The sequence below is a fragment of the uncultured Shimia sp. genome, assembly GCF_947498095.1.
Lineage (GTDB): Bacteria > Pseudomonadota > Alphaproteobacteria > Rhodobacterales > Rhodobacteraceae > Shimia.
Map to the genome: position 1 here is coordinate 224,698 of NZ_CANMJE010000001.1, position 229,082 is coordinate 453,779.

Consider the following 229,082-nt stretch of genomic DNA (forward strand, 5'->3'; position numbering starts at 1 on the left):
AGCGCATGCAACGCATGGTGCGCACGATTCAGGCCGGGCGACCTGCAGCAGACGCCGCCCGTTAGTTTTCGGCGTCTCGCCGCTCCGCGCGGCGCGCGAGCTTAGCCGCAAGGTTGGGACCTACCCCGGGGCGAGACCACGGACAGACCGCGATGCAGATCGCGCAACCATGGGTCTGATTGAAGAAGGGCAAACATTTGTCAAAGTTGACGTACCACTTTGATTCCCCCCTAACAGTTTGTTTTTCATGAAATATTGCCTCTGGCGGGCAGGCGTCTTCGCAAATCTTACAGCTTGCACAGAAGCCATCAATGCCCGCATCCACGGCTGGGGTCGGAGCAAAAGGGGCGTTGGTGAGGACGGCGGAGAGGCGGAAGGAGGAGCCATAAGTGGGGTTGATGATGGACCCGTGTTTGCCGAGTTCGCCAAATCCAGCCGCCAGGGCGGCAGGGATCATCAGAAGCGCACCAGACATTGGGCCGGTGATGGGCTCGGCCTCCCAGCCCTGCTCGCGCAGCCATCCTGCCACTGTCTTGGCCGCCGCTGCCGCGCGGCCATATTGCTCCATGACTTCCAGACCCGCGGCCTTGTCAGGCGCTTGCGATATTTCGCCGTAATCGTGCACCACCCCCAGGATGATGACGCGGGATTGCGTGACGTTGTGGCCCTCCATGATCCAATCTTCGCACATCTCGGCGACACCGGTGAGTTCGCAATCTCCTGATTCAATGAATTGATTCAGAGAGTTGGTCCATACGTCGGGGGAGTTTTGAACCGCGTCTGACGCGATCTCGGGCAGGGGTGCATCTAGCGTTTTCTGACGCTTGGCGCGGGCTAAGGCGAACTCAGGGGCTTTATCGCTTTGGCCATAAAAGTAGAGCTGAAGCTGTCCATGCGGAATATCAAAAGGGTTTGGTGCCCAGTATATCATGCGGGCGCGCCGGGGTGTTTCCTCACCCAATCCGTTAACGTCATTCCCCGATACATCTGGAAACACAGCCATCTGTTCGGGGTCAGGTGTGAAGGGGCGGTGGGGGTTTTCTCGGGCCATACCTTTAGAGTAGCGGCCCGAGACAAGCTGGCAAGACATTCCTAGGAAGGCCGCCTCTCAGCAAAGAACCAACCGTTTCGTACAATCTTGCCTAAAGAAAGATGAACGACTTTAGGCGCTCATCGCGGCGGTCAGGGCTGTGTCCATCAGCGATTTGATGTCGTCCTTTGACGTGCCAGCCACAATGCGGCCCAACTCATCCTCACCTTTGAGAACAACAAGGGTCGAGCGGCGTGGAATGTTAAGGAACATGGCAAGGTCGGACTTGGCGTGTTGATCCCAGTCGACGTTCACGAAGACAATGTTCTTTTCATAGTCCGGGTTCTCGGATTTTAGGGCATTGATGACCCGTTCCTGTGCCGCGCAGGTGCCGCACCAGCTGGCCTTGAAATCAAGGAACACGGTGTCACCGGCGTCGAGGTGTTTCTGGACCAGGCCGGGTTCATACTCGGCTGCGGCAATCGCCAAACCCGGAAGTGCAACAGCAGCGGCGGTGGAAAGAAGGATAAAGTCACGACGGTTCATTTTGGTATCTCCTGTTTAGACGGATACGGATAGATCAAGCAGCCATGCAGGCATGATGGAAATCAGCCAGGCTTCGATGATGTGGTGAATGTTGAAGAAAAGCATGAGACCCACGGCGACAAAGACGACCCCCATCACGGGGCGTGCGGCCACAGCAATACGGCGCATCAGCGCCTGACGCTGCATCAGCGCCGAGCGTGCACCATAGCCCAGAACGAGGATGATTGTCGAAACGCCAAGCGCAAAGAACACCATGATCGCGGCGGCCCAACCAAGGCTTTGACCCTGACTGGCCAGCGAAATAGCGCCCCCAAGGGTGGGGCCGACGCAGGGGCTCCAGACTGCGCCCAAAAGCATCCCGCCAAGAAACTGACCGCGCAGCGTGTTGCGGTTGACATTATCAAGCCCCGCGTCGGCGCTGGCCGCAACTCCGGCGGTGGCAGTTGAGAATGCCGCCGAGAAACGCGGCACCAACAGGATCAGGCCAAAGCCAATCATCAACACGGCGCCTGCGCGGGCGATGTCTTGTTCGTTGAGACCCACGGCATAGCCAAAAGTGGTCACAGCCATGCCGAGGAACACAAATGAAAGGCTCATGCCGGCGGCCAGCACCAAAGGTCCATGGCGGCTGGCCTGCAACGCAGTGGCCAGAACAACGGGCAGCACCGGCAAAACGCAGGGGTTAATCAGGGTCAGAAGCCCCGCGAGATAGGCAAAGACGAGTTCCATGCCCCATATCTGCCGTGTCTGGCATGTGTTGTCAGCCCTTTGACGGCTGACAGACGATCACTTGGGCGTGTGGGATTGTTTCGAAAGCTGAACAGCGAGGATACCGGCGGCGATGATCACAACTCCGACAACGTCCATCACGCGCAGGGATTCCCCCAAAACAACCGCCGCAACGGCGACGCCAAAGAACGGGTTCAGGAAGTGGAACGTTGCGGCTTTGACCGCGCCGATACGGGCGACCAGCGCGAACCAGATCCATGTCGCCAAAAGGCCAGGCGCAAAGATCGTATAGGTCAGCGCAGTCAACATCTTGGCGTTCCAGTTGAACGTCCAAGTCTCAAAGATCAGCGAGGCCACGAACAGCACGGCCGCACCGACAAACATCTGCAGGCCAACAATCATCATCATATTGCCGCCCGATGACGCGCCACGCACCATCAACGTGGCAATGGCCAAGGCAATGGCGGCAATGACACAATAGACAAGACCAATCGGATCAATCCCTGTGCCCATGCGCGCGCCCATGATCATCAACACGCCGCCAAATCCCAGCGCCAGGCCAAAAGCCGCCAGCGGGCGCAGGCGTTCGCGCAGCACGGCCCAACCTATAAAGGCCACAATCAGCGGCATGGTCGATGCAACGATTGATGCGAGCGACGCTTCGATTGTGGTCATGGCGAGGAAGTTGAGTCCGAGGTAGAGCGCGTTCTGACAGAGGCCAAAGATCAACGTGGCCCGCCATTGGTCGCGGGTCAGGTGCCATGTCTGGCCCAGGGCGCGGGCAATAATGACCCCGATGATCCCGGCAATGGTGAAGCGGATGGCAGAGATGGCAAAAGGTGGTGCATCCGCCACGATGATCCGCGCCGAGGTAAAGGCAGAGGACCAGATGAAGGCAAACAAGAGCCCCATCCCAATTGCGCGGAAATCCATTACCTGCCTCACATGTTAAGTTTCGGGGGATGTAAGCCGATTCCGCGGGTATCTGCAACGCGCATGTCGCGAATATACTTGCGGTGTGTGACAAGCGCAGGCAAGCCAGAAGCATGAGAGCAGATGGTTTCCTTCGCGCCAATGCACCGTTTCTGGCGGCAGGCGCTTTGATGACGTTCATGTCCAGTTACGGGCAGACGTTTTTCATCTCGATCTTTGCCGGGGAAATTCGCGCGGAATTCGGCCTGAGCCACGGGGAATGGGGCGGCATCTATATGATCGGCACCACGGCGTCGGCGGTGGTGATGATCTGGGCCGGCGTTCTGACCGATCATTTCCGGGTGCGGGTGCTGGGGCCGGTGATCCTGTTTGGATTGGCCTGTGCGTGCTTGGCGATGGCGACGAACCGCTGGGCCTGGGCCTTGCCCTTTGTGATCTTTGCCTTGCGGTTCTTTGGCCAAGGCATGAGTACGCATATCGCCGTTGTTGCCATGGCGCGCTGGTTCGTGGCCACGCGGGGGCGGGCCTTGTCCGTGGCCTCGCTGGGGTATGCCTTTGGCGAGGCGATCCTACCACTGCTGTTTGTTGCCCTGATGGCCGTTGTTGATTGGCGCTATCTCTGGGTGGCGGCTGCGGGGGTGTGCCTGTTGGGCATTCCGGTGCTGGCGAGTCTTTTGGGCAAAGAGCGCACGCCGGGCAAGTTTGCCGAAAGCGAGAGCAGCCTTGGCATGAGCGGCAAGCACTGGACGCGGGCCGACGCCCTGCGCCATCCGCTGTTCTGGGTCATGGTACCATCCATCCTGGGCATGTCCGCCTTTGGCACAGCGTTTTTCTTTCACCAAGTGCACTACGCGGCGCTGAAGGGGATGAGTCACGTACAATTGGTGGCGTTCTTTCCATTGTTCACGGCGATGTCGATCGGGTCGATGGTGGCGACGGGCTGGGCGCTGGACAAGCTGGGCACTGCACGGCTGATCCCGTTCTACCTCGCGCCAGTTGCGATGGGCTTCCTGATTTTTGCGATGACAGGCGGGCCGGTCGGGCTATTTTTTGGATTGTTCTTTTTTGCCCTTTCAGCGGGGGCCAATGCGACCCTGCCCAACGCATTCTGGGCCGAGTTTTATGGCACAGCCAACATCGGCGCCATCAAGGCCTTGGCCGCGGCCGTAATGGTGCTGGGGTCAGCCATCGGTCCAGGGCTGACCGGCGTGCTGATTGACATCGGCATTGATCTGGGACCGCAATATATCGGCGTGGCAATATACTTTGTGGCGAGCACGCTGTTGTTGCGATGGGGCGTGACACGGGCCGCGAAAACTCTGCCTCAGGAGGCGATGTGATGCAGATCACGGGACAGATTACATGGGTCTATACGAATGACCTTGAGGCGTCGGTCGTGTTTTACCGCGATGTGCTGGGATTGCCTGTCTGGCGTGATGCCGGGGCGGCGGTGATTTTTGAGCCCCTGCCCGGTGCTCGGATCGGCGTGTGCACCGCGTTTGACGGGCGCGTGGTCGAGCCCAAGGGCAGCATGATCACGCTGCTGAGCGAGGATGTGGATGGCTGGTATGATCGCTTGATTGCGGCCGGTGCAAGGCTCAAGGGACCGCCGGAAACGCTGGAACAGTTCGGGATTTACAGTTTATTCTGCGAGGACCCCAATGGCTATCTGGTTGAAATACAAACGTTTCTCTAAATAGCTCTGTCATTCTTCATTTTTTTAGTCACAGATCGCCCGTCGCCCCTGTCTAATAAGTATCAGGAGGCCAAAGGGAGCCATCATCAATGCAGGTTACAGCGGAACTCATAGAACAGGCGCGTTCTGGCGACGCGCGGGCGCTCGAAGCCTTGGCGCGGCATGCGCAGACACGGGTATACCCACTGGCCGTGCGCATGCTGGGCGATCCGGACCCGGCGCAGGACGCAACACAGGAAATCCTTATACGTGTGGTAACTAAACTGTCGTCGTTTCGCGGGGAAAGCCGGTTTGACACGTGGGTGTACCGGGTGGCGACGAATTACCTGCTGACCGCAAAAAAGGTGCGGGCGCGTGATCCGCGGCTGACGTTTGACGTCTTTGGCGCTGATCTTGAAACCGGGCTGGTCGATGACTTGCAGGCTTCGGCAGAAGACCACGTGATGCTGAACGAACTACGGATCCGCTGCACGATGGCGATGCTTTTGTGTCTGGATCGCGATCACCGGGTGGCCTACGTGCTGGGCGAGATCATGGAGATGTCGCAGAGCGAGGCGACAGCGGTGTTGGATGTGTCCCCTGACACCTATCGCAAACGCCTGAGCCGAGCGCGGGCGGATGTGCAGGCGTTCACCGCGCGGTCCTGCGGGCTGGCAGCAAAAGACGCCGCCTGTCGCTGTTCGCGGCGATTGCCCACCGCGATGGCGATGGGGCGGGTGCCTGCCGAACCTTCGGCGCATTTCGCGGATGCCCCAACTTATGGCGAGGTCCGTGTACAAGCCGCCCAAACCGAGGCCCGGCTGGTTGCGGCCAAGCTGCAACGGGCAACGGGGCCGCTGATGTCCACAGAAGATATTGCAAGACACGTCATGCGGCTTGTCGATCCGCCGGGCTGACCCCGGCACAACACCCAATCCCAAGCAAACGGAGACCAACATGAGACACGCAATTGCGTGGGTGATGACCTGCGCCTTTTTCACAAATCCAACCATCGCAACAGGAGAAACCATGACCCAAGACCAACAGAACGTTCTAACCGCCGTAGAGACGATGACTTTGGCCTTTCAGGCGGGAGATATTGACGCCGTAATGCAAACCTATGAACCCGGTGCCACAGTGGTGTTCGAGCCGGGGTCACCGGTTCAGGACGGTGACCAGCTGCGGGCGATGTTCACGGCGATGGCAGAGGTCAATCCTGTTTTCACCTACACCGGGCACGAGGTGTTCGTCGCCGGGGACACCGCAATTCACATCGCGCCGTGGTCGATGACGGGTCAGGCCCCGGATGGGCAGGCCATCGCGCAGTCCGGCCTGTCAGTCGCGGTCTTGCGCAGGCAGGCGGATGGCGCGTGGAAGATGGTGATTGATGACCCGCATGGCGCGCATCTGATGGCGGGCCAGAACTGAGCTCACCAGGCACAAACCAAAAAGGGCCGCCCAAAGGCGACCCTTTTCGTAACTGATAAGCGAATGCTTAGCCGTTGACGCTGTCTTTCAGAGCCTTCGCGATGGTCATTTTGACCACCTTGTCGGCGTCTTTCTTGATTTGCTCACCGGTGGCCGGGTTGCGAACCATGCGCTCGGGGCGTTCACGGCAGTAGATTTTGCCAACGCCCGGCAGGGTCACTGCGCCACCACCCGACACTTCGCGGGTGATCAGAGCGCAAACGGCTTCCAATGCGGCAGCAGCGGATTTCTTGTCGGTGCCCATATCTTCGGCCAGTGCGGCAACGAGTTGGGTCTTGGTCATCGGTTTTGCCATTTTCAGGTCTCCTTAGTCTGCCCGATTTGTAGGGCCTCGTGTCGGGCATTTAACGGGATATGGTGGTTGAACACAACGAATAGTGGTTGCCAAACCCCTTTTTTTTGCGGATTTCCACCGATTTTTTGACCATTTGGGCCAAATATCGCGACTGACTCTAAGGAAACTACAGGAAAGCAGTCTCATCGAAGCTGCGTAGTTTACGTGAATGTAAGCGCTCCAGAGGCATTTCTCGCAGGGCCTCCATCGCTCTTATGCCGATCATAAGGTGGCGTGCAACCTGTGTTTGATAGAAATCCGATGCCATGCCCGGCAGCTTCAATTCGCCATGCAGCGGTTTGTCGGACACACACAAAAGCGTGCCGTAGGGAACGCGGAATCGAAAGCCGTTTGCGGCAATCGTGGCGCTTTCCATATCCAGTGCGATGGCGCGGGATTGTGACAGGCGCTGGACGGGGCCGGATTGGTCCCGCAGTTCCCAGTTGCGGTTGTCGATGGTGGCGACCGTGCCCGTCCGCATCACGCGTTTCAGATCATAGCCTTTGAGATCGGTGACGTCGGCCACCGCCTGCTCCAGTGCGATCTGTACTTCGGCCAAGGCCGGGATCGGCACCCAGACCGGCAGGTCATCATCCAACACGTGATCTTCGCGCAGGTAAGCATGCGCCAGTACAAAATCACCGAGCGATTGCGAGTTTCTGAGACCTGCACAATGGCCAACCATGACCCAGGCATGCGGGCGCAAGACAGCGATATGGTCGGTCGCGGTTTTGGCATTCGAGGGGCCGACGCCGATGTTCACAAGCGTGATGCCGGACCCATCCGCCCGTTTCAGATGATAGGTCGGCATTTGCGGCTGTTTGGTAACCGGCGGAATGGGCGTGTCGCCATCGGTGATCTCAACATTGCCGGTGCTGACGAATGACGTGTAGCCACTGGCCGGATCATTCAGCTGCGCGCGAGCAAAGGCTTCGAACTCGGAGACATAGAACTGATAGTTGGTGAACAAAACATGGTTCTGGAAATGCTCAGCGTCGGTCGCAGTATAGTGGCTGAGACGTGCTAGTGAGTAATCAACGCGCTGGGCGGTAAACGGCGCCAGTGGCGCGCTGTCATCTTCTGAAACAAAAGTGCCATTGACGATGTCGTCATTGGTGGTCGACAGAACTGGCACGTCAAACACATCGCGCAAGGTGAACGCAGTAGCGCCTTCCTGCGGGACGGTCAGATTGGTCTCACCCGACACCGCGAAATGCACCGGAATCGGGGTGGTCGAAGGCCCGATGATGACCGGCGCGTTGTGGTTGCACACCAGGAGGTCGATCTGTTGCTCAAGGTAATTGCGAAACAGGTCCGGCCGCGTGATGGTGGCGACGTGGGTGCCAGGTTCGGACACATGGCCAAAGCTGAGGCGCGAGTCGACCTGGGCAAAGCTGGTCGTTGTTATGCGGATCTCAGGATAAAACGCGCGGAAGCGTTTTTCCTTGGGACCGGATTCCAGCACCAGTCGAAACTTGTCACACAAAAAGGTGGTTGCGGCCTCGTAAAGTTCTTCGAGCCGATCAACCGCAGCCTTGGGGTCGGTAAAGGCTTCGGCGGCCGGGAGTGTCGGGATGACGACACGGTTGTCTTTTTGTGGGGTCATTCGGCGGGCTCCAAAAGGGCGATACGTTCAAAGCTGCGAACATCGACAATACCAAGGTCGGAAATGCGAAGTTCGGGGATCACGACCAGCGCTAAGAGCGAATGCTGCATATAGGCGTTGTTGAGGGTGCAGCCACAGGCCTCCATCGCGTCAACCATGGCTTGGGCTTTGGCGGCCACGTCCTTGGCCGGGCTGTCTGACATGAGACCCGCGATGGGCAGTTCCACCATGGAAATCTCTTGGCCATCCTTAAAGACGGTCACGCCGCCTCCGGCCTCACCCAATCGGTTTGCAGCCAGCGTCATATCGGCGTGGCTTGTGCCGACGACGATCATGTGGTGGCTGTCATGGGCCACGGTTGAGGCTATGGCCATGTTGCCGGAGTAGCCAAATCCCGAGACAAAGCCATTGGTGACATCACCCGTGGCGCGGTGGCGCTCGACCAGTGCGATGTGGCAGATATCAGTCTCTGTTTCACCCTGAACGATGCCATCCAGAACCGAAAGCCGCGCTTTAAGCGCCTTGGTTGGGGCCTGGTTTTCCACAACGCCAATCACATTCGCAGTGACTTGTGCGGCGCCTGAGGGCGCAGCGATTTCAAAATCGCCAGCTGTTAGGGATTTACCCAGATGCACAGTGTTTCGGGCGTGGTCCGGCCAGTCATAATGCGGGCATTCGACGGTAATCTCTCCATCACGCGCCACGGTCTGACCTCGGGCGATGACGTGTTCGATGGGCATCTCTGTCAGGTCCGACGTCAGGATGATATCGGCACGTCTTCCGGGTGCAATAGAGCCTAACTCACGCTCTAACCCAAAATGCGTTGCGGTGTTGATTGTCGCCATTTGCAGCGCAATCACGGGGTCACAACCGCAGGCAATCGCATGGCGTACAACGCGGTTCATATGGCCGTCATTGACCAGCGTGCCCGAGTGGCAATCGTCGGTACACAGAATAAAGTTGCGTGGGTCGAGGCCCTTTTCCGTCACCGCGGTGATTTGGGTTTCCACGTCATACCAAGCACTGCCCAGCCGCATCATGGACCGCATCCCCTGACGCACGCGAGCGATGGCATCCGCTTCGCAGGTGCCCTCGTGGTCGTCCGCCGGTCCTCCGGCCGCATAAGCATGAAAGGCCGGGCCAAGGTCAGGGCTCGCATAATGCCCGCCCACGGTCTTGCCAGCATTTTGCGTGGCAGCGATTTCGGCCAGCATCTGCTGCGAACCGTTCACCACACCAGGGAAGTTCATCATTTCCCCCAGACCAATAATACCCGGCCATTGCATGGCCTCGGTAACGTCATCCGGGCCAATCTCGTAGCCAGTCGTCTCAAGTCCCGGCGCCGAGGGCGCACAGGATGGCATTTGGGTAAAGATATTGACCGGCTGCATCAACGCCTCGTCATGCATCATGCGCACGCCATCGAGGCCCAGAACGTTGGCAATCTCGTGCGGGTCAGTGAACATTGAGGTTGTGCCATGGGGGATCACCGCACGGGCAAACTCGGCAGGGGTCAGCATGCCGCTTTCAATGTGCATATGTGCATCGCACAGGCCGGGGATCATGAAACGCCCGTTGGCCTCGATGATCTCAGTGTTCTCACCAATGCAATGGCTGGCATCCGGGCCGACGTATGCAATACGGCCCTCAGCAATGGCAATATCTGAGTCGGGCAGGATTTCACGTGTGTGTACATTGACCCATTGGCCCTTGCGGATCACGGTGTCAGCAGGCGCGCGGCCGGCAGCTACAGCGACAAGGCGGGGGGCACATTCGGCCCAGGTTTTGATTGAGGTTCTCTCCATAGCGCACGTTGACATGTGCAAGGGCGAGGATCAAGCTCGCCACGGATGAAGGTTTTGCGAAAGGTGTTGCAAATGGATTTTGAAACGGTCGGCGCCGCAGAGTTTGGCGCCTCTCTGAGAGGCATCGGACTGAACATTCTTGTGCGAGAGGTTCCGGCCATTTGTGCAATGTTAGAGACTGTTTTTGACATGAAGGCGCATCAGATTACGAAGGACTTTGCCATTGTGACCTACGGCGATCAGGTATTCCAGATCCATGCCGATGGCACCTATCATTCACATCCTTTGCTGGGTCTGTTGCCTGAATCCGGGGTGCGCGGCGCTGGACTGGAGATACACCTCTATGACACGGACCCAGACGAAGCAGTCAAACGTGGCGAGGATGCCGGCATGCATGTGTTGGCAGAGCCCGCAGACAAACCACATGGCCTGCGGGAAGCGTATTTGCTTTGTCCCAATGGGTATGCCTGGGTGCCATCGCGACCGCTCTGACAGAGCCAGATGCCCAACCAGAAAACGAAAGAGACCCTATCATGAGCCCACATCCTGATCTGATCATCCTGAATGGGTCACTGTTGACATTTGACGATGCAACCAATGGCGCCTCGGCCTTGGCAGTTCGCGATGGTCGGATCATGGCGTTGGGGTCTAACGCCGAAATGCGGGATCTCGCCGGGACAAACACTGAAGTTATTGACGCATGTGGCGGCACGGTAATGCCGGGCTTCATTGACAGCCATGTGCATTTGTTTGGCGGCGCGGCAGAACTGGACATGTTGCATCTGCATGACACGATGGGCACCGAGGCGCTGACACATGCCATCCGCGCCTTTGCTGCTGAGAAACCAGATGAACCGTTGCTGATGGGAGTCTCGGCCGACTATCACATCCTTGGCCCCGATGTCACGGCAACGCGCCAACATCTGGACGAGATTTTGCCGGATCGCCCGGTGGCTCTTATGGCGGCAGATCACCATACAGTTTGGGCCAACACAAAGGCGCTGGAACAGGCTGGAATCCTGCACGGCGGGCCGGTGCCAGAAGGGTCCGAGATTGTTATGGCAGCAGATGGCACTGCGCATGGCCAACTCAACGAAACGGGAGCTTTTGGGCCGGTTCTGAAGCTTTCGACGCTTGGCGGGCGAGACCTGCTAGGTTATGTGACCGGCGCCGATCCTGAACCGCCCGCGACCCCCGAAGAACGTGCCTTTGACAAAGAGGTCATCCTACGTGGGTTGAACCACTGTGCCAGCCACGGGATCACCGGCCTGCACAATATGGATGGCAACTATTACCAACTTGAATTGCTCAGCGAACTTGAAGCCGAAGGCCGGTTGCCCGCACGCGTTCAAGTACCAATGCATCTAAAGAATTTTGATCCTCTGGACAGGCTGGCCGAGGCCGACGACATGCAGCGCAGGTTTAACTCGGACATGGTGTGGTCGGGTCGGGTCAAGATGTTCATGGATGGTGTTCTTGACAGTTACACGGCGTTGATGCTCTCGCCCTATCCCGGCAAGCCGGACAGCGTTGGTGACGCTGTTTTTGAAGCGGATCACTTTAACGAGGCTTGCATTCGTTCCGATGCGATGGGGCTACAGATCAGCGTTCATGCGATTGGCGACGGGGCCGTGCGTCGGACGCTAAATGGGTACGAGGCAGCTCAAAAAGCGAATGGGGTACGGGACTCGCGTCACCGCATCGAACATATCGAGGTCATCGATCCAGCGGACGTGCCGCGTTTGGCAGCGATGGGTGTGGTGGCGTCCTTACAGCCGCTACACTCACCCGCAGGCGGTCTGTTTACCCCCTATGCCGCCGGAGATATTCTAACGGCCAGCCAAATTCCGTATGCCTTTGCCTGGCAGAAGCTCCGGGAAAGCGGTGCCAAAGTGTGCTTTTCAACCGACTGGCCCGTGGTTCCCGTGGACACAATGATGACGGTCGCCGGTGCCGTTCATGGCACACCTTTGCCCGAACCGTGGGTCGACGACCGTCAGAGCCTGTTTGACACTTTGGCCGCCTATACACGCGACAACGCCTGGCTTGAGTTCAACGAACACCGCAAGGGGCGGCTTTCCCCCGGTTATATGGCCGACATCTGCATCATGGGCAGGGATTTGTTCCAAACGCCTGATGCAGATCTCGCCAATGCCCGGACGCTGGTGACCCTGTGCGGAGGGCGCATCTCCTTTCGTCGCTAGCGAAATGATCAGAAGCGATTTTGGACCAGATCTTCTGCGGCTATCTCTTGGATCAGCCAGTCTGAAAACGCCTGCGCAGCGGGTATGTCGCGGGCGTGAGGGGCGGTCATCAGGTAATAGGCTTCTTGCATAGCAACGCGGTGTTCAAACGGCGCGATCAGCTTGCCGTCTGCAATCAGATTGGCCGCGATCGTGTCATGCGCCAGCGCCACGCCGCCACCCGCAGCAGCCACCGCCATACTGACGGAATAGGTGGTGCAATAGGTGACATGGGGACCCGGCCAGTCTAGCGCCTGATCCTCGGCCCACGAGGGCCAATTGCACATCAGGTTGGCGCAATCGTACAGCGGATGCTGCGTGAGGTCATCGATAGACACGGCGTAGTCCGGCGCAGTCACTGGGTAATAATGATCCTGCCGGATCAGCTGAGCGTCCAAATGCTGCGCGGGGCGCAAGGAATAGCGGATTTCCACATCTGCCCCTTCGGCCATATCGCGCGGCTCCCACAATTCTGTGCGGATATTGAGTTGCACATCCGGGTGGCGGGCATGAAAGCGGCCCAGACGCGGAGCGAGCCAGTGAATGGCAAACGTGATGTTGCTTTGCACCTGCAACACCTGTTCCTGCGGACCCAACACAGCACGAGTCCCGCGGGTCAGGGTGCGAAACGCCTCACGGACCACGGGCAGATACATCAGCCCAGTCCGGGTCAATTCGAGTGTGCGCGGTCGGCGATGAAAGAGCGGTGTCCCCAAATGACCTTCGAGCGACTTGATCTGCTGGCTGACCGCACTTTGGGTCATGTGAAGTTCGGCAGCGGCATCGGTAAAGGACAAATGACGCGCGGCGGCCTCAAAGGCGCGCAACCAGTTCAGGGGAGGCAAGGCATTCTGCAAGTGCATAATCCGCACATAAGTTTGACTTATGGGATAACTTCATTTTTTTCGTTGGTAAAGAGCGGCGTCGCACGGCAAGTCATGAACAGAACAAGGAGATACCCTGATGAGCGTGACAGACCTTCGCCCTAACCTCGATTACTGGCAGGAACGTGTGGACATGGCTGCCGCCTTTCGCTGGACCGCCCGGCTGAACCTGCATGAAGGCGTTGCCAACCATTTCTCACTTTCGGTGAATGACGATGGCACCAAATTCCTGATGAACCCCAACCAGATGCATTTCAGCCGCATCAAGGCGAGCGATCTTTTGCTACTGGACGCCAACGACCCCGACACGCTGGATAAGCCGGGTGCGCCGGATCCCACGGCTTGGGGGCTGCACGGTAGTATTCATCGGTTCTGTGGCCACGCCCGTTGCGCGATGCATGTACATTCGATTCATGCAACGGTTTTAGCCTCGCTTGCAGACAGCCGACTGCCGCCAATCGATCAAAACACCGCCACATTCTACAACCGCTATGTCATCGACGAAGAGTTTGGCGGATTGGCGTTTGAGTCCGAGGGCAAGCGCTGTGCCGCAATGCTGACCGACCCCAAGGTCAAGACCATGATTATGGGCAACCACGGCGTTATGGTGATTGGCGATACGGTCGCGGAGACCTTTAACCGGCTCTATTACTTCGAGCGCGCCGCCGAGACCTATATCCGTGCGCTGCAAACCGGCCAGCCGCTGCGGGTACTGAGCGACGAGATCGCCGAGAAGACGGCGCAAGAGCTTGAAGAATACCCCGAACAGGACGTCCGACATCTGGCCGAGTTGAAAGCCATTCTGGATGACGAGGGCTCAAACTACGCAAGTTAGGCCGAAATAGAGACTATTTTGTCCAGTTGGGGAGGATTGGATATGAGCGATCAGGACGCCATGGAGGACATGAGCCGGGAGTGGAATTACCATCCCCAGTTGCCGCTCCACGACCCTTCAATCTTTCAATGGCCGCCCAGGCCGGCCTATCTTCTGGGGTGGTTGGCGCGCAACTGGCTGACGCTCAGCGAGCGGGTGATGATGGTTGGGTTGGCGGTTTTGCTTTGGCTGTTTGTCTACCCGTCAATTGAAACTGCGCAGACCTTTGCCCTTAGCTGGATCGTGCAAATTTGGGTGGCGAACTTCCTTCTGATCGGACTGTCTGCGGGGCTGCTGCACTGGTTCTTTTACATGCGCAAAGGGCAAGGCAAGAAGCTGAAGTTTGAGCGTCGGGATCAGGGCAGGAACAACACGCTTTGGAATTTCTCGGATCAAGTCAAAGACAACATGTTCTGGTCGCTGGGGTCGGGTGTAGCGCAGTTGACCGGGTTTCAGGTGGGGACCATGTGGCTGATGGCCAATGGCTACACACCGACGATCACTTTTGTCGAGGCCCCCGTCTGGTTCATTGCTTTCCTGATCCTCATCCCAATGTGGTCGGCGTTTCATTTTTATTGGGTGCATCGCCTGCTACATCAGCCGTTCCTTTATAAGCGGGTACACGCCTTACATCACCGAAACGTCAATATCGGGCCGTGGTCCGGGTTCTCCATGCATCCAGTTGAACACTTTATCTACCTCACCACGCTTTGCATTCACTGGATCGTGGCAAGTCACCCAATCCACCTCTACTTTCACATCGTGTTTCAGGGGCCAGGCGCAGCGATGACCCATACCGGCTACGAGGATCTGCTGATCAAAGACAAGCGGAGACTGGCACTGGGTACATTCTATCACCAGCTGCATCATCGCTATTACGAGTGCAATTACGGCAACCAGGAAATGCCTTGGGATCGCTGGTTTGGCACCTTCCACGACGGGTCAACCGAGGCAACTTCAGAGACCCGTGCACGCAAAAAACGCATGTTTGGCCAATCTTAGAGACTGTTTTGACGAAGATCCCGCGGCGTGACCGCAAACTCGGCCTTGAAGGCGCGGGTCATGGCAGCCGGGGTCTCATAGCCGGATCGCAAGGCAATCTCAGCAACCGTCAAATCAGTTTCCACCACCAGTTTGCGGGCCAGATTCAGACGCAGGCGACGATAGACTTGTTGCGGAGTCGCGCCAAGATCCGCTCGCATCCGCGCCTCGAGTGCTTTTTGCGTTCGCCCGGCGCGGCGCGCAATCTCGACAATGGGCAAGGGGTCTTCCAGATGCTCTTGCATGACGGCAAGCGCGCGGTTTACCACCCGGCTGGCGGAACCTGCCCCACCCGCGTGGCTGCGGGCTGAATCACGAGTCATGAAAAGCTGCGAGACCTCTAACGCCAACGCTTGGCCCTGATCCTCACCAATCATGTGCAACACCAGATCAAAAGCAGCCATCGCGCCAGAGCAGGTCACGCGGTTGCCATCAATCACAAAACGTTCCCGCAGCGCCGAAACCTCAGGAAACCGTTCCTCAAAGCCTGTGAGTTCCTCCCAGTGGATGGTCGCCTGATGCCCATCCAACAACCCGGCCTCAGCCAGCAACCAGCTGCCCGTGTCCAGCCCGGCCATCGCCTTGAACCGTGCCGACGCCGCCCTCAGCGCAGTCTGGATCTGCCATCCGGTGTAACTCTGAAACCCATAAGACGGCATCACCGCCAACATATCCCCCGACACTTCGGCCAATCGGCCATGAGGCGCCACCTGCATACCACTGGAACTTTCTGCGTTGCGCCCACTCATGGTCAGGAACTGCCAGTCATAAAGCGCCCTGCCGGACAGCGTGTTGGCCGCGCGCAAAGGCTCGACCGTGTTGGCGAGACAATGGTTTGAAAAGCCGTCAAACAGCAAAATGCCGAAATGCTGCGTAGCAGCGGAAGTTTTAGCCCATCTTTGCATGTTTATCTTCTAATTTCGCATGTCTTGCCACGTCAAGCCAAGTAATCCTGACCTAAACTTGGAATGGAGCGCGCGCATGCAATTTGGAATGACCGAAGAACAGGCCATGATCGTCGATACGACGCGGGCCTTTGTCGAAAACGAGCTGTATCCCCACGAGCTGGAGATTGAACGGACAGGGCAACTGGACATGGATCTTGTGCGCGAGATCCAGCAGAAAGCGATGGAGGCCGGGCTTTATGCGGCCAATATGCCCGAAGAGGTGGGCGGTGCTGGTCTCGATACGTTGTCGTGGCTGATGTACGAAAAAGAACTGGGGCGGGCAAACTATGCGCTGCACTGGACGGCAGTGGCACGGCCGTCGAACATCCTTTTGGCGGGCACCGAGGAGCAAAAGGAAAAATATCTCTTTCCTTGTATGAAGGGCGAGAAATGGGATTGTCTGGCGATGACCGAGCCGGGCGCCGGATCGGACCTGCGCGGCATGACCGCCAGCGCCCGCAAGGATGGTGATGACTGGATCCTGAACGGCACCAAACACTTTATCAGCCATGCCGACATCGCCGATTTCTCGATCGTCTTCATGGCGACCGGCGAAGAGGACACGCCGCGTGGACCTAAGAAAAAGATCACCGCGTTTTTTGTCGACAAGGGCACACCGGGCTTTTCGGTGCGCGAGGGCTATCAGAATGTCAGCCACCGTGGCTACACCAACGCGGTGTTGGAATTCGACGACTGCCGCCTGCCTTCTTCGGCGGTGCTGGGCGAGGTCGACAAGGGGTTCGAGGTTGCCAACACATGGCTCGGCGCAACCCGCCTGCAAGTCGCTGCCACCTGTCTGGGCCGCGCTGAACGCGCGCTGCAACACTCGGTCGAATACGCTGCCGAGCGCAAGCAGTTCGGCCAGCTGATCGGCAAGTTCCAGGGCATCTCATTCAAGCTCGCAGATATGGCGCTGGAGCTGAAGGCCGCGAACCTGCTGACCTGGGAAGCCGGTTGGAAATTTGATCAAGGCACCGTAACTGAGACCGACATGTCCATGGCCAAGCTAAAAGCGACCGAGATGCTGGCCTTTGTCGCGGACGAAGCGATCCAGATTCACGGCGGCATGGGTCTGATGGACGAATTGCCTTTGGAACGCATCTGGCGTGATGCCCGTGTGGAACGCATCTGGGAAGGCACCTCGGAAATCCAGCGTCACATCATCAGCCGCGAGTTACTCCGCCCCTTGGGCGCATAAGATTTCATGCCTCTGGCAGGAGTACTTCTGGCAATACGAAATTTCGCGTTGCTCAAAATACTCCGCCGGAGGCATACTTGGTTTCCGCAAGCGCAAGGTGAGAGATGATACGCGATCTTTCGAGACTATTCCGCCCCAAAACCATCGCCGTGGTCGGCGGCGGCGCGTGGTGCGCACTGGTGATCGAACAGTGCCACAAGATGGGTTTCCAGGGTGAAATCTGGCCAGTACACCCCAAAGCGGCCGAGGTTGGCGGATTGCCCGCTTACAAAGATGTGGACGCATTGCCCAATGCACCGGATGCTACCTTTGTTGGCGTCAACCGTTTCGCGACCATACAGGTGGTTGCCGCCTTGTCCGCCCGCGGATCGGGCGGGGCCGTGTGCTTTGCCAGCGGGTTCCGAGAAGCCGCCGCCGAAGACGCCGAAGCTGCCAACCTGCAAGACCAACTGCTGGAAGCGGCGGGCGACATGCCCTTTCTCGGACCTAATTGCTATGGCTTTGTGAACTATTTGGACGGCGCGCTGTTGTGGCCGGATCAGCATGGCGGCGTCGCCTGTGACAAAGGTGTCGCGATTGTCACGCAAAGCTCAAACATCGCGATCAACATGACCATGCAGATGCGTGGGCTGCCAGTAGCCTATGTGGTCACCGCGGGCAATCAGGCGCAGTCGGGCGTGGCGCATATTGGCGAAGCGTTGCTGGACGATCCACGAGTCACTGCGCTTGGCTTACATATTGAAGGCTTTGGTGATCTGCGAGCCTTTGAATCGCTCGCGCGCAAAGCTCGCGAACTGGGCAAGCCTATCATTGCTTTGAAGGTCGGCAAGTCAGATCAGGCACAGGCAGCGACGGTGTCTCATACAGCCTCGCTCGCTGGCGGAGACTCGGGCGCCGGGGCTTTGCTGGCACGTCTGGGCATCCCGCGGTTGACTTCTATTCCGGATTTTCTGGAGACATTGAAGCTCTTGCACGTCGTGGGGTGGCTGCCGTCGAACCGCATTGCCTCGATCTCATGTTCCGGGGGTGAAGCCAGTCTTGCCGCCGACACAGCGCACGGTCGTGGTGTCGAGTTTCCTCCACTGAACGAACAGCAACAGACCGACCTGCGCGAGGCTTTGGGGCCGATGGTGGCGCTGGCCAATCCGCTGGATTATCACACCTATATCTGGCGTGACGCCGAGGCGATGACACGCGCCTGGGGCGCGATGATGGACCCCGCGCTGGCAATGACCCTTCTTGTGGTGGATTTCCCCCGTCCCGACCGATGTGACCCCCGTGACTGGGAATGCGCGGTCAAAGCTGCCATCGGCGCCAAAACCGCACGCAACGCCAATGTCGCTGTGGTCGCAACGCTGCCCGAACTGATCACCGAAGATATTGCCGATGTGCTGATCAAGGCGGGTGTTGTGCCGTTTATGGGTTTGAGCGAAGCCATCGCAGCCTGTGAAGCCGCCGTTTACCCGAATTTGGCTGAGTTAGTGCCTGTTTTATTGCCGACAGACACGGTGACACCTGACCTCATTCCCGAGGCTGAGGCCAAGGATCGCTTGGCTTGGCACGGGCTCCGTACTCCCAATTTCAAACGCGTCTCGTCGCCCGGAGAAGCAAGGGCCGCGGCCGTTGATATCGGCCTGCCCGTCGTTTTGAAGGGCGAAGGCATTGCCCACAAGACCGAGGCTGGCGCCGTGGCGCTCAACCTGTTGTCAGGTCGCGCTGTCAGCGAAGCCGCCGAAGCCATGCCCACCGACCGTTTTCTGGTCGAAGAAATGATCACAGACACGGTAGCAGAACTGTTGGTTGGTGTGGTCAAGGATCCGGCGCATGGCTTTGTGATGACGCTGGCCGCAGGTGGCACATTGACCGAAGTGATGCAGGACAGCGCCAGCTTCCTCTTGCCCGCCTCTGAGACGATGATCGACGAGGCCTTGGCATCGCTCCGCATGTCGAAACTGCTGGAGGGCTACCGCGGTGCACCAACTGCGGATCGGCAGGCAATCCTGACGGCCATTCGCGCGGTCGAGGCCTATGTCCTTGCCAATGCAGAAGGTCTGGAAGAGATTGAGGTGAACCCTCTGCTTTGCACGCCCACGGATGCCGTGGCGGCAGATGCTCTGATGCGGCGAAAGGACTGACTCCATGCGCAAAATCGGTGCGGTGATCTTTGATGGCTTCGAGATGCTCGACTATTACGGGCCACTCGAGATGTTTGCCATGCACCGCGACGCGTTTGAGATCGTGGCCGTTGGGCAAAACGGGGATGGGGCGCAAGCCTCGGGCGGGCCACGAACCATGCCAGATGCGACCTTCTCCGACGGCACCAGCTATGACATCCTGTTGGTGCCCGGAGGAATGGGCACACGGGCAGAGCTGGACAATCCGGTGATGCTTGACTGGCTGCGTGCGGCCTGTGCTGAAGCCGAGATTGTGACCAGTGTGTGCACCGGATCAGCCCTTTTGGCCCGCGCAGGCGCACTTGACGGGCGCGCTGCAACCACCAACAAACGTGCCTTTGACTGGGTGTGCGACGTCGCACAAACAGACACCGTCACATGGAAACAGACCGCCCGCTGGGTCGAAGATGGCAAGTTCTTCACCTCGTCCGGCGTTTCTGCAGGCATGGATATGAGCCTTGCCGTGATTGAACGCCTGTTGGGCAAGGATGCCGCCCGCGACGCCGCCCTTTGGGCCGAATATGAACCCAATACAGACCCTAACAACGACCCTTTTGCCCTCGAGGAGAGCGACACATGACCGAGTCCCCCGTAAAAACCCGGCGCGAAGGTGCCATTCTCGAAGTCACTCTGGATCGCCCCAAGGCCAATGCCATTGATCTGGTGACAAGCCGCGTCATGGGTGAGGTTTTCCGAGAATATCGCGATGACCCGGAACTGCGCGTCGCGATCCTGACCGGTGGCGGCGACAAATTCTTTTGCCCCGGTTGGGACCTGAAGGCAGCTGCCGACGGAGACGAAGTGGACGGCGACTATGGTGTCGGTGGTTTTGGCGGCCTTCAGGAATTGCGCGACATGAACAAGCCGGTGATCTCGGCGGTGAACGGCATTGCTTGCGGCGGCGGACTGGAACTCGCGATCTCTGGAGACATTATTCTGGCTGCTGATCACGCCAGCTTTGCCCTGCCAGAAATCCGGTCCGGCACTGTGGCGGATGCAGCGAGTGTCAAACTGCCAAAACGCATCCCATATCACATCGCGATGGAGTTGCTTTTGACGGGCCGCTGGTTCGATGCTGAAGAGGCGCACCGGTGGGGACTGGTGAACGAAATCGTGCCGGGTGATCAACTGATGGATCGCGCCTGGGAACTTGCGCGCCTTCTGGCGAGCGGCCCCCCGCTGGTCTATGCCGCGATCAAGGAGATTGTGCGTGATGCCGAGGATCAGAAGTTTCAGGACGCAATGAACCACATCACCCAGCGCCAACTGCGTAGTGTGGATGTGCTCTATGCCTCAGAGGATCAACTTGAAGGCGCTCGCGCGTTTGCCGAGAAACGGGATCCTGTCTGGAAGGGCAAGTAATCCGGGCCAGAGACTTATTTTAGTCACTAAGCTTGCGAAACAGGGCGACATAACCGGTGTCGTCCTTGTGCTCACCCGTGGCATTTTCCCCATAGAAGCGGATTACCGGCAATTGCAGGTCGGTGATCCTGTCCGACAGGGCGGTCAACTTTGCTTCAAACCCCTCGGCGACGTAGTGCTCGGTATTGATCGACAAGGCCAATTGTCCACCCGGCTGTGCGACGCGCAATAGCTCGTCAAAGGCCTCAGGGCCGACATGGCCATTGGTGAATGTGCCGGAACTCACGATCCCTGCATAAGACGCATCCGGAACCGGAAGTCTCCGGGTCAGGTCCCCCGTGAATAGGTTGCGGTAAATCGACTTGGTTGCGGCGACGTCCAGCATCTCCTGTGAAATGTCGGTCGCGTCAATGGGGTCCACACCCAGACGTCCAAGTTCCAGTCCGCAAAGACCGGTTCCGGCGCCAACATCAAGCACCGGACCACGGCAACCGGTTGCGAAAAAGGCTTCGGCCACCAGACGCGGTGACAGGTAATCATGTGCTTCAGCAAAGCCCTGATCATAGGTCTCGGCCCACTCGGCATAGAGCCGACGGGAATCCTCTGGCGTTTGAAGGGCATAAGCCCCGTCAAGGCTTGGCTTGCCTGTGTTTTCATCACTCATACCAGAGTGAACCGCGTAACTTTGTCCAGATCAAGGGTTTCGCTTGAAAGCCGGGCATCATGCGGGCAGTTTCACGACCATGACCAAGACACTGCTTTCACTAGGCCACGGGTTCTCTGCGCGCGAGATGGGCCGCCAACTCTGTCCGCAAGGATGGCGCGTCATCGGCACCACGCGAAAGCCAGAGAAATTCGATGCTTTTCGTGCCGAGGGAGTCGAACCACTTCTGTGGCCTTGTGATATGGTGAGGGCTCTGAGTGGCGTCACACATCTGTTGACTTCCATCTCTCCGGATGAGGCCGGAGACCCGGTTCTGCGTGATAATCGCGATGCAATTCTGGCGGCCTGCCCAAATCTGCAATGGGTTGGCTACCTGTCGACCACGGGCGTTTACGGTGACCATGATGGCGGCTGGGTTGATGAGACCTCTCCGACCGAGCCCGCAACGATCCGCGGACAACGACGTGTTCTGGCTGAACAGGAATGGTTGGATATGCCCGGATTGCCGGTGCACATCTTTCGGTTGGCGGGAATCTACGGCCCTGGTCGGGGGCCATTCGCCAAGCTGAGACAGGGTACGGCGCAGCGTATTATCAAGAAAAACCAAGTATTTAGTCGCATTCACATTGAAGACATCGCGCAGGTGCTTGCCGCGTCTATGGCAGCACCGAACCCAGGGCGTGTTTACAACGTCTGCGATGACGATCCGGCCCCACCTCAGGATGTGATTGAGTACGCTGCCGCGTTGTTGGGCATGCCCCCACCGCCGGAAATCGCGTTTGATGAGGCCACGATGTCGCCGATGGCACGCAGCTTTTATTCGGACAGCAAATGCGTGCACAATGACCGTATCAAAGATGAGCTGGGTGTGAAGCTAAAGCACCCGACCTATAAGGCAGCGCTGACGGCGATGCTTGCGGCCGAACAGGCCTAGAAAACAGCTTTACGCCCGCTTTGACCCGATCTGGGCAATGCCCAGCGCGTCGAGAACCTTGGCCTCGATCTGCTCGGCATTCATTGCGGCCACATCGTACATGTCTCGTGGGCTGGCCTGATCTACAAAGATGTCCGGCAGCACCATTGAGCGGAATTTCAGCCCCTGATCAAAGACACCATTCTCGGCCAAAAGCTGCGCGACGTGACTGCCAAAGCCGCCAATTGCACCTTCTTCGATGGTGATCAGCGCTTCGTGGTCATGGGCCAGTGACAAGATCATCTCTTGGTCTAGTGGCTTGGCAAATCGCGCATCGGCGATGGTGGGCGTAATGCCTTTGGCGGCCAAGGCTTCGCCGGCCTTTTTGACTTCGTCCAGCCGGGTTCCCAGTGACAGGAGCGCAACGCGTTTGCCGTTCTGGATCATGCGGCCCTTGCCGATCTCGAGTGGTTCGCCGCGCTCTGGCATATCAACGCCGACGCCTTCGCCGCGCGGATAGCGGAATGCGATGGGGCCGTCATCATGGGCAGCGGCGGTGGCCACCATATGCACCAGCTCGGCCTCGTCCGCGGCGGCCATCACGACCATTCCGGGCAGATTAGACAGGTAAGCGATGTCAAACGATCCGGCATGGGTCGCACCATCAGCGCCAACAAGTCCAGCGCGGTCGATGGCAAAGCGCACGGGCAGGCGTTGAATCGCGACGTCATGTACAACCTGATCATAGCCGCGCTGAAGGAAGGTCGAATACATTGCGCAAAAGGGTTTCATGCCGCCTGCGGCCAGAGCCGCGGCAAAGGTCACGCCATGTTGCTCGGCAATCGCAACGTCAAAACACCGGCTGGGATAGCGTTCGGCAAAGAGGTTCAGCCCGGTCCCGTCGGGCATTGCCGCGGTCACAGCGCAAATCTTGTCGTCGCGGGCGGCTTCGTCCACCAGCGCATTGCCAAAGACCGAGGTATACGACGGCGCGTTGGACGGTGCCTTGTGCTGTTTGCCCGTCAGAACATCAAACTTGGCGGTGGCATGTCCCCGATCACGGGCATTTTCGGCGGGTGCATAGCCTTTGCCCTTTTTGGTGATGATATGCAGCATCACCGGCCCTGTGGCGCGTTGATGGATGGTCCGCAAGACGGGCAAAAGCTGCTCCATATCGTGACCGTCGATGGGGCCGATGTAAGAAAACCCCAGTTCCTCGAACAGGGTGCCGCCAACGGCCATCCCCTTGATCATTTCCTTGGCGCGCTTGGCGCCTTCGCGGAAAGGCTCCGGCAACAAAGAAACAGCCCCTTTGGCGGCGGCTTTCAGCTCTTGGAACGGGTCCCCGGCATAAAGCCGCGAGAGATAAGCTGACATCGCGCCAACCGGCGGCGCAATCGACATGTCGTTGTCGTTCAGAACGACCAACAGCCGCTTGTCGAGATGTCCGGCATTGTTCATCGCCTCATAGGCCATGCCAGCGCTGATCGACCCATCACCGATCACGGCAATCGCGTCACCCAGTCCACCCTCGCACTCCCCACCCAGATCGCGTGCGACGGCAAAACCTAGGGCGGCTGAAATTGAGGTCGAAGAGTGCGCGGCACCGAACGGGTCATAGACACTCTCGCTGCGCTTGGTGAAACCAGACAGCCCGTCCCTTTGACGAAGGGTGCGAATACGATCACGCCGACCGGTTAGAATTTTGTGCGGGTAACACTGGTGTCCGACATCCCAGATGATCTTATCCCGCGGCGTGTCAAACACGGCGTGCAAGGCCACGGTCAGCTCGACAACACCCAGACCAGCGCCCAAATGCCCACCAGTTTCTGACACCGCCGACACGGTCTCTGCGCGTAGCTCATGCGCCAACTGTGTCAGTTCTGCATCGCTGAACTGTTTCAGATCCGCAGGGCGATCAACTTTGTCCAGCAGTGGGGTTTCGGGTTTGGCCGACATCTGTCGCCCTTTCTGTCTTTAACTGTCGCGGGCAATAACGAAACGGGCCGCCTCCCGCAAGGTATCTGCCTGACCACCATACATGTCGAGCGCTGTGCAGGCATCCTCCACGAGGTCGCGGGCGCGGCGTTTCGCACCCTCAAGACCCAAGAGCGAGACAAAGGTCGCTTTGCCGGCATCAGCATCTTTTCCCACGGCTTTGCCGACCGTGGCGGCATCGCCTTCAATATCCAAGATGTCGTCGGCAATCTGGAAAGCAAGACCAAGATCTTCTGCATAGCGCTGCAGGGGGGCGGTATCTGACTCTGCCATGACCGCTCCGGCCGTGGCCGACCACGCGATAAGTGCGCCGGTTTTGCCGGCCTGAAGCCGGGTGATTTCCTCGAGCGTCAAAGCCGTGGTGGCGGTTTCGGCCGCAATATCCAGCGCCTGCCCCAGAACCATGCCCTGGACCCCTGCGGCGCGGGCCAACCGAACGGTCAACTCGGCGCGAATGGCAGGGTTCGGGTGGCAATCTTGGTGGCTCACGCATTCAAAGGCAAAGCACTGCAAGGCGTCGCCCGCCAGAACGGCGGTGGTTTCGTCCCACTTTACATGCACCGTGGGCTGGCCGCGGCGCAGATCATCGTCATCCATGCAGGGCAGGTCGTCATGCACGAGCGAATAGGCATGCATGGCCTCGATCGCTGTCGCGGGCCAGATCGACAAAGATGGGTCAACGCCGTGCAAACGGGCGCTTTCCATCACCAGAAACGCCCGCAGCCGTTTTCCACCCGCACTGGCATAATGCATAGCTTGCGCGACAGGTAACGCACCAAATGGCGCCATCGTGGCGTCCAGATGGGACTGCACCTGTGCCGCAACGTCTTTCAGGCAAGTCTGGAACATTTAGAGACCTTCGACAGGTTTCAACCCGGCGGGGTTGCCATCTCCATCCAGAGTAATGGCCGCCACCTTTTCTTCGGCTTCCTTGAGCTTTTCTTCGCACAGCTTTTTCAACTTGGCACCGCGATCATAAAGCGCGATGGATTCGTCCAATGCCACGTCGCCGCGTTCAAGCTGGCCCACAACTTTTTCCAGTTCGGCCATAGCCTGTTCAAAGCTCAGTTCGCTTACGGGCGTGTCACTCATGCGCCATTCTCCATCAATACGCTGACATGGGCGGCGGTCGCAGCCGCCAGTGCCGACAGATCATATCCGCCCTCAAGAGTCGAGACAACGCGGCCTTCGCAATGCTCGGCCGCCAGTTCACAGATTTTGCGCGTGAGCCATGCAAAGTCCTCAGTCGACCAATTGAGATTGGCCAGAGGATCAGCCTCATGTGCGTCAAATCCGGCCGAGATAATAATCAGTTGCGGGTCAAAGCCCGCGATCACTGGCCAGACTTGCGCGTCATAGGTCGCACGCATCAGACGTCCATCGCTTTGCGGCGGCAGTGGCAGGTTGTGAATGTTGTTGTGGCCACCAGTTTCCTCGGGCATCCCCGTGCCCGGCCACAAGGGGTTCTGATGGCTGGAGAAGAACAGCGCACGCGGCTCGTTCCACAAGAGCGCCTGTGTGCCATTACCGTGATGCACATCGAAATCCACAAGGGCAACGCGCTCTAGCCCGTGTCGCTCCATTGCATGGCGCGCCGCGATCGCCGCATTGCCGAACAGGCAAAAGCCCATAGGTGTCGATTGCTCCGCGTGGTGGCCCGGAGGGCGGCAGGCAACAAAGGCGTTTTTCACTTCACCAGACATCACCGCATCCACCGCGGCCACGCACCCGCCTACGGCGCGCCGTACCGCCTGAATCGATCCGGGCGACATATGTGTGTCGCCATCAATCGCGCGGTTACCGGACTCTGGCTCGGCTGCGATCATTGCATCAAGATGAGATTGCGGGTGGCTGAGCAAGATATCGGCATCATTACAAAGCGGCGCCTCTCGGCGATCCAGAGGATCAAACTTGGAGTCCGAAAGTGCTGACGCAATGTACTCCAGTCGGGCAACCTGCTCGGGATGCCCCGGTGGTGTCCTGTGAGCCAAACAATCGGAATGCGTGAACAAGGCTGTGGTCATGACGTCCCCTGCTTCATTTTGCTAAAATACTCTCGCCGAAGGCATTAAAATCAATCCGGGGCCAGCATGTATCCGGCACCCCGAACGGTTTGCAGATACCTCGGTTGTTTGGGGTCTGCTTCGATCTTGCGACGCAGGCGTGTGATCTGTACGTCTACCGCGCGCTCTTGGGCCTGACCGCCATCCCGGCCGAGGTCTTCGACCAGTTTGGTCCGGCTGACAGGCTCGGAGGGGGTGGCCGAAAAGATCTTCATCAGCTGACTTTCGGTGGCCGTGAGACGCACGATCTCATCACCCTGCCACATCTCGCCACGCTCAATGTCATAGCGAATGGAGCCCAGATGCAGAACCTTTGGCACGGCATCGGTTTCGGTCACTTCAGGCATCCGCCGTAAGATTGCGTTGATCCTGAGAAGCAGCTCTTTGGGTTCAAACGGCTTGGGCAAATAGTCATCCGCCCCCGCCTCAAGTCCTTTGATCCGATCTTCGGTTTCGCCTTTGGCTGTAAGCAACATGATCGGGGTGGTGGAGGTTTCCCGAATGGCGCGGGTCAGGCTCATGCCGTCTTCACCCGGCATCATCACATCCAGAACGATCATGTCAAAATCGAGCCCCGACAGGATACGCCGGGCATGGGCCGCGTCGCGCGCAGATGTCACGAGAAACCCGTTGCGCACGAGAAACTTTTTCAAAAGCTCGCGGATGCGTTCGTCATCATCCACAATCAACAGATGGGGGTCGACATCACTCATTGGCCGCTTTCCCTCAGGCTCACATAGCGGCGACGCATCTCGCCATCCATCATCGCTTCGAGCACGCGGCGGAAGCCGGCTACGGCCTCAGGGCCAGCATCTCGATAGGCCGCGCGCATACGGGCGCGTTGAGCGTCAGACAGGCGGTTTTCCAAGGCCTCTCCAGACTCAGTCAGAAACAGGTTGCGCTCGCGGCGATCCGAGGGGCCAACCCGGCTTTCGACCAGACCATCTTCGATCAACGTGCGCAGAACTCGGTTGAGCGATTGCTTAGTCACCCCAAGAATTTCCAACAGATTGGTCACGGTTGTACCTGGCGCCCGTTTGATAAAGTGGATCGCCCTGTGATGCGCGCGCCCATAGGCCATCGTTGCTAGGATACGGTCAGGATCAGCGGTGAAGCCGCGATAGGCAAAGTACATCGCCTCGATCCCTTGCCGCAATTGTTCGTCAGTCAGATAGAGGAGGCTTTCGCCGCTGGTCGTTTCCGGCATCAACACGTACCAATCACATATTGCCTGTTTAAGCGTCACAATACGTCAGCTTTGTTGACACTCCAAGCGTGAACTGATAGCGACTCTCAGATTTTGCGCAACATTATGTCCGATTCGGCCCTATCACGCGCAACATATGCAAATAGACCTATACTGGAGGACGAGCCATGTCTGGTTCATATGATGATCGTGACGGCACGATCTGGATGGATGGAGAGTTTGTCAATTGGCGGGACGCCAATGTCCACATCCTGTCACATGCCATGCACTACGCAAGCTCGGTGTTTGAGGGCGAGCGCGCCTATAACGGCAAGATTTTCAAAAGCCGCGAACACTCAGAGCGCCTGATTGCTTCGGCCGAAGCGCTCGACATGCCGATGCCTTACTCGGTAGACGAAATCGAAGCGGCCAAAGAAGCAACGCTCAAGGAATCCGGCCTGACCGACGCCTATGTGCGCGCGTTGGTCTGGCGTGGATCCGGTGAAGACATGGGCGTGGCCTCGGCCAAGAACCCCGTGCGCATGGCCATCGCTGTGTGGCCGTGGGGCGCCTATTACGGTGACGCCAAAATGCAGGGCGCCAAGCTGGACATCGCCGAGTGGAAACGTCCCAGCCCTGAAACTATTCCGGTCCATGCCAAGGCGGCGGGCCTCTACATGATCTGCACCATCTCCAAGCACAAAGCCGAAGCCAAAGGGTGTTCGGACGCGTTGTTCATGGACTGGCGTGGCTATGTTGCCGAAGCCACGGGCGCCAACGTGTTTTTTGTGAAGGATGGCGAGGTGCACACACCTCTGGCCGATTGCTTCCTGAACGGTATCACCCGCCAGACTGTCATCCAGATGCTGAAAGACAAGGGCATCACGGTCAATGAACGCCGGATCAAGCCCGAGGAAATGGCAGATTTCGAACAGTGCTGGTTGACCGGCACCGCTGCCGAAGTGACCCCGGTTGGTCAGATCGGTGAGTACACTTTTGAAGTCGGTGACATCACCCGTGAGATCGCGGAAGATTACGAAAAACTCGTCCGGTCCTAAGCCAAGTGGCAGACCTGCCGACATACATTGATGGTTACGGCCCCGTGCGCGCATTCGCCGGGACCGTTTCGTCTCTAATACCGCCCAAAAGACCCCGATCGCCCGTCGAACCGCGACATACAGCGACGCTGACGGATGCCATTCGCGAGGCTGGACTGCGCAGCGGTGCAACGATTTCGTTTCACCACCATCTGCGCAATGGCGATGATGTCATGCGACAGGTTTTGATGGCCTGCCAAGCGCTCGGGCTGAGCAATCTTCACATCGCACCGTCTTCGCTATTTCCCTGTCATGCCAGCCTGATCCCGTTTCTTGAGGATGAAACCGTCACGCGCGTCACCACCTCATACATGAATGGGCCCCTAGCGGATGCCATCAAGGCGGGCAAGCTGCGCAATCCGGCAGTTCTTCAAACCCACGGCGGTCGTGCCTATGCTATTGAAAGCGGGCAGCTGGCCATAGATGCGGCCTTTGTTGCGGTCCCTGCGGTGGACAAGGCAGGCAACCTGACCGGTGCCGCAGGGCCAGAGGCTTGTGGTCCGTTGGGATATGCCATGGTCGATGCCGCCCATGCGGAGCACGTGATTGCCGTGACGGATCATCTGACTGACAGGTTGCCGCGTATCTGCATCCCCGCTGGCCAAGTTGATAAGATCGTACGGGTCAAATCCATTGGCTCCGCCTCAGAGATTGTGTCTGGCACAACCGGGCGAGTGCCGTCTGCCAATGGCCTAAAGATCGCGGATTTGACGGCACAGCTGATTGAAGCGTCGGGGCTGTTACGGGATGGGTTCTCTTTTCAAACCGGCGCCGGTGCTACATCTTTGGCGGTTGCCAAAGCTCTTGAGCCAATCATGCAGGCCAACAAGGTCGTTGGCGGTTTTGCCGCCGGCGGCGTTACGGGGCCGCTGGTGCAGATGCACGACCAAGGCCTGTTTCGCGAGATATGGGATGTGCAGGCCTTTGATCTTAAAGCCGTACAGTCTTATGCCAACGATCCCGACCATCACGCGATGTCGGCCGCGCACTATGCCAGCCCGGCCCGCAAAGACGCTATTGCCAACAAGCTCGACGTGATGATCCTTGGCGCGGCCGAAGTAGATATCAACTTCAACGTCAATGTCACAACCACCAGCACAGGGCGTATCATTGGCGGATCAGGCGGGCATGCGGACACCGCAGCGGGCGCCAAACTGCCCATTGTCACGACAACGCTCACTGCTGGCGGGTTTCCCAAGATCGTCAAGGATCTGGCCTGTTTGACCACACCCGGTCAAACAATCGGCGCGGTTGTAACCGAGGCAGGGATCGCTGTGCACCCCTCACGTTCCGAATTGGCAAAACATGCTCAAGCGGCGGGCCTACCGGTCCTGTCCATGGACGAATTAAGGGCGTTGGCCGCAGCAGAAGCAGCGCCGTGCAATCCAGAAAACATGTCTACGCGGATCGTTGCAATCTGCGAGTACAGGGACGGTTCGGTTCTGGACGTAGTACGGCTCTAACCCTGCGGAGTCAGGGTCTTTCGAGCCCCGCGTTTGAGGCCCAATTGGCGCTCACGCCATATAATCAGAACGCCTGCGCAGATGATCAGCGCAGCCCCTGCTAGCGTGTGAATTGTTGGTGTTTCGGCAAAGATGAAATACCCGATCACAATCGCCAGCAGCATGGAGGCATAGTCAAACGGCGCCACTGTGGACGCAGGTGCAAAGCGATAGGCGGAGGTCAGAAAGATTTGTGCGATTCCCCCCAAGAGACCCGCAGCAACAAGCAAGAGCGCCTCGTATCCTGTAGGCATCACCCAGCCAAAAGGCAGGGTTAGTAACGACAACAGGGCGGAACTAAGCGTGAAGTAAAACACAATAGCCGAGGTTTTTTCGGTTTGAACCAAACGTCTAATATGAATCTGAGCCAGCGCCATGAAGGTTGCAGACCCCAGCGTAAGTACGGCCCCCAGTGCCGCCACTGCGTCTCGGTTCTCGCCACTCAGCGATGAAAGACGCGGGTAGAGCACGATCATCACGCCCAATAGACCCAACCCGACAGCGGACAGGCGGAACAAGCGCACCTGTTCGCCGAGGAACATCGCGGCAAATACGACAACTAGTAGCGGCGCGGCATAGCCTATTGCCGTGACTTCGGGCAACGACAAAAGGCCCAGCGCCGAAAAGCCAAGCGCCATAGCGGTTGTCCCAATGACACCACGCCAGAAGTGGCCCATGACGTTGTCTGTCTTGAGGCCGGTGCGCAACTCGCGGCGCAACAAAAGCCATCCAAAAATAACCGGCAGCGCAAAGATGGAGCGAAAGAAGACCGCCTCACCCGGAGGCACATGCGCCGAAGCGGCCTTGATGCAGCTTGCCATAATCGAAAACAGCAGAACCGAGATCAGTTTCAGTGCGATACCGCGGATTGGGTTCATGTTGAGATCTCTCGATCAGGGCCTGGGGTGTTAATCATCGGTGGTATCGTCTGCCAGAGTGTCCAGATTGGACAGGAAGCGCGCAAGATAGTCTGTGAATTGCTCGACCTCGGCTTTGCTGAACCCGGTCAATAACTGCCGTTGCCGCTCAAGCGCGACGATCAGTATTTCGTCGTGCATCCGGGCCCCCGCGGGAGTCAAGGTCCAGTCTTTCCGGCGCTCATCCGGCCCAGAGGCTTTGGCCGAAACCAGATTCATTTTTTCGAGCCTTTGCAGGCTGCGGCTTACCGCGGCCTTGTCGATCCCGATAGTTTTTGCGGCGTGTGAAACACTGCTGCCGGGCTCGCGTGACAGCATGACCAGCATGCGCCAGTCCATGGCACCAATACCGAACTGCTTTTGATAATACCGTGCGGCATTGCGCGTGAAACGATTGGCCGCAAAGTTCAAAAGCACCGTTGGCGTGCGCCGAAAGCTTAACGTACGACGCGCAGGACTCGACTCACTGTCGTTCGGATCTATCAGGAAAAGGGCATCATCAAGTTCGCTCATCTGGACAGACTAAACCCCAGTTGTTGACATGACAACAAGTTCAGGCAATCATGAGCGTGTTGACATGACAACACATGGAGCTTCGCAATGTCCAATGCACCGGTATTTGATATCGATCCCAAGGCGTTTTGGAATGATCCCTATCCCACACTCAAGCGCATGCGCGCCGAGGCGCCAATCGCATATGTTCCGCAACTGGACGCGACACTGTTCTGCCGACGCGACGACATCTTTAAGAATGAGAAAAAGATTGATGTGTTTTCGTCCGATCAACCAGATGGCCTGATGACGGTGCTCATGGGGCAAAACATGATGCGCAAGGATGGCGAGGCGCATGCCGCAGAGCGCAAGGCAATCTTTCCCACCATTTCTCCGCGCACGGTCAAAGATGTGTGGTTGGGACAGTTTCAAGCTGCAACAGAGACTATACTGGCAGAAATCAAACCCAATGGCCGGGCAGACATGGTGCGCGATATTGCGATGCGTATCTCTGGCGAGGCTTTGAAATCCATCACGGGCCTGACCAACATGAGCTGGCAGGAGATGGACCGTGTGAGCCAGGGCATGATCGATGGATGCTCCAACTATGCGGGTGATCCGAAAGTCGAAGCCAATTGCCATGACTGCACAGCCTCTATTGACCGACATATTGACGAGATGATGCCGACATTGTCCGCAGATCCGAACCATTCACTGTTATCGGTGCAGATGCAGGCAGGTCTGCCAGACACTGCTATTCGGGCGAATATCAAACTTGCCATCAGTGGTGGGCAGAACGAACCTCGCGATGCCATTGCAGGCGTGGTTTGGGCGCTGCTCAGCCATCCAGACCAACTCTCACGGGTGAGAGAGGGGGATGCGACGTGGCTTCAGGCTTTTGAAGAATACGCGCGCTGGATGTCGCCCATTGGCATGTCCCCGCGACGCGTGGCCCAGCGCTTTGAGGCGGGTGGCGTGACGTTTGACCCCGAGGATCGGGTGTTCTTCATGTTCGGGTCTGGCAACCGGGACGAAGACAAGTTTACGCGGCCTGACGACTTTGACATCACTCAGGATGTCGGGCCATCCATTGCCTTTGGTGCCGGGCCGCATTTCTGTGCAGGGGCCTGGGCGGCGCGCAGTCTGATCGCCGATGTGGCTCTACCGATGATCTTTGAGCAGTTGCCAGGCCTCACGCTGGACGGGGACGTCGCACTCGGCGGCTGGGCCTTTCGGGGTCCGCTGTCCATGCCCGTAACGTGGACGCCTTAGGTCAGGGCGCCTAGCAAGACTGTCAGGGTCACAAAGGCCGCACTTGTGGCGATCAACATGGCGATAGAGGCAAGCCCCTCTAGTCCGCTGTCTAGTGCCAAGACGGTGTAAATCCCAAACATCGAAATCGCCGAAGACAGGATCACTGCGGCGAACATTTCCGGCCCCAAGGGGGCAAATCCCAGGATCGGCAGAACCAGCACGGCGACAAAGACCAATGCCGGGTGCAATAGCAATTTCGCCGCCGCGATTTGTGTCGCAAACAGTCGATTCCCTTTCAGAGGCAACCCGACCAAAGACCCCCCGATCACGATCAGCGACAGCGCCGAAGCCGACGCGGCAATGATGTGAAACAGGTGATCCATCGGCCCTGGAATTGGTAGCTTCAAGGCCGACACGACGAGCCCAAGCAACAACCCGATCATCATTGGGCGCCGTACAACCCCCATCAGGTTTGCCATGACTTGCCATGCTACGGAGCGGTGTTCACCGTCACGCGCCATGTCGATCAGGATCAGGCATATTGGAATGAGAACAATCAACTCGACCAGCATGTTTAGTGCCAGAACAATGCCCGCGATCTCGGGAAAGGTCAGCAACATCAACGGATAACCGATGAACCCCGAGTTGGGACATGTGCTGCCCAACACCGCAATCGCGCGCCTTGGCTTGTCTGACGCCGTGAGAGAGAACAGCAGAAATGCGACAACAATGGTTGCCAGCCCGCCGAGTGTGTAAGCCGCCAGATAGCCCCAATGCAGAACCTCTGCGATGTCACGCGACGCGACGGCGTTAAACAACAGCGCTGGCAATGCAATGTTCATGACGTATTTGCCGAAACTGCGCATGTCAGCCGAGGTGAACCATGCTTTGCGCACGACAAAATACCCGACGGCAATGGCCGCATAGATCGGAAAAGTGATGGTCAGAATATCAATCATTGAGCTGCCGGGCCTGCCGTAACAGATTATCCATTGCGCAAAATTACTTAAGAAGGCAATTAATTTCCAGGAATGGACCGCCAGCGGATGGGCTATCAGCCAATTTTGCCGCGGTTTTCGCCGACTTGTCCGCGATGCAACAACAGATGATCCAGAATGACACAGGCCATCATCGCTTCGCCAACAGGCACGGCGCGAATGCCCACACAAGGGTCATGACGACCCTTTGTGACAACCTCGATCGGCGTGCCATCTTTTCGGATGGAGCGACGCGGAGACAGGATCGACGAGGTCGGTTTGACGGCAAAGCGCACGACAATGTCCTGGCCGGTGGAGATACCGCCCAAAATGCCGCCCGAATGGTTTGACCCGTACTCAGGGCCGTCTGCGCCCATGAAAATCTCATCCGCATTGTCGACGCCGGTCAGGCGCGCGGCCTGCATGCCCTCACCAATTTCCACGCCCTTGACCGCATTGATGGACATCATCGCAGCCGCCAAGTCGGTGTCGAGTTTGCCATACACCGGCGCGCCCAGACCTGCAGGCAGGCCACGCGCCACCACTTCGACAATTGCACCGACTGAGTTGTGATCCTTGCGCAGTTTCTGGAGGTAGTCCTCCCATTCCTGCGCGGTGTCTTGATTTTGAGGAATCCAGAAAGGGTTCTGGTCGATGGCGTCCCAATCAAATGTCGAGCGATCAATATCCAGCGCGCCCATCGCAGTCATATAGCCCTTGATCTCAACATTTGGGGCCATGGCTTTGATCGCCTCGCGCGCCACACCACCTGCGGCCACGCGGGCGGCCGTTTCACGGGCTGAGGAGCGGCCGCCGCCGCGATAGTCGCGAATCCCGTATTTTTGCCAGTATGTTATGTCGGCGTGACCCGGACGAAATGTCTCGGAGATATCACCATAATCACGCGACCGCTGGTCGGTGTTTTCGATCATCAACTGGATCGACGTCCCGGTTGTCTGACCCTCGAACACGCCGGACAGGATTTTCACTGCATCAGGTTCGTTGCGTTGGGTCATGTTCTTGTTCTGACCTGGGCGGCGCTTGTCGAGCCAGTGCTGGATCATCGCCTCGTCCACAGGCACGCCCGGAGGGCACCCGTCAACCGTTGCCCCCAAAGCAGGACCGTGGCTTTCACCCCAAGTGGTGACGCGGAAAAGATGTCCAAATGAGTTCATCGACATGGGGCGCTCCTTTGCTTGGCAGGGGCATAGCTGGCGCAGGCACGTTTCTCAAGGGTTCTTGAGGGTCCGCTGTCGTTCTGTTGCAGTCCTGAACAGAGCGAGTATCGCGTGAATGACCCCCGATCCCTCGAACCAGAAGTGACGGTTTTCTCAGACCGATTGTGTTTTACCCCAGGATTCCCGGCAACCGCAGCCCGTTCACGCGCGCACATTCCTTGGCGGACTCATAGCCTGCATCCGCATGACGCATGACGCCAGAAGCCGGATCATTCCAAAGTACACGCTCTAACCGTTTGGCCGCGTCCTCAGTGCCATCGGCGACAATAACCACGCCTGCGTGTTGACTGAACCCCATGCCAACACCGCCGCCGTGGTGCAGTGACACCCACGTTGCACCGGATGCCGTGTTGGTCAGCGCATTTAAGAGCGGCCAGTCCGACACGGCGTCCGAGCCATCCTTCATCGCTTCGGTTTCGCGGTTCGGCGAGGCCACCGAGCCGCTGTCCAGATGGTCGCGGCCGATGACCACCGGTGCACTCAACTCGCCACGGGCAACCATGTCATTAAAGGCCAGCCCCAAGCGGTGCCGATCACCCAAACCAACCCAGCAAATCCGGGCGGGCAGGCCTTGGAAGGAAATCCGGTCGCGCGCCATATCCAGCCAGTTGTGCAGATGCGTGTTGTCGGGCAACAGCTCTTTGACCTTAGCATCGGTTTTGTAGATGTCCTCGGGATCGCCAGACAGCGCGGCCCAGCGGAACGGGCCGATGCCCTTGCAGAACAACGGGCGAATATAGGCCGGCACAAAACCTGGAAAATCAAAGGCGTTCTCCAGACCCTCTTCAAGCGCCATCTGGCGGATGTTGTTGCCGTAGTCGACTGTGGGCACGCCAGCATGGTGAAACGCAACCATCGCCTCGACGTGCACTTTCATGGAGGCCCGCGCGGCCTTCTCCACCTCTTTCGGGGCCGTTTCAGCCTTGGCGCGCCATTCAGCGACGCTCCAGCCCTGGGGCAGATACCCGTTGATTGGATCATGGGCCGAGGTTTGGTCGGTCACGATGTCCGGCCGCACGCCACGTTCGTAAACTTCGGGGAAGATGTCAGCAGCATTGCCGATCAGACCCACTGACTTGGCCTCACCCGCCTTGGTCCAGCGGTCGATCATCTCAAGCGCCTCATCCAGATTGTCTGCCTTTTCATCGACATAGCGGGTCCGCAAGCGGAAATCGACACTGCGCTCGTCACATTCCACGGCCAGACAACAGGCCCCGGCCATGACGGCAGCCAGGGGCTGCGCGCCGCCCATACCGCCAAGTCCACCAGTCAGAATCCAACGGCCCTTGAGGTTGCCGTCATAGTGCTGGCGACCAGCTTCCATGAAGGTTTCATAGGTGCCCTGAACGATGCCCTGACTGCCAATGTAGATCCATGAGCCGGCGGTCATCTGGCCGTACATGGCCAGACCTTTCCGATCCAGCTCGTTAAAGTGATCCCAATTGGCCCAATGCGGCACGAGGTTTGAATTGGCGATCAAAACACGGGGCGCGTCCTTGTAGGTTTTGACGATGGCGACCGGCTTACCCGACTGCACCAACAGCGTTTCATCCATCTCAAGATCTCGGAGGCTGTCGCAAATCAGGTCAAAGTCCTTCCACGTCCGTGCCGCCCGGCCAATACCACCATAAACCACCAGCTCATGCGGGTTTTCGGCCACATCAGGATGCAGGTTGTTCATCAGCATCCGCAGCGGTGCCTCAGTGAGCCAGCTTTTGGCGGTCAATTCAGTCCCGGTTGGTGGAAAGACGTCGCGGGTGTTGTGGCGTGGATCGTTCATGTGTCAGCCCTTTAGCTTGGGGGCCAGGTCGGCCAGAGTTTCAAGGATGCGTTTCAAATGTGGGCGCAGGCGGCCTGCTTTTTCTGGCGCATAGACCCATCCCGCATTTTCATCAGTCAAATGTGTGCTTTGCGCCAATTCCATTTGAATGGCATGCACACCATCCTGTGGGCGGCCATAGTGGCGGGTGGTCCAGCCCCCTTTGAAGCGGCCATTCAGAACACTCGTGTAGCCTTTGGCGTCTGCGCAAACGCCAACCACCGCTGCTTCGATGGCCTTGGCGCAGGTTTCGCCATTGTTCGTGCCAATGTTGAAATCTGGCAGGATGCCTTGGAACAGGTGCGGAATGACGGACCGGATCGAGTGGCAATCATAGAGGATCGCAACACCATGCACCGCGCGCACCCGGTCAAGCTCTGCCTGCAAAGCCTCGTGATAGACCGCATGATAAGCTTTGCGACGGGCTTCGACCTCGGCCGCGTCCGGGGGAGTCCGCCAAATCGGTACACAGTCAAAGTCGGTTTCGGGGACAAGGCCAGTGGTGTTCTGCCCGGGATAAAGAGACACGCCAGATGGATCGCGGTTGGCATCCACAACATAGCGGTGGAATGTGGCCTGAACCGTGGTCACGCTAGGCACCAATCCGTCATACAGCCGGTCGACATGCCAATCGGTATCGGGCAATTCACGCCCTCGCGGTGTGAAGTTCTGTGCGATCTCATCAGGCACAAACGTTCCGACATGTGGCAGGCCAAGAACAATGGGACTGCTCCCCTGATTTACCTGAACCGCGTCCATTAGTTTTGCACTTTCAGATCGGGCACCGGAACGCCCGATAGCAAAGCTCCGGATCTGACCAACTCTGAGGCGGCGGCAAGGTCAGGCGCCATGTACCGATCCGCTTCGAGCATCGGGACATCCTGACGCAATCGCGAGACAACGGATTGAAGCGCCGGGCTGGTTGTCAGGGGGGCGCGAAATTCAACACCAGCCGCGGCACATAACAGTTCAATTCCCAGAATGTGGTCGAGATTGCGCACCATACGTTCCAACCGCCGCGCGCCGTGGGCTGCCATCGAGACATGATCCTCCTGATTGGCCGATGTCGGTGTGCTGTCGGTCACACAGGGGTTTGCCAAATGCTTGTTTTCACTCATCAATGCGGCTGAGGTGACCTCGGCAATCATGAGGCCCGAATTCAAACCGGGGTCAGGTGTCAGGAATGGCGGAAGATCGTGGCTGAGGGTCGGATCCACCATCAGGGCAACACGCCTTTGGGCAATCGCCCCCACTTCGGCAATCGCCAGCGCGATGATGTCCGCGGCAAAGCCAACCGGTTCAGCATGGAAGTTCCCACCAGACACAATCAGCCCGGACTCGACCAAAACCAAAGGGTTGTCAGTGGCGGCATTTGCTTCGACCAGCAACGTATGTGCCGCTTGGCGCATCACTCCCATTGCGGCACCGGTCACTTGCGGCTGGCACCGGATGCAATAGGGGTCCTGCACGCGGGTATCATCTTCGCGGTGACTTTCCCGGATCTCAGACCCTTTCAGAATCTCTCTGAGGGCTGCGGCTGCCTCGATTTGACCGCGGTGGCCACGCAGCGTGTGAATCTCAGGCTGTAGGGGCGCGGTCGATCCCATGATTGCATCCGTGGACAACGCCGAAATAACCAAAGCGTTCTGTGTTGCCCGCCAGGCCTGAAACAGCCCGACCAGAGCATAGGCGGTAGTAAATTGCGTGCCATTGATGCAGGCCAGTCCCTCTTTGGCGCTGAGAACGACAGGGCTAAGTCCGGCGCGCTCCAACGCCTCATGGGCAGGCAGCGTCGCGCCTTGGAACTCGGCTTCACCTTCGCCAATCATCGCCGCGGTCATATGCGCCAGTGGCGCCAGGTCTCCCGACGCGCCAACAGACCCCTGTGAGGGCACGATCGGCGCAACACCTTTGGCCAACATGTCTTGCATCAGCTCAACAAGGGCCCAGCGAACGCCCGACGCGCCACGCCCGAATGACAACAGCTTGAGTGACATCATCAGACGCACAACACGGCGCGGCATGGGGTCACCTACCCCACAGCAATGGCTGAGGATCAGGTTTCGTTGCAGTGCTTCGGTGTCTTTGGCGGCAATCTTCATGCTGGCAAGTTTGCCAAAGCCTGTGTTGACGCCATAAACCGCTTCGTTTCCGTTTGCAGCGGCCTCGATGCGTGCAGCGGCGTCTTCAACACTTGGCTTGCAAGTCGGATCCAACACCACCGCAACCTCGTCACGGTAGACGCATTCAAGTTGTGCCAAGGTTGCATGGCCGGGGGTCAATGTCAGAGTTGTCACGATCCGCCTCCGAAAATCCGTTTTGCGAGAGGGTTGAACCCGATGCGATACGCAAGCTCGCCCGGTGTCTTGACGTCCCAAACCGCGAGGTCAGCCCTCAGGCCCGGCGCGATGGCACCACGATCACTTAACCCAAGGGCCCGCGCGGCATTGCGCGTGACACCTGCCAAGGCCTCTTCGGGCGTTAGGCGAAACAGTGTGCACGCCATATTCATGGTCAACAGCAAGGACGTCAGCGGTGAAGATCCCGGATTGCAATCTGTTGCCAGAGCAATCGGCACCCCATGCGCGCGCATCTGTCCGATGGGAGGGTGTTGGGTTTCTCGGAGTGTATAGAATGCACCGGGCAGGATGACACCAACTGTGCCAGCCTCGGCCATCGCTCTGACCCCGTCTTCGTCAAGGTATTCGATATGGTCCGCAGACAGCGCACCATAACTTGCCGCCAGCTTCGCCCCTCCTAGGTTGGACAGCTGTTCGGCATGTAGCTTGACAGGCAATCCCAGTTCGACGGCCACGTCAAAGACACGGGCAATCTGGTTGGGCTGGAAAGCAATGCCCTCACAAAATCCGTCAACCGCATCAACAAGGCCTTCGGCATGGGCGGCGCGCAAAGCGGGAATGCACACGTCGTCGATATAGGCGTCATCTCTGCCTGAGTACTCGGCTGGTACCGCATGGGCTCCGAGGAACGTGGTTTGCACATCAACGTCGCAGACTTCCCCAATCCTGCGCGCGGCCCGAAGCATGTTTAGCTCAGCCTCTTGATCCAACCCATAGCCCGACTTGATCTCCAAGGTCGTAACACCTTCGGAGATCAACGTTTTGACGCGTGGAAGCGCCAAATCGACCAATTTCTCAACATTTGCCTTCCGGGTCGCCGTCACCGTGGAGACGATCCCGCCACCGGCGCGGGCCACCTCTTCGTAGCTGGCACCATTCAGGCGCATTTCGAACTCTGCTGCGCGATCTCCGGCGAACACGACATGGGTGTGCGGATCAATCAAGCCCGGCGTGACAAGGCGCCCGGCAAGGTCGTCGTGCGGCCAATCTGAATAGGTTGCGGGTAAGTCATCAGCGGGCCCCACCCACTCGATCAGGCCATTTTGCAGAGCAATCACGCCATTTTCGATCAGTCCGTAGGGGGCTGCGCCCGAGGTCATCGTCGCCAGCGCAGCATTTGTGAGAATGACTTTGTTGCTCATGTCGATTCGATTTCATCGTTGATAGGGATGCTTATTTGGTATATTTATAAACTTATATTGTCTACACAAAAGAAATGTCATGACCATTCACGCGAAACGCGCCCTGCTGGGCAAAACCTGGGCAAAAAACGTTCGCGTGACAGTCACAGATGGCTGCATCGATGGCGTTTTTTTGGAGCAATCTCCCCAATCCGAAGACACCGAGGTCGACACGTTGTTGCCTGCATTGGCCAATCTTCACAGCCACGCCTTTCAGCGGGCCATGGCTGGAATGACCGAGTTTCGAGCAGCGGGCAAAGAAAGCTTCTGGACCTGGCGTGACCTGATGTACCGGTTTCTCGATCACCTCAGCCCCGATCAGGTCGAGGCAATTGCGGCGCTGGTGTTCATGGAAATGCAAAAGGCCGGATACGCGTCAGTCGGCGAGTTCCACTATGTCCATCATCAACCGGGGGGGCGGTCCTATGATACGCTATCAGAACTCAGCCAACGCATTTTCGCCGCCGCACAAGAAACCGGCATTGGCCTGACGCACTTGCCCGTTCTCTATACCTATGGTGGCGTCAACCAAGAGCCGTTGACAGGCGGGCAACTGAGATTTTCAAACGATGTCGCCCGCTTCCTCAGGCTGGTGCAAGACTGCGAGTCCCAGCTGCAATCAATGCCTGCCGACTGCAGAATTGGGATTGCTCCCCACTCTCTTCGCGCGACATCTCCGGCTGACCTTGCAGAGGTCCTGACGCAAAGACCTGAGGGACCCGTTCACATTCACATCTCGGAACAACTTAAAGAGGTTGTGGATGTTGAGGCCAAACTCGGACAGCGCCCGGTTTCGTGGCTGCTGGACAATGCTGAAGTTAACAATCGTTGGTGCCTAATCCACGCGACGCATATGACAGATGAGGAAACCGTTGCCATGGCTCAAAGCGGCGCCGTGGCGGGCCTCTGCCCGATCACCGAAGCCAATTTGGGCGACGGGATCTTTAACGGCGTTCCGTACTTGAACAACGGGGGTGCTTTTGGGCTGGGTTCGGATTCGAACGTGCGCATTTCGCTCACGGAAGAACTACGGACGTTGGAGTACTCGCAGCGTCTGCGCGACAAGGCCCGGAATGTTCTGGCCGATGAGGCTGGATCAACTGGAAAAACACTCTACACAAAAGCGGCTAAAGGTGGCGCATTGGCCCTAAATCGACAGGCGGGCGAGATAGGTGTTGGGCAATTGGCGGATCTTGTCGCAATCGATTCCACGCACCCCACCCTGTTCGCCCTCAACGACGCACAGCTTTTGGATGGCTTGTGTTTCGCTGCTGGCGATGAAGTTGTGACCGACACCTGGTCTGCAGGACGACATGTCGTAAAGTCAGGACATCATGTGGCGCAGGACCATATCACGCGCCGGTTCAAACGCGCGATGCGGGGGCTTCTGGATGCGGTTTAACCTGTATGGCCCGCTGATATGTGTATATGTTTCAATCGTTAATCGCAGTCAGTGCTTTTGGAAGACAAGATGACAACGCCAGCGGCAAACCTGAGCTATCGCGACATCAAGAGAATTGTCCTCGAGCGTATCAAGAACCGCACTTGGTTGCCGGATAGTCTCTTGCCGAACGAGACCGACTTGGCCGCTGAATTTTCCAGCACGAGGACAACCGTCAATCGTGCGCTTCGAGAACTCGCCGAAGAGGGATATCTGGAGCGCAAGCGCAAGACTGGCACGCGTGTTTTGAATGCGCCGGTGCGCCATGCTCGTATTGCGATTTCCCTGACACGTGATGAAATCACCGCAACTGGCGCGGCATACCGGTATTACCTGATCTCATCCAAGCGGCAATCTGGGCCCGAATGGCTTGCTGCGCGCCTGAACCTCAAGCAATCTCCGGACGTATTACACCTAAAGTGCATGCATTATGCCGACAACAAACCCTTTCAATTTGAAGACCGGTGGATCGTCATTGACAGTGTGCCGGGCGTTCTGGATGCCGATTTCTCAGAAATCGGTCCAAATGAATGGTTGGTGCAAGCCGTCCCGTTTACCAATGTCGAACTGACGTTCCAGGCAACTCGCGCCACGCCATATGTGACTGAATTTCTGAATGCGGAACAGGACGAGCCCTTGTTCACGGCAGAAAGGGTCACCTGGCTGCAAGGTCGGCCCGTGACCTTCGCAAGAATGCACTTTCACCCCGGTTATCGGATGGTGACGCAGTACTGACCTCAAAGAGATCAGAGAGAACATGCCTTACGCATGTCACTCTCAGATCTTTCAAATGCCCGGCGGGGTTAGAAATCCAGATTTTCAACGCTCAACGCGTTTTTCTGAATAAACTCACGGCGTGGCTCAACCACATCGCCCATCAACTTGGTAAAGAGATCGTCGGCTTCGGCCATGTCCTCGACCTTGACCTGCAACAGCGTGCGGGCGTCGGGATCCAGCGTGGTTTCCCATAGCTGGTCCGGGTTCATTTCACCCAGTCCTTTGTAGCGCTGCAGCGACAAGCCTTTTTCACCTTCGGTGAGGATCGCGCTCAGCAAATCCAACGGACCATAGATCATCTGGTTGCGGTCTTTGCGAACCAGCGTTGCCGGGGTGTTGTAAACCTCTTGCAGGCTGGCTGTGAAGCTGCCGGTTTTGCGGGCCTCACCCGACCGTAGCATCGGTCCATCCAGTGTGCGGACTTCTTCGACACCGCGCAGGATACGCGCCAGTCGGATGCCATGATCTTGCGTAATCCGGCCCTGCCAACCGCGTTCGTATTCCAGCGCGATCAGATCCAGACGGGCCGCGACCTGATCGGCAACGCCCTGAAGGTTCGCATCCACTGCGCCGGGCACAAAGGCACCCGCAATAGCGGCCTGCTCCAGAATGTGGCGAGGATAGTGCGTAGGGAAAGCGTCCAGAACGCGTTTCAACTGACGCGCTTCTGTCACCACGCGCAACAAATCCTGCCCGCTCATATCCATGCCAGAGCCAAGCCGCAGGATTGCTCCGTCGATGCCCTGATCAATCAGGTAATCGTCCATGGCGGCCTGATCCTTGAGATACACCTCGGACTTGCCCCGCGCCACTTTGTAAAGCGGCGGCTGCGCAATGAAGAGATGCCCATTTTCAATCAATTCCGGCATCTGCCGATAAAAGAATGTGAGCAACAGGGTGCGGATATGCGCGCCGTCTACGTCCGCGTCGGTCATGATGACGATCTTGTGGTAGCGCAGCTTGTCGAGATTAAACTCGTCACGGCCAATTCCAGTACCCAGTGCCATCACAAGGTTGCCAATCTCTTGGCTGGACAGCATTCGGTCAAACCGGGCGCGCTCTACGTTCAGGATTTTACCCTTGAGGGGCAAGATGGCCTGTGTCTGACGATCCCGTCCGGTTTGCGCAGATCCACCCGCTGAATCCCCCTCGACGAGGAAGACTTCGGTTTTGGACGGGTCTTTTTCAGAACAATCTTTTAGCTTCCCCGCAAGGAAGTTGACGTCCATCGCCGTTTTGCGCCGGGTCAATTCACGCGCTTTGCGGGCGGCTTCGCGGGCATGGGCCGCTTCGATGATCTTGGTGACGATGACTTTGGCTTCATTGGGGTTCTCTTCGAACCACTCGGCCAATTTTTCGTTCATCAACCCTTCGACAGCAGGGCGTACCTCGGACGAGACCAGCTTGTCTTTGGTCTGGGATGAGAACTTAGGATCAGGCACCTTGACCGACAACACACAGGTCAGGCCTTCCCGGGCATCGTCGCCGGTAAAGCTGACCTTTTCCTTTTTGGCGATACCGCTGGATTGTGCATAGTTGTTGATCGTCCGCGTCAGAGCGCCCCGGAAGCCCGCCATGTGCGTTCCGCCATCACGCTGTGGGATGTTGTTGGTAAAGGGCAGCACCGTCTCGTGATAGCTGTCATTCCACCACATCGCGACCTCAACGCCGATGTCGTCTTTCTCGCCAATGACATAGATTGGCTCAGACATCATCGACGTCTTGTGGCGGTCGACATACTTTACAAATTCTTTGACACCGCCGTCATAATACAACTCGGTTTTGAGAGCTTCGGCAGGGCGCTCATCCTCAAGGATGATGCGTACGCCCGAGTTCAGGAAAGCCAGTTCGCGCAGTCGCTTCTCCAACGTTTCAAACACGTAGTCGCGGTTCGAAAATGTTTCGAGCGACGCCATAAAGCGCACCTCAGTACCGGTCTGATCCGTCTCGCCCACCACTTCCAAATGCTTGACCGTATCGCCATGCTCGAACCGTGCGATATGCTCTTTGCCTTCGCGCCAGATGCGCAGCTCAAGCCAGTCCGAGAGCGCGTTCACAACCGAGACACCCACACCGTGCAGACCGCCCGAAACCTTGTACGAGTTCGAGTCAAACTTACCGCCAGCGTGCAGCTGGGTCATGATGACCTCGGCCGCTGACACGCCTTCTTCCTCGTGAATCCCGACCGGAATCCCGCGTCCGTTGTCGAAAACCGACACAGAGCTGTCAGCGTGGATTTTGACCTTTACATGGTCCGCGTGTTTCGCGAGCGCCTCGTCAATACCGTTGTCGACGACTTCATACACCATGTGGTGTAGGCCTGAACCATCGTCGGTATCCCCGATATACATTCCGGGACGCTTTCGGACAGCCTCCAAGCCCTTGAGAACCTTAATGGAATCCGCGCCGTATTCCGCATTGTTCTGTGTCTCTTCGGACATATGGTATTTCCCTTTTTCAGTCCCCACAAAATAGGCGTTTGAGCAAGGAATGTCACGCAATTGGCGTAAGTTTTTTGTGTCGGAGAAACCCGAGAATCAGCGCTGAGTAAGAGCCGAGATCCCGGCCTCTTCCGTGACCTCAAGATATTGCGCCCGATCACCCATATCGGCAAACAAATCCCGCTCCGTCCCGGTCATCCAGGCCTGCGCACCAAGGGCACAGATTTCATCATAGAGAGCGGCGCGACGATCTGCATCCAGATGGGCAGCGACCTCGTCCAGCAAGAGAATTGGAGACGCACCAAAGTCGGCAGCCAGCGCCCGGCAATTGGCGAGGATCAGCGAAATCAAAAGCGCCTTTTGCTCACCGGTGGAGCAATCGCGGGCCGGGACATCCTTGGCGGTGTAAACAGCCTCAAGATCCGCGCGATGAGGGCCAATGAGGGTACGTCCTGCCATTATGTCCCTCGGGCGGCTTTCAGCCAGCGCTGCACGCAAGTCGCCTGCGGTATCAGGCAACACCATATCTGCGTGGCTCAATGTCAGCTCTGCCGAGGGGAATGCTGTTTCCGCCTCGGTCTGCGACGCCTTAAGATGCGCGATGGCCGCCAGACGATTGGCATGGATCACAGCTCCGCTCTCAGCCATCTGCGCTTCAAGGGCACCATACCACGCTGCATCGCGCACTTGGTCCTTAAGCAGCCGGTTGCGCTCGCGCATGGATTTCTCATAGGCCAGTGAGGCCTCTGCGTGTCGCGGGAAAAAAGACAGTGCCATACGGTCAAGAAACCGACGCCGCCCTTCGGCACCTTCAATCCACAGGCGGTCCATTGCCGGAATAAGCCACAGGACCCGAGTTATTCGCGCCAGATCTGTCTGCGGGGCTGCTTTGCCATCCTGACGCAATTGCCGGGCGCTGCCCTCTTCAGACCAGATCTCAACCTCGTGCAATTGCCCCAGAGACCGAATATGGCCGCTTAACTTCCAACCCAGCGCCTCGGGTCGACGAGTCATTGCTTCGGCGCTGGAACGTCTCAGTCCTCGCCCGGGGGAAAACAGCGATACGGCCTCAAGAATATTGGTCTTCCCGGCACCGTTCGGGCCAAAAATGGCCACAGGGCGCGCATCGCAATCGACACGACCCTTTTTGTGAGATCGAAAATGGGAAAGCTTGAGCGTTTCAACAAAGAGGCCAGACATGTTCCCGCCTCTTCAATTTTTCACAATTACGCGCGCCGCAGGCACGGGTGCCAGCCCGTCAAACCCGCATCGGCATGACAACATAGACCGCGCTGGTGTCGCCACCTTCGCGCATCAGGGTCGGATCACCGGCCGAATTGAACATAAACACCGCGTTTTCCCGATCGACCTGGCTGGCGATTTCCAAGAGGTACTTGGCATTAAACCCAATCTCTAGACGTTCGTCAGAGTAGGCTACGGCCAGTTCTTCTTCCGCCGCGCCACTGTCAGGGGCGTTGACTGACAAGACCAATTTGTCTTCGTCCAACTGCAGCTTGACCGCACGGGACCTTTCGGACGAGACGGTGGCGACACGATCCACGGCCCGCGCGAATTCAGACGCGTCCACCTCAAGCTTGCGCGTGTTGCCCTGTGGAATAACACGCGTGTAATCGGGGAAAGTGCCATCGATCACTTTCGAGGTCAGTGTGATGTCGGGGGTGGCAAAACGCACCTTGGTTTCGGAAACCGACACAGCAATCTGCATCTCATCGTCATCCAGAAGCTTGCGCAGCTCTCCCACGGTTTTGCGCGGCACAATCACGCCCGGCATATCCGCGGCACCTTCGGGCAAATCAGAGTCGATACGCGCCAGACGGTGACCATCAGTGGCAACACAGCGCAGGACCTTGGCGCCCTCGGCATCCGAAACGTGCATATAGACACCGTTCAGGTAATAGCGGGTTTCTTCGGTCGAGATGGCGAATTTCGATTTGTCGAACAGGCGGCGCAACACGGCAGCCGGCGCTGAGAAATTCGATTGGTATTCGGACGACGCCATCACGGGGAAATCTTCGCGCGGCAGCGTGGCAAGCGAGAAATTCGAACGCCCGGCTTCGACGGTCAGTCGACCCGAGGCCCCATCATCGGTCAGGGTCACGAGGGCGCCATCGGGCAATTTCCTAACGATCTCATGCAAGGTCGTGGCCGATACTGTCGTGGCACCCGCGCGTTCGACCATTGCCGGAGTCTTGTCAACCACCTCAATATCCAGATCGGTTGCGCGGAACTGAACCGTATCACCTTCGGCCTCTATCAACACATTGGCAAGGATTGGAATGGTGTTGCGACGCTCGACAACCGATTGGGCCTGGCTGACTGCCTTGAGCAGGTTGCCGCGTTCGATGCTGATCTTCATATCCGTGTCCCTTTTGCGATGCCGGGAGGGGCAACGTAACCTATTCCCCCTTCGGCTCAAGCCTTTTATTGAGTTTTCCGATGGTTTTGAGGGGGCGTCAAGGGATGGCAAGGTCGCGGAGCCGAAAGCACGCAATAAGACATGCTTTAGATACCTTTTTGCGGCTGGCGATCGGTGTGCCAAACTTGGGAGCAAGAGGAGGCACCGTCATGACGATCACCACCCAACAAGCCCGCGATGCCGCCGAGCAATATCGCGAAGAGGGGTTTGCACTGGTCCGCCAATTCATCGACGGGGACGCGCTGAACCGCCTCAAAACGGAAACCGACCGTATCTACCAAGCTGGATTGGAGCATCCGCGCACATGGCGTCACGGAAACCTGAGTTTTGAAATTCTGCCAGAGGCAGATTTTGGCAGCCGCTATGTGATTCAAGCCTATTGGATGAGCTGGATGTCAGAGTATTTCGAGGCTTTTCGTCGTTCTGAAAGCTATCGAATTCTGCTCGAGCCAATTCTTGGAAAGAACATCAAACAGGTGGCCCAGCAAATCCACTGGAAACCACCCGGAGCCGGGCTGACGGGATATCGCTTTCATCAGGATCTGAGGTTTCGCGAGGCGCGAGACGCCTATGTCGATATTGCCGGATCGACAGTGAACACCGGGCTGGCGATTGATCCATCGACGCTGGAAAACGGCTGTCTTCAGGTTGTGCCGGGCTCGCACAAGCTGGGATACATTGGCCTGTCCGACGAAGGCGACGGCCAGATCATGAAGGGGCTGACCGCTGAAGAAGAACTGCGGGCCAAGGGCATTGATCCCGCTTCAGTTGTTCCGCTTGAAATGCAACCCGGGGATATGGCCCTCTGGGGGTTGCTTACGGTACATGGTTCGCTGCCAAACGAGTCGCAACAGGACCGGGCGTTTGCGATTTCCAGCTACGTCAGAGCAGAGAATTCAGATCGGGGCGAATGGGCTTTTCGAAACGGTACGTCAATCCCTTTGGGCGCCACACCTCAACTGTGCAAATGGGAACAACTTCACGAGCGACCTGAGCCGCATTATGTAGACGATAAATGGTACGCGTGATTGTCTGCAGGTCGGACATTCTTGTCCGACCTACGAGGCTAATCTCAGGCCTCGAGTGCGCGGCGCAGCATCTCAAGATCTTCGGCGATCTGGCCGTCTTGGATGCGCAACTCTTCGATCCGCTTGACACCATGCATGACCGTTGTGTGGTCCCGCCCGCCAAAACGACGGCCAATTTCTGGCAGCGACCGGCTGGTCAGCTGCTTGCACAGATACATCGCCACTTGACGCGGACGCGCCAGTGTCCGCACACGCTTGGGGCCGATCATGTCGCTGAGGCGAATGTTGTAATGCTCAGCGACGCGGCGCTGAATCTCTTCCACGGAAATCTTGCGCTCAGAAGCACGCAGCACATCTGACAAACAATCCTGTGTCAGCTCCATCGTGATCTCGCGGCCAACCAAGGATGCAAAAGCAAATAGGCGAGTCAGCGCGCCTTCGAGTACGCGCACGTTCGTCGAAATGCGATGCGCGAGAAACTCAAGAACCCCATCAGCCAATTGCAACTCGGGGTATTGGGCACGGTATTGGTCGACCTTGGACTGCAGGATGCCAAGGCGCAGTTCGTAATCCGTGGGATGCAGGTCAACAACCAAGCCGCACTGCAAGCGAGACTTGATCCGGTCCTCAAGACCCTTGATTTCGCCAGGCGCGCGATCCGCTGAAATGATGATCTGCTTGTTCTGGTCCACAAGGGCATTGAACGTATGAAAGAACTCTTCCTGCGTGCTGTCTTTGCCCGCGATAAACTGAACGTCATCCACCATCAGAACATCAACCGAACGGAACAGCTCTTTGAAATCCATCATCCGGCGATCTCTCAAAGCCTGAACAAATCGATACATGAATTGTTCGGCCGAGAGATATACGACGTTGAGGTCAGGGCGGCGGTTCTTAAGCTCCCATGCAATGGCGTGCATGAGGTGTGTTTTGCCCAGGCCAACGCCCCCGTAGAGGAACAATGGATTGAAGGTCACAGGTCCACCTTCGGCAACGCGATGGGCGGCTGCATTGGCCAATTCATTCGGCTTGCCGACGACAAAACTGTCAAAGGTGAACCGTGCATCAAGGGGGGCACCCGGCAATTCGCCACGGGACTCAGCGTTCTTTGAAGGCTTGGCCGCACTCTCAGCCATACGAGATCCGGGGCGCGCAGCCGTATTCGCAGCAACACGAAAATGCAGTCTTTGAACCTTGGTTCCCGAATTCGCCAATTTATGCAGAATCAAATCGCCGAAGTTCTGTGAAACGTAATTGCCCAGAAAATTGGTCGGGACGTGAAAGGTCATCACACCATCGGCCAGCTCTGCATATTCAAGGGGCTCAATCCAGGTATTAAAATTGTTCTGACCAACCGTCTTAAGCATGTCTTTTTTCAATGCGCCCCATTGTTCCTGTGTCATGTGTCCCCGTTTCTGGTGCCGTCCGTCTGCGAGTGTTTCCACTCTGAATTTCTGCCGTTCAACGACCACATCATTCCAGATCTGCACGTACCCAACACTCATACAAAACAAACAAAACTCACCTTGCCCCTTGGGCAGCCTGCCCAATAGGTGATGTTTGTTTCGCGCGAGCTGCGCAGACGTTCAGGACAGACCGGAAGCCGCAGCTTCTTCGGCCAAACTGGCAGCGCCGCAAAGACAATAGTTGCGGTCTTACCCCAACAGGATCTCAATGGATCCCGTCAATATGGAGTCTGTCCCCCCCAAAACACGATGTGAATCGCAGGTTCGAAACTAGCAACGAGTTTGCGGACCAAGCAACCGATCTTCGAACTTGACTCGGGGTTTTGTGAAAAAGAATCTCTTGCGCCTGCAGCAAGGTCACAAAAAGCAAAAGGCGCCCCGTGGCGGGACGCCTTTTGACATCAATAACTTGGACAGTCTGACTTAGGCGATTGCCTTAACGCGAGCTGCCAGGCGCGACATTTTACGCGACGCTGTGTTCTTATGGTAAACGCCTTTGGTGACGCCACGCATCAGCTCGGGCTGAGCAGCCCGAAGTGCCGCAGTTGCAGCGTCCTTGTCACCCGATGCGATCGCTTCTTCGACTTTACGCAGGTGGGTGCGGATGCGCGAGCGGCGGGCTTTGTTGACTTCAAAACGACGCTCGTTCTGACGGGCGCGTTTCTTTGCCTGTGGTGAGTTTGCCATGAATCTCAGGTCCTTATCTTGTGTTCGTTCAGTATATTGCGTGCCACTTCCCGAACAGGACGTCTTCCTCGTAGGAAGAATCGATTCAAGCCTGAGCGGGCTGCACGCGCATGTATGACGGCGCTTACTAACGATTTTTGGCTAGGATGCAAGTCATAAACACCCGATCCGCATCGTGTCAGTGCAACCACACCCATTGCGTGACAGGCAGAATCACTGGGCCCACCAGCTTTAATACCGGCGGGCCCAAAAACGCCGTCTCATAATTCGCTTTAGCGATCTTGCCAACGTTCGAACTCTTCGACCATTCGGACACTTTCAGGGCGCAGATTCTCAATGCCGCTGTAAGGACGGTCGCGCCCAACCTCGGCGTGTGGGTACTTCTGAACCGTCATCATGTGGCGCGCGATAATATCCTGATAGCTGGCCGACGCCCAGAGTGCGATGGCGGTCAGGGGGTTCTCTTCGCGAGGGTCACGATAGAGGTCATAGACACTGGCTGAGACACCTGGCGAGCCGGGAGGGGGGAGCTCGAGCTTGAACTTTTGCTTCACCACCGCACGCAGTACGTTGGTGCTATAGACAAAGACGTAGTCTCGGCGACCGTGGCCTTCACCCTCCAGAAGCAGTGCCGACTGGTCAAGGCCATCTATCACCCGGTCAGTCGGCACGCTGTCCATGGCACCGCCCAGACGTGCAAAGGTGGTAAACAGGTCGGCAATATGAATCATGTCGCCTGCCAGCGTATCCTCGGCGATCATACCCGGCCAACGGGCAAAGGCGTTGACGCGAATGGCGCCTTCCGAGGTGTCGACTTTGCCGCCCCGATAGATGGTGCCACTGAAACCCAGTGTGCTATCGTACTGCCGGAAACGACCGTTGTCCGCCATCAGTACAATTAGGGTGTTTTCTGCGATCCCGAGACGATCCACCTCGTCGACGATCTCGCCAAACCACGTGTCTAGCTGGCGAAGGCTTTCAACTCCGGTGCCACCATTGGCGGTCTCGAAGGTGTCAAACCTGGTTCTGTCAAACTCCAGCGGTATCAGAGGCCAGTATTGCAGGAAGAACGGCTTGCCCTCGTCTGCCAACCGCCGAAGGTGCTCGATGGTCTCGCTCTGGTACTTTTCGTGCATTGCGTCGTAATGGGCCTGCGTCCAACGTTCTCCTGCCGCGAAATCGACCTCACGGGCCAACTCACCCTTGGTCGCTTCAAGCGAATAGACCAGCCCGTCGGGTTTGAATGTGGCATCCAAGGCAAATGGGTCAGTGCTGGACCCGGGCAGCCAACCCTGCATGACTTGGGAATGGTCAGACTCAGGAGTCATGAAACCCAGCAAAACCTGTTGGTGGATGGGAAAAGACGCATAGTCAAAGCCCTGATTGTGCGGATAGCCCTCGGCAATATCACCCATGTGCCACTTGCCGATATGCACGGTGTTGTAGCCATTGTCCGAGAGCGCCTCGGCGATGGTCACTTCTTCAGCGGCCAGAGCTTCGCCAGCGACGGTGGCCTTCACCTCACCCAATCCGTTCCGCACCGGATGGCGGCCTGTCATCATGGCCACGCGAGATGGCGTACAGGAGGGTTCCGTATACATGCGCATCAGAGACAGGCCCTGGTCGGCAAACTCATTGATGCGTGGCGTTTGCGAACCTCGCACATAGTTGAGTTCAGGAATGCCCATCTCGCCAAAAGACAGGTCGTCGACAAGAACATAGAGAATATTCGGTGGCTTGCCCTCGTTGCGTTCACGGAACGCAGCAAGTTTTTCTTCCACAGTCTGATCGTCAGCCGCCCAGACCTCACCATGCTGAGCCTCGAGAATATAGTATTCAGCGTCATGGATGATGTTTTGATCAGCCATTGCCGGTATGGACTTGGTGAACAGAAAGGCTGAATAGGCCAATCCTGACAGGAGATTCCGTTGCATGCGCGACCTCGGATTTTTGCGATTGATAAAACTGTTTAAGACAAGGCAGACTTGACCACTTATCCGAAAAGCGCAAATTGAATGTATGATTGATCGTGTCGCAGATGAACCTACGGTGCTCTTGGATGCTGGATTTCCCGATGTTGATGTCCTCTGCGATACTGTACGCCTCTGGGATCTGGATCTGCGCCCGCTCAGGATTGACCCGGAAAAGGGTCTGGCCGGGCAAGTTGTTCAGAAACTCTGCGCTGGCGGGGCATACGGCTACTGCGGTCTGAATGGCAGCTTTGATCAATTCGGAAGCGCGCCGCCGGGGGTGTTCACCTTCGTTGTGCGCAAGGCAGGTGTCGGGAACATCTGGTGGCGGTCGCTAGACACGGTCGAGGGCGAAGTCCTGGTCTATAAACCGGGAAGTGAGGTACGTTGCGTCAACGGTCAGGGATTTGCGGTCCACACTATTTCCGTCGATGACTTACGGCTTCGAGAGATTTGCGAGTCGCTCAAAATCGCTTGTCCGGACCCTGTGACATTGCCCGAGGTGTTCCGATTGCCTGCACGGGTGTTGGAAGGCGTGCGTGCCGAGTTGGAATCCTGCCTAACTGGCCCCACAACAGCGCTGGGTGCTTCAGTTCAGAGATTGTCCGAGCTTTTGGTGTCTACGTGGGTGGCCCAACTCCAGACTCGCTATCGCCAGCGCCCCAACTTGCGGGCACGTGATCGTGCCATCCGCAATTGTCTGGAGTTCCTTGAACAGTCTGATTTGGCATCCGTGGACATGCAGCAACTGTGCAATCAGGCCAATGTCAGCAAGCGAACTCTGCAATACGCCTTTCGTGAGAAATTTCAGATTACACCCTACGCTTTTCTAAGATCGCTCAGGCTGTCGCGGGTACGGAAGTTGTTGAAGCAGGCGCCCAACCGACACACAGCAATAGGCGAATTGGCTGCCTCGCAGGGAATCTGGCACCATGGCCGTTTCTCACAGGACTACAGGCTGGCTTATGGCGAAACGCCCCTGCAAACGCGGCAAAGGCATCTGGCCAGGTAGCGTCCGGACGCAAACAAGCGTCCGGCACAAAATCAGTGCTTACCGGTCGCGGAACTGCGCCTGACGTTTTTCCATGAAGGCATTCATGCCCTCTTTTTGGTCTTCGGTGGCGAACAGTGCGTGGAACACGCGGCGTTCGAACAGCAGACCTTCGGTCAAAGTGGTCTCGTAGCTGCGGTTCACGGCCTCTTTGGCGGTGCGCGCAGTAATCAACGATTTCTCGGCGATCTTCTGAGCCGCGCCCATGGCCTCGTCCATCAACTTCTTGGCAGGCACAACGCGGCTGACAAGCCCAGCGCGTTCGGCCTCTTCGGCGTCCATGAAACGGCCCGTGAGGTTCATATCCATGGATTTCGATTTGCCCACGTAACGGGTCAGTCGTTGCGATCCACCCATACCAGCAATAACGCCGAGGTTGATCTCGGGTTGGCCAAACTTGGCGGTGTCCGAGGCGATGATAAAGTCACAGGCCATCGCCAGCTCACAACCACCGCCCAATGCATAACCGCTGACGGCAGCAATGACAGGTTTACGGATGCGGGCAATGCCATCGCCGAAGGCAGCAAACAGGTTCGACGCATTTACGTCGACAAAGCTCATCGAGGACATTTCCTTGATGTCCGCTCCGGCGGCAAAGGCTTTCTCTGAGCCGGTCAGCACGACGCAACGCACCTTGTCGTTGGCGTCTGCGTCTTCCAGCGCAACCATCAGCTCTCCCAGCAACTGTTGGTTCAGGGCATTCAGGGCGTCGGGGCGGTTTAGTTTGATGAGGGCGATATGGTCCTCAACGTCGACGATGATCGTCTCAAAAGCCATGAGTGATGCTTTCTCTTGTTCCGGTCAAAGACGATTCCTTACCATTCCTGAGAGCCGGATCAAGCTATCTTTGGCATTGCGGACAATAGAAGGATGAGCGTCCCGATTGGGTGATTCGGGCGATCGTTCCGGTACAGCCTTGGGTGTGACATGGCGCACCCTCCCGACCGTACACATCGAAACTATGCTGAAAATATCCAAGCTCTCCATCGGCTTGCCGGAAATCACGCAGCGATGACCCCCCCGCATCGATGGCATCAGACAGCACCTTGCGAATGATTGGAACCAACTCAGCGACGCGTTTTGCAGACACATTTGCGGCCTTGCGACGCGGCGACACGCCAGCGCGAAAAAGCGCTTCGCAAACATAAATATTGCCCAGACCGGCGATGATCTTCTGGTCCAGAAGCGCGGATTTGATCGGTGTATTGCGATTCTTCAGTTGTTCCGCGAGGTAAGCTTCGTCGAAGGTGTTTCCCAATGGCTCTGGCCCGATACTGGCCAAGAGCGGGTGCTGGTCAGCGGTGGCCGTGTCCAACAGGTCCATCGCCCCGAACCGGCGCGGATCGTTGAACGTAACGCGCGCGCCATTGTCCAGGTCAAAGACCACGTGGTCATGCTTTTCGGCCTGCGGGTGGTCATGCACAAACTGGCCCAGCGGATCGCCAGACACGGTCATGCGCCCCGACATGCCAAGGTGAATGAGGAGCGTTTCTCCCCTGTCGAGATCGGCGAGGACGTATTTTGATCGCCGCCGTAAGGTTGTCACCTGCGCGCCCGTCAACCGTTCAGCCATCCGCTCCGGGAACGGCCAGCGCAGGTCAGGGCGATTCACCGCGACATGCGCGAACCGCGCGCCTTCCATCGAAGGCAAGAGGCCCCGCCGGACGGTTTCAACTTCGGGCAGTTCTGGCATTTGATGGCCTCGTCATTCGCTGGTGCTTCGTCCTGTGTCGCATACCAAACAGGCTTGGGGGAACTGCTTTCTTAGATGAACACCTTTTCGGATTCTTGATTTTTCCGCCCCCACAATCGCCGCATTGTATGCCCCTTTAACCCCCTATATGAAGAGCGGGACTAATTTGCGGTTTGGGCCATGAGCGACAACGATCAGAACACCACCCATTTTGGGTTCACAACTGTCCCCGAGGCGGAAAAAGCCGGCAAGGTTCAGGGAGTCTTTAACTCGGTCGCGTCGAAGTATGACGTGATGAATGACGTGATGAGCCTCGGCATCCACCGGGTCTGGAAAGATGCAATGATGGATTGGCTGGCACCACGTCCCGGCCAACGTCTTTTGGATGTTGCTGGTGGAACCGGTGATATCTCGTTTCGTTTTCTGGATCGCGCAGGCCACGGCCATGCCACGGTGCTGGATTTGACCGAACCGATGCTGGTTGAGGGGCGCAAGCGGGCCGAGGCGGCAGCGATGGCCGACAGCTTGGACTGGGTGGTCGGCGACGCAATGGCCTTGCCGTTTGAGAACAACACCTTTGACGTCTACACGATCTCGTTCGGCATCCGGAACGTGACACGGCCACAAGAAGCGCTGAACGAAGCGTTCCGCGTTTTGAAACCGGGCGGCCGTCTGATGGTGCTGGAGTTCAGCCAAATCCCAAACGACATGATGCAAAAGGCCTACGACCTTTATTCCTTTAACATCATCCCGCGCATGGGTCAGATGATCGCAAATGACCGCGACAGCTATCAGTATCTGGTCGAGTCGATCCGCAACTTCCCCGATCAGGACACCTTTCTCGACATGGTGAAAACCGCCGGGTTTGAGAACGCCAAGTATCGCAACCTGTCACTGGGCATCGCTGCGCTGCACTCGGGGTGGAAGATTTGAGAGGACCGCACAATATCTGGCGGTTGATCCGCACCGGCGCCACGATGGAACGCACTGGCGCCATGCGCGAGGTGATGGACGCGATGGAAGCGCCGAAAGCGCTGCGGATCGTGGCGCGCACGGTGATCTGGCCGTTCCGTTGGCTCGGAATCAAGGGGGATCCGTCGATGCCTCCTGTTGTGCGGGCGCTGAATGCTTTGGGACCGGCCTATATCAAGTTTGGTCAGGTTCTCTCAACGCGCCCCGATGTTGTGGGGCCTGATCTGGCGACCGAACTGCGCGTGTTGCAGGACAAACTGCCGCCGTTTTCCATCGAGATCGCCAAGAAATCAGTGCAGGACGAGCTGGGCCTGCCTGTTGACGAGCTGTTCTCGGAGTTCTCCGAACCTGTTGCGGCGGCGTCGATCGCCCAGGTTCACAAGGCGCGGATCAAAGAGACCGGTGAGGAGGTCGCTGTCAAGGTGCTGCGTCCGAGCATTGAACGCGCGTTTCGCAAGGATATTGACGCGTTTTACTTTGCGGCGGACACCATCGAGTTCCTGTCGCCCGCGTCGCGCCGGTTGCGTCCTCGCGACGTGATTGAACACTTTGACGGCGTGGTGGCTGGCGAGTTGGATTTACGGCTCGAGGCAGCTTCGGCCAGTGAGTTTGCAGCCAATACGGCCAAGGATGAAGGGTTCCGTGTTCCCACCGTTTTGTGGGAGCATTCCGGCCGCCGCGTAATGACGTTGGGCTGGGCCGAAGGTGACCCCTTGGGTGACAACGATGCGCTGGACCGCGCAGGCCACAACCGCCACGCATTGGGCAGTCGGGTGTTGAGCTTGTTTTTGCGCCACGCGCTGCGTGACGGATATTTCCACGCCGACATGCATCAGGGCAACCTGAAGGTCGCCGCCAATGGCGATATCATTGCCTATGACTTTGGCATTATGGGCCATATCGATGAATACACCCGCCGGGTCTATGCCGAGATTCTGTTCGGGTTTATCCAGCGTGACTATCAGCGTGTGGCCGAGGTGCATTTTGAGGCGGGCTATGTGCCTGCTGACCGGAATGTTGATGAATTTGCCCGCGCCTTGCGCGCCGTGGGTGAACCGATCTTTGGCATGGACGCGACGCGGATTTCGATGGGGCGCTTGCTGAGCTATCTCTTTGAAGTGACCGAGCGCTTTGGCATGGAAACCCGCACCGAACTGATTCTGTTGCAGCGCACCATGGTGGTGGTCGAGGGAGTGGCCCGGTCACTGGACCCTGAGGTCAATATCTGGGACGTCGCCCATCCGGTAGTCGAAGGCTACATCAAGGAAAGCATCGGCCCCAAGGCATTGGGGCGTGACCTGATGAAGACTGCGAGGGTCCTGGCTCGCTTCGGACCACGTTTGCCCGGACTGGTGGAAAGCGCCCTGATCCGTCAGGCCACGCCAGTTGAAGAAGAAAACTCGCGTGTCTGGCCTGTAGCCCTAGCTGGCGGCCTTGCTGGTACCGTGATTGGGGTCGCAGCAGTCTTGATCGTTCTGGCGCTGATTTAGACTAACAACCCGCCAAGTTCCCGGCACCGGGCGGTTCGGCAACCAGCACATCCATTTCAATTCGCGTTTTGACGAGACTTGCCATGTGTGCGTTTCGCTTGGCGGGGAAAACTTCCCAAACCCGCGTTCAGATCAACTCTCTGTCATGGTTTTGAAACGGTTGTTTGTATTTCCGCCCGCAGACCCATTTAATACCAGAGCGAAATGGGAGTTCAGGAGACGCACATGACCACCTATCATCGAGACCCAGACGCCGTTGCCGCACTCACGGATGAACAGTTCTGGGTGACACAGGAAAGCGGCACTGAGCGCCCGGGGTCGGGCAAGCTGCTCTATAACAAGGACCCGGGCATTTACGTCGACGTTGTGTCTGGTGAACCGTTGTTTGCAAGCTCTGACAAATACGAATCTGGCTGCGGCTGGCCGAGTTTCACCAAGCCGATTGAAACCGCACATGTGACTGAACACCACGACAACACGCATGGCATGGTCCGCACCGAAGTGCGGTCCAAGCACGGCGACAGCCATTTGGGGCACGTATTTCCCGACGGCCCTGTGGATCGTGGCGGGCTGCGCTATTGCATAAACTCTGCGAGCCTGCGCTTTGTGCATCGCGACGACATGGAGGCCGAAGGCTATGGCGCCTATTTGGACCAGGTGGAGGAGATCAAAAATGACTGAACGTGCGGTTCTGGCAGGCGGGTGTTTCTGGGGAATGGAAGATCTGATCGGCAAGATGGAGGGCGTGATCTCGACCCGCGTCGGCTATACTGGTGGCGACGTGGCCAATGCCACCTATCGCGATCACGGCACCCATGCCGAAGGCATTGAGATCACTTTTGACCCGACTCAGACCACCTATCGCCGACTTTTGGAGTTCTTCTTTCAGATTCACGATCCGACCACTCCGGATCGTCAGGGCAATGACCGTGGCATGTCGTATCGCTCGGCGATCTACTATGTCGATGAATACCAGAAAGCCGTGGCGCTGGACACCATCGCAGATGTGGATGCGTCGGGTCTGTGGCCGGGAAAGGTCGTGACCGAAGTAGAACCCGTTGGGGATTTTTGGGAAGCCGAGGATTACCATCAGGACTATCTGGTTAAGAACCCCAACGGATACACTTGCCACTTTGTGCGTCCGGGCTGGGTCTTGCCAAAGCGCGACGTCTGAGGTGCCCGAGGTCTTACTCTGCAGCGATGCGAGGGCGCCCTGACGCTTCAACGGTTAGGGTTGCCTGCACAAAGATCTCGCGACCTTCGGCTTCCGCGGTGCGAATGTCTTTTATAACCGACACACGAATCCCTTCGGCGCCAGCCTGTTGTGCCTCACGCTGGGACATCTCTGTCAGATGGTCTTCAAGATATCCCAAAGCTTCTTGGGCATCGGCAAAATCCTCGGGACCGCTGGCCAGATGCACGCGGAAGCGCCCCTCGGCAGGCGCGCTGACTTCGCCAGAACGTCGGATGGTCACACGCCCAACAACCGCGCCAATGGCATTTGCCACGCCCGCATGTTTAGGGAGTTCCATCTGACAACTCAGCCGCTCTCCAACGGCAGGGTAATAGGTTGAGGCTGAGGCCCCCAGACCAATCACTGGCAGGTTCAGACCGGCATCCAGACGCACCAATCCGCGATGCCCGCCCAAGGCACGCTGGGTCAAAACATGGCGAGCCAATTGACTAGACGGGATGTCAAACCCCTCCTCTTCCTCTGCAAAAGCAGTCTCTAACAATGCCAAAACCGTTTGCTGTGTCAGTTGGTCGATGATGATCCTGGCCATGCCCATTGGGTCTTGCGCCAGCATGTTGCCGGCCCCGGTGCGACGACGCCCAAAGAGTGTCAGAGCCTTCTGCGCTGCATCCTTGTCCCACGATGCCAAGGACCCCAAAACATGGCTTGCATCCGACGGTGTCACGCCGGCAACTTGTACGATGCCGCGTTCAACCAATCGGCGGAGGGCTTTGATCTCAATTCGATTTCGCAGCACCGTTGCCAACGGATGAACAGCATCATCGATGCGATCCAACAGCGCTGCCTCACGCCCTTCCACCCCGTCCCGGGGAACTCCAGGCACAGCACGCACGAACCTCCCGTCATGCTCACCCGGCGCGGCAGCCCGGAGCTGTTCGTCCAAAGCCTTGTGGACAATCTCAGGGGCCTCTGTCGCGATGAGCGATACAGGCAACACGCGCTTGGGACCAAGCGTCACGCCGCCCTTTAGTCCCTCGGAAATAAAGTGCGCCTCGCTGTCGCCTCCCAAACCAGAAGTCCGCATGGCAACGGCTTCGACCATCGTGCGATAGGGGCCAACACGCGCCCCGTCAGGGTCAATCGACGGACGCCCATTTCTCAAAACCGCCACATCGGTCGTCGTACCGCCAATGTCGCTTACCAAAGCGTCCTGCGCCCCTGTCATCCAGCGCGCGCCAACAATCGATGCCGCAGGGCCGCTGAGAATAGTTTCGATAGGACGCTCACGCGCAAAATCTGCCGAGATCAACGCACCGTCACCGCGAACGACCATAAGCGGTGCGGTGATGCCGAGCTCTCCCAACCGGGTTTCTGCCTGCCGGATAAGGCGCTCGATCATGCCGATCAGCCGCGCATTCAATACAGCGGTCATTGCCCGTTTGGGGCCGTTTAATTTTGACGACAAATGGTGCGAACAGCTTACGGGACGCCCGGTCAGATCCTGAACCATCTCTGCCGCGCGTTGTTCATGAGCCGGATTGCGCGTCGCGAACTGGGCCGCAACAGCATAGCCCGACACTTCACGTCCATGCGCGGTCAGCCATTCGGCCAAAGCTGCCTCATCCAACGGCTCTTTCATGTCGCCCGAATGGTTGTGTCCACCTGACAAAAGAATTGCAGGATCACCGGCCAAGGCCTCGTTTAGCCCGTGGCGTTCCAGATCACTTTCTCGGAATCCAATCAGGATCAGGGCAACACGCCCACCCTGCCCTTCAACCAGTGCATTGGTGGCCAAAGTGGTCGACAGCGACGCCAAGGTAATCTCGGCAGGATCAATCGCGGCCTCGGTCAGGACGGCACTGACGGCAGCACCAATGCCTTCGGCCAGATCATGCCGGGTCGTCAACGACTTGGCCGTTGCGATCACTTCCTGTTCGTCCCGGACCAGAACGGCATCGGTATACGTGCCGCCCGTGTCCACCCCCAGTGACAATGCCATGAGAAACCTCGTCTGTTCGCGCATTCTGACTGACACGCAGGATTACGTCAGTCAGGCCTGTTTGCGACCTCTTGTAACCGCTCTTTCGCCCAGGACGCCGCGTCACGTACCGTGTCGTCGGGATCGAGCAGCAGTGTTTCAACTTTGTTTAGCAGGGCAACTTGCCCGCTGTTCCCAATTGCATAGAGCACATTGCGTATGAATCGGTTTCGGCCAATGCGTTTGATTGGGCTACCGGAGAAATGCGCTCGGAATCCGGCGTCGTCAAATTCTACCAGATCCGCCAATGCCGGAGCCGTCAGATCATCGCGCGCGTGATACCTGATCTCGCGCGCATCAATTGCAAACTTGTTCCAGGGACAAGCCGCAAGGCAATCGTCACAGCCGTAAATTCGGTTGCCCAACAGCGGGCGTAGTTCGACATCTACCGGCCCATGATGTTCAATCGTGAGATAAGAAATACAGCGTGTTGCATTGATCTGATTGGGGGCAGGAAATGCATCAGTCGGACACACATCCAAACACGACCGACATGACCCACAATGGTCAATTTCCGCTGGATCAGTCTCTAGTTGAACGGTCGTAAACACCGATCCAATAAAGAACCAGGACCCCAGATCTCGACTGACAAGATTGGTGTGTTTACCCTGCCATCCAAGGCCTGCTGCCTGACCCAGAGGCTTTTCCGGCACCGGAGCTGTATCGACAAATACTTTGACCTGCGTAGCATCCCCGGTTTCGGCAATCAGCCAGCGTGCCAGCCGCTTGAGGCGTTTTTTGACGATGTCGTGGTAATCTTTGTTTTGGGCATAGACCGAGATCGCACCGCGGTCCGGCATTGCGTGAACCCGCGTTGGATCATGCATCGGCGTATAGCTTTCACCCAACATGATGATCGACTTGGCTTCAGGCCAGAGGACTGCGGGATTGCCACGCCAATGGGTGCGATCAGCCAGCCAATCCATTTGACCGTGGTATTCCCTTTCGAGAAAGCCATTAAGGTTCTTGGGCACCTGTCCGACAGAATCCGGGCGGCAGATACGACACAAATCGAAGCCCATCTCTTGCGCCTCTCTCACCAATCGCGATTTGAGGTCATCCGACATCATGAGTCGCCAAAAATGCAGAGCGCTCTGCCAGAAATCAAAAGGCTATCAGAAATCGAGATCGGCATAATGCTGTGGGGGTAAGAAGCCTGGAACCTGGTCGGCCAGAACCGACCGGAACGCCGGGCGTGATTTAATTTTGGCGTACCAATCCTTGACCACTTCGGATCGATTCCAGTCGACGTCCGAAATATAATCCAGTGACGAAAGATGCGCCGCAGCAGCAAAGTCGGCCAACGTCATCACGTCACCAGCAAGCCAGCGGCGGTGATCCAAAAGCCATGCCATATAGTCCAGGTGATACTTGATCGCCCGCGCACCGGCTTTGACATTGGTGCTGTCGGGGTACCCCTGTGACATCATCTTCTTGTTAACGCGTTCGTAGAGCAGTTTCGAGGTGACCTCGTGGTGAAACTTGTCATCAAACCATGACACCAAACGGCGAACCTCATACCGGCCATCTGCGTCACGCGGCATCAATGAGGGCTCGGGGTATTGCTCTTCGATGTATTCACAAATGGCGGCACTTTCCGCCATCATTTTACCGTCCATCTTTAGCACGGGAACTTTGGCGGCAGGGTTGCGACGCAGGAAATCCGGATCCTGCTCCCAATATCGCTCTTCCACCAACTCGACCTCAATCCGCTTCTCGGCAAGCGAAAGGCGCACCTTGCGGCAGAATGGGGACAACGGAACATGAAAAAGTCGGTTCATTGGTACATCACGAGCAATTTTGAATACTTCCCCTCAATGCACCGGGATCGCGTCTTTTTCAATCCTCGAAACAAGACGCGCGCCCATCACGGCGGATGGTTTCCGCTCCGTCGACGATCCGAGCGGCCTTTCGCCGAATAGCCGCGGATGGTTTCGAAGCCGAGCGCGATTTGGGGGCTGGCAGGATTGCTGCCAGTCGTGCGGCCTGCACGGCACTCAGATCTTCGGGACCTACACCAAAATAGTGGCGACTGGCGGCTTCCACGCCAAACACACCTTCATCGAATTCGGCAATGTTGACATAGACTTCTAGAATTCGACGTTTCGACCATGCGATTTCCACCACTGGCGTCAGCAAAGCCTCCAACGCTTTGCGCACCCAACTGCGTCCTTGCCACAGGTAGACATTCTTGACCGTTTGCTGACTGAGCGTAGACGCACCGCGAGACCCACCGTCTTCCATCGCGTCCCGGATGGCTTTGATGTCAAAACCCCAATGTTGGCAAAAGTTCGCATCTTCGGCAGCCACGACCGAACGCAACAGAATGGGCGCGACTTGTTCAATGGCAACCCACTCGCGGTCGATCTGGCCCAAACGGCGCTTTTCCGAAAGCATTGTCCAGGTAATGGGCGGATTGACCACCGCAAAGATCAGAACGGCAAAGATTGTCAGCGACACGACCCACACCGCTCCGCGACGAACAAAGCGACGGACACGCAGCCACTGGCGCCGCATCAGGCTGGGTTCAGCCTTGGTTTTTTTTGTCTTTTTCTTTGCCATGACTCATTCCTGCCGTCCCCAAGGGCCTAATGGGTTGGTTCATTTCAATCAACCGTGGTGACAAAGGAAAAGCCCCACAAGCAAACACCTGCGGGGCTTTTGAAACATGTGCTTTCTCTGATCACTCTGCCGGAACTGCAGCTTCTTCTTCACTGAGTGGTGCCGGAATGTGAACGAGCATTTCCTTTGGGCAAACCTGAAGGAAATTGGCTTTCTCGATATCCCAGTGCTGCAAAATATCCGCGGCCTTGCGGCTGCCGGTTTCTTCCAGGTGGCGTTCGATCAAACCTTTCAGCTGGTCTTCCCAATGGGCAACCGTCACCGGACATGTCACCAGGGTTTCCATGTTCATGACGCTCTCGGCCTTGCCCTCTGGATCATAGAGATATGCCATGCCACCAGTCATACCTGCGCCAAAGTTGGCTCCGATGGTCCCAAGGATTACGGCAACGCCTCCGGTCATGTATTCACACCCGCAGGCGCCACAGCCTTCGATCACGACCTTGGCGCCCGAGTTCCGCACCGCAAACCGTTCACCCGCACGCCCAGCGGCGAACAAGTAACCGTCTGTGGCGCCGTAGAGGACCGTGTTGCCAATGATTGTGTTCTCAGAGGCATCCAGAGGCGACGACATGGGTGGACGAACGACGACTGTGCCGCCCGACAAACCTTTGGCCACATAGTCATTGGCGTCGCCCGATACTTCGATCTTAAGGCCAGGTGCCGCAAAGGCCCCCAGAGACTGACCCGCACTGCCGGTAAGCTTGACCGTCAGGTGATCGTCTTGCAGCGCATTGCGCATGCCAAAGTTGCGAACAATATGCGACGAGGTGCGCGTGCCCACGGTCCGGTGCGTGTTTTGCACCGCATAGGACAGCTGCATTTTTTCGCCATCCTCAAGGAAGCGGGCCGCGTCGCGCACGATCTCGGCGTCCAGTGTATCTGGCACAACGTTGCGGCCTTTGTCGCGGTTGTAAACGATCTCGGACGCGCCATCGACGGTGATCAGCAGCGGGTTCAGGTCCAGATCGTCCAGATGCGCCGAGCCACGCGAAACCTGCGCAAGCAGATCGGCGCGACCAATGACATCTTCCAAGCTGCGCGCACCGATTGAGGCGAGGATTTCCCGCACTTCTTGCGCATAGAAGGTGATGAGGTTCACAACCTTGTCTGCCGAGCCGGTGTACTTGGCGCGCAGCTCAGGATCCTGAGTACAGACGCCTACCGGACAGGTGTTGCTCTGGCACTGACGCACCATGATACAGCCCATCGCGATCAGCGCGGCGGTGCCGATACCGTATTCTTCGGCGCCCAGCATCGCGGCCATGACAATGTCGCGGCCGGTGCGCAAGCCGCCATCGGTTCGCAGTGTCACACGTTCGCGCAGGTTGTTCATGGCGAGAACCTGATGCGCCTCGGTCAGGCCCATCTCCCACGGCAGGCCGGCGTATTTGATCGAGGTTGCGGGCGAGGCACCCGTGCCACCATTGTGGCCCGAGATCAGGATGATATCCGCCTTTGCCTTGGCCACACCGGCGGCAATCGTGCCAACGCCCGAGGACGCCACCAGTTTTACCGTCACCTTACAGCGCGGGTTAATCTGCTTCAGGTCATAGATCAGCTGCGCGAGGTCTTCGATCGAATAGATATCGTGGTGCGGCGGAGGTGAGATCAGAGTCACGCCTTTGGTCGAGTGACGCAGGCGCGCGATCAGGTCGGTGACCTTCATGCCCGGCAGTTGACCACCTTCACCCGGTTTCGCACCCTGTGCGACCTTGATTTCCAGCTCTTCACACTGGTTCAGGTATTCAGCCGTCACACCGAAGCGACCCGAAGCCACCTGCTTGATCTTGGCCGAGGGGTTGTCACCGTTTGGTTCAGGCACGAAGTGTGCCGGATCTTCGCCGCCTTCACCCGAATCCGACTTGGCTCCGATGCGGTTCATCGCGACGTTCAGCGTTTTATGCGCCTCGGGGCTAAGTGCGCCCAAAGACATGCCCGGCGTCACGAAGCGTTTGCGGATCGCGGTGATCGACTCGACCTCTTCAATCGGGATCGCCTTGCCCATTGGCTTGATGTCCAAGAGGTCGCGCAAATGGATTGGTGGGTTCGACCGCATCTTGGCCGAATACAGTTTCCACAATTCGTAAGACGCACGATCACAGGCCGCCTGCATCATGTGCATGGTCTGCGCACCCCACGCATGGGTTTCCCCAGACTTACGCGCCTTATAAAAGCCGCCAATAGGCAAAACGTCTTGCCCGCTCAGCCAGCCTTTGGCGTGCACTTCTGCCGCTTTGGTTTGAATACCGCTAACACCGATGCCCGAAATACGGCTGGTCATGCCGGGGAAGTACTCGGCGCACATGGCGCGGCTCAGACCCACGGCCTCAAAGTTCAGACCGCCGCGATAGGACGAAATCACCGAGATGCCCATTTTGGCCATGATCTTCAAAAGACCCTGATCAATTGCTTCGCGATACCGTGCAATAGCCGTGGTCAGATCTGTGTCCAGAAGCCCGCGCTCAATACGGTCGGCCAGCGAGTCTTCGGCCAAATAGGCGTTGACCACTGTGGCGCCTGCACCGATCAGCACAGCGAAGTAGTGCGGATCGATACATTCCGCCGAGCGCACGTTCAGCGAACAGAAGGTCCGCAGTCCGTTGCGCACGAGGTGGCTGTGAACAGCGCTTGTCGCAAGGATCATTGGCATGGCTACACGATCTGCGCTCTGGCCTTCATCGCTCAAGATAATATGGCCAGCACCGGAACGCACGGCGTCTTCGGCTTCGGCCCGGATGCGCTCCAGACCAGCCTGAAGGGCTCCCGCACCTTCTGCGGCACCAAAGCTACAATCAATGCGCACAACCGTGTCGTCGAAAGCTTCCAGCAACTTTTCGAACTGAGTGTTGCCGACGAATGGGCTCTCGAGCATGACGATTTCGGTTTGGCTTCCGTCTTCGTCCAGAACGTTCTTAAGGTTCCCAAACCGCGTCTTCAGCGACATCACCCGATACTCACGCAGTGAGTCGATCGGAGGATTGGTTACCTGACTAAAGTTCTGGCGGAAGAAATGGCTAAGCGGACGATATTTGTTCGACAAAACCGCTGAGGGCGTGTCATCCCCCATCGAGGCCAGTGCTTCTTTGCCATCCTCAGCCATAGGCGCAAGGATTTGCTCTAGCTCTTCCATGGTGTAGCCGGCAGCAATTTGACGCTGACGCAGCTCTTCGCCTGAGAACATAGGTTTTTCTGAGGCGCTACCTAGCTGATCGGCCAGATCTCGGATCTTGCCAACCCACTCTCCATAGGGGCGGGCATTGGCCAGCTTATCTTTTAGTTCGGTGTCATGGTACAGCTTGCCCTCGGCCATATCGACGGCAATCATCTGACCTGGACCCAGAGCGCCCTTTTCAACAACTGTGGCTTCGTCTGTCGGCACCATTCCTGCCTCGGACCCTGCAATCAGAAGGTCATCCCCGGTGACCACATAACGCATGGGTCGCAGGCCATTGCGGTCCAGGCCCGCACAGACCCACCGACCGTCGGTCATGGCCAAGGCTGCGGGACCATCCCAAGGCTCCATTACCGAGTTGCAATAAGAGTACATGTCGCGCCAGGCCTGTGGCAGTTCCACCGCCTGTTTGGCCCAGCTTTCCGGGACCAACATGGTCTTGGCCATCGGCGCAGAACGACCGGCGCGCACCATCACTTCAAACACAGAATCGAGCGCGGCCGAGTCTGACGATCCACCCTGCACGATGGGCTTGATGTCTTCGGCAAGCTCCCCAAAGAAAGAAGACGCCATGCGAATTTCGTGGCTCTTCATCCAGTTGAGGTTGCCCTTGAGCGTGTTGATCTCACCGTTATGGGCCAACATGCGGAAAGGTTGTGCCAGCCACCATTGCGGGAAGGTGTTGGTCGAATAACGCTGATGATAAAGGGCAAAGGCCGACTCAAAGCGTTCGTCCTGAAGGTCGGGGTAGAACACGGCAACTTGCTCGGCCAGCATCATACCCTTGTAAATGATCGATCGGCACGACAGCGACGCGATGTACATATCGCGAATGTTCGCCGCCAAAGCCGCTTTTTCGATGCGGCGGCGGATTACATACAGTTCGCGCTCAAAAGTCTCTTCGTCGACACCCTTTGCGTTCGAGATCAGGATCTGCTCAATCTCAGGACGGGTCGCATTGGCCTTTTCACCCAGACAGGTCACATCCACGGGAACGTGGCGCCATCCGTAGATGCTGTAGCCCATGCGCAGCACTTCGGTCTCAACGATCGTCCGGCAGGCTTCCTGGGCGCCATGATCCGTGCGCGGCAGGAACACCTGACCAACCGCCATCAATTCGTCCAGACGCGGCTCGTGGCCCGTGCGACGGATCTGGTCATAAAAGAACTGTACCGGAATCTGTACGTGAATACCCGCGCCATCGCCGGTTTTGCCGTCAGCGTCAACGGCACCCCGGTGCCAGATCGCCTTTAGCGCAGTAATGCCCGCTTCGACAACTTTTCGGCTGGGTTTGCCATCCAGAGAGACTACAAGGCCGACACCGCAAGACGAATGCTCTTCATCTTCGCTGTAAAGGCCATTTTCGGCCATCCAGTCACGCTTGGCTTGTTCTTCACGAACCCAATTTTCGTCGTATTGCGTCATTGACGGTCTCCTGTCCCGGTCAAGGGTATCTTCTAGGCGCATCTCAGGGGGTTTTCGATTTGCCCCGGCGCGCAAAATTCTCAGTTATTCTAAGTGCCCGAAAACCGGCATCCTACGATCCGCTACATCCTGGCAGAGGCTGGGTTGTCATGAACCCTGTTTCGTCTGGCCCGACAATCTTTGTCGGCGTCCATGCCAGCGTTTGAACTTTGCCGAATTGCTCCACATCAACTTGGCCTTCGATAAGCAGTGATGCATCTGGGGCGGCAAGCACTTGGAAAGACCAAAGCGACACAACGCCATTCTTGCGTACCGTCATGTCCCGCACCAAAGTGCCTACACGATAGGTTTCGCCACTGATCTGGACCTCTTCGTCGCCGAAACGCAGTTCTGACTTCAGGTCAACCATGTTGCCTTTGAGCACGCCGGTCGAAAACGCCATCTCGCGCGTACCCAGACTCTCACCAGTTTCAAGCGCCTGCGTCAGCGATGCTTCGGGCGCGCTGCCCTCCACCACCGAAGCGTCTGTACGGCCACCCTCGGCCTGATACCGCAGCAAGTCCCAATCGGGGCCGAAATAATGACTGTCGCTCAGTTTTCCATTCTCGTAGCTGTGCACTTCAACCACGGATCCACAGCGCACGTAATTTGAGACCATGCAACTTTCTCGGTGAATGGTGACCATGGCCTCGCAGTTGGCCGGAACTGTCTGCACCTGAGCAAAGCTTGCGGTTCCAAGACAGGTCGCCAGAGCAGCACTCAACAATTTATACTTGTTCATGTTCTTGTTCCTTTCGCTGCGGGCTGGTTGGCACCTCTGTCCCGCGAACTCATGACGCCCAACTGGCTTTACTCTGCGGCCACGGAAGCCGAGGCATCAAAGCGCGCCATGATGGCGTCCGCACAATCGCGACCATCCTTGATTGCCCAAACAACCAGTGATGCGCCACGCACGATGTCTCCAACAGCGTAAACGCCATCCATCTCAGTTTCGCCTGTCGTGAACTGGGCCTTGATGGTTCCCCAGCGGGTCACGGCCAGATCGGGCTGCTCCCACAGTCCCGGCAGGTCTTCGGGTTCAAAGCCCAGCGCCTTGATGACCAGATCAGCCTCTTCTACATAGTCCGCACCGTCGATAACTTCGGGCGACTGGCGACCAGACGCATCTGGCTGACCCAGACGCATTCGCTGAACCATGACGCCAGAAACGGGATCACCTGCAAACCCTTTGGGCGCGGCGAGCCATTCAAAGACCACACCTTCTTCTTCGGCATTTTGCGTTTCACGCTGCGAGCCGGGCATATTGGCCCGGTCACGACGATAGAGACATTTTACGCTCTCTGCACCCTGACGGATCGCGGTCCGGACACAGTCCATCGCCGTATCACCGCCACCAATGACCACAACTTTTTTGCCATCGGCATTGAGTTCACCGCTATCAAACTCGGGAACTGAATCACCAAAGCTGCGGCGGTTAGAGCACGTCAGATAATCAATCGCTTTTACGATACCCGCCGCCCCTGCGCCCGGTCCGGCCAGTTCACGCGATTTGTAAACACCGGTTGCGATGATGACAGCGTCATGCGCATTGCGAATGTCGTCGAACGAGATGTCTGTGCCGACACGGCAGTTCATCTTGAAGGTCACACCGCCCTGTTCAAGCTGTTCGTTGCGACGCATCACGATGTCTTTTTCCAGTTTGAACCCGGGAATACCATAGGTCAGCAATCCACCCGAACGATCATGGGCGTCATAAACAGTGACCTGAACCCCTGCGCGGCGCAGGCGATCAGCTGCCGCCAAGCCACCGGGGCCGGCACCGATAATGCCTACGCTTTCCGTGCGCTCCTGCATTGGGGTGATCGGCTTGACCCAACCTTTTTCCCAAGCGGTGTCCGTGATGTATTTCTCGACCGATCCGATCGTCACTGTACCGTGGCCGGACTGTTCGATGACGCAATTGCCTTCGCACAGACGGTCCTGCGGGCAAATGCGGCCACAGATCTCAGGGAAGGTATTGGTCGCCTGGCTGATCGCATAGGCCTCTTCCAGTCGACCAGTGGCCGTCATGCGCAACCAATCCGGAATGTTGTTGTGCAACGGACAGTGGGATTGGCAATAAGGCACGCCACATTGCGAACAGCGGCTGGACTGTTCTTCTGCCTTGGCCTCGGCATACTCTGCATAGATTTCGTTGAAATCCTCTTTCCGAGTATTCGCGTCACGCTTTGTGGGCATGTCACGGTCTACGGTTACGAATTTCAGCATCGGTTGCTTAGCCACGGCGGCTGCCTCCTGTATTTCGTCAGTGCGCCGTGTTTAAGCAAAGTTGAAAGGAGATAAAAGTCAATTGTGCTGACCTATTAATGAAAAAATGAGAGGCTGAGGCGAGAAACTTTGATACTCGGCCTCAAAATTAAATCCGATTCGGACCTAAATCTGGCCTTTCCTTATATTTCCAGCGCCTTATAGGTTGTGTGGCAAAGGCAAAGAGACATGAGCAGATGAGCTTCCTCCACATATTGATGATCGCAATCATTCAGGGAATCACCGAATTCCTGCCTGTCAGCTCATCCGGGCACCTGATTCTCTTGCCGAATCTTACAGGCCTTCAGGACCAAGGCCTTGCCATTGACGTGGCCGTGCACGTCGGGACGCTCGGGGCCGTTGTTTTGTTTTTCTGGCGCGATGTGCGGCTTGCCCTGGGCGGTCTGCCACGTGCAATGACTGGCCGGATCGACACACCCGGCAGTCGGTTGGCCGCTCTGCTTATTGTCTCAACAATTCCAGTTGTGATCGTCGGGTTCATCCTGAACATCACGGGTCTGACCGCTGCCATGCGCTCTCTGACCCTGATTGGCTGGACAATGCTCGGGTTTGGTATCGTGCTTTGGATAACGGACCAAAAGGGAAGCTCGGACAAGTCCGCCGAGGACTGGTCGTGGCGCGATGCGGTCCTGATGGGGCTGGCCCAAGCCGTGGCTCTGATCCCGGGCACCTCTCGTTCTGGCATCACCATCACTGCAGCGCGGGCCTTGGGGTACGAACGAACCGGTGCCGCAAAACTTGCCATGCTGATGTCGATTCCAACCATTGCCGCAAGCGGTGTTCTTCTTGGCATTGAGGTCGCCGGACAGGCGGATATGCAAACTGCGCGCGATGGCGCCATTGCTGCCCTGATATCGTTTGTCGCTGCATTGTTTGCTCTGGGTCTTATGATGCGGCTGCTGCGTTCAGTCAGCTTCACGCCCTATGTGTTTTATCGCATCTTACTGGGGATCACCCTGTTGACCATCGCATATAGTTAAGGCGCGCACATTGCTGCGCACGCCTTAAAAATTAGTCAGTCTTGGCCGCCCTCAGATCTTGAGGTTCTTGGCCGAGTTCTTGATGTCATCGAATTGGCCTGTTGGGCGATAGCGCCACAAGTAATCCGGCAGGATCGCTTCTGTGCTCGTGGCCCGAATACCCAGATCAGCCAGAGTTTTGGCATCTTCGGCAACGACATTATCTTCTTGCAGCAACTTAACCTGATCGCGGGTCAGAACCTTGTTCTCGATCAGCCCCATCAGGATGCTCTGTGTCAGATCACAGCCAAAGGCCATGATGCGGGCAACCCAGAACGGCAGATTGATAACGATGCGCTTGCGATAAATCACCTCGAGCATTTCATCCACGAATTCGCGCAAAGTGCCTGCATCAGGTCCACCAAGTTCAAAAACACCCGAAGCTTCGCCCTTGATGCCCTTGACCGCGGCGGCGGCAACATCATCGACAAACACGGGCTGAAAACGGGTTTCGCCGCCAACAATTGGCAGCACCGGACCCAGTCGAGCCATTGAGGCGAACCGGTTAAAGAACCCATCATCCTGTCCAAAAATCACCGACGGACGCAGGATCATCGCGCCGGGCATATGTGCCAGAACGGCCGCTTCACCTTCGGCTTTGGACTGCGCGTATTCGCTTTCTGAGTCGGCATCAGCTCCAATGGCGGATACATGCACCATCGAGGTCACGCCGTTTTCCGCAGCCAGACGCGCAATCCGCCCAGCACCTTCGGCCTGAACAGCGTCAAACGTGTTCTTGCGATGCTCGCCCAAGATCCCAACGCAATTCACAACCGCATCCGCACCTTGCAAAGCGGCAGCAACCGAAGCGTCGTCGCGAACGTTGCAAGGGAAGGGTTCAACCTGGCCAACCGTGCCATAGGGTTTAACGAACAGCGCCTCATTGGGGCGACGGACGGCCACGCGCACGCGCCATCCCTCTTTCGCCATACGGCGCGCAATGTAACGCCCTACAAATCCTGAACCGCCATAGATCGTAACGAGTTTCGACATCGGGGCCTCCGCTGACTAAATCACTTAGCTTGGAATACTCTCCGTCGGCCTGCGGAACAAGGTCGAAAGCATGGCCGCGACAAGAATGCACGCGAATATCCAGCGGTGTCATGATCGCTTTGGTGATCACATTTGGAATTTCGGAAGATTCTGCGGAATCTCCGTTGACAGTGCCGCGCCACAGGTCTAAACGCCTGCCTCACCAACCCGTGCCCAGATGGCGGAATTGGTAGACGCGCTAGCTTCAGGTGCTAGTGTCCGTATGGACGTGGAGGTTCGAGTCCTCTTCTGGGCACCAAGATCCCCCAAAATCCGAACTCTCAACCGCAAGGCCGTTTGCTTAGTAGCGTGCATTTTTGCCCGCATGACGAGCGGCGGTATTGGCGACTTGGTAACGAGAGTTATAGTGTCTAACAGAGCCAAACACACGATACGGTTCGCGTTTTGGCCAGTCATTCAATTCGGAGCATCGCATGATCGACCTTTACACATGGGCCACGCCGAATGGACGCAAGGTGTCTATTCTCTTGGAAGAACTGGGTGTCCCTTACACGGTCCATCCGATAAATATCGGCGCGGGCGACCAACATGCGCCTGACTTTTTAGAGATCAGCCCCAACAACAAGATACCGGCGATTGTTGATCACGAAACTGGCCTGAAACTCATGGAATCAGGCGCGATCATGATTTATCTCGCCGAAAAGTACCGGCAGTTTTTGCCAGAGACACTGTTAGAGCGCGCCAAGGTCATGGAATGGCTGATGTGGCAGATGGGCGGATTGGGGCCCAACGCCGGCCAAGGGCATCACTTCCTGCATTTCAATCCCGGTGTCTCAGAGTACGCCGAGGAACGGTTCGCGGCCGAAGTTCAGCGTCTCTATGGGGTGCTGGATCGTCAGCTCGAGGGTCAGGATTACATTTGCGGCACCTATTCGATCGCCGATATGGCATGTTGGCCATGGGTTGCCCGCCACGAGTGGCACAGAGTTGATCTGAAAGATTTTCCAAACGTCCAACGCTGGTATCAAGCGCTGAACGCCCGCGATGCCGTGCAGCGAGGGTATCACGTGCCCACCTAACACGCCCTTGTGTGATGGGTAGAAACCCGACACGAATTGGCCAATACTCGACAAAAAAGAACGCATGCCTGCCGCGTCTCTTGAGAGGAAAAAATGAACATACTTTTCATTATGTATGACCAGCTTCGGTTTGATTATCTGAGCTGCGCGGGGCATCCGCATCTTCACACCCCGCATTTTGACCGTGTGGCAAGCATGGGCGTGCGCTTTACAAATGCCTATGTTCAATCGCCGATTTGCGGTGCCAGCAGGATGAGCTTTTATACAGGTCGTTATGTGTCATCACACGGAGCGGCTTGGAACGGGTTTCCGTTGCGCGTCGGGGAAATGACGATGGGCGATCACCTGCGCGATTCCGGTATGGATTGCTGGTTGATCGGCAAAACACATATGAAGGCCGATGCCGAGGGTATGAAGCGGCTGGGCTTGGCCCCGGATAGTATGATCGGCGCGCGACAGTCAGAGTGTGGGTTTGACGTCTGGACCCGTGATGACGGGCTTTGGGGTCAGGGACCTGACGGATTTTATGATGAACGACGCTCGCCCTATAATGAGTACCTGAAATCACTGGGATATGACTCTCCAAACCCCTGGTCAGACTTTGCAAATGCCGGGGTGGACGAAGACGGTAACAAGGCATCGGGCTGGATGTTTCAGCATGCCGACCGCCCTGCCAATATTGCGGAAGAGCAAAGCGAGACGCCTTGGCTAACAGGCCGCACCATTGAGTTCATCGAACAGGCCACCGCACCATGGTGCGCCCATGTCAGCTATATCAAACCGCATTGGCCCTATATCGTACCCGAGCCGTATCACAACATGTACGGACCCAATCACGTGCCTGCCGCGACACGCCATGAAGAAGAACGTGAAGACGCCCATCCGGTCTTTGGTGCCTATATGGAGAACCGTATTGCACAGGCCTTTCAACGCGAAGACGTCCGACAAAAGGTTATCCCTGCCTATATGGGCCTGATCAAGCAATGCGATGATCAATTGGGACGTCTGTTGGACTATCTCGAAACATCCGGGCGCATGCAGGACACGATGATCGTGCTGACATCAGATCACGGCGATTATCTCGGCGACCATTGGCTGGGCGAAAAAGACCTGTTTCATGACCCTTCGGTAAAAATCCCGATGATTATCTATGATCCCAGATCGCAGGCCGACGCGACACGGGGCACGACATGCGATGCATTGGTTGAGGCTATTGATCTCGCACCCACCTTTGTCGAAGCCGCTGGTGGCAAGGTAGCTGATCACATTCTCGAAGGTCGCTCCCTTGTGCCCTGGCTGCATGGAGAGACCCCGGATTGGCGCGATTGCGCTATCTCGGAATTTGATTACTCAGCGACGCCGCAAGCCGTCAAACTGAGCCTTGAACCCAAGGATTGTCGCCTTTTCATGGTGTGTGATGGGCGATTCAAGCTGATGCATGCAGAGGGCGGGTTCCGTCCAATGTTGTTCGATCTTGAGGCCGACCCCGATGAGCTGAACGATCTGGCCAAAACTGATCCTGAACATCCAGCCATCGCCGCCTGCTATGCACATCTCGCTGAGTGGTCGCGACGCTGCGCACAACGGGTGACGAAGTCGGATGACGACATCAAGGCCATGCGTGGCAGATCAATACGCAAAGGCATTCTGCCTTTCCTTGTAGATGGCTCCGAGGTTCCTGAGGAGCTGACCCAGGTTTATCGCGGCCCTGCTCCGAAGCGACCAGATTAGAGGCTGACAAAGGGCCATTCCAGCTAGAGCCCGAGCGCATGCTTTGCGAAGGGCGCAGCATCGCCGCCACAGGAGAATTGGCTGAAAATGAGCATGCAAGTCTCATCAACGCCAATTGACCCTTGGGCACTGGCCTGTTATTCGATCTCCAATACCGTTGGGGGGCCATTTGGCTGAGAGGCGTTTTCGTCGACCCATCGAACCTGATCCGGGCAATACCGGCGTAGGGAACGGTCTTCGAGATACAGACGTTTTCCATGCCCCCATTGCCCCAGAACCGGAGCAATGAGATGGCGCATATTGCCCTCACAATCGCAGGATCCGACAGCGGCGGCGGCGCTGGCATTCAGGCTGACCTCAAAGTCATGTCGGCCCTGGGCGTCTACGGCGCCAGCGTGATCACTGCGATCACCGCCCAAAACACTCAGGCTGTCACGGCCGTACATGGTGTGCCGCTTGACGTGATCTCTGCCCAGATTGATGCGGTTCTCTCTGACCTCAATGTCGGCGCGATCAAGATCGGCATGCTTGCCACACCAGAAATCATCCAAACTGTTGCCGACGGCTTGAAAGACTTCCAAGGGCCAATCGTGCTCGACCCAGTGATGATCGCCAAGTCCGGCGATGCCCTGTTGGCGCGTGACGCCGTTCAGACCCTGCGCGATGTGCTGTTGCCTCGTGCCACAGTGCTCACGCCAAACCTGCCTGAAGCCGCCGTTTTGCTCGACCGCATGGCGGCCGAAGATCGGGAGGAAATGGTCGCGCAGGGGTTGGCCTTGTGTGGTCTGGGCGCCAAGGCTGTCCTGATGAAGGGTGGCCATGCTTCGGGCGACATCTGCCATGATGTGCTGATCGGCCCGGAAGGTGTTCTGGCCGAGATGTCCGCTCCACGGAGAACAACTAAGAACACCCATGGCACAGGTTGCACCCTGTCGTCTTCCGTCGCCGCCGGTCTCGCGAAGAGACTGTCGCTTACGCAGGCGGCAGAAGAAGCCCACGCCTATCTGCAGGGCGCCATTGCCGAGGCCGACAAGCTGGGTGTTGGCCACGGCCACGGCCCTGTGCATCACTTCCATCGGGTCTGGCAGGCGTGACACTCTATTCCGTCATAGGTGCTGGCGTTGCCGGTCTGGCCGTGGCCTCCGAGCTTGTCTCGCGCGGAGCCGACGTTCAGGTCTTTGATCCCGGAGGACCGCCCGGACCACACGGCTGTTCTTGGTGGGCGGGCGGCATGCTTGCCCCATGGTGCGAATATGAAAATGCCGAGGAACCTGTCCTGCGCCTTGGGCAACATGCCATCGACTGGTGGGCTGAACGCACCCCCGTCAAACGCTGTGGCACACTGGTTGTCGCCAATGGCCGCGATCTTCCGGATCTGCGCCGCTTCGCACGTCGTACCGAAGGGTATGAAAATGTCGAAAGAGACAAAATCGCCAAGTTAGAGCCTGATTTGGCCGCCTACGGTAAGGGGCTGTTCTTTGGTGACGAGGCCCATCTCGACCCGCGTAAGGCCTTGCAAGACCTCTATCGTGGCCTTCAGGATCAGGGCGTGGAGTTTCACGAGAAACTCGCCCCCCCACAGCTGAAAAACGCCATCGATTGTCGGGGTTTGCATGCCCGCGAAATCCTGCATGACCTGCGCGGTGTCAAAGGTGAGATGCTGGTCGTGCGCTGCCCGGATGTGTCTCTATACCGGCCTGTTCGGCTCTTGCACCCGCGTATGCCGCTCTACATCGTGCCGCGTGGTGACGGCGTCTATATGCTGGGCGCGACGATGATCGAAAGCGAAGACAGCAGCCGCATCACCGCGCGGTCTATGCTGGAACTGCTGAGCGCAGCCTATGCCCTGAACCCCGCCTTTGGAGAGGCGGAGGTGCTGGAAATCGGCGTCGATCTGCGCCCAGCGTTTCCCGACAACCTGCCCCGTATTCGACGGCTGGGGCACACAATCTATGCCAACGGACTTTACCGCCACGGCTACCTGCTTGCCCCTGCTCTGGCGCGCGGTGTTGCCGATCTGGCGCTTGAGAACAAACATTCGGAGATGGTCGATGAAGATCGTGCTTAACGGAGACTCCCGCGAGGTGCAGGCGACAACGCTGGCCGACCTCCTGAAGGAATGCGGCTATTCGGGTCGCGTTGCCACGGCGGTGAACGAAAACTTTGTTTCGGCGCCTTTGCGCACCTCAACAACACTCAACGATGGTGATCGGGTCGAAGTGCTCGCGCCGATGCAAGGGGGCTGACATGCGCACGTTTTATGGCACTGAATTGCCCAATCCACTGATGCTAGGCACCGCCCAGTATCCCAGCCCCGCGATCCTGGAACAGGCCTTCCGCGAGAGCAGCGCCGCTGTTGCGACAGTCTCGTTGCGTCGCGAAGGCGCAGGCGGCGCGGGTCAGACCTTTTGGCAGATGATCACAGACCTCGACGTCCACATCCTGCCCAACACTGCGGGCTGTCACACGGTTAAAGAAGCTGTCACCACTGCCCATATGGCACGCGAAGTCTTTGGCACCGATTGGATCAAGCTTGAACTGATCGGCCATACTGACAGCCTGCAACCGGACGTCTTCCAACTGGTCGAGGCAGCCCGCATCCTGACCGACGACGGGTTTCAAGTCTTTCCCTACACCACCGATGACTTGATCGTGGGCGAACGCTTACTTGAGGCTGGCTGCGAAGTTCTCATGCCCTGGGGTGCACCCATAGGCTCGGGCCGCGGCCTCAATAACGAATACGCCCTGCGCGCCATGCGGTCCGAATTCCCCGACACGCCACTTGTGGTAGACGCAGGCATTGGCCTGCCCAGCCACGCGGCGCACGCCATGGAACTTGGCTATGACGCCGTGCTCCTCAACACCGCCGTCGCCCGCGCGGGTGAGCCCGCCACCATGGCCCGCGCCATGAAGCTGGCAATCGAAGCCGGGCAATTAGCGCATCAAGCCGACCCCATCGAGGCTCGTGACATGGCCGAGGCTTCAACCCCTGTGATCGGAAAGGCATTCCTGACATGACGCTCGACCGTTTCTATCCGATCTTCGACCATTCCGATTGGCTGCGCCGGATGCTGCCACTGGGCGTGAAGCTGGTGCAGCTGCGCCTCAAAGACCAACCTCTGAACGTGGTGCGCGAGCAGATTGCCATCTCACGTGATCTCTGCCGCGAACGCGATGCGGTGCTGGTCGTGAACGATTACTGGCAAGAGGCCATTGATGCGGGCTGTGACTGGCTGCATCTGGGGCAAGAAGATCTTGATGACGCCGACCTTACTGCCATCCGCAAGGCCGGGCTGAAACTCGGCGTATCGACCCATGACGACGACGAGTTGGAGCGTGTGCTAGCGATGGACCCGGATTATGTCGCCCTCGGTCCCGTCTACCCCACCATTCTGAAAAAGATGAAGTGGCACCAACAGGGCCTGCCCCGCGTCACCGAATGGAAACAACGAGTCGGCGATATCCCCTTGGTTGGCATCGGCGGCATGAGTGTCGAACGTGCACACGGCGTTTTAGAGGCCGGGGCAGATATCGTGGCCGCCGTCACTGACATCACGTTAAACGACGACCCAGAGGGACGTGTGCGTCAATGGATTGAGGCCACGAGATGAGCCGCTACGCCCGCCAAATGATCCTGCCAGAAGTTGGGCCAAAGGGGCAGCAACGCCTTGCCAGCGCACGTGTGTTGGTGATTGGCGCGGGCGGGCTCGCGGCCCCTGTTCTTCCGCTATTGGCGGGTGCGGGTGTGGGTCACATCACCATTGTCGACGGAGATACCGTGGACCTCTCCAACTTGCATCGTCAAACCGTGTTCACTGAAGCCGATTGCGGCCAGTCAAAAGCGCAGGTCGCCGCGGAAAGGTGCCGCGCACTCAACAGTGAAATTGGAGTGATTTGGCTGGAACAGTCTCTAACTTCGATCAACTCCGCGGCACTCGTGTCCGACGTCGACATCGTCTTGGATTGCGCTGACAGCTACGCGGCGAGTTACATTCTCAGTGACACCTGCCAAACCCTGAAAACCCCTCTTGTCAGCGCTTCTGTGCTGGGGATGGGTGGCTATGTTGGCGGCTTCTGCGATACTGCCCCGTCTCTGCGCGCCGTTTTCCCGGACGCTCCCGACAGCGGCGCAAGCTGCGCCACGGCAGGCGTGCTTGGCCCGGTTGTCGGCGTCGTCGGCGCGATGCAGGCGCAAATGGCATTGGCTGTCCTACTTGGCTTTGATCCCTCGCCGCTCGGTCAGGTGGTTCAATTTGATGCTCGCACGCTGCGCAGTACATCCTTTCGCTTCGACGGCACCCCTGAACCTGACCACGGATTTGCCTTTGTGGCCCCCGGTCAGCTTAGCGCTGGCGATGTGATCGTCGATCTGCGCGACACGACAGAGGCGCCAACGCCAGCGCATCCCGACGCGCACCGCATCGCACCCGGACAGGTTGCTGAAGCGCTCACTCCATCCAACACCCGTCTCGCCCTTTGTTGCGCCTCTGGCCTGCGCGCATGGCGTGAAGCGGAACAGATACACCCCCTTTGGCCCGGCGAGATTGTCCTCGTCGCGGCGTCTGCTTAATAAAAAGGAAACGCACACTATGAAGAAACTACTCGTCACCCTGGCCTTCCTCGCGGCAACCCCGGCGATGGCGCAGGACAAGATGACTGTCCTGCTCGACTGGTTCATCAACCCCGACCACGGTCCGATCATCATCGCCGAAGAAAACGGCTATTTTGCTGAACAAGGCCTTGAGGTTGAAATCGTTGCGCCGGCGGATCCCTCGGCTCCACCGCGCCTCGTTGCCGCCGGTCAGGCCGATCTCGCCGTGTCTTATCAACCGCAATTGCACTTTCAAATCCATGAGGGCCTGCCGTTGAAACGGGTTGGGACACTGGTCGCGACACCTTTGAACTGCCTGTTGGTTTTGAAAGACGGCCCCATCAAGTCGCTGTCCGACCTCAAAGGTAAGAAAATCGGCTTTTCGGTTGCCGGCGTGGAAGAGGCCGTTCTCAAGGCAATGCTTGAAGGCAACGGCGTGATGCTCGACGATATCGAGATGATCAACGTCAACTTCTCGCTCTCGCCCTCACTGATGTCTGGTCAGGTTGACGCCGTTATCGGTGCCTTCCGCAATTTCGAACTGAACCAGATGGACATCGAAGGTGTGCCGGGCCGCTGCTTTTACATCGAAGAAGAAGGTGTGCCGCCTTATGACGAGTTGATTTACGTCGCCAACCCTGACCGCATGGATGCCGACAAAGTCGCACGCTTCTTGGCGGCCACGGAAAAAGCCACCCAGTACATCGTCAACAACCCGGAAAAAAGCTGGGAGATTTTCGCGGCCACCTCAACCGAACTTCAGGATGAGTTGAACGCCCGCGCATGGGTCGACACCTTGCCACGTTTTGCCCTGCGTCCAGCTGGTTTTGACGCCGGCCGCTATTCGCGCTTTGAGAAGTTCCTCAAAGACAGCGGCATGATCCCGTCAATCAACCCGGTCGACGAAATCACCATTGACGTGACCGCCGAATGAGCGGTCACCACTATGGCCGCGCCTTTGCCTTGATGCGCGAGGCGAGCGCAGAGACGTGGCGGGACTATACCCGCCACGCCTTTGTCGAGGGCCTCAAGGACGGAACGCTTCCGCGCGAAGCGTTCCTGCATTATCTGCGGCAGGACTATGTCTTTCTGATCCATTTCTCCCGCGCCTGGGCGTTGGCAGTCGTGAAGTCCGAGACCCATGACGAGATGCTGACCGCTGTCGGCACCGTCAACGCGCTTGTCGCCGAAGAAATGCAGCTGCATGTCGGCATCTGCGAAGCAGCTGGTATCACGCAGGACGAACTGTTCGCCACACCGGAACGTGCAGAGAATCTTGCTTACACGCGCTTTGTGCTCGAAGCCGGTTACAGTGGAGACCTCCTCGACCTGCTCGCAGCCCTAGCACCCTGCGTGATGGGTTACGGCGAGATTGGCTCACGGCTTGGGGCCGAAGCGACCTCAGACACCTACCGCGACTGGATCGACACCTACGCTGAAGGCGACTACCAAAGTGCCTGTCAGGCGGTTGGAGATTTGCTGGATTCGGCTCTAACACGCCGTATTGGGGCGGATTTTGAGGCCTCACCCAGATGGGATCGCTTGTGCCATACCTTCCGCACAGCAACTGAGCTCGAGGTCAATTTCTGGCAAATGGGTCTGACACCGTGACCGCTGCGCCCGAGATCACCTTTGCCGGACAGGCCGCCATTGATGGCGCGGCTCTGTTTGCGCCACTGTCCCTGTCACTACGACCGGGACAGTGGACCTGTCTTTTGGGTGGCTCGGGCGTTGGCAAATCCACGATCCTTCGACTGATTGCCGAGTTGGACACCGGTGCTGCATTCTCGGGTGAGATTTCGGCTTCGGACGGCAAACCCGTGCAAGACCGCGTTGCTTACATGGCTCAGGAAGATCTGCTTCTTCCATGGGCAACTGTGGCCCAAAACGTGACGTTGGGCGCGCGCTTGCGTGGTGAAAAGCAGGATGGCGCGCGCCTCGCAGCTCTCCTGGGCCGTGTGCGATTGACCGATCACATCTCCAAGAAACCCGCCGAGTTATCTGGCGGACAACGGCAGCGCGTCGCCCTCGCCCGCACGCTGATGGAAGACAAAGACGTTATCCTTTTGGATGAACCCTTTTCGGCACTGGACGCTCAGACCCGGGCAGACATGCAGGACCTTGCAGCGGAACTTCTGCAAGGCAAGACAGTGCTTCTCGTGACCCATGACCCGGCCGAAGCCGCCCGTCTGGGGCACGCCATTGAGGTCATGTCGCCCCTGGGCCTTACCGCCTGCGCCACGCCCAGCGCCCCCGCGCCCCGTAGCGTCGATGACCGCGAGACGCTTGAGACACAAGGCGCGCTTTTGAAACTTCTGAGGGAGCAAAGCGTATGACCCGCTATCTCCCTGCCCTGATCGCCACCGTTTTTGCTGTAACCGTCTGGCAAGCTATCGTCAGCCTCAGCGGCCTGCCCAAGTTTATCCTGCCCGGCCCGGCACTGGTGGCCGAGACCTGGTGGACCAATCGCGCCGTGATCGCCGAACATACCTGGATTACGTTTATCGAGGTGATGATCGGTCTCGTGATTGGCGCCCTTCTGGGAGCACTCACGGCCATCCAACTTGCCACTTCACGGCTTGCCCGGATGCTGGTTCAGCCCATGCTGGTCTTTACGCAAGCTTTGCCCGTTTTCGCGTTGGCTCCGATCCTGACGCTTTGGCTGGGCTATGGCCTCTGGTCCAAAGTGGCGATGGCTGTTCTGATTATCTACTTCCCGGTCACCTCGTCCTTTTTTGACGGGCTGATGCGGACTCCACCCGGATATCTCGATCTTGCCAAAACAATGCAGGCCACCCCACGTTCGGTTCTCTGGAAAATTCGTATCCCTTCTGCCCTGCCATCGCTGGCTTCGGGTCTGAGGCTGGCGGCCGTATATGCGCCCATCGGAGCGGTGATCGGCGAATGGGTCGGCGCATCAAAAGGGCTGGGCTATCTCATGCTATTGGCCAATGGCCGCGCCAAAACGGATCTGATGTTTGCAGCGATGCTGACACTGGGGGTTTTGTCGATCCTGCTGCATTGGGCCGTACGCACCGCCACTGTCAGGTTGGAAGAGTCTCACTCAGGCCGTAGCCGCATGGCCAACAAGCTTTAGTCTCTAATGCGCGAGGCTGCGGCTGCTCAAATCGCTTCCCCTTGCGCATAAAGGCAATTATGCCGCAACATTTGGCGGTAGATGGCGCTGGCGCTATCATTGAAACAGGGCCGCAGAACCCGTAAGTGCAAAACAACAGTTTTTTCCGAGGCGACAATGGCGAACCACCTTTATCAAAATGACCTGCCCGACGATCTGGATCTTGGTCCTGTCGTGGCCATCGATTGTGAGACGATGGGGTTGAATCCACATCGTGATCGGCTTTGCGTTATTCAGATGTCGTCTGGCGACGGGAACGCGCATCTGGTGCAAGTTGCCAAAGGTCAAACTGAGGCTCCGAACCTGTGCCGCATGTTGGAAGACCCCAACGTGCTCAAGCTCTTTCATTTTGGCCGTTTTGACATCGCAGCCATGTACAATGCTTTTGGTGCCGTGACCGCGCCGGTCTATTGCACCAAGATCGCGTCAAAACTGATCCGCACCTATACAGACCGCCATGGCCTCAAGAACCTGCTGCAAGAATTGCTCGGCGTCGACATTTCAAAACAGCAACAGATGAGCGATTGGGGCACCGAAACCCTGAGTGACGCGCAACTGGACTATGCGGCCTCAGACGTTTTGTATCTGCACCGCCTGCGTGATGAATTGAACACGCGTCTGGATCGCGAGGGTCGCACAGAAATGGCCCAGGCCTGTTTTGATTTTCTGCCAATGCGCGCGCGTCTGGATCTCGCAGGCTGGCCAGAAATAGATATCTTTGCACACTGATGGGTGACTCAGTTTCATATCTCGACACCGCACGTCGCGTCATCTCAACAGAGGCTCGCGCGCTGGATCAGCTTGCAGACGGGCTTGGGGATGAGTTCGATAAGGCTGTCGAAATCATGCTGTCCGCATCGGGCCGCATCATCATTTCTGGCATGGGTAAGTCCGGTCATATCGCACGAAAAATTGCAGCGACGCTGGCCAGCACGGGAACACCTGCCCATTTTGTGCACCCAGCCGAAGCCAGCCATGGTGACTTAGGCATGATGGCCCAAGGTGACGTCGCGCTGGTCTTGTCGAATTCCGGGGAAACACCTGAACTGGCGGACATGATTGCCTATACGCGCCGATTCAGCATTCCCATGATCGGTGTCGCCAGCCGCCCAGACTCAACCCTGCTGAAACAGTCTGATGTGTCACTCGTCCTGCCCCGTGCTGAAGAAGCTTGTGGCACTGGAATCGTGCCAACGTCTTCAACAACCATGACGCTGGCCCTTGGCGATGCGCTTGCCGTCGCATTGATGGAACACCGCCGATTCACCCCAGAACATTTCCGCGAGTTCCACCCAGGCGGCAAGCTCGGCGCACAGCTCAGCCGGGTGGACGATCTCATGCACACCGGAGAAGCGTTGCCTCTGGTCACTCAGGACGTCCCCATGACCGATGCGTTGACGCAGATCGGCCACAAAGGGTTTGGTGTTGTTGCAGTGACTGACGATGAGGGCGTGCTTCAAGGGATCATCACCAACGGTGACATAAGTCGCCACATCGAAGGCCTCGGCTCGCTGACCGCCAAAGAAGTGATGACCCGCAATCCCGTTATGATCGAACCCGATGCGCTGGCCGAAACAGCCGTGAGCATTATGAACGATCGCAAGATCACCTGCCTGCTCGTGTCGGATCCCAAAAACCCCAACGTTGTGATTGGCCTTTTGCACATCCACGATTGTCTGAGGGCTGGGTTGGGCTGATATGGCCGACAAAGGCATCACATACTCTCGCATTGTTGCCTTTCTTAAGGTGCTGCTTCCTCTTGTTGCCTTAGCTTTGCTGTCAACGCTGTTCCTGCTGTCGCGAGGCAGCTCAACGTCCGACTACATTCCTTTTGCACAATTGGATCTGGAACAGCGTGCGCGCGAACAACAGGTCACATCACCTTTCTTTTCGGGAAAAACATCTTCTGGTCATTTGGTTCGGTTCGCTGCAGAAACCGCACGACCGGATCAACAAGACCCCGAAAAATCATCCGCTGTCGATATGGATGCTAGGATAGACCTGACTGGTGGCTCTTACATTACCCTGACCTCAAATTCCGCCCATATCGACAACCGAACCCATATGGCAAAGTTGCTTGGCGATGTGACCATTGTGAGTTCAAATGGCTATACAATTGAGACCGCCGAACTGGACGCAGCTATGCGAGAACTGTTCGCTCAAACGCCGGGGCGTGTGACCGGATCGGGACCCGCTGGAGATTTCGAAGCGGGTAAGATGATCATCGAAGCGCAACAAGATTCAGATGAAGCAACTTTATTTTTCACAAATGGTGTGAAACTGATATACACGCCTACTAAGTGATTGAGGTTTATCGTGAAGCTCCCCAAACTGGCTGCTCTGACATTATCCTTGATGTTGCCATCCCTGGTATTTGCGCAAGGGATGCAGATTGGCTTTGGAAGTCTACAGCAAGACTCGGATCAACCTGTGGAAATAACGGCTGATTCACTGTCGCTTAACCAGACGGATGGGACCGCTCTTTTTCAAGGCAATGTCCTGATCATTCAGGGTACAATGCGCATGACAGCGCCCGAAGTCCTAGTATTCTACAACGAAGACACCAGCGGAATTTCCAGGCTGGAAACAGATGGTGGCCGCGTGTTGATCGTCAAAGACGGTGACGCAGCCGAGGCGGATGTCGCGAATTACAACATTGAAGATGGTATTGTGGTTATGACCGGCGATGTTCTTTTGACCCAAGGTAACAACACTTTGAACTCGAACCGCATGACAGCAGACCTCAACAATGGCACCGCGCAGATGGAAGGTCGGGTCAAGACCATTCTCAAGACCGAGGACGAGTGATGGCTGGACCTAAACTTGAGGTGACCGAAGGCAGCAGCGGCCTTCAGGTCGAGAACCTCCGCAAGAGCTATCGCAAACGTGTGGTGATCCGCGACTTTAGCATGGAGCTAAACCGAGGCGAGGTTGTTGCGCTTTTGGGGCCAAACGGCTCGGGTAAAACGACAACTTTCTACGCCATCGCGGGTCTGATCATGCCCGAAGGCGGTCATGTAAAAATTGACGGACGCGACGCGACGCGCTTGCCAATGTATCGGCGCGCGAAACTGGGGATCGGCTATCTTCCTCAGGAGATGTCCATTTTTCGTGGATTGAGTGTAGAAGACAACATCATGGCGATCCTCGATATCACTGAGAAAGACCGCCACAAGCGCCGTGAACGGCTGGAAGAGCTGTTGTCGGAATTCTCAATAGAGCATTTGCGCCGCGCACCGGCATTGGCACTTTCTGGTGGTGAACGTCGTCGTGTAGAGATTGCCCGCTGTCTTGCAGCCAATCCCAAATACCTTCTGCTGGACGAGCCCTTTGCCGGGGTTGATCCGATCTCGGTCGGAGACATTCGTCATCTCGTTGCTGATCTGAAAAAACGTGGGATCGGGGTTCTGATTACCGACCACAATGTGCGGGAGACACTAGAGATCGTTGATCGCGCTTATATCCTTCATGACGGCAAAGTATTGATGTCTGGAACACCCGAAGACGTTGTGGACAACGAAAATGTGCGTCGCGTCTATCTGGGTGATAACTTTAAGATTTCCTGATCCGCAAAGAACTGATTGCGCGAATTGGCGCCGTTTTTTTGCCCGAGATCATTGACACCTCCGGCGCTCTGTTCTCAAATATGTTTATGACATTTCTGGATTCTGCCTTGGTGACCTGTGCAGCCTTTCCGACAAGGCACGGTCCCGAGCAAGCATCGGAAATGTCCAATTTCAGCATTCGAACCTGATCGACTTTTGGTGCTTTTGGCACCACCGGTCCGGGTTTCGACATGTCATCGCAAAGGAGACAGGATGCGCTACCAAATCACCGGAAAACATATCGACGTTGGCGATGCCCTTCAAACTCATGTGAAGGACGAACTAGGTGCGGTTGTCGGCAAATATGCTGAGCGCCCGACGGACGCTAATATCATTTTTTCCAAAAGCGCACATGAATATGTATGCGAAGCCACCGTTCATCTCTCGACCGGTCTCACGGCGCAAGCCAAGGCACACGCAACCGAAATCTATGCTGCATTCGACGATTGCAGCGCAAAAATGGAAAAACAACTACGTCGTTACAAGCGTCGCCTGAAGGACCATCACCGTGAACGTGCAGAACCGGTTGAACTCTTTGGCGCGTCCTCTTATATCCTCGCCTCAGAAGGGGAGACCGAAGCGGCTGAGCCTGAGTCGTTACAGCCGATGATCATCGCGGAAATGGAATCAAAGATTCCATCTCTAAGCGTTGGCGAGGCCGTGATGCAGATGGAACTCGCAGGCGCGCCAGTACTGGTCTTCCGTAATGAGAGCAAAAACGGATTGAATGTGGTCTATCGCCGTGAAGACGGCAATATCGGCTGGGTTGATCCTCAAGGATAAGACGGCAGGCCCATTGGGTTCTGTCTGGAGTTACAGGCAAGATGGACCTTTCTACAATCCTGAAGCCAGAGGCGGTCAAAGTTGTTTCGGCCGCCTCCAGCAAAAAGCGTTTGCTTCATGCCATCGGCGATCTGGCCGAGTCGGCATACAATCTCGACGCGCCTCGCGTTGTCGAAGCGTTGATGGATCGCGAAAATCTGGGCCCGACAGGCGTTGGACATGGTGTGGCCTTGCCGCACGCACGTCTTGATGGCCTTGAGACGGTCGTTGGCACGTTTATCCTGTTGGAAAAGCCTGTCGATTTTAGCGCCGTGGATCGCCAGCCCGTCGACATTGCATTTGCACTGTTCGCACCAGAAGAGGCCGGAGTTGAACACTTGAAGGCTCTGGCGCTGGTGTCCCGTACGCTGCGCGATACAACACTGCGCACAAAAATCCGCGCCAATCAGGATGCATCAACGCTGTACTCAATTCTGACCGAAGGCCACAGCGTTCAGGCTGCGTGATCTGGCTGGGCGCTAGGCCCAGTCGCTAAATCCAAAATTCAGATAGTCGCGTGGATAGATGTCCCTGACCAAGGTCTCGATCTCGGCATCATAGATTGTGGCCAAACCATAGGGCAGGTCCTCTGGTGCCACCTGTGGTTCTGGAGCATCCATACGCCCGACCTGCATGGCCAGCGCGGGTAGATAGCTCTCCATCTCCTCTTCGCGAATGATCATGTCCGGGACCGCCAAATCGGCAAACCCGCGCAAAATCTCAGACTGACTTGCCCAATGCGCATCAATTCGGATGCTGGTCTGACCCGCCAGATTCGCTCTGAGGAATTCCAAAAATGCGACAAAGGCCGCTCGGTGACCAACTGCGTCGTAATCCTTGAACACACCTTGGGGAGGCAGCGGCAATTTATAGACCTTGCGGAGCGTCTTGTGGATCTGGGTGTAACTGCCGGGCGATTTGGACAAAATTCGCTCGCAAAACGCGTGGTGCGCACGGGCAACCGGGTGACGTACGACTGTAAAGGACCTGTTGCCTTCGTTGTTCCGGCGCCACTGTCGCAAAGATTTCTGATTGTGCTTTCGAGGCAGGTCATCGGGCGCGCCATCATCAAATGCTGCAAGCCAGTTCAACACCTCTGCCTCGGGACCAGATCGAATGGGCATGTACAACAGGGGCGCCTGGTCTGCGGTCACATAGGTCGGCACCGCTGCGCCACGCCGCGGTTCAAAGTTAGGCGTTCGTGTCAGATTGAAACGATCGAGTTCGGCAAGCGCAGCTGATACATCAGAAAAGTTTGAAACTTTCTCTGACACAGGACTGGGGTTTTGTCGCTTTAGGGATGAATCCAGTGCCTCGAGGTCTTCTGGCACCCCAAGATACCGCGCCAACCCATTCATTACCCTGAGATCCTGCAAATCTTCGTAAGCAACGTAAAAGGCCGTTTGCCCCGACCTTTGTAAAGACTGCATCAGGCGCAGCTGAAACGACTGCAGGTCTTCGACATGTTGGCGAAACTCAGCCCCGTCAAAATGCACTTTGCCGCCATCCTTGCGGCGGCGGACATCTGTGAGCTTCCACTGCCCGGTTGAGCGCGCGATTTTTAGAGAGACATAGCTGTCGACCGGATTTCGCGTCAGAATAATTTTGGCGCAACGAGGGTCAGACAGAACAAAATCGAGCGCGCGCAGGTCATGATCGTGAAAGAACCGAAAGCCCCGCAACACGCCGTCTTCTGCCCGGATCACATTGATCAATTGCATTGGATCCTGAGTTCGCTGCTCAAGTGAAACGCCCAAAATCTCAGTTTTGTTGGGGTATCCTATGAAATGCGGATTAAAGGCCTCGCCGTGGCAGGCCACATGCGGCATCGCATTGAGGTTCGCCTCAAGGAAATTCGAACCCGTCCGCATATCGGCAAACACTACAAAGTAATCAAATGCGGATGTCATCGTGAGTTATTGCACCAAATAGGGTTTTCGAGGTGGGTTTTGCTGGTTCATGCCCGGAGGACTAACAGGGAAATCACCCATCAGATATGGGTGCATGCCTTGGTTTTTAAGGTTCTGCAGGAATTGGCCAAAACCCGTGAGATCGGCCATCTTAGGCGCTTCGCTCAGGCGACGCAGGGAATGCTGACCCATTTCATCAATGATGGATTGTAAGGGTTCCATTGGTGCTTCAATGAACTCGGCCATTGTCCAAATACGAATACGCGCTTTGGTATAAGGTGAGCGCAGCACGTCAAGTTGATCGGCTTCCAGCTTTTGCAATCTGGCAGCTTCGCTGCGCAGTTCTGCGAAGTTACAGTTCGACTTGAAGAGAGGCACCGACCAGGCGCCAGAGATCACCGAAATCTGTGCGTTCGGATCTCGTGACAGAAACCACATCGGCGCGGTTTCATCGTCCGGACCCAACTGAAAACACTGACGCTCGCCACGTGTGTTCCAGACGAGGTTCGCCAAAAATGCAATCGGGTTATAGTCGCGGCTGGCAGCACTGTCCTGCATCGCCCCGTTGATAACCTTTTGACCATCGGCATACTCGGCATGCGCCGGGTGAAACAGATGCCCATGCACTTGTGTCCCGGTGGCTTTAGCAAGCCAGGTTTCAAAGTCCTCAAATACGTCCGAGAAACCCTGAAAAACTGAATATCTTCCGCAGGTCACACCATTCTCCCAACCATCATTTGGAAAGCGGCTCTGCATGAACAGGCCCGGTCGACCACGTGTTCGCCGTTCAACGGCTTTTGCAAAAATCCTGTCAATCTTGGCCGGATTAGGCTCGGCCATTTTTACGGCCCCGTCGGGGTCTGACAGAAATGCACGGTAAAGCTTGTCCGCTCGGGGCCAAAACTTCCGCGCGACAAAGCAATCTGATCGCCGCAACAGCTGGAGGTGATCGTCGTAAAAAATGTGCGGCTTGCCCTGAAAGTCGAACTTGGACAGGGTGAGAGACCGACTTTCAATATTGGTTGAATAAAGCCGTGCCAAGCTTTGGAAATAGCTCTCGTCCGGAATCCAAACTCTTCTGAAATAGGTGTCATAGGTCTCACGCTCTGGGTCCTGAAGAATTGCAGAGAGCGTCTGGCGTGTCAGGCACCACCATTGCGACCCCATATGCGGTACAATTCCTGGTGGGATTTTGCGTTTGAGACCCAAAAACCGCTGAAATTCTACATAACGGTCAAAGAGATAACGCTGCTTTTTCCACGAGAATGGGAACCGCAGCGTAAACCGTTCGTCGCTAAGCCCCCCGACAGTCCAGGGAACATCCGCGGTCGTCGCAGATTCTATGAAATCCGTTCTTGGCCGCGCGGCCAGATAGTCGATCAGTTCCTGAACCGGGCGAAGTGGCACACAGGAACCAGACGACAGATAGACGTGCCGGACCTCAGGAAACTCACTCAGCATCAGTTCAGACGCGGATTGCGACCCTGCAACCAGACCCCACGCCCCCCAGTCACACCGATGACGCGCGCAAAATTTTACGGTTTCAATGTCCGACAAGGCACGGACAAAGTCATTGTACGTGCTGCGTCGCACGTTTGAATCAACATGGATAACCACAGGACAGCCAGCCACCGACCAATGGCGCGCCACCTGTTCGGCGCGATCCAGCGCTGTGTGTACCAGCATGACGATCCCAACACTCATGCCCAGTTCCCCTTGGACATCAGGCCAAGAATCTCAAGCTGGCGCCAGTTGATGTACTTTTCAGACCACTTGCACCAAAGTTCCGGGTCGTCTTTCAGTGCCTCTGCATAGGCCACATACTCAACACTCGCGGCATAGTGCTGCTTGCGGTGCAACTCTTCTGCGGCCTTGTCGGTGAAGGTGTCCAGAAACTTGGTGTGCAAGAGAATGCCCGAAGCTTTTTCACCACCCCATTCGTCATAAACCTGATTCAAGCCGCGCGGCAAAAGCATGTGCGTCGAGCTGACATAGGCATACCGCCGGTTCCATTTAACCAGCGGAATCTTGTTGAGCGCAGGCGCTTTCTCAGGCTCGCTTGGGAAGAACACACGCGATCTTGGGCCGCCTTGGATCCAAAGGTTTCCATAAAGCGGATTGCGATCCATCGTGTAGTTTCCGGAGTCGAACCAACTGGCGATCTCCAATGGGTTTTGACCCGGCTGATATGGCTGTTCGTCGATACGCCCCTTTGGGTACATATCCAGTAGCATTGCGCTAAACGATTTAATCGACGATGCGTCCAGCCAGTCCGTCAAAGCACGCAAAGGACGCGTGTCGCAGAATGGGTAAATCAGGAACTCGTCAGGATCGACGGTCAGGCACCAGTGGCCATGCGCATATCTTAGCTGGAGCCAGTTGAGCCAATCCACACCGAAACGCGAGCGTTTGTACCCTTTCCGTGTATGCCAGACGGATACATCCGGCTGATCGGCAAGATACTCAAGAGAGCCGTCATTGCTGTCATTGTCCACGATTAGGAAATGATCGACCCCTTGGTCGCGATAGTACTTTAGAAAGAATGGGAGCCGGACATGCTCATTTCTCAGCGTCGAGAACAGCAGAATGTCGCTTTTCTTGATGGCGCTAGTGCGGTCGGCAATACCGTTCAACTCACGACGTTTTCGAATGGCCCGAACAAGCCATCTACGTCGCTGTAGCCTCAGACGATATGAAGTCCAAAAGCCCAATTTGCCCCCTTAGCGCCCTGACCAAATCCGACAGGTCGATGTCAGGGCTATCACACCATCTTTAAGACAGTGTTGAAGTGTGCTTCCCAGCTCGGCGGCGTATAGCCCCCATCGCGATCAGCAATGCCCTTGCCCTGCGCCTGTTGTGTCAGGTCGATTATTGCGTTTTTCCATGCATAACTGTCTGTAACGCTTGCGTAAATGGGAATATCACCAAGAGTTTCGTGGAAGACTTCCAGATCGCTGCAGATCACAGGGGCGCCAGCCGCCGCGGCTTCAACCGGAGGCAGCCCAAATCCCTCAACAATCGAGGGGAACAGAGCGGCGGTACAATGGTTTAGGTAAGTCCGAATTTCAGCGTCACTGATGTTGTTGAATTCATGTAGATAAGTGCCGCGCAGAGGGCTGGAATTCAACCGATCAAACACCTCTTCATTCAACCACCCACGGCGCCCGCAAATTACCAAATGAGGCGTTTTTTCTGGGGCAATTTCCCGCGAAAGCTGATCCCAAACGTCCAGAATAAGTTTGTGATTCTTTCGCGGCTCTATGGTTCCGACCATCAAAAAGAACGGATTTGTGAATGGCGGCGCTTCACGATTGTCTTCGTTTTGGAAAAAATCAGGTTCAACACCAAGATGGGCGACGTGAATTCGCCCGACCGGACCCCAGGCCGACAGATGCCGCTCAATGTCCCGAGCCGACACGTGAGAATTGGTTAAAATCACGTCCGCATGTTGGCGAACCCGGTGTAACAGCCGTTCAAACTTGACCCGTGATTTGTGTGTGGACACCTCGGGGTGGTCCAACGGAATTGTGTCGTGCACAAAGGCAGCCACCCGACCACCTGGCAAAGCTTTGACCGCGGAAAGTAAACGGGCGGGCATATTGCCCTGATCGACGTTGATGTAAACGGTGCCTTCGGGCAAATGCCGCATAAGCATCTGCTTAAGTCGGGCTGGTCGACTTCGGGCAATACAGAGCCGCCGGCATTCGGCCTCGGTAATATAATGGTGCTTTGTCCGTTTGTGGACCAAGCGCGTCCAAAGATCCGGCCCGCCCCACGGTTCCTGCCTCTCGACTTTGGCCAGCAAGGTTTCAACGCCTGATCGATCCAGAAGCAAATACCCGATTGACGATCTATATAGGCCAAAAAGAGGTTCTGGCGCGGCACACAAAGCTCTGAGATATGCAAGACAAACGCGGTCGACGCCGGAAGGATGACGGCTCATCAGACCAAGTGTTCTCGTCAATTCAAACAGGCGCGCGCCTTGGGTCACGGGTGGAGCCTTCCTAAATGTCTTGGCTGACGCGTGAACGCCTATCGCTATAACTTAGAACACGTTGGCAATCGCGAAGGCAGATCCCAACAATGCGATGACAGCCTGAGCAGGTTTCACAGCCGACTCGGTTGCAACCACGATGTCGCCCGGACGTATCAACAGTTTTCCTACACAAAACAAGCTATAGGTCGACGGTCGTTCAATTGTAAACACCTCACAATTTTTGCCGAACCCTTAACGCCATTTCGAATTTGTCCTGTTTCATGTATTTCGAGGACCAAGAGGACTTAGGGAGTGGCCCTCTCATCGAAGAGGGCCAATGTTTGAAGTCGTGCTCCGCGTTACCAACCTGAACCTGACTTTGGGATCTTTTGTTATGAAATAGATCAAGAACCATTCGGATTTTCGATCCCAAAAATTGATCTTTAGCGTTCTTTCAAGACTTCTTCTCGAACTGCATTTCAACCTCAAATTGTGCCCAAATCAAGATTATGTGGGGCTTGAAAACTTTTTGTCTCAATCCTGATCTGGCCCGAAAAGTCATTGAAGGGTCTGAATACACCGTCCGCGATCAGCAAAACCCATCAGGCGATATCTCGATCGAATTCACCGGGCTAAGTGCAGGCGAAAAGATGCAGGAAGAGCTGTTGATCGGCTCTGATATGCTGACGACGCCACACCCCAAAATCCTCCGGGCGCAAGAAACCAACCTCTCGGAAATTGAGATCGCCAATGCACTGAATGATCTGAGGCGCTCAATTGAGCATCGCGATCAGGAAGCCGCAATCAACATGCTCTGCAAGTGGGTTGAAGACTATCGTCTACCAGACAACTCCAAGAACATTGTCGCCTAATCAAACCGCGTAGTATTCTCTGTACCATTCCACAAACTTGCGAACACCATCCTGAACAGACGTACTTGGCCGCTCACCTGTGAGATGATGCAAGAGGTCAGCCGCAGCCCATGTTGCGGGAACATCCCCAGGCTGCATTGGCATTAAGTTCTTTTGAGCTTCTATACCTATCGCGCCTTCGATGGCTTCAATGAATTCCATCAACTGAACCGGCGCCCCATTGCCAATGTTCACAACCCGCCAGGGCGCTACTGTGCTGAGGCTTTCAAACTCGGGAATGTTACCGTCGCGCCCCTCAACCTGCTCAGGAACAGCGTCGATCAATGCGACAATCCCCGAGACCAAGTCATCGATATAGGTAAAGTCGCGCTGCATGTTGCCGTGATTGTAAACATCGATCGGCGCGCCTTCGAGAATGGCCTTGGTAAATTTAAACAGGGCCATATCCGGGCGGCCCCAAGGACCATAAACCGTAAAGAACCGAAACATCGTGGTTGGTAGCTTGTAGAGATGGGCATAGGAATGCGCCATCGATTCATTGGCTTTCTTGGTCGCGGCATAAAACGACATCTGGCTGTCAGCTTTATGTGTCTCTGCATAAGGCATCTCGGTGTTAGCGCCATAGGCAGAAGACGTTGAGGCTAAGAGCATATGCTTGGGTGGAAAGGCGCGGGCGGCTTCGAGAATTTCGAAGGTGCCGATCAAATTAGATTCAACGTAAGAACGCGGCGCATCAATAGAATAGCGAACACCTGCCTGAGCCGCGAGGTGAACCACGGCATCGGGTCTGTGTGTGTCGAACAATGACATCACCAAACCCGGATCTTCGAGGCGCCCGATCACGGATGAGAATGATGGGAATTTTGCCAGATTTTCATGCCGCTTTTCCTTGAGCGCGACATCATAATATTCGGTCATCGCGTCCAACCCGATGACGATCCACCCTTCTTGCAACAGGCGCTCAGCAGTATGAAATCCGATGAACCCGGCCGAACCAGTGACCAAAGCAGTACGCGGGGGGTGAGACATGGAATCCTCCATCAAACTTCAAACAGTCTGCGTTGTTCCGCAACGCGTGACTTTTCGCCTTTGAGGCGTGCGGCAAAACTGGTCATTCGAAACAAGGGTTGCTTGCGCTCGGAACGACCAAAGATACCACCCGCTTGTTCCCAGTATCCATCTTCGTGAAAGCGGACCTTGTGAAACAAGGCCGTCGGCGAGAACAAAAACAGCGAAACTGTCTGACCGCGTTTAACAAGGTCACGCGCCTGATGCCTTAGCCGCTTGGCATTCCATTGGCGACCGGCAATGACTGCTATCGTTGAGCCGGCGCGTGATGGAAACGGGCGCAGGCCATCTGCAGATCGCGCAATTCTGGGCAAGGCGCCAATTGGTCTGCTTTGGCCTGCCTCGTAGCCTTTTGCCAGACCAGACAAAAGACGCCGGACATCTCGCGGCTCCAGAGTTCCGTTTTGCAAATGATGCAAGGCCCGCTTTCGCTGCATCACTGTAATGTCTCTCAGTACCTCTTGGTGACGATCCGCGGGGCAGTGTTTTCGTAGAAAGACTGCCAGGCTGGCCCCGATCTGAAACAGGTCGGTCGGTGCCCGGTTCGCACGCCGCGTTGCATTTGGCAGATAGCCGTGATGCACCTCGGCCAATGGCACAATTGCCGTGGCGTGGCCCTGTGCCGCCAGCCGTAGATTCAAATCAGTTTCATCTAGGAAATAGTGAAACGCCGGATCGAACCCGCCAATTTCGGCAAGTGTCTCACGGCGAAACGCCATGTTGGTTCCCTCGGTCTTAATCGCGCGACGCGCGGTTGGATACAGAACCGAAGGGCGTACATCATCAACGGCCAAATCTTCGGTTGCTCCTGTGGCATCAACACTCTGCGCCTTCCATTGGAAGGAGATGCCATTGCGACCACGAACGAAACCACCGGCCGCCTTAACGTCCGGGTCGGCCTCAAAAGGGGCAACAAGATTGGTCAGCCACGTAGGTTCAGGGACTGCATCATCATCGACAAAGGCCACCAGTTCACCAGCCGCGTGAGCCAGACCAAGATTTCGGGCAGCGGAGATATTTGCTTCGTCAAATTCCAGCAACTTTGTGGGGTCGGCAAAGTCGCTCTGTTTCACGGCAGCGATCCCTTCTGGATCAGCCACAACGACAACTTCGAAGTTGGAATAGAACTGCTGAGACAAGCCCAAAAGACAACGTCGCAAGGCATCGGGTCTGCCCCGGCTTACCACAATGACGCTGACGGGGTCTTGGCTCATGGCGTCCCCATCTCAGCCATCATCGCTTCGATCCGCGGGACATCTTCGGGATTGTTCAACTCCCAGAACTGCCGTCCACGCGCCTCTACTTCAACGCACAGAACTTTATGACCATGCTCCATAAAACGAAGCTGCTCTAGCCCTTCCAGCTGTTCCAGTGGTCCGGCTTTCCAGCGCGGGTAAGCGCCCAGAGCAGACGGACGATAGGCATAGACACCGACATGGTGAAACACAGGCGTTTCGGCATCATCGGCATAGGTCTCGGACGTGAATGGAACCACTTCCTTTGAGAAGTATAAAGCGTGATGTTCTTTGGTGAATACGGCCGTCGTTCCACCGACGCGGTCTGCCTTGCGGTCTTCGAGAAAGCCATTCAATGCCCGACCATCGCAACGCAAGACAGGTGTCGCCACTTCGGCAACCGGGTCACGCTTCAATCCTTCGACCAGTTCCTCGACAAACCAAGCAGGGGTCAAGGGTGCGTCACCCTGCAAGTTCACGACGATATCAAAACCACCACCAAGATTGTCAAATGCCTCGGCGCATCTCTCTGTTCCGTTTGAACAGTTTTCAGACGTCATGACCACTTCGGCGCCAAAGGCCTCTGAGGCTTCGCGAATACGGTCATCGTCAGTAGCCACAACAACGCGATCCACTCCGTTCACTTCACAGGCTGCCTCCCAAGAGCGTTGAATGAGGCTTTTGACCTCCCCTGTCGCCCCTTTGAGGGTTGCCAGCGGTTTGCCGGGATAGCGGGTCGACGCAAACCGCGCAGGGATCGCAATCAGTACGGACATCAGGCCCCTTTCAGATCCACTTTGGGCGCATAGGCAATGAAGAATGGGTTGGCGAAATCTTCCTTGCCGTATTTTAGCGGCGTATGGTCATCAAAGCGCACGACGTCGCCACCAGCACCCAACAAAACGGCATGACCCGCTGCGGTGTCCCACTCCATCGTGCGACCAACGCGAGGGTAGATATCCGCCTCGCCCGTCGCAACCAGACAGAACTTGAGTGACGAGCCCGCACTTTTCATGTCTTTGACGCTGTATTTGCTGATGTAGTCGTCAGTAGCCTGATCGCGATGCGACTTTGACGCCACCACGAACAACGCCGCATTGTCACTGTCTGCGACGTTAATTTCACGGGTCTCTCCAATGACGTCCAGCGCGAAATCGCCGGTTTCCTCGACCGCCTGACCATCAGCGCGGGTAAAGAACATGCGGTTCTTGGCGGGCGCATAAACGACACCACGCTGCGGCACACCGTTTTCGACATAGGCGATGTTGACGGTAAAATCTCCGCGGCGGTGGATGAATTCCTTGGTCCCATCCAGCGGATCAACAATCAGGAAGGTATCGCCTTTTGCCTTGTGGCTTTCCGCCTGCTCTTCGGTCACCAACATTACATCGCCAAATGATGCGCGAAGTCCGGCAGAGATGATCGCGTCTGCCGCCTCATCCGCAGCCGTTACCGGGCTGTCGTCTGACTTAACCTTAATGTCAAAATCGTCGGAGTTGTAAATGTCCATGATCTTCGCACCAGCTTCGATTGCGAGGCGGCGAATAACCGGGATAAGGGCATCATAGTTCAAGGAAGAATCCCTTCGGGTAGAAATGTTGAAATGACTTCTCGCGCCCCTTATGCTTGGATCGTAACGGAACGGCAAGAATTCACTGGCATGACCGGAGTAAACCCGGGAAACTGAGGCGATGTTTCAACAAACAGCCCCCAAAAGAAATCTGGGCACGGCCCTGGCGAACTTAGAGCTGATTTATCACTCTGTCGTTCGTAACGTGCGCAAAACGCATGGCAACGCCGTTATGTCCATTTTGATGAACATGCTTCAGGCGGCTGTCTTCGTAATTGTTTTCTATGTGATGTTTTCTGTTCTGGGCCTGCGCAGCAGCGCGTTGCGCGGCGATTTCCTCATTTACATCATGAGTGGCATCTTTTTGTTCATCACAAACACCAAAACGATGGGTGCGGTTGTTGCGTCAGACGGCCCTTCATCGCCCATGATGAAACACGCGCCGATGAACACATTGATCTCAATAGCGTCGGCAGCACTCAGCACCCTGTACATTCAGGTCTTGTCGATGTTTGCAATTCTGCTGATTTACCATGTGCTGGTAACTCCGGTGCAAATTGACGATCCGATTGGTGCATTCGCCATGTTGCTTCTGGCATGGTTCAATGGTCTCGCCATTGGGGTTGTGTTCCTGGCGCTGAAGCCATGGTTTCCAAACTTTGTCAGCGTTGCAACGCTCGTCTATCAACGCGCCAACATGATTGCCTCGGGCAAGATGTTTGTCGCGAATACCATGCCCAGCGTTATTCTGGCGATGTTCGATTGGAATCCTTTGTTTCATTGCATCGACCAGGCTCGCGGCTTCGCGTTTATCAACTATCAACCGCGCAATTCGAGCATTGAATACGCGCTTATTGTCGGAATCGTGCTATTGATGATCGGGTTGATGGGCGAATTCTATACCCGTCGCCATGCGTCGGTCAGTTGGGGTGCACGTCGATGAAACAGCTTTTAGCACTATTCTTCTTTTTGACTTTCGGTGTCCCGGCGATTGGGCAAGACCTTCCAGCCCTGTTTGATGTAATCAACGTCGCCTCCGACGATGAGCTAAACGTTCGCGAAGACCCGTCTTCCACTGCGCGTATCTATTCAACGCTGGCGTTCAATGCCCGCAACGTTGAGGTCGTCGACTTATCTGATGAAGGAGACTGGGGACTGGTGAACACCGGGGAATCCTCTGGCTGGGTGTCTATGCGGTATCTCGCACTTGCCCCATCAGATGATTGGGAAACTGCGGAAGCACATTTGTATTGTAGCGGCACCGAGCCGTTCTGGTCGATGTCCCTGAACGATCCGGCTGAGGGGCAGGCCGTGTTTGCCGCAATGGCGGAAGAGGGCTCCCGAACCTTCGATATCGACTGGCACGGGGGACAAGCCGGACGAGCATTCACAGCCATAGGTCTGGGCGGCGCAAGACAAGGGCATGACAGTGCTTTTTCTGCCGTCATTCGGCGAGAAGCCTGCCATGACGGTATGTCAGACCGAAACTTTGGCCTGGCCATAGATCTGTTCATGCACAGTTCTGGAGCGCCCGATGGTGTCTCAGGCTGCTGTTCGCTTCAACCCTGATCCACCACACGCAGCGTCAGATTGATCCTACCCCATTTGGGCAACAGGCGGGATGAGCCGAACCGGATGCGATCCACACCATGATGGGCCAACCGAGCCTCTCCTCCCATCACCACCACGTCGCCTGAGCGCAACCACAGCGACTCGGTTTTGCCACCGCGAGCCACATTGCCCATACGGAACAGTGCCTCATCCCCAAGAGAGATGGACACGACCGGCCAGTCAAAACTGCCTTCGCCTTTGTCTTGATGCATGCCCATGCGGGCGGTCTCGTCATAATAGTTGATCAGACAGCAATCCGGTTCACGCGTCACACCGGAAACCCGTGCCCAGATGTCTCGCGCTATATCAGGTATCGCGGGCCAGCCCGCTCCGTCAGGATGGGTCGCTTGGTAACGATATCCGCTTTGATCGGTAACCCATCCAAGCCGACCAGCCGACGTCATGCGGACCGACATAGATTTCCCACTGGGCGTGACCGGGTGAAAGAATGGCGCGGCCTTTGCGACCTCACGCAAGTTACTCACCAACACCTCTTGGGACTGCGAATCAACCAGGCCTTGATAGACCTTGAAACCCCGTATCGTCAGCGGTGTTGGCATGGTGGATTATTCCTTCATGAAACCAGCAGGGCAAAAAACTTCGGATTCTTTGCATCTGCATGAAATCTGATGCTTGCAGGCCCTTTTTCCGCTCCCTATATACCCTGCGAAGCGCATTCGACCACGGTCGATGCAAACCGGATCGGGGCTTGGATGCCACAACGGGTCCAAGTAACGAAAATCGCCTTAAGTCAGAAGGGATACAATATGAGCAAAGTGATTGGTATCGACCTCGGTACAACGAACTCGTGCGTGGCTATCATGGATGGCTCGCAGCCCAAAGTAATCGAAAACTCGGAAGGCACGCGTACGACCCCGTCGATCGTGGCCTTTACAGACGACGAGCGCCTCGTCGGTCAGCCTGCAAAGCGTCAGGCTGTCACCAACCCAGAAAACACTGTTTTTGGTGTCAAACGCCTGATCGGCCGTCGGTTCGACGATGCAGACCTGGCCAAAGACAAAAAGAACATGCCGTTCAACGTCATCAATGGCGGCAACGGCGATGCATGGGTTGAAGCACAGGGTGAAAAATACAGCCCCTCGCAAATCTCGGCCTTTATCCTTGGCAAGATGAAAGAAACCGCCGAGAGCTATCTTGGCGAAGAAGTGACCCAGGCCGTCATCACCGTGCCTGCATACTTTAACGACGCTCAGCGTCAGGCCACCAAAGACGCCGGCAAAATCGCCGGCCTTGAAGTGCTGCGCATCATCAACGAACCGACCGCCGCCGCTCTGGCTTATGGTCTGGACAAAGAAGAAACCCACACCATTGCGGTCTATGACCTTGGTGGCGGGACTTTCGACGTGACCATCCTCGAAATCGACGATGGCCTGTTCGAAGTGAAATCGACCAACGGCGACACCTTCCTTGGTGGTGAAGACTTTGACATGCGCATCGTCAACTATCTGGCCGACGAATTCAAAAAAGAGCACAACGTCGACCTGACCAAAGACAAGATGGCCCTGCAGCGTCTGAAAGAAGCTGCCGAGAAAGCCAAAATCGAATTGTCGTCTTCGTCGCAAACCGAGATCAACCAGCCGTTTATCTCGATGGATCCGAACTCGGGCACGCCGCTGCACATGGTCATCAAGTTGACCCGTGCCAAGCTGGAGTCGCTGGTATCCGACCTGATCAAGGCCTCGCTGAAACCCTGCCAGGCCGCGCTGAAAGACGCCGGCATGTCGGCCGGAGAAATCGACGAGATCGTTCTGGTCGGTGGTATGACTCGTATGCCACGCGTGAAAGACGAAGTGACCAAGTTCTTCGGCAAGGAACCGCACCAAGGTGTGAACCCTGACGAAGTGGTTGCCATGGGTGCCGCCATTCAGGCCGGTGTTCTGCAGGGCGACGTTAAAGATGTGGTTCTTCTCGACGTCACGCCGCTGAGCTTGGGTATCGAAACTCTCGGTGGTGTCTTCACCCGACTGATCGACCGCAACACCACGATCCCGACCAAGAAGAGCCAAATCTTCTCGACCGCGGAAGACAACCAGAACGCCGTAACCATCCGCGTGTTCCAGGGTGAGCGCGAAATGGCCGCCGACAACAAGATCCTTGGCCAGTTCAACCTCGAAGAGATCCCGCCAGCTCCACGTGGCATGCCGCAGATCGAAGTGACCTTTGACATCGACGCCAATGGCATCGTGTCCGTTGGCGCTGCCGACAAGGGTACCGGTAAAGAGCAAAAGATCACGATCCAGGCCTCGGGTGGTCTTTCGGACGATGACATCGAAAAGATGGTTCAGGACGCCGAAGACAACGCCGAAGCCGACAAGGAACGTCGCGAGTTGATCGAAGCCAAAAACCAGGCCGAAAGCCTCATCCACTCGACAGAAAAGTCGGTCGAAGAGCACTCGGACAAGGTGGACCCGACCACGGTTGAAGCCATCGAATTGGCCATTGCCGCGCTCAAGGACGATCTGGAAAAAGAAGACGCATCGGCTGACAAGATCAAGTCGGGCATCCAGAACGTTACCGAAGCTGCGATGAAGCTGGGTGAAGCCATCTACAAGGCGAGCCAGGAAGAGGCCGGTGACGAGCCAATGGCTGCGGATGAAGCAGGTGACGAAGACATCGTCGACGCTGATTTCGAAGACCTGGACGACGACAAGCGCTAAGCGCGCAGCATCGGAATTGAAATTGGGGGCCGGTCCGGTTGCCGGATCGGCCCTTTTCATTCCGACCAAAGGAGTAACCCATGACAAAACGTGACTTCTACGAGGTACTTGGCGTCAGCAAAGGGGCTTCCGCGGACGAAATCAAAAAGGCCTATCGCAAGAAGGCCAAAGAACTGCATCCCGACCGCAACGCGGACAATCCCGAAGCCGAAGGTCAGTTCAAAGAAGCCAATGAAGCCTATGAAATCCTGAAGGACGCCGAGAAAAAGGCGGCTTATGATCGCTTTGGTCATCAGGCGTTCGAAGGCGGCATGGGCGGTCCACGCGGGGGCCATCCGGGTCAGGGCGACTTTGCCAGCGCATTTTCGGACGTGTTCGATGATCTGTTTGGTGACTTCATGGGCGGTGGCGGACGCGGTGGCGGACGTCAACGTGCCGCTCGCGGCGCGGACCTGCGCTATAACCTGCGCGTTTCACTGGAAGACGCCTTTTCCGGCCTGCAGAAGACCATCAACGTGCCGACTTCGGTGCAATGTGACGAATGCGAAGGTTCCGGAGCTGAAGGTGGTGCCGAGCCCACAACCTGCCCCACCTGCTCGGGTATGGGCAAAGTACGGGCGCAACAGGGCTTCTTCACTGTTGAGCGCACCTGTCCGACCTGCTCAGGACTGGGCCAGATCATCAAGAACCCCTGCAAGGGATGCGGTGGTCAGGGTCGTGTCGAGAAAGACCGTGCATTGTCCGTCAACATCCCTGCCGGTGTTGAAACCGGTACGCGCATTCGACTGTCTGGCGAAGGCGAGGCTGGAATGCGTGGCGGACCGTCAGGCGACCTCTACATCTTTATCGAAGTCGCACCGCACAAATTGTTTGAGCGCGAGAATTCGAACCTCTTCTGCCGGGTGCCTGTCTCAATGGCAACCGCAGCTTTGGGTGGCGACATCGAAGTTCCGACAATCGACGGTGGCCGCAGCCGTGTGAAAATTCCTGCAGGATCTCAATCCGGACGCCAAATGCGACTGCGCAACAAGGGCATGCCTGCACTGCGCGGAGGCGGTGCTGGAGATATGTTCATTGAGATGGCTGTGGAAACCCCGGTGAACCTCACCAGCCGACAGAAAGAACTGCTACGCGAATTCGAGGACCTCTCAGAAGAGAACAATCCCGAGAGCAGCAATTTCTTTAAGTCTGTCAAGAACTTCTGGGACTCAATGAAAGGCTGATCGGCCTAGCATTTAGACGTGAGGGCGCGCTTCATTTGCACGCCCTTATTCGTTTGCGAAGTTCAGTCAATCGTCGGCGCAATCACATACATCGCCTTAAGACCCAACCCCGGTTGAACGCCTGCGAATACTTCAATGAAGATACGTTGCATATCACCGCTGGCATACATCTTTGACAGCGCCGTATCGACCGCCAGACGGAAATCTGCGTCACCCCGCGCCATTGCCAAACCGTGCTTTTCAATCGTCAGAATTTCATCCGACATCTTCAGAGAGTTGGCACTGGGGCTGGTCATGCGAAGGTTGGCCAGAATTGATTGATCGGCAAAATAGCCATCGATTTCTCCACTTTCCAGCGCCTTAACCCCGTCATTGTGCGAGGCAAATGAGATTACGTCCGCCTGCATGTCCATTGCATTAAGCGTATTGTTCAAAGCTTCCTTGGTGGTTGTATTGCTGCGCGCACCCAGCTTTTTTCCCGCATATGACGCGAAGTCCGAAGGCGCATCTTGTTGCACCAAGATGGCTGTTCCATCGACAAATGTCGGAATTGAGAAATCAACAAGCGCGCGACGGCTAAGGGTAATCGACGCCGCACCACAAAGCAGATCAATCTCGCCACTCGCGACCTTTTCAAAACGATCTGATGCATCGACCGGGACGAAACGAGCCTCAAGCCCTTCCAGTTCCAGCTGATTGACGACGCCCTGCGCAACCATAGCGCAAACTGTCGGAGAGTATCCTGCAGGGGCTCCACTAGGCTTTTGGTAGGACAAGGGCGCCGCATCCACTCGGTAGCCAAGTGTCATGACCCCTTTTTCCTTAATACGCTCCAAAGTCTGAGCCGAAGCGGTCGTACCGACCATGGCCAGACATGACAAAGCAAGCAGAAGATTTCGCATAGGGTTTCCTGACATATGAAGTTTGAAGAATTTCTATTAATGAGCTTGGGCCAAGCTAGCCGCCCGTCCCGCAGTCACACAAGTCCATTCTCAAGAAATCAGTGCACCGTCCGGTCGTCGTTCCGCCGGCTTCAGAGTTAACACTTTGTTCATATTGCTTCAGCACTTTGGGTACATGTCTGACCAGCGCGCCTTTTTTGAGATGCCCTTGCCGCTTTTTGAGGCCGACGAGGCCGTGCCAGAGCCTTTGCCCAAAGGGCGCGTGCCCTCGTATATTTCAAGTCATCGAAAGAGGTTACGCCAGAGGTTTCTGGAGGGTGGAGCAGATGCCTTACCGGATTACGAACTGCTGGAACTGCTTCTTTTCCGGGCGATACCCCGTCAGGACGTCAAACCACTTGCCCACCTGCTGCTAGAGACCTTTGGCGACTACAACCGGGTCCTTTCTGCGCCAGCTACACGTCTGGTTGAGGTTAAGGGCGTCGGAGAAGCCGTGATTGCCGAGTTGAAGATCGTTGAGGCCTCGGCACATCGGCTGGCGCGATCCAGGGTTATGCAACGACAGGTTCTGTCAAGTTGGGAGGCCTTGGTCGACTACTGCCACACGACAATGGCGCACCGTGAAACGGAGCAGTTTCGTGTCTTGTTTCTGGATAGTAAGAACGTTTTGATCGCAGATGAGGAACAGGCGCGCGGAACGGTGGATCACGTTCCAGTTTACCCACGTGAGGTCGTTAAGCGGGCGCTGGAGATCAATGCCAGTGCATTGATTTTGGTCCACAACCACCCTTCTGGCGACCCGACGCCGTCATCTTCGGACATTACGATGACGCAGCAAGTGCAACAGGCCGCCGAGGTAATGGGTATCGCGCTGCATGACCATCTGATCGTTGGAAAGTCACGTGAGATGAGCTTTCGATCCGAGGGCTATCTCTAACGCAACCATACCTCGACGCGGCGATTGGCTTGTCGACCCCAGGCGCTGTCATCACATGCCATAGGCATCGCCTCACCAAAGGCGTCGACTTCAATCGTAAGCTGGTCAAAGTTCGCCGTCTCTGCTGCCGATGTCACAGCTCCTCGAACGGTCTCTGCGCGTTTCTGGGCAATCTGGCGGTTGCCGGCGGCCGCCCCCTCGCCGTCGCTAAATCCGACAAAGACCAGCGTGCGCGTGTCATAGATGCCCGCTTCGATCGCACGGGCAAGTTGCTGCACGTTGGATCGTGATTGTGCATCCAATCGTGTTGATCCTGCCTGAAAGCGGAACGACGTCGTCAACCGTTTCATCGGCCCCAATCGGTCCACCATCCGCTGGAGCTCTTCCAATGTAACGTCGTCACCAGCAACAGAGATGGCGTTAGCGAACCGATCTCCTTGCAGATTCACCGGCACTTCTTCGGGCGATTGATCCACGAATCCAGCGCGCCGGATTACGATCTGTGCCGAAGGGCTGCGGGTGTAGGCCAGGAACTCGCGTGCGATCTTGGGCAACCGTCGTGCCGGGAAATACAGGAACATTGGCGCGGTCAGGGGATAGTCTTCGGTTTTGATTGTCCGACGCGACGCAGCCAGCGAGAACCCGCAAGGCCCATTCAACGTCAGGATCTGAGTGTTTCCGGTTTCTGCAAAACTGGCAATGCCAATTGCAAAGGGGTCACGGATAACCGCTGACACCAACGAGATGTTGCGGTCATGCCGGGTCGTGCTCTCCGATACGACACGTCCAACAGGCTTCATCAATTGATCTTCAATGGCTTGCGCCATACCCGAGCTTGGCTCCATCAAGTGTAGGGCGATGGGCGCATCGGGGCCGCCAAATTCGCTCCAATTGTCAATCTGACCGGCAAAAACCTGTGCGAGCTGCAAAGGCGACAAAGCCTGCACCGGATTGCCCGGCGAAACCACGGGCACCATTCCATCCAACGCCAAGACCCGGCTTCGGTTGCCGTCCGTCATGTCGCCCAGCCCGGCCTCAAACCCGCGCTTGGCCTCAGGTGAGCGAATTTCGCGCAGGGACATGGCGATATCCGCCTCATCCGCCAGAAGGTCGGCAAAACCCTCATCCGAGTTTGTCGCGTGAAACGCAAACCGAGCCAGCACCTGCCCGCTGGTTCCGTCGCTAAGCTGATAATCAAAGTGCTCCCGGTCAATTGCCGCTCGAGACACCTTGTAATTGTTGCGTAGAGCAAAGGCCTCAATCAGGGCCGGCATCAGAACCTCACCCATTGTCGAGGCGCCTGAGATAGAGATTTCGGCGACATAGTTCGTCAGACTGGGACAGGCGGGGCCCTCGCAATTCACGCCGGTTCCATCCACGGTCAGCTCACCATATTTGGTGCGGACACGATAAAACTCGCCATCAAACCCGAGAAAGGTCCCGGTGATCTCAACGGAACCGTCCTGTGATCGCAGGGTAATGTCCTGCGCAAAGGCCGATACGGCCCCAACAAAAAGGAAAAGTGCGGCGAAAACCGCCGCACGACACTGTTGCATAATTTTGATCCTGCAATCGCCTGTCAGTTGCTGGCGATTGTCAGGTCTTCGAACAGGTTTTTCAACACCAGAAATTCTCCTGTGGCGTCACAGGTGGGCATTGAGAGGACAAGATCCCGGACCTGCAGCTCTCCCTCACCCTTTAACTCGAATGAGGTTGCAGCAACGTCGCGGTCACAATTGCCCAAATCAACTTCGGCTTCGAGGCTAAGAGCAATCTGGCCAACGGACTGCGCAGTGCCGGTTGGAAAAGTATAAACTTCGGCCAAAGTAGGCTCTGCAAGATCTGAGTTTCCAAGCTGTGTTAGGAACCCACCATAGCCGCCGGCAACAGCCGTGACATCACGTGGTGCATCCTGCCAGACGTGTCCTTCGGTACCATATGCAGCGCCAAACTCGCGTGCATGGATTTGCAGACCGGTATCGCCTGACCATTGCACAGCGACGCGGTCATAGAAGGGCAATGAACTTACCTCGGTGCGCGCGACTGCCCCGTCACCGTTGGTAAAGGCCACGACAAACATGGCTTGCTCTGCTAGCGCCGGTACGGTCAAAGTCAGCCCCCCATCGTCACCCAAAAGCTCAGTGAACTTCAGGCCGCCATGATGGATCGTCACTCGCTCTCCTGACATGCAAGGGGCACTCAGCGTCAGGTCAACCATTGCACCCGCAACTGGTTCAGCGGTCAACGTCGCCTCGCAGTTCAAAAGTGGCGCGGCCTCTTCCTGGGGCAAAGCCCCGACAGGTGTGTCCGTCGAAACCAACAGGACAACTGGCTGCGCTGGCAAATCCGCTTGGGGAGTCAATTCCTGCGGAAAGCTTGGTAGCGCCGAGAGGTCCTCAACATTGCTTAGGGCAGTTTCAGTGTTACCGGCATACTTGGCAGACACAACGGCGTCTGGAACATCCGCAACAATCGGCTGAGGCAGGGTTTGACCCGCGTATCCCGGTTCACTCTGCTGCATGAGAAAACCAATTGATATGGCGACCGAAAGCGTCGCGCCGGCAAGCGCGTAACGACGGCACACGTTGATATCTTTCTTCGACATGTTGACTCCAAAACTCGTACTGCCCCGATACGTCTTGGTGTCATGCAAAAAGGGCGCTCATATGGCGCCCTTTAGGAGATTGTCTGTCGATTAGCCTTAGGTCAGACGACCGTGGCAGTGCTTGAATTTTTTACCGGAGCCGCATGGACATTGCGCGTTTCGGCCGGGATTTCCCCAAGTGCTTGGATCGTTTTCGTCGAAACCTTCAGCGGCTTCACCGGCTGGTTCGGCATCAGCCGTGGGGTCTTGAGCCCCCGCTTCCAAAGCCGCACGCTGTTGCTCCATTTCGACCGCGAGCTGTTGCTGTTCTTCTTCGGAAATAGGACGGATATTGGCGAGCGTCTTGGTCACGTCTTCGCGCAAGCTGTCCAACATGTTCTCAAACAGCTGAAACGACTCGTTCTTGTATTCGTTCAGCGGATCACGCTGGGCATATCCCCGGAAACCAACAACCGAACGCAAGTGCTCAAGCGTCAAAAGATGCTCGCGCCATTTTGCGTCGATGGTCTGCAAGAGTACCTGCTTTTCGATCATGCGCATGGCTTCGGGTCCAAAGCTGACGGCTTTTTGCGCCATCATCTCATCAACGGAGTTTTCAAGGCGTTCCAGAATGTCATCATCGTCAACACCCTCTTCCTGCGCCCAGTCGATCACAGGCACATCAATGCCCAACTGTTCGATACAGGCGGTGTGAAGGCCTTCGGTGTCCCATTGATCCGCATAGGTCTTGGGTGGCATGTGTTGATCGACCAAGTCCGCAACCACTTCGTGGCGCATTTCCTGTGCGATGTTCGACAGGTCTTCGGCTTCCATGATATCGCGGCGTTGGCCAAAGATGACCTTACGCTGATCGTTCATCACGTCGTCAAACTTCAAAAGCTGCTTACGAATGTCAAAGTTACGACCTTCGACTTTGGCTTGCGCGCGCTCGAGTGATTTGTTGACCCAAGGGTGCACGATGGCTTCACCCTCTTTCATACCCAAAGTCGAGAGAACCTTTTCCAAACGCTCAGAGCCAAAGATCCGCATCAGGTCATCTTCGAGACTCAGGAAAAACGCTGAGCGTCCCGGGTCACCCTGACGGCCGGAACGGCCCCGCAGCTGATTGTCGATGCGGCGGCTTTCGTGACGCTCGGTGGCAAGAACAAACAGGCCGCCCGCTGCTTTGACAGCCTCTTCATCAGCTGTGTGATCTGCCTCGATTTGGGCCCGGATCGCTGCGTGATCGCCGTCAGGCGTGGCGGCAATCGCCTCCAGAACCTTGAACTCGACGTTGCCGCCCAATTTAATGTCGGTCCCGCGGCCTGCCATGTTCGTCGCGATGGTCACGGTGCCCAGTTTCCCGGCATCCGCAACGATCTGCGCTTCCTGCTCGTGCTGGCGCGCATTCAGAACGTTGTGTTTGATATCAGCCTTAGTGAGAAGGTCGCTGAGGAATTCAGATTTCTCAATCGATGTCGTTCCCACAAGGATAGGTTGACCCTTTTCGCTGGACTCTTTGATGGTCTCAACGATGGCTTCGAATTTTTCGCGTGCCGTTCGATAGACTGCATCATCTTCGTCGATCCGAGCGATCGGCATATTGGTCGGAACTTCAACCACACCCAAGCCATAGATTTCTGCAAATTCTTCGGCCTCGGTTGATGCCGTACCGGTCATGCCGGACAGTTTGTCGTATAGCCGGAAATAGTTCTGGAAAGTCACCTGCGCCAGTGTGACGTTCTCTGGCTGGATGTCGCAGCCTTCTTTGGCTTCAATAGCCTGGTGCAAACCTTCGGACAGGCGACGGCCCGGCATCATGCGTCCCGTGAATTCGTCGATCAGCATCACTTCACCGTCACGGACAATATAGTCTTTGTCTTTTATGAACAGTTTGTGCGCCCGAAGACCTTGGTTCACGTGGTGAACGATCGTCGTGCTTTCCGGATCATAAAGGGTTTGGCCCTCGGGCAAGAGACCGCGCTCGGTCAACTGTGCCTCAAGAAAGTCATTGCCCTCGTCCGTATAGTTCACCTGACGGGTTTTCTCATCGATGGTGAAGTGGTCGTCGGACAATTCCGGGATCAGAACGTCAATGGCGTTGTAGAGATCTGTGCGATCTTCCGCAGGACCGGAAATAATGAGCGGGGTCCGTGCTTCATCGATCAGGATTGAGTCGACCTCATCCACGATGGCAAAGTTGTGCTTGCGTTGGGACATCTCGCGCAACTCAGACCGCATGTTGTCGCGCAGATAATCAAAGCCCAACTCGTTGTTGGTGGCATAAGTTACGTCGCAGGCATAGGCGGCTCGTTTTTCTTCGCTGGGCTGGCGCGGATAGACGACGCCCGTCGTCATGCCCAAGGCAGCGTAAACTTTACCCATCCATTCGCAGTCACGTTTGGCGAGGTAATCGTTGACGGTCACGATGTGCACGCCTTCCCCCGTCAGCGCGTTCAGATAGGCCGGGAACGTGGCAACAAGGGTCTTGCCCTCACCCGTTTTCATTTCCGAGATATTGCCCTCATGCAGAAAGATGCCGCCCATCAACTGCGTATCGAAAGCCCGCAGTCCAAGTGAGCGAAGGGCCGCTTCACGGCAGTTGGCAAATGCTTCGGGCAGAAGCGAATCCAAGCTCTCGCCACCTTTGGCGCGCTCGGAAAGCTCTTGTGTTTTGGCCTTGATCTCGTCATCCGAAAGCGTCTGGAAGTCAGGCTCAAGCGCATTGATCTTGTCAACCAAAGAGCGGGTCGCCTTGATCTTGCGGTCATTCGGTGTCCCGAACACTTTTTTGGCAAGTTTTCCGATACCCAACATGTGTTTTTGTCCTTCGTTGACAGATTCGTGCGAGGCATCTGCTTGCCCGTCCCGCGCCCTGCTCATACAAACGGGGGAACGGCCATATTGCCTTTGCTTCACAGCGATGTAAGGGGCCGCAGTAACAGTGTCAACGCCGCCAACCAGCGCGGCAGGAGCCAAGGACCAAACGATGTCGAAACACCTCAAGATTTTCCGCTCATTCGCAATTGCCGCCATGCTGAGTGGACCTGTGTTGGCACAAGAGACCCCGGACGCGACAACAGTTGTCGCAACCGTTGATGGCGCCGAATTCACGGTCGGCCATATGATCCTCATGCGTGAGGCGCTGCCAGACCAATATAAGGCGCTGCCAGACGACGTCTTGTTCAACGCGCTCCTCGATCAAATTGTCCAACAAGCCATCCTGTCACAGTCTCTGACAGGCGATGAACCGGCAGCGGTCGTCTTGGGGCTTGAAAATGAGCGCCGTTTGCTGCGGGCCGGTGCTGCGATCAACGAAGTTATCAAGGCCGGCATCTCAGACGCCGAGCTTGAGGCCGCGTATCAAACAAAATACGTCACCGATTTTGTGGGTCTGCCGGAATACAACGCATCGCATATTCTCGTCGAGACAGAAGAGAAGGCTGCCGAGCTCCGGGTTGCTATTACAGAAGGCGCCGATTTTGCTGAAACCGCCAAGGCTGAATCAACGGGCCCGTCGGGACCATCCGGAGGGGAACTGGGTTGGTTTGGCCCGGGCTCGATGGTGCCTGAATTTGAACAGGCCGTAGTAGACATGAACGTAGGCGAGGTTTCGCAGCCCGTCCAAACACAGTTTGGATGGCACCTGATCATCCTAAACGACATGCGCGTACAAGAGGCTCCGGCTCTCGAGCAAGTACGCTCAGAACTTGTGAGCGAGTTGCAGCAGGAAATGACGGCGGCACATATTGCGCGCCTGACGGAAACGGCCAACGTGGATCGCAGTGGTGCTGAAGGCATGGACCCTGCAATCCTCAAGCAAGTTGATCTTCTGGGTTTCTCTATCGAGTCTGACTGATATGGCAAAAACAACCACGATCTCTCCTCTGGCTCCGGCCAGTTTTCCCGATCTCCCAATTATTGATGGTGCCGAGTTTGCGGCCGTTGCGGCGGGCGTAAAATATGCGGATCGCAAGGACGTCATGTTGGCGCGCCTTGCGCCCGGAACGTCCATTGCCGGTGTGTTCACGCGCTCTGCGACACGTTCGGCTTCGGTATTGGACTGTCAGGAAAAGATCGGCTCGGACAGCCAAGAGGGCGCTGCCATTATCGTGAACGCCGGGAACGCCAATGCCTTCACCGGGCGCAATGGTGCCGACGCAACGCATGCCGTGACGAGCGCAGTTGCTACCTGTCTTGACCTGCCGGAATCGCGCGTGTTCTCGTCGTCCACGGGCGTAATTGGCGAACCCCTACCCCATGACAAAATCACCGCGCGGCTGGATGAGATGAAGTCTGCTTTGTCACCTGCGGCGCTTAAAGATGCAGCAGAAGCCATCCGCACCACGGATACGTTTGCCAAAGGCGCCAAAGCCGAAGTGGTCATTGATGGCAAAACGGTTCGGATTGCGGGGATCGCCAAGGGATCAGGCATGATCGCGCCGGATATGGCCACAATGCTGGTCTATATTTTTACCGATGCCTTGGTCGAACGGCCGCTTTTGCAGCAGATTCTGACAGAACTTACGGATCTGACTTTCAACAACATCACGGTTGATAGCGATACATCAACGTCAGACACCCTGCTCTTGGCGGCCACCGGGGCCAGCGACGCCAAAGTCTCGCAGGCCGACGGAGTGTTTCGCGACACTTTGCAAGGAGTTATGCTAGACCTCGCACACCAAGTTGTTCGGGACGGAGAAGGTGCGACGAAGTTTGTCGAGGTTTCGGTCACGGGTTCTGCCAGTGACGCCGACGCACGCACGCACGCTCTGGCCATTGCGAACTCTCCCTTGGTCAAAACCGCAATCGCCGGCGAAGACCCGAATTGGGGGCGCGTGGTGATGGCGATTGGCAAATCGGGCGCGGCAGCAGACCGTGATCTTTTGACCATCCGCTTTGGCGACGTTCTGGTCGCCGAGAACGGCTGGGTCTCACCCGAGTACAAGGAAGAGGCTGGCGCGGACTACATGCAACAGCAGGATCTGGTGATTGGTGTCGATCTGGGAATTGGGTCTGGTCAATCCAAAGTCTGGACCTGCGACTTGACGCATGGCTACATCACAATCAACGCGGACTATCGCTCGTGACCAAGATTGTACTCGTGTCAGCTGTCGCTTTGATTGATGTGGATGGGCGTGTTTTGCTAGCCCAGCGACCCGAAGGAAAATCGATGGCTGGCTTGTGGGAGTTTCCCGGCGGGAAAGTTGAAGCTGGGGAAACTCCGGAAGCCGCTCTGATCCGTGAACTGCAGGAAGAACTGGGCATTGATACCTGGGAAAGCTGCCTGGCGCCTCTGACCTTCGCGTCGCACAGCTATGAAGAGTTTCATCTTTTGATGCCGCTGTTTGCCTGCCGGAAATGGCAGGGAACGCCAATGTCGAAAGAAAACCAAACGCTGAAATGGGTCCGGCCCGAGCAGCTTAGAGACTTTGACATGCCGCCGGCGGACATTCCTCTCATCCCAATTCTGCGCGATTGGCTTTAAGGCCCAGTCCAACCTGGCAGCGTACCAACGCCCCTGCGCCTTTAAAAACTGGATTTTTGAACATTGCTAATCTAGGTTAACGCTACGTGACGGTTAACCAGTAAGTTTTTTGCAATTCATTTTTATCGTTCTGCTACGTCATCTCACTGGGGGAACTGGCATGTTGAGAACAATTACGTTGGGCCATTTCATTTCGATACAAGGCACGTTCGTAAAATCGCTGCCCGATGGTCGAATTTCGGTTCAAGTCGGTTCAAAGGTGTATTCCGGTCAGCCCATCGCACGGTGCTAGATCCAGGAACAACAGAACCCATAAAAAAGGGGCTGCCGGTTTTCCTGCAGCCCCTTTTTTGTTTTTGGTTTCTCCAACGCGCTTACTCAAGCGTGCGGGTCACCTCTTCGCGTTCAAAGATCTCGATCACATCTGCCGGGCGGACATCGTCATAGTTTTCGAACGCCATACCGCATTCCTGACCTGACTGTACCTCGGCAACTTCGTCTTTGAAGCGCTTGAGTGTTTTCAGAGTGCCTTCGTGGATCACCACGTTGTCGCGCAACAGGCGTACGCCGGCCGAACGGCGGGCGACACCTTCGGTCACGATACAACCAGCAACCTTGCCGACGTTCGAAACCTTGAAGACCTCTTTGATCTCGGCATAGCCGATGAACTTTTCGCGAATTTCTGCTGACAATAGGCCCGAAGCCGCCGCCTTCACATCATCCACGAGATCATAGATCACCGAATAGTAACGAACCTCAACGCCCTTTTGGTTGGCCGCATTACGCGCCGATGCGTTGGCACGCACGTTGAAGCCCATGACCGGCGCACCGGATGCTTCGGCCAGACCAATATCAGACTCGCTGATCGCGCCCACACCCGAGTGCAGAACCCGCACGCGTACTTCGTCGTTGCCGATTTTTTCCATCGCCTGAACAATCGCCTCGGCAGAACCCTGCACATCAGCTTTGACCAGGATTGGCATTTCGGCGACGTTGGCGTCGTCTTTGGCTTTTTGCATAAGCTGCTCAAGTGTGGTTGCGGCACCAGCTGCGGCGCGCTTGTCCTTGGCGGCTTGCTCACGATACTCGGCAATTTCACGTGCTTGCGCTTCGGTCTCGGTCACGTTCAGCACGTCACCCGCTTCGGGTGTGCCGTTCAGACCAAGAACCTCAACCGGTACCGAAGGTCCGGCCTCGGCAACGCGCTCGCCCTTGTCGTTGATCAGCGCACGAACTTTACCGTACTGCTCACCCACAACAAAGATATCGCCTTGTTTCAACGTACCTTTTTGAACCAGAACCGTCGCAACAGGTCCGCGACCCACGTCCAGCTGAGCCTCGATCACGGCGCCTTGGGCGGCGCGGTTCGGGTTCGCTTTCAGTTCCAAGATCTCGGACTGCAGGGCAATCGCTTCCAGCAGCTCGTCAAGGCCCTGACCGGTGATCGCCGAAACTTCGACGTCCTGCACTTCACCAGACATCTTTTCAACGATGACCTCGTGTTGCAGCAGTTCGGCCCGAACCTTGTCAGGCTCAGCAGCCGGTTTGTCGATTTTGTTGATCGCAACAATCATCGGCACGTCTGCGGCTTTGGCGTGATTAATCGCCTCAATCGTCTGCGGCATGACCGAGTCATCAGCGGCAACAACCAAAACCACGATATCCGTGACCTGAGCACCGCGCGAACGCATCGATGTAAAGGCCGCGTGACCGGGCGTATCAAGGAAGCTCAGCGTGACGCCATCGCCCGTCTGTACCTGGTAAGCACCGATGTGCTGCGTAATGCCGCCAGCTTCGCCAGCCACAACTTTGGCATCGCGGATTGCGTCCAATAGCGAGGTCTTACCGTGGTCAACGTGGCCCATGATCGTGATGACCGGAGGACGCGGCAACAGAGCACCATCATCGTCGTCGATGTCTGCGATCACGTCTTCCACGTCCGCGTCCGACACGCGCACAACCTTGTGGCCAAACTCTTCAATGATCAGTTCCGCAGTGTCAGCATCAAGCGCCTGGTTCTGCGTGACCATCATACCCATGTTCATGAGCGATTTCACGACGTCGGCCACACGCTCGGCCATACGGTTGGCCAGCTCGGACACAACGATGGATTCCGGCAGCTGTACTTCGCGAATAACCTTCTCGCGCTCAACAGGGCCGCCCATTGCTTTTTGGCGCGCACGCTCTTGCTTACGCTTCATGGCAGCGAGAGACTTCTGGCGACCGCCGCCACCAGACAACGCCTGGTTGAGGGTCAGCTTGCCAGACCGTCGACCGTCATCGCGACCTTTGCCACGGTTCTGGCGCTGTTCGCGCTCATTCTTGCGAGGTGTCGCTGAAGGGGCCGGTTTGTTCGCCGGCGCCCGTGCGGGTGCATCCGGTTTCGGAGCCGCAGCAGCAGCAGCAGCCTCGGCTGCAGCGCGCTTGGCCGCTTCCTCGGTTTCGCGCTTTTTGCGCTCTTCGTCTTCGGCTTTGGCGCGGGCCTTTTCTTCGGCTTCGCGCTGTTCGCGTTCCTTGGTTTCCTGCTCGGCGCGACGACGCTCACGCTCTTCGGCGCGCGCTTTTTCTTCGGCTTCGCGTGTCGCGGCCTCTTCAACTTCGCGGGCCTTGGCCGCCTGAAGGGCTTTCATACGGCGTTCGAGTTCCGCATCCGAAATACCTGCCGGGCGACGGTTTGGATCACCACCAGCTTTACCCGAAGTAGAAGCGCTTGGCTTTGCCGCACCAGGTTTGGGAACCACAACGCGCTTGCGTTTGGTTTCAACCACGACGTTTTTGGTCCGCCCGTGGCTGAAGCTTTGCTTCACGTTGCCGGGACGTCCACCTGCTCCGCGCAGGCCCAAAGTCTTTTTACCGTCGTTATCGCTCATCTAGCTGTCTTACCCTTCTGGGTGGCCCCTGCCACCCCAATTTCACGTACGCCTTTTAACCGTTGGGCTTCCTCTACAACACGTTGCGTGAGTCCGCCAGACGCAAGCGCCCCATGTATCACAGTTTGTCGCCCAAAAGCCAAACCCAATTCATTTGCCGTCAGCCAGCCGATGTAATGACCGAAATGCGGCGTGCTCAGTTTCGACTTGCCCCGTCCTGATCCATCTGATGCCTGGATCAAAACTTCGGCATAATCCTTGGCCAACCAGTCCTTGACCTTTTCGTAGCCCGTCACTGCTGAACCCGACTTTCGGGCCAAGCTGACCAAATCCACGACCCGACGGACCAATTGGTTTTCAACCTGTGCCAACAGATCATCCGGCACTTTGACCGGCTGCTTTGCAGCACGAGCAAACAATCCCTTGGTCGCCGCCTTATCCAAGGCCTTGCGATCGGCTGCAACCCACATGCCTCGGCCGGGCAACTTGCCCAGAATATCCGGCACAACCTGTCCGTCAGGTCCAGTCACAAAGCGGATCAGCCCAAATTTTGGCTGTACCTCACCCGTGGCAATGCACTTGCGTTCTGGACCGTCTTCCCGGTCTTTGGTTCGCCCACCGCGTCCCATCGTCAAGCCTCCGAGGCCTGAGATCAGGCCTCGGCCTCCTGTTCTGCTTCACCTTCTTCGGCTTCTGCAGCAGCAGCAGCTTCCAGTTCAGCCGGGTCAACCCAACCCAGCATGATGCGGGCGGTCATGACCATATCCTGTGCTTCTTCCAGCGTCATGCCAAAGGGCTCGAGAATACCGTCATCCTTGGATCTTTCACCATCGACCGTTGTCCAGCCACCGGCCAGTTCCCAGTCGGCACAGGTTGCAAAGTCTTCAAGGCTCAGAACGCCATCTTTGGCCAATGCCTCAATCATTTGGGGTGTCAGACCCTCGAATGCAAACAGGCTGTCCTGGACGCCCAGTTCACGTGCGGCATCCAAGGCTGCTTTTGCCTGTGCTTCAAGGAAGTCGCGCGCGCGGGCCTGCAATTCGTTTGCGGTGTCTTCATCAACCCCGTCAATGACCAACAATTCGTCGATCTCTACATAGGCAACTTCTTCCAGGCTGGTGAACCCTTCAGATACGAGGAGTTGAGCAAAGAATTCGTCCAAATCCAGCGTTTGCATGAACAGCGCGGTACGAACTTCGAATTCCTTCTGACGACGCTCGGATTCTTCGGCCTCGGTCATGATATCGATGTCCAGCGCGGTCAGTTGCGAGGCAAGACGCACGTTCTGGCCGCGGCGACCAATGGCCAGCGACAGCTGCTCGTCGGGAACAACCACTTCGATCTTGCCTGCTTCTTCGTCCAAAACAACCTTGGATACTTCAGCAGGTTGCAGCGCGTTCACAAGGAACGTTGGCTGATCTTCATTCCACGGAATGATGTCGATCTTTTCGCCCTGCAGCTCGTTTACAACGGCCTGCACACGGCTCCCGCGCATACCCACACAAGCACCAACGGGGTCAATCGATCCGTCATACGAGATCACGGCAATCTTGGCGCGCGAACCCGGATCACGGGCCACGGCTTTGATCTCGATAATACCGTCATAGATTTCCGGCACTTCCATCTTGAACAGCTCAGCCATAAATTCCGGTGCGGTGCGCGACAGGAAGATCTGCGGACCACGTGTTTCGCGGCGCACATCTTTGATGTAGCAGCGCACGCGGTCATTCGGGCGATAGCTTTCGCGGCCGATTTTCTCGTTCCGGCGCAGGATGGCCTCACCCCGGCCCACGTCGACGATCACGTTGCCGTACTCTTCGCGTTTAACCACACCATTGATGATGGTGCCAACACGGTCCTGGAACTCTTCGAACTGGCGATCGCGCTCAGCTTCGCGGACCTTCTGCAGAATAACCTGTTTGGCCGACTGAGCCGCGATGCGGCCCATTTCTACCGGAGGAATTTCTTCAATATACTGGGCGCCCACTTCGGGGTTTTCCATGTATTGTTTGGCTTGCTCGACGGTGAACTCAGCCTGATAGTTCTCAAGCTCTTCTTCCTCAACCACGGTACGGACGCGGGTAAAGGTCGCCTTGCCGGTTTTGCGGTCGATCGCGACACGAATGTCCATTTCGCTGCCATAGCGCGACTTGGCCGCGCGTGCGAGCGACTCTTCCATCGCTTCAACCACAAGGCCCGGGTCGATCATTTTTTCCCGCGCAACGGCCTCGGCGGTTTGCAGCAGCTCAAGCTGGTTTGCAGAGGTGATAGCCATGATTACTCCTCCTCGGACCCTTCGGTCTCGATCTCGTCAAAATCGTCTTCGTTAATGGTGCCCGCCGCTTTGCGCTGGCGCAGCATTTCTTTGATAAGGTCATCGGTCAGCGTCAGCTTGGCATCTGCGAGCCAATCAAACTGCAGGCCAACCGTAACTGTTTCGCCCTGATCTTCGATGTTGATCAGCACTTCCTCACCCTCGACACCGGCCAACACGCCCTTAAAGCGTTTGCGCCCGTCGATCAGATCTGAGGTTTCAAGTTTCGCGTCATATCCTTCGAAGTTCTCAAAGTCCTTGAGGCGGGTCAGCGGACGGTCGATACCGGGGCTACCAACTTCCAGAACGTAAGAATCGACCAACGGATCCTCAACATCAAGAGTTGCGCTGACAGCGTTCGAAATTTCGGCGCATTCATCGACTTCTATGCCGCCATCCGGGCGTTCTGCCATGATCTGCAATGTGTGAGTCTTACCGCCCATCAGGCGTAAACGCACGAGTTCAAATCCCATGTCTTCGATGACTGGGATGATGATGTCGGCCAGTTTGCGATCAATCGCTGCCTTAGCAATCATGTCACTCATTGCACGTGCCTCCAGGCACAAAAAAACGGGCCAGCGGCCCGTGTCGACTTACCGGTGAGCGTTGGGTTTGGACCCCAGCGCGTCGCTGTTGATCAGGCATATACGCCTGAGTTCCCGAGTCTGCAAGGTCTAAACGAAAACGCCCCACAAATTGCGGGGCGCTTCATTAATTTCCGGGTTTTCGCTTACGCGAACCACCAACGTTCCATCAGGCGCGACGAATCCATTTGGAACACGTTGCCGATGGTGCCCGAGTTGGTCAGCTTGGTGCTGTGGGCGTCGACATAGTTGGCGTACATCGGGATGACGGTACCGCCTTCAGACGACAGCAGACCCTGCATCTCGCGGTACTGCTCCTTACGCTTGGCGCTGTCGAGCTCAGCACGTGCCGAAAGCATCAGCTCTTGGAAGCGTGCGTTGTCCCAGTGGTTGTCGTTCCACGGAGCACCTACTGCATAGTTGACCGAGAACATCCAATCTTCGGTCGCACGACCGGACCAGTAGCAAGCACACCAAGGCTTCTTGAGCCAGACGTTGGACCAGTAGCCATCCGAAGGCTCTTGGACCACATTGATGTCGATGCCTGCTGCCTTGGCAGATGCTTGATACAGCTGGGCCGCGTCAACTGCGCCTGGGAAGGCTGCGTCAGATGCCGAAAGATCGATCTTAAGACCTTCCATGCCAGCCTTTTTTAGGTGGTGCATGGCTTTGTCCGGATCATACTCATTCATTGGCAGGTCGTCGGCGAAGTACTGGTTTGCCGGGCCGATCGGGTTGTCATTCGAAACACGACCGTGACCTTGCAGCACCTTGTCCACCATTTCCTGACGGTTGATGGCATGCTTCAGGGCTTTACGTACGTCAATGTTGTCGAACGGAGCCACATTTGTCAGCATCGGGAAGGTGAAGTGCTGGTTACCTGTCACCTCGAAGATGTTGATCATCGGGTTGGCTTTCATGAGCGGCTCGGTCTTGAAGTCAACGCGGTTCACAGCGTCCACTTGACCGGTCATCAGCGCGTTCATACGGGCAGATGCGTCGTTGATCGCGATCACTTCGATGCTATCAAACCAGCCTTCTTTGCCATCTTTGTAGTGCTCACTGACACGGCTCAGAAGTGTACGGACGCCGGGATCGAATGCTTCGACTTGGTAGAGGCCAGTGCCGATACCTTTCGCGATAGCTTCTTCGATCTGACCATCTGGGTACATGCAGAGGTGATAATCTGACAGAAGGAATGGGAAATCGGCATTGCCAGCTGACAGCGTCATCTGGATCTGGTGATCGCCCATCTTCTTCATTTCAGTGATCGGCTCAACGATCGGCTTGGCGGCAGATTTTGCGCCTTCGGCCACGTGCATATTCAACGATGAAATGACGTCGTCAGCGTTGAAGTCTTTGCCATTGTGGAACTTTACGCCCTTACGCAGTGTAAAGGTCCAGGTTTTGGCGTCGGCGCTGGCTTCCCAGCTCTCGGCCAGTTCACCGATCAGCTGACCGTCGGCGGCCACTTGGGTCAGTGTGTCAAAAACAGCACCGTGAGAGCACATGATCATGTAGCTGTCTGAGTGTGTCCGCGAATCCCAGCTGTCTGAAGTGTTGGCGCCGGCCAGGCCAAGGCGCAGCGTTCCGCCGCGTTTCGGCATTGCCACTGCTGGCATGCCGGTAGCCGCCAGTACACCAGCGGCTGCGCCAGTCTTAAGCAGGCCACGTCTGCTGATTCTATTCATATTACATCTCCCATGTAGGTTTTTCGGAGTTTCCGAAGTGTGTCACCCCGTTTCCCGGGGCGATTCGTTTTACATCTTACCAACTGCAGCGTCGCCGATGTTATCAACTCCGCGTTCATTGAGAAGATTTGTAAGCCAATCCGGGTCCATTTCAGGAACCGAACTCAGCAACAAGTCGGTGTAGGCGTGGTGCGGAGGCTTGAACATGTCGTCCTTGGGCCCCTGTTCCACCACGCGACCGTCTTTCATTACCACGACCTCGTCTGCGATTGATTTCACAGTCGCGAGATCATGTGTGATGAACATATAACTAAGGCCCAACTCATCCTGTAGTTTGGCCAACAGTTTAAGAATACCTTCGGCCACCAGCTGGTCCAGCGCCGAGGTCACTTCGTCACAAATAATGAACTGTGGTTCGGCAGCCAGCGCGCGGGCAATCCCGATCCGCTGCTTTTGACCGCCCGACAACTCGCTGGGATAGCGGTTGAAGTAGATTTCGGGCTCCAGTTCAATTTCTTCCAGCAAATGGTCAACGCGACGACGTTTGGCCTTGCCGGTCAGGCCCATGTAGAACTGTACCGGGCGTCCGATCAACTCGCCAATAGTCTTGCGCGGGTTCAGAGCTGTATCAGCCATCTGATAGATCATCTGCGCTTGACGCAGCTGATCTTTGTTGCGCTTGCGGTAATCCAGAGGCATCGCCTCGCCGTTGAACTCAATATGCCCCGACTTAGGAGGCAGAAGGCCGGTGATACAACGCGCAGTGGTGGACTTTCCGGAACCGGATTCCCCCACGACCGCGACTGTGCGACCCTCATGCATGTCAAAGCTGACATCATGCAGAACGGGCACTTTGCCGTAGGCCGCCGTCACATTCCGAACCGAAATGATCGGCGTGGCGCTTGTATGCACCGCCGGCTTTTGCGGCCGCTGAAAGCTGCGAACAGCCCAGAGCGACTTGGTGTATTCTTGGGTCGGTGCTGACAGCATCGTCCGGGTGTCCGCCTCTTCGACTTCATCACCCTTGAGCATCACTTTGATCTTGTCGGCCATCTGGGCAACCACAGCCAAGTCATGCGTGATGTAGATCGCGGCTGTGTCGAACTCTTCAACGATCTCGCGGATCGAAGCGAGAACCTCAATCTGCGTGGTCACGTCCAGCGCCGTGGTCGGTTCATCAAAGATGATCAGGTCCGGACGGCAGGCCATTGCCATCGCCGTCATTGCCCGCTGTAGCTGACCACCAGACACTTGGTGCGGATACCGAAAGCCAATTTCGTCAGGATTCGGAAGCCGCAGCTTACGATAAAGTTCAATCCCATCGGCTTCGCTGTCCGACCGCGAACTGACCTTGTGCTGAACTGGTGCCTCAGTGTGCTGGTCAATCAGACGGTGCGCCGGATTAAAGCTCGCGGCGGCAGATTGAGCCACGTAAGCGATCCGCTTACCTAGCAGGTCGCGTTTAACCGCGGCGGCTGCATTTACGAGATCAATTCCGTCAAACTCAACCGTTCCTCCGGAAATGCGGCACCCATCTCGGGTGTACCCCATAGACGCCAAACCCATCGTGGATTTGCCTGCCCCGGATTCCCCGATCAGCCCCATCACTTCACCCTTTTTCAGGTCAAAGCTGGCACCGTTGATGATCGGATTCCAGATTTCGTCGCTGCGGCCATCAATCTGGAGGTCGCGTACTTTCAGAAGCAGTTCACTCTCTGACATCTGCGTCTCCTTACTCTTTCAGGCCGGACGATTTGTGCAGCATCCAGTCGACCACGAAGTTCACAGCAACCGTCAGCAGGGCAATGGCTCCTGCTGCCAGCAGCGGTGCGGCGGCGACTTGCGGCGCAAAGGCGGCAAAGTTGATGAATTGTGCGAGGTCTTTTACCATGGTTCCCCAATCCGCCAGCGGCGGCTGGATACCCACACCGAGGAAGCTCAGTGAGGCAATGGTCAGGAACACGAAGCAGAAGCGCAGACCAAACTCGGCCAACAAAGGCGCAGACGCATTTGGCAGAATCTCGCGGAAGATCAGATAGCCCATACCTTCACCGCGCAGTTTCGCGGCCTCGATATAGTCCATCACAACGATGTTGATCCCAACCGCCCGCGCCAGACGGAAGACACGTGTGGAGTCGATCACAGCAATGATGACGATCATGAAGTAGGTCAGCGGAATACCAAGAACCGGCGCCCAGACGCTGGCGATTGTCATCAACAACAGCGCAAAGATCAGCGAGGGAATGGCCATGAGCACGTCAACCGCGCGCGAGATGAACTGGTCCAGCCAGCCCCCGATTGTCGCCGCCAGGAAACCCAGCGTCGCACCAATCACGAACGCCAGAACGGTGGTCGCAAACGCGATTCCCACAGTGTTCTGCGCGCCGTAGATTAGGCGGCTGAGGATGTCGCGACCAATCTGATCAGTTCCCAGGGGATAATCCGGATTGCCGCCAATGGCCGGATCGCCGCCGGGCACGATGTTGGCCGCACCAAGGATTTCTTCCTGCCCATAAGGCGCAAGGGGTCCGACAAAATACATCACGATGAAGACGATCAGCGTGACGCTGACAACTCCAACAATCGACTTTGCCGCGTCCTTGCGAAAGTTCACTCGGGCGTAGACGCATAAGGGTACGCCAAGCGCAGCCAGCACAATGATCGTAATCGCCGAGATCTGCCCGGCAAAAACTGCCAGGAACGCGTAAAAGATGATTGTGATGATCCCGAACGCCGCCGTGAGCGGCATTGACCGGAACAGTTTTTTACTGCCCTCAGACCCGATGTAGATCCCCGCGAGTCGGAAATAGTAAGCAATGATCGCAAAGCCGATAAAGCCCTCGATCGCCACCCGTATGAAGAAGTATTTATTCGCAATCGCTGGCTCTGCGGTGCGCGCGGTGTAGTACACCGATATGACCCAAATGAGCAGCGCCGCACCCAGAACATAACCGAAGGCAACGCCAAATGGCATGTCTCGATAGTAAGGTGCGTTTTTGGTCAGTTTCTGACCCGCGAAACGAAATGCCCAACCGCCTGCAGCAATGACCGCAAGGGCGACAACAAGTTGTACCCAGATACTCATTTTGGATGCCTCAGACGTGGGTTAGAGATAATTGACAGGATGTCCGCCATCAGGTTCAGCAGGATGTAAGCTGCGGCAAAGATCAGGCAGCATGCCTGCACCACAGGAATATCCCGAATTTTCACACTGTCGACGAACAGCTGACCGATACCCGGATAAACGAACACCACCTCAACCACGACCACACCGGTGATCAGGTAGGCGAGGTTGAGTGCAATCACGTTGATGATCGGCGCCAGAGCGTTTGGCAGGGCGTGCTTAACAATCACCCGCATCGGCGAGATACCCTTGAGCCGCGCCATCTCGATATAAGGAGAGGCTAAGAGGTTGATAATCGCCGCCCGTGTCATCCGCATCATGTGGGCGGTCACAACCAGTGTCAGTGTCAACGCTGGAAGCAACGTCTTGGTTAGGCGCTCACTGAACTCCATGCCATCGTAGATGTTGGAGAGCGAAGGCAGGATCGGGTTCAAAACTGCCAGAAACAGGATCAGCACATAAGCCATGAAGAATTCAGGTGACGAAATGGACGACAACGTCATCACGTTCGCGGCCCGGTCAAAAATCGAGTTCCGGTAAAGTGCTGCCAGAATGCCCAAGGTGACCGCGATTGGCACCGCGATCATCGCCGTAACACCGGCCAGGAACATTGTGTTCGCAAATCGTGGTCCAACCTGAGCCGCCACCGACGCCAAACCTGATCCGGTGTCAGAACCGGCAAAGCTGGCAAAGTTCGCTTGCGCAAAACTATTGCCCAGATCACCTTGAATAGCCCCGCCCAGCCACTGGAAGTATCGCGTCACCGGGGGATCATTCAGTCCTAGGTCTTTACGGATAGCTTCAATCGCTTCTGGAGTAGCGCCCTGACCCAGGATGGCTTGGGCAAAATCACCCGGCAGCAAGTTCACCGCCGTGAAAATTACGATTGAAACAACGAGCAGCGTCAGAAGCCCAAGGCCGAGACGCTGTGCAATGATTCTGAGTATAGAGGCCACGTGTCCTCACCTGTTGTGTCGTTATATCTTTGATTGCGTTCAGGTTAACGGTGCACGGCCACCTGTAAAGACAGAAAAGAAACTTTCTGTCTCACCTTTGCGCTTTCACTGTATTTTGGTTGGTTTTTGCAGGATTATTTGTACTGCTGGCGCTAATTTGGCATCTGCGCTGGACTTATGAGGTCGCCAGATTTTGCATGATCCGGACCAGTTCAGCACTGATACCGGGCTCTGAAAGAGCGTGTCCGGCATCGCGGATCATGCGCAATTGACCGTTTTCCCACCCCTGACTTAGTGCATAAGCCGAACGCGGCGGACAGATCATATCGTAGCGTCCTTGCACGATAAATCCGGGGATCTCGGCAATCTTTTCTAGGCGATTCAGAATGTGGCCGTCTTCCTCAAGAAAGCCAGCGTTTTTGAAATAATGATTTTCCAAACGCGAAAAAGCGCGTGCATATTCCGCTGGTGGCTCTCCCCAAGAACCGTTGGAATGGATCGATGCCAGAGCGTTTTCCCACGCTGCCCAAGCCCGCGCAAATTTGACTTCGGTCGCGTGATCGCCTGAAAACAATCGCGTGTGATAGGCGCCAATCATGTCGCCGTGTTCGTCTTCTGGGATCAGGCTTGAAAATCGCTCCCAAGGTTCCGGCCAGAATTGGCCAGCTCCGCCGCCATAAAACCAATCCAACTCACGTTGGGTCATCAGGAAAACACCACGCAGAACAAGGCACGCCACGCGTTGTGGATGCGTTTGCGCATAAATCAGCGACAAGGTCGCCCCCCAACTGCCGCCAAAAACGATCCAGTCGTCAACACCCAGATCCTGGCGAATACGCTCCATATCCGCCACGAGGTGCCATGTTGTATTGGCGTCAACAGAAGCATGTGGCTTTGAGCGACCGCAACCGCGCTGATCAAACAGGATTATCCGATAGACCTTGGGGTCGAAATAACGTCGCATCGCGGGGCTGCAGCCACCACCCGGCCCGCCATGCACCACAACCACGGGCAATCCGTCGGGGCGCCCGGATTGCTCGACATAAATCTGATGCCCGTCGCCCACATCCAGCATCCTCTGGTCAAAAGGTTCGACCGGAGGATAAAGATAATGCACTGCGCGCTTTTGGCTCGGGTTTCTATCCATCAGTGACCTATATAAGAGCAGATGGCTCACATGAAGCATACGGAGATCACAATGCAAGCGTCTCAAACCACTGTCGACCCTTCGGAAGTGGCAAAATTCGAAGCGATGGCCGCCGAATGGTGGGATCCAAAGGGCAAGTTCAAGCCCCTGCACCAGATGAATCCCTGCCGTCTTGACTATATCACATCACAGATCGCTGCCGAATTTGACCGTGATCTCAGTGCGCAACGCCCGTTCGAAGGGCTGCAATTGCTGGATATTGGCTGCGGAGGAGGGTTGCTGAGCGAACCCATGGCCCGCCTTGGCGGCTTGGTGGTTGGGGCAGATGCGGCACCACGCAACATCCCGGTTGCGCAAATCCACGCGGAACAATCCGGCCTTGATATCGATTATCGCAACACCACTGCCGAAGCGATGGCCGAAGCGGGTGAACAATTTGACGTGGTCCTGAACATGGAAGTGATCGAGCATGTTGCCGACCCACTTGCCTATCTCACTGCCTGTCGTCAGCTGTTGAAACCGGGCGGGCTGCATCTGTGCTCGACCATCAATCGCAACGCCAAGAGCTTTGCAGCGGCCATCGTCGGCGCAGAATACGTCATGCGCTGGCTGCCAAAAGGCACGCATGAATGGCACAAGTTCATTACACCGGATGAGTTGTTCTCGCTGATCGAACAGGCAGGGCTGACCCCCGTTGACCGCAAAGGCTATGTGTTCAACCCGATCAGTTGGCAGTGGTCGATCTCTGATCGTGATCTCAGCGTCAACTATGTCACCGCAAGCACCAAGCCAACCTAAGTGCGACGTTAGCCCACTTCTAATTTAAGCCTTAGCTCTCGCAAGATCGGAAGTGTGGCGCGCACCCGCGCCTCACCCAGTTCTTCGACAATGTCTGTTATCATTGGCGCGATTGATTGCAGCGCCTGATCCCGCGCAGCGCGGCCTGCCGGGCTGATCCCGACAATCTTGCGACGCGCGTCGTCCCAATCGGGGCGGATATGTACGTATCCTGCAGCTTCTAGCTTGTGCAGCGTGTTCGTCATCGCCCCGCGCGTTACGTGAAAGGTTTTGGCCAATTGCGCTGGGCTACGCTCGGCACCTGCAGGTGTCAGGTGGTTGAGAACAGAAAAGTGGGACAGCTCCATACCTTTGGGCAACGCCTTGGTCAGACGTGCCCGAGCCATTTGGTCGGCCATCAGGATTTCCCCAAAAAGGGAAATCGCCAGTGTGTTGTTGTCACTCATTCAGGGTCCGTCAAACTCGCGGTCATGGCCCAGAGCGGGCACCTTACCCCGTGCTTTTGCCACCTGTTCAAGGTCCAGATCAACATAAGAGATGCCGCAGCCCTCTCCGGCATCTAATAAAACCTCGCCCCAAGGCGCAATTACAAGCGAATGCCCATAAGTGCGCCGCTGGGCGCCCCGGGATGCCTGATGCTGACCTGTTTGCGCCGGAGCCAGCACGTAGCAACCCGTCTCAATAGCCCTCGCCCTCAACAAAGTGTGCCAATGAGCCTCCCCGGTCACATGCGAAAACGCCGCCGGGACGGTCAGAATCTGCGCTCCAGCCTTGGCCAGTGTCCGGTAAAGATGTGGGAAGCGCACATCGTAACAGATCGTCATCCCGACATTGCCAAACGGTGTTTCTACCATCGTGGCCCTGGTGCCGGGACGATACCCGTCCGACTCGCGGTAGGTTTCCTCGGGCGTCACTTGCACGTCAAACATATGAATCTTGTCATATCGCGCGACGATCTCGCCTTCCGGGTTGATCATGACGGACCGGTTGGCAAAGCGTCCGTCCTGGTCGTGGGTCTTGAGCGCCAAGGACCCGATCAGCAGCCAAATGCCCAGCGCCCGCGCTTCGTCCTGTAGCGCGGAGAGAGTCGGATCATCCGCTTCAAGGTGCAAAACAGTGTTTTGATGGGTACGACTCATCGAGACGATATTGGTAACTTCAGGCGTAAGAACAAAGCCCGCACCATTTTTTACGGCCTCGCGCAGCATTTCCCGAACCGTCTCTAGGTTTTCAGATGGATCGTCTGACGAGGTAATCTGCAACAGGGCCGCGCGCATGTCTCAGGCCGCCAACAGCGAATCGAGCTTACCTGCATGCTCAAGCGCATAGAGATCATCACATCCGCCGACATGAATCTCTCCAACAAAAATCTGAGGAACGGTGCGACCACCATTGGCGCGCTGGATCATCTCTGGCTTGCGGTCTGGCGCGCGAAACACGTCGATTTCCGTAAAGGTGACGCCTTTCTGTTTTAACAAGCGCTTTGCGGCGTGACAGAAGCCACACAGAGGGCTGGTGTAGATTTCGACTGGTTTCATTATGCAATTCCCACGCGGTTTGAACGTTTGTGCTGGATTTAGGCATCCTTTGCAACGCGCGCCAGTACCAGCACGTTCACTTCTCTGGCACGTGCCTCAATACACGCCCGCGTTGCCGCATCTAGGGTTGCGCCCGATGTCATTACGTCATCGACCAGCAAAACAGGACGCCCTGCAATCTGATTTAGCCGTCGTGGATGAGGGCGTATCGCGCCCTGCATTTTTTTGAACCTTTCCTCCTGTTTCAACCCATCCATATGGCCGCGAACACTGGGTCGCTGCAAAAGGTCGGGGCAAAACTCCAGATTCAACGTCTCTGCCACGACCTTTCCCAACAGGGCCGCCTGATTGTACCGACGCATCAAAAAGCGTCGCCGGTGCAAAGGAACCGGTGCAACGATCATATTCTCACACAAGAGCGGTTGCGCGGCGCGGGCCATCCATTGCCCGGCAGGGTGCGCCAATTCCTGTTTGTCGGCATGTTTCAGGCCCAGAACGATGCGCCGTGCATTGTCGCGATACAACATCGCCGCCCGCCCCTGCCCCCACAAACGCGGCATTTTGAGGCAAACGTCACAGTGAATGGGCGTTCCGTCAGATACTCCGGGCAAAGGAACGCCGCATCCATCACACACCAATCCACCGATAAAGGGCGTCTCACCCCAGCAGGTCCCGCAAAGACCAAAATCCCCTTCAACCATCTCACCACAGCTTACACAGCGCGATGGATAAATGAGGCGGATCGCCGTTTGAATCTTGTCTCTCATCACCCTATGGTCCGCGCCATGCAGAACACCCCAACCATGACCGATAGAACCGCCCTCTTGCGTCACCGCGCTCGCGCTGACCAAAACGGCGGTCTGTTCTTGCAAGAAACAGCTCTTGAAGACGTTCAGGATCGCCTCACACTGGTTAACAGGGGGTTTACGAAGGTTGCGATTGTCTGTGCCTTTTCAGATCTTTGGCGTCGGGTCGCGCCGCATGCAGACATCCTTGCGGACGAGGATGTACTGGACCTGGAAACCGGTGCCTATGATCTTGTGATCCATGCAATGTGCCTGCATTGGGCAAATGACCCTGTGGGCCAGGTCATCCAATGTCGCCGGGCGCTTAAGGGTGACGGGTATTTTCTAAGCGTGAGCTTCGGTGGGCAGACGCTACACGAACTGCGCGCAGCAATGGCCGAGGCCGAAGCACAGGTTAGCGGTGGCCTGTCGCCTCGCGTGGTTCCAATGGGTGAAATTCGCGATCTTGGCGCGCTGCTACAACGCGCTGGACTGGCGTTGCCCGTAGCAGATGCGGTGCCGCTCAAGGTTACGTACGAAACGCCGTGGCACCTGATGCGCGATTTGCGCGCAATGGGAGAAGCAAATGCGCTGCACGGACGCCTACGCCGCCCAACCGGTCGCAACGTCTTGCTGCGCATGGCAGAAATCTACAATTCGGAATACATGGAAGACGGTCGCATCCCGGCCACGTTTGAATTGATATTCCTGTCTGGTTGGGCGCCCGACGCAAGCCAGCCTCAGCCGTTGCGGCCCGGGTCAGCCGGCGCGCGACTGGCAGAAGCGCTTGGCACAGATGAGACGCCCTTGAAGGATTGACAGCGCATTTATGTGCGCTAGGTCACGATGACTGATGAGATGATGTGAGGTTACGATGCAGAATGCCAATGCCACCCGCCCTGAACATGGCCCCGCGGACCATCCCAAAGTGGCGCGCGGCAAGACCGGGGTGTTGCTGGCCAATCTGGGTACGCCGGATGGCTATACTTATTGGCCAATGCGGCGGTATCTGAACCAATTCCTGTCAGACAAGCGTGTGATCGACTATCCGGCATGGAAATGGCAACCTATTCTCCAAGCCATCATCCTAACCAAGCGTCCTTTCAGCTCGGGCGAAGCTTATAAGTCGATCTGGAATCACGACGTTGACGAAAGCCCGCTACTCACGATCACCAAGGCACAAACCGCCAAGATCGATGCAGTTATGAAGGGCAGCTTTGGTGGCGACGTGATGGTCGATTTCTGCATGCGCTATGGCAACCCCTCAACCGAATCGAAAGTGCGCGAAATGGTGGCCGCGGGCTGTGAGCGCATCTTGTTCTTTCCCCTGTATCCGCAATATGGCGGGGCAACGACAGCCACTGCCAACGACGAGTTCTTTCGCGCCTTGATGAAAGAAAAATGGCAACCCGCCGTGCGGACCGTACCAGCCTATTACGACAACCCGGGCTATATCGAGGCTCTGGCTCAATCCATCGAACGCACCTATGGCGAGATGGACAAGAAGCCGGAGATCTTAGTGGTGTCGTACCACGGGATGCCTATCAGATATCTTGAAGAGGGCGATCCTTACCACTGCCACTGCATGAAAAACACGCGCCTTCTCAAAGAGCGTTTGGGTTGGGATGACACGCAACTTAAGACGACATTTCAATCCCAGTTTGGCCCGGAAGAATGGCTTCAACCTTACACGGTGGAAGAGGTGGCCCGACTTGCCCGAGAAGATGGCAAAAAGAGTATTGCCGTGATTGCACCTGCGTTTTCGTCCGATTGCATCGAAACGCTGGAAGAGATCAACGAAGAGATCAAAGAGAGTTTCGAAGAGGCCGGCGGTGAAGACTTCACCTATATTCCATGCCTGAACGATGACGACGCTCATATCTCGGCACTGTCAAACATCATCCAAGACAACCTGAAGGGTTGGATTGGATAAGCTCTAGCCCCTAATCAAGGCAAAGAAGTGATTCTAAAAAGAAAAGGCGGAGCCAATGGCTCCGCCTTCCCAAATTCGCAAAGATGCGTAATACGCGCTTACAGCGATACTGCTGCGGCAACGATCGCGATCAGCAGAAGCGGAACCCAGATCGCAGAATCAGAAGACGATGCTTCAGTTTCAACGATTTCAGGCTCTACAACTGGGTCAGCCATCGAACCGGCAAATGCGGTCGATGCAGCGGCGGTCAGTGCAGCGGCGAGAACGAGTTTTTTCATAGTATCCTCCAGATATTTAGCTTCACGTCGGCAATATGGGCGACGCAAAGCTCCCAAGACTTACCTCGTAACCTTGTCTAAACAGCAATGGGGGTGGATTGCAAACCCAAGATTGCAGGTGACAGGGCGTGAGAGACAAAATGTCGTCAAATAAGCAACACTTGCGTGCCTACTTTGGTCAAGCTGAACAATTCAGCAATGTGTTCGTTGTAAAGACCGATGCATCCGTTGGACGATCTGCGCCCTATTTTACGCGTATCATGGGTGCCGTGTATCCGATAATAGGTCCAGCTTAGATACAACGCATGCGTGCCCAGTGGATTGTCGGGACCAGGTGGCACATGGGGCGGCCATTCTGGGTTACGCTTCTTCATCGCAGGCGTCGGTGTCCAGCTTGGGCCCTCAACTTTACGAATAACTTTGGTGCGTCCACGTCGCGTAAGGTCTTCTGTCAAAGGGACAGACGATGGATACAGCTTGTAGACCGATTGATCCTCGGACCAGTAGTGAAGCGCCCGCGAGGTCACATCGACCAGAATGGCGCCGTTACGGGTGTTTGAGAAATAGGGGCGCCAATCAAGCGAACGGAAGCTTGATATGTTGCGCACAACCACCTCATCAATGTCACGCTCGACCTCGGTCGTGTTTGCGGTCTGGGCAATTGCTGGCGCGCTTAGAAACGCGGCACCGCTCGCCAGAAAGGCGCGGCGGCCAAAACGAGAGTTGGATTTGTCTGTCATTTTGATCCTCGGCGAAAGTCTGCTGGTCGATCCGGTATTAATATGGCGAGAATGCCTCAGTCGCAAATCAAACACTTGTCATTTGGCAATCTCACGCTGATGTGGGTTTTCAAGGCAACGCTGCCTGCGATACACGTGCGGTCATAGTTCAAAGACGGAACAGACAATGACGCGATTCCTGGCACTAATTTTGGCTTCGACACTGGCTGTCGCAGGTTGTGACACAACAACCAGCAATGGCGGTGCAACCGGCGCCAAACAGTATAAAATCTCGTCTAACAGCACGGCCAAAATCCAATATCGGGTTCTCGACTCGGTCAATGCGTTGCGTCAGGCTTCTGGAGCCGCCCCGCTAGAATTGAACGCACAGCTCAACGCTGCTGCGGCGACTCATGCGCGTGATATGTCGATCCAAAACCGCCCATGGCATTTCGGTTCAGACGGATCATCGCCAATCCAACGTGTTCAACGTGTCGGATATCAAGGGCGTTTTCTTGGGGAAACCATCTCGGAAACTTACGAGAATGAAATGCAGACCCTTGAGGCATGGTTGGCCCAGGAAGACACCAAGCAGATTCTTATGACCCCAGAAGCGCAGGACCTCGGTATTGCATGGTTCCAAGAAAAGAGCGGCAAGATTTGGTGGACTTTGGTGACTGGAACCCGACTTGAAGGCCCGCAAGTTCAAAATGCGGCACCAGCCTCCCCGCCGGTTTCAGGGTAACTATTCGTAAATCGAAACCACGGTGCCCATCCCAACCATAGAATAGATTTCTTCCATTTCGCGGTTGGTCACAGCGACACATCCCGCCGTCCAGTCGACACCACCCTTGCGATACTGCCAAGGGCGGCCGTGAATAAAGATGTCCCCGCCAGGGTCTTTCCCGATTGACCGCGCATAGGCGACATCTTGGGCATTCGGGTAATTGATCCCAATTGAAAGGTGGAATTCGCTATTCGGGTTGCGCCGGTCGACGCGATAGTCCCCTTCGGGCGTTTTGCCGTCGCCCCTGATCTCTTTGTGCCCCAAAGGCTCAAACCCCAAGCCGACATCATAGGTCTTCAGCACCTCATCATTGTGCATCAGGTACATTTTCCGATTTTCTTTATAGATCAAAACCCGCGTGACCTCTGGGCCATCATAGGTTTTGAACTTGGAAGAGCATGCCGACAGGCTGGTTAGCATAACCGCAACCAACACCCATGATATCCACCGCATCGACCTGTCCTCGTCCTGTTTTTTTAGACAATAGCGCTTTCGACGGCATGCGGATAGCGCGCAGATCGGTTTCGCGCAATCGTGATCGGGTCAGATGGCAGAAAACCGCGCTGCAAGCTCGATATGCGACGACCATCGGAACTGATCCACAACCTGCACCCAATCCAGCTGATATCCCGCAGCCACCAGAATGGCCGCATCCCGCGCAAAGGTCACAGGATTACATGAGACATAGGCGATGACGGGAACAGATGAACCGGCCAACTCGCGAACTTGCGCCTCGGCACCTGCACGGGGCGGGTCGATCACGACGAAATCATACTTGAGATCCTGCGGGATCAACGGATTTCGAAACAGGTCACGTGCCTCGGTTGTCACTTTCTTTAGGCCTTCTGCCGCGCGCCACCCTTTGTCCAAGGCCTCCAGCATTGGGGCGTCATACTCGATCGCGTGCATTTCAAAGGTTTCGGCCAACGGCAGAGTAAATGTCCCACAGCCTGCAAACAGGTCGACGCCCTGCTTTCCCGCCTCTCCAACAGCTTCGACAACTGCCGCCAGCAACGACGCTTCGCCTTGTTGCGTGGCCTGTAAAAAGGCGCCCGGCGGCGGCACCACATTTGCACGCCCAAATCGCTGAACCGGAGGCTGACGCGTCGCGACGACCTCCCCCTCCCAAGACAGGCGTGCCAAGCCAAGTTTCTCAGCCTCTTGTGCCAACTGGCTTAAGAAAGGGCCATCCAGGGGTTTGCCGCCGGTCACTGCTATATCCAAACCGCCAGAAGTCAGCGTCGCATTTACGCTCAACGCGCCTTTGCGGCTTGCCCCAGTCACGGCCAGTGCTTCAGCAACAGGAATTGCCGCCATCAGATCAGGATGCAGCAAGCGGCAATCGGGGATTTCGCAAATCACATCGCTGGCACGTTGATGGAAGCCGACCAAGGCACCCTTTTTTGTGCGGCGGGCCGACAGAACTGCCCGTCGGCGCGCGGCTGGAGGCGACGTAGCAATGGGCCTCATCTCGGCCTCAAGGCCCTGAGCAGCCAAAGCCTGCACCACAACGCCAAGCTTCCAATCTGACACGAAAGCGTCGCTGGCATGCTGTAGCTGACAGCCGCCACAAGACTTAAAGTGGCGGCAGGGCGGTTTTACCCGCTGATCCGAAGGCCGCTCAATGCGCACACCGGTCAAGCGATCACCTTCCAAGTCACCGCTCACCAATTCACCGGGCAAGGTCAAAGGCACATAGACCGGGCCCTCGGCAATGCCGTCACCGTGGTGCCCGAGGCGCTCTATCTTTAACTCAACCATACCGCCTACTCCGCGTCGTCATCGGCATTGATAAAGCCACCGGACTGCCGCGCCCAGAATCCGGCATAGAGCCCGCCTTTGGCCAATAAGTCACCATGAGTTCCCTCTTCGACGATGTGTCCGCCGTCAAGCACAAGAATGCGGTCCATCCGCGCAATGGTCGACAAACGGTGCGCGATCGCGATCACAGTCTTGCCTTCCATCATGCCATAGAGCGTTTCCTGAATAGTCGCTTCGACCTCTGAATCAAGCGCGCTCGTCGCCTCATCCAGTAATAGGATTGGAGCGTCCTTTAACAAGACTCGCGCCAACGTAATCCGCTGCCGTTGTCCGCCGGACAGTTTCACACCCCGTTCCCCGACCTGCGCCTCGTAGCCGCTGCGCCCTTCGGGGTCTTGCAAGTCCATTATGAACTCATGCGCCTCGGCCTTTTTGGCCGCTTCCAGCATCTCTGTCTCAGTCGCATCCGGACGGCCATAAAGGATGTTTTCGCGCACTGACCGATGCAAAAGGGCACTGTCCTGCTGCACCATGCCAATCTTGTCGCGCAAGCTGCCCTGCGTGACCTGCGAGATATCCTGGCCGTCGATATAGATGCACCCGCCCTCGGCGTCGTAGAACCGCAGCAACAGCTTCACCAGCGTCGACTTGCCCGCACCAGACCGTCCGATCAGCCCGATTTTTTCGCCTGGATTGATGGTCAAAGAGATCGCGTCCAAACCCCCGGCGCCACGCCCATAGTGGTGGGATAGAGACTGAATTTCGACTTTTCCTGACTGCATCTGCAGCGGCTTCGCGTTTGGAGGATCCACCAGCGTGATGGGCTGGGCAATGGTCTCCATGCCTTCTGCAACAACCCCCAACTGGCGGAAAAACGTGGTCAGCGCCCACATGATCCAACCCGTCATGGCATTCAGCCGCAAGGTCAATGCGGTCGCCGCCGCGACCACGCCGACGCTGGCAGACCCTTGCATCCACAACCAGAAACCCCAGCCAACAACCGAAACAATCAGCAGGCCATTCAGGAACACCAATGAGAAATCCATGATCGAGTAGATCCGCATTTCATCACGAAATGTCTCGCGCGAATACTCAATCGCTTCCTTGGCATAGTCCATTTCACGATCATCGTGTGCAAAGAGCTTAACCGAATGAATGTTCGTATAGGCATCCACCACGCGGCCCGTGACTTGTGACCGCGCATCCGATGCGCGTTGAGAGGCCGGGCCAACCCGCAGCATCGTCCAGCGCACCAAGAGGCCGTAGAGCACAAGCCATCCAAGCATTGGGATCACGAGACGTGGATCACTGTCCGCCAAAAGGATCGTCGCGCCAATGAAATAGGCGAGCGAAAATGTGATTGCATCAAAGATCTGGAACACGGCCTCGCCGGCAGCCGGAGGCGTCTGCATGATCCGATTGGCAATCCGGCCTGCAAAGTCGTTTTCGAACCAACCAACCGACTGCCGCAGCACATGTTTATGCGCGCGATACCGGATCAGCGTTCCAAAGTTGGGCAGGATCGTATTGTTCATCAACAAGACGTCCAAAGCCTGAATCACCGGACGCAAAAACAGGATAAACAGCGCCACAAGGATCAGCTCAAAACCGTGAGAGGTCCAGACTTCTGCCGGTTCGCCGGACAGGAGGTCGACGATCCGGCCCATATAGCCGATCAGGCCGATCTCAACGGCTGCAACGATGATCGACATGATCGCTGCGATCCAGAATACCTTCTTGAAAGGTTGCGAATAGGCCCAGAGAAACGGCCACAGTTTCTGCGGCGGCGTATCTGTCTCGGGATAGTCGCAATAAGGGTCAACAAGGTTTTCGAAAAACTTAAACATGGGGGAATCCAAAGTTGGAAATGCAAAATGGTCCGGCAAAGCCAGCAGGCAACGCCGTAGTGAGGTCAAATGTGGCTTAGGTCAGCCAAATCCCTCGATACATTTTGCACCCTCCCTATTCTTTGGGTCCGCAAACTGTGGTCCAGAGGGCGGGTCCATGTCAACCGCCTTAGATCAAGACCATGACTGAAAAGACTGCCAGTGCGATTGCCATACTGCGCGTAAAGATCTGCCAGGCCACAGGAGTTGTCAGAAGAAAAGACAGTAACGCCCCTGTGCTGGACCAAAAGAGACAGACAAACAGGTTCAGGCCAGAAAAAGCGCTGCCCAATCGAAGAGCCTCCAGATACGGAGGCAGATCCGACGCATAAGCCGACGCGGCCGCCAACGCGACCACCCAAACCTTGGGATTGACCCATTGGAAAAACACGGCTTCGGTCAGAGTAAAGGGGCGGTCCCGGACGCCCGTGTCGTTTGGGCGCGAAACCCAAAGCCGAAAAGCCAGCCACATAATCCATACTGCCGAGACAAGCTTTAGGCTCCATTCCAGAACAGGCCACTGCAAAAGCATTGTCCCGATTCCAAGACCTGTCAGACCAGACGTAACTCCGACACCAATGACCACTCCGCCTAGGTGCGGCAGAGTTCGGCGAAAGCCAAAGCGAGCGCCGGAGGACGTCAAAAGAATGACGTTCGGGCCCGGACTAAACAAACCCAGAAAAACAAAAGCATAAAGTGGGTCAATTTGAGCGAAAAAAGCGGGAATAGTCACTATTTCTGGCTCAGAAGTGTATCGCGTGTGAGTGTGAATCCAGAGGATATCCACAAGCCCTCAAGCCGCGACAGCTCTGCGCCCAAAGCTGCGCCCTGAAACGCCGGCATGAGGTCCTGGGGCTTTATTGGAAACACCGCCTTTGCGCCAGTTTCGAGATCTTGCATCAAGGTTTGTGCCAATGGTGTTTCCAGCAGAGCCGCACGCAACAGCATGATCGCACGCGCAGTATGGACGCCGTGATGATAGGCCAAAGCCGATGCGGATTTGGCGCTGGCCACTTCGTCCCGCAACTTATCCAGTTGGCGTGCCTGCTTCTTGGACAAACGCAACCGATCTGAAACATTCATCCCACCCAATGCGGCGAGGCGTGTCAGTGCGTCGGGCTCAGCGCCTATCAGGCTTTCCAGATGCACCAGAGGGGCAAGCGCACGGTCATCTGCACCCTCGATCACCTGCGTAAGTACTCCGGCATGACGCATCGCAGCTACCGCTGGCGCTGGATCAGGTGCCGCCAACAGCTTGAGCACCTCAGCGCCCAGCCGTTCCTTCGAAAGGCCGGCTATTCCCTCGACACATTCCGCGATCGCCGCGTGTGCATCGGGATCCATACCCTTGGAGGCATCACCATACCAAGCATGGAATCGAAAGTACCTAAGGATACGCAGATAGTCCTCGCGGATACGCAGTTGCGCGTTGTCGATAAAGCGCACCTGACGTGCTTCTAAGTCAGACATGCCGCCCAAGGGATCAACGACCGTTCCGTCTGGCCGCGCATAAAGCGCATTCATTGTAAAATCACGACGGCGCGCATCATCCTCAACACAAGACGAAAACGCGACAACAGCGTGTCTTCCATCCGTTTCGACATCCTTACGGAATGTCGTGATCTCATGGGGGATCCCACCAGAAACCACAGTGATAGTTCCATGATCAATGCCGGTTGGGATGGCTTGAAAGCCCACTTTCCGCGCCAGATCCAAGACGACCTGTGGATGTGCATCTGTTGCGATATCCAGATCGTTGACCGCCACTCCCATCAGCGCATTGCGCACGCAGCCCCCGACGAAAAGGGCTTGATACCCGGCATCAGTCAACATCGCGCAAACAGCCTTAGTCTGCGGATTGTCCAACCAATCACCGGAGATGTGCGTCACGGGTTCATCCTTTCGGCCAGCCCCCGCAGGATACGCGCAGTGGCGCCCCAGATGTAATAGGGGCCGAAGGGGACGGTAAAGTAAGATCGCCGCTGACCCATCCAGCGTCTGGATTGTACCGAAAAGCGTGCCGGGTCTGTGACATGAGCCAGAGGCACCGAAAAGACTTCATCCACTTCGCCAGGCTCTGGAACGATGTCAAATGTGTCTCTAACCCGGCCCAAAACAGGCGTGACCGTAAAACTGGTGACGGTTTCGTGGAACGGTAATGTTCCCAGAACATCGACGTTGTCGATCGGCAGTCCAATCTCTTCGTTGGCTTCCCGCAAAGCGGCGGCAATGACATCTGTGTCGCCTTCATCCTGTTTTCCACCGGGAAAGGCGATCTGGCCCGGGTGGTGTTTCAAATGCGAAGCCCGCTTCGTCAGGATCACAAAAGGCGCGCCATCGCGCAGTTCAATCGGCACCAAAACACCGGCCGGACGCAGTTTCCGACCCTCCTGCAAAACCACGTCTGGGTTCAGGTCAAAGTCGGACGAGGCGCCGGTTTCACGGCCCAGCGCCTTCAAAACATGTTCAAGTGGATCAGGCACTGCCTGTCTCTTTTGCATCTTTACCGACAGTTGTGGGGTCAAGATCGTAATGTGCGCCACAGAACTGACAGTCTGCCGTGACCCGGCCTTCGGGTGTCGTCATCTTTTGAATGTCCTTGACCGAATAGATCGACAAAGATTGGCGTACGCGATCTTCCGAGCACGAGCAGCCAAACTGAACGGGTTGAGCATCATAGACCCGAGGCAATTCTTCATGGAACAGGCGCACCAAGAGATCCGCAGGCGACACAGAAGGGCCGATCATTTCAAGGTCTTCGACACTGTCCAACAGGATATTGGCGCGGTTCCAGTTTTCCCCATCCTGGTCGTTCAGCACGTCCTGTGCCAGCAACAGCCCACCTTCACCGCTACCTCCTTCGCCAGACACATGAGGCGAGGCCTTGGGCATGTGTTGCAGCATGATACCGCCAGCGCGCCAATGCTCTGGGACGCCGGGCTCGATCGACTTGCCGAACCGCAAGGCAAACCGTGTTGCCAACTGTTCGGATTGCGCGAAATAGGCCTCGGCGCTGGCCTTGATCGATCCGCCAGTCAGGCCACTGATACCCTGATAGGGCTCCATGCCTTTGCCTTGGTCAATCAGCACCGCAAAATAGCCGTTTCCAACCTGATCAAAGGGTTCGCCTTCGGTGATGCGATCCGCGTCATAATTTGCATAGGCACGAATGCGGGCGGGCTCACCCTCTTTGGTTGGACCATAATAGTCCGTCGCGATCATCCGTACGGGTCCATTGGACTGTACCTGCAAGGACAATTTCCAACGGAGTTTGACGGTTTGCCCGATCAGCGCGGTCAGCAATGTCATTTCAGCGACCAGAGCTTCAACCACGGGCGGATAATTGTGCTGCTTCAGCACACCATCCAGCACGCCATCCAAACGTGCGACGCGACCGCGAATGTCCGCATTGTCCAGTTGGAACGGCAGCACAGTGTCGTCCCAGGCGATTTTATTACCAAGTGTCATGGAGCGTTCCTAAAGGCTTTCCTTGCCATACCGCGACTATATAAGGGCGGCAAGTCGAACGAAAAGGGGCCAACATCATGATCCGCAGATTCGGAGAACCGCCACGAAGCGATGTGGCCTATACTCTGCGACCGGGCGCCTATGCGGTTCTGATGAGGCATGGGCAGATGCTGGTGACGTTTCAGGCAGAGCCGGACTATGAGTTTCAGCTGCCCGGTGGCGGGATTGATCCCGGGGAATCTCCGATCGTTGCGCTGTACCGAGAGGTTTATGAGGAAACTGGGTACAGCATCTCAAATCCCCGCCGGCTGGGGGCGTTTCGGCGCTTTGTGTATATGCCCGAATACGAGATCTGGGCAGAAAAGCTGTGCACAATTTACGCCGCGCGCCCGGCTGTTCGAAAGGGCCCCCCAACCGAGCCGGGCCACACCGCCCACTGGTTGCCACCAGAACAAGCGATCCCACTATTGGCCAATCCCGGCGACAGGTATTTCGCTGATTTGGCGAACTGCTAAATCCACGGGCCCCGATACTCAAAAAGGATCCCTGAGATGTCATCCGGAAAGCCGACACCATCTGCAAACTCCGACAGTTTCCAGATCAACGCCTCAAGCATGGTTTCCACGCCCTGATCTGCAAGCCCAGCAAGCATTTCGGTCAAACCCTCTTCGCCCAAAATTTCGCCACTCACTTCCGGACATTCTGTGACTCCATCTGACAGCACCAACAATCTGTCGCCAGGCTCAAGCTGGATTTCAAAGGGAGTAAACTCGGCACCTTCAATCAAACCCACGGGCAAACCGCCCGGCCCGTCCTGTTCGATCCTGCCGTCTGCGCGTTGAATCACGGGGTGTGGATGACCAGCTTGGGCCATTTCTATCCGACCGGTTTGCAAATCCACCACAGCAAGCAGAATCGTAAAGTAGTGCTCGGTCTCCATCTCTTCCATGATGATCTGGTTCAGATTAGCGATGACCTCATGTGGCTGCACGTAAGTTTGCGTACCGTCCTGTAGCTGCCGCAAGGCTACGTTTTGCTCTACCGAAGAGGACGAAAGATACCCGGCCAGCCGGGCTGTCATCAGAGCCGAACTGATGCCGTGGCCAGAGACATCAATCGCATAAAGACCGATTTGGCTGTCACTGATCCTGTATTGCCCAACCAGATCGCCGCCCACGTGGCCCGAAGACCGCAACTCCAGCGACACGGCACCCGTTCCAAAGTCTTGAAAGCGATCCGGCACCAATGATTGCTGTAGTTTCTTGGCTTCCATCAGATCGTTGTCGAGCGAATCATAGAGACACTGCAATTCATCCAGCGTCTCAGAGATCATCGAATTCTTTTCCGTCAGCTCTTTTTGCATGCGCAAAATCCGCTCACCAGCGCCTATTCGTGCACGAAGTTCGTGGGCATTTACCGGCTTCATCAGAAAATCATCGGCGCCACCCTCTAGGCCGCGCACGACCTCTTCTTTTTCGCTCTTTGAGGTCAACAGGATGAAATAGCCGTATTGATCCCCCGGAAGTTCTCGGAACGCTTTGCAAAAGGCGAGGCCGTCCATTCCGGGCATAACCAGATCGCTGAGCACCAGATCAGGCGGGGTCTCACGGCATTTCTCAAGAGCCTCATTACCATCGCCAGCCTCAAGCACCTCATAGCCATCACGGGTCAAAGATGCCGTGAGAATGCGGCGCTGTAGTCGGCTGTCATCAACAACCAACACTCGACGGATCGCACCGCCGGCCGTGTTCAACACCTTCTCTGCTGTCAGTTCCAGCACACCAACCCCTTAAACAAAACCGAAGACACACGAACGAACCCCAGCCCTACGCTGCGAGGCTTAATAATCGTTGAACTCTAAAATTGCGCCGACCCCCGGATCAAAGGGGTTTCTTAAGACTTTGGCCTCAAGATTTGCAGCAACCATAGGAGGACGCCTTGATCAATTGGGAGCGAGTGAACGAGTTGCGCGAGGAAATCGGCGCCGAAGACTTTGCCGAAGTGGTTGAGTTGTTCCTTGAGGAAGTTGAACTGGTCATCGAGAAGCTGCGCGAGTCGCCGGATTACGCGACTTTGGGAGAGGACCTGCATTTTCTAAAGGGAAGCGCCCTGAATCTGGGGTTCCGAAACTTCTCTGGCCTATGTCAGGCAGGGGAGACCGCATCTTCCGAGGAGGCCGCTGCAAGTGTCGACATCCCGGAAATTCTTGGCAGCTACAAGACGTCGAAACAGGCCTTTCAAGAGGGCCTGAGAGCTTGAATTCGGAGCTCAGAGTTCACGATTCTCAATGGATACGCCATAGATTGTCGTCAGCAGACTCGCCCCAATCAAAGTCATAAAACAGTTGGCTGCGATTGCGGAAGACAACCCAATCGCCGGAACCATTCCGGTCAACGCGCCCTGAACAATCGACAGCACAAAGCTGACCGCAAAGGTCAATGCTGCAGCGATCATTACAGTAGTGGACAAGGGCGCTGTCGCCTCCCATGCCTGTCGGAATGTCAGTGTACTGCCCACGGCGGTCGCCGGAAGAATCGGGGACAGGCGATAAAAAACCCAGATTCCAAAGATCATTGCGATCGCAGTAACACCCAACATCAGGGCTGGGATGGCTTGCCCGAAAAGAGCGCCGACAAACAATAAGACCCCACTTAGAACCCCGATCACCAAGGCCAACAGCAAAGAAATCGCGATGTAGGAAAGAATCCGGCCGCCGTGAAATGTCGGCACGGCATTTGGAAATTCTTCAAGCAGAACAAAGCGATGCCACGCAACAACCGTCCAGATGGACCCAATAACGATCAACAACACCATACCAAAAATCGGCCCCAGATCCTCTGGCGGCACGCCGGGCTCCAGATCCTGAACCATGATGTCTCCGATCAAAAGAAACCCGGCCACGTAGCAGACGATCAATGGCACAGAGACCCTGATCGCGTGAGGCCAATTGACCATTACCATTCGCACAGAATGGACAAAGAGTTTCCAGCCGCTCACCGTGATTTCTCCCCTTAAGAACTCGGGTAACAAAGTCTTTTTCACCCTCTGTGGCAAGACGCCATTTGTCGATCTCTTGCCCTGATGCAGAAAACCCGCTATCGCGCCTGCGATGTACGTTTAAAGGGAATCCGATATGTCCGCGCCCAAGAAAGTTGTCCTGGCCTATTCCGGTGGCCTCGATACCTCGATCATTCTGAAATGGTTGCAAACCGAATATGGCTGCGAAGTCATTACTTTTACCGCTGACCTTGGTCAGGGTGAAGAGCTTGATCCTGCCCGCAAGAAAGCTGAGATGCTGGGTATCAAGCCGGAAAACATCCACATCGAAGACCTGCGCGAAGAGTTTGTCCGAGACTTTGTATTCCCGATGTTCCGCGCCAATGCGCAGTACGAGGGCCTGTATCTGTTGGGGACGTCGATTGCGCGGCCGCTGATTTCCAAGCGTCTGGTTGAGATTGCCGCCGAGCATAATGCGGATGCCGTCAGCCACGGCGCCACGGGCAAGGGCAATGACCAGGTGCGTTTTGAGCTGGCCTGCTATGCGCTTGACCCCGACATTCAGGTGATCGCACCTTGGCGTGAATGGGATCTTGGCTCGCGGACCCGCTTGCTTGAGTTCGCTGAACAGCACCAGATTCCCGTTGCCAAAGACAAACGTGGCGAAGCCCCCTTCTCGGTTGACGCGAACCTTCTGCACACATCTTCCGAAGGCAAGGTTCTCGAGGATCCGGCTGAGGACGCACCCGATTACGTCTACCAGCGCACTGTGCACCCAGAAGACGCACCGGACACGCCCGAGTACATTGAGATCGGCTTTGAAAAAGGCGACGCTGTGTCGATCGACGGCAAGGCAATGTCGCCTGCCACGATCCTGACCGAGCTTAACGAGTATGGCCGCAAGCACGGTATTGGCCGTCTTGATCTGGTCGAAGGGCGCTATGTCGGCATGAAGTCGCGTGGGATCTATGAAACACCCGGCGGCACCATCCTTCTGGATGCGCACCGCGGTATCGAATCGATCACCATGGACCGCGGCGCAATGCATCTGAAAGACGAGCTGATGCCGAAATATGCCGAGCTGATTTACAACGGTTATTGGTATTCGCCAGAGCGTGAAATGCTGCAGGCCGCCATCGACGCCAGCCAGGATCACGTCACCGGCACCGTCCGCATGAAACTCTACAAGGGCCTCGCCCGCGTGGTGGGTCGCTGGTCGGATCACTCGCTCTATTCAGAAGAGCATGTGACGTTTGAAGAAGATATGGGCGCCTATGATCAGACCGATGCGGCAGGCTTTATCCAGCTGAACGCGCTGCGCCTGAAGCTGATCGCGATGCGGAACAAGCGGGTCGCCAAGTAAGCTCCTGCAACGTCAGCGTTGAGAAACATTCAGCACCCGCCTACCAGTTGGCGGGTGTTTTTCATTGGGGGCCCTGAAATGCTGCAACAAATCGTCGAGCGGATGCAAAAGGAACTGGCATCCAAATCCTTTGACGGATCGCTGAAATTCGACTGTGGTGACGACGGAGTCGTGGTGCTGAACGAAGGCACGGCGACGACGACAGATCAGGACACTGACTGCACCATCAAGATCACGCTCGACAACCTGGTGAAGCTGCTGACCGGCAAACTGAACCCGATGACAGGCGTTATGACTGGAAAACTCAAGGTTTCGGGTGACATGGGTGTCGCGATGAAGCTGGGGAAGTTGCTCGGCTGACGGCTTCTTTTGGCAAAAAATATCCCGAGGTGAATGGGCCGCATGGCCCAGAGGGGCAGCGCCCCTAAATGCGCTGCGCTTTCATTCGCTCATAAAACGGCAAAGCCGCATCCAATACTGACTGCAACTCAGGGCTTACCTCAGGCAAGGGCCCTTCGGCGCCTGCAAATTCGGATGAGTTCCACACTGCGCCGTACCAATGAGGCGCCCAGGCGCCGTCGCTTTCGTGGCCGCCTTTGGGCCAATTCAGCATGGCGGGGATGAACGCCAGGCCAATGTGATCACAAAGTTTCCGCAGCATCCCTTCGGGGTCGTCCCGGATATCATGGCTGTCGATCACGATGGGGGTCTGGCCCCAGCTTTGCACCAAATCGAACAGTTCGGCCTGTTGGCGAAAGCCGATGTCGTCCAGCGTGGGGTTTTCGCGTTTGGCGCCATAGCTGGCAATCACGCGCGCTGGGTGGCGGATCAGGAACACGTTGACCACATCCCGCATCCAATCCCGCGGCACTCCGTCGATCATGTGCTGGGTCATGTGTTTCTGATAGAAATGCGGCTTTTCTGCTGGATTAGAGCCTGATAATGCCGTTGCCACGATGGTCGGATCTTGCGATTGGCTGGCCAGAATCTCATCTCGCATCGGGTGGTCAATGCCGGTCATCGCCAGATAGGCGGCATAGAACGGTTCATCCACCACAGCGCAGTCACCCCGGTTGCCAAAACTGTACATCATCGCGGTCGAGAGATTGCGTGGGCCGCTCCACATGGCGACTTTCATGTGCGCGCATCCTGTTCAACCAGCGCTTTGTAAAGCGACCGGATGTGTTTGGTCATCTCACCCATCTCACCGGACCCGATCTGACGGCCATCAATTTCGCCAACGGGTGTTTGCGCGCCAAACGTGCCGGTCAAAAAGGCCTCATCCGCGCCGTAGGTATCGACCAGCGAATAGTTCCTCTCAAACACCGGAATGCCGTCCGCACGGCAGACATCAATCACCTTTTGCCGGGTGATGCCGTTCATGCAGTAATCCCCGGTGCTGGTCCAAACGGCACCCTTACGGACGATGAAAAAATTGCAGGCGTTGGTGGTGTTCACAAAGCCATTCACGTCAAGCATCAGACCCTCATCTGCACCCGCCTTTTCCGCCGCGATACAGGCTAGAATGCAATTGAGTTTAGAGTGCGAGTTCAGTTTTGGATCCTGCGTCATTGGCAGTCCACGAATATGCGGCACAGTGGCCAGCCGGATCGGACGCGGGATTGAGGGTTTGGAATGCTCCATGATGATCGTTACCGTAGGGCCTTGTTGGCTGAGCCCGGGGTGTTGGAAAGGCCGGGTTTTCACACCGCGGGTCACCATCAGGCGGGCGTGGGCATCGGTCGTCATGCCATTTGCGGTGCGGGTGTCTTCCAGCGCGGTGATCATTTCAGCCGGAGTCATGCCGACATTGAGGTCAATGGCCTTGGCGGCCTCGAATAGCCTGTCCATATGCTCGCCAAGAAAGGCCCAGTGACCGTTGTACAGCCTTAGTCCCTCCCAAACACCGTCGCCCAGCATAAAGCCCGAATCATACACGCTGACCACGGCCTCAGCCTTGGGGACAATCTTGCCATTCAGATAGATCTGGATTTCCTCATTCCGGGCATCTTGTTCGGCCTGGTGTGTTGTAACGTGGTCTGCCATGAGACTCCCCTTTTTTGCCGACGCTAATCGGCGGGCTTAAGCAGGCCAAGAGGTAAATTGTCCTCACCAAGGCGTGACATTCGATTGCAGGCAATTGTGAAGCTTGGATTCGCAAGACAGGGTGAACCGAGAGTACAGGAGTAATGCCATGCGAAATTTCATCAAAGCCAAACCACTGTTTCTGGGTGCGTTGATTGCATTGGGGTTCTTGGTGCAGGGATCGCGTGTCCATGCTGCCACCGAAACCCTGATCGTTGCTGGCGGTTGCTTTTGGTGCGTCGAGAGCGACTTTGAAAGCGTCGAAGGGGTTAAATCTGCCGTGTCCGGATACACCGGCGGCAGTAAAAAGAACCCGACCTACAAAGATGTCACCAAGGGTGGAAGCGGACACTATGAGGCTGTCAGAATCCGGTTTGATCCCAATGTCGTCTCGCGGGATCGTCTTTTGCACATGTTCTTCCGCTCTGTTGATCCAGTAGATGCTGGCGGTCAGTTCTGTGATCGCGGTGACAGCTATCGTACGGCCATTTTCGTCTCTAACAATGCGCAAAAGGCTGCTGCTGAAACCGCCAAGGCCCAAGCCGAGGCTGATCTGGGTCGCAGTGTTGTCACGCCGATTTTGAAGACATCCGCGTTCTATGATGCCGAGGACTACCACCAGGATTACTACAAGGGCGAAAAACTGGTGCTTACCCGGTTTGGACCTAAGAAGCAGTCCGAAGCCTACAAACGCTATCGCAAAGCCTGTGGCCGCGATGCCAGGGTCAAGCAGTTGTGGGGCAGTGCGGCGCCTTTCGCTCACTGACCTCCAAGGGGCGCCTAGAACTGCGCCTCTTGCACGTGTTTCAAATCGGGAATCACATCTGCTGTGCCGTGGCGCGTGACCATCAATGCCGCGGCTCGGGTTGCGAGGGTGATCGCCTGCGGCATCGGCAATCCCCGATCCAGAGCAGCCAGCACATATCCGGTGAACGTGTCCCCTGCCCCGGTGGTGTCGACAGGCGTCACCGGTAAAGCGGGGAAGTGGCGGACCTCTTCCAACTGGTTGTCAAACAAGGTGCAGCCCTGACTGCCACGTGTCACGATAACCTGTCGGACTGGTAGATCGGTTGGAGATTGATCTGTCGCCTGTTCGAACTGCGCAGCTTCGACCGCGTTGAAAAACAAGATGTCGATATAGGGCAAGACCGCTTGCACGGCCTCTGCATCAAAGGGCGCGGCGGCGTAGGCGGTGAACAGATCCAGCCGTTTGGCAATTTCTGCCGCTTGCGCTTGGTTGTTGGTTTCGTTCTGAAGAAGCAACGTGTCGCCGGGCGACGCCTCGGACAGGGCCGCACCAATCGTCGACTCGGGGATTTCGTGGTTGGCGCCTGGAAGCAAAACAATGGCGTTTTCGCCGGAATCCTCGACATTGATGATTGCATGCCCGGTCGGTGTGTCGGGCAGTGTCGTGATGTGACGCGTGTCCACCCCATACTCCAGCAATCGATCCGTCGCCCAGCGCCCGTCTTCGCCCACCGCCCCTATATGGATTGTCCGCGCGGCAGCACGCGCTGCGGCAACCGACATATTGGTGCCTTTACCACCCAGCCCTCGTAACACAGAGGTCGCCGCCAGAGTTTCTCCGGCAGAGGGCAAGTGTGGAACACGGTAGAAATAGTCGGCGTTGATAGAGCCGAGATTGTAAATGGCCATGGCACGCTCAAATTGAAACAGGCCGGGCAAGAATGCCCGACCTGCCAGAAACATCAAGCGTTGTTGTCAGATCAGCCGATCTTGGCTGCTGCCATCACGGCCATGTTCAGGATGTCGTTGGCCGTGGAGCCGGTCGAACAAATCTGGATCGAGTGATCCACACCCGACAGGATCGGACCAATTACGGTCGCATCTGCCATTTCCTGCATCAGCTTGGTCGAGATCGACGCCGAGTGACGCGCGGGAACAACCAGAATGTTGGCCGGGCCAGTCAGCCGCTGGAACGGATAGTTCTCTTGGATCTTGGGGTTCAACGCCACATCGACGGTCATCTCGCCTTCGTATTCAAAGTCCACTCCACGGCGATCAAGAACCTGAGGGGCAACATGCATCTTTTCGGCGCGCTCTGAGACCGGATAGCCAAAGGTCGAGAAGCTGACAAAGGCGACACGCGGCTCAAGCCCCATGTCGCGAGCCACTCCAGCTGCGCGCTCGGCGATATTGGCCAGATCGTTTTCGTCAGGCCACTCATGCACCAGCGTGTCTGCAATCAGAACAATCCGTCCGTTATGCAGCAAGGCAGTGACACCAACCGCACCATTTTCGGTGCTGGCGTCGATCACATGGTTCACCAGTTGCAAAACGTTAGCGGATTTACGGGTCGCACCGGTCACCAGCGCATCGCCGTGACCGTGTTGCAACATCAGTGACGCAAACACGTGGCGATCACGGGCGGCCAGTTTGAATACGTCGTGACGGTCAAAACCCTTACGCTGAAGGCGATTATACAGAAAATCTGTATAGGTCTCGAGGTGACGTGTGTTCTTGGCGTTGACCACTTCGATCTCGCGCACCGCGTCGCCCAGGCCTGCGGCCTCGAGCTTGCGCTTCACGTCATCTTCGCGGCCCACAACCAGCGCTTTGCCAAAGCCGTTGCGTTGGTAAGTCACTGCCGCACGCAAAACGCGGGGATCATCACCCTCGGCAAAGATCATGCGAGCTTGGGCGTTGCGGGCACGGGCATTGAGGCCGCGCAGAATTGGCACTGTCGGATCCATCCGAGATTTCAGGCTGTCTTCATAGCCGTCCATATCGATGATCGGGCGCCGCGCCACACCGGTGTCCATGCCAGCGCGAGCCACGGCAGGGGGAATGCGGTGGATCAGGCGCGGATCAAACGGCGTCGGAATTATGTAATCACGCCCAAAAGACAGCTTTTGGCCATAGGCCATCGCCACCTCGTCCGGCACGTCTTCGCGGGCCAGTTCGGCAAGCGCCTCGGCGCAGGCGATCTTCATTTCGTCATTGATGGCGCGGGCATGAATATCGAGCGCGCCACGGAAGAGATAAGGGAAACCCAGGACGTTGTTGACCTGGTTCGGATAGTCCGAACGGCCCGTGGCCACGATAGCATCGGCGCGTACTGCGTGGGCCTCTTCCGGGGTAATTTCCGGATCGGGGTTCGCCATGGCAAAGATCACCGGGTCGTCGGCCATCGAGGCCACCATATCCGTGGTCACAGCACCCTTGGCGGACACGCCGAGGAAAACGTCGGCGCCTTTCATGGCGTCTTCGAGCGTGCGCAGATCCGTTTTCACCGCATGGGCCGATTTCCACTGGTTCATACCTTCGGTACGACCCTGATAAATCACGCCCTTGGTGTCACAGGTGATGCAATTGTCGTGCTTGGCACCCATCGATTTCAGCAGTTCAATACAAGCAATACCCGCAGCGCCCGCGCCGTTGAGCACAATCTTGCAATCTTCGATCTTTTTACCCGAGATATGCAGCGCATTGATCAGACCGGCAGCACAGATCACCGCAGTGCCGTGCTGGTCATCGTGGAACACCGGAATGTCCATCATCTCTTTGAGTTGCTGCTCGATGATAAAGCACTCGGGCGCTTTGATGTCTTCGAGGTTGATGCCGCCAAAGGTGGGGCCCATCAGTTTGACCGCGTTGATGAATTCATCCGGGTCTTCGGTATCCAGCTCAATATCGATTGAGTTTACGTCGGCAAAGCGCTTGAACAGCACGGCCTTGCCTTCCATCACCGGCTTGGAGCCCAGCGCGCCGAGGTTGCCCAGGCCCAGAACCGCGGTCCCGTTCGAGATCACCGCCACAAGGTTGCCCTTGTTGGTGTAATCATAGGCGGTGGCCGGATCGGCGGCGATGGCTTCGCACGGCACAGCGACGCCAGGGCTATAAGCCAGCGACAGGTCACGCTGTGTGGTCATCGGCACCGAGGCCTTGATTTCAAACTTGCCGGGAGTCGGCTCCAAATGGAACGCGAGCGCTTCTTCCGCGGTGACTCTGGTCTTGGCCATTCTTTTGACTCCTCCGATGCCGTCTGCGCCTCTTAGCCTAAGGGCTTAATTCTCACAACCGCCAAGCACTTTGACCTTTCGCGCAATGTGCCGCATTTGCTAAGAAAAGGGCCACGACAGGGGGAATGTCACTCGTGAACGCAGCCAAGCCAGCCGTCACGCCGATGATGGCGCAGTATCTTGAGATCAAGGCCGAGCATCCGGATGCCCTGTTGTTCTATCGTATGGGCGATTTCTACGAGATGTTTTTTGATGATGCTGTGGCGGCGGCCGAGGCTTTGGACATTGCCCTGACCAAGCGCGGCAAACACGATGGGGCCGAGATTCCCATGTGTGGCGTCCCGCACCATGCCGCCGAAGGTTATTTCCTGACCCTGATCCGCAAAGGGTTCCGTGTGGCTGTCTGCGAACAGATGGAAAGCCCGGCTGAAGCTAAAAAGCGCGGTTACAAAGCCGTGGTCCGGCGCGAGGTCGTCCGGCTGGTCACGCCGGGTACGCTGACCGAAGATTCCTTGTTGGACGCCCGCCGCCACAATTTCCTTGCAGCCTATGCCGTGGTGCGAGACGATGCCGCGTTGGCCTGGGCCGACATTTCAACTGGCAGTCTGCATGTGATGCCTGTGACGCCTGTGCGGTTGGGTCCTGAATTGGCCCGTCTGGCCCCGTCCGAGCTTTTGGTGGCAGAAGGCTCTGAGACACGTTTGGCTGAAACAGTCTCTGATATGGGTGTTCCAATCACCCCGATGTCGCGCGGATCGTTTGACTCGACCAATGCGGAAAAGCGAGTGGCAGGTCTGTTCAAAACCTCTTCGCTTGAGGCGTTTGGCACCTTTTCCCGGCCCGAAGTTGGCGCGCTAGGTGCCATCGTTGATTATCTGGACTTGACCCAAAAGGGCAAACTGCCCCTGTTGCAACCACCGCAGCGCGAGGCGACGCAATCGGTGATGCAAATCGATGCCGCCACTCGGCGGAACCTTGAATTGACCCATGCGCTGTCTGGTGGCCGCGCGGGATCACTGTTGTCGGTTATTGATCAGACCCTGACCGCGGGCGGTGCGCGACTTTTGGAACAACGCCTGTCTTCACCTTCGGTGCGGTTGGATGTGGTTCAGGACCGGCTGGACGCTGTGGCCTATTTCGCCGAACACCGCAATGAGGCACGGAACATACGAGAGGCTTTGCGGCGTGTGCCTGATATGGACCGCGCTTTGTCGCGGCTGTCCTTGGATCGTGGTGGCCCCCGAGATCTGACGGCGATCCGAAATGCACTGGGGCAGGCGCTGGAACTGACCAGTACTTCCTTTGCCGATGATCTGCCATCAGTACTGCAACAGGCCCTTTCAGCGCTGGCTGGACATGATGACCTGCTGGACCTCTTGGAACAGGCCTTGGTGGCTGAGCCCCCACTTTTGGCACGTGATGGCGGATTTGTCGCGCCCGGTTACGACAGTGATTTGGATGAAAGCCGCCAGTTGCGGGACGAGGGCCGTGGCGTGATTGCCTCGATGCAGGCACAATATGTCGAAACGACCGGCATTCAGTCCCTGAAGATCAAACACAACAATGTGCTGGGCTATTTCGTTGAGACCACAGCCAAACACGCCGACGCGATGCTGTCAGCGCCACTCTCCGAAACTTTCATTCACCGCCAGACCACCGCCAACCAAGTGCGCTTTACCACTGTTGAGTTGAGTGAGATGGAGACCAAGATTCTCAACGCGGGCAACCGCGCGCTTGAGATTGAAAAACGCCTGTTTGACATGTTGCGGCAGGCGGTGCTGGATCAAAGCGGCGCAGTGTCGTCTGCGGCTCGGGCTTTGGCTGAGTTTGACCTTTCCACCAGCCTTGCTGAACTGGCTATTGCGGAAGACTGGAGCCGCCCCGAGATCAACGACAGTCGCGATTTCCATATCGTAGGTGGGCGGCATCCGGTTGTTGAGGCCGCGCTGCGAAAGACAGGCGAACCCTTTGTGGCCAACAGTTGTGATCTGTCCGGTGGGGATGAAGCCAGCATCTGGCTGCTGACAGGTCCTAACATGGCCGGTAAATCGACCTTTCTGCGTCAGAACGCGCTGATTGCCCTGCTCGCGCAAATGGGCAGTTTTGTCCCGGCGCGTCAGGCGCGCATTGGTTTGTTGAGTCAATTGTTCAGCCGCGTCGGCGCTTCGGATGATCTTGCGCGCGGACGCTCGACCTTCATGGTTGAGATGGTGGAGACTGCTGCGATCCTAAATCAAGCCGACGACCGTGCGTTGGTCATTCTGGATGAGATCGGACGCGGCACCGCGACCTATGACGGGCTGTCGATTGCATGGGCGACGCTGGAACATCTGCATGACATGAACAAGTCACGCGCGCTGTTCGCCACCCACTATCACGAGATGACCGCATTAGCAGGCAAGCTGGAAGGTGTTGAGAACGCCACCGTGACCGTTAAAGAGTGGGAAGGTGAGGTGATCTTCCTGCACGAAGTTCTTAAGGGCGCGGCGGATCGGTCTTATGGTGTGCAGGTCGCGCAACTGGCCGGATTGCCTCCGGTTGTTGTTGAGCGTGCCCGGGTAGTGTTGGAGGCATTGGAAAAGGGCGAACGCGAAGGCCCGGCACAAAAGGCATTGATCGACGATCTGCCTCTTTTCGCCGCCACCCCGGTACCGGCCCAGGTCATTGCGCCCAACGGGACTTCGCCGGTCGAAGAATTACTGGAATCCATCCATCCCGACGACCTGAGCCCCCGAGAGGCGCTGCAAAAACTCTATGCTTTGAAAGAGGCGCTGGACAAAGGCGAGGCCTAAATAAAACGGAGGCTCCACCCGATCCCCATCGGCCAGAACCTCCGTTACCCCACGTGCTCCCTACTCACCACACGTGTTCTTGAAACAGGGTCCGGCCATCCTGGCACGGTGTTGAATCATACCTAGCCCATTCGCCGGATTCGGAGAAACGCCAAGTACTTAAAACCAAACCAGAAATAGCAACGCCCGCTTAACCAAGATGGTCAAACGGGCGTCAGTTTGTGTTCTGTGAGTGGTTTATCCGTAGACCGACTCTTTGCCGAAGTGCTTGGTCAGCATGTAGTAAACGACGGCGCGGTACTTGTTTCGCTCTGAGCGGCCATAAGTTTCAATCACGGCATTGATGGCATCCATAAGTTCAGGACCATCCGCAAGGCTGAGTTTCTTGATGAGGAAGTTGTTCTTGACGGTTTCAAGCTCGTCCTCTTGCGACGCGGCAACGGTTGAGGCGTCGTCATTGTAGATGGCCGGACCGCACCCAATGGTAACCTTGGTCAACAGGTCCATATCAGGCTCCATCCCGCATTTGCTGCGCAGAACGTCGGCATATTTGGCAATGAGTTCGTCGCGTTTACCCATGGTATTTTTCCCCTAGTGGTTGGCACATGGCCGGTTTTCAGAATGTCGATTGTCTGGGTCAAAGGGTAGGCTTTGAGCCTGGGTCCAAAAAAGGGGAAAACACCGACATTCTCCCCCTAAGCAGAGGCTACTTTGGGAACAGGAAGGTCATGATGAACCGCGCTCCCCATCCCGAAGCACCGCCCGAGGGGCTGTCTGCCCAATACCGCAGGCCGCCACCGATGCTGACCGGGCGATTGCCAAGCATGACCAGCTTGGTCGCTGTAAAGTTTATCGGGATGTTGGCCGAGTCCGTGTTCCAGTCATAGGTGAGTTCGGTGTTTGTCGAAAACGTCCATTTGTTGTGCGTCACATAGGACACAAAGGGCTGAAAGTACGTTGAGTTGATGTCGGTTGATCCGTCGACGTCCCAAATGTGGTTGGCCAGCGCGCCATATGTCCATGGACCAGTCTGTTTCAGGGCCACGCCCGTGATGCCGGCTCCGAACTGATCCAGACCCAATGCGCTGTCTGATGCAGTGGGCAACATGAACACCGGCCCGACACCCCAGATCCAACCACTATTGGTGGGTGCTTTTTGGGGAGAAAAAGAAGCTTTGAACAATATCGCCGATCCCGGATTGGGACGTTCCCGGCGTAAAATCTTCCTGAGAAATCACCGGCAAGATCGTACGTGAAATGACGTTCCAATTCTCGTTCAGCTCAAAGGGAATGACGGGCTGGATGTTAAGCGTCAACCGCGAGCCATCGCCACTTGCTCCAAACCCAGAGTCGTAGTTCAGCTGAAACGGAACGCTGGCGAGCGAAGCAATTGGGTTTGCCAACTGCTTGGCCAGATCCTCTCCTTCGTCCGCTTTCACCAAAGGAGCGAAGAGCACAAGAAGAGCGGGAAGCGCGATATTTACGAGTATCTTCATCACAATTCTCCGAAGAGTCGGTCTCCATTATAGCGCAAGACTCGGTTTCGTCGCATCCAATCGGCTCTCGGATCAACGCGCATCGTGAAAAAGAAAAACCCGGACACTCGATGAGTGCCCGGGCCAATGTGTTTTTGTCGTTAAGCCTTAGTAGCGGTAATGCTCTGGCTTGAACGGGCCATCCACTGACACACCAATGTAATCGGCCTGTTCTTTTTCCAACTTGCTCAGCTTGACGCCGATGCGGTCCAGATGCAGGCGCGCGACCTTTTCATCCAGATGCTTTGGCAGGATGTAGACGTCGTTGTTGTACTCGTCGCCTTTGGTGAACAGTTCGATCTGCGCCAGAACCTGGTTGGTAAACGAGGCGGACATCACGAACGACGGGTGACCCGTAGCGTTACCAAGGTTCAGCAGACGACCTTCGGACAACAGGATCATGCGATTGCCCGAAGGCATTTCGATCATGTCGACCTGTTCTTTAATGTTCGTCCACTTGTGGTTCTTCAGGCTCGCTACCTGAATTTCGTTGTCGAAGTGACCAATGTTACCAACGATGGCCATGTCCTTCATCTCGCGCATATGCTCGATGCGGATCACGTCCTTGTTGCCAGTGGTGGTGATGAAGATGTCCGCGCTAGGCACTTCGTCTTCCAGCGTGGTGACTTCAAAGCCGTCCATCGCCGCCTGCAGCGCGCAGATTGGATCGATCTCAGTCACTTTTACACGGGCACCGGCGCCGCGCAGCGACGCTGCCGAGCCTTTGCCGACGTCGCCATATCCGCAAACCACGGCAACTTTGCCGGCCATCATGGTGTCGGTGGCGCGGCGGATGCCATCAACCAACGACTCTTTACAGCCGTATTTGTTATCGAACTTGGACTTGGTGACCGAGTCGTTCACGTTGATCGCGGGGAAGGGCAGTTCACCCTTTTTCACCAGATCATAGAGGCGGTGCACGCCGGTGGTGGTTTCTTCCGATACGCCCTGGATTTGGTCACGCATCTTGGTAAACCAGCCGGGGCTGGCCGCCATCCGCTTGCGGATTTGCGCGTGGATGACCTCTTCTTCTTCCGACTGAGGAACACCCAGAACGCTTTCGTCTGCTTCAGCTTTGGCGCCCAGCAGGATGTAGAGCGTCGCATCACCGCCATCGTCGAGGATCATGTTCGGCCCTTCGGGGAACATGAACGATTTGTCCAGATAGTCCCAATGCTCTTCCAGAGATTGGCCTTTGATCGCGAACACGGGAATGTCAGCGGCGGCAATCGCGGCGGCGGCATGGTCCTGTGTCGAGAAAATGTTGCACGACGCCCAGCGCACGTCAGCACCCAGTGCCACGAGCGTTTCGATCAGAACAGCGGTCTGAATGGTCATGTGCAATGACCCGACGATGCGCGACCCCTTGAGTGGCTTGTTCTGCCCATACTCGTCCCGAAGCGCCATCAGTCCCGGCATCTCGGTTTCAGCGATGTTCAGTTCCTTGCGGCCAAATTCAGCCAGATTAATATCTTTTACAACGTAGTCGGTCGCCATCGCGCCCAGCTCCTTCAACACTTGATTTGTGCTCCAGATAGCACCGGAAAATCTATTCGACAATGGTACCCCTCTTGTGTGAGCTCCAGATTTAGATTTCGGGCCCTGTAATCTAGGGAAAGACAAGAAAATCGAACACGAAAAGAAGGCATTGCTTGCCGAGAAAACCTCGCACAGGCTTTCCAGAGCGTCGTGACTGTGTTGAATTGTAAAAACCGCACATGAGACGAGGCAATCAATGAACACGCAGACTAGCAATCGCCGCGCGGTGATCTATTGCACTGACGAGAAGATGTTGCCCGTTGCGGTGTATTCAGCACGCAACGCTGCGTTGAACAACAAAAACAATGACTATGACATTCTGATCTGCAGCCTCCATCCACTGGACATTCCAGACGAGGTCTTAAGCCTTGGCGTTAGATCCGAGGTTCTTGATCTGGAGGCCACAATCTCAGAGATGGGTCTGGCACATAAATGGTTGCCAAAAACTGCCTTTTTGCGCCTGTGGCTGTCAGAGCGGCTTGGGGACCAGTATGATCGCATCCTGTATCTGGATTCTGACACCAATGTTGTGACGGATCGCATCTCTGGCTTGTTCGATGTTGACATGGGTCCTCACCCAATTGGCGCGGTGCGGGACATTGCGCAATGGTTCAATCCCAAGCGGATGGCCTTTGATTTCACGGCGCGCAACATTCGCGGCCAGAAGATCTTTAACTCTGGCGTTCAGTTGATCGACACGCAGCGGTTTCTCGCGATGGATTGCCTTGAAAAAATGCTGGATGTTCACCGCGCACCCGAACCGACCCTACAGAACGACCAGTCCCTGCTAAATCTCGGTCTCATGGGCAACATTGCGGAATTACATCCCTATTGGAACTGGCAGTGGACCAGCCGTCAGCCCTATATCTCGGCTTTGGTTTCGCCAAACATCATTCATTACGTCGGCATCAAGAAGCCATGGAGCAAAGAGGTCTTTGTCGAAACAAATTACAGTTTTGAGCTTTATCGCTCGTACAACAGTTTTGTGGCGCAGTACTTTCCTGACCACACCGACGATTTCCCAGTGCTTGAGAAACCCAAACGGAAGTGGTTCAAATCTCTTGGACATATGTCCGTTCAAATCTTTCCCATGCTGGCTCTTTACCGGTACTTCCGCCGCTTTGAGTCGGAACTGGATGTGCTGACATGACCCGCGCCTGGCAACGTATGCTGTCTGGTCGTCGGCTGGATCTTCTTGATCCGACACCAGTGGACATTGAAATCGAAGACATTGCCCACGGGCTGGCCTTTGTGGCGCGCTGGAATGGGCAGACGCACGGGGATTTCGCGTATTCCGTCGCTGAACACTCGCTGCTGGTCGAAGATCTGTTTGGTCGCCTGAACCCCGGTATCTCGCCAAAATGGCGGCTGGCTGCCCTGCTGCATGACGCCCCGGAGTACGTGATCGGAGACATGATTTCCCCCGTCAAAAACTCAGTTGGTCCGGGGTATGAGGCACTGGATGAGCGCCTCATGGCAGCAATTCACATTCGTTTTGGCCTGCCAGCCACCACACCGGCACCCATCAAGAAACAGATCAAGAAAGCGGACCGTATCAGCGCATGGATGGAAGCAGTTGAGATCGCCGGGTTCACCGAGGCCGAGGCCAACAAGCTATTCGGCAAACCCGACCGCGCCACGATCCGTGATCTTCATATCCGCCTGCGCCCCCCGGTCGAGGTACGAAATGATTTTACCGCGCGACATGGCGCTCTCATAAAGGACATCGGATGAGCCTCAAAATCCGCCACGGCACCACAGCCGATCTGCGACAGATCTCGGAATTGTTGAATGAAATCATCTCTATCGGTGGCACAACAGCTTTGGTTGCCCCAATGACTCGTGATGATTTCGAGGGCTGGTTGTTTGCCAATCGAGATCGCTCTGCATGGCACGTCGCCATAGATGAGGCCGGAGAATTGCTGGGATTTCAGTGGATCGGTGTCTGGCCCGAATTGCCAGCAGAGGCCTGCGATATCGGGACCTTTGTCAAATCAGGACAGACTGGGCTGGGTATCGGGTCAAAGCTGTTCGATGCAACGGTGCAGGCGGCTTTGAACTTGGGGTACGACTGGATCAACGCCAACATCCGCGCCGACAACTCTGGCGGCTTGATCTACTACCAAAGCCGGGGGTTTCGCGATTGGGATCGGATCAAAAATGTCTCTCTTGCAGACGGAACGGTCGTCGACAAGATTTTGAAACGCTACGACCTGAAAGACTGAGCCAAGGCTTCGTAGCGCCGTAAATACTCCCGCCGGAGGCTCTGACGCCTTATTCGACGGGCCACATCCTAACGCGGAGAGCGCTTGGCGAGAATCCGTTGCAGCGTCCGACGGTGCATATTCAGGCGCCGTGCGGTTTCTGAAACGTTACGATCACACAGCTCATAGACCCGCTGAATGTGTTCCCAACGCACCCGGTCCGCGCTCATCGGGTTTTCCGGGGGCGGGGGAAGCTCATCATCCGAGCTAAGCAGGGCGTTCATGATATCCTGCGCGTCGGCGGGCTTGGACAGATAATCCGTCGCACCGATTTTGACCGCGGCAACCGCTGTGGCGATGGCGCCATACCCGGTCAGGACTACAACTTTGCTGTCTTCGCGCTTTTCGCGCAGCACTTCGACCACATCCAGGCCGTTGCCGTCTTCGAGTCTCAGGTCAACCACTGCATAGGCAGGAGGGCGCGCTGTTGCGATTGCCTTACCGGCTGCAACAGACCCTGCGGTCTCAACTTCAAAGCCACGTTTTTCCATAGCTTTGGCCATTCGGCGCAGAAAGGGCTCGTCATCATCTACCAAAAGAAGCGATTTGTCCGGCCCGATCTCCCGCAGGTTATTGTCAGCCATGCTTGTTTGTCCCCTTCGCGAGTTTCATCAAGTTTTAGCTCGCGCAGGCGGGAGGGTCAAACAACGTTCGGGAATTAACTGTTTTCAACAAAACACTGAATGCGGTCAGCCATTTGTTCTGGCGATTCATCGCGCTTGAAATAGTCGACGAACCCGGTTTCAGGCATCACTAAATAGGAAAATGTCGAATGGTCCACGAGGTAGTATTCTGGATCATCGCTGTCTTGCTTGCGGTAATAGGTGCGATAGGCTTGGCTCGCGGCTTTGACCTGCGCCGGAGTTCCGGTCAGCCCCACCATCCGGGGGTGCATGACGTCTGTCCACTCTTTGAGAACTTCAGGTGTGTCTCGTGCGGGATCAATCGAGACAAAGACAGGTTTGATAGACAGGCCGCGTTCCTCAAGAACATCTACGGCCTCGGCGTTGCGCGCGGTATCCATCGGGCAAACATCCGGGCAGAAAGTGTACCCGAAGTATACGATCGACGGCTCGGTGAACACATCTGCGTCTGTGACCGTGTTGCCGTCTTCGTCAACAAGCTCAAAAGGTCCTCCAATGGCACCAGCTCCGCCAGCGATTGCGCCAGCTCGGCATTGTGCAAACTGATCGGCTTCACCGCCTCGAGACACAAACCACATGCCCCCCAGACCGCCAATGGCGACGACGATGGCAACGATTGCAATATTACGGATCATGATGACTTCCACCCAAGGCTGTTGTTGCGTGTTCTTCGTCCGACACCTAACAATTGTCACGAGCAGGACAAGGGACAAAGCCGCACAGATGTCGGATTTTTCAGCAGAATTGATCTCAGGTCAAAGGCGCGGCAACTGGATTCGCCTGCGCACGATTATTCTTGTGCGCTGGATCGCCATCATTGGGCAGGTGACGGCCTTGATCGTCGCCCAGAGCGTGTTCGAGTTAGAGTTGGAATATGGGTTGTGCTATCTCGCCGTCGGGGTGTCGGTCATCGGCAATCTGATCGCTATCTTTGTGTTTCCCGAGAACAAGCTGCTCTCAGAAACCGAAAACGCCTTTATGATCCTGTTTGATCTATTGCAGCTTTCCTTTTTGTTGTTCCTTACGGGCGGATTACACAACCCGTTTTCTATTCTCGTGGTCGGTCCTGTCACGATTTCGGCCTCGGTTCTGTCTGTCCGGTCCACGGCTGCGTTGGCGGCCGTATCCATTTTGCTGGTCACGCTCATGCTGGAGTTCCATCTGCCGTTGCGAACGGAACAGCGGTTTATCCTGCGGATGCCGGATGTGTTTCTTTATGGGTCGTGGGTCGCCATCGTGATCGCGATTTTGTTTTCCTCTGTTTATTCGCGCCGCGTAGTCTCCGAGATGTCCTCGATGTCCGAAGCCTTGGCAGCGACGCAAATGGCACTGGCGCGCGAACAAAAACTAACGGATTTGGGTGGCGTTGTTGCGGCCGCTGCGCATGAACTTGGAACACCGCTGGCCACCATCAAACTGACCAGTGCCGAATTGATGGATGAGCTGGAAGACCAGACGGAACTCTATGAAGATGCCGCCTTGATCCGCGAGCAGGCAGACCGTTGCCGCGAAATCCTGCATTCGATGGGTCGTGCGGGCAAGGATGACCTGCACCTGCGCAAAGCACCTTTGACCACTGTGATCGAAGAGGCTGCCGAACCACATCTGGATCGTGGGAAACAGGTTTTTCTTGAGGTTTCCGCAGCACAGGAGGCGAACGATCGTCCACCGATGGTTATGCGTCGCCCCGAAGTGATACATGGCCTTCGAAACCTGATCCAAAACGCCGTGGATTTTGCCACTACAACTGTATGGGTGGAAACCACGTGGAATGAAGAGCGGATCATACTGCGAATTATGGATGATGGCCGCGGCTATCCTTCGCAAGTGATTGGCCGGATCGGCGATCCATTCGTACGCAAACGACGCAGCGAGCGTGATCGCAAACAACGCCCCGGATACGAAGGAATGGGGCTGGGATTGTTCATTGCCAAAACCCTGTTAGAGCGCAGTGGGGCTGAGCTGAGCTTTGCGAACGGATCCGGCATAAGGCCGCGCGAAGGACAACCCGCACGTCCTACTGGGGCAATTGTCGAAGTTGTCTGGCCAATAGACACCATCGCACTGTCTGCGGACGCACAAACCGGTGCCTTGGGCGACAATCCAAGATTCACGACCTAAACACCTGATCTCGCGAAGATTAACGACCTGTTAACCCTCTGGTTCAACAATGGCCAAAATCAAATCACGAAAGTTACCTCCAGAATGGATGTTGCGCAGTATCTATTGATGGTTCCGCTTAGTCTCGGGTTGGCGATCGTTCTGGTTTGGGTGGCCGAGTATTGGCGAGGGCAGAAACAGGCCCATCAAACAGCCGACGAACCGTCTCCTACTGCAGTCTTGTTATATCGCGCCGGGGTGCTGATTGACGCCAATGCCGCAGGGCGAAGTATGATACAGGGCCAGGATGATCACGCCTCGGAATGGGAGCACCTTCATCATCTGTTGGCTGGGCGGTTTCCAGGCTTCCCGAGCGTTCAGGGCGACACAGAAAACGGGGATATTCGCACTTATCCTTCGCGAACAGAAGGCGATAGCGGATTTGTATCGATAGAGCACTGGGATGACAAAGCACGCGTCACATTGGTGGACCTGCCGGCACAAAGACCAGTGGTGGCGATCTCCGAGCGCCCCGAGTCGCATCGCACTGTTTCTGAAGCACCCTATCCGATCTGGCAAAGCGATGCGTCAGGGCAGGTTACTTGGGCGAATGCTGCGTACTTCCGGCTGGCTCAGCGGCTGGAATTAAGCTGGGACGCCCCATCCATTCCCGTGGTGTTTGACAAAAACCCGGCCTCGCCAAGCGACCAGCCAGTCCGAACCGCGGTCTCAGGTGCTGCACAGAACCAGAGCCATTGGTTTGATGTCTTTACCGTTCAGGGGGACGATCAGCTTACACATTATGCAACCGACGCCAACGCCATCGTCAACGCAGAAGTTGCCCAGCGCAATTTTGTTCAAACGCTGACAAAGACTTTCGCGCAATTGTCTATCGGGCTGGCAATCTTCGATCGAAAACGTCAGCTTGCCCTGTTTAACCCGGCCCTCATTGATCTCACGGCCTTGCCCGCAGACTTTCTTTCGTCGCGACCAAATCTGCTGACCTTTTTTGATCGCATGCGGGAAAACCGGATGATGCCAGAACCGCGGAACTACGCGTCGTGGCGGGAACAGATTGCCGAACTGGTCGTTGCGGCTTCGGATGATCGATATACTGAGACATGGACCTTGCCTTCTGGCGTGACCTACCGCGTTGTCGGGCGCCCACACCCGGATGGCGCGACGGCCTTTTTGTTCGAAGACATCAGTGCCGAGGTGTCGCTTGCCCGCAGATTCCGGGCTGATCTGGAGCTGGGCCACGCCTCGCTGGATACGATCCGCGATGGGCTTGCGGTCTTCTCACCCACAGGCACTTTGGGGTTTTGCAATTCAACGTTTCGAAGTTTGTGGGATGTAGAGCCCGAACTGAGCGTCACAGAATACACATTCCATGATGCGCTAACCCATTTGCGTGCCCAGTGCGAGAAAACCGACGTTTGGGAGCGTCTACGCCATCATGTTCTGGACCTTAATCCGCGAGAAAGCTGGAAGGCGAACCTCAGGATGCTCTCAGGCAAGCCTTTGGCTTTGCGGGTGGTATCGCTGAATGGTGGGTACACATCTGTTTTATTCGAAGACCAGAGCACCAAGGCTGGACAGACTGAGACCACGGAAATGATGGCCGGGTGACGCTATCCGCTTGCAGGAGTGTGTCTGCGGTGTAATCTCGGGTCCATGCCTGCCGTTCAGCTTGACCTCTTACTGACTTCTCCCGAAGACACATGCGCGCTGGCCCAAAAACTTGGGCCGCTGCTTGGCGCTGGGGATGTTCTGCTGCTTGAAGGCGATATCGGGGCCGGTAAGACGCATTTTGCCCGCAGTGTGATCCAGAGCCTTTTGCGCGAGCCCGAAGATGTGCCCTCACCCACCTTCACGCTTGTGCAAATCTACGACGCGGCGCCTTTCGAAATCTGGCACGCGGACCTTTATCGCCTAACCTCTCCGGACGAGGTTGTTGAATTGGGTTTGGTTGACGCCTTTGAGGACAGTCTCTGCCTTGTTGAATGGCCAGATCGGTTGGCTGAGCTTGCCCCGGCAACAGCCCTCACACTCAGCTTTAAGATGGGAGAGGAGGCGGGCGTGCGCCATTTGAGCCTTTCAGCCAGTGATCCCCGGTGGGCAGATGTTGTGAGGCATCTTTTTGATGGATGATCGCGCGCGCCTTATCGATCAGTTTTTGTCACAGGCTGGTTGGTCTGAAGCGCTGGCCAAGCCTTTGGCCGGAGACGCATCCAACCGCCGGTATGTCCGCCTGTCTCAAGGAAAAAAGCGCGCCGTGTTGATGGATGCGCCACCCACCAGCGGTGAGGACGTGCGCCCTTTCGTAACGATCGCCACTTGGCTCAGAAATGCCGGGCTGTCCGCCCCAGAAATCCTATTTGAAGACCCGGATAACGGCCTGTTGTTGCTCGAAGATCTGGGGGACGATATTTTTGTTCGTGTCGTGGCGGATGCACCGGATCAGGAACTCCCGTTATATCGCGCCGCAACGGACGTGCTGCTATCGCTTCACCGGCTACCTGCCCCAGACACCCTTGTCGCGTACACCCCGCAGCGCATGGCCGAGATGACTGCGCCTGTCTATGACTGGTACTTACGTGGCTGCGGTGGCGATCCAAGCAAATCCTCTGGGTTGGTGGCCCCGTTTCAAGACATCCTCGAGGCGAATTGCCCTGAGACTGACGTCATTATCTTGCGTGATTATCACGCCGAAAACCTGTTGTGGCTGCCGGATCGCCAAGGCGTTGCCCGCGTTGGCTTGTTGGATTTTCAAGACGCGCTTGTGGGGCACCGTAGCTATGATCTTGCGTCGCTTCTGCAAGACATCAGACGTGATGTGCCGCTTGAAATCGAAGAGGCGATGATCCTTCACTACGTTGAGCATTCAGGCCTCGAGGAACAAAGGTTCCGGGTCGCCTATGCCGCTCAGGCTGTGCAACGAAACCTACGCATTCTTGGGATCTTTGCACGGCTTTGTCTGCATTCCGGAAAACCGCATTACGTCGACTACATGCCGCGGCTTTGGTCGCTAATCTTACGTGGTTTGAACCACCCTGCCCTCGCGGAAGTGCGCACAATCGTTTTGAAAGATCTCCCCGAACCCAACGCCGCCCTGATGAAAAAGCTGAAAGACCAATGCGCCAAGATCCCGACGCCATAATGCTGTTTGCCGCGGGCTTTGGCACGCGAATGGGACAGCTTACCCAAAATCGGCCCAAGCCCTTGATCAAGGTGGCCGACAAAGCGCTGCTGGATCACAGTTTGGAGTTGGCTCGCGCCGTGTCGCCAAAACGGATCGTGGTGAACACTCACTATCTTGGCGACCAGATTTCCGATCACCTGAAAGCCGACGACGTTCTGATTTCGAACGAAGCTCCGGATGTGCTGGAGACTGGTGGCGGCTTGCGACATGCTTTGCCCTTACTGGGGCATGGCCCTGTCTACACCTCTAACACCGATGCCGTTTGGCGCGGGCCCAATCCTTTTGAACTCTTGCGCGACGCCTGGCGTCCAGAAGACATGGATGCGCTGTTGCTCTGCGTGCCGCAGCATTCCGCTGTTGGCCACAAGGGTCGCGGGGATTTCATCATTGCTCCAGACGGACATCTGACGCGTGGGCCCGGTTTGATCTATGGCGGTGTCCAGATCCTGAAAACCGATGGTCTGGCGAAAGTGTCTGAGGATGCCTTTTCGCTCAATCTGTTGTGGAACGACATGCTGAACGCCAAGCGCCTTTTTGGGCTGGAATACTCTGGCCAGTGGTGTGACGTCGGCGCGCCCGAAGGAATTGCGCTTGCCGAAACCATGCTAGAGGGACGCCATGTTTGACCCATCCGACAAACCTCGGGTTTATGCTGCTCCACCTGGTGCGGATTTTCCACGCGCCCTGGTTGATGGTCTGAGAGACCGATTTGCGGGTCAGCCGCCAGAAGCCATGGCGCGCGTCGAGCTGATCGTTAACACACGCCGAATGGAACGTCGGATCCGGGGGCTGTTTGATCAAGGCCCTGCGCAACTTTTGCCACGCATATCCTTGCTGTCTGATCTGGGAATTCACGCGATCGCAGCAGATATTCCACCCGCGATCTCTCCTCTTCGGAAACGGTTTGAGCTAACCCAGCTGATTTCGCAATTGTTGGACCGGCAACCCGATCTCGCGTCACGTGCGTCATTGTTCGATCTTGCTGACAGCCTCGCCTCGTTGATGGATGAAATGGCAGGTGAGGGCGTGCCACCAGAGGCGATTGAAGCCTTGGATATTTCGGATCAATCCGGACACTGGGAGCGGGCAAAGGCCTTTTTCTCAATTGCCCGGCACTTTCTACAAGACGTCGATCAGCGCCCGGATGCCGACACGCGGCAGCGCATGATTGTCGAGGCAATGGCCGCCAAATGGGTCATCTCACCGCCAGATCATCCGGTTATTCTGGCTGGCTCAACCGGGTCTCGTGGCACCACGATGTTGTTGATGCAAGCCATCGCAAAACTGCCGAATGGCGCGATCATTTTGCCCGGTTTCGACACAGACCTGCCGCTGTCCGTTTGGAACGAGATGAAAGACGCGCTGAGCGCAGAAGATCACCCGCAATTCCGGTTCCGCCGGCTGATGGATCGTCTGGGCATTGGGCCTCAGGATGTTCACCTCTGGGCAGAAACCCCGCCACCCAACCCACCCCGAAATGCGCTTGTGTCCCTGACCATGCGTCCGGCGCCCGTCACTGACCAGTGGTTGACCGAAGGCCCAAAGCTGACCGATCTGGATCAGGCAACGGCACAGATGACATTGGTCGAAGCGCCTTCGATGCGGGATGAAGCTTTGGCAATTGCGTTGCGGTTACGACAGGCCGCCGAAGAGGGGCAAACTGCTGCCCTAATTACGCCAGATCGGATGCTCACCCGGCAGGTTACAGCTGCGCTGGACCGTTGGAACATCACCCCGGACGACTCGGCAGGCACGCCCTTGCAGCTTAGTCCTCCGGGTCGATTTCTTCGGCATGTTTCGACCCTGTTTCTGCGGAAACTGACCGCCGAAGCGCTTTTGACACTGTTGAAACATCCATTGTGTCACAGCGGCCAAGATCGCAACACGCATCTTTTAAACACCCGCGAGCTAGAGCTTTTGATCCGCCGCAAGGGCATGACCTTTCCCACAGAGGACGCATTGCGCGCGCTGTCCGAAACCCAGGATCGGCTCCCGCACGATTGGATTGAGTGGGTCATTGCCCATTTTTGCGATCAGGTCTCTGACGGAAAATCGGCCTTTGGAGATCGGCTAGAGGCGCACATATCTCTCGCCGAAAGCATCGCCTCGGGCGAAAAAGACGGTTCGGGAAGACTGTGGGACGAAGCCGCAGGGCGCAAGGCTATCCAGGTCGTTCAGGACTTGCGCGAAAATGCGACCTTTGCCGGCGCAATGAACGCGGCCGACTATGCCGATGTGTTTGGCGCCGTGCTCGCGCGCGGTGAAGTTCGCGATCGCGACAAGGGGCATCCCGGTATTTTGATCTGGGGAACGCTCGAAGCGCGCGTTCAAGGCGCCGATCTAGTCATATTGGGCGGCCTGAACGAAGGAAGCTGGCCCGAAGCGCCCAGCCCGGACCCTTGGCTGAACCGTAAAATGCGCCATGACGCAGGGTTGTTGTTGCCTGAACGGCGCATTGGCCTTGCCGCGCATGACTTTCAACAAGCGATAGCTGCGCGGGACGTCTGGATCACCCGCTCTGTTCGATCGGACGAGGCCGAAACCGTCCCATCCCGGTGGATCAACCGTTTGACCAATCTGCTTGCTGGACTGCCGGATCAAGGCGGCGACCAGGTGCTTGCCGTTATGCGGTCGCGCGGACAGTATTGGCTAAGTCTGGTTAAGGCGGTCGAGCAGGTCACGCCAGAGGAGCCTTCACCCAGACCCTCACCGCGCCCGCCTAAGAATGCGCGGCTCAATCGCTTGTCTGTCACACAGGTCAAACGTCTGATCCGGGACCCATATTCCATTTATGCCCGTGAAATCTTACGTCTTCGTCCTCTGGATAGCCTTATGAAGACTCCCGATGCACTCTTACGTGGCATCGTTGTGCATGATGTGCTCGAGCAATTTGTTCGTGATGTCGACGCCGACGAAGACTTGCTGAATCGGGACCATCTGATGTCGATATCAGAGACTATTCTTGCCCAAAACGTTCCCTGGGCAACCGCGCGTACGCTCTGGAGTGCGCGGTTGGATCGTGTCGCTGAGCATTTTGTTGCCGGCGAGAACAAGCGTCGATCCATTGCCCAACCAATCGCTTATGAGCGCGAGGCGTCCCTGACGATACCAGAGCGTGATTTCAAGCTTGTGGGCAAGGCTGACCGTATCGACCGCACTGCTGACGGCAATCTGGTAATTTACGACTACAAAACCGGCAGCCCTCCCAGCAAAGACGAGCAACTCTATTTCGACAAGCAGCTATTGCTTGAGGCCGCAATGGCCGAGCAGGGCGGCTTCAGGGAGATTGGCCCCGCTGATGTTGTCTTGGCAATAAACATTGGCCTTGGCAGTGCACCCAAAGATGTTGCAGCGCCGCTTGAAGAGACCTCCGCCACCCAGGTTTGGGCGGAGTTTCTGCAATTGATTGGGTATTACGCCGATACTGCAAATGGGTTCACGTCACGGCGCGCAATGAACAGCGATCGTGACGTTGGTGATTATGATCAGCTGGCCCGGTTCGGCGAGTGGGATGTGACCGACCCGGCAAAGCCGGAGGATCTGACATGATGGTTCGCGATGACGCAACCGAGCGCCAGGTTCAGGCCGCGCACCCCGCAGAAAGCACTTGGCTTTCAGCCAATGCCGGGTCGGGAAAAACCCGCGTTCTGACTGATCGCGTTGCGCGGCTACTGCTCGAAGGCGTACTTCCGCAACACATCCTCTGCCTGACGTACACCAAAGCCGCCGCAAGCGAGATGCAAAACCGGCTGTTTAAGCGGCTCGGCGCTTGGGCAATGAAAAGTGATGCCGACTTGCGCGAGGAACTTGATACCCTTGGTGTCGTTGGTCCGCTCGATCGGGATGTGTTACGTGACGCTCGCACACTATTTGCGCGCGCGATCGAGACCCCTGGGGGGCTCAAGATTCAAACGATCCACTCGTTTTGTTCGTCTCTGTTACGGCGATTTCCGCTGGAATCTGGTGTTTCACCCTTGTTTGTGGAAATGGAAGATCGGGCCGCGGCTTTGCTGCGCGAAGAAACCGTCTCGGACATGGCCGAGGACGACGATGCCGAGTTGCTTCGTCGCCTTGCGGGACATATTTCCGGAGAAAGCTTTGAGGTCGTGACGAAAGAGATTGTTCGTCAAAGAGAGGCCTTTTCGGCACCAAAGAGCATCGCATCATTTCTCGAGCTACTGGATCAAAGCGCGGAACTGAGTGAAGACTCCCTGAAACAACAGGTCTTTCTGGGGGATGAGGCTGCGTTGATCGCAGATCTCATAGCTGCCCTGCGCGAAGGCGGCGTTAATGACGGCAAGGCGGCCGACAAACTGCAAAACATCCATGCAATGGATCTGTCTGCTCTGCCGGTTATGGAAAATGTCTTTTTGACAGGCGCCAAGGCAAAAAGCCCGTTTTCTGCCAAGTTAGGCTCTATTCCGTCAAAAACCGTTCAGAAAATCTATCCAGATATTGCGCAACGTATTGAGCCTTTGATGCTGCGCGTGGAAGCCGCGAGAGAAAGTCGCCTTTCGTTGGTTGCTGCACGGCGATCTGCCGTTTTGTCCGAATTCGGTCATAGGTTCCTGACCCGCTACGAAGAGCGCAAACAGCAACACGGCTGGCTTGATTTTGACGACTTGATCCTTCGGGCACGCGCGCTGTTGAATGATCCTGCCGTGGCAGAATGGGTTCTTTATCGTCTAGATGGCGGCATCGACCACATCCTTGTTGACGAAGCGCAGGACACCAGCCCGGTGCAGTGGCAGGTTATTGAGCGCCTAGCGCAGGAATTCACCAGTGGTAGTGGCGCGCGAAGTGACGTTGAGCGCACAATATTTGTGGTCGGAGACAAAAAACAGTCGATTTACAGCTTTCAGGGTGCTGACCCTGCTGAATTCGACCGGATGAAGGACGAGTTTGCGGGGCGTCTTCGGGAAACGGGGAAACCGTTACAAACGCTGGAGCTGGAATACTCGTTTCGCTCGTCGGCTGCGATCCTACGGCTGGTGGATGCGTGTTTTGAAGGCCAAGCGGCCGCAGGTTTTCTGCAAGAGATGAAGCATCGGTCCTTTCACGAAGACATGCCGGGTCGCGTGGACCTTTGGCCGGTCGTCGAACAAGCCGCTGCACCAGAAAAAGACGCATGGTTTAAGCCTGTAGATCGCTTGGGAGAAACGCACCACACCGTCACATTGGCCAATCAGGTGGCGGATGAGATTGCCAAAATGATCCGTGAAAACGTGACTATTCCAGCGGAAAATGGTGAAAATGGAGTATTCTCGCAGCGCCCGGTTCAGGCTGGAGATTTTCTAATTCTTGTCCAGCGGCGTTCGGATCTGTTTCATGAGATCATCAGAGCCTGCAAGTCTCGCGACCTGCCAATTGCGGGCGCAGATCGGCTAAAGGTGGGTGCGGAGCTTGCTGTTCGTGATCTTGCGGCGATGCTATCGTTTTTGGCGACACCCGAAGACAGCCTGTCACTGGCCACCGTGCTGCGGTCACCCTTGTTTGGCTGGTCCGAACAGGCGCTATTTGATCTGGCACATCGGCGCCAATCGCCGCTTTTGTGGCATGCGCTACGTGAGCGACAGGATGAGTTCCCAACGACCATGGGCATGATCCTTGATCTGATGGCGCATTCTGATTTCCTGCGCCCTTATGATCTGATCGAACGTATCCTCACAAAATTCAACGGGCGTCGAAACATGCTGGCAAGGCTGGGAAACGAGGTTGAAGACGGGATTAACGCCTTGCTCAGTCAGGCTCTTGCCTATGAGCGCAGCGCCGTGCCCAGCCTGACCGGGTTCCTGATTTGGATGGAGGCCGATGATCTTGAGATCAAACGTCAGATGGATAGTGCCGGAAACCAGATCCGCGTGATGACCGTACATGGCTCAAAAGGTCTTGAGGCGCCGATTGTCATTCTGCCGGATACAGGGCGCAGGTTGCTGCGTAACGATGCGCAGCTGGTTGAAACTCAAGGGCAGGTTCTATGGGCCATGCCTTCAGACAACAGTCCGCAAGCGATGATCGCGGCAAGACAGGCGCGCGCAGAGACCTTACTCGCGGAACGACAGAGGCTGATGTATGTCGCCATGACCCGCGCCGAGAAATGGTTGATCGTCGCCGCGGCGGGCGACTTGGGTAAGGATGGCCTCACCTGGTATGAAGCCGTTCAGAGCGGGCTGAAACATGTCGGCGCTGAACCGTACCAGTTTGCGGGTGGTGAGGGCTTGCGACTTTCGCACGGCGATTGGTCCGGACAGATCGTAAAAACAGACGAAATCGCCGAGGAGTCCTTGCCAGGCATTCCAGACTTTGTGACTTCGGATGTGCCTGAGCCAGATGCTGGTCTGACGACACTCAGCCCGTCGAACCTTGGGGGCGCCAAGGCATTGCCAGGGGATGCGGGACTGGACGAAGAGGCTGCGCTGCGCCGAGGAAGCTTGATCCATCTGCTGCTTGAACACTTGCCACAACATGAACAGGCACAATGGTCGGAAATTGCCAACAACCTACTTTCATCAACCGAAGATCCGCCATCAAAGGCTGAGATGGCTGACCTTTTGAGTGAGGCGAAGGGGGTCTTGGACGCGCCGGATCTCGCCGTTCTTTTTGACGCCGGTACCCTGGCCGAAGTTCCTGTCACTGCCAATCTGGGGCAGGTTCGCGTTCATGGGATCATCGACCGGCTTGTTCTGACGGACGCAAAGGTCACAATTGTTGACTTCAAGACAAACGCCATTGTGCCGGACGGCCCAACAAAGACGCCCGATGGTCTTTTGCGCCAAATGGGGACTTACGCGCACGCGGTGTCGCAAATCTATCCAGAGCGTGAGATTGAGACGGCGATTTTGTGGACCCGAACCGCGACACTCATGCCTTTGCCACACGATCTTGTGACAAAATCGCTGGCAGAAACAGGATACCTTGACGTTCCCGAGGACGCTTCATAGGTTTCCCCGGTACAAACAACCCAGACACCTCTTTCAGGAGACTTTCAAATGGCAACTGTTGCTGTCACCGATGCCACCTTTGACGCAGAAGTCAAAAACTCCGACGTTCCCGTCGTCGTCGATTTCTGGGCCGAGTGGTGTGGCCCGTGCAAACAGATTGGCCCGGCTCTGGAAGAGCTGTCGGCCGAGATGGAAGGCAAAATCAAAATCGCCAAGGTCGACGTTGACTCGAACCCCAATGCCGCTGCGGCGATGGGTGTGCGCGGCATTCCGGCTCTGTTCATCTTTAAAGACGGTCAGGTGGTTTCGAACCGCGCAGGTGCCGCGCCCAAGGCCGCCCTGCAAAGCTGGATCGAAGACGCGATCTGATCTGATCCACTATCGAAATTCAAAAGGGGCGCCTAAGCGGTGCCCCTTTTTGTTTTCAAACCGGCCAGCCCAGCGCCGACAAACGGTTTCGGATTTTGTCCTCGGCCTCGGGGCGGCCCGCGTTGACCGACATCTGCTGCAGGAACCACCAAACATATCCGGCATAATCTGGATCATGATCGCCAATAGCGTCGAATGCGCCCTGGACCCCCAAGTCTGACACGTTCGCGGTGATGTGGTGAAAGTCGATCTTGGCAAACAGCACGCTGGGTTTGCCAAAAAAGAACCCTGAAAAAGCAACGCCTGAGTTCTGCGTCACGATGTAATCGCAATGGGCGAGAAGGGGCTCCATATCGCCGAGCCTGATCTCCAGCCGGTCAACCTTGCTTTCCAACGCTTCCAGCGCAGAAATCTCGTCTGGTCCGTAATGCTCTTTGGGGTGCAAGGCGGCGATGACACGTTTGGCCGGATCACTATCCAACACATGTTGCAGCATGCGCATCGGGCTACATTCCTGAAAAGAGCGCTGTTCGAGCAGCCTGCCTTGCAGCGGGACGTAGACAAAGCCATCGCGTCCGACATCCCGAAGCGGTTCTTGAAAAAGGCGCTTTTGCCAAAACTTATAGAAATTCTGAGCGTCTTGCCGGTCTTCTGGCTGCACCTGAAACCTTGCTCTTGCAACATCCCAGTCCCATCGTTGGTTGCTGCGCTCAATCTGCCAGAACGGATAAAAATAGGCCCGGCGAATGGTCACGCCGCGATCATTTAGCGGGTTTTGCATGTGGAACAGGCTGAAACCCTTATCCCCGGCGCGGGCCTGTGACGGCGGACGAAAGGTTACATCCATGTCCGCCGCTCTGACGACAGCTTCAATTTTGCCAATGAAGTTGTGCTCGCCGGCCTCGGCGCTCTCGCGGAGCCCGTCCGGAAGATAGAAAGTTGCCGTGGAATTGCCGCTCATGATGGTGACGCTAGGCGGTTCTTTTCGCCCCGGCAAGGCAAAGGCTTGTGCAGCATCGCATCCAGCCTCATATAAGGCGACAAGCAATCAGGAGGCTCCCATGGCAGACGATCAATTCCCCGGCTGGCACGGAACAACCATAATAGGTGTCAAAAAGGGTGACCAAGTGGTCATCGCGGGTGACGGGCAAGTGTCATTGGGACAAACCGTTATCAAAGGGTCAGCGCGCAAAGTGCGCCGTTTGAGCCCCGGAGGATATGACGTTGTGGCCGGGTTTGCCGGGTCAACCGCGGATGCCTTTACCTTGTTAGAGCGGCTTGAAGCAAAACTCGAAGCCACACCGGGACAGTTGGCACGCGCAAGCGTGGAGCTGGCCAAGGATTGGCGCACAGATAAATACCTGCAAAAGCTCGAGGCGATGCTGATCGTCACAGATGGCGCTGAAATGTTTGTCATCACCGGGGCAGGGGATGTTCTGGAGCCCGAACACAATGTGGCGGCGATCGGATCGGGCGGCAATTTCGCCCTCGCGGCGGCGCGCGGGATGATGGACAGCGATAAATCAGCCGAACAAGTGGCGCGCGACGCGATGGCGATCGCGGCAGACATCTGCGTCTACACCAATGGCAACCTGACAGTTGAGAAGATCTCAAAATGACCGACCTGACCCCCCGCGAAATTGTGTCCGAGCTGGATCGCTTCATCATCGGCCAAAAGGATGCCAAACGGGCCGTAGCCGTGGCGCTGCGCAACCGCTGGCGCCGCAAACAGTTGTCCGATGATCTGCGAGAAGAGGTGTATCCCAAGAACATCCTGATGATCGGGCCGACAGGCGTTGGCAAAACCGAGATCAGCCGCCGTTTGGCCAAACTGGCAAAGGCGCCCTTTATCAAGGTTGAAGCCACCAAGTTCACCGAAGTCGGGTATGTCGGGCGCGATGTTGAGCAAATCGTACGTGATCTGGTCGACAGCGCCATCTCAATGACCCGCGATCTGATGCGAGACGAGGTGAAAGCCAACGCGCACGCCGCTGCCGAAGAGCGCGTGATTGAGGCCATCGCCGGAGAAGATGCCCGCGACGCCACCCGTGACATGTTCCGCAAAAAGCTCAAGTCCGGCGAGCTGGATGACACCATTATCGAGCTGGACCTCGCTGACACCTCGAACCCGATGGGCGGTATGTTCGACATTCCCGGTCAGCCGGGCGGGCAGATGGGTATGATGAACCTCGGTGACCTTTTCGGCAAAGCGATGGGGGGGCGAACCGTTAAACGTCGCCTAACCGTGGCCGAAAGCTACGAAGTTCTGATTTCGGAAGAAGCCGATAAGCTGCTGGATGATGAAACGGTCACCCGCGCCGCATTAGAAGCCGTTGAGCAAAATGGCATCGTGTTTCTGGACGAGATCGACAAGGTTTGCGCCCGCCAAGAGGCACGCGGTGGTGATGTAAGCCGCGAGGGTGTACAGCGTGATTTGTTGCCATTGATTGAAGGCACGACGGTCAGCACAAAGCACGGTCCAGTGAAAACCGATCATGTTTTGTTTATCGCGTCCGGCGCTTTTCACATTGCCAAACCGTCAGACCTGTTGCCCGAGCTTCAGGGCCGCTTGCCAATTCGTGTTGAGCTGCGCGCCCTGACCGAAGAAGATTTTGTGCGTATCCTGACCGAAACCGACAATGCGCTGACACGCCAATACACAGCCCTGATGAATACCGAAGAAGTGACGGTCACTTTTACCGATGACGGGATTGCCTCGCTGGCAAAAATCGCCGCAGACGTAAACCAATCGATCGAGAATATCGGTGCACGGCGGCTTTACACGATCATGGAGCGTGTTTTTGAAGAGCTGAGCTTTACCGCTCCGGATCAATCCGGGCTCTCCGTTACTGTGGATGCCGGTTTTGTAGAAAAGAATCTCGGTGAATTGACCAAATCGACAGACCTGAGCCGGTATGTTCTGTAAATTTTCTGGCCCAGCGCTGCGCCCTTCTGCATAGTCCAATCAGAAGTGATTTTGGATTTGGTATCATGTTGAAGCGGTTTGTTTGGATACTTTTGGGTGTTGCGGTTGCTGCCTGTGCGGACAGAACGCCCGCCCCGATTGTGCCGCTTGAGCCAGAAATTCAGCAAACCTCGCGCATGGTTTTGGTTGCGACCAACCGGGACCGCAATGAGGACGGGTACTTCAGTGAAGCTCGGTCTCAGGACACAACATACCTGCGATCAGTTGTCGGCATTCCGCCAACGCACGAATCCGGAGATGCACCAAAGTACAGCGACACGCCCAACCCGCGGAAACACTTTACGATTGCTGAGCAAAAAGATCTGGCAGGCAAAGATGATTTCCTGCGTGAGCTCAAGGCAGAACTAAGAGCGTTGCCGCCGGAAAAGCGGGAGGTAACGCTGTTCATCCATGGGTATTACAATGGGTATTCAGACTCGGTTTTCCGCGGCGCACAGATTTTCAATGACTTTGGGAACCCCGGTGTAGGCGTGGTGTACTCGTGGCCAAGTGCAGGCCTTGTCACCGGATACACCTATGACCGCGAAAGCGTTCTTTTTGCCCGCGACTCTCTGGAAGAAGTTCTGCGCGTAATCGCTCAGGCGGGAGCCCGAAATGTCTTGATCATGGCGCATTCGATGGGTGGCCTTCTGACAATGGAAACCCTTCGCCAGATCGAGATTTCAGACCACAACTGGACGTATCGTAACATTGCCAGTGTTTTGCTGTTCTCGCCCGATATTGCTGTGGATTTGTTCGAGGAACAGCTTGATCGCATTGGGACACTGCCCAAACAATTCGTTGTCTTTACCTCGACAACTGACAAGGCCTTGCGGCTATCTTCGAAGATCAATGCAGGCACAGATCGGTTGGGCCTGGGCAACAGCACAGAAACCCTGTCGGAGTTCCCGATCATCTTTGTCGACATATCGAATTACAATGAAGATGCCGCGAACTCGCATTTTGTCATAGCAGAGTCACCTGCCTTGATCGCCTTAATCAGCGGAGCCGCAACGCATGACCAATTCGCCCGCGGCCGATCTCGTAGTGTCCTAGACGCTCTGAGTGATTCAACGGTCAAGTTGGGCCAATCAGTGGTTTACACGCTTGATCCCGAAGAAAGCCCGGTTGAGCTGCGTTAGTGGCGTCTCAGATAAACGTAATAGGCACCCGTGCCGCCATGCTTAAGATGGGCCTCGGCAACCTGTAAAACCACGCCCGACAACGGCGGCATCGAAAGCCATTGCGGGACCTGGTGCTTGAGAATTCCGCGGCGCACGGGAATTGGGCCGTCATCGCCCTTGGATTTGCCTTTGCCGGTAATCACAAGAACCAACCGTTTCCCTTCGGCATGTGAGCGCAACAGGAACCCGGTCAAGGCGGGGTGCGCCCGGTCAACCGTCATGCCGTGCAAGTCGATTTTGCCCTCGGGCAGCATCTTGCCACGCTTCATCTTGCCGAACATCTTTTTGTCCATCTGAACCGGCGTGCGCGCCACCCTCTCCGAGATACCGGGCATCAGATCATGACCGGGCATACGCGTTTTGGCCTTGGCTCCCAGAGAGAATTGCTCAATGCGAGGCTTGGCAACCTTGACCGGTTTCGGCTTGGGTTTTGGTCCTTCATGGCGCGATTGATCGGGGTGAAACCGATGTGTGGTTTCCGCCACCTTGCGCCAAAGCGCAATCTCATCCTGCGTTAGCTTTCTTCGGGTCACAAAACGGCCTCGGGTAGCATGGCATAGGCCCGTTGGATCGGCAGCAAAACGATCATGCGGCCCGGATCTTTCAATCGGCCAGCCTCGCGGCCGGCATCATCTCCGGTACCAAAGAAAATGTCTGCGCGTTGCGCGCCCTTGATAGCGGACCCGGTGTCCTGCGCAATCATCAAACGTTTCAGGGGCGTTTCACCGTCTTTCTCAATCCAGACCGGCGCACCCAGGGGTGTGAATTTCGGGTCAACGGCGATGCTGCGCATCGTTGTGATTGAACGGTTCATTGCCCCCAAGGGGCCTCGGTCGGCGGGGACCCGGCTGACCTCGCGAAAGAAAACAAAAGAGTCGTTGTGCCGCAAAAGCTCTGCGCCATCTGCGGGGTTTCTACGAACCCAATTCTTAATGACTTCGGCGCTTACCTGATGTGATGCATAGACACCGCGCCGGACCAGCTCGACTCCAATCGACCGATAGGGATGCCCATTGGAGCCCCCATAACCGACACGAAGATAAGAACCATCCGGCAACCGAACACGTCCTGATCCCTGAATTTGCAGGAAGAACAGTTCTACGGAGTCGTCGACCCAGGCAATCTCAAGTCCGCGACCATCCATAACGCCGCTGGTTTCAATCACGCGGCGGCTGAGCCATTGGCTTTGAGATCGGGCTTCGGGTGGAGTGCGATAGATCGGAAAGCGAAACCGGGACGTCGGACGCAAAGCGCCTTCAAGCTCGGGTTCGAAATAGCCGGTGAACAGACCGTCGTTTCCATCCTCGATCAAGACAGGGCGAAACAGAAGCTCAAAGAATTTGCGCGGGTCGGTGAACTCTTCTGCGGCCGCGCAAAGGGATTGCCAGTCCGGCGCATCGAAATCCATGCAGGTATTGCGGAACACTTCGAGCGCAGCTGCATGATCATCCACTTCCCACCCGTTCAGGTCAGAGAAATCCAGAATAGAGAACGTCGTTTCAGACATTGCCTGCGCGCCGGTCACTAGAAACCCCGCACAAAGCGCCGCCCGAAACCAGCGGATCATTCGCCCGTCGCGACAAGCTGCCAGTTCGGATCATCCGATCCCATTGCACGGGCAAAGGTCCAGATGTCTTTTTGCTTTTTCACCTGACGCTCGTCACCTTCGATAATGTCACCCGCACGATCACGCACCACGTGGGTCAGCTCTCCAATAAAGCGCACTGTCACCTCACCTTCGCGGGTAGAGTCGTCAAAATGCGCATCGTGCAAAGCCATTTCCCGAATACCGACAAATTCGCTCTCGACGGTCAGGCCCTGAGATTCACGGGAATCAACCACTTGGGCAAAAGCTTCGTAAACATCCTCGGACAGGAACGGCAGAATGCTGGCCATATCGCCGCGCTCGAAACCCATGAGGATCATCTCGTAAGCACCGCGCGCGCCCTGTAGAAATTCGCTGACGTTGAACGGCGGCTCAGCCGCCTTCATTGCGCCCAGCGCCTTGGCTGCTTCGCTTTCAGCTGGCACATGATCCAGAATGTCCGCGTCTGGCCCACCCTCGATCACTTCAAGGTCTGGACCGCGTCGCTGCGGTTGTTGTTGTGCCGCGTCGCGCGGAGGCTCAAAGCCGTCACGGGTTCCTAAGACATTTCTCAGTCTTAGGATCAAAAATACCGCAATTCCGGCTAAAACCAGAAGCTGGACTATAGAACCATTCATTGGGACCTCGTAAAGGGGCATGGAAACAGGCTTGTATCGCACTTATGTAAGTCACGGGCGGGGTCAAGTCCACCGCGCCCGTAAAACGTTTGGAGAATGATAATATGTGGCTGTTTTTGGCCTTTGTCGGCGTTCCCCTGATTGAAATCGCTCTGTTCATTCAGGTTGGTGGTGCAATTGGATTGTGGCCGACGCTTTTGGTCGTGGTTGTGACTGCCGTGATTGGCACCTTTCTTGTGCGCACTCAGGGCTTGTTGGCGCTCGGCAAATTGCAACGCTCGTTCTCAGAACTGGAGGATCCGACCGAGCCTCTGGCCCATGGGGCGATGATCCTAATTTCTGGAGCATTGTTGTTGACTCCGGGGTTCTTTACCGACGCTGTGGGTTTTGCGTTTTTAATGCCGCCCGTGCGTGTAGCCGTCTATAAATACCTACGGTCTCGCGTCACGGTTCAGAGCTTTTCCATGGGTTCGACGCATCACCAAAATAACCGACCAAATCAAGATCCTGATGTCATCGACGGTGAGTTTACCGAGGTCGATCCAGGCAAACGTCCGACGCATCAACCGTCAGGCTGGACTAAGCATTGAGGCCCCTGACGCAACCTGCTAAAGCACCCGGGACTTATTGAATTCAGGAGACATCCAATGGCCGAGAACGGTAACGGCGCTGCACAAGCACCCCAAATCCGTATGAACGTCCTGGCACAGTTCATTCGTGACATGTCGTTCGAAAACATCCTCGCTCAGAAGCGCGTTCAGGGCGAAGTACAGCCCGACGTTCAGGTTCAGGTGAACCTGGATGCGCAAAAACGCGAGGCAGAGCATCAATACGAAGTGACGACTAAGCTGAATATCACGTCTAAAGCCAAAGAAACTGGCGAAGAGATGTTCATCCTTGAACTGGAATATGCCGGTATCTTCCACATCGAAGGCGTTCCGGACGATCAAATCCACCCCTTCCTGCTGATCGAATGTCCGCGCCTGCTGTTCCCGTTCCTGCGTCGTATCGTGTCAGATGTGACACGTGACGGTGGCTTCCCGCCACTGAACCTGGAAAACATCGACTTTATGCAGCTGTATCGCCAAGAGGCCGCGCGCCGTCAGGCGGAAATGCCACAAGGCACTGCTTAAGATCCAAACTGGCCCGGTGTTCGGCCACTACCCAAGTTTAGCCCACAAGGCTTCGTCGCCCATCTTGGCAACAAAGTCTTCGTGGGCTTTCTTTTCGTCTTCGCTCAACCGCGAGGGCAGGGGTGTTTCACGGGCAGTCGGGCGCCAGTTGTCTGCTTGATCCGCACCACTTGCTGACGATGAAGATGTCGCCAAAACCAGATCTGGTTGCCGGCCACCGATCAGTTCAAGATAGACCTCGGCCAAAATTTCGGAGTCAAGCAAAGCTCCGTGAAGCGTGCGCGAAGAATTGTCGATGCCAAACCGACGACACAGGGCGTCCAGCGACGCAGGCGCGCCCGGAAATTTTTTGCGAGCAATGGCCAGTGTATCCAGCGCCTGTTCGAACGGCAGTTGGGGCAGGCCCATCCATTTCAATTCGGCGTTAAGGAATTTCATGTCGAATGAGGCGTTGTGAATGACCAGCGTGGCATCGCCGACAAAATCCAGAAATTCCTGGCCGATCTTCTTGAAAACCGGTTTGTCAGCCAGAAACTCATCCCCCAACCCATGCACTTCAAAGGCTTCTTGCGGCATGGAGCGTTCGGGATTGATGTATTGGTGATAGGTTCGCCCGGTTGGCATATGGTTCAACAACTCAACGCCACCAATTTCAACAATTCGATCACCGGTATTCGGATCGAGGCCTGTGGTCTCTGTATCCATCACGATTTCACGCATCGGCCAGTTGCTCCCGGATTGTTTCCACGATCTTGTTCACCTGCGCACGGGCGTGGTCAAGGGTATCCGTAATCACCACGTAGTCAGACAATGCGCATTTCTCGTCATTCGGCATCTGTTTGGCGCGAATTTGCTCAAACTGGGCCTCGGTCATCGTGCCCCGCTCCATGACGCGCTTTTTTTGGATTTCGGGTGAAACAGAGACACATACGACCGCATCCATTGTCGCCTGACCGTTGCCTTCGAACAGCAAGGGGATGTCAAAAATAAGGATGTCAGCGGAGGCTGTACGAGAAAACTCTGCACGATCCTCTGCGACAAGTGGATGCACGATCCGCTCAATGACGCCAAGAACAGATGCGTCCCGACCGATCATCTCTTTCAGTTTTTCGCGAGACACTGCGTTGTCGACAATGGCCCCCGGCAGCACTTCTTTGATGGGCTGAACTGCTGCGCCATCCGTGTCGTACATCCGATGAACAGCCGCATCCGCATCCCAGACAGCACATCCGGCCTCAGCAAACAGCCGGGCCGTGGTGGATTTGCCCATGCCAATCGACCCAGTAAGCCCCAGACGAAAACTCATTTCAGTGCTGCCTGTCGGGTTGCATCATCTACTGTCGGGCGCGTGCCGAACCAACGTTCAAACCCTGGAACGGCCTGATGCAAGAGCATGCCCAATCCATCAACCGTGGTGCAGCCAACGTCCTTTGCTGCCGCCAAAAGCTGTGTTTCCAAAGGGTTGTAGACAAGATCGGTGACAACGGCCGACGGCTTAAGCCCATCCAGCGGCACGCGCAGATCCGGTTTACCCGCCATTCCCAGCGAAGTTGTGTTCACAATGGTTGCGCCGCCTTCGATGGCATTCCCGGCCTGAAACCAATCAACAACCGTCAGACGGGTGCCAAACTCCTCTCGCAAGGTTTCGGCCCGAACGCGTGTGCGGTTTGAAATCAGAATTTCCGGGACACCGGCGTCTAGTAGCGATGCAATAACTGCACGCGCCGCACCTCCGGCACCCAAAATGACTGCTGGCCCGTCGGCGGCCTGCCAATTTGGCGCAGCTTGGCGCAGGTTCTCAATGAATCCGTAGCCGTCTGTATTATCACCGATGATCTTGCCATCTTCGCGAATGATCAGGGTGTTGACCGCGCCGATAAGCGTCGCTCTGTCCGTAACCTGATGCACCAAGTCCATCACACGCTCTTTATGCGGGATGGTGACGTTGACGCCGACAAAACCCATTTTGGGCAGGGCTTTGATCACCTTCTTGAGATCACTTGGATTCACATCCATCGGGATATAGTGACCCTTGATCCCAAACGTTCGCAACCAATGCCCATGCACCTGCGGAGATTTTGATTGCGCGATCGGGTGGCCGATTACACCGGCCAGAGGAATCTTGGGTAGCGTCATGACGGCAACTCTCCGCGCAACATCAGGTAATTCAACAGTTCCAACAGGGGCAATCCAAGCACATTGAAATAGTCGCCGTCTATACGGTGAAACAGTCGCGCACCCTCTTCTTCGAGCTTATATCCGCCGACGGACCAGCGAATACTGTCCCAGTTCCTCTCGAGATAGGAGTCGAGATAGCCATCTGAAAACTCTCTCATCTGTAAGCGCACGACGCCGATGTGGCGCCAGACGGGTCGGTTTTCATGAAACACGACGACTGCAGACAAAAGTTGATGACGCTGGCCGCGGAGGGTTTTTAGTTGGCTTCGGGCTTCATCCGGATCACGGGGTTTGGCAAAAACCTGGCCGTTAAACTCAAGAACCTGATCGCAGCCGATCACCAGCTTGTCTGGATGTTTGGCCGCAACTTTGGTAGCCTTGGCCTGTGCCAGAGCATCCGCGATATCCCTAGGAGGAGCTGACTCAGCCTCCAAGGCCCGGCGAAGCATGTCTTCGTCGACTTTCGCAGTGACCACGTCGAATTCCACGCCCGCATTGCGCAACAATGCCGCCCGGATTTCCGACCCCGAAGCCAGAATGATGTGATCTGCCATGTGGATAAATCCGTGGACTATGTACTGTGACGATTGTCCGTTCTTTCTGTGGAATTCACAACCAATTGGCAAGCCGGGGACGACGCGCATGTTTCACGATGTTCCACGGAATCCATCCCATATGGATAGGGACAACCCCGTGCCTGTTATCATTTGGTTTGGCCCACAGTCTTATGCGGAGTTATCCCGGTTTTCATACAGAACGGGCGCGGTTATGGTATTGATTTATAAGTGATAAATTTGTTTTTCCACAGTATCACGATCCAAGAAAAATCTCATAATGAAGATGTGAATAAGTGCTTTGGAAACCTAATAATCCACAGCGTTTGGCTTCCCTACAAAAACATCATCCTTTTTCTTTCTTATTTATTTATTTAGGAAGGACCCAAGCTGAGACTGGATAAGACCCGTGACCTATTTCCTCGCTGACATTTACCCTTATGTTCTATCATTTCACATCATGGCGGTTCTGTCATGGATGGCGGGCTTGTTCTATTTGCCTAGACTGTTTGTCTATCATGCAGAGAGAGCAACAGAAGGTGATCAGCTGGACGAAACTCTGAAGATCATGGAGTTCAAGTTGCAGCGCTATATCATGTCCCCAGCCAGCATCGCTGCATGGGCGGCAGGACTGGCTCTGGTGTGCACACCTGGGGTCGTCGACTGGACCGCGGTGTGGCCCTATACCAAAGGTGCTTGCATCCTCGCTATGACGGCCTTTGACCATTGGCTGATGATTATGCGCAAACGGTTTGCCCGTGGCGAGAACAAGCTGAGCGGCCGGGCCTATCGTATGATGAACGAGGTTCCGACTCTCTTGATGATCGTGATCGTCTTGTCTGTGGTTGTGAAATTCTGAGCCAATTGACTCCTAAAGGCGCAGACCTTAGATAGTTCGGCAACAGGCCCGTCCGGGCCATGTGTCTTCCAATTAGAAAAATGTGAACGCGGCCATACTTGGGTTGCGTCCGGGATATATTTCATGAGCAATGAAAAACTCGCGCTGGCCGAGCTGAAAGCCAAGAGCCCCAAAGACCTCTTGTCGATGGCCGAAGAGCTTGAGATCGAAAACGCCTCGACCATGCGTAAAGGCGAAATGATGTTCCAGATTCTGCGCGAACGCGCGGATGAGGGATGGGAGGTTTCTGGCGATGGCGTGCTGGAAGTTCTGCAGGACGGATTTGGCTTCCTGCGCTCTCCTGAGGCCAACTATCTGCCGGGCCCCGATGATATCTATGTCAGCCCCGAAATGATCCGGAAATACTCCCTGCGGACTGGTGATACAATTGACGGTGTCATCAAGGCGCCTGAGGACAATGAGCGGTATTTTGCGCTGCAGGATGTGGCGCACATCAACTTTGAGTCCCCGGAAAAGGCCAAGCACAAGATTGCCTTTGACAACCTGACACCGCTGTATCCGGATGAACGTCTGAAGATGGAGATCGAAGATCCGACCATCAAAGACAAATCAGCCCGTGTCATCGACCTGGTTGCACCAATTGGTAAAGGCCAACGATCGCTAATCGTGGCGCCGCCGCGGACCGGTAAAACCGTGATCCTGCAAAACATTGCGCATTCGATCGAGGCCAACCATCCGGAATGCTACCTGATCGTTCTGTTGATTGATGAGCGCCCGGAAGAGGTGACCGACATGCAGCGTTCGGTAAAGGGAGAGGTTGTGTCTTCGACCTTTGACGAACCTGCGACGCGTCACGTTGCCGTGGCCGAAATGGTAATCGAAAAAGCCAAGCGTCTGGTCGAGCATAAACGAGATGTTGTTATTCTTCTCGACTCGATCACAAGACTTGGTAGGGCGTTTAACACTGTGGTGCCATCTTCGGGTAAGGTTCTTACCGGTGGTGTGGATGCCAACGCCCTGCAACGCCCCAAGCGTTTCTTTGGTGCTGCGCGGAATATCGAAGAAGGTGGATCGCTCACCATCATCTCAACCGCGTTGATCGACACTGGCAGCCGTATGGATGAAGTCATCTTCGAAGAATTCAAAGGCACTGGTAACTCGGAAATCGTGCTGGATCGCAAGATTGCCGACAAACGCGTCTTCCCGGCCATCGACATTCTCAAGTCGGGAACACGAAAAGAGGACCTGCTTATCGATAAGATCGACCTGCAGAAAACCTTTGTTCTGCGGCGTATCCTCAATCCGATGGGTACGACAGATGCGGTCGAATTTCTGTTGTCCAAGTTGAAGCAGACCAAAACGAATTCCGAATTCTTTGACTCGATGAACACCTAAGGGTTTCACGATGGCCTATGTGCCTGACACGATTTTTGCTCTGGCCACGGCCCCCGGTAAAGCGGGGGTCGCTGTCATTCGCGTGTCTGGCACTTTGGCGGGTAAAGCAGGAAGTGCGTTATTTGGTACTTTGCCAGATCCTCGCCAGGCCTCGCTTCGCGTTTTGAAGGATCAAGAAGGCCGTCGGCTGGATCAGGCTGTTGTGCTCTATTTTCCAGAGCGAAACAGCTTTACCGGTGAAGAGGTGGTCGAGCTGCACCTGCACGGCTCTGTTGCCGCTGTGAACGCCGTTCTGCGTGTGTTGTCAGACATTGAGGGCCTGCGCCTTGCTGAAGCTGGAGAGTTCACACGTCGGGCTCTGGAGAATGGATGCCTCGATCTGGCACAAGTTGAGGGCCTGGCCGACCTTATTGATGCGGAAACCGAGGCCCAAAGGCGTCAAGCTCTTCGCGTTCTATCTGGGGATTTGGGCAACCTTGCCGGAGGTTGGCGTGAAAACCTCATCCGCGCTGCCGCTTTGCTGGAAGCGACCATCGACTTTGCGGATGAAGAAGTCCCCGTTGATGTCACGCCAGAGGTCAAAGAGCTGCTGACGTCGGTGCAGAATGAGCTCGCAGAAGAGATTGCCGGCGTTTCGGCCGCAGAGCGTATTCGCACAGGATTCGAAGTTGCCATTCTAGGCGCTCCGAATGTCGGAAAATCCACACTTCTCAATGCGTTAGCGGGTCGAGATGCGGCCATTACCTCGGAATATGCCGGGACGACACGCGATGTGATCGAGGTGCGTATGGATTTGAATGGGCTGCCTGTCACTTTGCTGGATACGGCTGGCCTGCGAGAAACCGAAGACCATGTTGAAGGTATTGGCATTGAGCGTGCACGCCAAAGGGCCGAAGCGGCAGACTTGCGTGTGTTCCTGATTGAGCAAGGACAACACCCTGACTTTGTACCGCACCCCGGAGACATCGTTCGAGAGGCAAAAGCGGACAGGTTGAGAAATGCAGAGAATGCGGTGTCCGGTAAGACAGGCCAGGGCGTCAGCGCGCTTGTTCAAGAGATTACGCAGACGCTGTCAGAACGGGCTGGACGTTCAGGTGTGGCCACTCGCGAGCGGCATCGGGTAGCGATGAAGCGCGCCAATGACAGTCTTTCCGCTGCTGCCGCTGTTCTCGCGCTAGGACCTGAACACTACGAGATTACCGCTGAAGAGCTTCGCAGTGCAATTCGAGCTTTGGATTCGATCGTCGGTCGCGTAGATGTTGAAAATCTTCTGGACGAGATATTCTCTAGTTTCTGCATCGGTAAATGAGGAGTGTTTCACGTGAAACATTTTGATGTCATCGTGGTTGGCGGCGGGCACGCCGGAGCTGATGCAGCGCATGCGTCGGCACGCATGGGTGCGCGTACAGCCCTTGTCACGTTGAAGGAATCCGGCATTGGTGTGATGTCGTGTAATCCAGCGATTGGAGGTCTGGGTAAAGGGCATCTTGTTCGCGAGATCGATGCATTGGATGGTTTGATGGGCCGCGTCGCGGATCGCGCCGGCATTCAGTTTCGACTCTTGAATCGGCGCAAAGGCCCAGCCGTACAGGGGCCAAGAGCCCAAGCCGACCGTAAGATCTATCGCGAAACGATGCTTGCAGAGATTCAGGCGGCGCCAAACCTCACCGTGATTGAGGGTGAAGTGACAGACTTCCTGATGCAGGGTGATGCAGTTCGAGGTGTTATTCTCGCCGATGGTGTAGAGATTTCGTCGCATGCTGTTGTTTTGACAACGGGAACCTTCCTGCGTGGCGTTATTCATATAGGGGACGCCTCACGTCCAGGCGGGCGCATGGGGGACGATCCATCGCTTCGTCTGGCAGAGCGCATTGACAGCTTTGACCTTCCTCTAGGGCGCTTAAAGACAGGAACGCCTCCGCGGTTGAACGGCAATACAATCAGGTGGGATGATCTCGACTCGCAGCCTGGCGACGATGATCCTGTCATGTTCTCGTTTTTGAACAAAACGCCACCCGCACGGCAGATTTCCTGTGGGATTACGCACACCAACGAGAAAACTCACGAGATTATCCGTGAGAATCTGGGGCGTTCGGCCATGTATGGCGGTCACATTGACGGGATCGGACCGCGCTATTGCCCCTCAATCGAAGACAAGATTGTCCGGTTTGCAGACAAATCTTCGCATCAAATCTTTCTGGAGCCAGAGGGTTTAGATGATGCGACGGTCTATCCGAATGGCATTTCCACGTCACTGCCGGTGGATGTGCAGGAAGAATACGTTCGGTCTATTTTTGGCTTGGAAAATGTTGAAATCATTCAGCCGGGCTACGCGATTGAGTATGACTATGTAGACCCGCGCGCACTCAATATGTCTCTGGGAGTAAAGGACGTTCCGGGACTATATCTAGCGGGTCAAATCAACGGAACCACAGGATATGAGGAGGCGGCAGCGCAAGGGCTTGTCGCAGGACTAAATGCAGCGCTGTCCAGTCAAGGCAAAGACCCCCACTATTTCAGCCGCTCCGACAGCTATATTGGCGTGATGGTGGATGATTTGATCACGCGCGGTGTGACCGAACCATATCGCATGTTCACGTCGCGCGCCGAATTCCGGCTGAGCTTGAGGGCAGACAATGCGGATCAACGCTTGACCCCGGTTGGCGTTAGCCTTGGACTGGTCGGAGAGGGAAGAAAAGCCGCGTTCAACGACAAGCTTGACAGGTTGGTTGCGGCGAAGGCTGTCCTTGAGGGGTCGCAGTACACCCCAAAACAGCTGAATGCAGCGGGAATTTCAGTTAATCAGGATGGGCACCGTCGCACGGCCTTTCAGGTTCTTTCCTTTCCGGATGTAAGTTTTTCAGACCTCCTTCCGCTAGATGACGATTTTGCGGAAGTTGATCTGGAATCCCGAGAACAGCTTGAAAAAGATGCACTTTATGCGAATTACATCGAACGACAACGGCGGGATGTTGAGGCGATGCAGCGGGACGAGCTACAGAAGATCCCTTCAGACTTCGCGTACTCTGGCGTAGAGGGGTTGTCGAACGAGCTAAAAGACAAGCTTGAACTGGCACGCCCAAGCAACCTTGCCCATGCGAGCCGTATTGATGGAATGACGCCAGCTGCTCTGACCTTGTTATTGGCGAAGCTACGGCAGGCAAAGCGGGAGAGGTCCGCGTGAGCGACGAAGCAGACCGCGTTCTTGAGGTCTTGAATGTTTCACGTGAAACATCGGAGCGCCTTGTTGTTTTGGCTCAGCTCCTGGAAAAGTGGAACCCGCGCATCAATTTGGTGTCAAAATCAACACTGAATGACCTTTGGTCGCGACACATCATGGATTCCGCTCAGATTTTCGATTTGGCGGACCCAGGCATTGCAAGTTGGGTAGATATTGGCAGTGGCGGCGGTTTTCCGGGCCTTGTTGTTGCAATACTGGCGGCAGAAACCAATTCCCCCTACAAAACTACGCTCATTGAAAGTGATCAAAGGAAATGCGCCTTTCTTCGGACCGTTCTGCGCGAAACGGATGTTGAGGGAGAGGTGATTTCAAAGCGCATTGAACAGGCGGACCCACAAAACGCGGACGTCATGTCGGCTCGGGCCTTGGCAGATCTGAACACACTGTTTTCATTCGCAGAGCGGCATTTGTCTTCAGAAGGAACCATGCTGTTTCCGAAAGGTGTCACTTGGCAAAAAGAGCTAAAAGCCGCACAGGAATCGTGGTCATTCAGCCACGAGGTGATTACAAGTAAAACGGAGCCAAATTCCGTTATTATCAAGGTTAAGGATCTCAGGCGTGTCTGACCCCACCCGTCCAAAAGGCCCCAAAATCATCGCTGTTGCTAACCAGAAGGGTGGCGTTGGCAAAACGACGACTGCCATCAACCTTGCTGCGGCGCTGGTCGAAGAGGGAGAGCGTGTTTTGGTCGTTGACCTGGACCCTCAGGGCAACGCTTCCACCGGTTTGGGGATCGATGTGGAAGATCGCGCCCTGACCACCTACGATTTGTTGCTGGATGATGCAGAGCTGAGCGATGTGATCCTGAGCACGGAAAAGCAGGGGATGTGGATTATCCCTGCCACTGTCGACCTGAGTTCAGCGGATATTGAACTGATTTCGAACGAAAAGCGCAGCTTTCTACTACATGATGCACTGCGTCAGCCTGCAATTGACGCATATGAGCTGGATTACATCCTGATCGACTGTCCACCGTCGCTAAATCTGCTCACAGTAAACGCAATGATTGCGGCGCATTCTGTTCTGATCCCATTGCAGAGTGAGTTCTTTGCCCTTGAGGGTTTATCGCAATTGATGCTGACCGTGCGAGAGGTGCGTCAGACCGCCAATCCCAAACTCCGTATCGAGGGTGTGGTCCTCACGATGTTCGACGCACGCAACAATCTCTCGCAACAAGTTGAGCAAGATGCGCGCGACAACCTGGGCAACCTGGTCTTTGATACCAAGATACCTCGCAACGTCCGGGTCTCAGAGGCACCGTCCTTTGCGCAGCCCGTTTTGGATTATGACCCCACTTCAAAAGGTGCTGAGGCGTACCGCGAATTGGCGCGCGAAGTCCTTGCAAAACAAATGAAAATTGCCGCCTAGGAGGCCCCAGTCATGGCTAGCAAAAAGACCAAGAATCGTGGATTGGGGCGTGGACTGTCTGCCTTGATGGCAGATGTGACCGAAGATCAGAAGATGGGTGAAGCCTCTGCAGCATCGCGCGCAGAAATGATGATTCCCATAGAAAAGATTGTTCCAAATCCGGAACAGCCTCGGCGTGACTTTACACAAGACCAACTGGACGAGCTCGCGGCGTCAATTCGAGAAAAGGGTGTGATCCAACCCTTGATCGTACGTGCGTTGTCTGGTGGCACATATGAGATCGTCGCGGGCGAGCGGCGTTGGCGCGCGTCGCAAATGGCGAAACTTCATGAGTTGCCGGTTGTTGTGCGCGACTACAATGACACCGAAGTACTTGAGATTGCGATTATCGAGAATATACAGCGTGCTGATCTGAATCCGGTGGAAGAGGCGGCTGGCTATCGCGCCTTGATGGACAAATTTGGCCATACGCAGGAAAAGCTGTCTGAAGCGCTGGGCAAAAGCAGGAGCCACATTGCCAACCTGATGCGTCTTTTGCAATTGCCCGAAGATGTTTTGGCCATGCTCAAGCGAGGAGATCTGAGTGCGGGCCATGCCCGCGCGTTGATTACTTCTGAAAACGCCAGTGAACTGGCGAAAAAGGTCGTGAAATCAGGGCTTTCAGTGCGCCAAACCGAAAGTCTCGCCAAAGCTGTTTCCAACCCGGACAAGAAGCGCCAAGCCGCACCGAAACCCAAAAAGGATGCTGATACTGCCGCTCTTGAAGGGGATTTGTCGGCAAATCTGGGAATGAAGGTCGTGATTGATCATCGGGCCAACGGTGAGGCCGGGCAAGTCACGATCAAATATGCGACCCTAGATCAGCTCGACGAGATCTGCCGGATTCTGTCAGCTACCAATTAGGGCGGCTCCAGATAAAGATCAGCACGCAAGTTAACACAACGGCCTGAATAATCAGGATTGTTGACTTAAGCCCAAGCGCCAGCGAGAGCCCAAATACAAGCACGATAGAGACGGTGGCAATGCGTTTTGCCGTGGGATTGATGGCGCCTCGGGTTTGCCAATCGTCGATTGGTGGGCCCAATTTCGGGTGAGATAACAACCAGTTATGCAGCTTCTCTGATGACCGGGCAAAGAAGAACGCGGCTAGCAGCAGGAATGGCACTGTCGGAAGCAACGGCAGTACGATCCCAACCAATGCCAAAGCCACGCACAGTAGTCCCAAAACCGCCCAGATCACGCGCATCAACTCAATCCACCAATAGTTCAGAGAGTACTGAGTTTAAGACCATCCGACCTTTGGGAAGAACCTTAAGTCTTTGATTTTCAACACAGATCATCTCTAGCTCACGCAGCACACGAAGTTTGTCTTCCTTTAAGGGGCGACCTGCCAAGAGGTCGTAACGCGTAAGGTCAATTCCTTCGGTCAAACGTAGACCCATCAACAGAAATTCTGAAACTTGACCGTCTTGGTCGATGGTTTCACGCAATGACTCGCCGTTGCCCGCCTCAGCCTCAATCAGCCATTTAGAGGGATTGCGCCAGCTTTCAACTGCGTGACGCACGCCATTGAGTGTTAATCTTGCGTGCGCGCCTGGTCCAATTCCGGCATAATCGCCGTAACGCCAATAGATCGAGTTGTGCCGCGATTCAGAGCCTATTCCTGCGTAATTCGATACTTCATAAGGGAATAGACCGGCTTTGTCGCAGATCTCTTGGGTCATTTCATAAAAGTCGGCGGCAAGATCATCTTCTGGCAATCCGCGCAACTTGCCTGCTGCGTATCGATCCCCAAAGGCTGTACCGGCCTCAATTGTGAGTTGGTAAAGTGAGAGATGGTCGATGGCCATTGATGTTGCTTCGTTCAACTCCTGACGCCAGTCCTTAAGGGTTTGGTCCTGCCGCGCGTAAATCAGATCAAAACTCACGCGATCAAAGGTTTTCCGCGCGATTTCAAAAGCTTGTTTTCCTTCCGCAACCGAGTGGATGCGACCAAGCCTTTGCAGGTCACGGTCATTCAGGGCCTGGATACCCATTGAAATTCGATTGACGCCGCCATCCCGGTACCCGGCAAAGCGCCCGGCTTCAACGGAGCCTGGGTTCGCCTCGAGGGTGACTTCCATGTCGTTGGATGTGGGCCACAGCGTGCGAACACGTTCGAGAATGGCTGCAACTACGTCCGGATGCATCAAACTGGGGGTACCGCCGCCAAAGAACACGGTGTTTAGGGTGCGGTTGGACACGTCCAAAGCGATCCGGTCCAGTTCTGACAGATACGCTCTAAGCCAGCGGTCCTGATCGATCTCACGCGAAACATGACTGTTAAAGTCACAATAGGGACATTTGGCCTGACAAAACGGCCAATGGATATACAGGCCGAAGCCCCCGTTTTGCCAATCCTCAGCCAAAACAACCCGCTACGAATTGTTTGAGGGCGCGGCCTCGGTGGCTGATTTGGTTTTTGTCGGCGGGATCCATCTCTGCGCAGGTTATGTCGTATCCGTCAGGTTGAAACATCGGGTCATAGCCAAACCCATGTGCGCCTCGGATTGGCCAGACCAACTGTCCGGGCATCACACCTTCGAACACTTCGTCATGTCCGTCGGGCCAGGCAATCACCAGGGTGCAGCGGAATTGAGCAAGTCGAGGTTTGGTGGCGTTGGCGGCGTTGAGCTCATCATTAGCGCGGGTCATGGCTAGCATAAAGTCCCGGCCGTTGGGCGTTTCGGCCCAGTCCGCCGTGTAAACACCGGGAGCACCATTAAGCGCATCAATGGTGATGCCGGAGTCGTCCGCCAAGGCGGGCAGCCCGGTGGATTGCGCCGCGGCGTGCGCTTTGATCCGGGCATTGCCGACAAAGGTATCTTCGGTCTCTTCCGGTTCCGGCAAGTCCATTGCCGCAGCGCCAATGACTCTCACCCCATGTGGCGCGAGAATCTCTGTGATCTCTGCCAGTTTGCCCTTGTTGTGAGTGGCGACCAAAAGTTGGTCGCCATCAAACTTGCGAGTCATGAGCACGCGGCCTGTTGTGCGGCAATCAACTCCTCAACGCCTTTCTCAGCGAGATCGATCAATTGGTTCATTTGATCACGTGAATAGGTAGAGCCTTCGGCGGACATCTGCACTTCAATCATCTGTTTGTTGCCCAGCATGATGAAATTTCCGTCAACACCAGCTTCGGAATCTTCAGGGTAGTCCAGATCCAGAACGGGCTGGCCTGCATAGATGCCACAGGACACGGCCGCGACCGGAGAAATCAGTGGATCAGACAGGACATCGCCGGCCTTCATCAACTTGTTCACAGCGAGGCGCAGGGCAACCCAACCGCCGGTGATTGAAGCGCAACGGGTTCCACCATCTGCCTGAATGACGTCGCAGTCGACGGTAATCTGACGCTCACCAAGAGCAACGCGATCCACACCTGCGCGCAGGGAGCGACCGATAAGACGTTGAATCTCAACAGTTCTTCCGCCTTGTTTACCGGCTGCAGCCTCCCGGCGCATCCGGCTGGTGGTCGAGCGGGGCAGCATGCCGTATTCGGCAGTTACCCACCCCAGACCCGAGCCTTTGATAAAGGGTGGTACGCGGTCTTCGATGGTGGCGGTGCACAAAACATGGGTGTCACCCATGCGGATCATGCACGAACCCTCGGCATGTTTTGTAACGCCGGTTTCGATGGAAACGGCGCGCATTTCATTAAGTTCTCTTCCCGAGGGACGCATTGTAGAAATCCTTTGTTGTCTGGCCTTGGGGATACAAGGGGGTAGGGGCTGGGCGCAACCCCGATTGACCTTTGGGCCAAGCGGTCTTTAATGGCATCTGGAACACAGGATACCCATGACAGACAGCGCACGCCTTTTGGAAGAAATGAACGACCGCTCGCGAGAAGTGTTTCGTCGCGTGGTCGAAAGCTATCTGGAAACCGGCGATCCGGTGGGGTCGCGAACTCTGACACGAACCTTGTCAGAGCAGGTCAGCGCCGCCACCATCCGCAATGTGATGCAGGATCTTGAGTTTCTGGGTTTGCTGGACTCACCGCATGTCAGTGCCGGGCGTATTCCAACGCAGACAGGGTTGCGGATGTTTGTAGATGGCTTGCTCGAGGTGTCCGATGTGGATGCAACAGACCGCCAGAAAATAGACGCAACGCTTGGTGACAATTCGTCGGATGTGGGTGGCATGTTGGACCGCATCGGCTCGGCCCTATCAGGGGTGACGCATGGGGCGTCTTTGGTTCTGGCGCCCAAGCATGAGGCGCCGATCAAACATATCGAGTTCGTTAGTCTGGGCCATGATCGCGCACTCGTCGTGTTGGTTTTTGGCGATGGTCATGTGGAAAACCGCCTGTTCACGCCTCCGCCCGGACAAACCCCCAGCTCAATGCGCGAGGCCGCGAATTTTCTGAATGCGGTGATTGAGGGACGGACCCTGTCAGAGCTTCAGACAGTGATCCGGGAAGAAATCCAAAAGCGCCGACAGGAGATAGACAGTCTGGCCCGAGATCTGGTTGAAAGCGGTCTGGTCTTGTGGGCCGACGAAGGCGATCAGCATGAAAGGCTGATTGTGCGCGGGCGCTCGAATCTTTTGGGGACTGACGAAGAAGAACAGGATCTGGATCGCATTCGGACACTGTTTGACGACCTCGAGCGCAAGCGTGACATCGCGGATTTCCTTGAATTGGCCGAAGATGGTGACGGTGTGCGCATTTTTATTGGCTCAGAGAACAAACTTTTTTCACTTTCGGGTTCCTCTTTGGTGGTTTCCCCATATATGAACGCGGATCGTAAGATTGTGGGTGCTGTTGGGGTCATCGGACCCAAGCGCCTGAACTATGGACGGATCGTGCCGATTGTAGACTACACGGCACAACTGGTCGGGAAACTGATTTCGGACCGGGGTTAGAGGTTGAGACATGGCAGAGCCGAAAGAAAACGAATTTCTGGACGATATTTCAGAAGCAGAAGCAGAAGAATTTGCCCAAACGCTGGATGAGCTGGAAGACGAGGCCGTTGAGCTGGATTCGCTGCGCGCTGAGCGTGACGATTACAAAGACAAGTTCATGCGCGCCCTTGCAGACGCTGAAAACTCGCGCAAGCGCGGTGAAAAGGCACGCCGGGACGCCGAACAATACGGTGGGTCAAAACTGGCCCGCGACATGCTGCCGGTCTATGACAACATGAAACGGGCCGTTGAATCGATTACCGAAGATCAAAAAGAGGCTGCCGCCGCGCTGATCGAGGGGATTGAGCTGACAATGCGGCAGTTGCTGAACACTTTCGGCAAGCATGGTATTGAGGTGATCGCGCCCGAAGTGGGTGACAAGTTTGATCCGCAAATCCACGAAGCCATGTTCGAAGCACCAGTGCCAGGGACAAAGTCCGGCGAGATCATTCAGGTCTCGGCTGAAGGGTTCATGTTGCACGATCGTTTGCTGCGTCCGGCCCAGGTTGGCGTGTCTTCAACGCCGGGCTAAACAGACGACTCTGGAAATGCTAGAAAGCTCCCGCGTAGAACGGGAGCTTTTTTGTGCGCCAACTCATAAAGACTTTGATTTTGATCGTCGCTTTGCCGGTAGCCAATTTGGCAACAGCCCAGCAATACCCTGATTACACCGAACTTTACGTCAATGATTTTGCCGATCTATTGCCGGCCGAGGACGAAGATCGCATTCGCCAAAAACTGATTGAACTGCGTGAAAAGCGCGACATTGAGTTCACGGTCGTAACGATCCGGTCGATGCAGGACTACGGCCATGACGGCGAGATAGAGCCCTTTGCCACCGGGCTGTTCAACACGTGGGGCGTTGGTGATGCCAGCCGGAATGATGGTGTCGTCATGCTGATCGCTTTGGAGGATCGCGTGATGCGGATCGAGGTGGGCTCAGGCTATGGCACCGTCAAGAATGTTCCGATGGGCAATATTATCGACACCAAAATTACACCAAGGTTCAAAAAATCTGACTATGTCGGTGGGATTGAGCACGGTGTGGATGCCGTGATCAAAGAGATCACCGGAAGCTGGCCTGGAGAATATGATGCTAGCGCGATGCAAAAGATTGGTGGTGCACTAAAAAAGTTCCTGGATTGGGTTGGGAACTGGATCTATGCGCTATTGGCTCCGGTTGCTGCCTTGGGCGCCAAAGCTGCGCAACGCTGGCGTCGCAACAAACCGCGGATTTGTCCGGTGGACTGCACAAAAATGGTCAAGCTGGATGAGGTTTGGGATGACCAGCATCTTGAGAAGGGTGAAATCACCGAGGAGCGGCTGAAAAGTGTGGACTACGACGTTTGGACCTGTGAGCGGTGCGAGCACGTAACCGTTGAGGCCTATAAATCCTGGTTCTCGTCTTATGGAGCCTGCAGATCTTGCGGGTATCGGACTGTACAGGGCGACACCACAATCATCACGGCTGCGACCACATCTTCAACCGGACTAAAGCGCATTGACTACACGTGCCACAACTGCGGCGACAAGTGGTCAGGCACTCGCACCATTCCGCGGAAATCCTCATCCAGCTCGTCCTCTGGGGGATCATCATTCGGTGGCGGGTCTTCCAGTGGTGGGGGATCCAGCGGAAGTTGGTAAATCACATGATGGTCAGGACAATTCCCATGATCGTGCAGCCACCCGTTGCAAAACCTCCATCAATCCAGATGAGACGGGGATTGCGGTCGGCGAACACATAGTTTGTTGCGACCCAGGGTGTCACGAGGAACAGGCCGACTCCCAGACCCGATACTGCGCCGGCCCCGCCGCTTCCATCCAGCGTGATGCCAAAGACATGTACCAGATTGCCCCGAAGAGATACGAGGCCAGCCCCGCGCCAATTACGATGAGAAAATCCATGCCGTACTCCTGATTTTTGGTCAGTATGTCGAAGTTGAAGCGACTTGCCTATAGCCCGCCCAGCTGACAGACAATCGCCCATTCTTCGGCCGTCACGGGTTGAACTGAAAGGCGCGAGTTCTTGACCAAAACCATATCGGCCAAGCGGGGGTCGGCTTTTATCTGATCCAGCGATACCGGGGCTGGAACAGCCTTAACCGCCTTGATGTCCACGCATTCCCAGCGCGTATCGTCGGTGGTGGAATCCGGATGCGCCTCGGCCATCACTTCGACGATTCCCACCACGGATTTCTCCTTCATTGAATGATAGAAAAACCCACGATCACCGACTTTCATGTCCCGCATGAAATTGCGCGCCTGATAGTTGCGCACACCATCCCATTCCTCTCCGGCATCGCCCTTGTCGAGCTGGTTCTGCCAACTCCACGTGTTCGGCTCGGATTTGAACAGCCAATACTGCATCAGCCCAGAACCTTGTTCCACGCGATCAGCTCGACACTTTCGAACAGATCGGCCTTTTTGTAGGGGTCATTGGCGGCCCAATCTTTGGCGCCTTCCATATCCATATTCAAAATGATGAGCGATCCGCACATCTCGCCGTTTTCATCCAGAAATGGGCCAGCCATTTCGACAGCATCCGTGGCCTTGAGATAGGCGACGTGCGCGTCACGGTTGGCTTTGCGAATTTCCAGCGCGCCGGGTTTGTCTTTGGCGATTAGGGCGATTTTCATGTTATTCCTCCTTGGGTGGGCGAGAGAGAAGCATCTCCATCGCTTGCGAGATTTGCATATTGTGGTCGATCAGGCCAACAACGGCGTCGGTGATCGGCATGTCGATTTGCATGTGTTTTGCACGAGCCTGAACCGCTCTGGCCGTGTCTGCGCCTTCGACGGTGATTGAGGGATCAAAAGCATCGTTTCGACCCAAACTCAGCCCAAAACGGTAATTCCGTGACTGATCGGATGTACAGGTCAGCGTGAGGTCGCCAAAGCCGGAGAGCCCGGCGAGTGTATCAGGGCGGGCGCCAAGTGCTCCGGCCATGCGCTGCATTTCAGCATAGCCGCGGGTCATCAGGGCTGCTCGCGCACTTTCACCCAAGTTTGCACCCATCGCGGCGCCACAGGCAATGGCCATCACGTTCTTAAGTGCACCGCCAAGCTCGGCGCCGATGGTGTCGGTTGTCCGATAGATCCGGATATTGGGAGTCGTAAGCTTGGCCTGAAGTGCGTGACCAATGGTGTCGTCTTCTACCGCCAAGGTCAGAGCAGTTGGCAGTCCGCGTGCAATGTCAGCGGCAAAGCTGGGACCGGTTAGAATGGCCGGGGTCGCCTCGGGGTCGCAATCGCGGATCACTGAGACAGGGCCCAGTTCGGTCTCCAGTTCAACACCTTTGCAACATGCGACAAGCAAGCGGCCGTTGAGCTCGGGTGTTGTGTTCAGTAACCCGCGCATTTTTTGCATAGGAACCGCCAATAACATGGTCTCAGCGAGCGCGGCAGACATGTCATGTGTGACTGAGAGTGTTTGAGGCAGCTCTATTCCTGGCAGGCGCGCGGCATTCTCACGATCGGCGTTCATAGCAGCAGTTTTCTTCGGGTCTTTGGCCCAAAGTGTCACTTTGGAGCCGGTGCGCGCCATTGAAATGGCCAGTGCTGTTCCAAAGGCGCCCGCGCCAATAACGCTGATGCTCATGATTTGGCTCCTTTTTTGCCACCGCCCAGCAGTGCAGGGGCCGCTTTGTCCAGTGGCCATCTTGGTCGCGCAACCAATGTCATGTCGTCCTGCGCACCATTGCGAAAACGTTCCAATCCGGCATAGGCAATCATAGCGGCGTTATCGGTGCAAAGAGCCAATGGTGGGGCGACGAACGCTACACCCAAATTCGCACAAACAGTCTCTAACTCAGCACGAATAGCGGAATTCGCCGCAACTCCGCCCGCAACGGCCAACAGTGGTGCTTCGGGGTTTTCGGCTAAGTATTCGACCAAGGCTCGTTTGGTTTTTTCGGCCAAGACATCGACCACAGCAGCCTGAAAGCCGGCGCATAAATCAGCGCGATCCTGTTCGGTCAACCCCCCCTTATCCGCGACAACAGCATCGCGGGCCCGAAGGATCGCCGTCTTTAGCCCTGAGAAAGACATGTCACATCCGGGACGATCCAGAAGGGGACGCGGCAAACGAAACCGCTTTGGGTCGCCCACTTCAGCCTTGGCTTGAACCGAGGGCCCTCCGGGCTGCGGCAATCCCAAAAGACGGGCAGTTTTGTCAAAGGCTTCTCCCGGCGCGTCATCAATCGTGCCGCCAAGGCGCGTGAACTCTTCGGGGCCACGCGCAATCAGGAACTGACAATGACCGCCGGATACCAAAAGCATGAGGTAGGGAAACGTGACCTGATCGGTCAGTCGCGGTGTCAACGCATGCCCGGCAAGATGATTTACCCCAACCAAGGGAACACTTAGCCCGGCCGCGAGCCCCTTGGCGCACATGACACCAGACAGGACGCCGCCAATCAGACCCGGCCCGGCACTTACGGCGATGGCGTCAATCTCAGATAGCGAAAGCCCCGAAGCGGCCAGAGCCTCTTCGACGCAGATGTCGAGTTTTTCGGCGTGGGCGCGGGCCGCAATCTCAGGAACAACGCCGCCAAAATCAGCATGCAGGCTTGTTTGACCATGCACCACCGAGGCCAAGATCTCAGGCGCCTCGCGATCGGCCTGACGTACAATTGCCGCCGCCGTATCATCGCAGGTGCTTTCGAGTCCAAGGATGGTAAGGTCTGAAGTCATGCCATTGCCGTTGCGTGTCACGTCATGGGCAGGTAACACCGAAAGGTGCCCGGGAACAATGCTGGCCGTGCCTATGACACATGAAACACCCTTGATATTGCTGACGCGGCCAACTGCCGCCGCAACCGCCTTTGCCAAAAAGCTGGAGGGGATCGCGGCTGAGATCGTCATTTCACCCGTGCAACTGATCGAGTCGGTGCCGTTTGAAAGCCCAGAGTCTTTCACCGGGGCGATTTTTACCTCTCGCAACGGGGTTGAAATGATTGAGGGCAGAGAAGCACCCTGTTGGTGTGTTGGTGACGCCACGATGGAAGCGGCCAAGGCAAAGGGGTGGCAGGCCAAGTCTGCCGCCGGGGACGTCGAAGCCTTGCTCAGGCGGATATTGGCCGACAATCCAAAGGCGCCTCTGGTGCACTTTCGCGGTGCTTTTGCCCGCGGAGACCTCGCAGAGCGCTTGAGTCGCGAAGGCATCGAAACCGCTGAGATCGTTGTTTACCAGCAGGTTAGCCAGGCATTGACGGATCAGGCACGACTGGCGTTGCATCGGGAAAACCCTGTAATTCTTCCCCTTTTCTCGCCGAGAAGCGCGGCGCAGGTTGTACAACAGGGCCCTTTCGAGGCGCCTTTGACCGTGGTCGCAATCAGTGAAGCCGTCGCAGCCGAGGCCGCGGCACTTGGCCCGGTGCAGATGGTTGTTGCAGATGCGCCTGATGCCGTCAGTATGGTTGCGGCGATAAAGCAGGTGGCAAACGCAGGATGAGTCATTGAGAGTATTGGGACTTCTCCTTAGATTTGCTTTGAGTATTTGAAGAACGAAACCGGATTCGAAAGGGTGACAGCGGGTGGCCAAGTCAGACAAAACCGACAAACCGGACAGTGCGCAGACTGAGACAAAGCCTGACGCAGAAGAGGTTCTCGACGCTGAGGTCGTGGAAGAAAGCGCATCGGAAGAGATCGAAGAGCCCACGGATGCCGGAGCTGACAATGTCGTGGAAGAAGAGGGTGTCGGCGGCCCTCTGGATGAAGACATTCAAAGCGACGACGAAGCCCCAAAACCTGAAGCTGTTGAGGTCACCGAAGAGAAATCCTCCGGCAATGGTTTCATGCCTATGGTCATAGGCGGCGTTGTTGCAGCGGGTGTTGGGTTTGGCGCGGCCAGCTATCTGGGATCGCAAGGCATACTATTCGGCGGCAAGTCGGATGAGGCCATTGCCGCACTCACGCAAAAACTTGATGCGCAGCAGGATGCACTTGCGACGCTACAATCAAATCAAGAGCAAATCTCGTCAGCCGCAGGTGCCGCCAGTGATGGGTTGGCGTTGGTGGACGAAACCAATGCCCGTGTTGCCGCGCTCTCGGACCGCATTGAAGAATTGGGTGGAAAAATCCAATCTCTCGAAGGCCGCGTGATCGAGATGGAAAAGCGCCCGATGACCGAGGGCGTATCGTCAACCGCGATTGAGGCTTACGAGCGCGAAGTTGAACAACTGCGCGCAATGGTATCCGAACAATTGGCCGAAGCTGAAACCCTCAAGGAAAACTCTGCTCGTACGGCACAGGAAACGCTCGCCCAAGCTGCGTTGACCCGTGTCGTGTCAGCCGTGGATTCCGGGGCGCCGTATCGTGGCGCGTTGACCGAGTTGGCCAGTGTGTCTGGAGTGTCCATTCCGGCGGCGTTGTCGACCTATGCTGACGACGGGGTGCCAACAAATGTCGCCTTGGCGGATGCTTTTCCGGACTACGCCCGCGTCGCGCTGGCAGATGCACGCAAGCAAGAGGGCGATGGCGGAAACAGGCTGACGCATTTCCTGAAAACGCAATTGGGTGCGCGCTCGACTGAGCCGCAGGAAGGTGAGGACGCCGATGCGATCCTGTCTCGTGCCGAGGCGGCTTTGCGTGAAGGACACCTGAGTGCCGCGCTGGACGAATTGTCCATGTTGCCGGAGTCTTCGCAGTCCCTCATGGCGGATTGGCGGACAATGGCTGAAACCCGCTTGGCAGCCACTCAGGCCGTCGACGCGTTGGCGCAAAGCCTCAATACAAACTGAAGGTTCATTTATGCTTTGGTCTTTGATTAAAATTCTGATCTTCGTCGCTGCGATTGCGGGCCTGACCTATGGCGCAGGCCTTCTTATGGAGAGCGAAGGTGGTGTCATGATCACCTTTGCGGGCGTGGAATATACGCTTGGTCCACTTCAAGCCGTGATCGCCTTGATCGTGTTGGTTGCGCTGGTTTGGTTGGCATTGAAGCTGGCCGCGTTCCTCGTGGCAGTGCTCAAGTTCCTGAACGGAGATGAGACCGCTCTCAGCCGCTATTTTGACCGCAACCGTGAGAAAAAGGGATACCAGGCACTGGCAGAAGGGTTGATGGCGCTGGCGTCTGGCGAAGGCCGCACGGCGATGGACAAGGCGCGCAAGGCAGAGCGGTTCCTGAAGAAACCCGAGCTGACAAACCTGATCACAGCGCAGGCCGCCGAGATGGCCGGCGACAAGCACAAGGCAACTGAGGTTTACAAACGGCTTTTGGCGGATGACTCCACGCGCTTTGTAGGTGTGCGTGGGTTGATGCGACAGAAACTGAATGAAGGCAAAACCGACACGGCATTGAAATTGGCCGAAACCGCCTTTGCCCTCAAACCACGGCACGAAGAGACACAGGACGTGTTGCTCAAGCTGCAGGCCGAATCTGGTGATTGGTCGGGGGCACGCGAAACCCTGAATGCCAAACTGCGGACGGGTAGTCTGCCACGTGATGTGCATCGCCGACGTGACGCCGTTCTGGCGCTGTCCGAAGCCAACGACATTTTTGATGATGCCAAGCCGATTGAGGCGCGCGAGGCGGCCATTGAAGCCAACCGTTTGTCCCCTGATCTCATCCCAGCTGCTGTTATGGCGGCACGTGGATATATCGAGCAGGACAAAAAGCGCTATGCAACGCGGGTTCTGAAAAAGGCGTGGCAGGTGCAACCGCACCCCGATCTTGCCGCCGCTTATGCAGCAATCGAACCTGACGAAAGCCCAGAGGCGCGGATCAAACGATTTGGCGCACTGACAAAAGGCACACAGGATCATTCGGAAACCCGCATGGTTATGGCAGAGCTGCAAATCGCAGCCGAGGACTTTCCGGAAGCACGTCGCGCGCTGGGCGATTTGTTTGAGACCGATCCATCAACACGGTCTTTGACCATCATGGCCGCGATTGAGCGGGGTGAGGGCGGATCAGATGCTGTGGTCAAGGGCTGGCTGGCCCGCGCATTGACGGCGCCGCGTGGACCGCAATGGGTTTGCGACAATTGTCACAACATTCACTCGGGATGGACTCCGGTCTGCGAAAACTGTCAGAGCTTTGACACGTTGAGCTGGACTGCCCCACCCGAAGTCGAAGTCGCCAGCCCGACCGGGGTTGAGATGTTGCCGTTGATCGTGGGTGCGATCGAAGATCAAAGCGACGATGAGGATGAGGACGAGTTGATCGAAGCTGAGATTGTCGAAGACGTGGAGGACGCCGAAGACATGCCGGACGTCGACGAAGCTGACGACGAATCAGAACTTGAAAAGGTGGAAAAATAACTCTTTTCGACGTCGCATCTGGGTGCTATGAGCGCCCGCGCAAGTGCCTCAATAGCTCAGCTGGTAGAGCAGGTCCTTCGTAAGGACAAGGTCGGGGGTTCGAGTCCCTCTTGAGGCACCACGCATTGCCAAGCTCCTAATGATCATAAAAGTGCACCCCGTGGCATCATGCCTCTGTCTTTTCCGGCTCGGGTCAATTGAAATTCCTGCGCCACTGATTTAAAGGGGCGGCATACGTGGTGTTGCTGCGACTGCAAAAGCCGTGGCGACGTACAACCGAGGATTTGTAGCAAAGCTACGCAAGTCACCAAAGTCTCCTTTAATCGCTGAAAGGTAGAGATAACATGGCCGATAAACTGAACGCAGACATATTGTATACCATTGTAGACGAAGCGCCCGAACTGGCCTCGGCTTCGTTTCTTCCGATTATTCGCAAGTTCGTTTCCGCAGCAGGGATCACCGTTGGAACACCCGATATTTCGCTCTCGGGCCGTATCATCGCGACCTTTCCGGAAAACCTGACCGCAGAACAGCGCCAGTCGGACGATCTGGCCGCACTGGGCGAGCTGGTCAAAACTCCTGCAGCGAACGTCATCAAGCTGCCGAACATCTCGGCCTCGGTGCCGCAATTGGTTGCCGCTGTCGAAGAGCTTCAGGCGCAAGGTTATGACATCCCATCTTATCCCGAAGAGCCGTCGACTGACGAAGAGAAAGCTGTCCGTGCGCGTTATGATGCGATCAAGGGCTCGGCTGTGAACCCGGTGCTGCGCGAAGGCAACTCGGACCGCCGTTCGGCCAAAGCCGTTAAGAACTATGCTCAAAACAACCCGCATTCGATGGGGGCCTGGGCCTCTGACAGCAAAACCAAAGTGTCCAGCATGCCGGGCAACGACTTTTATGCCAATGAAGTGTCGGCCACGATCACGGCCGCACAGGCTGGTGATGCCAAGATCGAGTTTGTCGGCAAAGACGGCTCTGTTTCGCTGCTGAAAGACGGCTGGCCGCTGGATGAAGGCACCGTGGCGGACGCGACCTTTATGTCGGCCAAAGCGCTGGGCGCTTTCCTTGCGGACGCCATTGAAGACACCAAGAAAGACGGCACCATGTTCTCGCTTCACATGAAAGCGACGATGATGAAGGTCAGCGACCCGATCATCTTTGGTCACGCGGTCAAGGCATGGCTCGCGCCAGTTTTTGAGAAGTTTGGTGCAGAAATGGATGCGCTGGGCGTCAACCCGAACTCGGGCATGGGTGATCTTCTGGAACGTGTTGCTGGCAATGCCGATATCATGGCGGCCATCGATGCGGCGACCTCAGACCGCCCGGCCATGTATATGGTCGACAGCGACAAAGGCATCACCAACCTGCACGTTCCTTCGGATGTGATTATTGATGCGTCTATGCCTGCCGTGATCCGCGCGGGCGGCAAAGGCTGGGATGCAGCCGGCGCCAAGGGTGACACCAACTGTGTGATTCCGGACCGCTGCTATGCGACCGTCTATGACGAAACCATCAACTTTTTCAAAGCCAACGGCGCGCTGGACGTAACCACTTGTGGGTCTGTCGCCAACGTTGGCCTGATGGCGCAGAAAGCTGAAGAGTACGGCTCGCACCCGACCACATTCGAGGCCCCTGCAGATGGCGCAATCCGCATCGTTCTGGCGAACGGTGAAACGCTGCATAGCCACGATGTTGAGGCCGGTGACATCTGGCGTTCTTGCACCGCCAAGAAGGCGCCAATCGATAACTGGATCGAACTGGCAATGGATCGTCAGCGTCTGACCGGATCCGAAGCGATTTTCTGGCTCGACGCCAACCGCGCGCATGATGCCGAGCTGATCAAATATGTTGAACCCGCGCTGGCTGCTGCCGGTGTTGCTGACAAATTCCAGATCATGGCGCCGCGCGAAGCGACCGCACAGTCGCTGAAAACCATCACGGCCGGCAATGACAGCATCGCCATCACCGGCAATGTGTTGCGGGACTATTTGACTGACTTGTTCCCGATCCTCGAGCTTGGCACCTCGGCCAAGATGTTGTCGATCGTAAAGCTGATGAAAGGCGGCGGTTTGTTTGAAACCGGCGCTGGTGGGTCTGCCCCGAAACACGTGCAACAGCTGGTTGAGCAAAACCACTTGCGCTGGGATTCAATGGGCGAGTTCTGCGCGCTTGGTGAATCGCTTAACTTCCTGGCCGATACGCAAGGCAACGCCAAGGCAGGTGTTCTTGGTCGCGCGGCTGAAGCGGCCACCCAGGGTATTCTGGACAACAACAACTCGCCGAGCCGCAAGGTTGGTGAGCCAGACAACCGCGACAGCCACTATTGGTTTGCACGCTACTGGGCCGAAGCATTGGCGGCGCAATCTGACGACGGCGATCTGGCTGCCGAGTTTGCCCCTGTCGCGAAGGCATTGGCAGATGGCGAAGCGGCGATTGCTGCTGAGTTGGTTGCCGCTCAGGGACCGGCCGCCGAGATTGGTGGTTACTACCGTCCCAGCGCCGAGCTGAAAGCCAAGGTGATGCGCCCTTCCGCAACGTTGAACGTCATCATCGACTGAACGTCAGCTTAGAAAATGAAATGCGCCCGGGTTTAGTGCCCGGGCGTTTTTTGTTGTCTGGTCTGAGAAAGCTGGGAACGTTAATAGTCGTGCTTAAAAAACAGGCCTATTCCAGTGTCCGAGTCTGAATCAACACGGCCTTTGACCGTGATCTTGCTGCTGACATCTAGGTTCAAACTTATAGAGCTTTCGCCTTTCCCATTAACTTCGATTTCTGTGTAGACGCTCTCTGTCAGGTGTTTGCCCGCGCTCAGCCCTGCAGTACCATCCTCGTCGGTTGTGATGTCGAGATTATCAAGGCCGATGCCCTTGCGCACGCCGCCGAACAGTCCATTGCCTCCGCCTTGTCCACGAAGCGATGCAACGGCGCTTGCCAGTTGTGCGGCTTGGATGGCCGAGATTTTTTCTAGATTTTGACCAAATAAGATCAGCGATAACGCCTCTTCCTCTGGCATGTCCGGAGAGGAATTTACACTAAAGTCAGGATCGGTTGCACGCCCCTCCAGGACAATTTCAAAACTTGCTTCGCTTGTCGAAGTCTCAGCAATCATTCTTAGATAGGGCACAAAATCCCCCTCAAGACGTACAACGCCCTCGGTTAAGTCCAACCGCTTTGTGAGGAAATCAATCCGTCCGCGCGTTAAATCAAACTCTCCAGCGGTGGTAATCGAATTGGTCGGGCCTTGGAGGCCAAACTCACCCTCAAATTCGGCATCCAACCCAAGACCCCGCACAAACACCTTGTTGTTGGCGCGCACGATTAAGTCCAACACAAATGGCGGCGCGGAGGATCCTGCACCCTTATCAGGTTCGGGAAGAACACCAGCAAACCCACGCGTTCGATAGGTTTTCCCTGTCTCTCCAACGTGATTGATGAGTGGAATGGCTTCTGTTCCCATGCTCACGCCCGCGACGTTGATCTCGGTTGTGACAAGGTCGATCAGGCCAGAGATCAGCGCGCCGCCCGTCAGAGGGCCGTTGATGCGAATTTCGCCCAATAGCTCGGTCTCAAGCAGGTCGTCATACCGTACAATTGCGTTTCTGAGAGCGAGGGTAACATCTCCGTTGAAGGGCGCCTGCAGACCAATCGCGCCGTTGACGCCAAAGCGCCCACCCGCTCTGACCGCGCCATCAACCGCTACAGTCGCAGAAGCCCCGGCAATCGTTGTACGCACGTCCAGCTCAGACAAAGCCATGTTAAACTCTGGCGCCGTGAGGCGTGCGCCGGAACTGGTCACGTTGCCGCTCAGGTTTTCCAGCGCAAAGGGCCCATTGATCGCAAGATCAAAAGAGCTGCTACCCTGCAGGGCAACTGCGTCCGTCAGTGTGTTGGCCAACTCTAGTGGAACCCGGCCGGAAACTTTTAGATCACCGGATTGAAAGTCGTCGTTTAGCATTCCTTGAGCCGCCAGCTCAAAGATGGATGACCCTTTGCCGGTCACGTCGATTTTCCAACCTCCGTCTGTTTGATCGGCCTTGGCTTGCAAACTGGCGGTGCCACTGAGCGCCGGAACCAAAGCACCAACCGCTCCGATTGCGACATCCAATTGGACAGCGCCGGTTTTGCCAGTTTTGGGCAGAATTAGAGACGCACTAATCGTTGTTTCGCCAGGCGCGGTGCTTTCAACGCGAGCAGCCCAGCCTTCGGCGGTCTCATTGGCGTCACCGGCTACCGTCACCGGGCCGCGAAAATCCGGGGTCAGCCGGTTAACGTCGTCAAGAGCGGCGGAGAACTCTAATGCGCCCTCACCAGTTCTGAGATCTCCACGGGCGTCCGCGGTCAGTGCTTCTGACTTGAACTCAAAGTCGCGCAGATTAACACCATCTCCGTCACGCTTAATGGACAGAGTCAGAGCAGTTTCTTCCCCCGTCAAAGCGTCGAGGGTCGGCTCTCCGGTCAAAAGGTTTTCTGCCAGAGCTGATAGAGTCAGATCAAAAGCGCCGCCAAGAGGTTGGGCGGTGCCGGACAATCGCGCTTCGGCAGAACCCCGCAATGGGCGCTGGATAATCGGTTCGAGAAAGGCGAGGTCACGAATTGATGCCTCGGCGTCGGCGGTAACGGTCAATTCCTCAAAGGGGCCCGTTATTTCACCCGCGGCAGAGATAAGGCTGTCTTGGGCCTCAAGCTCCAGGCTCTCAAAGCGGAATGGCGTGCCGGCCTTCCAGGCAAACCGTGTGGCAATTCGGGCAACTTCGCCAATTGCATTGGCCGCATCCGGCTTTTCCGGATCGGTGGCCGAGACACCAACGGCCCGCAATGAGATATCGGCGGTTAGATCGGGAACATCCAGATGGCGTATGGTGCCGGTGCCATCGAGGCTGATCGACGCCATCGTGATCTCTGGCAGGATCAGGCCCTGCATTTGGCCGCGCAGCGCCCACCCGTCTCCCTGTGACACATCATAGCGAAGATCAAGGTTGGCGCCTTGCAGGCTTATGCCATTAACGGAAGGCAGCTTAACGGGTGTGCCCTCGGGATCAGAAATCGCAATGTCGAACGCAATCTGCTCGGGCAATCCTTTGGGCGCAAGAACCATCTCACCCTGTACCCGAAAGGACCGGGTGCTGATCAAAAGCTGGTCAAGATGTGTACGCAAGTCAGAGCTGCGGCGTACTATCGTAGTCAGCGAGACATTGGGTCCAAAGAAGTCGGCATATTCGGGCGCAAAGAGTGGCGCCATATCGCCTGAAATATCAACGCCGAACACTTGGGCTTCGCCGGTTGTTACACCTTGATCATCCAGCTCGGGCAGCATTTGTGTTCCGATCGTTCCGGTCAATCTTGGCTGGCCGTCAGTGGTCAGATCAAAATTGGCAACATAGGCGCTGATTGGTCCATTTCCGGAAACCGACATCGTCAAAGGTGGTTTGTCGGGGATGTTCAAAAGGGCCGCAACAATCCCGTCATCGCCTTCGGTCAAATCCAGATTGATGTCCAGCACCTGGCCCGCGTTGTCAAAACCACCTTTTAAGCGCACGTGACCTTGCGGGCCGTCCGTGCGCGTAATGTCGAGCGCTGCCGCGCCACTGCCGTCAACCAGCGACAAGTTTCCCAAAACCGAAAAACTGGCGGTCTCTCCCAATATGGTTTCACCAAGAGCAACCCGCGCAGCATTCACTTCGCCGATATTGATTCTAACGGGCAATTCAGGCAGCGAAAATGAGCCCGCCTCGGGGCTGGGCGCTGACGGCTCGCTTTTGGGAAGGCGATCAATGAGGATTTCAGCAGCGGTGAGCTTGTCCACTTCGACGCGCCCACGCAGCAACGCGGAACGCGTCCAGATCAGATCAACATCAGACAGAGTGAGCCAAGGTCCGTCGGCATCAGAAATAATTAATCGATCAATGCTGGCATTTGAACTGAGAGCACCTTGGAAGCCTTCGATGGTAACCTCTCGACCAGCCCCTGACAGGGTGCTTTCTAGAAATGTCGTCAGGCGACCTTTGTCCTCTTCTTCGTCGGCGAAGGCCGCAAGAGGCAGGAAACAAAGCCATATGAGGTAAAGCCACCGCATCAAAACGCCTGTCCAATGCCGACGTAGATCTGTGCATTGCTCGACGTTCCTCCGGATACAGGAAAGCCCAGATCAACCCGAATTGGCCCAAAGCTGGTATGGTATCTCACGCCCAAACCGGCGCCAGCTTGCCAATTCCCAGAGCCAGTGAAGTTGCTGGTTTCACCGACAAATCCGGCGTCATAAAACGCAACGGTTGAAATAGATTCTGTCGTGCGCACGCGCAACTCGCCCGAGATACCAACAAAAGAAAGCCCGCCGCTATCCCTGCCATCGACTGTGACGAAATTCGATTGGTAAGGTTGGCCACGAACCGTGCCACTGCCACCCGAGAGGAAAAGCATATTTGGTGGAGTTTCAGCTATTGATGGTCCCAGAATGCTACCTAGCTGAAGTCGACCAGCAGCGACCACACGCCCATTGCCGATAGAACGGTAAGCGCGGGTGTCCGCAAATACAAACACACCCGGCGCACCATCCCCAAATGCAGCATAGGGCATGAGTGTCCCGCTTAGATAGTAACCGCGCGTGGCGTCCAGAACATCATCCCTTTGGTCCCAGGTTGCCCTGAAAGGGAGGCCAAGTATTTGAAAATCGCGATTACCATAATCGTCGGTTGATTGAGACACCTCGGCCAGAAAACCGGCAGAAGCGGTAAACTTGGGGGAAAAGACACGCGTCAAAAACACGTTCACCCCAAGCCTGTCCAATTCATACAGTGGGTCGTCAATCGTCTCTAAATCGAGGCCAAAGGAAAGGTCTGTGTCAGGCCGAAATGTTGCCGGGCGTGTGAGTTCAGTGTTGAGCCGGATGTCCATGCCGCCAGTTTGCGCGCCAATACCGCTGACTTCTCCATCTACGAGAAAGCGCTCACCTCCGCCAAGGAGGTTACGATGTAGCCACGCCGCAGAAACCGTAAGACCGTCACGGGACTCAATCTCAGCGCCAAAGGTGATCCGGCGTGGTTTGTCGTCCTCGACCTGGATGTCGATATCCAATGTCTGATTAGGCCCGATCTTGTCGGCTTCGGTGATCGAGACTGATCGGAACACACCAGCCCGACGCAAGCGGCGCCCGATCCTGTCCAATTCGTCCGGGGTAAAGGTTTCTCCGATAGGCAGGGCGATGATTTCGCGCAAACGCTCTTCCGAGATCTTTGTGTTTCCCGAAATGTGCAGCGCCCCAAATCGCAATTTTGGACCCGGCTCGAGACCGATGTCCACGTCCAGCTCAGCGTTTCGATGGTCTGCTGTGATTGACTGATCTGTTACGCTGGCCTTGGCGTGGCCCTGATCGCGCCATCCCGCGACGCCCTGTCGGGCAGCTTGGGAAATAGCGCCGGTTTTTGCGGGTTCTCCGGTTTGAAAGCGCTCCGTGATTTCAGAGTCTGGCGCCAACGGACCAAGATCTGTTCGACCGAACTTAAACGGCGACCCCGGAGAGATCCGAAGTTCGATGCGTTGTACCGACCGGATGGTTTCGAATGGCGGCAAGGTCGCGGCCTCGCGCCCATCAACCAGAATGCTGATCTCGGGTCCAAAATACCCTTCAGCATACAGAACCGACAAAAGCCGACGATAGTCGGCCCGAGCGGAAGAAACGATATCGTGTGCTTCTTCAATCTCGTCACGTTGGGCTGTGAAAACCAGCGACGCGTTTTCTAATGGTCTGCGCAGGTCGTCGGCCTCTTCTGGCAGAATCAGAATTGCTTCGAAAGTACCTGCAACCACAGAAGATGTTGCCAGCATCACCCCAAAAAGGGCGCTGGTTATTGCCACGCGAGTTCGGGCTGGCAGCCTCCCCATGAACACTCCTGACACTGTCGTTGGCCACAACCTAACGCAGCCCTACTGTGTTGAACATAGCTCCATTGTCTGTTTGGTCGATAATTGCGCATTCATCGCAAAATGCTGCCTTTTATTCCGGCGCAATACCGGGCAACACTCAGAGGTGAAAGCAGGCTTGGCAAGACGGACGTATGACGGGCACACCACAGGCAACCATATTGGTCAGACTGAGAACGGTTTTGTTTTACCTGTTGTCAGGCGTTTGCGCTGTGCCGTTTCTCTTGCTGCTGCCCGGGTTGGTGCTCCCGGTCGGCGCGACTTTGGCTGTCACCGGGGGATACCTTAAGCTTCAGTTGTGGCTTTTGCGCGTTGTCTGTGGAATCCGGTACGAGGTTGTCGGTCTTGAGAATCTGCCTGAGAGCAGCTGCTTGATTGCATCCCAGCACGAGTCTTCCTGGGAGACTCTCTATTTTCAAGTGCTTTTGGGTCAGCCGGTCATGTTCGCGAAGAAAGAGGTTTTTGGATACCCAATCGTCGGGCTTTTGTCGCGAAAGATCGGGCACATTCCAGTGGATCGGCGAGGGTCAACAGATGCTATGCGCGTAGGGTTTCGTGCGGGGCGGGCAGCCGTGCAATCTGGTCGTAAACTGTTGATCTTTCCTACTGGAACCAGACGCCAGAACCGTGAGGACAAGGTTGTTTTGCAATCCGGTATAGGGGTTTTGTATCAGATTGTTGGCCGGCCGGTTCTGCCGGTTTTGCTGAACTCAGGTGCGTGCTGGCCTTCGGACAGTCTTTTGAAGTTTCCTGGAACGATCACGATCAAGTTGTTGCCTAGAATTGATGCCGGACTGGACAGGCGGGCATTTCTCGAGGCGCTGCAGGCCGAGATGAACCAATCAATCTGAAGGTCTTGCGCCTTCTTAGAAATCAGAACAATTGCAAACATTAAGCCTTGGGCAACATCTGGTTGTTAAGCCTGATGTCGGGTGAGTAACAGGTGGTGAAAACGGGAACGCATAGCAATGCGGCTCCGGTCATCATCAAACGAAAGAAAGTTGTCGCGGGTGATGGGCACCTCGGTGGGGCGTGGAAAGTGGACATGGCATTTCCTTTGAAATGGAGGGTGCTTTACACCCGGTTGATCGGACTGCCGCGGCAGTCATGAGTGTCTTTCTGACAGGTGCCTCTTGGGGTGCTCCCCAAGCGGCGCCACCCTTTCGGATGCCCGATCACCATGTCCCTTCAAGTGCTAATGGAGTGCTAAACACGCAAAGTTTAATCATTGCGAATTTATTCAAATCGCTCTCAGGCACGCCTTTCGATCTGGCGGCCCCCAGGATTTGAACAACAGCTCGGCGGCCAAGACTGTCATAGGTTTCCAACGACCTCTGGACATGGCGCAAGACTTGCAATCTGTTTGCGACACTGTGCACCCCCTCAAGTGTACTGGCCAGCAGGGTTTGATTGCTTTCAACTTGCGCACGTAAGGCGCTGAGATCATTTTTTTGATCCGGTTGATACGTTTCCAATTGTTCCAACAAGCGTTCCTTGTCGGCAATCAATCGGGTCAGCATGTCGAGATCGCCCTTGAGCATTGCTTGCCGTTCTTTGTCTAGCAAATCGACCATCTGGCTCAATGTTTCTGAGGGTGAGTGGTTAACCATCGGTACTCTCCTTAAGTGCCATGAACAGGGTTTCAGCCAGGCCAATTCCACCTGAGCGGGCCATTTCCCGTGCCTGCTCGAGCCGCAAGAAAGATGCAAATTGATCTTCGCCCGCGCCGCCGCCAAACCCATCCGACGATTCTCCAAGCCCCGCGTATTTGAGCATTTCGGCCAAAAAGGTGGCCTCTAACTCAATCGCGGCCTCACGCAGGCGCGCATCAGGTGGTGTGGGTTGCGATATGGTCGAAGGCGCAGAGGTGAGGGGCGGTATCACAAAGCTCTCTCCAAATTGAACGACTTTCTGCCAATCTGCGGGACGAGCCGTAAAGAAGTGGTAACCAGATTGAGAAAGACTGTCGGCCAAGAAGAAGAATTCTTCGGAGACATTATGATTCTGGTGCCACAGACACTAACGCAAACCCTGTATGGCGAATCGGGCCTACCCGTTCCTCAGAAAGAGCAGGCCGATTGGACCGCCTTTGCCTTAGTTCTGTTGGCGAACGAAGACTTACCACCAGAGGCGGGTGAAGTGATCGCTTTTGAAATGCCGGCGAAGGGTGAGCCGGACGCCGATTCAGAAAGTGGGCTTACTGCCGATGCGGATAATCCCGTCCCGGCCAACGACCGAGCGCACCCAGAGAATGATGGGCCGAATGACGCGTCATCCGATGCCATAAGGTCGCCGGAAACTTTCGATTTAGCGTCTGGCGTTCGTGATATCTCAAACGGCTCGGTGCAGATTCTCGTTGAAACGGAACAAGCCAGCCGGCAGCAGACACAAACCGCGCAGGAAGGTTCGCAAAGACCTATCAGAGCGCAGTCTGAACCTGTTCTTAGTCAAGACCGCGATGGGCTGACACCTTCGGCTCATCAATCGATGTTGGCGACGATTGCTCAAAAACCTGGGCCTGTTGGATCACCGCTTTTTACGACCTCAAAAGCCAGCTTACAAAAAGCTCAAACTGCAGATCCAGCCAGCGATTTGGCCAAACCGAGCGCTGATGCACAAAAGCTTCTACAGAAACCATTAGATCGAAACGCAGATCCTCACTCACAGGTAGTGGCGCAGCCTGCACAGCGCCCGTCACAACAAGCTGACCAGGTGGGTTTTCGATTGGCGCACCATTCACCTGAGGAGAAATCAGCAGAAGCAGTTGTCGGTCCGCGTATCAAGCAGCCCTTGCACCAAACGCCGTTTTCAGGGGCAACTCAAAACGGCTTACTTTCTGCAATTGAAATGCAGCGCGAACCCGGACCAGTTCAAAAACCCGGAAATCCATCCAACGGCATTCTTCCTGAAGGGAATACTCTTCCCAATGGCACATCTCCGGCGACAGAATCCACGAAGCATTCCACCGCCGACAAAATGGAATACCAGCTTTTGGCTCCGCGCAAGACCAACTTAATGTTTGCGCAAAGTGATCCTAGAAACCCTTTGGAGAGTCACGTCGAAACAGAAAGAGCCGTACCTGACTCAGGAAGGCCAAGTCCTTCGCCTCTCTCGGCACCAACAGCCTTGGCTCATGTTGCACTGCAACACTCTAACAAAGGCACGACACCTGCGCGGGATGCAACATCGCCAACAATTTCGCCTGAGTTCGTGCAGATCAACGCGTTGGGCAAGGACGAGAACCTGCGTCAAATTGATCTGGTTTCTGCCGAAGGATTTTCGACGACAGCACCTCGAATGACAGAAGGTGTCATAGGATCAAACAGACCCCCGGAACTGCCAGCGCAAGTCCTTCGGCAATTGGTTGATGTTGTGTCGCGGCATCCTGACAAGCCGGTTGAGATTCTCTTGAACCCGGAAGAACTCGGTCGAGTCAGATTGGTGTTGTCTGGTACAGAGTCTCAGGTGTCACTTCACATTCACTCCGAACGGCCTGAGACAGCCGATTTCATACGACGGCACCTTGACCAACTTGCAGAAGACTTTCGTGCGCTTGGGTATGACAATCTGTCTTTTGCCTTTGGTCAGGATCACGAAGGTCAACGTCATCAGGAAGACACCCAAACATCTCAACACAGCATGGCCTTGAGAGACGAAGCGGCTTTGACACAGGTCGTTCAGTTCGTCGCGCCTCAGGGGCTGGACATACGAATTTAGGAAACCTCATGCAGATTACACCCACACAGCCGACCTCGCCCGCCGCCGCCACTTCCGCGGAGCAAACGTCTAGCTTGAACTCAGATTATGAGACGTTCTTGAAAATGCTCACCGTTCAGATGAACAACCAAGATCCGCTAAATCCCGTGGATTCGTCTGACTATGCGGTGCAACTCGCGACATTTTCCTCTGTTGAGCAACAGGTTATGACAAATGATCTGCTCGCAGCCGTGCAAACCCAACTGAGTACAATGAACATCTCTCAGATGGCGTCTTGGGTTGGTATGGACGCACAGGCCTTGGCGCCGGGATACTTTGACGGAGAGCCAATAGAAGTGGCCACCTATCCAAATACGCTCGCTGATGCGGTAGATCTTGTTGTTCTTAACGAAGACGGACAAGAGGTCTACCGCGCGGCAATAGAGCCCGGACAGCAGCAGATTTCATGGGACGGAACGGATACTGCAGGTAACACTTTGGTCCACGGCCTGTATTCCTTCAAAACCCAAAGCTACGCAGAGGGAGAATCGCTTGGCGACCAAGACGCAGATGTCTATTCGCGTATCGTTGAGGCTCGCGCCTCGGAAGGTGGGATTGTGCTTGTGCTGGAAGGCGGTGCCATCGTCGACTCAAGTGCGATCGCCGCATTGCGCCAGCCGAGCTAGGGCTTGTGGCAAGCGGGGAACTGGACTAGCGTCGCGCCGGTTTGAAAACGAGGCAATCCGCTGGCGCATACCCCCGAAAACCCCCCTCAGGCCCTGATTGAACAGGTTGGTCTGAACCTGCCCTGGCTGGCGGGTGGCTCTTGGATGCCTCTTTCGGGAGGGCGGTCAAACAGGGCATGGAAAGTGCAACCTGCGGATGCTCAAAATGCCGTTGTCGTCAAACTCTATATGGGTCCCGCCCGCAACCCGCTCTTCCCAAATGATCCATCTGCCGAGGCGCAAATCTTGCTTCAATTTGAGAATTCCCGGATCTCACCCGATTTTGTGGCGGCGTTTTCGACCTCGCTCGGAGAGTGCAATGTCTATTCACATATTCCGGGTAAAACATGGGCATATGACGCATCCTCTGTTGGCAAATCCGTTGCGGTATTGCACAGCGCCGCGCCGCCAAAGGGGCTACGAATTGTTCCCAATGGCAGTGAAGAGTTGACCAAGCAAACAGTCTCTATTCTGGCCAAATGCACCGACTCTGACTCCATTTCTAACCTCGTGCCGCAGGGGAGTGTCGCAAAGTCGAGCACCACCTGCCTGTTGCATGGCGATATCGTCCCTGGGAACATCATCTCAAATTCCGAAGGTTTGCATTTCATTGACTGGCAATGCCCGGCCATTGGTGATCCGTGCGAAGATATTGCGATCTTCCTATCGCCGGCCATGCAGTGCCTCTATCGCGGATCAGCTCTCAACGACGACGAGATTCAGAGCTTTGCCATCGGGTACAACGCACCGGATGTCATGACGCGCTATGCCGAATTGGCGCCATGGTATCACTGGCGAATGGCGGCCTATTGCCAGTGGCAGGTCGAAAATGGGCAGTTGGATTATGAGATTGCTAGAGACCTAGAGGTCGCGGCGCTTCAGAGATCTTTGAGCGCGTAGGACAAATAAGCGGGCCAAAGGGCGAGTCGTCTCAGTTTTCCACCAGGAAACCGTCCAGGTGCCTGGCGGGCGATCTCGGGGTGGCGCAGGTCACCATGGCCGGTGATCTGCTGAGCCAGAAGTGCGCCGCAATAGCTGCCCATGGCCACACCGTTTCCGTGATAGGCGAAAGCTGCGTGTACACCGGGATTTCCCGGAACCTCGCCAGCGAACGGAGTCATATCGGCCGAATAACAAACGAAGCCAGACCAATACCAAGGCGTTTCAACCTTGGCCCAACTGGGAAACATGGTTTCAAAATCCTTTCGGATATTTGAGCGGATCGCGTAATGAACACGCGGGTTGGTGGCCAGTCCGCCTCGCATACCGAACAAGAACTGTTTGTTCGGCATCAGCCTGAAATAATGTAAGATATTGCGCGAGTCATAAGACATTTGAAGGCTGTTCCAGCCTTGGGCATCCAATTCTTCGTCACTAAGAGGACGGGTCACGATAATACTGGACTGGGCGGGAAAATACCGACCCCGCATCCAATTCGGGACCGTTTCACGGGAATACCCATTTGTCGCGACGATAACCTTTTTGGCATGAACACTGCCTTGAGCCGTCGTGACCCGAAAATCCCCGTCTTGCCCTTCAAGCGAGGTGACCAACGTGTCGCCAAATACCTTAGCGCCGGCACGTTCTGCCGCATCAGCAAGGCCCAAGGCATATTTTTTGGGATTCAATGCAAACCCAATCGGCGAAGTCATGCCACCATGAAACGGGCCATTCATACCGCGGTTTCGTAACTCGGTTTCATCGAAGATGTCGGAGTCATGGCCGTAAAGGTCACGAAGCTCCTTGGCATATCCTTCGAAGCCTTCAAAATCCTTGCGGCGATGGGCCAATTGCGTTTCACCCTTGGAATGCGTGTCCGCCTGAATACCGTGTCGGTTCAGGACGTCCGCAACCACATCAACCGCATCACGTTCCGACAGTTTGTAGTCACGATACGCCGCATCCCCAAACCTCCGCTTCATGGTGGCGTCGCTCATTTTGGCGCCGCCAACACAGCAAAAACCGCCATTGCGACCAGACGCGCCCCAACCGGGTTGGTTTTCTTCCAAAAGCGCAACAGAGCGCCCTGCTTCGGCCAAGTGCAGAGCCGCCGACAGCCCGGTGAACCCGCCACCGATGACAGCGACATCGACACTGACATCGCCGGTTAGGGCTGGGCGCGGTGCAGCAGTGGCCGTTTCATTCCAGTAGCAGGCCTCAACGGGCCCATCGGAATAGGAAAACGGATGGCAGATGCGACTCATGCAGCTTCGGTCCGTTCCGCAGCACGTTCTTCTCTTTGCTGACGAACGGCGGTGCGTTTCGAAATCAGCGAAGCGGTTATCACGCCCGCAGCGACCACACCAATCATCAGTGTCGAAAGCGCATTAATCTCTGGGCTGACGCCCAACCTGACCGAACTCCAAATCTTCATTGGAAGGGTCGTGGCAGATGGGCCTGAAGTAAAGGATGCAATCACAAGATCGTCGAGTGACAGTGTAAACGCCAGCAGCCACCCAGAGATCACCGCGGGGGCGATGATGGGCAACGTGACCAGACGAAAGGCCTGAAATGGCGAGCATCCAAGGTCCAGAGCAGCCTCTTCCAGAGACTGGTCAAAGCTGACGAGCCGCGAACTGACGACAACCGACACGTAACACATGGAAAAGGTCGTATGGGCCAGAACGATGGTCAGAACACCCCGATCCATCCCGATGCCGATAAACAACAAAAGCAAGGACAGACCCGTGATGACTTCGGGCATCACGAGTGGTGCGTAGATCATGCCAGAGAACAGCGTGCGCCCGTGGAACCGGCCAGCACGCACCAGAACAATCGCGGCCATGGTGCCGAGAACAGTTGCGAGCGTCGAACTCATAACTGCGACCTTGAAGGTCACCCAAGCGGCATCCAAAAAGATGTCGTTGCGTATCAACTCACCATACCACTTGGTGGAAAAGCCCGCCCAAACGGTCACCAGTTTTGATTTGTTGAAACTGTAGACCACAAGAATGATCATCGGGATGTAAAGGAATGCGAAACCCAGCGTCAGAGAGGTCGCATTGAACAAGCTGAAACGTCTCATCCTTCTGCCTCCCGCTGTTTTTGCTCGTTCCGTTGGAACAAGATGATCGGAATCACCAGGATCAGCAGCAGGATCACAGCCACGGCTGAAGCGACGGGCCAATCGCGGTTTGAGAAAAACTCTTCCCAAAGCACTTTACCTATCATCAGAGTTTTTGAGCCACCGAGCATGGAAGGGATCACCATCTCACCGAGCGTCGGGATGAACACGAGGAATGACCCGGCGATAATCCCTTGTTTTGACAGCGGAACAGTGACCAGCCAAAAGGCGGAAAAACGCGAGCATCCGAGGTCTTCCGCAGCCTCCAAGAGGCTTTCGTCCATCTTTTCGAGAGCGGAATAGATCGGCAGAATCATAAACGGCAGGTAGGTGTAAACGATGCCGATATAGACGGCGGTATTGGTGTTCAGGATGATCAGTGGTTCAGAGATCAGACCCAACGACATCAGCAGCTGGTTTAGGTACCCTTCCTGGCTAAGAATACCCATCCACGAGTAAACGCGGATCAGGAATGAGGTCCAGAAGGGCAAGATGATTAGCATGAGCAGAGTTGCACGCCATTCTTGCGGGGCGCGGGCCATAGCATAGGCAATCGGGTAGCCGACCAAGAGCGTTAAAACAGTAGAGATGATGGCGATCTTGAGGCTGGAAAGATAGGCTTTCCAATATAGGTCGTCCTCGGTCAGCCAGACAAAATTCTCAAAATCTAACCCAGCCAGAAACTCCTTGAACCCTGCCCATCCGGCCGAGAAATCCAATGTCGGCGTATATGGAGGGATAGACAGCTCGGTGTCCGAGAGAGAAATCTTGAACACGATGATGAAGGGCACCAGGAACAGTGCCAGAAGCCAGACATAAGGTATGGCGATCAGAACTAAGCGGCGCATGGCTTATCGCTCCAGTAAGACACCGGCAGTGTCTGTAAAGCTGAGCCAGACATCGTCTTCCCAGGTAAAGGTGCGGCGTGACAGGCGACGGTTGTTGGCGGTTTGCGCCTTGATGATCTGACCACCCGGCAGCTCTACGTGATAGGTGGAGATGTTGCCGAGATAGGCGATGTCCATGATTTTGCCTTTGAGGGCGTTGGCAGTTTCAGGCTTTTCGGCTGAAATAGAGACTTTTTCCGGCCGAATTGCAAAGTGAACGGTTTGGCCATTTGAAAACTCGGTTGCGGGTGTGCCGATGATTTCCGGCTGACCTTCTGCCCAGGCAATGTGTAGTTTGTCGCCATCCTTGGCTGCGGCTTTGCCTTCGATCAGGTTCACGTCTCCGATAAAGTCGGCAACATAGGTCGAATTTGGCGTTTCATAGATTGCGTCTGGCGTTGAGACCTGAATGATCTTGCCGTGATCCATGACGGCCACACGACTGGCAACAGTCATGGCCTCTTCCTGATCGTGGGTCACGATCACAAAAGTGGTGTCGGTCTTTTCCTGAATATCCATCAATTCAAACTGGGTTTCCTGCCGCAGTTTTTTGTCCAGTGCGCCAAGCGGTTCGTCCAGCAACAACAGTTTGGGGTGTTTGGCCAAGGAGCGCGCCAGTGCAACTCGCTGTCTCTGGCCACCAGAAATCTGGTGAGGTTTGCGGCGGGCAAATTGCTCAAGACGGGTCAACCGCAGCATCTCGTCGACACGGTCATTGATGTCGGGCTTGGACATGCCGTCACGCTTTAGACCAAAGGCGATGTTTTCCCAGATCGAAAGGTGCGGGAACAATGCGTAAGATTGGAACATCATGTTGACCGCGCGTTTGTTCGGCGGGATGGGCGCGATGTTCTGACCCTGCAAAAGGATCGTGCCTTCGGTCGGCGTTTCAAACCCTGCAAGCATGCGCATCAAAGTGGTCTTGCCACAGCCCGAAGGGCCGAGAAGCGCAAAGAATTCTTTTTCGTAGATGTCGATGGTTAGGTCATCAATGGCGGTAAATTCGCCAAAACGTTTGGTGACATTCTGAAAGTGAATCACCGGTTCAGCTTTGGGATCTTCCCATGGTGCAAATGCATCAAGCGCCATGATGGCCTCCGTTCGATAAAAGAAAGGCCCGCGCAGTGCATGCGCGGGCCTGAAGTGTTTCGGGACTTAGGTGCCTGATTTGACCTTGGTCCACATACGAGTCACGACGCGCTGAATTTTTTGCGGGTAAGGCGACGTTGTGTAGAGGTTCTCAAGCGTGGCTTCATCAGGATAGATCGCAGTATCGCCGATTACGTCTTCAACCAGCAAAGGCTGCGATGCTTCGTTGCCATTTGCGTAGTAAACATAGTTCGAAGCGGCCGCCGCGTTTTTGGCATCCATGATGAAGTTCAGGAAGATATGCGCGCCTTCTGGGTTCGGTGCATCGACCGGAACAGCCATCTGGTCAAACCACATCAGTGCGCCTTCGCTTGGAGCGTTGTAAGCGATTTCAACACCGTTTTCCGCTTCCCAAGCACGATCGCGTGCCTGCAGAATGTCACCCGACCAACCAAAGGCAACACAGATGTCGCCGTTGGCCAGTGCGTTGATGTATTCCGATGAGTGGAATTTTTGGACGTGAGGGCGCACAGCAGTCAGAACTGCCTCAGCCTTGGCGATGACGTCTTTGTCATGGCTGTCAGGGTTTTCACCCAGATACGCCAGGGCGGCAGGGATCATCTCGGCGGGCGCGTCCAAGAAGTGAACGCCGCAAGATGCCAGCTTTTCCATGTTGGCGGGGTTAAAGATCAGTTCCAAAGATCCGATAGGGGCGTCGTCACCCAGTACTTCTGCAACTTTCCCGGTGTTGACGCCAAGGCCAGTGGTGCCCCACATATAGTTGATCGAATAGGCATTTTCTGGGTCGTATTGTTCGGTGCGCGCTTCGATCACGTCCCACATGTTGCCGTGGTTTGACAGCTGCGACAGGTCAAGTTTTTGGAATGCGCCTGCGGTGATCTGGCGTTGCAGGAATGTGCCCGAAGGAACCACAACGTCATAGCCAGAGCCGCCAGCCAGCATTTTGGTTTCCAAAACCTCGTTCGAATCAAACACGTCGTAGATCAGCTTGAGGCCAGTTTCTTCTTCGAATTGGGTCAGCAGATCTTCGTCGATGTAATCCGACCAATTGTAGACGCGAACTTCGTCCGCCTGAGCAGCCATCGCGCTGACGGCAGCCGTCATGGTCAGTGTGAGCAGTGTACGTTTCATTTTTTTCTCCCGTTGGATGTCGAGCCCAGTCGGACCCGGCAAAAAAACTGTGCGATTAATTTGATCAAGTTTTGCCGATATGGCAACATAACTTTGCAACGAGCAAGCGATTTCATGTTAAGTCATCGCATCACAGGGTGGAAAATGCACAAATGACAGGCACTAACACAAAAACGCCCAAGCCGGGCTATGCTGATGAAAACACTCAGCGTATTCCCATCCACCAGCAAGTTTATCTTCAGCTGCGTGATTTGATTTTGTTTGGAGAGCTGGCGCCCGGACAGGCGGTCACAATTCAGGGTCTGATTGCCAGTCTGGAGGCGGGAATGACGCCGGTGCGTGAAGCGATTCGCCGTTTGACGTCAGAAGGAGCCCTTGAATTTCAAGGGAATCGCCGGGTGATTGTACCGACCCCGGATGTCGCCAGTATCGAAGAGATGATCTATGCGCGTCAGGCACTTGAGCCGGAACTGGCACTGCGTGCAGCAAGGCGCGCAACAAAAGAAGACCTCAATGCCTTGAAGACCATTGACGATCGGCTCGACCAGGCCATCTCGCGCGGGGATGTCGGCCTGTATCTACGTGAAAACTATGCCTTTCATGCCAAGATGTACGAGATGTCGGGCGCTCCCATTCTAACTGACATCGCCAACGGGCTATGGCTTAGGTACGGTCCGTCCCTGCGAGTAGTCTGTGGGCGAATGGGCACCGAGAATTTGGTCGATCACCACAAAGAAGCGCTGGAGGCACTGGCAGCTGGGGATCCTGAGCGGGTAGCTACAGCCATTCAGGAGGATGTGGTTCAGGGTATGGTTCAGATGCGTCAGGCAATGAATTCCAACCAAATTGACTCGGCCTGATTGACACCTGAAAATTTGATCATATTCTGAGGGCAACCCGAGTCCCATGACCATCGTGGGGCCGAAACGATCGCGAGGACCGCCATGAACATGATTACAAACCATATGCCCACAGCTGAGCTGCAGGCCCTGGATGCGGCACATCATATCCATCCTTTCTCAACGCAGGATGACCTCGCGGCCAAGGGCGCTCGGGTCATCACACGGGCCTCTGGTGTTACGCTAACTGATTCGGAAGGGACCGAAATTCTGGACGCGATGGCAGGTCTTTGGTGCGTGAATATCGGCTATGGCCGTGAAGAACTGGCCGAGGTTGCAGCGCGCCAAATGCGGGAACTGCCGTATTACAACACCTTCTTTCAGACCACTCATGTGCCCGTGATTGCACTATCCGCAAAACTGGCCGAACTGGCACCGGGTGATTTGAACCACGTGTTCTATGCGGGTTCAGGGTCTGAAGCCAACGACACCAACATGCGTATGGTACGCACTTATTGGGCGCAAAAAGGCAAACCTGAGAAAAAGATCATCATCAGCCGCAAGAACGCTTATCACGGCTCGACAATGGCAGGTGCGAGCCTCGGCGGCATGACCCCGATGCATGAGCAAGGCGGTCTGCCCATCCCGGATGTGCACCACATCGATCAACCGCATTGGTACGAAGAAGGCTGCGACATGAGCCGCGAAGAATTTGGTCTTCAGCGGGCTCAAGAGCTGGAAAAAGCAATTCTGGAACTCGGCGAAGACAGGGTCGCGGCCTTTATTGGTGAGCCGATCCAAGGTGCAGGTGGCGTGGTTATTCCGCCCGAGACCTATTGGCCCGAGATCCAGCGGATTTGCGATAAGTATGAAATCTTGCTGATCGCGGATGAGGTGATCTGTGGCTTTGGGCGAACTGGCAATTGGTTCGGGTCGCAAACCATGGGCATCAAGCCGCATATAATGACAATCGCCAAAGGTCTCAGTTCTGGCTATGCGCCAATTGGCGGTTCAATCGTGTGTGACGAAGTTGCCGAAGTCATCGCGGCATGCGAATTTAACCACGGCTATACCTATTCCGGTCACCCCGTGGCCGCTGCGGTCGCGCTTGAGAACCTGCGCATTCTTGAAGAAGAAGGAATCGTGGACCGGGTGCGAAATGAAACAGCCCCCTATCTCAAGGAGAAATGGGAGTCGCTTGCCGATCACCCGCTGGTTGGTGAGGCGCGCGTTAAAGGCATGATGGGGACTATTGCACTGACACCGAATAAAGAAACGCGTGCGCAGTTTGCTGGTGATGCTGGAACAATCGGCTACATCTGCCGAGAGTTCTGTTTTGCAAACAATCTGGTTATGCGCCACGTCGGCGATCGCATGATTATCTCGCCGCCCTTGGTCATCACGAAAGAAGAGATCGACACATTGGTGACGCGGGCGCGACTTGCGTTGGATCTGACTCTTGAGAAAGTCAAAGCTGACGGCCTCTACAAGTAAATCAATCACACATCAAAAAGAGGGGCGCTTTTTGCGCCCCTTTTTTAGTTCGTGTCGCTTACCTGACCATTGCCACCGCCGCGCTTGTCATTTCGAAGCGTTTTCAGCAACGTCGGTGAGGCATATCCATCCGGCATAAGGCCCTTGGCCTGCTGGAATTCTCGCACAGCATTGATAGTCAAAGGCCCGATCTTCCCGTCGATCTTCACCGTGTCAAACCCGGCGCCGGTGAGTCTGCGTTGCAGTTCAACGCGCTCTTTCAGGGAGAGCGCGCGGTCCTGACGTGGCCACTTGCCTTGAATTGCTGGAGCACCCTCAATCCGATCAGCCAGGTGCCCGACGCCAATCACATAGGCATCGGCTGTGTTATAGGTCTCAATCGCATCGAAGTTGCGGAAAATCATGAACGCTGCACCGGTGCCACCGGCAGGCAACAAAATGGAGCCTTTGCCATGGCTGTTCGGCACCGCGCGCCCAGTCATATCCTTGATACCCAGCGCCGCCCAATCCGAAGGCCGCTTCAGTATTTCTCGGTTGGCGAGCAGATAGTTGAACCCCTGCGGCAATCGCACCTCAACGCCCCAGGGTTTGCCTTTTTGCCATCCGGATTTTGCGAGGTATGCAGCTGTCGAGGCCAATGCGTCCGAAGGATCCTCGGACCAGATGTTGCGTTTGCCATCCCCGGTGAAGTCGACGGCAAATTTCAGATAAGATGTTGGGATAAATTGCGTATGCCCCATCGCACCGGCCCAACTGCCCGTCATGTCTCGCGCACTGGTATCGCCGTTTTGTAAGATCTTCAGAGCAGCCACCAACTCAGCTTCGAAAAACTCACCACGCCGTCCATCATAAGCCAGCGTCGCGAGTGCTTCGATTGTCGGAGTGCTGCCGCGATATGTACCATAAGCGCTTTCAAGTCCCCAAATCGCAACAACCACCTCTTTGTCGACACCATAGCTGCGCTCGATTGCCTCGAGCTTTTTGCGGTGCTTTTGCAGGGCGGACTTGCCGTTGCGTATGCGCGCGTCAGACGCCGCGCTGTCCAAATAATCCCAGATCGTTTTGGTGAATTCAGACTGGTTCCGGTCTTTCTGAATGACGTCTGCGTTGTATTTCACGCCTTTGAGGGCGCGATCAAAAACGGCAGGTTGAATGCCAGCGCTCAGCGCGCGGCTCCGAAAACCTGTGATCCAACGCTGGAACCCGAGGTTGCCCGCTGTCGTTTGCGTTGGGGACGGAACGGTTTTTACGTCATTGGTCGGTCGCAAAACAGGCCGCACAACTCCAGTTCCAGCAGCACTGGCCACCTGAACAACGGGTTTCGTGTCGGGGCGTGCAACCGGGCGCAAGGACGATTCTGGCGCATTCGCCAGAGCCGTTTGTCCACCAAAGACAACGCAAAACAAAATCGTCAGGGCTCGCCACCGCATCGCTCAACCTCATTTTTCTTATTGGATAAAAGGGTAGCGTGAATTCGGTCGATTCAAAAGTGGTCGTGAACCCTGAGGCAAAAATCGGCTAGGCTTTGCTTTCGGTGCGCAGCCTTTCGCTGAATTCCCGCAACATTGGGATGCGTCTTGGTCGAAACGACTCGCGGGTTGGTTCAAGGTTCTTCATGCGATCCAGTCGAAAAACGCGATAATCACGGCGCAAATGACACCACGCCATCAAGCAATGGCTGGCCTGCATGAAGACAATCGACAGAGGGTCGACACTGCGTTGGCTCGCAGCCCCCGTTACATCCTCATAGTCAAAACGTACGGTTTCTTCGCGCCATGCAAATTCCCTTAAAGCCTTGGCGTCAATGCCGGGTGTGGGCGGGCGATGATAACGATGTGCCGTCAGCACGGCATGTTCAAGACGGTGGGCCTGTTTTGCGGGTAGGCGGGCACGCAGTTTCGTCAACGCTGCATGTGCGGAGTCCGCCAAAGACGGATCTCCAACGGCCATCACTTCGCGCAAGCCCAAAACCAAGGCTTCGATTTCTTCTTCGCCAAACCCAAGTGGCGGCAGGGTCGCGTCTTCGATCAGGGTAAATCCAAAACCCGCCGCACCGTCGATCACGGCACCAAGGCTGCGCAACGTGTCCACATCGCGATAGATGGTGCGAACGGACACACCCATCTCATCCGCCAATTGGTCGGCAGTTGCTGGGGGAGGCAGGCTGCGCAATGCCTGCATCAATTGAAATAGTCTTGCGGTTCTGGACATGATCTCAGCATAGTCGCACCTCCTGACAGAAATTGGCAAGATCAATGCGTATCACTGTCCCCTCAACGCAAACGCCGCAGAGGAGGTGACAATGCTAACACTACTGACATTCCCTGGAGGTTTCGATCTTCCCAGCCACAGCCCATTCTGCACCAAGGCCATGGGGCTTTTGCGTTTGTCAGGGCAAGATTGGGCGCCGAAAACAGTCACTAATCCATCAAAAATGCCACTTTCTCGACTTCCGGTTTTAAAAACCCGAGATCGGTTGATACCCGACAGCTACATGATCCAAGCATGGCTCGAAGCGCAAGGAGCAGAGTTCTACGCCGGATTGGATGCCAAGGCCAAAACTCAGGCCCATGCATTGATCCGAATGACCGAGGAAAACCTGAGACTTGGATTGGTTCACGAGCGCTGGCTGAATGAAAAATGTTGGCCAATTGTTCGAGATGTTTTCTTTGCGGATGTACCTGCGGTGCTGCGAAAACCAATCGCAAACTCGGTGCGCAAAAAGGCCCGCGCCGGACTCATCGCGCACGGGATTGCCCAATTCACCGAAACGGACCGCAGGGTGCGCCTCCAATACGATCTGGACGCCATAGCTGGCCAGCTCGAAGGTAAGCCCTTCTTATTCGGCGACCTGCCCACCGCCGCGGATGCTGCGATTGTCCCGGTTCTGGATGGCCTTCGACAGTTGCCGGTGGACACTGGCGTGCGGCGTATGGTGCGCGCGATGCCCGAACTGATGGGGTATATTCAGCGTGGGCGTACCGTCCTCTATCCCGTCAAAGAAGACATGGCGATGGCCGCGTGATTACCGCCGCCGCCGAGAGACCTTGCGCTTAACCTTGTCAGATTTGCGCTTGGCCTTGGTGGCCTTACGCCGAACGGGGCCGCCTCGACGTCGTTGACCTGAGCCTGAGGGCAGCTTCTTGTCCTCAAGTTCCAGCAGCTCCAAAGCAATGCCTCCGGTAACTGGTGCGGCTTCGGTAAGTCGCACCAACACGCGTTGCCCCAGGCCAATAGTGACACCGGTTTCCGACCCGGTCAGCGTGTTGTCATCATGGTTGAACCGGAAATACTCGCGTCCAAGATCACGCATGGGGATCAGCCCGTCGGCACCGGTTTCGTCCAGTTTTACAAAGACGCCAAATCGGGCAATGCCACTAATACGCCCCGGGAACTCATTTCCAACCCGTTCTGAAAGATACGATGCGAGATAGCGGTCGGTTGTGTCCCGTTCCGCCAACATCGACCGGCGCTCGGTTTCAGAAATATGGCCTGCCGTTGTGTCGAGCATCTCGACCCCTTCAGGGGACAGTCCGTCTTCACCCCATTGATGCGCCGAAATCAAAGCACGGTGCACAATCAGATCCGCATAGCGACGGATGGGCGAGGTAAAGTGCGCGTAGGATTGAAGCGCGAGACCAAAATGCCCGAAATTTGAGGGGCTATAATAGGCTTGCGTCATGCTGCGCAGGGTCGAAATGTTGATGAGTTCGGCGTCTTCGGTGCCAGCGGCTGCGTTCAACAACGCGTTCAGGTGCTGGGTCTTTAGAACCTGCCCCTTGGCAAGGTTGAACCCGGCGCTCTGCGCGGTCTCGCGTAAGGCATCGAGTTTTTCGGGGTTAGGCTCTTCGTGCACACGGAACAAAAGCTGAGATTTTGCAGCGATAAGTGTTTCTGCCGCAGCGACATTGGCCAGAATCATGAATTCTTCGATCAGGCGATGTGCATCGAACCGATCGCGGAACAATACCGAGGCTACGCGGCCTTCAGGGGTCAGTTCGACCTTGCGCTCGGGCAGATCGAGGTCCAGCGGTTGCCGTTCCGAACGCGCCTTTTTGGTTGCCTCGTAAGCGGCATAGAGCGGCTCGATCACTTCCGTCATCAGTGGCGCACATTTCTCGTTTGGTCTGCCATCGTGGGCTTCTTGCACTTCGGTATAGTTCAGCGAAGCAACCGAGCGCATCATACCTCGCACAAAGTGGTGGCCGATCTTACGGCCATGCGAGTCCAACTGCATGCGGACGGCCAGACAGGCGCGCGGGACGCCTTCGTGTAGCGAACACAGATCGCCTGAAAGCCGGTCCGGCAGCATCGGCACAACCCGGTCTGGGAAATAACTGGAATTGCCGCGTTTGCGGGCCTCTCGGTCCAACTCACTGCCCGGCGTGACGTAGTGCGCGACGTCGGCAATCGCGACCCAAACCACATGGCCACCTTCGTTCTTTGGGTCGTCGTCAGCGTGTGCCCAGCAAGCATCGTCGTGATCGCGCGCATCGGCAGGGTCGATGGTCACCAGGGGCAGATCCCGCATGTCTTCGCGCGTTCCCAATGGTGCGGGCTTGGCACGATCGGCTTCGGCGACCACGCTGTCGGGGAATGCGTCCGGTATGCCATGTTGATGAATGGCAATCAGCGAGACTGCCTTGGGCGCAGAAGGATCACCCAATCGTTCGACCACCTTAGCGCGGGGCAGGCCCAACCGGCCCTTAGGTCCGGTTTGTTGCGCCTCGACAAGTTCTCCGTCTTTGGCGTCATTGATGCCATCGGGCAGCACCTGCCATTCCTTGCCATCGCCTTTGTCGATGGGCAGGATGCGGCCGCCCTCGGTAGTTTTACGAAAGACTCCCAGCACACGGCGCGGGTTCGTTCCGATACGCCGTATCAAGCGGGCTTCGTATTGGTGCACTTCGTCTTTGACTTCAGTCAGACGCCCCAGGATTCTGTCACCGGCGCCCAAGGCTGGATCGCTGGCGCGTAGAATCACCAGGATGAGCGGTGCGTCGCCCTGACCCTGCCATTCCAATGGGCGCGCAAAGAGGTCACCATCCACATCCGGTTCAGCGATTTGTAGAACGCTGACCGGTGGCAGGCGGTCGGGGTCGCGATAGGTCTTTTTGCGTTTTTCCAAATGACCTTCGGCCTCAAGCTCTTTCAAAAGTCGCTTGAGATCAATCCGGGCGGCACCCTTGATGCCAAAAGCTTTGGCGATGTCGCGTTTCGAGGTGAGGGTCGGGTTGTCGGAAATCCATTCTAGGATTTCCTCTTTGGTGGGAATGCGCATGTTGTTGCCCTAACACGGTGCGCGATGCGCGTCATCGGGAATATTCCCTGATTTGCCACACGGTACCCTTAAGTTGTTCGGTGCGACCGTTTCAAGTCTGCGAGCGTGTCAACGTCCGCCAGAGTGTCGACATGGGCAATGCGGTGGTTTGGCAAGCTCACCTTGCTATCGGCCAAAGCATGTTCCGTCGACCATCTCACATTGCGGAACAATGTGGGTGGCGGTGGTGTGTTCCGCTTCATGCCCACAAGCCAGTATCCCCCGTCGGTTGCTGGGCCAAAGACTGCATCATGATTGCCGAGTGAGCGGAAGGCGTTTCCAATCGTTCGACGCGAGATGCCGGGAATATCCGCACCGATGATGCATACAGGGCCGGGTGGCAGCCGA

The 229,082-nt window shown here is 56.1% G+C and carries 219 protein-coding genes, 2 tRNA genes, 1 pseudogene and 1 riboswitch (2 of these 223 only partly in view); of the genes and pseudogenes, 104 read left to right on the forward strand and 118 right to left on the reverse strand.

Annotated elements, in window-relative coordinates:
- A protein-coding gene (locus Q0932_RS01150; RefSeq protein WP_299348745.1) for an anaerobic sulfatase maturase crosses the window boundary here: on the forward strand, positions 1-65 show its end. Its footprint begins 1,141 nt before the window's first position; only the last 65 of its 1,206 coding nucleotides appear in the window; the start codon falls outside the window, past its left edge; its stop codon occupies positions 63-65.
- On the opposite strand, the gene Q0932_RS01155 is transcribed toward Q0932_RS01150, so the two are convergent.
- The 4 genes from Q0932_RS01155 to Q0932_RS01170 all read right to left on the reverse strand — a co-directional run bounded on the left by Q0932_RS01155 (position 62) and on the right by Q0932_RS01170 (position 3,238).
- Entirely contained in the window at positions 62-1,090 is a 1,029-nt protein-coding gene (locus tag Q0932_RS01155; protein WP_299348748.1) for a 4Fe-4S dicluster domain-containing protein, read from the reverse strand. The two genes, Q0932_RS01150 and Q0932_RS01155, sit on opposite strands and share 4 nt — an antisense overlap.
- Positions 1,091-1,162: 72 nt before the next feature.
- A complete protein-coding gene (locus Q0932_RS01160) occupies positions 1,163-1,576 on the reverse strand; it encodes a thioredoxin family protein (protein ID WP_299348751.1) in 414 nt (137 codons plus the stop codon).
- 15 nt (positions 1,577-1,591) lie between these two features.
- Positions 1,592-2,305 carry a cytochrome c biogenesis CcdA family protein gene (locus Q0932_RS01165; RefSeq protein ID WP_299348753.1) on the reverse strand — a complete coding sequence of 238 codons (714 nt, stop codon included), beginning with the start codon at positions 2,303-2,305 and terminating at the stop codon, positions 1,592-1,594.
- A 57-nt stretch (positions 2,306-2,362) separates the two neighbouring features.
- Complete coding sequence (locus tag Q0932_RS01170) at positions 2,363-3,238, reverse strand: DMT family transporter (RefSeq protein ID WP_299348755.1); 876 nt, start codon at positions 3,236-3,238, stop codon at positions 2,363-2,365.
- 113 nt (positions 3,239-3,351) lie between these two features.
- Between Q0932_RS01170 and Q0932_RS01175 the strand changes: the two genes are divergently transcribed.
- The 4 genes from Q0932_RS01175 (at position 3,352) to Q0932_RS01190 (ending at position 6,341) form a co-directional block, all read left to right on the forward strand.
- Positions 3,352-4,578, forward strand: coding sequence for an MFS transporter (locus Q0932_RS01175; protein ID WP_299348758.1), 1,227 nt, complete (start codon positions 3,352-3,354; stop codon positions 4,576-4,578).
- Positions 4,578-4,934 carry a VOC family protein gene (locus Q0932_RS01180; protein WP_299348761.1) on the forward strand — a complete coding sequence of 119 codons (357 nt, stop codon included), beginning with the start codon at positions 4,578-4,580 and terminating at the stop codon, positions 4,932-4,934. Before Q0932_RS01175 ends, Q0932_RS01180 begins: the two co-directional genes overlap by 1 nt.
- Positions 4,935-5,023: 89 nt before the next feature.
- A complete protein-coding gene (locus Q0932_RS01185; protein ID WP_299348764.1) occupies positions 5,024-5,830 on the forward strand; it encodes an RNA polymerase sigma factor in 807 nt (268 codons plus the stop codon).
- Between the two features lie 40 nt (positions 5,831-5,870).
- On the forward strand, positions 5,871-6,341 hold the full coding sequence (locus tag Q0932_RS01190) for a DUF4440 domain-containing protein (RefSeq protein WP_299348767.1): 471 nt from the start codon (positions 5,871-5,873) through the stop codon (positions 6,339-6,341).
- 67 nt (positions 6,342-6,408) lie between these two features.
- Here the strand turns inward: Q0932_RS01190 and Q0932_RS01195 are convergent, their stop codons facing one another.
- From Q0932_RS01195 to ade, 3 genes are all read right to left on the reverse strand, one after another.
- Positions 6,409-6,696, reverse strand: a complete 288-nt coding sequence (locus tag Q0932_RS01195) for an HU family DNA-binding protein (protein WP_299348770.1) — start codon at positions 6,694-6,696, stop codon at positions 6,409-6,411.
- A gap of 166 nt (positions 6,697-6,862) precedes the next feature.
- Entirely contained in the window at positions 6,863-8,341 is a 1,479-nt protein-coding gene (locus Q0932_RS01200) for an AMP nucleosidase (RefSeq protein ID WP_299348773.1), read from the reverse strand.
- Positions 8,338-10,146 (reverse strand): adenine deaminase, encoded by a 1,809-nt coding sequence (ade, locus tag Q0932_RS01205; RefSeq protein ID WP_299348776.1) that lies wholly within the window; start codon positions 10,144-10,146, stop codon positions 8,338-8,340. Before ade ends, Q0932_RS01200 begins: the two co-directional genes overlap by 4 nt.
- Before the next feature lie 72 nt (positions 10,147-10,218).
- Between ade and Q0932_RS01210 the strand changes: the two genes are divergently transcribed.
- Positions 10,219-10,638, forward strand: coding sequence for a glyoxalase (locus Q0932_RS01210; RefSeq protein ID WP_299348779.1), 420 nt, complete (start codon positions 10,219-10,221; stop codon positions 10,636-10,638).
- Between the two features lie 41 nt (positions 10,639-10,679).
- Positions 10,680-12,350: an amidohydrolase gene (locus Q0932_RS01215; RefSeq protein WP_299348782.1), complete on the forward strand. Its 1,671-nt coding sequence runs from the start codon at positions 10,680-10,682 to the stop codon at positions 12,348-12,350.
- Between the two features lie 8 nt (positions 12,351-12,358).
- Here Q0932_RS01215 and Q0932_RS01220 read toward each other — a convergent pair whose 3' ends face one another.
- Positions 12,359-13,252: a LysR substrate-binding domain-containing protein gene (locus tag Q0932_RS01220; protein WP_366141371.1), complete on the reverse strand. Its 894-nt coding sequence runs from the start codon at positions 13,250-13,252 to the stop codon at positions 12,359-12,361.
- Positions 13,253-13,352: 100 nt separating this feature from the next.
- Between Q0932_RS01220 and Q0932_RS01225 the strand changes: the two genes are divergently transcribed.
- On the forward strand, positions 13,353-14,108 hold the full coding sequence (locus Q0932_RS01225) for a class II aldolase and adducin N-terminal domain-containing protein (RefSeq protein WP_299348784.1): 756 nt from the start codon (positions 13,353-13,355) through the stop codon (positions 14,106-14,108).
- A 42-nt stretch (positions 14,109-14,150) separates the two neighbouring features.
- A complete protein-coding gene (locus Q0932_RS01230) occupies positions 14,151-15,149 on the forward strand; it encodes a sterol desaturase family protein (protein ID WP_299348786.1) in 999 nt (332 codons plus the stop codon).
- Here Q0932_RS01230 and Q0932_RS01235 read toward each other — a convergent pair.
- Positions 15,146-16,093 (reverse strand): GlxA family transcriptional regulator, encoded by a 948-nt coding sequence (locus Q0932_RS01235; RefSeq protein ID WP_299348789.1) that lies wholly within the window; start codon positions 16,091-16,093, stop codon positions 15,146-15,148. The two genes, Q0932_RS01230 and Q0932_RS01235, sit on opposite strands and share 4 nt — an antisense overlap.
- A gap of 76 nt (positions 16,094-16,169) precedes the next feature.
- Between Q0932_RS01235 and Q0932_RS01240 the strand changes: the two genes are divergently transcribed.
- The 4 genes from Q0932_RS01240 (at position 16,170) to Q0932_RS01255 (ending at position 20,869) form a co-directional block, all read left to right on the forward strand.
- The gene (locus Q0932_RS01240; protein WP_299348790.1) at positions 16,170-17,333 is read left to right on the forward strand and encodes an acyl-CoA dehydrogenase family protein; all 1,164 of its coding nucleotides are present in this window, start codon (positions 16,170-16,172) and stop codon (positions 17,331-17,333) included.
- 104 nt (positions 17,334-17,437) lie between these two features.
- On the forward strand, positions 17,438-19,468 hold the full coding sequence (locus Q0932_RS01245) for an acetate--CoA ligase family protein (protein ID WP_299348793.1): 2,031 nt from the start codon (positions 17,438-17,440) through the stop codon (positions 19,466-19,468).
- A gap of 4 nt (positions 19,469-19,472) precedes the next feature.
- On the forward strand, positions 19,473-20,087 hold the full coding sequence (locus tag Q0932_RS01250) for a DJ-1/PfpI family protein (protein ID WP_299348795.1): 615 nt from the start codon (positions 19,473-19,475) through the stop codon (positions 20,085-20,087).
- Positions 20,084-20,869, forward strand: coding sequence for a carnitinyl-CoA dehydratase (locus tag Q0932_RS01255; RefSeq protein WP_299348798.1), 786 nt, complete (start codon positions 20,084-20,086; stop codon positions 20,867-20,869). The genes Q0932_RS01250 and Q0932_RS01255 overlap by 4 nt, the downstream gene beginning before the upstream one ends.
- 19 nt (positions 20,870-20,888) lie before the next feature.
- Here Q0932_RS01255 and Q0932_RS01260 read toward each other — a convergent pair whose 3' ends face one another.
- Positions 20,889-21,533: a class I SAM-dependent methyltransferase gene (locus tag Q0932_RS01260; RefSeq protein WP_299348801.1), complete on the reverse strand. Its 645-nt coding sequence runs from the start codon at positions 21,531-21,533 to the stop codon at positions 20,889-20,891.
- Positions 21,534-21,612: 79 nt separating this feature from the next.
- On the opposite strand from Q0932_RS01260, the gene Q0932_RS01265 reads away from it, so the two are divergent.
- On the forward strand, positions 21,613-22,467 hold the full coding sequence (locus Q0932_RS01265) for an SDR family oxidoreductase (protein ID WP_299348803.1): 855 nt from the start codon (positions 21,613-21,615) through the stop codon (positions 22,465-22,467).
- A gap of 9 nt (positions 22,468-22,476) precedes the next feature.
- On the opposite strand, the gene dxs is transcribed toward Q0932_RS01265, so the two are convergent.
- From dxs to Q0932_RS01295, 6 genes are read right to left on the reverse strand one after another with little or no spacing between them, the layout of a single operon-like run.
- The gene (dxs, locus tag Q0932_RS01270) at positions 22,477-24,405 is read right to left on the reverse strand and encodes a 1-deoxy-D-xylulose-5-phosphate synthase (protein ID WP_299348806.1); all 1,929 of its coding nucleotides are present in this window, start codon (positions 24,403-24,405) and stop codon (positions 22,477-22,479) included.
- A gap of 18 nt (positions 24,406-24,423) precedes the next feature.
- Entirely contained in the window at positions 24,424-25,293 is an 870-nt protein-coding gene (locus tag Q0932_RS01275; protein ID WP_299348809.1) for a farnesyl diphosphate synthase, read from the reverse strand.
- Positions 25,294-25,536 carry an exodeoxyribonuclease VII small subunit gene (locus Q0932_RS01280; protein ID WP_299348812.1) on the reverse strand — a complete coding sequence of 81 codons (243 nt, stop codon included), beginning with the start codon at positions 25,534-25,536 and terminating at the stop codon, positions 25,294-25,296.
- The gene (locus tag Q0932_RS01285) at positions 25,533-26,468 is read right to left on the reverse strand and encodes a histone deacetylase family protein (protein ID WP_299348815.1); all 936 of its coding nucleotides are present in this window, start codon (positions 26,466-26,468) and stop codon (positions 25,533-25,535) included. The genes Q0932_RS01280 and Q0932_RS01285 overlap by 4 nt, the downstream gene beginning before the upstream one ends.
- Positions 26,469-26,518: 50 nt before the next feature.
- The gene (locus Q0932_RS01290; protein WP_299348818.1) at positions 26,519-27,220 is read right to left on the reverse strand and encodes a response regulator; all 702 of its coding nucleotides are present in this window, start codon (positions 27,218-27,220) and stop codon (positions 26,519-26,521) included.
- Complete coding sequence (locus Q0932_RS01295) at positions 27,217-27,714, reverse strand: MarR family transcriptional regulator (RefSeq protein WP_299348821.1); 498 nt, start codon at positions 27,712-27,714, stop codon at positions 27,217-27,219. Before Q0932_RS01295 ends, Q0932_RS01290 begins: the two co-directional genes overlap by 4 nt.
- Before the next feature lie 167 nt (positions 27,715-27,881).
- Between Q0932_RS01295 and Q0932_RS01300 the strand changes: the two genes are divergently transcribed.
- Positions 27,882-28,751 (forward strand): branched-chain amino acid aminotransferase, encoded by an 870-nt coding sequence (locus tag Q0932_RS01300; protein ID WP_299348824.1) that lies wholly within the window; start codon positions 27,882-27,884, stop codon positions 28,749-28,751.
- A 5-nt stretch (positions 28,752-28,756) separates the two neighbouring features.
- A complete protein-coding gene (locus tag Q0932_RS01305; protein WP_299348826.1) occupies positions 28,757-30,253 on the forward strand; it encodes a malonate decarboxylase subunit alpha in 1,497 nt (498 codons plus the stop codon).
- Here the strand turns inward: Q0932_RS01305 and Q0932_RS01310 are convergent.
- Together Q0932_RS01310 and Q0932_RS01315 are read right to left on the reverse strand one after the other, a co-directional pair.
- Entirely contained in the window at positions 30,250-31,170 is a 921-nt protein-coding gene (locus tag Q0932_RS01310; RefSeq protein ID WP_299348829.1) for a DMT family transporter, read from the reverse strand. The two genes, Q0932_RS01305 and Q0932_RS01310, sit on opposite strands and share 4 nt — an antisense overlap.
- A 30-nt stretch (positions 31,171-31,200) precedes the next feature.
- Positions 31,201-31,722, reverse strand: a complete 522-nt coding sequence (locus Q0932_RS01315; RefSeq protein WP_299348832.1) for a MarR family winged helix-turn-helix transcriptional regulator — start codon at positions 31,720-31,722, stop codon at positions 31,201-31,203.
- Between the two features lie 87 nt (positions 31,723-31,809).
- Between Q0932_RS01315 and Q0932_RS01320 the strand changes: the two genes are divergently transcribed.
- The gene (locus Q0932_RS01320) at positions 31,810-32,973 is read left to right on the forward strand and encodes a cytochrome P450 (RefSeq protein ID WP_299348835.1); all 1,164 of its coding nucleotides are present in this window, start codon (positions 31,810-31,812) and stop codon (positions 32,971-32,973) included.
- Here Q0932_RS01320 and Q0932_RS01325 read toward each other — a convergent pair.
- From Q0932_RS01325 to hutI, 6 genes are all read right to left on the reverse strand, one after another.
- A complete protein-coding gene (locus tag Q0932_RS01325; protein WP_299348837.1) occupies positions 32,970-33,914 on the reverse strand; it encodes an AEC family transporter in 945 nt (314 codons plus the stop codon). The genes Q0932_RS01320 and Q0932_RS01325 overlap by 4 nt on opposite strands.
- Before the next feature lie 95 nt (positions 33,915-34,009).
- On the reverse strand, positions 34,010-35,113 hold the full coding sequence (aroC, locus tag Q0932_RS01330) for a chorismate synthase (protein ID WP_299348839.1): 1,104 nt from the start codon (positions 35,111-35,113) through the stop codon (positions 34,010-34,012).
- A gap of 166 nt (positions 35,114-35,279) precedes the next feature.
- Complete coding sequence (gene hutU / locus Q0932_RS01335; protein ID WP_299348841.1) at positions 35,280-36,950, reverse strand: urocanate hydratase; 1,671 nt, start codon at positions 36,948-36,950, stop codon at positions 35,280-35,282.
- Positions 36,951-36,953: 3 nt separating this feature from the next.
- Positions 36,954-37,748 carry an N-formylglutamate deformylase gene (hutG, locus tag Q0932_RS01340; protein ID WP_299348843.1) on the reverse strand — a complete coding sequence of 265 codons (795 nt, stop codon included), beginning with the start codon at positions 37,746-37,748 and terminating at the stop codon, positions 36,954-36,956.
- On the reverse strand, positions 37,748-39,286 hold the full coding sequence (gene hutH / locus Q0932_RS01345) for a histidine ammonia-lyase (RefSeq protein ID WP_299348846.1): 1,539 nt from the start codon (positions 39,284-39,286) through the stop codon (positions 37,748-37,750). The genes hutG and hutH overlap by 1 nt, the downstream gene beginning before the upstream one ends.
- A complete protein-coding gene (gene hutI / locus Q0932_RS01350; RefSeq protein WP_299348849.1) occupies positions 39,283-40,491 on the reverse strand; it encodes an imidazolonepropionase in 1,209 nt (402 codons plus the stop codon). The genes hutH and hutI overlap by 4 nt, the downstream gene beginning before the upstream one ends.
- A gap of 79 nt (positions 40,492-40,570) precedes the next feature.
- On the opposite strand from hutI, the gene Q0932_RS01355 reads away from it, so the two are divergent.
- Both Q0932_RS01355 and Q0932_RS01360 read left to right on the forward strand, forming a co-directional pair.
- Positions 40,571-41,932, forward strand: coding sequence for a formimidoylglutamate deiminase (locus tag Q0932_RS01355; RefSeq protein ID WP_299348852.1), 1,362 nt, complete (start codon positions 40,571-40,573; stop codon positions 41,930-41,932).
- Between the two features lie 69 nt (positions 41,933-42,001).
- Positions 42,002-42,706, forward strand: coding sequence for a GntR family transcriptional regulator (locus tag Q0932_RS01360; RefSeq protein ID WP_299348854.1), 705 nt, complete (start codon positions 42,002-42,004; stop codon positions 42,704-42,706).
- Positions 42,707-42,774: 68 nt separating this feature from the next.
- On the opposite strand, the gene gyrB is transcribed toward Q0932_RS01360, so the two are convergent.
- From gyrB to dnaN, 3 genes are all read right to left on the reverse strand, one after another.
- A complete protein-coding gene (gene gyrB, locus Q0932_RS01365; protein WP_299348858.1) occupies positions 42,775-45,189 on the reverse strand; it encodes a DNA topoisomerase (ATP-hydrolyzing) subunit B in 2,415 nt (804 codons plus the stop codon).
- Between the two features lie 96 nt (positions 45,190-45,285).
- On the reverse strand, positions 45,286-46,389 hold the full coding sequence (recF, locus tag Q0932_RS01370; RefSeq protein WP_299348861.1) for a DNA replication/repair protein RecF: 1,104 nt from the start codon (positions 46,387-46,389) through the stop codon (positions 45,286-45,288).
- A gap of 58 nt (positions 46,390-46,447) precedes the next feature.
- Positions 46,448-47,566, reverse strand: a complete 1,119-nt coding sequence (gene dnaN, locus Q0932_RS01375) for a DNA polymerase III subunit beta (RefSeq protein WP_299348863.1) — start codon at positions 47,564-47,566, stop codon at positions 46,448-46,450.
- Positions 47,567-47,775: 209 nt separating this feature from the next.
- Here dnaN and Q0932_RS01380 point away from each other — a divergent pair, with 209 nt between their 5' ends.
- Positions 47,776-48,654, forward strand: coding sequence for a phytanoyl-CoA dioxygenase family protein (locus Q0932_RS01380; protein WP_299348866.1), 879 nt, complete (start codon positions 47,776-47,778; stop codon positions 48,652-48,654).
- Between the two features lie 44 nt (positions 48,655-48,698).
- On the opposite strand, the gene dnaA is transcribed toward Q0932_RS01380, so the two are convergent.
- From dnaA to Q0932_RS01395, 3 genes are all read right to left on the reverse strand, one after another.
- Positions 48,699-50,057 (reverse strand): chromosomal replication initiator protein DnaA, encoded by a 1,359-nt coding sequence (gene dnaA, locus Q0932_RS01385; protein ID WP_299348869.1) that lies wholly within the window; start codon positions 50,055-50,057, stop codon positions 48,699-48,701.
- 486 nt (positions 50,058-50,543) lie between these two features.
- The gene (rpsT, locus tag Q0932_RS01390) at positions 50,544-50,807 is read right to left on the reverse strand and encodes a 30S ribosomal protein S20 (RefSeq protein WP_299348872.1); all 264 of its coding nucleotides are present in this window, start codon (positions 50,805-50,807) and stop codon (positions 50,544-50,546) included.
- 272 nt (positions 50,808-51,079) lie between these two features.
- Positions 51,080-52,741: a sulfatase-like hydrolase/transferase gene (locus Q0932_RS01395; protein ID WP_299348876.1), complete on the reverse strand. Its 1,662-nt coding sequence runs from the start codon at positions 52,739-52,741 to the stop codon at positions 51,080-51,082.
- An 85-nt stretch (positions 52,742-52,826) separates the two neighbouring features.
- On the opposite strand from Q0932_RS01395, the gene Q0932_RS01400 reads away from it, so the two are divergent.
- Positions 52,827-53,789 (forward strand): helix-turn-helix domain-containing protein, encoded by a 963-nt coding sequence (locus tag Q0932_RS01400; RefSeq protein ID WP_299348879.1) that lies wholly within the window; start codon positions 52,827-52,829, stop codon positions 53,787-53,789.
- A gap of 39 nt (positions 53,790-53,828) precedes the next feature.
- On the opposite strand, the gene Q0932_RS01405 is transcribed toward Q0932_RS01400, so the two are convergent.
- Positions 53,829-54,605, reverse strand: a complete 777-nt coding sequence (locus Q0932_RS01405) for an enoyl-CoA hydratase (protein WP_299348882.1) — start codon at positions 54,603-54,605, stop codon at positions 53,829-53,831.
- A gap of 64 nt (positions 54,606-54,669) precedes the next feature.
- Positions 54,670-55,521, reverse strand: coding sequence for a bifunctional DNA-formamidopyrimidine glycosylase/DNA-(apurinic or apyrimidinic site) lyase (gene mutM / locus Q0932_RS01410; protein WP_299348884.1), 852 nt, complete (start codon positions 55,519-55,521; stop codon positions 54,670-54,672).
- Between the two features lie 180 nt (positions 55,522-55,701).
- Between mutM and ubiE the strand changes: the two genes are divergently transcribed.
- The 4 genes from ubiE (at position 55,702) to msrA (Q0932_RS01430) (ending at position 59,157) form a co-directional block, all read left to right on the forward strand.
- Positions 55,702-56,454 (forward strand): bifunctional demethylmenaquinone methyltransferase/2-methoxy-6-polyprenyl-1,4-benzoquinol methylase UbiE, encoded by a 753-nt coding sequence (ubiE, locus tag Q0932_RS01415; protein ID WP_299348886.1) that lies wholly within the window; start codon positions 55,702-55,704, stop codon positions 56,452-56,454.
- On the forward strand, positions 56,451-57,983 hold the full coding sequence (gene ubiB / locus Q0932_RS01420; protein ID WP_299348889.1) for a 2-polyprenylphenol 6-hydroxylase: 1,533 nt from the start codon (positions 56,451-56,453) through the stop codon (positions 57,981-57,983). Before ubiE ends, ubiB begins: the two co-directional genes overlap by 4 nt.
- Before the next feature lie 225 nt (positions 57,984-58,208).
- A complete protein-coding gene (msrB, locus tag Q0932_RS01425; protein ID WP_299348893.1) occupies positions 58,209-58,664 on the forward strand; it encodes a peptide-methionine (R)-S-oxide reductase MsrB in 456 nt (151 codons plus the stop codon).
- A complete protein-coding gene (gene msrA, locus Q0932_RS01430) occupies positions 58,657-59,157 on the forward strand; it encodes a peptide-methionine (S)-S-oxide reductase MsrA (RefSeq protein WP_299348895.1) in 501 nt (166 codons plus the stop codon). Before msrB ends, msrA (Q0932_RS01430) begins: the two co-directional genes overlap by 8 nt.
- A 13-nt stretch (positions 59,158-59,170) precedes the next feature.
- On the opposite strand, the gene Q0932_RS01435 is transcribed toward msrA (Q0932_RS01430), so the two are convergent.
- The 7 genes from Q0932_RS01435 to Q0932_RS01465 form a co-directional block, all read right to left on the reverse strand.
- A complete protein-coding gene (locus Q0932_RS01435; RefSeq protein ID WP_299348896.1) occupies positions 59,171-61,177 on the reverse strand; it encodes a hydantoinase/oxoprolinase family protein in 2,007 nt (668 codons plus the stop codon).
- Between the two features lie 47 nt (positions 61,178-61,224).
- Entirely contained in the window at positions 61,225-62,283 is a 1,059-nt protein-coding gene (gene queG / locus Q0932_RS01440) for a tRNA epoxyqueuosine(34) reductase QueG (protein ID WP_299348898.1), read from the reverse strand.
- A 48-nt stretch (positions 62,284-62,331) separates the two neighbouring features.
- Positions 62,332-62,997 carry a glutathione S-transferase family protein gene (locus tag Q0932_RS01445; RefSeq protein ID WP_299348901.1) on the reverse strand — a complete coding sequence of 222 codons (666 nt, stop codon included), beginning with the start codon at positions 62,995-62,997 and terminating at the stop codon, positions 62,332-62,334.
- A gap of 58 nt (positions 62,998-63,055) precedes the next feature.
- Positions 63,056-63,778: a monofunctional biosynthetic peptidoglycan transglycosylase gene (gene mtgA / locus Q0932_RS01450; RefSeq protein WP_299348903.1), complete on the reverse strand. Its 723-nt coding sequence runs from the start codon at positions 63,776-63,778 to the stop codon at positions 63,056-63,058.
- Between the two features lie 121 nt (positions 63,779-63,899).
- On the reverse strand, positions 63,900-68,438 hold the full coding sequence (gene gltB / locus Q0932_RS01455) for a glutamate synthase large subunit (RefSeq protein ID WP_299348906.1): 4,539 nt from the start codon (positions 68,436-68,438) through the stop codon (positions 63,900-63,902).
- 112 nt (positions 68,439-68,550) lie between these two features.
- Complete coding sequence (locus Q0932_RS01460; protein WP_299348908.1) at positions 68,551-69,219, reverse strand: hypothetical protein; 669 nt, start codon at positions 69,217-69,219, stop codon at positions 68,551-68,553.
- A gap of 68 nt (positions 69,220-69,287) precedes the next feature.
- Positions 69,288-70,721: an NAD(P)-dependent oxidoreductase gene (locus Q0932_RS01465; RefSeq protein ID WP_299348911.1), complete on the reverse strand. Its 1,434-nt coding sequence runs from the start codon at positions 70,719-70,721 to the stop codon at positions 69,288-69,290.
- 221 nt (positions 70,722-70,942) lie between these two features.
- Between Q0932_RS01465 and Q0932_RS01470 the strand changes: the two genes are divergently transcribed.
- Positions 70,943-71,746: an undecaprenyl-diphosphate phosphatase gene (locus Q0932_RS01470; protein ID WP_299348914.1), complete on the forward strand. Its 804-nt coding sequence runs from the start codon at positions 70,943-70,945 to the stop codon at positions 71,744-71,746.
- Positions 71,747-71,797: 51 nt separating this feature from the next.
- Here Q0932_RS01470 and Q0932_RS01475 read toward each other — a convergent pair whose 3' ends face one another.
- Positions 71,798-72,778 (reverse strand): complex I NDUFA9 subunit family protein, encoded by a 981-nt coding sequence (locus tag Q0932_RS01475; RefSeq protein WP_299348917.1) that lies wholly within the window; start codon positions 72,776-72,778, stop codon positions 71,798-71,800.
- A gap of 211 nt (positions 72,779-72,989) precedes the next feature.
- On the opposite strand from Q0932_RS01475, the gene Q0932_RS01480 reads away from it, so the two are divergent.
- The 20 genes from Q0932_RS01480 to Q0932_RS01575 all read left to right on the forward strand — a co-directional run bounded on the left by Q0932_RS01480 (position 72,990) and on the right by Q0932_RS01575 (position 88,209).
- Positions 72,990-73,076, forward strand: a tRNA-Leu gene (locus tag Q0932_RS01480).
- A gap of 175 nt (positions 73,077-73,251) precedes the next feature.
- Complete coding sequence (locus Q0932_RS01485) at positions 73,252-73,857, forward strand: glutathione S-transferase N-terminal domain-containing protein (RefSeq protein ID WP_299348920.1); 606 nt, start codon at positions 73,252-73,254, stop codon at positions 73,855-73,857.
- Between the two features lie 93 nt (positions 73,858-73,950).
- Complete coding sequence (locus Q0932_RS01490) at positions 73,951-75,588, forward strand: sulfatase-like hydrolase/transferase (RefSeq protein WP_299348923.1); 1,638 nt, start codon at positions 73,951-73,953, stop codon at positions 75,586-75,588.
- A 148-nt stretch (positions 75,589-75,736) separates the two neighbouring features.
- Positions 75,737-75,835: riboswitch (TPP riboswitch) on the forward strand.
- A gap of 43 nt (positions 75,836-75,878) precedes the next feature.
- Positions 75,879-76,682, forward strand: a complete 804-nt coding sequence (thiD, locus tag Q0932_RS01495) for a bifunctional hydroxymethylpyrimidine kinase/phosphomethylpyrimidine kinase (protein ID WP_299348926.1) — start codon at positions 75,879-75,881, stop codon at positions 76,680-76,682.
- Positions 76,679-77,656 carry an FAD-dependent oxidoreductase gene (locus Q0932_RS01500; protein WP_299348929.1) on the forward strand — a complete coding sequence of 326 codons (978 nt, stop codon included), beginning with the start codon at positions 76,679-76,681 and terminating at the stop codon, positions 77,654-77,656. Before thiD ends, Q0932_RS01500 begins: the two co-directional genes overlap by 4 nt.
- Entirely contained in the window at positions 77,640-77,834 is a 195-nt protein-coding gene (thiS, locus tag Q0932_RS01505) for a sulfur carrier protein ThiS (protein WP_299348933.1), read from the forward strand. The genes Q0932_RS01500 and thiS overlap by 17 nt, the downstream gene beginning before the upstream one ends.
- Before the next feature lies 1 nt (position 77,835).
- Entirely contained in the window at positions 77,836-78,606 is a 771-nt protein-coding gene (locus Q0932_RS01510; protein ID WP_299348935.1) for a thiazole synthase, read from the forward strand.
- A complete protein-coding gene (locus Q0932_RS01515; protein WP_299348938.1) occupies positions 78,603-79,199 on the forward strand; it encodes a thiamine phosphate synthase in 597 nt (198 codons plus the stop codon). Before Q0932_RS01510 ends, Q0932_RS01515 begins: the two co-directional genes overlap by 4 nt.
- Positions 79,196-80,158, forward strand: coding sequence for a HesA/MoeB/ThiF family protein (locus Q0932_RS01520; protein ID WP_299348941.1), 963 nt, complete (start codon positions 79,196-79,198; stop codon positions 80,156-80,158). Before Q0932_RS01515 ends, Q0932_RS01520 begins: the two co-directional genes overlap by 4 nt.
- A 19-nt stretch (positions 80,159-80,177) precedes the next feature.
- Positions 80,178-81,113, forward strand: coding sequence for an ABC transporter substrate-binding protein (locus tag Q0932_RS01525; protein WP_299348944.1), 936 nt, complete (start codon positions 80,178-80,180; stop codon positions 81,111-81,113).
- A gap of 32 nt (positions 81,114-81,145) precedes the next feature.
- Complete coding sequence (tenA, locus tag Q0932_RS01530; RefSeq protein WP_299349638.1) at positions 81,146-81,790, forward strand: thiaminase II; 645 nt, start codon at positions 81,146-81,148, stop codon at positions 81,788-81,790.
- Positions 81,787-82,515 carry an ABC transporter ATP-binding protein gene (locus Q0932_RS01535; protein ID WP_299348947.1) on the forward strand — a complete coding sequence of 243 codons (729 nt, stop codon included), beginning with the start codon at positions 81,787-81,789 and terminating at the stop codon, positions 82,513-82,515. Before tenA ends, Q0932_RS01535 begins: the two co-directional genes overlap by 4 nt.
- Positions 82,512-83,276: an ABC transporter permease gene (locus tag Q0932_RS01540; RefSeq protein ID WP_299348950.1), complete on the forward strand. Its 765-nt coding sequence runs from the start codon at positions 82,512-82,514 to the stop codon at positions 83,274-83,276. Before Q0932_RS01535 ends, Q0932_RS01540 begins: the two co-directional genes overlap by 4 nt.
- Positions 83,277-83,432: 156 nt before the next feature.
- Entirely contained in the window at positions 83,433-84,044 is a 612-nt protein-coding gene (locus Q0932_RS01545; protein ID WP_299348951.1) for a ribonuclease D, read from the forward strand.
- On the forward strand, positions 84,044-85,012 hold the full coding sequence (locus Q0932_RS01550; RefSeq protein WP_299348954.1) for a KpsF/GutQ family sugar-phosphate isomerase: 969 nt from the start codon (positions 84,044-84,046) through the stop codon (positions 85,010-85,012). Before Q0932_RS01545 ends, Q0932_RS01550 begins: the two co-directional genes overlap by 1 nt.
- Before the next feature lies 1 nt (position 85,013).
- Positions 85,014-85,619, forward strand: coding sequence for an LPS export ABC transporter periplasmic protein LptC (lptC, locus tag Q0932_RS01555; protein ID WP_299348956.1), 606 nt, complete (start codon positions 85,014-85,016; stop codon positions 85,617-85,619).
- A gap of 12 nt (positions 85,620-85,631) precedes the next feature.
- Positions 85,632-86,123 carry a lipopolysaccharide transport periplasmic protein LptA gene (lptA, locus tag Q0932_RS01560; protein WP_299348958.1) on the forward strand — a complete coding sequence of 164 codons (492 nt, stop codon included), beginning with the start codon at positions 85,632-85,634 and terminating at the stop codon, positions 86,121-86,123.
- Complete coding sequence (lptB, locus tag Q0932_RS01565) at positions 86,123-86,881, forward strand: LPS export ABC transporter ATP-binding protein (RefSeq protein ID WP_299348960.1); 759 nt, start codon at positions 86,123-86,125, stop codon at positions 86,879-86,881. The genes lptA and lptB overlap by 1 nt, the downstream gene beginning before the upstream one ends.
- Positions 86,882-87,133: 252 nt before the next feature.
- Positions 87,134-87,703, forward strand: coding sequence for a ribosome-associated translation inhibitor RaiA (gene raiA / locus Q0932_RS01570; protein WP_299348962.1), 570 nt, complete (start codon positions 87,134-87,136; stop codon positions 87,701-87,703).
- A 41-nt stretch (positions 87,704-87,744) separates the two neighbouring features.
- Positions 87,745-88,209, forward strand: a complete 465-nt coding sequence (locus Q0932_RS01575) for a PTS sugar transporter subunit IIA (RefSeq protein WP_299348964.1) — start codon at positions 87,745-87,747, stop codon at positions 88,207-88,209.
- Positions 88,210-88,221: 12 nt separating this feature from the next.
- Here Q0932_RS01575 and Q0932_RS01580 read toward each other — a convergent pair whose 3' ends face one another.
- From Q0932_RS01580 to Q0932_RS01595, 4 genes are read right to left on the reverse strand one after another with little or no spacing between them, the layout of a single operon-like run.
- Positions 88,222-89,652 carry a sulfotransferase family 2 domain-containing protein gene (locus tag Q0932_RS01580; protein WP_299348965.1) on the reverse strand — a complete coding sequence of 477 codons (1,431 nt, stop codon included), beginning with the start codon at positions 89,650-89,652 and terminating at the stop codon, positions 88,222-88,224.
- A gap of 6 nt (positions 89,653-89,658) precedes the next feature.
- A complete protein-coding gene (locus Q0932_RS01585) occupies positions 89,659-91,356 on the reverse strand; it encodes a beta-1,6-N-acetylglucosaminyltransferase (protein ID WP_299348966.1) in 1,698 nt (565 codons plus the stop codon).
- On the reverse strand, positions 91,353-92,363 hold the full coding sequence (locus tag Q0932_RS01590) for a glycosyltransferase family 2 protein (RefSeq protein WP_299348968.1): 1,011 nt from the start codon (positions 92,361-92,363) through the stop codon (positions 91,353-91,355). The genes Q0932_RS01585 and Q0932_RS01590 overlap by 4 nt, the downstream gene beginning before the upstream one ends.
- Positions 92,364-92,413: 50 nt before the next feature.
- Positions 92,414-93,301 (reverse strand): glycosyltransferase family 1 protein, encoded by an 888-nt coding sequence (locus tag Q0932_RS01595; RefSeq protein ID WP_299348969.1) that lies wholly within the window; start codon positions 93,299-93,301, stop codon positions 92,414-92,416.
- A gap of 845 nt (positions 93,302-94,146) precedes the next feature.
- Between Q0932_RS01595 and Q0932_RS01600 the strand changes: the two genes are divergently transcribed.
- A complete protein-coding gene (locus Q0932_RS01600) occupies positions 94,147-94,500 on the forward strand; it encodes a polysaccharide biosynthesis protein (RefSeq protein WP_299348971.1) in 354 nt (117 codons plus the stop codon).
- Here the strand turns inward: Q0932_RS01600 and Q0932_RS01605 are convergent, their stop codons facing one another.
- The 4 genes from Q0932_RS01605 to cysQ are packed head-to-tail and all read right to left on the reverse strand — an operon-like array spanning position 94,501 to position 98,376.
- Complete coding sequence (locus Q0932_RS01605; RefSeq protein WP_299348974.1) at positions 94,501-95,529, reverse strand: NAD-dependent epimerase/dehydratase family protein; 1,029 nt, start codon at positions 95,527-95,529, stop codon at positions 94,501-94,503.
- A gap of 11 nt (positions 95,530-95,540) precedes the next feature.
- Complete coding sequence (locus Q0932_RS01610; protein WP_299348976.1) at positions 95,541-96,782, reverse strand: glycosyltransferase; 1,242 nt, start codon at positions 96,780-96,782, stop codon at positions 95,541-95,543.
- The gene (locus Q0932_RS01615; protein WP_299348978.1) at positions 96,779-97,579 is read right to left on the reverse strand and encodes a manno-octulosonate cytidylyltransferase; all 801 of its coding nucleotides are present in this window, start codon (positions 97,577-97,579) and stop codon (positions 96,779-96,781) included. Before Q0932_RS01615 ends, Q0932_RS01610 begins: the two co-directional genes overlap by 4 nt.
- Positions 97,579-98,376 carry a 3'(2'),5'-bisphosphate nucleotidase CysQ gene (gene cysQ / locus Q0932_RS01620; protein WP_299348980.1) on the reverse strand — a complete coding sequence of 266 codons (798 nt, stop codon included), beginning with the start codon at positions 98,374-98,376 and terminating at the stop codon, positions 97,579-97,581. Before cysQ ends, Q0932_RS01615 begins: the two co-directional genes overlap by 1 nt.
- Before the next feature lie 118 nt (positions 98,377-98,494).
- On the opposite strand from cysQ, the gene Q0932_RS01625 reads away from it, so the two are divergent.
- Together Q0932_RS01625 and Q0932_RS01630 are read left to right on the forward strand one after the other, a co-directional pair.
- The gene (locus Q0932_RS01625; RefSeq protein ID WP_299348983.1) at positions 98,495-99,316 is read left to right on the forward strand and encodes an ABC transporter permease; all 822 of its coding nucleotides are present in this window, start codon (positions 98,495-98,497) and stop codon (positions 99,314-99,316) included.
- Positions 99,313-99,942, forward strand: a complete 630-nt coding sequence (locus Q0932_RS01630) for an SH3 domain-containing protein (protein WP_299348986.1) — start codon at positions 99,313-99,315, stop codon at positions 99,940-99,942. Before Q0932_RS01625 ends, Q0932_RS01630 begins: the two co-directional genes overlap by 4 nt.
- Here Q0932_RS01630 and Q0932_RS01635 read toward each other — a convergent pair.
- Positions 99,933-100,544, reverse strand: coding sequence for an alpha-ketoglutarate-dependent dioxygenase AlkB (locus Q0932_RS01635; protein WP_299348989.1), 612 nt, complete (start codon positions 100,542-100,544; stop codon positions 99,933-99,935). The genes Q0932_RS01630 and Q0932_RS01635 overlap by 10 nt on opposite strands.
- A 153-nt stretch (positions 100,545-100,697) precedes the next feature.
- On the opposite strand from Q0932_RS01635, the gene dnaK reads away from it, so the two are divergent.
- Together dnaK and dnaJ are read left to right on the forward strand one after the other, a co-directional pair.
- The gene (dnaK, locus tag Q0932_RS01640) at positions 100,698-102,662 is read left to right on the forward strand and encodes a molecular chaperone DnaK (protein WP_299349640.1); all 1,965 of its coding nucleotides are present in this window, start codon (positions 100,698-100,700) and stop codon (positions 102,660-102,662) included.
- A gap of 80 nt (positions 102,663-102,742) precedes the next feature.
- Positions 102,743-103,885, forward strand: a complete 1,143-nt coding sequence (gene dnaJ / locus Q0932_RS01645) for a molecular chaperone DnaJ (RefSeq protein ID WP_299348991.1) — start codon at positions 102,743-102,745, stop codon at positions 103,883-103,885.
- Between the two features lie 62 nt (positions 103,886-103,947).
- On the opposite strand, the gene Q0932_RS01650 is transcribed toward dnaJ, so the two are convergent.
- Positions 103,948-104,787 carry an amino acid ABC transporter substrate-binding protein gene (locus Q0932_RS01650; protein WP_299348994.1) on the reverse strand — a complete coding sequence of 280 codons (840 nt, stop codon included), beginning with the start codon at positions 104,785-104,787 and terminating at the stop codon, positions 103,948-103,950.
- Between the two features lie 175 nt (positions 104,788-104,962).
- Here Q0932_RS01650 and radC point away from each other — a divergent pair, with 175 nt between their 5' ends.
- The gene (gene radC, locus Q0932_RS01655; RefSeq protein WP_299348996.1) at positions 104,963-105,724 is read left to right on the forward strand and encodes a DNA repair protein RadC; all 762 of its coding nucleotides are present in this window, start codon (positions 104,963-104,965) and stop codon (positions 105,722-105,724) included.
- Here the strand turns inward: radC and Q0932_RS01660 are convergent.
- The 3 genes from Q0932_RS01660 to secA all read right to left on the reverse strand — a co-directional run bounded on the left by Q0932_RS01660 (position 105,721) and on the right by secA (position 111,125).
- Positions 105,721-107,280, reverse strand: coding sequence for a phosphate ABC transporter substrate-binding/OmpA family protein (locus tag Q0932_RS01660; protein ID WP_299349000.1), 1,560 nt, complete (start codon positions 107,278-107,280; stop codon positions 105,721-105,723). The genes radC and Q0932_RS01660 overlap by 4 nt on opposite strands.
- Before the next feature lie 23 nt (positions 107,281-107,303).
- Positions 107,304-108,329, reverse strand: a complete 1,026-nt coding sequence (locus Q0932_RS01665; protein WP_299349003.1) for a translocase — start codon at positions 108,327-108,329, stop codon at positions 107,304-107,306.
- Positions 108,330-108,425: 96 nt separating this feature from the next.
- Positions 108,426-111,125: a preprotein translocase subunit SecA gene (gene secA / locus Q0932_RS01670; protein ID WP_299349006.1), complete on the reverse strand. Its 2,700-nt coding sequence runs from the start codon at positions 111,123-111,125 to the stop codon at positions 108,426-108,428.
- A 172-nt stretch (positions 111,126-111,297) separates the two neighbouring features.
- Here secA and Q0932_RS01675 point away from each other — a divergent pair, with 172 nt between their 5' ends.
- The 3 genes from Q0932_RS01675 to mutT are packed head-to-tail and all read left to right on the forward strand — an operon-like array spanning position 111,298 to position 113,796.
- The gene (locus Q0932_RS01675) at positions 111,298-112,167 is read left to right on the forward strand and encodes a peptidylprolyl isomerase (RefSeq protein ID WP_299349009.1); all 870 of its coding nucleotides are present in this window, start codon (positions 111,298-111,300) and stop codon (positions 112,165-112,167) included.
- Position 112,168: 1 nt separating this feature from the next.
- Complete coding sequence (argJ, locus tag Q0932_RS01680; RefSeq protein WP_299349012.1) at positions 112,169-113,398, forward strand: bifunctional glutamate N-acetyltransferase/amino-acid acetyltransferase ArgJ; 1,230 nt, start codon at positions 112,169-112,171, stop codon at positions 113,396-113,398.
- Positions 113,395-113,796, forward strand: a complete 402-nt coding sequence (gene mutT, locus Q0932_RS01685) for an 8-oxo-dGTP diphosphatase MutT (protein ID WP_299349015.1) — start codon at positions 113,395-113,397, stop codon at positions 113,794-113,796. Before argJ ends, mutT begins: the two co-directional genes overlap by 4 nt.
- Positions 113,797-114,170: 374 nt before the next feature.
- On the opposite strand, the gene infB is transcribed toward mutT, so the two are convergent.
- From infB to pip, 9 genes are all read right to left on the reverse strand, one after another.
- Positions 114,171-116,666, reverse strand: coding sequence for a translation initiation factor IF-2 (gene infB, locus Q0932_RS01690; RefSeq protein WP_299349018.1), 2,496 nt, complete (start codon positions 116,664-116,666; stop codon positions 114,171-114,173).
- Positions 116,663-117,295 carry an RNA-binding protein gene (locus Q0932_RS01695; protein ID WP_299349021.1) on the reverse strand — a complete coding sequence of 211 codons (633 nt, stop codon included), beginning with the start codon at positions 117,293-117,295 and terminating at the stop codon, positions 116,663-116,665. The genes infB and Q0932_RS01695 overlap by 4 nt, the downstream gene beginning before the upstream one ends.
- Before the next feature lie 23 nt (positions 117,296-117,318).
- Positions 117,319-118,941, reverse strand: coding sequence for a transcription termination factor NusA (gene nusA, locus Q0932_RS01700; protein ID WP_299349023.1), 1,623 nt, complete (start codon positions 118,939-118,941; stop codon positions 117,319-117,321).
- 2 nt (positions 118,942-118,943) lie between these two features.
- Positions 118,944-119,525 (reverse strand): ribosome maturation factor RimP, encoded by a 582-nt coding sequence (gene rimP, locus Q0932_RS01705; protein WP_299349026.1) that lies wholly within the window; start codon positions 119,523-119,525, stop codon positions 118,944-118,946.
- Between the two features lie 185 nt (positions 119,526-119,710).
- Positions 119,711-121,255: an ABC transporter substrate-binding protein gene (locus Q0932_RS01710; protein WP_299349028.1), complete on the reverse strand. Its 1,545-nt coding sequence runs from the start codon at positions 121,253-121,255 to the stop codon at positions 119,711-119,713.
- A gap of 69 nt (positions 121,256-121,324) precedes the next feature.
- Positions 121,325-122,977: an ABC transporter ATP-binding protein gene (locus tag Q0932_RS01715; RefSeq protein WP_299349031.1), complete on the reverse strand. Its 1,653-nt coding sequence runs from the start codon at positions 122,975-122,977 to the stop codon at positions 121,325-121,327.
- A gap of 10 nt (positions 122,978-122,987) precedes the next feature.
- A complete protein-coding gene (locus Q0932_RS01720; protein ID WP_299349642.1) occupies positions 122,988-124,229 on the reverse strand; it encodes an ABC transporter permease in 1,242 nt (413 codons plus the stop codon).
- Positions 124,230-124,336: 107 nt separating this feature from the next.
- Entirely contained in the window at positions 124,337-125,335 is a 999-nt protein-coding gene (locus Q0932_RS01725) for an ABC transporter permease (protein WP_299349034.1), read from the reverse strand.
- 175 nt (positions 125,336-125,510) lie between these two features.
- Positions 125,511-126,482: a prolyl aminopeptidase gene (pip, locus tag Q0932_RS01730; protein WP_299349036.1), complete on the reverse strand. Its 972-nt coding sequence runs from the start codon at positions 126,480-126,482 to the stop codon at positions 125,511-125,513.
- Positions 126,483-126,533: 51 nt separating this feature from the next.
- On the opposite strand from pip, the gene ubiG reads away from it, so the two are divergent.
- Complete coding sequence (ubiG, locus tag Q0932_RS01735) at positions 126,534-127,280, forward strand: bifunctional 2-polyprenyl-6-hydroxyphenol methylase/3-demethylubiquinol 3-O-methyltransferase UbiG (protein WP_299349038.1); 747 nt, start codon at positions 126,534-126,536, stop codon at positions 127,278-127,280.
- 8 nt (positions 127,281-127,288) lie between these two features.
- Here the strand turns inward: ubiG and Q0932_RS01740 are convergent, their stop codons facing one another.
- Genes Q0932_RS01740 through Q0932_RS01755 form a run of 4 tightly spaced genes read right to left on the reverse strand, consistent with a single transcriptional unit; the run spans position 127,289 to position 129,585 of the window.
- Positions 127,289-127,726 (reverse strand): MarR family transcriptional regulator, encoded by a 438-nt coding sequence (locus Q0932_RS01740; protein WP_299349041.1) that lies wholly within the window; start codon positions 127,724-127,726, stop codon positions 127,289-127,291.
- Positions 127,727-128,557 carry a carbon-nitrogen hydrolase family protein gene (locus Q0932_RS01745; RefSeq protein WP_299349044.1) on the reverse strand — a complete coding sequence of 277 codons (831 nt, stop codon included), beginning with the start codon at positions 128,555-128,557 and terminating at the stop codon, positions 127,727-127,729.
- Positions 128,558-128,560: 3 nt separating this feature from the next.
- Positions 128,561-128,818: a glutaredoxin 3 gene (grxC, locus tag Q0932_RS01750; RefSeq protein ID WP_299349046.1), complete on the reverse strand. Its 258-nt coding sequence runs from the start codon at positions 128,816-128,818 to the stop codon at positions 128,561-128,563.
- Between the two features lie 38 nt (positions 128,819-128,856).
- On the reverse strand, positions 128,857-129,585 hold the full coding sequence (locus tag Q0932_RS01755; protein ID WP_299349048.1) for a double zinc ribbon domain-containing protein: 729 nt from the start codon (positions 129,583-129,585) through the stop codon (positions 128,857-128,859).
- Between the two features lie 18 nt (positions 129,586-129,603).
- On the opposite strand from Q0932_RS01755, the gene Q0932_RS01760 reads away from it, so the two are divergent.
- Both Q0932_RS01760 and hemH read left to right on the forward strand, forming a co-directional pair.
- A complete protein-coding gene (locus tag Q0932_RS01760; RefSeq protein ID WP_299349050.1) occupies positions 129,604-130,422 on the forward strand; it encodes a methyltransferase domain-containing protein in 819 nt (272 codons plus the stop codon).
- A gap of 55 nt (positions 130,423-130,477) precedes the next feature.
- Complete coding sequence (gene hemH, locus Q0932_RS01765) at positions 130,478-131,536, forward strand: ferrochelatase (protein WP_299349052.1); 1,059 nt, start codon at positions 130,478-130,480, stop codon at positions 131,534-131,536.
- A 98-nt stretch (positions 131,537-131,634) separates the two neighbouring features.
- On the opposite strand, the gene Q0932_RS01770 is transcribed toward hemH, so the two are convergent.
- Together Q0932_RS01770 and Q0932_RS01775 are read right to left on the reverse strand one after the other, a co-directional pair.
- Positions 131,635-131,814, reverse strand: coding sequence for a hypothetical protein (locus tag Q0932_RS01770; RefSeq protein WP_299349055.1), 180 nt, complete (start codon positions 131,812-131,814; stop codon positions 131,635-131,637).
- A gap of 146 nt (positions 131,815-131,960) precedes the next feature.
- Entirely contained in the window at positions 131,961-132,554 is a 594-nt protein-coding gene (locus tag Q0932_RS01775) for a L,D-transpeptidase (protein ID WP_299349058.1), read from the reverse strand.
- Positions 132,555-132,720: 166 nt separating this feature from the next.
- On the opposite strand from Q0932_RS01775, the gene Q0932_RS01780 reads away from it, so the two are divergent.
- Positions 132,721-133,278, forward strand: coding sequence for a CAP domain-containing protein (locus Q0932_RS01780; protein WP_299349061.1), 558 nt, complete (start codon positions 132,721-132,723; stop codon positions 133,276-133,278).
- Here the strand turns inward: Q0932_RS01780 and Q0932_RS01785 are convergent, their stop codons facing one another.
- The 7 genes from Q0932_RS01785 to Q0932_RS01815 all read right to left on the reverse strand — a co-directional run bounded on the left by Q0932_RS01785 (position 133,279) and on the right by Q0932_RS01815 (position 140,435).
- Positions 133,279-133,773 carry a L,D-transpeptidase family protein gene (locus Q0932_RS01785; protein ID WP_299349063.1) on the reverse strand — a complete coding sequence of 165 codons (495 nt, stop codon included), beginning with the start codon at positions 133,771-133,773 and terminating at the stop codon, positions 133,279-133,281. It lies immediately after the preceding gene.
- 90 nt (positions 133,774-133,863) lie between these two features.
- Positions 133,864-135,081, reverse strand: coding sequence for a class I SAM-dependent RNA methyltransferase (locus Q0932_RS01790; protein ID WP_299349065.1), 1,218 nt, complete (start codon positions 135,079-135,081; stop codon positions 133,864-133,866).
- Between the two features lie 5 nt (positions 135,082-135,086).
- Entirely contained in the window at positions 135,087-136,928 is a 1,842-nt protein-coding gene (locus Q0932_RS01795) for an ABC transporter ATP-binding protein (protein WP_299349068.1), read from the reverse strand.
- 169 nt (positions 136,929-137,097) lie between these two features.
- Entirely contained in the window at positions 137,098-137,754 is a 657-nt protein-coding gene (locus Q0932_RS01800) for a LysE family transporter (protein ID WP_366141372.1), read from the reverse strand.
- Entirely contained in the window at positions 137,700-138,857 is a 1,158-nt protein-coding gene (locus tag Q0932_RS01805) for a CCA tRNA nucleotidyltransferase (RefSeq protein ID WP_299349071.1), read from the reverse strand. The genes Q0932_RS01800 and Q0932_RS01805 overlap by 55 nt, the downstream gene beginning before the upstream one ends.
- Complete coding sequence (locus Q0932_RS01810; protein ID WP_299349075.1) at positions 138,854-139,468, reverse strand: CoA pyrophosphatase; 615 nt, start codon at positions 139,466-139,468, stop codon at positions 138,854-138,856. The genes Q0932_RS01805 and Q0932_RS01810 overlap by 4 nt, the downstream gene beginning before the upstream one ends.
- Positions 139,443-140,435, reverse strand: coding sequence for an Hsp33 family molecular chaperone HslO (locus tag Q0932_RS01815; RefSeq protein ID WP_299349078.1), 993 nt, complete (start codon positions 140,433-140,435; stop codon positions 139,443-139,445). Before Q0932_RS01815 ends, Q0932_RS01810 begins: the two co-directional genes overlap by 26 nt.
- Positions 140,436-140,512: 77 nt before the next feature.
- Here Q0932_RS01815 and Q0932_RS01820 point away from each other — a divergent pair, with 77 nt between their 5' ends.
- Positions 140,513-140,950: an NUDIX hydrolase gene (locus tag Q0932_RS01820; RefSeq protein WP_299349081.1), complete on the forward strand. Its 438-nt coding sequence runs from the start codon at positions 140,513-140,515 to the stop codon at positions 140,948-140,950.
- Here the strand turns inward: Q0932_RS01820 and Q0932_RS01825 are convergent.
- The gene (locus Q0932_RS01825) at positions 140,947-142,215 is read right to left on the reverse strand and encodes a fused response regulator/phosphatase (protein ID WP_366141373.1); all 1,269 of its coding nucleotides are present in this window, start codon (positions 142,213-142,215) and stop codon (positions 140,947-140,949) included. The two genes, Q0932_RS01820 and Q0932_RS01825, sit on opposite strands and share 4 nt — an antisense overlap.
- 158 nt (positions 142,216-142,373) lie before the next feature.
- On the opposite strand from Q0932_RS01825, the gene Q0932_RS01830 reads away from it, so the two are divergent.
- Entirely contained in the window at positions 142,374-142,694 is a 321-nt protein-coding gene (locus Q0932_RS01830; protein ID WP_299349083.1) for an Hpt domain-containing protein, read from the forward strand.
- A 9-nt stretch (positions 142,695-142,703) separates the two neighbouring features.
- On the opposite strand, the gene Q0932_RS01835 is transcribed toward Q0932_RS01830, so the two are convergent.
- The gene (locus Q0932_RS01835) at positions 142,704-143,432 is read right to left on the reverse strand and encodes a hypothetical protein (RefSeq protein WP_299349085.1); all 729 of its coding nucleotides are present in this window, start codon (positions 143,430-143,432) and stop codon (positions 142,704-142,706) included.
- 136 nt (positions 143,433-143,568) lie between these two features.
- Between Q0932_RS01835 and Q0932_RS01840 the strand changes: the two genes are divergently transcribed.
- Both Q0932_RS01840 and Q0932_RS01845 read left to right on the forward strand, forming a co-directional pair.
- Positions 143,569-144,795, forward strand: a complete 1,227-nt coding sequence (locus Q0932_RS01840; protein ID WP_299349088.1) for an argininosuccinate synthase — start codon at positions 143,569-143,571, stop codon at positions 144,793-144,795.
- A 78-nt stretch (positions 144,796-144,873) separates the two neighbouring features.
- Complete coding sequence (locus tag Q0932_RS01845) at positions 144,874-145,155, forward strand: SCP2 sterol-binding domain-containing protein (RefSeq protein ID WP_299349091.1); 282 nt, start codon at positions 144,874-144,876, stop codon at positions 145,153-145,155.
- Between the two features lie 64 nt (positions 145,156-145,219).
- On the opposite strand, the gene Q0932_RS01850 is transcribed toward Q0932_RS01845, so the two are convergent.
- Positions 145,220-145,933, reverse strand: a complete 714-nt coding sequence (locus tag Q0932_RS01850) for an HAD family hydrolase (protein WP_299349093.1) — start codon at positions 145,931-145,933, stop codon at positions 145,220-145,222.
- A complete protein-coding gene (locus Q0932_RS01855; RefSeq protein WP_299349097.1) occupies positions 145,930-146,841 on the reverse strand; it encodes a D-amino acid aminotransferase in 912 nt (303 codons plus the stop codon). Before Q0932_RS01855 ends, Q0932_RS01850 begins: the two co-directional genes overlap by 4 nt.
- Before the next feature lie 148 nt (positions 146,842-146,989).
- Between Q0932_RS01855 and msrA (Q0932_RS01860) the strand changes: the two genes are divergently transcribed.
- Positions 146,990-147,646, forward strand: coding sequence for a peptide-methionine (S)-S-oxide reductase MsrA (msrA, locus tag Q0932_RS01860; RefSeq protein ID WP_299349100.1), 657 nt, complete (start codon positions 146,990-146,992; stop codon positions 147,644-147,646).
- A 14-nt stretch (positions 147,647-147,660) separates the two neighbouring features.
- Here the strand turns inward: msrA (Q0932_RS01860) and Q0932_RS01865 are convergent, their stop codons facing one another.
- Both Q0932_RS01865 and Q0932_RS01870 read right to left on the reverse strand, forming a co-directional pair.
- Complete coding sequence (locus Q0932_RS01865) at positions 147,661-148,536, reverse strand: ribokinase (protein WP_299349103.1); 876 nt, start codon at positions 148,534-148,536, stop codon at positions 147,661-147,663.
- A 71-nt stretch (positions 148,537-148,607) separates the two neighbouring features.
- Positions 148,608-150,863, reverse strand: coding sequence for an NADP-dependent malic enzyme (locus tag Q0932_RS01870; protein WP_299349105.1), 2,256 nt, complete (start codon positions 150,861-150,863; stop codon positions 148,608-148,610).
- Between the two features lie 164 nt (positions 150,864-151,027).
- Here Q0932_RS01870 and mutS point away from each other — a divergent pair, with 164 nt between their 5' ends.
- A complete protein-coding gene (gene mutS, locus Q0932_RS01875; protein ID WP_299349646.1) occupies positions 151,028-153,655 on the forward strand; it encodes a DNA mismatch repair protein MutS in 2,628 nt (875 codons plus the stop codon).
- Between the two features lie 237 nt (positions 153,656-153,892).
- Here mutS and Q0932_RS01880 read toward each other — a convergent pair whose 3' ends face one another.
- The 4 genes from Q0932_RS01880 to ahcY all read right to left on the reverse strand — a co-directional run bounded on the left by Q0932_RS01880 (position 153,893) and on the right by ahcY (position 156,687).
- Positions 153,893-154,234 (reverse strand): DUF2853 family protein, encoded by a 342-nt coding sequence (locus Q0932_RS01880; RefSeq protein WP_299349108.1) that lies wholly within the window; start codon positions 154,232-154,234, stop codon positions 153,893-153,895.
- A gap of 127 nt (positions 154,235-154,361) precedes the next feature.
- A complete protein-coding gene (locus Q0932_RS01885; protein WP_299349109.1) occupies positions 154,362-154,763 on the reverse strand; it encodes a hypothetical protein in 402 nt (133 codons plus the stop codon).
- A gap of 31 nt (positions 154,764-154,794) precedes the next feature.
- Entirely contained in the window at positions 154,795-155,151 is a 357-nt protein-coding gene (locus tag Q0932_RS01890; protein WP_299349111.1) for a hypothetical protein, read from the reverse strand.
- A gap of 147 nt (positions 155,152-155,298) precedes the next feature.
- On the reverse strand, positions 155,299-156,687 hold the full coding sequence (gene ahcY, locus Q0932_RS01895) for an adenosylhomocysteinase (protein ID WP_299349113.1): 1,389 nt from the start codon (positions 156,685-156,687) through the stop codon (positions 155,299-155,301).
- A 238-nt stretch (positions 156,688-156,925) separates the two neighbouring features.
- On the opposite strand from ahcY, the gene Q0932_RS01900 reads away from it, so the two are divergent.
- Genes Q0932_RS01900 through Q0932_RS01910 form a run of 3 tightly spaced genes read left to right on the forward strand, consistent with a single transcriptional unit; the run spans position 156,926 to position 158,954 of the window.
- The gene (locus Q0932_RS01900; RefSeq protein ID WP_299349115.1) at positions 156,926-157,879 is read left to right on the forward strand and encodes a glycosyltransferase; all 954 of its coding nucleotides are present in this window, start codon (positions 156,926-156,928) and stop codon (positions 157,877-157,879) included.
- Positions 157,876-158,463 carry an HD family hydrolase gene (locus tag Q0932_RS01905; RefSeq protein ID WP_299349118.1) on the forward strand — a complete coding sequence of 196 codons (588 nt, stop codon included), beginning with the start codon at positions 157,876-157,878 and terminating at the stop codon, positions 158,461-158,463. Before Q0932_RS01900 ends, Q0932_RS01905 begins: the two co-directional genes overlap by 4 nt.
- A complete protein-coding gene (locus Q0932_RS01910) occupies positions 158,460-158,954 on the forward strand; it encodes a GNAT family N-acetyltransferase (RefSeq protein WP_299349121.1) in 495 nt (164 codons plus the stop codon). The genes Q0932_RS01905 and Q0932_RS01910 overlap by 4 nt, the downstream gene beginning before the upstream one ends.
- Positions 158,955-159,022: 68 nt before the next feature.
- Here Q0932_RS01910 and Q0932_RS01915 read toward each other — a convergent pair whose 3' ends face one another.
- Positions 159,023-159,577: an ActR/PrrA/RegA family redox response regulator transcription factor gene (locus Q0932_RS01915; protein ID WP_299349124.1), complete on the reverse strand. Its 555-nt coding sequence runs from the start codon at positions 159,575-159,577 to the stop codon at positions 159,023-159,025.
- Positions 159,578-159,651: 74 nt separating this feature from the next.
- Positions 159,652-160,272, reverse strand: coding sequence for an SCO family protein (locus Q0932_RS01920; protein ID WP_299349127.1), 621 nt, complete (start codon positions 160,270-160,272; stop codon positions 159,652-159,654).
- Between the two features lie 88 nt (positions 160,273-160,360).
- On the opposite strand from Q0932_RS01920, the gene regB reads away from it, so the two are divergent.
- From regB to trxA, 8 genes are all read left to right on the forward strand, one after another.
- Entirely contained in the window at positions 160,361-161,758 is a 1,398-nt protein-coding gene (gene regB / locus Q0932_RS01925; RefSeq protein WP_299349131.1) for a sensor histidine kinase RegB, read from the forward strand.
- A gap of 84 nt (positions 161,759-161,842) precedes the next feature.
- Positions 161,843-163,366 (forward strand): PAS-domain containing protein, encoded by a 1,524-nt coding sequence (locus Q0932_RS01930; protein ID WP_299349134.1) that lies wholly within the window; start codon positions 161,843-161,845, stop codon positions 163,364-163,366.
- 45 nt (positions 163,367-163,411) lie between these two features.
- Positions 163,412-163,888: a tRNA (adenosine(37)-N6)-threonylcarbamoyltransferase complex ATPase subunit type 1 TsaE gene (gene tsaE / locus Q0932_RS01935; protein WP_299349137.1), complete on the forward strand. Its 477-nt coding sequence runs from the start codon at positions 163,412-163,414 to the stop codon at positions 163,886-163,888.
- Entirely contained in the window at positions 163,881-164,897 is a 1,017-nt protein-coding gene (locus tag Q0932_RS01940; RefSeq protein WP_299349139.1) for a phosphotransferase, read from the forward strand. Before tsaE ends, Q0932_RS01940 begins: the two co-directional genes overlap by 8 nt.
- Positions 164,873-165,565: a nucleotidyltransferase family protein gene (locus Q0932_RS01945; protein ID WP_299349141.1), complete on the forward strand. Its 693-nt coding sequence runs from the start codon at positions 164,873-164,875 to the stop codon at positions 165,563-165,565. Before Q0932_RS01940 ends, Q0932_RS01945 begins: the two co-directional genes overlap by 25 nt.
- Positions 165,558-168,488 (forward strand): double-strand break repair protein AddB, encoded by a 2,931-nt coding sequence (gene addB / locus Q0932_RS01950; RefSeq protein ID WP_299349144.1) that lies wholly within the window; start codon positions 165,558-165,560, stop codon positions 168,486-168,488. The genes Q0932_RS01945 and addB overlap by 8 nt, the downstream gene beginning before the upstream one ends.
- Positions 168,485-171,880 (forward strand): double-strand break repair helicase AddA, encoded by a 3,396-nt coding sequence (addA, locus tag Q0932_RS01955; protein ID WP_299349147.1) that lies wholly within the window; start codon positions 168,485-168,487, stop codon positions 171,878-171,880. The genes addB and addA overlap by 4 nt, the downstream gene beginning before the upstream one ends.
- A 48-nt stretch (positions 171,881-171,928) precedes the next feature.
- The gene (gene trxA, locus Q0932_RS01960) at positions 171,929-172,249 is read left to right on the forward strand and encodes a thioredoxin (protein WP_299349149.1); all 321 of its coding nucleotides are present in this window, start codon (positions 171,929-171,931) and stop codon (positions 172,247-172,249) included.
- A 55-nt stretch (positions 172,250-172,304) separates the two neighbouring features.
- Here trxA and Q0932_RS01965 read toward each other — a convergent pair whose 3' ends face one another.
- A complete protein-coding gene (locus Q0932_RS01965; RefSeq protein WP_299349151.1) occupies positions 172,305-173,297 on the reverse strand; it encodes a hypothetical protein in 993 nt (330 codons plus the stop codon).
- A 13-nt stretch (positions 173,298-173,310) separates the two neighbouring features.
- On the opposite strand from Q0932_RS01965, the gene hslV reads away from it, so the two are divergent.
- The 3 genes from hslV (at position 173,311) to Q0932_RS01980 (ending at position 176,356) form a co-directional block, all read left to right on the forward strand.
- On the forward strand, positions 173,311-173,868 hold the full coding sequence (hslV, locus tag Q0932_RS01970; protein WP_299349154.1) for an ATP-dependent protease subunit HslV: 558 nt from the start codon (positions 173,311-173,313) through the stop codon (positions 173,866-173,868).
- The gene (hslU, locus tag Q0932_RS01975; protein ID WP_299349157.1) at positions 173,865-175,175 is read left to right on the forward strand and encodes an ATP-dependent protease ATPase subunit HslU; all 1,311 of its coding nucleotides are present in this window, start codon (positions 173,865-173,867) and stop codon (positions 175,173-175,175) included. The genes hslV and hslU overlap by 4 nt, the downstream gene beginning before the upstream one ends.
- 65 nt (positions 175,176-175,240) lie before the next feature.
- A complete protein-coding gene (locus tag Q0932_RS01980) occupies positions 175,241-176,356 on the forward strand; it encodes an alpha/beta fold hydrolase (RefSeq protein ID WP_299349159.1) in 1,116 nt (371 codons plus the stop codon).
- Here the strand turns inward: Q0932_RS01980 and Q0932_RS01985 are convergent.
- Genes Q0932_RS01985 through Q0932_RS01995 form a run of 3 tightly spaced genes read right to left on the reverse strand, consistent with a single transcriptional unit; the run spans position 176,353 to position 178,621 of the window.
- Complete coding sequence (locus Q0932_RS01985) at positions 176,353-176,931, reverse strand: Smr/MutS family protein (RefSeq protein WP_299349163.1); 579 nt, start codon at positions 176,929-176,931, stop codon at positions 176,353-176,355. The two genes, Q0932_RS01980 and Q0932_RS01985, sit on opposite strands and share 4 nt — an antisense overlap.
- Positions 176,928-177,965, reverse strand: a complete 1,038-nt coding sequence (locus Q0932_RS01990) for an MltA domain-containing protein (protein ID WP_299349166.1) — start codon at positions 177,963-177,965, stop codon at positions 176,928-176,930. The genes Q0932_RS01985 and Q0932_RS01990 overlap by 4 nt, the downstream gene beginning before the upstream one ends.
- Positions 177,962-178,621: a Tim44/TimA family putative adaptor protein gene (locus tag Q0932_RS01995; protein WP_299349169.1), complete on the reverse strand. Its 660-nt coding sequence runs from the start codon at positions 178,619-178,621 to the stop codon at positions 177,962-177,964. Before Q0932_RS01995 ends, Q0932_RS01990 begins: the two co-directional genes overlap by 4 nt.
- Positions 178,622-178,725: 104 nt before the next feature.
- On the opposite strand from Q0932_RS01995, the gene Q0932_RS02000 reads away from it, so the two are divergent.
- Both Q0932_RS02000 and secB read left to right on the forward strand, forming a co-directional pair.
- A complete protein-coding gene (locus Q0932_RS02000) occupies positions 178,726-179,211 on the forward strand; it encodes an FxsA family protein (RefSeq protein ID WP_299349172.1) in 486 nt (161 codons plus the stop codon).
- Positions 179,212-179,268: 57 nt separating this feature from the next.
- Positions 179,269-179,754 carry a protein-export chaperone SecB gene (gene secB, locus Q0932_RS02005; protein ID WP_299349174.1) on the forward strand — a complete coding sequence of 162 codons (486 nt, stop codon included), beginning with the start codon at positions 179,269-179,271 and terminating at the stop codon, positions 179,752-179,754.
- A gap of 27 nt (positions 179,755-179,781) precedes the next feature.
- Here the strand turns inward: secB and dnaQ are convergent, their stop codons facing one another.
- Genes dnaQ through Q0932_RS02025 form a run of 4 tightly spaced genes read right to left on the reverse strand, consistent with a single transcriptional unit; the run spans position 179,782 to position 182,486 of the window.
- Positions 179,782-180,474, reverse strand: a complete 693-nt coding sequence (gene dnaQ, locus Q0932_RS02010) for a DNA polymerase III subunit epsilon (RefSeq protein WP_299349177.1) — start codon at positions 180,472-180,474, stop codon at positions 179,782-179,784.
- The gene (gene coaE, locus Q0932_RS02015; protein WP_299349180.1) at positions 180,467-181,060 is read right to left on the reverse strand and encodes a dephospho-CoA kinase; all 594 of its coding nucleotides are present in this window, start codon (positions 181,058-181,060) and stop codon (positions 180,467-180,469) included. Before coaE ends, dnaQ begins: the two co-directional genes overlap by 8 nt.
- Positions 181,057-181,890, reverse strand: coding sequence for a shikimate dehydrogenase (locus Q0932_RS02020; RefSeq protein ID WP_299349183.1), 834 nt, complete (start codon positions 181,888-181,890; stop codon positions 181,057-181,059). Before Q0932_RS02020 ends, coaE begins: the two co-directional genes overlap by 4 nt.
- Positions 181,887-182,486, reverse strand: a complete 600-nt coding sequence (locus Q0932_RS02025; protein ID WP_299349186.1) for a nucleoside triphosphate pyrophosphatase — start codon at positions 182,484-182,486, stop codon at positions 181,887-181,889. The genes Q0932_RS02020 and Q0932_RS02025 overlap by 4 nt, the downstream gene beginning before the upstream one ends.
- A 409-nt stretch (positions 182,487-182,895) precedes the next feature.
- On the opposite strand from Q0932_RS02025, the gene Q0932_RS02030 reads away from it, so the two are divergent.
- The 7 genes from Q0932_RS02030 to Q0932_RS02060 all read left to right on the forward strand — a co-directional run bounded on the left by Q0932_RS02030 (position 182,896) and on the right by Q0932_RS02060 (position 190,252).
- On the forward strand, positions 182,896-183,345 hold the full coding sequence (locus Q0932_RS02030) for a CopD family protein (protein ID WP_299349189.1): 450 nt from the start codon (positions 182,896-182,898) through the stop codon (positions 183,343-183,345).
- Between the two features lie 123 nt (positions 183,346-183,468).
- Positions 183,469-184,740 (forward strand): transcription termination factor Rho, encoded by a 1,272-nt coding sequence (rho, locus tag Q0932_RS02035; RefSeq protein ID WP_299349191.1) that lies wholly within the window; start codon positions 183,469-183,471, stop codon positions 184,738-184,740.
- Between the two features lie 10 nt (positions 184,741-184,750).
- Complete coding sequence (gene mnmE, locus Q0932_RS02040) at positions 184,751-186,049, forward strand: tRNA uridine-5-carboxymethylaminomethyl(34) synthesis GTPase MnmE (protein WP_299349194.1); 1,299 nt, start codon at positions 184,751-184,753, stop codon at positions 186,047-186,049.
- Between the two features lie 12 nt (positions 186,050-186,061).
- Positions 186,062-187,924, forward strand: coding sequence for a tRNA uridine-5-carboxymethylaminomethyl(34) synthesis enzyme MnmG (mnmG, locus tag Q0932_RS02045; RefSeq protein ID WP_299349197.1), 1,863 nt, complete (start codon positions 186,062-186,064; stop codon positions 187,922-187,924).
- Positions 187,921-188,547: a 16S rRNA (guanine(527)-N(7))-methyltransferase RsmG gene (gene rsmG / locus Q0932_RS02050; RefSeq protein WP_299349199.1), complete on the forward strand. Its 627-nt coding sequence runs from the start codon at positions 187,921-187,923 to the stop codon at positions 188,545-188,547. Before mnmG ends, rsmG begins: the two co-directional genes overlap by 4 nt.
- A complete protein-coding gene (locus tag Q0932_RS02055) occupies positions 188,540-189,349 on the forward strand; it encodes an AAA family ATPase (protein WP_299349201.1) in 810 nt (269 codons plus the stop codon). The genes rsmG and Q0932_RS02055 overlap by 8 nt, the downstream gene beginning before the upstream one ends.
- A 12-nt stretch (positions 189,350-189,361) precedes the next feature.
- Positions 189,362-190,252, forward strand: coding sequence for a ParB/RepB/Spo0J family partition protein (locus Q0932_RS02060; protein WP_299349203.1), 891 nt, complete (start codon positions 189,362-189,364; stop codon positions 190,250-190,252).
- Here Q0932_RS02060 and Q0932_RS02065 read toward each other — a convergent pair.
- Genes Q0932_RS02065 through rph form a run of 4 tightly spaced genes read right to left on the reverse strand, consistent with a single transcriptional unit; the run spans position 190,242 to position 193,071 of the window.
- Entirely contained in the window at positions 190,242-190,595 is a 354-nt protein-coding gene (locus Q0932_RS02065; RefSeq protein ID WP_299349206.1) for a YbaN family protein, read from the reverse strand. The two genes, Q0932_RS02060 and Q0932_RS02065, sit on opposite strands and share 11 nt — an antisense overlap.
- A gap of 4 nt (positions 190,596-190,599) precedes the next feature.
- A complete protein-coding gene (hemW, locus tag Q0932_RS02070) occupies positions 190,600-191,757 on the reverse strand; it encodes a radical SAM family heme chaperone HemW (RefSeq protein WP_299349209.1) in 1,158 nt (385 codons plus the stop codon).
- Positions 191,750-192,361, reverse strand: coding sequence for an RdgB/HAM1 family non-canonical purine NTP pyrophosphatase (gene rdgB / locus Q0932_RS02075; RefSeq protein ID WP_299349212.1), 612 nt, complete (start codon positions 192,359-192,361; stop codon positions 191,750-191,752). Before rdgB ends, hemW begins: the two co-directional genes overlap by 8 nt.
- Positions 192,358-193,071: a ribonuclease PH gene (gene rph, locus Q0932_RS02080; protein WP_299349213.1), complete on the reverse strand. Its 714-nt coding sequence runs from the start codon at positions 193,069-193,071 to the stop codon at positions 192,358-192,360. The genes rdgB and rph overlap by 4 nt, the downstream gene beginning before the upstream one ends.
- Positions 193,072-193,186: 115 nt before the next feature.
- Between rph and hrcA the strand changes: the two genes are divergently transcribed.
- From hrcA to Q0932_RS02095, 3 genes are read left to right on the forward strand one after another with little or no spacing between them, the layout of a single operon-like run.
- Entirely contained in the window at positions 193,187-194,251 is a 1,065-nt protein-coding gene (hrcA, locus tag Q0932_RS02085) for a heat-inducible transcriptional repressor HrcA (RefSeq protein WP_299349215.1), read from the forward strand.
- Positions 194,252-194,261: 10 nt separating this feature from the next.
- Positions 194,262-194,822 (forward strand): nucleotide exchange factor GrpE, encoded by a 561-nt coding sequence (locus Q0932_RS02090; RefSeq protein ID WP_299349218.1) that lies wholly within the window; start codon positions 194,262-194,264, stop codon positions 194,820-194,822.
- Between the two features lie 53 nt (positions 194,823-194,875).
- Positions 194,876-195,934, forward strand: coding sequence for a TPM domain-containing protein (locus Q0932_RS02095; RefSeq protein WP_299349220.1), 1,059 nt, complete (start codon positions 194,876-194,878; stop codon positions 195,932-195,934).
- Between the two features lies 1 nt (position 195,935).
- On the opposite strand, the gene Q0932_RS02100 is transcribed toward Q0932_RS02095, so the two are convergent.
- Genes Q0932_RS02100 through tsaD form a run of 6 tightly spaced genes read right to left on the reverse strand, consistent with a single transcriptional unit; the run spans position 195,936 to position 198,981 of the window.
- A complete protein-coding gene (locus tag Q0932_RS02100; protein WP_299349648.1) occupies positions 195,936-196,121 on the reverse strand; it encodes a DUF1761 domain-containing protein in 186 nt (61 codons plus the stop codon).
- Positions 196,055-196,195: a hypothetical protein gene (locus Q0932_RS02105; RefSeq protein ID WP_299349660.1), complete on the reverse strand. Its 141-nt coding sequence runs from the start codon at positions 196,193-196,195 to the stop codon at positions 196,055-196,057. Before Q0932_RS02105 ends, Q0932_RS02100 begins: the two co-directional genes overlap by 67 nt.
- 48 nt (positions 196,196-196,243) lie before the next feature.
- Complete coding sequence (locus tag Q0932_RS02110; protein ID WP_299349650.1) at positions 196,244-196,657, reverse strand: EVE domain-containing protein; 414 nt, start codon at positions 196,655-196,657, stop codon at positions 196,244-196,246.
- The gene (locus Q0932_RS02115; RefSeq protein ID WP_299349223.1) at positions 196,657-196,926 is read right to left on the reverse strand and encodes a YciI family protein; all 270 of its coding nucleotides are present in this window, start codon (positions 196,924-196,926) and stop codon (positions 196,657-196,659) included. The genes Q0932_RS02110 and Q0932_RS02115 overlap by 1 nt, the downstream gene beginning before the upstream one ends.
- A gap of 1 nt (position 196,927) precedes the next feature.
- Entirely contained in the window at positions 196,928-197,887 is a 960-nt protein-coding gene (locus Q0932_RS02120; protein ID WP_299349226.1) for an NAD(P)H-dependent glycerol-3-phosphate dehydrogenase, read from the reverse strand.
- Positions 197,884-198,981, reverse strand: a complete 1,098-nt coding sequence (gene tsaD / locus Q0932_RS02125) for a tRNA (adenosine(37)-N6)-threonylcarbamoyltransferase complex transferase subunit TsaD (protein WP_299349228.1) — start codon at positions 198,979-198,981, stop codon at positions 197,884-197,886. The genes Q0932_RS02120 and tsaD overlap by 4 nt, the downstream gene beginning before the upstream one ends.
- A gap of 73 nt (positions 198,982-199,054) precedes the next feature.
- On the opposite strand from tsaD, the gene Q0932_RS02130 reads away from it, so the two are divergent.
- From Q0932_RS02130 to Q0932_RS02150, 5 genes are all read left to right on the forward strand, one after another.
- On the forward strand, positions 199,055-199,741 hold the full coding sequence (locus Q0932_RS02130; protein ID WP_299349230.1) for a uroporphyrinogen-III synthase: 687 nt from the start codon (positions 199,055-199,057) through the stop codon (positions 199,739-199,741).
- Positions 199,742-199,823: 82 nt separating this feature from the next.
- Positions 199,824-201,029: a hypothetical protein gene (locus tag Q0932_RS02135; RefSeq protein ID WP_299349232.1), complete on the forward strand. Its 1,206-nt coding sequence runs from the start codon at positions 199,824-199,826 to the stop codon at positions 201,027-201,029.
- A gap of 10 nt (positions 201,030-201,039) precedes the next feature.
- Positions 201,040-202,551: a heme biosynthesis HemY N-terminal domain-containing protein gene (locus Q0932_RS02140; RefSeq protein WP_299349235.1), complete on the forward strand. Its 1,512-nt coding sequence runs from the start codon at positions 201,040-201,042 to the stop codon at positions 202,549-202,551.
- Positions 202,552-202,596: 45 nt separating this feature from the next.
- A tRNA-Thr gene (locus Q0932_RS02145) sits at positions 202,597-202,672 on the forward strand.
- A gap of 223 nt (positions 202,673-202,895) precedes the next feature.
- Positions 202,896-205,109 carry an NADP-dependent isocitrate dehydrogenase gene (locus tag Q0932_RS02150; protein WP_299349237.1) on the forward strand — a complete coding sequence of 738 codons (2,214 nt, stop codon included), beginning with the start codon at positions 202,896-202,898 and terminating at the stop codon, positions 205,107-205,109.
- Between the two features lie 80 nt (positions 205,110-205,189).
- On the opposite strand, the gene Q0932_RS02155 is transcribed toward Q0932_RS02150, so the two are convergent.
- Together Q0932_RS02155 and Q0932_RS02160 are read right to left on the reverse strand one after the other, a co-directional pair.
- Positions 205,190-208,624 (reverse strand): translocation/assembly module TamB domain-containing protein, encoded by a 3,435-nt coding sequence (locus Q0932_RS02155; RefSeq protein ID WP_299349240.1) that lies wholly within the window; start codon positions 208,622-208,624, stop codon positions 205,190-205,192.
- Positions 208,624-210,429: a BamA/TamA family outer membrane protein gene (locus tag Q0932_RS02160; RefSeq protein WP_299349242.1), complete on the reverse strand. Its 1,806-nt coding sequence runs from the start codon at positions 210,427-210,429 to the stop codon at positions 208,624-208,626. Before Q0932_RS02160 ends, Q0932_RS02155 begins: the two co-directional genes overlap by 1 nt.
- A 200-nt stretch (positions 210,430-210,629) precedes the next feature.
- Here Q0932_RS02160 and Q0932_RS02165 point away from each other — a divergent pair, with 200 nt between their 5' ends.
- Positions 210,630-211,319 (forward strand): lysophospholipid acyltransferase family protein, encoded by a 690-nt coding sequence (locus Q0932_RS02165; protein ID WP_299349245.1) that lies wholly within the window; start codon positions 210,630-210,632, stop codon positions 211,317-211,319.
- 95 nt (positions 211,320-211,414) lie between these two features.
- A pseudogene (locus Q0932_RS02170) lies at positions 211,415-211,510 on the forward strand (chemotaxis protein MotB); the annotation flags it as partial.
- 133 nt (positions 211,511-211,643) lie between these two features.
- Here Q0932_RS02170 and Q0932_RS02175 read toward each other — a convergent pair.
- Both Q0932_RS02175 and Q0932_RS02180 read right to left on the reverse strand, forming a co-directional pair.
- A complete protein-coding gene (locus Q0932_RS02175) occupies positions 211,644-212,078 on the reverse strand; it encodes a flagellar biosynthesis protein FlgN (RefSeq protein ID WP_299349248.1) in 435 nt (144 codons plus the stop codon).
- Positions 212,071-212,349, reverse strand: coding sequence for a rod-binding protein (locus Q0932_RS02180; protein ID WP_299349651.1), 279 nt, complete (start codon positions 212,347-212,349; stop codon positions 212,071-212,073). Before Q0932_RS02180 ends, Q0932_RS02175 begins: the two co-directional genes overlap by 8 nt.
- A 72-nt stretch (positions 212,350-212,421) precedes the next feature.
- Here Q0932_RS02180 and Q0932_RS02185 point away from each other — a divergent pair, with 72 nt between their 5' ends.
- The 3 genes from Q0932_RS02185 to Q0932_RS02195 all read left to right on the forward strand — a co-directional run bounded on the left by Q0932_RS02185 (position 212,422) and on the right by Q0932_RS02195 (position 215,789).
- Positions 212,422-214,185: a flagellar hook-length control protein FliK gene (locus Q0932_RS02185; protein ID WP_299349250.1), complete on the forward strand. Its 1,764-nt coding sequence runs from the start codon at positions 212,422-212,424 to the stop codon at positions 214,183-214,185.
- Positions 214,186-214,193: 8 nt separating this feature from the next.
- Positions 214,194-214,850, forward strand: a complete 657-nt coding sequence (locus tag Q0932_RS02190) for a flagellar hook capping FlgD N-terminal domain-containing protein (RefSeq protein WP_299349253.1) — start codon at positions 214,194-214,196, stop codon at positions 214,848-214,850.
- A gap of 144 nt (positions 214,851-214,994) precedes the next feature.
- Positions 214,995-215,789, forward strand: a complete 795-nt coding sequence (locus Q0932_RS02195) for an aminoglycoside phosphotransferase family protein (protein WP_299349256.1) — start codon at positions 214,995-214,997, stop codon at positions 215,787-215,789.
- Here Q0932_RS02195 and Q0932_RS02200 read toward each other — a convergent pair.
- The 5 genes from Q0932_RS02200 to Q0932_RS02220 form a co-directional block, all read right to left on the reverse strand.
- On the reverse strand, positions 215,768-217,093 hold the full coding sequence (locus Q0932_RS02200; protein ID WP_299349258.1) for an FAD-binding oxidoreductase: 1,326 nt from the start codon (positions 217,091-217,093) through the stop codon (positions 215,768-215,770). The two genes, Q0932_RS02195 and Q0932_RS02200, sit on opposite strands and share 22 nt — an antisense overlap.
- Positions 217,090-217,914, reverse strand: coding sequence for an ABC transporter permease subunit (locus tag Q0932_RS02205; RefSeq protein ID WP_299349261.1), 825 nt, complete (start codon positions 217,912-217,914; stop codon positions 217,090-217,092). Before Q0932_RS02205 ends, Q0932_RS02200 begins: the two co-directional genes overlap by 4 nt.
- A complete protein-coding gene (locus tag Q0932_RS02210) occupies positions 217,911-218,801 on the reverse strand; it encodes an ABC transporter permease subunit (protein ID WP_299349264.1) in 891 nt (296 codons plus the stop codon). The genes Q0932_RS02205 and Q0932_RS02210 overlap by 4 nt, the downstream gene beginning before the upstream one ends.
- A gap of 3 nt (positions 218,802-218,804) precedes the next feature.
- Entirely contained in the window at positions 218,805-219,929 is a 1,125-nt protein-coding gene (locus tag Q0932_RS02215; protein WP_299349267.1) for an ABC transporter ATP-binding protein, read from the reverse strand.
- Positions 219,930-219,995: 66 nt separating this feature from the next.
- The gene (locus Q0932_RS02220; RefSeq protein WP_299349270.1) at positions 219,996-221,081 is read right to left on the reverse strand and encodes a polyamine ABC transporter substrate-binding protein; all 1,086 of its coding nucleotides are present in this window, start codon (positions 221,079-221,081) and stop codon (positions 219,996-219,998) included.
- A 152-nt stretch (positions 221,082-221,233) separates the two neighbouring features.
- On the opposite strand from Q0932_RS02220, the gene Q0932_RS02225 reads away from it, so the two are divergent.
- Both Q0932_RS02225 and Q0932_RS02230 read left to right on the forward strand, forming a co-directional pair.
- Positions 221,234-221,941, forward strand: coding sequence for a GntR family transcriptional regulator (locus tag Q0932_RS02225; protein WP_299349273.1), 708 nt, complete (start codon positions 221,234-221,236; stop codon positions 221,939-221,941).
- Positions 221,942-222,025: 84 nt separating this feature from the next.
- Positions 222,026-223,414, forward strand: coding sequence for an aspartate aminotransferase family protein (locus Q0932_RS02230; RefSeq protein WP_299349276.1), 1,389 nt, complete (start codon positions 222,026-222,028; stop codon positions 223,412-223,414).
- 44 nt (positions 223,415-223,458) lie between these two features.
- Here Q0932_RS02230 and Q0932_RS02235 read toward each other — a convergent pair whose 3' ends face one another.
- Positions 223,459-224,844 carry a lytic murein transglycosylase gene (locus tag Q0932_RS02235; protein WP_299349279.1) on the reverse strand — a complete coding sequence of 462 codons (1,386 nt, stop codon included), beginning with the start codon at positions 224,842-224,844 and terminating at the stop codon, positions 223,459-223,461.
- An 88-nt stretch (positions 224,845-224,932) separates the two neighbouring features.
- On the reverse strand, positions 224,933-225,625 hold the full coding sequence (locus Q0932_RS02240) for a YafY family protein (protein WP_299349282.1): 693 nt from the start codon (positions 225,623-225,625) through the stop codon (positions 224,933-224,935).
- Between the two features lie 91 nt (positions 225,626-225,716).
- Between Q0932_RS02240 and Q0932_RS02245 the strand changes: the two genes are divergently transcribed.
- A complete protein-coding gene (locus tag Q0932_RS02245) occupies positions 225,717-226,439 on the forward strand; it encodes a glutathione S-transferase family protein (RefSeq protein WP_299349284.1) in 723 nt (240 codons plus the stop codon).
- On the opposite strand, the gene rnr is transcribed toward Q0932_RS02245, so the two are convergent.
- The gene (rnr, locus tag Q0932_RS02250) at positions 226,440-228,695 is read right to left on the reverse strand and encodes a ribonuclease R (protein WP_299349286.1); all 2,256 of its coding nucleotides are present in this window, start codon (positions 228,693-228,695) and stop codon (positions 226,440-226,442) included.
- A gap of 68 nt (positions 228,696-228,763) precedes the next feature.
- Positions 228,764-229,082, reverse strand: the 3' portion of a protein-coding gene (locus Q0932_RS02255) for a TIGR04282 family arsenosugar biosynthesis glycosyltransferase (protein WP_299349652.1). The gene runs 251 nt beyond the window's last position; the window shows 319 of its 570 coding nt (coding positions 252-570); its start codon lies off the right edge, out of view; its stop codon occupies positions 228,764-228,766.

What these genes read in the sequence shown, in the direction of transcription:
- Q0932_RS01155 (WP_299348748.1), bottom strand. Translation starts at nt 1,090, where the DNA reads ATGTCTTGCCAGCTTGTCTCGGGCCGCTACTCTAAAGGTATGGCCCGA.
- Q0932_RS01160 (WP_299348751.1), bottom strand. Translation starts at nt 1,576, where the DNA reads ATGAACCGTCGTGACTTTATCCTTCTTTCCACCGCCGCTGCTGTTGCA.
- Q0932_RS01165 (WP_299348753.1), bottom strand. Translation starts at nt 2,305, where the DNA reads ATGGAACTCGTCTTTGCCTATCTCGCGGGGCTTCTGACCCTGATTAAC.
- Q0932_RS01170 (WP_299348755.1), bottom strand. Translation starts at nt 3,238, where the DNA reads ATGGATTTCCGCGCAATTGGGATGGGGCTCTTGTTTGCCTTCATCTGG.
- Q0932_RS01175 (WP_299348758.1), top strand. Translation starts at nt 3,352, where the DNA reads ATGAGAGCAGATGGTTTCCTTCGCGCCAATGCACCGTTTCTGGCGGCA.
- Q0932_RS01180 (WP_299348761.1), top strand. Translation starts at nt 4,578, where the DNA reads ATGCAGATCACGGGACAGATTACATGGGTCTATACGAATGACCTTGAG.
- Q0932_RS01185 (WP_299348764.1), top strand. Translation starts at nt 5,024, where the DNA reads ATGCAGGTTACAGCGGAACTCATAGAACAGGCGCGTTCTGGCGACGCG.
- Q0932_RS01190 (WP_299348767.1), top strand. Translation starts at nt 5,871, where the DNA reads ATGAGACACGCAATTGCGTGGGTGATGACCTGCGCCTTTTTCACAAAT.
- Q0932_RS01195 (WP_299348770.1), bottom strand. Translation starts at nt 6,696, where the DNA reads ATGGCAAAACCGATGACCAAGACCCAACTCGTTGCCGCACTGGCCGAA.
- Q0932_RS01200 (WP_299348773.1), bottom strand. Translation starts at nt 8,341, where the DNA reads ATGACCCCACAAAAAGACAACCGTGTCGTCATCCCGACACTCCCGGCC.
- ade (WP_299348776.1), bottom strand. Translation starts at nt 10,146, where the DNA reads ATGGAGAGAACCTCAATCAAAACCTGGGCCGAATGTGCCCCCCGCCTT.
- Q0932_RS01210 (WP_299348779.1), top strand. Translation starts at nt 10,219, where the DNA reads ATGGATTTTGAAACGGTCGGCGCCGCAGAGTTTGGCGCCTCTCTGAGA.
- Q0932_RS01215 (WP_299348782.1), top strand. Translation starts at nt 10,680, where the DNA reads ATGAGCCCACATCCTGATCTGATCATCCTGAATGGGTCACTGTTGACA.
- Q0932_RS01220 (WP_366141371.1), bottom strand. Translation starts at nt 13,252, where the DNA reads ATGCACTTGCAGAATGCCTTGCCTCCCCTGAACTGGTTGCGCGCCTTT.
- Q0932_RS01225 (WP_299348784.1), top strand. Translation starts at nt 13,353, where the DNA reads ATGAGCGTGACAGACCTTCGCCCTAACCTCGATTACTGGCAGGAACGT.
- Q0932_RS01230 (WP_299348786.1), top strand. Translation starts at nt 14,151, where the DNA reads ATGAGCGATCAGGACGCCATGGAGGACATGAGCCGGGAGTGGAATTAC.
- Q0932_RS01235 (WP_299348789.1), bottom strand. Translation starts at nt 16,093, where the DNA reads ATGCAAAGATGGGCTAAAACTTCCGCTGCTACGCAGCATTTCGGCATT.
- Q0932_RS01240 (WP_299348790.1), top strand. Translation starts at nt 16,170, where the DNA reads ATGCAATTTGGAATGACCGAAGAACAGGCCATGATCGTCGATACGACG.
- Q0932_RS01245 (WP_299348793.1), top strand. Translation starts at nt 17,438, where the DNA reads ATGATACGCGATCTTTCGAGACTATTCCGCCCCAAAACCATCGCCGTG.
- Q0932_RS01250 (WP_299348795.1), top strand. Translation starts at nt 19,473, where the DNA reads ATGCGCAAAATCGGTGCGGTGATCTTTGATGGCTTCGAGATGCTCGAC.
- Q0932_RS01255 (WP_299348798.1), top strand. Translation starts at nt 20,084, where the DNA reads ATGACCGAGTCCCCCGTAAAAACCCGGCGCGAAGGTGCCATTCTCGAA.
- Q0932_RS01260 (WP_299348801.1), bottom strand. Translation starts at nt 21,533, where the DNA reads ATGAGTGATGAAAACACAGGCAAGCCAAGCCTTGACGGGGCTTATGCC.
- Q0932_RS01265 (WP_299348803.1), top strand. Translation starts at nt 21,613, where the DNA reads ATGACCAAGACACTGCTTTCACTAGGCCACGGGTTCTCTGCGCGCGAG.
- dxs (WP_299348806.1), bottom strand. Translation starts at nt 24,405, where the DNA reads ATGTCGGCCAAACCCGAAACCCCACTGCTGGACAAAGTTGATCGCCCT.
- Q0932_RS01275 (WP_299348809.1), bottom strand. Translation starts at nt 25,293, where the DNA reads ATGTTCCAGACTTGCCTGAAAGACGTTGCGGCACAGGTGCAGTCCCAT.
- Q0932_RS01280 (WP_299348812.1), bottom strand. Translation starts at nt 25,536, where the DNA reads ATGAGTGACACGCCCGTAAGCGAACTGAGCTTTGAACAGGCTATGGCC.
- Q0932_RS01285 (WP_299348815.1), bottom strand. Translation starts at nt 26,468, where the DNA reads ATGACCACAGCCTTGTTCACGCATTCCGATTGTTTGGCTCACAGGACA.
- Q0932_RS01290 (WP_299348818.1), bottom strand. Translation starts at nt 27,220, where the DNA reads ATGAGTGATGTCGACCCCCATCTGTTGATTGTGGATGATGACGAACGC.
- Q0932_RS01295 (WP_299348821.1), bottom strand. Translation starts at nt 27,714, where the DNA reads ATGCCGGAAACGACCAGCGGCGAAAGCCTCCTCTATCTGACTGACGAA.
- Q0932_RS01300 (WP_299348824.1), top strand. Translation starts at nt 27,882, where the DNA reads ATGTCTGGTTCATATGATGATCGTGACGGCACGATCTGGATGGATGGA.
- Q0932_RS01310 (WP_299348829.1), bottom strand. Translation starts at nt 31,170, where the DNA reads ATGAACCCAATCCGCGGTATCGCACTGAAACTGATCTCGGTTCTGCTG.
- Q0932_RS01315 (WP_299348832.1), bottom strand. Translation starts at nt 31,722, where the DNA reads ATGAGCGAACTTGATGATGCCCTTTTCCTGATAGATCCGAACGACAGT.
- Q0932_RS01320 (WP_299348835.1), top strand. Translation starts at nt 31,810, where the DNA reads ATGTCCAATGCACCGGTATTTGATATCGATCCCAAGGCGTTTTGGAAT.
- Q0932_RS01325 (WP_299348837.1), bottom strand. Translation starts at nt 33,914, where the DNA reads ATGATTGATATTCTGACCATCACTTTTCCGATCTATGCGGCCATTGCC.
- aroC (WP_299348839.1), bottom strand. Translation starts at nt 35,113, where the DNA reads ATGTCGATGAACTCATTTGGACATCTTTTCCGCGTCACCACTTGGGGT.
- hutU (WP_299348841.1), bottom strand. Translation starts at nt 36,950, where the DNA reads ATGAACGATCCACGCCACAACACCCGCGACGTCTTTCCACCAACCGGG.
- hutG (WP_299348843.1), bottom strand. Translation starts at nt 37,748, where the DNA reads ATGGACGCGGTTCAGGTAAATCAGGGGAGCAGTCCCATTGTTCTTGGC.
- hutI (WP_299348849.1), bottom strand. Translation starts at nt 40,491, where the DNA reads ATGAGCAACAAAGTCATTCTCACAAATGCTGCGCTGGCGACGATGACC.
- Q0932_RS01355 (WP_299348852.1), top strand. Translation starts at nt 40,571, where the DNA reads ATGACCATTCACGCGAAACGCGCCCTGCTGGGCAAAACCTGGGCAAAA.
- Q0932_RS01360 (WP_299348854.1), top strand. Translation starts at nt 42,002, where the DNA reads ATGACAACGCCAGCGGCAAACCTGAGCTATCGCGACATCAAGAGAATT.
- gyrB (WP_299348858.1), bottom strand. Translation starts at nt 45,189, where the DNA reads ATGTCCGAAGAGACACAGAACAATGCGGAATACGGCGCGGATTCCATT.
- recF (WP_299348861.1), bottom strand. Translation starts at nt 46,389, where the DNA reads ATGTCTGGCCTCTTTGTTGAAACGCTCAAGCTTTCCCATTTTCGATCT.
- dnaN (WP_299348863.1), bottom strand. Translation starts at nt 47,566, where the DNA reads ATGAAGATCAGCATCGAACGCGGCAACCTGCTCAAGGCAGTCAGCCAG.
- Q0932_RS01380 (WP_299348866.1), top strand. Translation starts at nt 47,776, where the DNA reads ATGACGATCACCACCCAACAAGCCCGCGATGCCGCCGAGCAATATCGC.
- dnaA (WP_299348869.1), bottom strand. Translation starts at nt 50,057, where the DNA reads ATGACACAGGAACAATGGGGCGCATTGAAAAAAGACATGCTTAAGACG.
- rpsT (WP_299348872.1), bottom strand. Translation starts at nt 50,807, where the DNA reads ATGGCAAACTCACCACAGGCAAAGAAACGCGCCCGTCAGAACGAGCGT.
- Q0932_RS01395 (WP_299348876.1), bottom strand. Translation starts at nt 52,741, where the DNA reads ATGCAACGGAATCTCCTGTCAGGATTGGCCTATTCAGCCTTTCTGTTC.
- Q0932_RS01400 (WP_299348879.1), top strand. Translation starts at nt 52,827, where the DNA reads ATGATTGATCGTGTCGCAGATGAACCTACGGTGCTCTTGGATGCTGGA.
- Q0932_RS01405 (WP_299348882.1), bottom strand. Translation starts at nt 54,605, where the DNA reads ATGGCTTTTGAGACGATCATCGTCGACGTTGAGGACCATATCGCCCTC.
- mutM (WP_299348884.1), bottom strand. Translation starts at nt 55,521, where the DNA reads ATGCCAGAACTGCCCGAAGTTGAAACCGTCCGGCGGGGCCTCTTGCCT.
- ubiE (WP_299348886.1), top strand. Translation starts at nt 55,702, where the DNA reads ATGAGCGACAACGATCAGAACACCACCCATTTTGGGTTCACAACTGTC.
- msrB (WP_299348893.1), top strand. Translation starts at nt 58,209, where the DNA reads ATGACCACCTATCATCGAGACCCAGACGCCGTTGCCGCACTCACGGAT.
- msrA (WP_299348895.1), top strand. Translation starts at nt 58,657, where the DNA reads ATGACTGAACGTGCGGTTCTGGCAGGCGGGTGTTTCTGGGGAATGGAA.
- Q0932_RS01435 (WP_299348896.1), bottom strand. Translation starts at nt 61,177, where the DNA reads ATGGCATTGTCACTGGGGGTGGACACGGGCGGCACGTATACCGATGCC.
- queG (WP_299348898.1), bottom strand. Translation starts at nt 62,283, where the DNA reads ATGTCGGATGACCTCAAATCGCGATTGGTGAGAGAGGCGCAAGAGATG.
- Q0932_RS01445 (WP_299348901.1), bottom strand. Translation starts at nt 62,997, where the DNA reads ATGAACCGACTTTTTCATGTTCCGTTGTCCCCATTCTGCCGCAAGGTG.
- mtgA (WP_299348903.1), bottom strand. Translation starts at nt 63,778, where the DNA reads ATGGCAAAGAAAAAGACAAAAAAAACCAAGGCTGAACCCAGCCTGATG.
- gltB (WP_299348906.1), bottom strand. Translation starts at nt 68,438, where the DNA reads ATGACGCAATACGACGAAAATTGGGTTCGTGAAGAACAAGCCAAGCGT.
- Q0932_RS01460 (WP_299348908.1), bottom strand. Translation starts at nt 69,219, where the DNA reads ATGAACAAGTATAAATTGTTGAGTGCTGCTCTGGCGACCTGTCTTGGA.
- Q0932_RS01470 (WP_299348914.1), top strand. Translation starts at nt 70,943, where the DNA reads ATGAGCTTCCTCCACATATTGATGATCGCAATCATTCAGGGAATCACC.
- Q0932_RS01475 (WP_299348917.1), bottom strand. Translation starts at nt 72,778, where the DNA reads ATGTCGAAACTCGTTACGATCTATGGCGGTTCAGGATTTGTAGGGCGT.
- Q0932_RS01485 (WP_299348920.1), top strand. Translation starts at nt 73,252, where the DNA reads ATGATCGACCTTTACACATGGGCCACGCCGAATGGACGCAAGGTGTCT.
- Q0932_RS01490 (WP_299348923.1), top strand. Translation starts at nt 73,951, where the DNA reads ATGAACATACTTTTCATTATGTATGACCAGCTTCGGTTTGATTATCTG.
- thiD (WP_299348926.1), top strand. Translation starts at nt 75,879, where the DNA reads ATGGCGCATATTGCCCTCACAATCGCAGGATCCGACAGCGGCGGCGGC.
- thiS (WP_299348933.1), top strand. Translation starts at nt 77,640, where the DNA reads ATGAAGATCGTGCTTAACGGAGACTCCCGCGAGGTGCAGGCGACAACG.
- Q0932_RS01510 (WP_299348935.1), top strand. Translation starts at nt 77,836, where the DNA reads ATGCGCACGTTTTATGGCACTGAATTGCCCAATCCACTGATGCTAGGC.
- Q0932_RS01515 (WP_299348938.1), top strand. Translation starts at nt 78,603, where the DNA reads ATGACGCTCGACCGTTTCTATCCGATCTTCGACCATTCCGATTGGCTG.
- Q0932_RS01520 (WP_299348941.1), top strand. Translation starts at nt 79,196, where the DNA reads ATGAGCCGCTACGCCCGCCAAATGATCCTGCCAGAAGTTGGGCCAAAG.
- Q0932_RS01525 (WP_299348944.1), top strand. Translation starts at nt 80,178, where the DNA reads ATGAAGAAACTACTCGTCACCCTGGCCTTCCTCGCGGCAACCCCGGCG.
- tenA (WP_299349638.1), top strand. Translation starts at nt 81,146, where the DNA reads ATGCGCGAGGCGAGCGCAGAGACGTGGCGGGACTATACCCGCCACGCC.
- Q0932_RS01540 (WP_299348950.1), top strand. Translation starts at nt 82,512, where the DNA reads ATGACCCGCTATCTCCCTGCCCTGATCGCCACCGTTTTTGCTGTAACC.
- Q0932_RS01545 (WP_299348951.1), top strand. Translation starts at nt 83,433, where the DNA reads ATGGCGAACCACCTTTATCAAAATGACCTGCCCGACGATCTGGATCTT.
- Q0932_RS01550 (WP_299348954.1), top strand. Translation starts at nt 84,044, where the DNA reads ATGGGTGACTCAGTTTCATATCTCGACACCGCACGTCGCGTCATCTCA.
- lptC (WP_299348956.1), top strand. Translation starts at nt 85,014, where the DNA reads ATGGCCGACAAAGGCATCACATACTCTCGCATTGTTGCCTTTCTTAAG.
- lptB (WP_299348960.1), top strand. Translation starts at nt 86,123, where the DNA reads ATGGCTGGACCTAAACTTGAGGTGACCGAAGGCAGCAGCGGCCTTCAG.
- raiA (WP_299348962.1), top strand. Translation starts at nt 87,134, where the DNA reads ATGCGCTACCAAATCACCGGAAAACATATCGACGTTGGCGATGCCCTT.
- Q0932_RS01575 (WP_299348964.1), top strand. Translation starts at nt 87,745, where the DNA reads ATGGACCTTTCTACAATCCTGAAGCCAGAGGCGGTCAAAGTTGTTTCG.
- Q0932_RS01580 (WP_299348965.1), bottom strand. Translation starts at nt 89,652, where the DNA reads ATGACATCCGCATTTGATTACTTTGTAGTGTTTGCCGATATGCGGACG.
- Q0932_RS01585 (WP_299348966.1), bottom strand. Translation starts at nt 91,356, where the DNA reads ATGAGTGTTGGGATCGTCATGCTGGTACACACAGCGCTGGATCGCGCC.
- Q0932_RS01595 (WP_299348969.1), bottom strand. Translation starts at nt 93,301, where the DNA reads ATGCGGCATTTGCCCGAAGGCACCGTTTACATCAACGTCGATCAGGGC.
- Q0932_RS01605 (WP_299348974.1), bottom strand. Translation starts at nt 95,529, where the DNA reads ATGTCTCACCCCCCGCGTACTGCTTTGGTCACTGGTTCGGCCGGGTTC.
- Q0932_RS01610 (WP_299348976.1), bottom strand. Translation starts at nt 96,782, where the DNA reads ATGAGCCAAGACCCCGTCAGCGTCATTGTGGTAAGCCGGGGCAGACCC.
- Q0932_RS01615 (WP_299348978.1), bottom strand. Translation starts at nt 97,579, where the DNA reads ATGTCCGTACTGATTGCGATCCCTGCGCGGTTTGCGTCGACCCGCTAT.
- Q0932_RS01625 (WP_299348983.1), top strand. Translation starts at nt 98,495, where the DNA reads ATGTTTCAACAAACAGCCCCCAAAAGAAATCTGGGCACGGCCCTGGCG.
- Q0932_RS01630 (WP_299348986.1), top strand. Translation starts at nt 99,313, where the DNA reads ATGAAACAGCTTTTAGCACTATTCTTCTTTTTGACTTTCGGTGTCCCG.
- Q0932_RS01635 (WP_299348989.1), bottom strand. Translation starts at nt 100,544, where the DNA reads ATGCCAACACCGCTGACGATACGGGGTTTCAAGGTCTATCAAGGCCTG.
- dnaK (WP_299349640.1), top strand. Translation starts at nt 100,698, where the DNA reads ATGCCACAACGGGTCCAAGTAACGAAAATCGCCTTAAGTCAGAAGGGA.
- dnaJ (WP_299348991.1), top strand. Translation starts at nt 102,743, where the DNA reads ATGACAAAACGTGACTTCTACGAGGTACTTGGCGTCAGCAAAGGGGCT.
- Q0932_RS01650 (WP_299348994.1), bottom strand. Translation starts at nt 104,787, where the DNA reads ATGCGAAATCTTCTGCTTGCTTTGTCATGTCTGGCCATGGTCGGTACG.
- radC (WP_299348996.1), top strand. Translation starts at nt 104,963, where the DNA reads ATGTCTGACCAGCGCGCCTTTTTTGAGATGCCCTTGCCGCTTTTTGAG.
- Q0932_RS01660 (WP_299349000.1), bottom strand. Translation starts at nt 107,280, where the DNA reads ATGCAACAGTGTCGTGCGGCGGTTTTCGCCGCACTTTTCCTTTTTGTT.
- Q0932_RS01665 (WP_299349003.1), bottom strand. Translation starts at nt 108,329, where the DNA reads ATGTCGAAGAAAGATATCAACGTGTGCCGTCGTTACGCGCTTGCCGGC.
- secA (WP_299349006.1), bottom strand. Translation starts at nt 111,125, where the DNA reads ATGTTGGGTATCGGAAAACTTGCCAAAAAAGTGTTCGGGACACCGAAT.
- Q0932_RS01675 (WP_299349009.1), top strand. Translation starts at nt 111,298, where the DNA reads ATGTCGAAACACCTCAAGATTTTCCGCTCATTCGCAATTGCCGCCATG.
- argJ (WP_299349012.1), top strand. Translation starts at nt 112,169, where the DNA reads ATGGCAAAAACAACCACGATCTCTCCTCTGGCTCCGGCCAGTTTTCCC.
- infB (WP_299349018.1), bottom strand. Translation starts at nt 116,666, where the DNA reads ATGAGCGATAACGACGGTAAAAAGACTTTGGGCCTGCGCGGAGCAGGT.
- Q0932_RS01695 (WP_299349021.1), bottom strand. Translation starts at nt 117,295, where the DNA reads ATGGGACGCGGTGGGCGAACCAAAGACCGGGAAGACGGTCCAGAACGC.
- nusA (WP_299349023.1), bottom strand. Translation starts at nt 118,941, where the DNA reads ATGGCTATCACCTCTGCAAACCAGCTTGAGCTGCTGCAAACCGCCGAG.
- rimP (WP_299349026.1), bottom strand. Translation starts at nt 119,525, where the DNA reads ATGAGTGACATGATTGCTAAGGCAGCGATTGATCGCAAACTGGCCGAC.
- Q0932_RS01710 (WP_299349028.1), bottom strand. Translation starts at nt 121,255, where the DNA reads ATGAATAGAATCAGCAGACGTGGCCTGCTTAAGACTGGCGCAGCCGCT.
- Q0932_RS01715 (WP_299349031.1), bottom strand. Translation starts at nt 122,977, where the DNA reads ATGTCAGAGAGTGAACTGCTTCTGAAAGTACGCGACCTCCAGATTGAT.
- Q0932_RS01720 (WP_299349642.1), bottom strand. Translation starts at nt 124,229, where the DNA reads ATGCCATTTGGCGTTGCCTTCGGTTATGTTCTGGGTGCGGCGCTGCTC.
- pip (WP_299349036.1), bottom strand. Translation starts at nt 126,482, where the DNA reads ATGGATAGAAACCCGAGCCAAAAGCGCGCAGTGCATTATCTTTATCCT.
- ubiG (WP_299349038.1), top strand. Translation starts at nt 126,534, where the DNA reads ATGCAAGCGTCTCAAACCACTGTCGACCCTTCGGAAGTGGCAAAATTC.
- Q0932_RS01740 (WP_299349041.1), bottom strand. Translation starts at nt 127,726, where the DNA reads ATGAGTGACAACAACACACTGGCGATTTCCCTTTTTGGGGAAATCCTG.
- Q0932_RS01745 (WP_299349044.1), bottom strand. Translation starts at nt 128,557, where the DNA reads ATGCGCGCGGCCCTGTTGCAGATTACCTCGTCAGACGATCCATCTGAA.
- grxC (WP_299349046.1), bottom strand. Translation starts at nt 128,818, where the DNA reads ATGAAACCAGTCGAAATCTACACCAGCCCTCTGTGTGGCTTCTGTCAC.
- Q0932_RS01755 (WP_299349048.1), bottom strand. Translation starts at nt 129,585, where the DNA reads ATGAGAGACAAGATTCAAACGGCGATCCGCCTCATTTATCCATCGCGC.
- Q0932_RS01760 (WP_299349050.1), top strand. Translation starts at nt 129,604, where the DNA reads ATGCAGAACACCCCAACCATGACCGATAGAACCGCCCTCTTGCGTCAC.
- hemH (WP_299349052.1), top strand. Translation starts at nt 130,478, where the DNA reads ATGCAGAATGCCAATGCCACCCGCCCTGAACATGGCCCCGCGGACCAT.
- Q0932_RS01770 (WP_299349055.1), bottom strand. Translation starts at nt 131,814, where the DNA reads ATGAAAAAACTCGTTCTCGCCGCTGCACTGACCGCCGCTGCATCGACC.
- Q0932_RS01775 (WP_299349058.1), bottom strand. Translation starts at nt 132,554, where the DNA reads ATGACAGACAAATCCAACTCTCGTTTTGGCCGCCGCGCCTTTCTGGCG.
- Q0932_RS01780 (WP_299349061.1), top strand. Translation starts at nt 132,721, where the DNA reads ATGACGCGATTCCTGGCACTAATTTTGGCTTCGACACTGGCTGTCGCA.
- Q0932_RS01785 (WP_299349063.1), bottom strand. Translation starts at nt 133,773, where the DNA reads ATGCGGTGGATATCATGGGTGTTGGTTGCGGTTATGCTAACCAGCCTG.
- Q0932_RS01790 (WP_299349065.1), bottom strand. Translation starts at nt 135,081, where the DNA reads ATGGTTGAGTTAAAGATAGAGCGCCTCGGGCACCACGGTGACGGCATT.
- Q0932_RS01795 (WP_299349068.1), bottom strand. Translation starts at nt 136,928, where the DNA reads ATGTTTAAGTTTTTCGAAAACCTTGTTGACCCTTATTGCGACTATCCC.
- Q0932_RS01810 (WP_299349075.1), bottom strand. Translation starts at nt 139,468, where the DNA reads ATGCAAAAGAGACAGGCAGTGCCTGATCCACTTGAACATGTTTTGAAG.
- Q0932_RS01815 (WP_299349078.1), bottom strand. Translation starts at nt 140,435, where the DNA reads ATGACACTTGGTAATAAAATCGCCTGGGACGACACTGTGCTGCCGTTC.
- Q0932_RS01820 (WP_299349081.1), top strand. Translation starts at nt 140,513, where the DNA reads ATGATCCGCAGATTCGGAGAACCGCCACGAAGCGATGTGGCCTATACT.
- Q0932_RS01840 (WP_299349088.1), top strand. Translation starts at nt 143,569, where the DNA reads ATGTCCGCGCCCAAGAAAGTTGTCCTGGCCTATTCCGGTGGCCTCGAT.
- Q0932_RS01845 (WP_299349091.1), top strand. Translation starts at nt 144,874, where the DNA reads ATGCTGCAACAAATCGTCGAGCGGATGCAAAAGGAACTGGCATCCAAA.
- Q0932_RS01850 (WP_299349093.1), bottom strand. Translation starts at nt 145,933, where the DNA reads ATGAAAGTCGCCATGTGGAGCGGCCCACGCAATCTCTCGACCGCGATG.
- Q0932_RS01855 (WP_299349097.1), bottom strand. Translation starts at nt 146,841, where the DNA reads ATGGCAGACCACGTTACAACACACCAGGCCGAACAAGATGCCCGGAAT.
- msrA (WP_299349100.1), top strand. Translation starts at nt 146,990, where the DNA reads ATGCGAAATTTCATCAAAGCCAAACCACTGTTTCTGGGTGCGTTGATT.
- Q0932_RS01865 (WP_299349103.1), bottom strand. Translation starts at nt 148,536, where the DNA reads ATGGCCATTTACAATCTCGGCTCTATCAACGCCGACTATTTCTACCGT.
- Q0932_RS01870 (WP_299349105.1), bottom strand. Translation starts at nt 150,863, where the DNA reads ATGGCCAAGACCAGAGTCACCGCGGAAGAAGCGCTCGCGTTCCATTTG.
- mutS (WP_299349646.1), top strand. Translation starts at nt 151,028, where the DNA reads ATGATGGCGCAGTATCTTGAGATCAAGGCCGAGCATCCGGATGCCCTG.
- Q0932_RS01880 (WP_299349108.1), bottom strand. Translation starts at nt 154,234, where the DNA reads ATGGGTAAACGCGACGAACTCATTGCCAAATATGCCGACGTTCTGCGC.
- Q0932_RS01885 (WP_299349109.1), bottom strand. Translation starts at nt 154,763, where the DNA reads ATGTTGCCCACTGCATCAGACAGCGCATTGGGTCTGGATCAGTTCGGA.
- Q0932_RS01890 (WP_299349111.1), bottom strand. Translation starts at nt 155,151, where the DNA reads ATGAAGATACTCGTAAATATCGCGCTTCCCGCTCTTCTTGTGCTCTTC.
- ahcY (WP_299349113.1), bottom strand. Translation starts at nt 156,687, where the DNA reads ATGGCGACCGACTACGTTGTAAAAGATATTAATCTGGCTGAATTTGGC.
- Q0932_RS01900 (WP_299349115.1), top strand. Translation starts at nt 156,926, where the DNA reads ATGAACACGCAGACTAGCAATCGCCGCGCGGTGATCTATTGCACTGAC.
- Q0932_RS01905 (WP_299349118.1), top strand. Translation starts at nt 157,876, where the DNA reads ATGACCCGCGCCTGGCAACGTATGCTGTCTGGTCGTCGGCTGGATCTT.
- Q0932_RS01910 (WP_299349121.1), top strand. Translation starts at nt 158,460, where the DNA reads ATGAGCCTCAAAATCCGCCACGGCACCACAGCCGATCTGCGACAGATC.
- Q0932_RS01915 (WP_299349124.1), bottom strand. Translation starts at nt 159,577, where the DNA reads ATGGCTGACAATAACCTGCGGGAGATCGGGCCGGACAAATCGCTTCTT.
- Q0932_RS01920 (WP_299349127.1), bottom strand. Translation starts at nt 160,272, where the DNA reads ATGATCCGTAATATTGCAATCGTTGCCATCGTCGTCGCCATTGGCGGT.
- regB (WP_299349131.1), top strand. Translation starts at nt 160,361, where the DNA reads ATGTCGGATTTTTCAGCAGAATTGATCTCAGGTCAAAGGCGCGGCAAC.
- Q0932_RS01930 (WP_299349134.1), top strand. Translation starts at nt 161,843, where the DNA reads ATGGATGTTGCGCAGTATCTATTGATGGTTCCGCTTAGTCTCGGGTTG.
- tsaE (WP_299349137.1), top strand. Translation starts at nt 163,412, where the DNA reads ATGCCTGCCGTTCAGCTTGACCTCTTACTGACTTCTCCCGAAGACACA.
- Q0932_RS01940 (WP_299349139.1), top strand. Translation starts at nt 163,881, where the DNA reads ATGGATGATCGCGCGCGCCTTATCGATCAGTTTTTGTCACAGGCTGGT.
- Q0932_RS01945 (WP_299349141.1), top strand. Translation starts at nt 164,873, where the DNA reads ATGCGCCAAGATCCCGACGCCATAATGCTGTTTGCCGCGGGCTTTGGC.
- addB (WP_299349144.1), top strand. Translation starts at nt 165,558, where the DNA reads ATGTTTGACCCATCCGACAAACCTCGGGTTTATGCTGCTCCACCTGGT.
- addA (WP_299349147.1), top strand. Translation starts at nt 168,485, where the DNA reads ATGATGGTTCGCGATGACGCAACCGAGCGCCAGGTTCAGGCCGCGCAC.
- trxA (WP_299349149.1), top strand. Translation starts at nt 171,929, where the DNA reads ATGGCAACTGTTGCTGTCACCGATGCCACCTTTGACGCAGAAGTCAAA.
- hslV (WP_299349154.1), top strand. Translation starts at nt 173,311, where the DNA reads ATGGCAGACGATCAATTCCCCGGCTGGCACGGAACAACCATAATAGGT.
- hslU (WP_299349157.1), top strand. Translation starts at nt 173,865, where the DNA reads ATGACCGACCTGACCCCCCGCGAAATTGTGTCCGAGCTGGATCGCTTC.
- Q0932_RS01980 (WP_299349159.1), top strand. Translation starts at nt 175,241, where the DNA reads ATGTTGAAGCGGTTTGTTTGGATACTTTTGGGTGTTGCGGTTGCTGCC.
- Q0932_RS01990 (WP_299349166.1), bottom strand. Translation starts at nt 177,965, where the DNA reads ATGATCCGCTGGTTTCGGGCGGCGCTTTGTGCGGGGTTTCTAGTGACC.
- Q0932_RS01995 (WP_299349169.1), bottom strand. Translation starts at nt 178,621, where the DNA reads ATGAATGGTTCTATAGTCCAGCTTCTGGTTTTAGCCGGAATTGCGGTA.
- Q0932_RS02000 (WP_299349172.1), top strand. Translation starts at nt 178,726, where the DNA reads ATGTGGCTGTTTTTGGCCTTTGTCGGCGTTCCCCTGATTGAAATCGCT.
- secB (WP_299349174.1), top strand. Translation starts at nt 179,269, where the DNA reads ATGGCCGAGAACGGTAACGGCGCTGCACAAGCACCCCAAATCCGTATG.
- dnaQ (WP_299349177.1), bottom strand. Translation starts at nt 180,474, where the DNA reads ATGCGTGAAATCGTGATGGATACAGAGACCACAGGCCTCGATCCGAAT.
- coaE (WP_299349180.1), bottom strand. Translation starts at nt 181,060, where the DNA reads ATGAGTTTTCGTCTGGGGCTTACTGGGTCGATTGGCATGGGCAAATCC.
- Q0932_RS02020 (WP_299349183.1), bottom strand. Translation starts at nt 181,890, where the DNA reads ATGACGCTACCCAAGATTCCTCTGGCCGGTGTAATCGGCCACCCGATC.
- Q0932_RS02025 (WP_299349186.1), bottom strand. Translation starts at nt 182,486, where the DNA reads ATGGCAGATCACATCATTCTGGCTTCGGGGTCGGAAATCCGGGCGGCA.
- rho (WP_299349191.1), top strand. Translation starts at nt 183,469, where the DNA reads ATGAGCAATGAAAAACTCGCGCTGGCCGAGCTGAAAGCCAAGAGCCCC.
- mnmE (WP_299349194.1), top strand. Translation starts at nt 184,751, where the DNA reads ATGGCCTATGTGCCTGACACGATTTTTGCTCTGGCCACGGCCCCCGGT.
- Q0932_RS02060 (WP_299349203.1), top strand. Translation starts at nt 189,362, where the DNA reads ATGGCTAGCAAAAAGACCAAGAATCGTGGATTGGGGCGTGGACTGTCT.
- Q0932_RS02065 (WP_299349206.1), bottom strand. Translation starts at nt 190,595, where the DNA reads ATGCGCGTGATCTGGGCGGTTTTGGGACTACTGTGCGTGGCTTTGGCA.
- rdgB (WP_299349212.1), bottom strand. Translation starts at nt 192,361, where the DNA reads ATGACTCGCAAGTTTGATGGCGACCAACTTTTGGTCGCCACTCACAAC.
- rph (WP_299349213.1), bottom strand. Translation starts at nt 193,071, where the DNA reads ATGCGTCCCTCGGGAAGAGAACTTAATGAAATGCGCGCCGTTTCCATC.
- hrcA (WP_299349215.1), top strand. Translation starts at nt 193,187, where the DNA reads ATGACAGACAGCGCACGCCTTTTGGAAGAAATGAACGACCGCTCGCGA.
- Q0932_RS02090 (WP_299349218.1), top strand. Translation starts at nt 194,262, where the DNA reads ATGGCAGAGCCGAAAGAAAACGAATTTCTGGACGATATTTCAGAAGCA.
- Q0932_RS02105 (WP_299349660.1), bottom strand. Translation starts at nt 196,195, where the DNA reads ATGGATTTTCTCATCGTAATTGGCGCGGGGCTGGCCTCGTATCTCTTC.
- Q0932_RS02110 (WP_299349650.1), bottom strand. Translation starts at nt 196,657, where the DNA reads ATGCAGTATTGGCTGTTCAAATCCGAGCCGAACACGTGGAGTTGGCAG.
- Q0932_RS02115 (WP_299349223.1), bottom strand. Translation starts at nt 196,926, where the DNA reads ATGAAAATCGCCCTAATCGCCAAAGACAAACCCGGCGCGCTGGAAATT.
- Q0932_RS02120 (WP_299349226.1), bottom strand. Translation starts at nt 197,887, where the DNA reads ATGAGCATCAGCGTTATTGGCGCGGGCGCCTTTGGAACAGCACTGGCC.
- tsaD (WP_299349228.1), bottom strand. Translation starts at nt 198,981, where the DNA reads ATGACTTCAGACCTTACCATCCTTGGACTCGAAAGCACCTGCGATGAT.
- Q0932_RS02130 (WP_299349230.1), top strand. Translation starts at nt 199,055, where the DNA reads ATGACACATGAAACACCCTTGATATTGCTGACGCGGCCAACTGCCGCC.
- Q0932_RS02140 (WP_299349235.1), top strand. Translation starts at nt 201,040, where the DNA reads ATGCTTTGGTCTTTGATTAAAATTCTGATCTTCGTCGCTGCGATTGCG.
- Q0932_RS02150 (WP_299349237.1), top strand. Translation starts at nt 202,896, where the DNA reads ATGGCCGATAAACTGAACGCAGACATATTGTATACCATTGTAGACGAA.
- Q0932_RS02155 (WP_299349240.1), bottom strand. Translation starts at nt 208,624, where the DNA reads ATGCGGTGGCTTTACCTCATATGGCTTTGTTTCCTGCCTCTTGCGGCC.
- Q0932_RS02160 (WP_299349242.1), bottom strand. Translation starts at nt 210,429, where the DNA reads ATGGGGAGGCTGCCAGCCCGAACTCGCGTGGCAATAACCAGCGCCCTT.
- Q0932_RS02175 (WP_299349248.1), bottom strand. Translation starts at nt 212,078, where the DNA reads ATGGTTAACCACTCACCCTCAGAAACATTGAGCCAGATGGTCGATTTG.
- Q0932_RS02190 (WP_299349253.1), top strand. Translation starts at nt 214,194, where the DNA reads ATGCAGATTACACCCACACAGCCGACCTCGCCCGCCGCCGCCACTTCC.
- Q0932_RS02195 (WP_299349256.1), top strand. Translation starts at nt 214,995, where the DNA reads ATGCCTCTTTCGGGAGGGCGGTCAAACAGGGCATGGAAAGTGCAACCT.
- Q0932_RS02200 (WP_299349258.1), bottom strand. Translation starts at nt 217,093, where the DNA reads ATGAGTCGCATCTGCCATCCGTTTTCCTATTCCGATGGGCCCGTTGAG.
- Q0932_RS02205 (WP_299349261.1), bottom strand. Translation starts at nt 217,914, where the DNA reads ATGAGACGTTTCAGCTTGTTCAATGCGACCTCTCTGACGCTGGGTTTC.
- Q0932_RS02210 (WP_299349264.1), bottom strand. Translation starts at nt 218,801, where the DNA reads ATGCGCCGCTTAGTTCTGATCGCCATACCTTATGTCTGGCTTCTGGCA.
- Q0932_RS02215 (WP_299349267.1), bottom strand. Translation starts at nt 219,929, where the DNA reads ATGGCGCTTGATGCATTTGCACCATGGGAAGATCCCAAAGCTGAACCG.
- Q0932_RS02220 (WP_299349270.1), bottom strand. Translation starts at nt 221,081, where the DNA reads ATGAAACGTACACTGCTCACACTGACCATGACGGCTGCCGTCAGCGCG.
- Q0932_RS02225 (WP_299349273.1), top strand. Translation starts at nt 221,234, where the DNA reads ATGACAGGCACTAACACAAAAACGCCCAAGCCGGGCTATGCTGATGAA.
- Q0932_RS02230 (WP_299349276.1), top strand. Translation starts at nt 222,026, where the DNA reads ATGAACATGATTACAAACCATATGCCCACAGCTGAGCTGCAGGCCCTG.
- Q0932_RS02235 (WP_299349279.1), bottom strand. Translation starts at nt 224,844, where the DNA reads ATGCGGTGGCGAGCCCTGACGATTTTGTTTTGCGTTGTCTTTGGTGGA.
- Q0932_RS02240 (WP_299349282.1), bottom strand. Translation starts at nt 225,625, where the DNA reads ATGTCCAGAACCGCAAGACTATTTCAATTGATGCAGGCATTGCGCAGC.
- Q0932_RS02245 (WP_299349284.1), top strand. Translation starts at nt 225,717, where the DNA reads ATGCTAACACTACTGACATTCCCTGGAGGTTTCGATCTTCCCAGCCAC.
- rnr (WP_299349286.1), bottom strand. Translation starts at nt 228,695, where the DNA reads ATGCGCATTCCCACCAAAGAGGAAATCCTAGAATGGATTTCCGACAAC.